The following is a 199,663-nucleotide window of genomic DNA, read 5'->3' as shown; positions in this document are numbered from 1 at the left end:
CTCAAGAACTGGCGTCGCATCGCCACCCGATATGACAAAACCAGAGAGTCATATCTCGGCTTCGTCAGCCTCGCATCCGCATTGCTGTGGCTGCCCTTTGTCCACGAGGCCTAGCATACAGGTTAAAAGGGCACCTAGAGGTAGAATTGATGGCCGACTCTTCAAATACCCCTGAAAATAAAAATATTACTTCACTAAGCGGGAATATATATTTCGAGGTAATGAGTTGGCTACATAGCTATTTGGATCCAAAGTCATATTTTGAGATTGGAACGAACAAAGGCCACTCTCTAAACCTTGCTAAGTGCAAATCGCTTGCCGTCGATCCATATTTTGGTGGGCCAACAGAGCCTGCAGGAAAACGTCCCGTCACGATGTATTTCCAGATGAAAAGCGATGATTTCTTTAAAGAATACGATCCCGTGGCACTACTAAATACTGAAATTGATTTAGCATTTTTGGACGGCTTACACGAAGCCGAAACATTATTGAGAGATTTTTATAATACAGAAAAATTCTGTAAAAAGAATTCGATTATTTGTATTCACGATTGCATTCCCACCAACACGTCAATGCTTACACGAGCTCACAATGGCTCTTTTTGGACAGGAGACGTATGGAAAGTATTACCTATACTTAAGGAATATAGACCAGATCTTGATATTTATGTTTTCGATGCCCCGCCCACTGGCCTCGTATTGTGTACTAATCTTGATCCAAAGTCAAAAGTTCTTGAAGAAAACTATTGGAATATCTGGCGTAAATGGTCAAAGATAGATCTGGAATTGTATGGATACGGGAGATTTATTGAAGAATGCGAAATTCTGCCGACCTCAAAGCTGCGAACGGCTGAGGAAATGAGGCGATTCTTTTGGCTTTGATTTCTGAATCCCAATGTCAATGAAGATCTGGAACTAAGTCTCTTATTTGGGAATCAAAGGTAAGTTACCCTTCCCTTTGATTCCTTCCCTGCCATGCACTATCGGAGCCGGAAACTCGCCAGGCATCGCAATTATGCAACGAGCCTCAAAAGCGATTCAGCTACAGCTCGTGTATCTTTACAATGCAACGCATAGCCGGTGTCTGACGTTTTGCCAGCCTCGACTATGAGGTCTGTATAGTAATATTCTGTCTTGCTGTTGAACGCTATATCCAGCAGACCATAGTTCGGATTAACCCGTGCGCCATGCGCTACCATAACCTGGCGGGCCCGACTTTGGGCAAATCCGGCAGAGTGAAAAGCAGACCCAACGGTTCCCAAAATTGTTTTTCTATCTCTAAACAGTACCAACTGATCCTTAAGCGACATGCTTTCAGGATATACAATGTCAACTCCTGCAGCCCTCAATATATTTTCTATCTCTATCTCATTTATGATGCCACTAATTTTATGCGGTAACTTTGTTTTCGAAATATACACTGGATTTTCGACAGGTCGTTCTGGAATTCCTTCAAGGATACGGGAGCCTATTTTAACAAATAGATCGCGCGTCGCTTGTGAATGAACCCAAGCATTCTGCCGAAGACAAGGCAGAGGGATTTCGACGTCGTGATATATTTCAGGTTGAGTACACTGAATGATGTCAGATCGTTCTATGCCAAGCGCGGACAAAAACACCTGCACGAAATGGCGATCGAACCATTGATCCATCGGCCATTGTGCTTGGACGAGTATTTTCCTGCCCGCCAGGCCATGTCGCGCGATCGACCATAGGCGAGGCAGTGTCTCGAACAAGAAATGCCCGTAATAGAGATTGATACGTCCACCGAAAATCACATTGGATGTGCCCCGGTCAATGACGTCGCCCAGAGCACAAGGCATTTGCGGAATTTGGACCAAATCCTCGCTTTGAGGTCCCTTGTAGTCTGTTGCATCGCGAATGATCGCGCCCTGCAGATCGAACACGCCCCATTTACCGAAGGCGACCATCGGTGTGAAGATGGCCTCGGCCACATGGGCAATTGCCGGATCGCCCACCTTTGCTTCGGTTGTGTTCCAGCGAGGGTCATTCCAGAACCCATCACATGGCTTCAATATTGAGTTTGACAACAGGCTATCCATGTCTTCGCATTTAGAATCGTCGGGAAAAGGTTTGCGTCCAAGACCAATTTCAAATTGCAGCGATCTATTTATGATCGACTCACATCAGCGCGTCGAAAGAATGTAGCCCCGAGTGAGGCGCTCCAGGATAAGTCCCAGGCCAAGGGTTACAATACCAAATTCAATCGCATAACTTCGATCAAGCAAATCCTCACCATAGCCACGGTAGTAGGCCGATCGCATCCATTCGACCACCTGAAGCGCCGGATTGTAGGAAAGCCAGGTGCGGTACGGGTCCGGTACAGAACTCGGCACGAAAGCGACACCGGATGCTGCCCACATTGCAATATTGAACAGTGTGTACCCCGTCATCCACATTTGGTTCATCATCATGATGACACTGTTGAGAACGCCCATCCCCAATCCTAGGATGACCGCCGCGCAGAGAGCAAAAAAGGCCTCTGCTATATCATATGGTACAATGGGAATATCGAAGGCCCAGCCTAGAATGATCATGATAATGGTCACAGTAAAGGCCGATAACATTTCCAACACCGCTACCGCGATTAGGACATCTACCAACTTCACCTCAGGAAGAGCCAACAACGGTTTGTTTGCAATAAGATCAACCATCATAAAGCGAGCAAGATAAGAAAATACCATAAATGGTATTGATCCTGTTGCGATGAATAGAACAACACTGTCACCAAAAGGTGCGGCCCGATGACTGATTGACATTATAGCGATCAATATCAGGATATGCGAAACTGGCCATCCAACCGCAAAGATATAGCCTAGACCATGGCCAAAAAAACGAGTCCTCATGGTACGCAGGATCAAGGCAGCAAACACATGTCGTTGCCTTCTCATGGCAACAAACAAGCTGGGTGCCTGGTACTGAATGGTACTCACACCGAATACATCCTAAGTCTGCCAGTTGGTCTGTCTTGAGGTTGAAACCGTGCGGGAATTCACCCTGGCTCCCTGTAGCCGCAACCCAAACAGCAACATTCTTTTGCAGGGCCAGCTATATCACGCACGCTCCTCTTAACCAAACTATGAATTGGTTTCCACCCTGGAAAGTTTGTATTTAGCACGACTTTTAGATTTTTATTCGGAATAAATAAGGTATATTTTTAATAATTTATAAATATATCTTCGTACTTTGTATATTAATCTACCATAGATTTTCTAATTATTTAAATTAATATGAAATAACTGACTGAATTTCAAAATATGTACCATCATCTCGGGTTTAGGTTAGATTTTTTCTTGATATAACGCTAATCGGTACAGCTCCTTGCCTTTCTAGGACACTCGTCTGACATTCCTCAAATTAACCCAATCTGCGTGATTTCACCCCTATTCTGGTCGCTCGAATGCCGGCAGCAGGGAGGCACAGAGGGCGATGGCGGTGGAGATGCGGCCGGCGCAAGCGTTGCGGCTCTGGCATGATGTCATGCTGACGCTGGTGCGCGATGCCCAGCCCGATCTGTCGAGCCGGCAGCTCGCCATCCTGCTCACCGTCTATCTGGAAGCCCCGCCCCATACGGTGCGCGGTCTCGCCAGCAAGCTTGATGTCACCAAGCCGGTGATCACCCGAGCGCTCGACAGCCTAGCCAAGCTCAAGCTCACCGCGAGGCGGCGCGATGAGTTCGATCGGCGCAATGTCATCATCCAGCGCACGGTGGATGGCGCGCTCTATGTCGAGAAGCTCGGCGACATCCTGGTCGCCCTTGGCAAGGACCTTCCGCGCTGACGACCCTGGGCGTGCGAAGATCTTGCGGGACGGTACAGGCTGCTCCATTGAAGACAAGACCCGTTTGAAGGACCTGTTGCATTGGCTGCCCATGATCGTCGCATTACCCCGGCCCGGCCGGACCTTGCCGCCGCCTCGCTGCGCGGCACCGTCACGGCGCCGCGCTATGTCGAGGGCCGCGAGCGCCGCGTGATCGAGACGGCGGTGCCGCTGCGGCCCGATCCGGATTTCTCAGCCTCCATCGATACCGAGCTCCTCTTCGGCGAGAGCTTCACCGTCTATGACGAGATGGAAGGCTGGGCCTGGGGCCAGGCCGGTCGGGATGGGTATGTGGGCTGGCTGTCCGCCAATGCGCTGGCGGCCCCACGCCCCGCCACCCATCACATTGGCGTGCTGCGCAGCTTCATCTACCCAGTGCCATCGATCAAGGCGCCGGTGATGCTGGCGCTGAGCCATGGTTCCGCGCTTTCCGTGGTCGCCAGCGAGGGGCCGTTCCTTCGCCTCGAGGATTGGGGCTTCGTCTTCGCCGCCCATGCCAGGCCCGTCGATTTCAAACAGGATGACCCGGTCGCGGTCGCGGAACATTTCATCGGTGTGCCCTATCTGTGGGGCGGCAAGTCGAGCCTCGGCCTCGATTGTTCGGCCCTGGTGCAGACGGCACGGCATGCCTGCGGCCTGGCCTGCCCGCGCGACAGCGACATGCAGGAAGGCCAACTGCCGGGCGAGCGGCTCGATCCCGCCGGCCCGCTCGCGCAATTGCGGCGCGGCGACCTCCTGTTCTGGAAGGGTCACGTCGCTATGGTCCGCGACGAAAAGACGATGATCCACGCCACCGGCCACACCATGACCGTGATGGTCGAGGGCCTGGCCGATGGCATTGCGCGCATCGCCGCGGCGGGCAGCCCGTTGCGCAGCATCGTCAGGCCGGACTGAATCAGGGCGGATGTTTCGCGGTACAGGGAGCCAGTCATCATGACCTCGACGGACTCGCCGGCAAGAACCATGGGTGGCAGGCTGACCATGCAGGACAAGCTTGCCGCCGGCATCGCCTCCGGCCTCCTGCGTGACCTGCATGTCGTCCTCGCCAGCCATGGCGGACACATCGTTCTCGAACATTACCAGGCCGGAGTGGACGAGAGCTGGGGCAGGCCGCTCGGCGAGGTCGACTTCGGGCCGCAGACGCTGCACGACCTGCGCTCGGTCACCAAGAGCATCGTCGGCCTGCTCTACGGCATCGCCCTCGATCGCCAGCTCGTGCCACCTCCGGACGCGCCCCTGCTGCCGCATTTTCCGGACTATCCCGACCTCATCGCCGCACCCGACCGGCAGGGGCTGCGGATCGAGCATGCCCTTACCATGACGCTCGGGCTCGAATGGGACGAAGGGCGGCCCTATACCGATCCGCTCAACAGCGAGATCGCCATGGAGATGGCGCCGGATCGCTATCGCTTCGTCCTCGACCGGCCCGTCGTCGCGCAGCCCGGCACGCGCTGGATCTATTCGGGTGGCAGCGTCGCCCTGGTTGGCGAGCTGATTCGGCGCGGCACCGGCAAGACCCTGCCTGAATTCGCCAGGGAAACGCTGTTCGAGCCGCTCGGCATCGACAGATTCGAATGGATCGCCGGTGACGACGGCGTCGCGTCGGCGGCTTCGGGCCTGCGCCTGCGCGCCGCCGACCTGCTGCGAATCGGCGAACTCATGCTCGCCGATGGCTTCTGGAAGGGTGACAGGATCGTGTCCCCGGCCTGGATCGAGGCCTCCTTCAAGCCGGCGATACCGACCGGCGACGGGCTGGCCTATGGCCGGCTGTGGTTCATCGGCGCAGATGCGACGACAGCCCTGCCCGGCGGCGAGCATCCCTGGGTCGCCGGCTTCGGCAATGGCGGCCAGCGCCTCTGGCTGATGCCGGATGCCGGTATCGCCGCCGTGATCTATTCGGGCAAATACAATGCGCCCGACGCCTGGGTGACTCCGACGCGCCTCTGGCGCGAGATCATCCTCGCCAATGCGGAAAAAAGCTGAAAGCCGGTCCTATTTCGGCGCCGTGCCGTTGAAGGCGAGGATCTCGCCGGCCAGATAGAGCGAGCCGGTGAGCACAACGCGAGGTGCGACCGGAAAGGCTTCGCTGGCGATCGCCTCCAGCGCGGCCTGAAGGCTGCCATGAGCGCGGGCAGCGAGGCCCGCGTGGCGCGCCGCTTCGGCCACGGCCTCAGGGGCGCGGGCGGCCGCGCTGTGCTCGATCGGCACGGTATGCACCTCACGGGCAAGACCGGCGAAATTGTGCAGAAAACCGTCGGAATCCTTGGTGGTCAGCATGCCCGTCACCAGCACCAGCGGCCGGGGATTGCGTTCCTCCAGCTCGGCGAGAGCCTCGGCCAGCACGCGGCCGCCATCGACATTATGGCTACCGTCGAGCCAGATCTCGGAGCCTGGCGGCAGCAGGGCGGGGATGGCACCCTGGGCAATGCGCTGCAGGCGGGCGGGCCATTCCACCGCCTGCATCGCCTTCTCGAAATGGGCATCCTCGACGATGAACAGGGTCTGGTTGCGCAGCGTGGCGATGGCAAGGCCGGCATTGCGGTGCTGGTGCCGCCCGGCGAGGCGCGGCAAAGGCAGATCGAGCAGGCCGCTCTCGTCCTGATAGACCAGGCGGCCATTCTCCTCATGCACGTCGAAATCCTGCCCACCGATCACCAGCGGAGCGCCGACCTTGGCCGCCACGCTTTCGATCACGGCCCTGACAGCGTCGATCTGCGGATAGATCACGCCGGGCGCGCCGCGCTTGAGGATGCCGGCCTTTTCGCGGGCGATGCCCTCGATGTCGGTGCCGAGGAAATCGGCATGGTCATGCGAGATCGAGGTGATCACGCTGAGGAGCGGCTTGTCGATGACGTTGGTGGTGTCCATGCGCCCGCCGAGCCCCACCTCCAGCAGGAGGACGTCGGCCGGATTCTCGGCAAAAAGCTTGAAGGCGGCGGCGGTGGTGATCTCGAAGAAGGTGATCGGCGCGCCGTCATTGGCTTGCTCGCAGGCCTCGAAGGCCTCGATCAGCTTGTCCTCGCTCACCAGGGCGCCAGCGCTCCCCTTGGGCCCGGCCAGCCGGATGCGCTCGTGGAAATGTACGAGATGGGGCGAGGTATAGACGTGCACGCCATAGCCGGCGGCTTCCAGCGCCGCGCGCAGGAAGGCGATGGTCGAGCCCTTGCCGTTGGTGCCGGCGACATGGATCACAGGCGGCACCTGCCGCTCGGGATGGCCGAGCTTGGCCAGCAGCCTCTCGATCCGGTCGAGCGAGAGGTCGATCTTTTTCGGATGCAGCGCCATGAAGCGGGAGAGATAGGCGTCGGACTGCGTCATGGGTGTAAGAACCGAAGAATCGAGGAATGAACTACAGGGTTGAACGGGGCACATCCAAGCCGCGTCGGCTTTGGCATTTGCGCTCCAGCCCGTTCCGGAGCCGTCCTTTGGGTAGGCAGCCTGATGAATTCGTCCCGCGGAGAGATGGCTTGCCCGAACCGTCTCGAATGAGCCTCCACGCCGCGACGATCGAAATGGGCGCTGCCGACGTGGCAGCGGCGGATTACAGCCCTTTGTCTCAGGCGGCTTCCGCCGGGATCTCCTTGGGCGGGGTCTTGGTCAGCAGGCGGCAGATGCGCGCCACCGTGGCCTTCATCTCGTTGCGATGCACGACCATGTCGACCATACCGTGCTCCTGCAGATATTCGGAGCGCTGGAAGCCTTCGGGCAGTTTTTCGCGGATGGTCTGTTCGATGACGCGCGGACCGGCAAAGCCGATCAGGGCTCCCGGCTCGGCCAGTTGCACGTCGCCAAGCATCGCATAGGACGCGGTGATACCGCCGGTGGTCGGGTTGGTCAGCACCACGATATAGGGCTTCCTGGTTTCACGGAAACGCTGGATCGCCACCGTGGTACGTGCCATCTGCATCAGGGACAGGATGCCTTCCTGCATGCGCATCCCGCCGCCGCACGCGAACACCACGAAGGGCACACCACGATCAGCCGCCGTGAGCAGGCCCTTGACCACCGCCTCGCCGGCCGCCATGCCGAGCGAGCCACCCATGAAGTCGAAATCCTGCACGGCAATCACCGCCGACACGCCGTCAACCGTACCGGCACCGAGCTTGACCGCATCCGTCATGGCGGTCTTGGTGCGGGCATCCTTCAGGCGGTCGACATAGCGCTTCTCGTCCTTGAACTTGAGCGGGTCCGGTACGACCTCGGGAAGCGCGATGTCTTCCCATTTGCCATCGTCGAACATCAGCTTGAGGCGCTGCGTCGCCGTCATGCGCATGTGATAATTCGAGGCTGGAATGACGTAGTTGTTCTGCTCCAGGTCCTTGTGAAAGACCATCTGCCCGGTCTCCGGATCCTTGATCCAGAGATTCTCGGGCGTGTCGCGGCGCGAGAAGAAGTCCTTGATGCGCGGCGGAACGACGTTGGCGATCCAGTTCATGGGATACCTTTAAAAGCACGGTGCCCGCCCAAGGCGGGTCGGGTCTGCATGTCGATCATTGTTGCCCTACTTAGCCGTTCCGAACGGCTTTGTCAGCGTCTCAGGCGCATGACCGCAATCCGTCTCGCGGTTTTCGGGCGTCAAGTCGAGCCATCCCTCTCGACACACGCTGGACGGCGCATGCGAACCGCGCAATATGTAGGACGAATCCATGTTCAGACCGAGAAACATCAGGGAGTCCCAGGGATGGCGAACGCCATTTATCCAGATCTGAAAGGCCGCACCGTCGTCATCACCGGCGGCGGGCAGGGTATCGGCGCCGCCACCGTCAGGCTATTCGCCGACCAGGGCGCCAAGGTCGGTTTCATCGACATCGCCGAAAAGCCGTCCCAGGCCCTGGCGGACGAACTCAACCAAAGCGGCGCCACCGTCCTGTTCAAGAAGGCGGATATCACCGATATCGAGGCCCTGAAGGACGCCATCGCCGATATCAGCGCCACGCTCGGGCCGGTCACCGTGCTGGTCAACAATGCCGCCCATGACCAGCGTCACAAATTCTTCGAGGTGACGCCCGACTATTTCGACGACCGTATCGCCGTCAACCTCAAGCACGCCTTCTTCGCCGCCCAAGCCGCCATCCCCGACATGATCGCTGCCGGCGGCGGCTCCGTCGTCAATCTCGGCTCCGGCTCCTGGCTGATGGGCTCGGAGGATCTGAGCGCCTATGCCACCGCCAAATCGGCGGCCTACGGCCTGACCCGCGTTCTGGCCCGTGAATTCGGCAAGGACAATATCCGCGTCAATTGCGTCATTCCCGGCTGGATCATGACGGAGCGCCAGCTCGCGCTCTGGGTCGACAAGGCCGGCGAGGAAGCGATTGCGCGAAACCAAGTGCTCAAGCGCAAACTCGTGCCCGACGATATCGCCAAGGCCGTGCTTTTCCTTGCCTCGGAGCAATCCTCGGGCATGACCAACCAGCAAATCATCGTGGATGGTGGCTGGTATTAAGCCAACCTTCGTATTCAGCGAGGGTCGAGCGCCTCGATCCTCGGCACCGATAAAGGCTCGATGCTCGCCATGGCGCTTGCGCGGCGGCGGACGGGCGCGCATGTAGGCGCGTCGAACCCAACACCAACCGGATTGGATCAGCATGACTTCCGAACTCATTGCCGTGGACTGGGGCACCAGCCGTTTCCGGGCCTATCGCCTCGATAGTGCCGGTAAGGTGCTCGACCGGGTCTCGGCCGAGGACGGCATGTCGACAGTCCCGGCCGGTGGTTTCGCAGCCGTGCTGGAGCGCCATTGCGGCGCCTGGATGAAGGCCAGCCCCGATGCTCCGGTGCTGATGGCCGGCATGGTCGGCGCCCGCAATGGCTGGGCAGAGGCCACCTATGCGACCTGTCCCGCTTCGCCCAAGAGCCTCGCCGAGGCGCTGCTGCGCATCGACGAGCGGATTTCGATCGTTCCCGGTGTGATCGCACACGATGAAACCGGCCCCGACGTCATGCGCGGCGAGGAAACCCTGATCTTCGGCACCGATGTCCGCAACGGCCTGGTCTGCCTGCCCGGCACCCATTCCAAATGGGCAAGGATCGAGGATGGCATCATCACCGGTTTTGCCACCTTCATGACGGGTGAGACCTACGCCCTTTATCGCCAGCACAGCCTGCTTGCCCGCCTCGCCGCCGAACCGGAGGATCTCACCGGCTTCGATGACGGCCTGGAAGCGGCCACCGACGAACGCGGCCTGCTGAACCGCCTGTTCCAGGCCCGCACCCGTGTGCTCGCCGGCGAGATGAGCGGCGAGAAGGTCGGCCCCTATCTCTCCGGCCTGCTGATCAATGCGGAGATCGAGGGTGCCTTCAAGCGCTATGGCGCCGACCACCTCGTCACGCTGGTCGCTGATGGCGTGCTGGCCAAACGCTATGTTTCGGCGCTGCGGGCCCGCGGCAGTGCGATTGAGATCTTCGCGCCCGAACGCGCCTTCCTCGACGGTCTTTCCACCCTGGCCGCGGCTCGCTGACCTCAAGCCCTTCGAACCGACAACAAGGACACAACCATGAGCCTCACCCTCGCCTCCGCCCTGGCCGAGATGCCGCTGGTCGCCATCCTGCGCGGGGTCAAGCCGGATGAGGTGGAAGCCATCGCCGAGGCGATCGTCGCGGCCGGCATCCGTATCCTGGAAGTGCCGCTCAACTCGCCCGATCCTCTTCGTTCTATCGGCCTTCTCGCCCGCAGCCTCGCCGGACGCGCTTTGGTGGGTGCCGGTACCGTGCTCACCGTCGAGGATGTCACCGGCGTCGCCGAGGCGGGCGGCACGGTGATCGTCTCGCCCAACACCGATGTCGAGGTGATCCGGGCCAGCAAGGCGCGCGGCTTGCTGGCCCTTCCTGGCTTCTTCACACCGACTGAGGCCTTCGCCGCACTGGATGCGGGAGCCGATGCGTTGAAGCTGTTCCCGGCCGAGATGGCCTCGCCCGCCGCTGTCAAGGCCATGCGCGCCGTGCTGCCGCGCAGCACCAAGGTCCTGGTGGTCGGCGGCGTCTCGCCCCAGACCATTCCGCCCTATCTCGCCGTCGGCGTCGACGGCTTCGGCGTGGGTTCGGACCTCTACGCCGCCGGGCGCAGCGCCGCCGAAGTCGGCGAGCGCGCGGCTGCCCTCACGGCCGCCATCCGGGCGCTCAACGGCGAGCGCACGGCCTGAACCTTTCCCATCAAGACCGAGTTGCGCGCCTTGCCTTTCCCATTATGCTTTCCAAAACAATCGAGGAAACCGCCCTATGATCGTCGTGTTCGGTTCGCTTGGCGTGGACCTGGTCACCAATGTCAGCCATATCCCCCACCCCGGCGAAACCGTGCTGTGCGAAGGTTATTTCATGGTGCCCGGCGGCAAGGGCGCTAACCAGGCGGTGTCGGCGGCACGTGCCGGCTCGAAGACCGCCATCATCGGCTCGCGCGGCAATGACGGCTTTGCCGATCTCGCCCTCTCGGTGATGCGCGAAGCCGGCGTCGATGTTGCCCCGGTGCTGCCGGTCGACAAGCCGACCTGCGTCGCCCTGATCACGGTGGATGAGAAGGCCGAGAACGCCATCGTCGTCGCGTCCGGCGCCAACCAGGCCACACGCGCCGAGCAGCTCGAGACGTTCGATCTCGCCAAGGGCGATATCGTGCTGCTGCAGCGCGAGATCCGCGATTCCGAAAATTTCGCGGCGATCAAGCATGCCAAGTCGCGCGGCGCCCGCGTCGTCTTCAACGTGGCGCCAGCCGGCCCGCTCCCCGAAGAGGTTCTCCGGCTGGTCGATGATCTCGTCGTCAACGAGCACGAGGCCCTGGTGGTCGCCAAGGCTGCCGGCATCGAGGCGACCGACCCTGTCGAAGCCGCCCGCGTGATCAGCGAGCGCTTCGGCTGCGCAGGCATCGTCACGCTGGGCGCCGAAGGCGTGGTCGGCTGGAGCAAGGGCGCACGCCACACGGCGCCGGCCCTCAAGGTGACACCGGTCGACACCACCGCCGCCGGCGACAGTTTCACCGGCGCCTATGCCGCCGCCCTCGACCAGGGCCTCGGTTTCGACGCTGCCCTGGCTCGCGGCGCCGCCAGCGGTTCGCTGGCCTGCACGCGGCCTGGCGCCCAGTCCTCCATCCCGACCAAGGCCGAGATCGACGACGCCCTGCACCAGTCATAGCCTGAAAATTAGCAAAGCGCGGCGAGTCCCTGTCGGGCGGAAGTTCAAGCTCCCCTTGTCGCCACGGTCCTGGCGTGGTACCCGCGCGCTGGCTCAGCGGCCTGTCACGATCGGACTGCCGCTGAATTGTGATTCCTAGAGTACGGTGTCTCCAAGCTGGAACGCGCCTTGCCCTAGCCCTTTGTTCTGACGCGTCGTTGCCAGGTTCGGCGGTCTTGCCGAACCACACGACGCTCCGGAGCGCTTTTTCCTTCGGCCCAAGGGCTGCACACCCACTAAGGAACTCGAAATGGCGAACGAACAGCAGAACGGCCCCGAAGAGGCGCAGGAAGTCCAGCCCTCCCTCAACGTGCTGGCGCAATACATCAAGGATCTCTCCTTCGAGAACCCCAACGCACCGCGTTCGCTCGGCAATTTGCAGAACTCGCCGCAGATCCAGCTCACCGTCAACGTCAATGGCAAGCCGCTCGGCGGCCCCGACTATGAAGTCGAGCTTTCGATCGAAGGCGGCGCCGGCGAAGGCGCCAACACCCTGTTCAAGTTCGAGCTGCTCTATGGCGCGGTGATCCGCCTCGCGGGCATTCCCGAAGACAACATCCATGCCATGGTGATGATCGAAGGCCCGCGCCTGCTCTTCCCCTTCGCGCGCCAGATCATCGCCGACTGCACGCGCAATGGCGGTTTCCCGCCCCTGATGATCGATCCGATCGATTTCGTGGCGCTCTATCGCAACCGCCTCGCCCAGAGCCAGCCGACCGTCGGCCAGGCCTGATCGTCGCGGACTGCGAAGCTCTCCTGAACAGGGCCGGCGGCGCACACCCGAGGCACCGCCTGGTATCTTGTGAAACAAGCGCCATTCCCGAAGCGGCGCTATGATCGAATTTCGATCATAGCGCCGCGCTCCGCAGCAGCAGGAACCGGATGCAGGAGGAATTGGCTTGGGAACGCGGCGACTGATCGTCGGATGCCTTGCCGCGGCCATGCTCGTTGGCAGCGGCATTTACGCCATCGGCCAGCAACTGCACAGCTGCGGCCTCATCGACGTCTGGCTCCGCCGCAGCGGCTGCATCGCCGCCCATGAATTTCCGGCTCTGTTCGACGGCAAAAGCCTCAACAATCCGGCGATGGCCTTCGAGGGCGATAGCGATCGCCTGGCCCTGGCAATGACCGAAACCCAGCCGGCCACTGCAACCGGCGCCATTCCCCAACGCTATACATTGCTTGAAGTATCGGCAGAGTCGGGCGCGGTTCTCAACCGCACACCGCTCGGCGGTTTCGAGGAAGGCCGCCTAAACGGTGCCATTCTGCTCGCCTGGAACGGCCGCCATGCCGCGATGGCCGTACCGCAGCCGGGCAAGGCGGCTGCCCCTGCCGCCACTGAACAGGTGGCGGCGACCCTCAAGCTCATGCCCCTGGTGGGCAGCGAAGCCGGCTGGGAAAAGCCGATGGACGACATTCCCGCAAGCCGGTCCGGCTTCGGCCAGTTCGATCCGGACAATCGGCGGTTTCGACTTTTCACCGGAGCTTGGACGATCGCGGGGGAAAAGATCGATCGGGGCCAGGTGAATTGGAACAGGGCATTCGGCTCCGGCGACATGCCGGTGAATACGCCCGACGGCACCACGGCCGTGGTCCGCGCAGACAAGGGCGTGATCGAAATCATACAGGCCGACGGCCACAGATCGAGCCGCTATCTCGGCATTGCCAACCAACAGATTTCGACCAGCTGGCTGCTGCTGTCACCGGATGGGCGCAGACTATCCGTGATCCTGCACCCGGTCGGGGCGGATGGTATCCTGCAGGTCTGGGACATCGGGACCGGCCAGCGCCTCGTCAATGCGGTCGTCCCGAGGCTCGCCTCGGAAGCGTCCTGGTCAGCCGATGGTCGCCGGCTTGCGGTGCGCCGCAGTGGCCGCGAGGGGTCGGGCTACGCTTTGTTCGCCATAGACGGCTGATATAAACCTCAGGAAATAGCGACAGGTCGAAACGCATCTTTTCCGGGATCGCAGGAAGCGGGTGGCATCGGCCCGACCAGTGCCGCAGATCTCGGGAAAACTCGCTCTGTGGACATGTCCCATGACGATACCAGTCACGCCCAATCGCTCCATGGGCCTCGCCGAATGGGGCCTGCTGCTCGCCCTCTCGCTGCTCTGGGGCGGGTCCTTCTTCTTCACCGGCATCGCAGTGACGGCCCTGCCGCCGTTCACCATCGTCCTGCTGCGCGTCGGCCTGGCAGCGCTCATCCTGCTGACGGTCTTGCCGTTCTACGGCCATTCCCTGCCGCGTGAGCCCCGTCTTTGGACCGCTTTTTTCGGCATGGGCCTTCTCAACAACGTGACACCCTTCTGCCTCATCGTCTGGGGCCAGACCGAGATCGCCTCGGGCCTTGCCGCCATCCTCAACGCCACGACACCGCTATGGACTGTGATCGCCGCCCATCTGCTGACGAGAGAAGAGCGCATGACCGGCCATCGTCTTGTCGGTGTATTCGTCGGGCTTGCCGGGGTGGCGCTGATGGTCGGCCCGCAGGTGCTCGCCGGCCTGGGTTCACAAGTCGCGGCACAGTTGGCCGTGCTCGGCGCTGCCCTCTCCTATGCCCTCGCTGCCATTTTTGGCCGCCGCTTCAAGATACTCGGCGTACCGCCGATGGTTACCGCCACCGGACAGGTCACCGCTTCTGCCCTGATGCTGGCGCCCGTAGCCCTTCTGGTCGACCGGCCCTGGACACTGGCCATGCCGGGCCTGCCGGTCTGGACGGCGATCCTCGGCCTGGCTGCCCTGTCGACGGCACTCGCCTATATCCTCTATTTCCGCATCCTGACCACGGCAGGCGCCACCAATCTGGCCCTCGTGACCTTCCTCATCCCGATCAGTGCCATCCTGCTCGGCGCGCTCGTGCTTGGAGAAAGGCTCCAACCGAAGCATTTCGTCGGGATGGCTCTGATCGGCGTGGCTTTGATGGCTATCGATGGCCGCCTGTTCAGGCGGTTGCGTGCGGCCTGAGACAAAAGGCCGATCTCCCGACCGGGGTGCCGCTACCCCGCATATTTCTTCCACAAGGCGTTCTCGCCCAGGCTGGCGATGAACGCTTCATGGGCGGCCAGTTCTTCGGGCCGGATGCGCGAGGGCAGCGGCTTGGGCCGAGGCCTGACCGCGCCGCCGCCCCCGCGCGCGACGATGGCGGCGGAGGCCGAAGCAAGGCTCAGCGCCGTCTGACGTCCACCGGTCAGCTCGATATAGACTTCGGCCAGGATCTCGGCGTCGAGCAAGGCGCCGTGCTTGACGCGTTTGGAATTGTCGATGCCGTAGCGCTGGCAGAGCTCGTCGAGCGAGGCACGCGCGCCGGGATGCTTGCGCCGCGCCATGGCCAGGGTATCGACCACCCGGTCCATCGCCAGGGCCGCCAGGTTGACCCGCTTCAGCTCCGCATTGAGGAATCGCATGTCGAAGCCGGCATTGTGGATGACGAGATGGGCGTCACCGACGAAATCGACGAATTCCTGGGCAAGTTCGGCGAAAAGCGGCTTGTCGGACAGGAACTCGGCCGAGAGCCCATGCACGTTGAAGGCTTCCACCGGCATGTCTCGCTCGGGATTGAAATATTTGTGCCAGGTGGCACCGGTGGGATTGCGGTCGATCATCTCCACGCAGCCGATCTCGACCAGCCGATGCCCTTCATTGGGATCGAGGCCGGTGGTTTCGGTATCGAGGATGATCTCGCGCATTTAGGGTCCGTCGTCAGCTATGGTTTGGAATTTGATGAGGTCAAAAATAGTCAAATGGGAGGAGAGAGCCTAGCCAAGACTTTCGTCTTGGCAAGCGAAGCGACGCTGCAAATGACCATTTTTCACCTCACCGACTCAAGCGGTGGAGGACAGGGCCGCGATTATGGCATCCACCTGACTCTGGGCAAAGTCGAGACCCTTGCTTGAATCGATGATGAAGTGGGCGCGGCGACGCTTTTCCACATCCGGCACCTGCCGGGCCAGGATCACGGCGAAGCGTTCCTCCTCCATGCCCGGACGCGCCATCACGCGCTCGCGCTGGATGCGGGCGGGCGCCGAGACCACCGCCACGGCCCGGCAGCGCCGCTCGCCGCCCGTCTCATAGAGCAGCGGAATGTCGAGCACGGCGAGATTCGCGCCTCTGGCCCGGGCAGCGGCCAGGAAATCCTGTTCTGCGGCATGGACGAGCGGATGCACGATCGTCTCGAGGGTGCGCATCGCCTCGGCATTGCCGAATACCTGTCGGCCGAGCTTGGCGCGGTCGATCACCCCGTCCACCGACACCCCCGGAAAGGCCGCCTCCACCGCCTCCACGGCTGGCCCGGCATAGAGACGATGAACCGTGGCATCGGCGTCGTGCACCGGCACGCCCCGCGCCCGGAACATCGCTGCCGTCGCCGACTTGCCCATGCCGATCGAGCCGGTCAGGCCGAGGATGAAGGTCATCATTGCCTCCAGGGGGCACGCGCCCCCACCCGCATCGTGATCACACTGGGACGCCAGCAGGGATCGCCAGGAAATCCCAAGCCGCGAAATCCTAAAACCCGGAAATCCTACGCTTTCGCCTCGATGTCCGCCAGCACCAGCGCCCGCAATTGCGGCGTCACCTCGGGCCTGGCGCCGAACCAGCGCTCGAAACCGGGAACGGCCTGGTGCAGGAGCATGCCGAGCCCGTCCACCGTGGCAAGCCCGGCCTGCCGGGCTGCTGCGAGCAGCGGCGTCTCCAGCGGTACATAGACGATGTCGGTGACCAGTGCCGATTTCGGCAGGCGCGAGAGATCGAGATCGAGCGGCGGCTGGCCTTTCATGCCGAGCGAGGTGGTATTGACCAGGAGATCGGCCCCTGCAAGGGCGGTCTCGGCCTGGTCCCAGGCCAAAGCCGTGACCTTCGAGCCGAAATGGCGGGCAAGTGCTTCGGCCCGTTCCAGCGTGCGGTTGACCAGCAGGATCCGCTCGGCGCCACGCTGCAGGAGCCCGTAGAGAATGGCCCGAGAAGCGCCGCCAGCCCCCAGCACGACGGCCTGCTTCATCCCGTCGCTCCAGCCCGGAGCCTCCTGGTCGAGATTGGCAAGGAAGCCGGCGACATCGGTATTCATGCCTTTCAGCACGCCATTTTCGTACCAGAGCGTGTTGACCGCTTCGAGATCGCGCGCGACAGGATCGTCCACGCTGGCAAGGCGGAACGCTGCTTCCTTGTGCGGTACGGTGACGTTCCCGCCGGCAAAACCCTGCTCGACCAGGGTCGCGATAAAGGTCTCGAAGGCCGTGGGCTCCACGGCGATGCGCTCATAGCTGCCCTGAATGCCGAGCTCCTTCAGCCAGAACCCGTGGATCAGCGGCGAACGTGAATGGGAGATGGGATAGCCGACGACGAAGGCACGTTTCATGGCAGGTCCTGTAAGGGCTCAGGCGGGCGCAAGGCCGAGCTCGCGCAGCGCGGCGAGCAAAGGCAGCAGGGGGAGGCCGAGAATGGTGAAATAGTCACCCTCGATCGCTTCGAACAGGGTCACGCCCAGCCCCTCGAGCTGATAGCAGCCGACGCTGCCCAGGATGGCCTCGCCCGCTCGGGCAAGGTAGTCGTCGAGGAAGGCATCGGAGAAATCGCGCATGGTCAGGTGGGCGCTGGCAACGCCGCTTGCGATGACTTCGCCATTCCGTGCCAGGGCATAGGCCGAATGCAGTTCGTGCTGCCGTCCGCGCAAGGCGAGGAGCTTGTCGCGGGCCTCCGCCAAGGTTGCCACCTTGGAAAAGCGCTGCTCGCCCAAGGCCATGGTTTGATCGGCACCGATCACCACCGCGTCCGGCTCGTCTCGGGAAACGGCAAGGGCTTTCTCGCGGGCAAGCGCTTCGGCAACCCGGTCGGGAGCCAGATTGTCCGCCTGCCATCGACGTTCGAAGCCGCGCTCGTCGATCGATGCCGGGATTGCTTCGATCGCCAGCCCGGCGGCCCGGAGCATCTCGTCGCGAATGGCCGACTTGGAGGCCAGAATGAAGCGCGGCGATGTTTCGCCAGTCCTGCCTTCAGCCCGACCGTCAACTTTTTTCATTCGTCTGAAAATCCCGTTTTTCTACCCTGCCTTAGCAGTCCGCCCGGCTTTTGCGTAGGGGAGCGGCCAAAAAAGCCCCGCAACCGCCGCGTTCTGCCGCAGGGGGCGCCTAAAAATCCTGCACGCCGGACCGTTGCAAACTATCGGATATTGTGATCACATTATCAAAAGCCAAGAAAAATGAACCGAGACGAGCCTGGCTGTAAGCCCAGGCAGATGAGGGGTTGTGCGTGCCGGACGGAACGGTTGTCAATTCAATCGAAGTTCGCGATGTGCGGAAGGTTTTCGGCGCTGGCGACAATGCCTTCGTCGCTCTGGATACGGTGAACGTTTCCATTCGCCAGAATGAGTTCTTCACCCTGCTTGGGCCGTCGGGCTGCGGCAAGACCACGCTGCTGCGCCTGATCGCGGGGTTCGATTTCCCTACGTCCGGGCAGATCCAGCTCTATGGCGAGGACATTGCCGGCCTGCCGCCCTTCAAGCGGCCTGTCAACACGGTGTTCCAGAGCTATGCCCTGTTCCCGCACATGTCGGTGGCCGAGAATATCGGCTTCGGCCTGGAGATGCTGGGCAAACCCAAGGCCGAGATCGGCACGCGGGTCGCCCAGATGCTGCGTCTGGTGCGCATGGAGCATCTGGCCGATCGCAAGACCAGCCAGATCTCGGGCGGCCAGCAGCAGCGCGTCGCCCTCGCCCGTGCCCTGGCGCCCCAACCCAAGGTGTTGCTGCTCGACGAGCCGCTGTCGGCCCTCGACTACAAGCTGCGCAAGGAAATGCAGCTTGAATTGAAGCGCCTGCAGCACGAGACCGGCATCACCTTCATCTTCGTCACCCATGACCAGGAAGAGGCCCTGGCCATGTCGGACCGCATCGCCGTGATGTCGGCGGGGCGGATCCTGCAGGTGGGCGGCCCGCGCGACATCTACGACACGCCGGCCGAACGCTTCGTCGCCGAGTTCATCGGCGAGACCAATTTCATCGAGACCGATTTCCTCGGCCGCGACGGCGTCCAGGCCCGCGTCAAGCTGCCCTCGGGCCGCGAAATCACGGCCGGTCTCAGCGACGGGCACCAGCCCGCCGACAAGACCTGGCTGGTGGTGCGCCCCGAACATGCCCAGCTCACCGCCGCCGAAGGTGCCCTCCTGGCCGGAACGGTGGAGAACGTCGTCTATCTCGGCACCGATACGCATTTTCACCTACGGCTCGATCACGGCCCCCGCTTCACCGTGCGCCGGCAGAATACTGGGGCTGGAGCCGCGAGCAGCCCAGGACAGGCCTTCGAGCCTGGCCAGCGCGCTGGCGTCACCTTCGCCGAAGGCACAGCCCGGGTGTTGAGGGACTGATGACGGACGCCGCCGAAATCGCAGCCAAGACCCGACAGGGCGAAATCCGCAACCGCTGGCTGCTTTCCGCGCCCGCCTTGCTGGTGATCCTGCTCGCCGCCACTGGCCCGCTCCTGATCGTGCTGGTCTATTCCTTCCTCGAGCCCGGCCCCTATGGCGACGTAAAGTGGAAATTCTCCACCGACGGCTGGGTCTCCGTGTTCTTCGAACGCGACATGTTCGACGATACACTGTCACTGGCCAGCGCCCATCTCACCATCTTCTGGCGTTCGGTGAAGCTCGCACTGATGACCACGGTGGTCACCTTGGCGCTCGGCTTTCCCACCGCCTATTTCATCTCGACGCGGCCGGCCAACCGGCGCGACCTCTGGCTGTTCCTGATCACCATTCCGTTCTGGACCAACCTTCTGATCCGCACCTTCGCCGTGCTGCAGATCATCCGCAACGAAGGCCTGTTCAACACGATGCTGATCAAGCTCGGCGTGATCTCGGCACCGCTGCAGATCCTCTATACCGATACCGCCATCCTGGCCGGCATGGCCTATGTCTACCTGCCGCTGATGGTGCTGCCGATCTATGCCAGCATGGAGAAGTTCGACTTCCGCCTGGTCGAGGCCGGCTATGATCTCTATGCCAGCCGCTTCCAGGTGCTCCGCCGCATCATCATCCCGCTGACCAAGCCCGGCATCGTCGCCGGCTCCATCTTGGTGTTCATTCCCGCGCTCGGCGCCTATGTCACGCCGAACCTGCTCGGCGGCGGCAAGAACATGATGCTGTCCAACCTGATCGAGCTGCAGTTCGGCCAGGGCCGCAACTGGCCGCTGGGCGCCTCGCTCTCCATCACGGTGATGGCGATCGTGATGGTGGCGCTGCTGGTCTATGTGCGCAACACCGGCGGTTCGGGAGTGAAACATGGCTGAGCCCTTCTCGATCCGCCGCCAGCCCGGCTTCACCACCATCGCGCTCCTCTGCTTCGTGCTGCTCTATCTGCCGATCGTGGTGATGGTGATCTACGCCTTCAACGAATCCTCCTCGGTCTCCACCTGGGGCGGCTTCTCGCTGAAATGGTTCGTGGCGGCCTGGAACAATGACCAGGTGGTCGATGCCACCCTGCGCTCCTTCCAGATCGCCACCATCGCCGCGGTGCTCTCCACCGTCTGCGCCACTATGGCAGCGCTGGCGACCACACGTACCGAAGCCTATCCGGGCCTCACCTTCACCTATTCGGCCATCAACCAGCCGCTGATGGTGCCCGAGATCGTCACCGGCGTGGCGCTGCTGATCTTCTTTTCCCGCATCAAGATCGTCACCGGCTATGACGGCCTGGCCTATCTGATCGCCGCCCACACAGCCTTTTGCGTGCCCTTCGCCTATCTGCCGATCCGCGCCCGCCTGGAGGGCATGGACCTCACCTTGGAGCGCGCCGCCGCCGACCTCTATGCCACGCCGTGGCGGGCCTTCCGGCGCGTGACCCTGCCGCTGCTCTGGCCCGGCATCCTCGCCGGCCTGATGCTGGCCTTCGTCACCTCGCTCGACGACGTGGTGATCACCGAATTCGTCAAGTCCGGCGGCCAGGACACGCTGCCGACCTACATGCTCGGCCAGCTGCGCCGCGGCGTCACACCCGAAGTCAACGCGCTGTCGACGGTCTTCCTGCTGCTGTCCGTCGTCATCGTCACGATTTTCTTCTTCATCAGCAGGAAGAAAGATTGACGCAGCCGCCGGAGCGGGGGCTCGAACCCCCGCCCGGCCGCCGCGTCGCCAATGAGGGGCTGTAGAGCTCAAGCCGGTGCCCCGGCTTCGTAACGGGAGACAGAAATGAACTGGAAATCGACGGCCACAGCTGCCGCCCTGGCGCTGCTCGCATCCACGAGCCTTGCCAGCGCGGAGGGCGCGCTCAACATCTTCAACTGGGGCAATTACACCAGCCCGGAGATGATCAAGAAGTTCGAGCAGAAATACAACGTCAAGGTCACCATCACCGACTACGACTCCAACGACACGGCGCTCGCCAAGGTGCGCCAGGGCGGCACGGGCTACGACATCGCCATGCCCTCGCAGAACTTCATCCCGATCTGGATCTCCGAAGGCCTCGTGCAGGAAGTCGATCCGTCCAAGATGGAGAACTTCAAGAACGTCGCCAAGGAATGGGCCGATCCGCCCTTCGATCCCGGCCGCAAATATTCCGTGCCGTGGGCCTGGGGCACGGTCGGCGTCGTCGTCAACACCGACGTCTACAAGGGGGATATCAACACCTGGGGCATCATCTTCGACACGCCGGCCGAGCTGAAGGGCAAGACCAATGTCGTGCCCGAGATGAACGACGTCATCCACGCCGCTCTGCGCTACAATGGCGGCAAGATGTGCGACGGCGACAAGGCCCTGCTCAAGAAGGTGCGCGACACCCTGGTCAAGGCCAAGCCCAACTGGATCGCGATGGAATACAACACCATCGAGAAGATGGGCGCCGGCGACTTCAAGGCTTCCAGCGACTGGAACGGCTCGGCCCTGCGCCAGCGCCTGGGTCACCCGCAGATCCATTACGGCTATCCCAAGGAGGGCGTGCAGCTCTGGAGCGATAACATCGTCGTGCTGAAGGAAGCCAAGAACGTCGAGAACGCCAAGCTGTTCATGAACTTCATGATGGACCCGGAAAACGCGGCGATGAACTCGGCCTTCCACCGCTATGCCAACGGCATCGCCGGCTCGGAAAAATTCATGCCGGCCGACATGAAGGATGCACCTGAGGTAAACGTGCCGGAGGAGGTCATGAAGACCGCCGAATTCTCGCACGCCTGTCCGCCGGAAGTGACCGAGCTCTACAGCAAGATCTGGACCGAGCTGCAGAAATAGGGACTGTCAGTCTCAACCGGAGCGCTGTTGCCTTCTCCCCTTGCGGGAGAAGGTGGACCGGCGCAGCCGGGCCGGATGAGGGGTCTCGCACCGCCCTCCTGGCAAGGTTGTGTTTCTCCCCTCACCCGCCGCTTCGCGCCACCTTCTCCCGCAAGGGGAGAAGGCTGGCTGTGCAATGCCCTGATCTCCCATCAATTATTGACGCATCTTCAGCACCCATGCCTCATTCAGCCTTCGAATCCGCCTACGGTTTTTCCCGCAATGCCGTACAGCTCTCCAATTGGCGCCAGGCGCCCTGGAATGTCTGGGCTTTCCGCAACGTTTCCGAACTGGTCCCGTCGGCGCGGATCTCGGCGGGCATCGCCAAGGCCGAGGCGCCGGACGCCGATGCTTCCGGCCTGCTGCGCGAAAGGCTGACGATCGGCGGCGACAGCCATCCCCTCGCCGCCATCCTCGCGCAGACCTCCACCGATGCCCTGGTGGTGATGAAGTCCGGCCGCTTCGTTGCCGACTACCATGCCCCGCGCTTCACCAGTGCTGACAGGCACATCGTCTTCTCGATCTCCAAGTCGCTGACCGCGATCCTGGCCGGCATCGCCGAGGATGAAGGTCGGCTCGATCCCGAGGCGCCCATCGCCGACTATGTGCCCGAAGTCGCCGGCTCGGCCTTTGCCGACGCCAGCGTGCGCCATCTGCTCGACATGCGCGTCAGTCTTTCCTTCGAGGAAGCCTATCTCGATCCCACCGGCGAATTTGCCCGTTATCGGCGCGCCACCTTGTGGAATCCCTCGGCGCCCGGCCAGGATCCCGGTACGCTGCTCGGCTTCATCGCTTCCATGCCCAAGGGCGCCGGCGAGCATGGCGGCCCCTTCCGCTACCGCTCGCCCAATTCCGATCTGCTCGGCATCGTGGTCGAACGGGCCAGCGGCGAGCGCTACGCCGACTACGCCTCCTCGCGTCTGTGGCAAAAGCTCGGCGCCCGCCAGGACGGCATCGTCACCGTCGACGCGGCCGGCACGGCACGGGCTGCCGGTGGCATCAGCATGAGCGCGCGGGATCTCGCCCGTGTCGGCGACATGATGCGCCAGGGCGGCAGTCTGGATGGGAACCGCATCGTCTCGCAGCGCTGGGTCGAGGACACCTGCCGGGGCGGCAGCGCCGAGGCCTGGCAGCAGGGCGATTTCGTGCATCTGCTCAGCCAGGGCCGCTACCGCAACAAATGGTATCAGACCGGCTATGCCAACGGCGCCTTCCTGGCCATCGGCATTCACGGTCAGTGGCTCTATGTGAACCCGGCCGCCGAAGTGGTTATCGTCAAGATGTCGTCGCAGCCCGAGCCGGTGGACGATCCCACCGACAAGCTCAATCTCGAACTGTTCGAGGCCTTGGCCACCAGGGTTTGAGCGCGAGGCCGGCGGGTATGGACGGGCTCATCGCCTCGCCAGGCCAGCCGGCAATCGTACCGCCACCAGCCAGAACATCAGGCCGCAGGTTGCACCCAGCGCGGCAAAAGCCGTGGCATCCATGGCAAGACGGGGATCCTCTGCTAAAAGCTTCGCGGTACGGACCATCTCGAAATAGGCGGCGACGGCAAAAATCGCGGCCGCGGCGATGTAAAGCCAGGGCGATCTCCACCCGATCAACTGCGCGACTCCCCGGGCCAACAAAGCGGGAATGACGGCAAATATCGCCGTCAGGACGGCCAGGCTCTTGACCGGTGTCGCGGCCGGGAAGGATTCTTGCAGATCCAGCGGGAAGAACTTTCCGCCTTGAAACGCCACCGCGCCGACATAGACCAGCGCCGCCATGAGCGAAGCCAGGGCGATGCCCAGCAGGCTGAAAGCCAAATGAACAAGAAAAACGATCGCCGGACGGTCGCCTGGCGGCCATAGACTCCGGTCCCCGGTCATTCACACCCCGCTCGCATTGGTCGATAAAGCTCCCTCATCCTATGCCATGTCGCAAGGGGGAGCGGCGTCCTGCCCGCGCAACTCCGCGAATTCACAGCAAAATCGCTTCCCGCCGGCGTCTCGCCGTTGCTGGTGCGCGACGCCTTCGGGTCGGCCGCGTTCATCATGGCCGCATGAGCATTGCATCGCCATTTCCCTTGTTGTACGTTTGTTCAATAAGAAAGAACAACGGCCGTGGCGGAGGATGCTCGGCACCGGGAAACGTCTATGCCTGCCCTTGCCGATCATCCGATCCTCCGCGGTCATGCCTGTGCAGCCAGAGAGAACGGAAAGACACCATGCCTCTTTACATCGGGACGCGTTGTATCGCCGCCGCCGCCCTGCTCTACGTCGCCATCACCGGGGCCGAGGCCGCGCCGACCCGCGTCAGCCTCGCCGCCGAACCCTATCCGCCCTTCGCGGCCAAGGATGCCGAGGGGCAATGGGCCGGCTTCGAAGTCGATCTCGCCAAGGCCGTCTGCAAAGCCGCCAAGCTCGATTGCGAGATCGTCCAGACCGCCTGGGACGGCATCATCCCGGCGCTCAATTCAAACAAGATCGACGTGATCTGGGCCTCGATGGGCATCACGCCGGAACGCTCCCAGCAAATCGCCTTCACCATCCCTTATTATACCACCCCGGCCCACTTCGTCGGCGCCAAGGGCGACAGCTTCGACTTCTCGCCCGGCGGACTGAAGGGCAAGACTGTCGGCGTGCAGACGAGCACGGTCTATGCCGATTATATCGCTCGCGCCTATCCCGAAGCCATCGTGAAGACCTACTCGACCCAGGATGCCGCCAATGCCGATCTCGTCGCCGGGCGGCTCGATCTCGGCCTGGCCGACAGCATCGCGCTGGCCGATTTTCTCAAGGGCAAGGACGGCGAATGCTGCGAGGTCAAGAACGTGCCCAGGGACCCGATTTTCGAGGCGGGCATCGCCGGCGGCCTGCGCAAGAGCGATATCGACTTGAAGGCCAGGCTCGATGCAGGCATCACTGCCGTCTACAAAAGCGGTGAGTTCGACAGGCTCGCCAAGAGATATTTCAACTTCGATATCGGCACGCCGCCCAAGGACTGAGGGCGTCCTGCCGGTGCCGGGAGAAAGCGATCCGGTTTGACCTCAGCCTCGCCTGCACCGCCCCGCCCCGCCAAGCGCGCACCCCGGTTCAACCGTGAAACCGCGGACGTCCGCCGGCGCCAGCTGATCGAGGCGGCGATACGCGCTCTGGCCAAGGGCGGTATCGCCGCCTTCACCATCGACAGCATCTGCAAGGAAGCCCAGGTCTCGCGTGGCCTGATCAACCATCATTTCGGCAGCCTCGACGATCTCCTGGTCGAGGTCTACCAGTCCTCGCTCTATGAAAGCGTCAGCGAGCATATCGCGCAGGCCCGCCGGCAGCGCGAAGATCAGGCGCAGCGCTCGCCCGAGGCCGTTCTGCTTGCCTTGGTGCGTTCCAATTTCCAGCCCCGCTCCTTCACCCGCGACAATCTCCTGGTCTGGCTGGCGCTCTGGGGCGAGATCGCGGTCAACGACAAGCTGCGCCGGGCCCACCGGCGCCTCTACGAGGCGTATCGGGGCGAACTGGCCCTCGAAATCGCCACGCTCGCGACCCATCGCGGCCGTCAGGTCGACGCGGCCGGGCTCGCCCGCAACTTCATTGCCCTGGTCGATGGCCTCTGGCTGGAATGGTGCCTCGATGCCAAGGTGGTGACACCGGCCGAGGCCGAGGAAGCCAGCCTTGGCCTGCTCGAAAGCGCACTCGGCCCCCTGCGATAAGCGCGGAACGTTCAAGCCGGCAGCGACCGTTCCCGGCGCGGCACGATCTCGGCCGGCGGCCTGTCGAGCTCGCGTGCCCAGCGATGGCCGGCATGCACCGCATCGGCGATCGACGAGGGTGCAAGGCAATCGCCGATGCGAGTGACGGAGCGGAGGCCGGCCTCCTGCCATCGACCCGCCGTGTCGGCCAGTTCGCGATAGAGGCCATCCTCCGCCACGCGGCCGGTGACCAGGACGAGGGTGCCGAAATCATGCCGGCGGATCCGGCCAGTATAGGTGCAGGCGAGTTCTGCCACGCCCCCCGCTGCCCTGGCCAGGTACTGGCCGAGCAGCGGTTCCACGCCAAGTTCCAAGAGCCGCCTGTGGATGAAGAACTGCTCGTCCGTCATCACGGTCCAACTCGACAGCACGGCTGCCGGGGTGGCCAGCCACACCTCATGGCCTTGCCTGCGGAAGGTCTCAGCCAGCGCACCACCGACGGCATAGTGCTCGTCGTCATAGATCAGCACCGGCCCGGTGACCTCGGCGCCAGAAAAGACATCGTCGGGCGTGAGGATCCGGTCGGTGCCGAGTTCCGCCACCTCCTCGCCAAGGCTGCCGATGCCATCGCGCCGCCAGTGGCTGCCGGTGGCGAGCACGACATGCTCCGCCTCAAGCGCCAGGATATCCTCGGCGCCCAGCGGGCTCTCGGGAAAGATCTCGATCTCGGAGAGCTTACCGATCATATGCAGGCGGTAGTCGCGCACGCGGGCCCAGCTGGCGAGCCCCGGAAGGGTGGATTCGCGATTGATGCGCCCGCCGAGCCGGCGTTCGGCTTCCGCCAGCATTACGCGGTGGCCGCGACGCCCTAGCGTGAGGGCGCATTCGAGGCCCGCCGGGCCGCTTCCTACCACCAACACGCGGGACGACCCCGCAGCTGCCGTTTCGATGCGTTCGGGATGCCACCCGCGCCGCCATTCCTCGCCGATGGTGGGATTTTGCGTGCAGCGCAGCGGCACGGCCTCGTTGTTCGCCGAGCGGCAGATATTGCAGCCGATGCATTCGCGGATCTCGTCCTCCCGCCCTTCGTCGATCTTCCTGGGCAGGAAGGGATCGGCGATCGAAGGGCGGGCCGCGCCAATGAAATCCTGAATGCCGCGCCGGACCTGGCTCACCATGCTGTCGGGCGAGGTGAAACGCCCGACGCTCACCACCGGCTTGCTGGTAACGGCCTTGACGAAGGCGACATGCTCTTCCTGGAAGCCTTCGTTACTGAAGCGGGCGGAGCGGGAGTCATTGCCGAGCGAACCGGAGACGTTGACGTCCCATAGATCCGGCAGCTCCGCCAGCATGGCGAGGATTTCCCGGCCTTCCCCTTGCGAGGTGATGCCGCGAGGCCCATGCAATTCGTCGACCGACAGACGCACGGCAACCGCGCAGCGATCGCCGACGGCCTCGTGCATGTCCTCGATCAGTTCCCGCAGCAGCCTGGTGCGATTGGCGAGGCTGCCGCCATATTCGTCGCCGCGCAAATTGAGGCGGGGCGACAGGAACTGGAAGGGCAGATAGTCATGACCGGCATAGCAGTAGACGATGTCGAAGCCGGCACGTCTTGCCCGCAGGGCGGCGTCGCGGTGCCAGGTCCGGAACGCCTTGATATCGGCCTTGTCCATGGCGCGCGCGCTGCCAGGCTGGGGAATCAGGGCCGGACGGGCCGACGGGGCCAGGACCGGTTCGCGCGTGAGGCGATTATTGGCATGGGAGCCGCCATGCCACAGCTCCACGCCGGCGAGGCTGCCATGGGCATGGATGGCCTCGACCGTGGGAATGAGCGAGCGCACGTCATCCTCGTCCCACAGGGTTAAAAAGCCGAAGGGAGAATCATCGGAGCTCGGATGGATCGAGCAATATTCGGTGCACACCACCCCCCAACCGCCCTCGGCCTTGATGCCGCGCAGCCTCGCGCCGCTTTCGGGCTTGAGATAGCCCATGCCGGTGGCATGGGGCGTCTGGTAGAAGCGGTTGGGCGCGGTGACCGGACCGATCCGTACCGGCTCGAACAGAATGTCATATCGCGGATTGCGGGCCATCGCGGGTCGATCTCTTGTTGTACGTTCGTTCAACAAGATAGGCTTTTCGCGGCGGAACGCAAGCGCTCGCGGCTTTTGTCACGATGCAGGAGGGTGACGAACGCCGTCCGACTGGAGCCGGCCTCGTCACTCCGCCGAGGCGAGGCAGTATGTGGAGGATATCGTCTCAGGTTTCGAAGACACGGTTTGATGCAGGCCGTCCGCGTGAAACAGCGATGGTCTGGCAGCAAATACTGATTTTGGCTTAGCCTTCTGACTCGCAATAGCCGTCAAAGACCGGGTGAAATTTCTGCCACCAGGCCGATCGCTCAACCCCGGCTCCAGCAGCGACAGAGGATTTAATCTTCTGATTTTGCTGAAAAAATTAAGGCCACATGCCGCCCCTCCATCGGTCTGGAGGGCCGCTCACGCCCCGCAGGCCACGGACGGCTTCGCCACGCAAAGCGTGGGCAGAATACCCCTAGTATCAACGACATAATGCTTTTGAGTGTGCGAAATCGCACACCGCCCTGCGTCGCCGGCCTCGATATGTGCGCTATCGCACCAACCGGTCAAAGCAAGAAAAATGACAAAACGACGCAAGAATTCCTTCGGCTCTCAGAACAAATCCTCTGCAGGACAAAGGCACCAGCCGATCAGGACCACCGCGAGCCGATTGCTTGCCCCGTTCGTGTTCCGCACCTCGCTTTCCTCCATTTCGCTGGCCGCGCTGGCCGCCGGCCTCATCGCAGCGCCGGTAATGCTGCCTGGCGCCCTAGTCAGAAATGCCGACCGCGCATGGGCCGCCTGCACTGCCGGCCCCAATGCCTATGCCTGCTCGGGCAATATGGGCAACCTGAATATCACGGACACGCCGCTTACCTCCCTATCGCTGGACTCGACGTCCGTTGTCACCGGAACGGGCTGGGATGCCGTCGCCGCGACAAATAACGGCCCCGGTGCCATGACCATCACATCGGCCGGATCCGCCACGAGCCTGGTCTACAATTCCAACCCCTACACTGCCGGGGTGAACGCACGGAACAATGCCGGCAGCACGGACCTGACGATCAACCAGACCGCCGGAACCATCGCGGGCCTCATGTACGGCATCAATGCCTTCCAAAGCGGCACGGGGGCAATGACCATCACCACGGCCGGAACGGTGAACGGTTCGATGGATAATTTCCAGTCCTTCGGAGTCTATGCCGTCTACGGCAATTCTGCCGGCACGGGCAATGCCACCATCAACCAGACCGGCGGCACCATTTCCGCCATGATGAGCGGCATACGGATCGAGAATTACGGATTGGGCGCGACAACGGTCACGACGGCCGGAACGATCACGTCGACGGGAGCAACCAACAGCGGCTACTTTTCTTACGCGGCTGTCTATGCCTCCGCATGGAATGCGCAGTCCACCAGCACTGTCACCGTCAACCAGACGGCCGGCAGCATCAGCGGCGGCGATGCCGGCATTCTTGCCCAGCATTACGGCCTGGGCTCGGTCGGTGTGACGACGGCCGGCACGGTTGCCGGGACCTTCGCACCGCAGAGCGCGGGCGTGGTAGCCTCGATCGTCAACAACGCCTCCACCGGCAATGTCACGGTAACCCAGACGGCTGGATCAATCTCGGGATCCACTTTTGGCATCCGCGCCACCAACGTCGGCAAGGGGTCGACCACCGTTACGACGGCCGGCACGGTGACCGGTACTGCCGGAATCGGTGTCCTTGCCATCAGTAGCGGCAAGGATCTGAAGGTCGAGCAGGCGGCCGGCAAGATATCGGGGGTCTCCAGCGGCATCAGCGCAACCAATACCGGCACGGGCTCGACCGCCGTCATCACGGCGGGCACGGTCAGCGCTTCGGCCGCAAACGGTACCGGTGTCCTGGCGACCAATTATGGGCAGAATCTCACGCTAGAGCAGACAGCGGGGTCGATTACGGGCGGTGGTACCGGCATCAAGGCCACCAATGGCGGCCAGGGCTTCACCGCCGTCACCACGGCTGGCACGGTGACCGGTTCCTCCGAAAATGGTGTCTACGCCTCGAATACCGGCACCGATCTGACGGTGAAGCAGACCGCCGGCGAGATTTCGGGCGGCACCAACGGCATCAACGCCGAAAATGGGGGTACGGGCACGGCATCCGTGACGACGGCTGGTACGGTGACGGGGTCCTCCGGAGCCGGCGTCCTGGCCTATAGCTACGGCACGGATCTGAAGATAGAACAGACGGCGGGCAAGATTTCCGGCTCCAGCGACGGCGTCAACGCAACCAATGTCGGCACGGGCGCGACAACAATCAAGACGGCCGGCGCGGTGACCGGTACTTCAGGCAGCGGTGTCTCCGCGACCACTTATGGAACGGATTTGAAGGTCGAGCAGACGGCGGGCGAGATCAAGGGCGCCGCCGACGGTATCGGTGCCACCAACTATGGCACGGGAACGACGACCGTGAATGTCGCCGCCCTGGTCACGGGCGGTTCGGGCGCCGGCGTGCAGACGAATACCATCACCGGTTCCACCGTTGCGATCAACCTTCAGGCTGGCTCCGATGTCTCGGCTTCCTCCGGCCTCGGTGTCCGGGATACCGACGGCAATGCAACCGCCACTTTGCAGAGCGGCTCGAAGGTCTCCGGAGCGATCAGGCTCGGCAATGGCAGCGATACCGTCAACATCGCCGGCGGCGCGGATATTTCCGCCCTCACCGCCCTCGACGGTGGCGACAACGTGTCGAGCAGTGACGGCATGATCGACACACTGAACCTCGACCGCGCCATCACGGGGTCTTCGACCTCCGCTGGAATGCCCGACAATATTCAGATCGCCAATTGGGAGAAGGTCAATGTGCGCTCGGGTGGCGCGCTCAACCTTACCGGCGACCTCGCCACCGAGATGCTCGACGTCAAGGGTGGCGGCACAGTGACATCGGCAGCGGGCATCCAGGCGGTTACTGTCTCCGGTAGCGTCGCCAATGCCGGCACGATCGACCTCAACGCCAACAATCCCAACACGGGGAAGACTTTTACGGTAGCGGGTGACTATGTCGGCAATGGCGGCACGCTCGAGCTTAACACCTATCTGGCCTCGGACAATGCGCCGACCGACAAGCTGATCGTCGACGGCGATGTCTCTGGGACGACGACGCTCAATATCCGCAACAGCGGCGGTCCCGGTGCGGCGACCACCGCCAATGGCATCGAGGTGATCCATGTCGGCGGCACTTCGCAGGCCGGTGCCTTCAGCCTCGGCGCTGCCGTGGCGGCGGGTGCCTATGACTACAACCTCTATCTCGGCGGCGTGGGCGACGATGCCGACAACCAGAACTGGTATCTGCGCTCGACCGGCAAATTGTCGCCCAACAGCCAGACGGCCCTGCCCTATGCGGACGTTCTGTCGAACTTCGCGCAGGCGACGCTCGGCACCCTGCAGCAGCGCACCGGCAATCGCATCTGGCCCGATGGCACGGCCGTGGTCGCGGCCAATCTGCCGCCCGCCGGAGCCATGGCCTATGCCAAGGGTGGGCCAACGCTGATCGGCCAGGGTGCCTGGGGGCGGATGGGGGGGCAATATTCTTCCTTCGCGCCCAGGACGGGCTCGGCCTACAATCAGAGCATCGGCTTCCTGCAGGCCGGCTATGAAGGCGTGGCTAGGGAGACGACGGCGGGCGATCTCACCCTCGGCGCCTATGCCATCATCGGCACCTCGACAGCCCGCATCGATGTGAGCAACGACCCGGCGACGGGAGCGGCCCGGGCCAAGGGCCGAATCACTACCCAGGGCTATGGCATCGGCGCCAACCTGACCTGGCTCGGCCATGACGGTCTCTATGCCGACGCCATTGGCCAGTTCACCTGGTACGATTCGAGCCTGTCGAACAAGAACGGCCGCAACCAGGGCTGGTCGACCGCGGCGAGCCTGGAGGTCGGCAAGCGCTATGAGCTCGGCTCTGGCTGGGCGGTGGTGCCGCAGGCCCAGCTCGCCTGGACCCATGTCGACTTCTCCAGCTTCACCGATAATCTGGGCAACCGCATTGCGCTCGGCCGGGGCGACAGCCTCCAGGGCCGCGCCGGCATCCGGCTGGAACATTTGTCGAGCTGGCAGGATGCCAATGGCCAGACGGCGAGCCTGCAGTTCTACGGCATCGCCAACCTCACTTACGAGTTCCTGAAGGGCAGGAGCGTGAAGGTCTCCGGCGCCTCGCTGGTGCAGAGCAATCGCCGCCTGTGGGGCGAGGTCGGCGCCGGCGCAACCTATGCCTGGAACAAGAACTGGAGTGCCTATGGCGAGGCAAGCTATGCCATGGCGCTATCCGGCAAGGGCGGCGACAACTACACCCTCAAGGGGACCGCGGGGCTGCGTTACAGATGGTAGGCTTGCCCACGAAGTCACGGGAGTGAATCGCGGGTGCTTTTCCACCGCCGTGAGGCAATAACGAATGTCCCACGGCACTGGTGAAAGGATGGGATGCCGTTTCGGCCGAAAAGACCTATTGCCTCAAAAAGCGGGCCGGTAGCCGCACTGCCACCAGCCAGAACACCAGGCCGCAGAGAGCGCCCATCAAGCCGAAGCCGCAGGCTACCCGGGCCAATTCGGTGCTCCCATTGGAAATCCACTCGGTGCCGAACATCAGATAGACCGAGCTGACGGCCGCAACGATCGCAGCGGCCGCCATATAAAGCCAGGGTGCCTGCCAGCCGAGCAACTGCAGAAGGGTACGGGTCAGAAGCGCCGGCAGGCCCGCGAGCAACACGGTCATATAGGTCAGGAAACCGATCAGCGCTTGGACATCGCCGGCGTCTGCGAGGCCGGTGTCGGATCGAACCATCATCGCGCCGATATAGGTCAGGGCCGCAGTGAGCGAAGCGAGGGCGATGCCGATGAGGCTGAAGGCGAGGTGGATGAGGAAGCTCAGAACCGGGCGCGGCTTCGGCGCCACAGGTGTTGCATCGGTTATCATCGGCAATCGTTCCCGAACTTCGTCAGCTCGCCGTGGGTGGAGAGTCCGTCTTCGCAGGCTTGACCGGTTCAGGCCGGCGGATCGTGCCGGTTTCGGCCAGTTCCTTGAGCTGCGCCAACGAAATCTCCTCCAGCGGGCCTATGGCCTTGTCAGCCAAGAGATAGCCGGCCCAGCGCTTGAAGGTTGTATCCAGCGCAACATCGGATGCCCATTCGAGCTGGGTGTCGCCGTTTCCGGCAAGGTCGAAACGAAAACGTCCCGACAGCCAGTCGGGAACATCGACGGCAATGGCGACATGCCGATCGGCCTCGCTCTCGACGATTTCGATCTGGCCGAGGATCTCCAGCTGTCGATCGGATCCGTTGCGAACCAGCCAGATCTGTTTCTGGCCGACGCCGGATGAAGGTCCGCTGATCGTCGTCGGGCCGGCTTGATCAGGCTTCGGCGCTGGATTCGGGCTGGTGAACAGCCACCACTGGTCGAAGGCCCTGAGGTCGTTGATCAGCGGAAAGACGGCAGAGGGTGGCCGGCCGATTTCCGTCTTGCGATAGATGCTGACATGGTCGGGCAGAAGAGAACCTCCGCCGTAATAGGCCAGGAGGATACTTCCCAGGATTCCCGCCAACCATGCCAGAACCCGCATGCGCTTGCCCTCACGTCTCCACGATGCGGGCGCGGCGATGGGCACGCAGCAAGCCCTGGATGGCTGCTGCGGTTTCCTCGATCGAGCGGCGGGTGACGTCGATCATCGGCCAGCCACGCTGGGAAAACAGGCGCCGCGACTGGGCGATTTCCTCGGCCACGGCCATGCGGTCGGTATAGGTATCGACGTCGTGATGCGGGCTGAGCGTCAGCACCCGGTTCTCGCGGATCTGCACGATACGCTCGGGTGAGGCAAACAGTCCGACGATCAGCGGGTTCTTCAGATGCTCGACCTCCGGCGGCAGCGCCACGCCGGGCACCAGCGGAATATTGGCGGTCTTGACGCCGCGATGGGCCAGATAGATCGAGGTCGGCGTCTTGGAGGTCCGGCTGACGCCGAGGAGCAATACATCGGCTTCCTCGTAGTCGGTCGGCATCAGGCCGTCATCATGCATCATCGTGTAGTTGAGCGCGTCGATGCGGCGAAAATAATCGGCGTTCAGCACATGCTGGGCACCGGGCTTCACCATTACCTCAGTACCGAGATAGGATTTGAACAGGTCGAAGATCGGCTGCAGCACGGACAGCACTGGCGCACCCATCTCGCGGCAACTGCGCTCCAACCGCTCCGCCAGCTCGGGCTCGACCAGGGTATAGAGCACCACACCAGGGTTGGCCTCGATCTCGGCGATGGTGCGATCGAGATCGCGCTCGCTGCGCACCAGCGGATAGATGTGCTCGAGCGCCGAGACCGCCGGATACTGGGCGGCAACAGCCCGCCCGGCCATGATCAAAGTCTCGCCGGTGGAGTCCGAAACCAGGTGAAGATGGAAGAAGCTTCTTGTGACCATGACAGGACCTAATCAGAGTTTCCCAGCGAGGTCCACAAAGAGGCCCCGCCGGGAAACCCTGCAATGTCTGTAAGTTTCAAATTGGCGCGGGATGGCATTGTGGACAAGTGGGGACAGCTGAAAGGCCTTAACCCCTTCTTAAGAGAGGCTGTGGAAGAACTCGATCTTTCATCAACAGGCTGATCGCTTGGGATGGGATTCCACGTGCTTGGCTGCAAAAGACTCATAAGGCGCTAAGTGAGACTCGGCGCCCTCCCCCTGAGCTTGCCGCCACTGCCTTGATTCAACGGCCGGAATCCGAAAGGCTTTCTCCCGATTTTTCGCATTGAATTTTCGGCGGCATTCTCCTGTCGCCTGTGAATAGATTGTGGACGGCGAGGAAGCACGGTAAACGAAGCGTTAAGAAGAAAGAGAATGAAGATTCATATCTCTCTTTTCTATTTTCTTTGGCGGTAGGTCGGATCGCGCTCTCGGTTCGATCGGGAGAATCCACACGGGCTGGATTTCCCATACGCCCTTCACGAATGGATCTGATACTCCAGCGACGTTTCAATCTTTCAGCCGGGCCAGCCGACCGAAACGTCGGTTCGATCGATTGCCCTGCTTGGTGTTGCCGAGAAAGCCTGACCGACATGACCAAACCTCTCCTCGACGTCCTCGCCGGCAAGGCTCAGGCAGTGCCGCCAATCTGGCTGATGCGCCAGGCAGGACGTTATCTGCCGGAATATCGGGCGATCAGGACCAAGGCTTCGGGCTTCCTGAACTTCTGCTACACGCCCGATCTCGCCGTTGAGGCGACCTTGCAGCCGATCAGGCGCTTCGGCTTCGACGCCGCTATCCTGTTCTCGGACATTCTAGTGGTACCCGACGCCTTGGGGCAGAAAGTCTGGTTCGAGGAGGGCGAGGGCCCGCGGCTGGAGCCGGTCACCGATCTCGCCGGTCTGGCCGGGCTCAAGCCTCAGGTCGATCTCGATCACCTTGCGCCGGTCTTCGAGACGATCCGCCAGGTCAAGGCAGCCTTGCCGGCCAATGTGACCTTCCTCGGCTTTTGCGGAGCGCCCTGGACGGTGGCGACCTATATGATCGCCGGCCGCGGGGTGAAGGACCAGGTCCCGGCGCGCCTCGCCGCCTATCAGGATCCGGCCTTTTTCGCCGCCCTGATCGACCGATTGGTGGCGGCTTCGATCGATTATTTGGCAGCCCAGCTTGAAAATGGCGTCGACGCTGTCCAGATATTCGACAGCTGGGCCGGTATCCTGCCGCCGGACGAGTTCGAGCGCTGGGCTATCGAACCGGCGAAGCGCATCGTTGAGGGGGTCAGGGCGCGTCATCCCGGGGCGCGCATCATCGGCTTTCCGCGTGGCGCCGGCTCTTTCTATCGCGATTATGCCGAAGCCGTGGCAGTCGATGCCATCGGGCTCGACTGGGCTGTCAATCCGGCCTGGGCCGCGCGCGAGGTACTGCCCCTGAAGCCGGTGCAGGGCAATCTCGATCCGCTGGCTCTGGTGGCGGGCGGCGATCCGTTGAACCGGGCGCTCGACCGCATCCTCGAAAACCTTGCAGGCCGGCCCTTCATCTTCAATCTGGGGCACGGCATCGTGCCGCAGACGCCGATCGCCCATGTCGAACAGATGCTGAAGCGAATCAGGGGCTAGGGTTGCTAGACTGATGATCGTCCGTGCCGGAAAAGCAGCCTTCTCGCCGATGAGGAGAAGGGGCGGCACCACCAAATGGCAGGAACGACGCGATGGACTATGGCAGCACGGCCTATGATCTCGTAAAGGCGGGGCACATCATCGCCGTGATCGCCTGGATGGCGGGCATGCTCTATCTGCCGCGCCTGTTCGTCTATCATGCCGAGGCTGCCAAGGGCTCGATCCAGAGCGAGACCTTCAAGGTGATGGAGCGCCGTCTTCTGAAGGCCATCATCAACCCGGCCATGGGCGCCACCTGGATTTTCGGCCTTCTGCTGGTGTGGTCGTCTGGCTTCTACCACCAGCCCTGGTTCCATGCTAAATTCCTGCTCGTCTTGGTGCTTTCGGGCGTACATGGCTGGTTTTCGAAGCTGACGCGAGAATTCGCCGAGGACCGCAATGTTCGCCCGGCGAAATTCTTCCGGATGATCAACGAAATTCCCACCGTGCTGATGATCCTGATCGTCATTCTGGTGGTGGTGAAGCCCTTCTGAGGATTTCGCGCTTTTTCGACATTTGGCCGGTCCGCCCGCTTGCCCAGGCGCGGAGCCGGCTGTATAAAGCGCTTCTCCTTCCATTGCAGGCTGGCGTCTTGAGGGTATGGGTGTCGAACCCGGCCACGGCGCTGACGCAAGACTAAGTCTGGCGATAACAAGACCTGTTCCCCCCGAAAATCCTTCTATCCGCGCTTTTTGATGCGCGTCATGAAACGAATCGATCCCCCAACAAGGACCCCCATGCGGGAAATCAAACTTCAGGATCTCAAATCCAAAACCCCAATCGAAATGCTTGCCTTCGCGGAGGAACTCGAGGTCGAGAACGCCTCCTCGATGCGCAAGCAGGAACTCATGTTCGCCGTGCTCAAGCAGCTCGCCAATCGCGAGGTCGAGATCGTCGGCGAGGGTGTCGTCGAGGTGCTGCAGGACGGTTTCGCCTTCCTGCGCTCGCCCGAGGCCAATTATCTGCCCGGCCCTGACGATATCTATGTGTCGCCCTCGCAGATCCGCAAGTTCGGCCTGCGCACCGGCGACACAGTCGAGGGTATCATCCGCTCTCCCAAGGATGGCGAGCGCTATTTCGCCCTGCTCAAGGTCAACACGATCAATTTCGAAGATCCGGACAAGACCAAGCACAAGATCAATTTCGACAACCTCACGCCGCTCTATCCCAACCAGCGGCTGAAGCTCGAGATCGGCGACGCCACCAAGAAGGATTATTCCTCGCGCGTCATCGACATCGTCTCGCCGATCGGCAAGGGCCAGCGCGCCTTGATCGTGGCGCCGCCGCGTACCGGCAAGACGGTTCTCCTGCAGAACATCGCCCAGTCGATCACCGCCAACCATCCCGAATGCTATCTGATCGTGCTTCTGATCGACGAGCGTCCGGAAGAAGTCACCGACATGCAGCGTTCGGTGAAGGGCGAGGTGATTTCCTCCACCTTCGACGAACCGGCCGGCCGCCACGTGCAGGTTTCGGAGATGGTGATCGAGAAGGCCAAGCGCTTGGTCGAGCATGGCCGCGACGTGGTCATCCTGCTTGATTCGATCACCCGCCTCGGCCGCGCCTACAACACCGTGGTGCCCTCCTCCGGCAAGGTGTTGACCGGCGGTGTCGACGCCAACGCCCTGCAGCGCCCCAAGCGCTTCTTCGGTGCTGCCCGCAATATCGAGGAAGGCGGTTCGCTGACCATTATCGCGACGGCCTTGATTGAGACCGGCTCGCGCATGGACGAAGTCATCTTCGAAGAGTTCAAGGGCACCGGCAACTCGGAAATCATCCTGGACCGCAAGGTCTCCGACAAGCGCGTCTTCCCGGCGATCGACATCACCCGCTCGGGCACCCGCAAGGAAGAGCTGCTGGTGGCGAACGACATTCTCAAGAAGATGTATGTGCTGCGCCGCATCCTCAATCCGATGGGCACCGTCGACGCCATCGAGTTCTTGCTCGACAAGCTTCGGCAGACCAAGCTCAATGCAGACTTCTTCGACTCGATGAACACCTGATACATCCATCAGGACGCTATTGTGAACGGCCCGGCAGCATGCCGGGCCGTTTTGCTATCGGCATCGATTCGGAGACGGAATGGAGCAGCCGAGCAAGAAAAGGTGCAGTTCTCCTTCTGGTACTGTGGGAGAAGACCGCTCCTGCAAGGGCTAATATGGCGGTGGCTTGGCCAGATATCGCAAAGTCGTTCCGGCAGTCCATGAGATAGGGTTGGGAACAACGAGCGAGAGCATACAGGCGTTCCATCTCGACGTGTTCTGCTCGGAGGCAGCCTGCCGAGTGACGGCAGAAGCCGCTGGACGGAATTAACCCTGTTTCACGTGAATCACCCTCGCACCCAATGCAGCGCATTCCGGCAGCAATGCGGGCTTGAACGAGCCTTGTCGTCGCTAGCTTCCGAACCGGGGATCCATTCCCATGTCCGCTCTGGCATGCTGGCGGCAAGGCCCATGTCCTGCGATGACGGATCAGGCGCCTGTCTCGGTCAATCGAAGGAGTTCCGAGCTGATTCACGTGAAACAAGGCATGCGGTGATTCACGTGAAACAGGGCCGCCTCCGCAGGAAGGCCTGACCTGGCATCATCCGGGTGCCCGCATGGATCCGATAGTCGCGACCAGGCCGTCTGTATCTCCGGCGGGAAGAGAGCAGCGCTGTCCAGAGCAGACGAAAGCCGCGGGGTCGCTGCCGATACTGGCGTTGCGAGCCGCATGGCCTTCAGGCAAGTCGTCGAGGCTTTCGGCTCTGAAAACGATTCTGGATGGAAAGGGTTGATCGAGAGCGGCGCGATATAGCTGTTCGGCTGCTGCTCCCTTGCCGATCACGATAATCTCCAGGCCGTGAAGCCTCAGGTCGAGGGCATTGAGCAGGGAAGCATGTCCGAAGACATTGCCGGCCATCGCGGGGGAGAGTGCTGTCAGCAACGCGTCTGCACGCTGAAGCCAGCGCTCGTCGCCGGTCAGGGCGGCAAGGCGGACGAGATTATCCGCCATGATGCCGTTGGCATTGGGAACGGCATCATCGAGCGTGGAGCGTGGGCGGGTGATCAAGGCGGCGGCGTCCTCAGCCGTGAGGAAATAGCCGCCGCCCTCGGCATCGGCGTAATCGCGCTCGATCGCCTCGGCCCAGCCGATGGCTTGGTCGAGATAGTTCTCGCCCGCATTGGCTTCGTGCAGGGCGAGCGCGGCACGGATCATCGCCGCGAGATCGGTGGCCAGGCCGGGCTTCAACAACCGGCCCGCGCGCCAGGAGTGGCCAAGCCGCGCCCCGTCGGCCATGGATTCGGCAACGAAATGAAAGGCTGCTTGGGCGAGATCGCGCCAATCCGGCTTGCCAAATACGCTGGAGGCGCGGGCAAGCGCGGCAATGGCGAGGCCGTTCCAGTCGGCCAAGACCTTGTCGTCCCGAGCTGGGGCAACACGCTTGGCTCGCTCGGCGATCAGCCTGGGTCTGAGATCCTGCCAGCCGATCTCGATAGCCGATTCGAGGTCGTTCCTGCCGAGACGGTTGGGAATGGATTGACCTTCCCAATTGCCCCCGTCGGCGATATCGAAGCTGTGGGCCACGAATTCGGCATCATCCACACCGAGGATCTCGACGAGTTCATGCGGCCTCCAGACATAGAAACGGCCCTCATGCCCCTCCGAATCGGCATCGAGGGAGGCGGCGAATGCGTGGCCATCTCCCGCCATCATTTCGCGTCGCAGCCATTCGACCACCTCGACGGCCGCCTGCCGATAGAGATCGCGCCTGGTCTCCAGCCAGGCCAGCGCCAGCAATTCGAGCAATTGGGCATTGTCGTAGAGCATCTTCTCGAAATGCGGCACCAGCCACTGTTCATCGACGCTGTAGCGCGCAAAACCGCCTCCGACATGATCGCGGATGCCGCCCTGGCAGATGCGCTCCAGCGTCAGCAGCATCAGCTTGCGGGCTTCGCTGCCCGGTCCACCGCGCCACAGCAATTCGAGATAGGAGGCATTCGGAAATTTCGGCGCTCCCTTGGTGCCGCCATTGACCGGATCGGTGATGCCGGCCAGGGCACGGATCGCCTGGGCGACGCCGTCGGCGCCGAAGGTGCGATCGCCACGCTGGGGAATGCGGTTGAGTGCGCCGAGCAACGCCTGGCGATTGCGGCCGACCCGCTCGAAATCGGTATGGTAGGCCTTGGCGATGGCCTGGAGCACGTCGACGAAGCCGGGGCGGCCATAGCGCGATTCGGGCGGATAGTAAGTACCGCCCCAGAAGGGCTCGCCTCCAGGCGTAAGGAACATGGTGAGCGGCCAGCCGCCCTGCTCGCCGAGAGCGTGAAGTGCGGTCATATAGATCTGGTCGATATCAGGCCGCTCCTCGCGATCCACCTTGATGTTGATGAAAAGCTCGTTCATGACGGCGGCAATGTCGGGATTTTCGAAGCTCTCATGCGCCATGACATGGCACCAATGACAGGCGGCGTAGCCGACGGAGAGCAGGATCGGTTTGTTCTGGGCCCGGGCGAGCGCCAGAGCCTCTTCGCCCCAGGGTTGCCAATGCACGGGATTGTCGGCGTGCTGGATCAGATAGGGGCTGGTTTCATGAGCGAGGTTGTTTTGCAGCGCGGTGGACATGATGGCAGCCTCTCTTTCAAGAAGAGAGTATGGGGTCGCCGGCCGGGAAGTGAAAGCACCTCGGCGTCATCAAGGGCAGGATCTGCCGGAGCGGGTGGAGTGCTCGCGCATGGCTGAGACCATCGTCGCACTCGCCTCGGGTGTCGGCCGTGCCGGCGTTGCCGTGATCCGGCTATCGGGTCCCTCGGTTCGATTCGGACTGGAAACGATTGCCGGGAGCGTGCCGCCGCCGCGCCGCGCCGCCTTGCGGCGTCTGAAGGATCCTGAAGGCGGCGAGGTGCTCGACGAGGCGCTGGTGCTGTTCTTTCCGGGTCCAGCCAGCTTCACAGGCGAAGATGTCGCCGAATTGCAGGTGCATGGCGGTCGCGCCATCATTTCTGGCGTGATCGCCGCTATCGCCGGCCTGCCGGGCTTTCGTCTGGCCGAACGGGGAGAGTTCACCCGACGGGCCGTCGCCAATGGCCGGATGGATTTGACCTCGGCGGAGGGTATCGCCAGCCTGGTCGAGGCGGAGACCGGCAGCCAAAGGCGGCAGGCGCTGCGGCAGGCGGGCGGTGCGCTGGAGCGTGCGGCTACGGCCTGGCGCCAGCGTCTTGCCGGTCTGCTGGCCCTTATGGAAGCCGAGATCGACTTTCCCGACGAGGATGATGTCCCTGCCCTGTTCCAGTCGGTCCGCTCGGGCGCCGAAGTCTTGCTGGCGGAGATCGAAGCGGCCTTGCGAGGCGCACGCAGCGGCGAGCGGTTGCGCGAGGGCGCGGTGATGGTGATTGCGGGCCCGCCCAATGCCGGCAAGTCGACGCTGCTCAATGCCCTGGCCCGGCGCGATGTCGCCATCGTCTCCCCCGTTGCCGGCACCACTCGCGATACGCTGGAGGTGCATCTCGATCTGGGCGGCTATCCGGTAACCCTGATCGACACTGCCGGCTTGCGCGATACAGTGGATGTCGTCGAGGCGATCGGCGTAGAACGGGCGCGGGCAAGCCTGGACCGTGCGGATCTGGTAATCTGGCTGGAGGCCGGCGATGCCCGCGCCGACCCACCCGATCTGCCCGTTCCTCTCCTGCGCGTTTTCACCAAGCAGGACGACGGCCAGGCTGCCTTGCCGCAGACTCTGCCTGTGGGCTTCGAGCTCGGCCTATCGGCTCGCAGCGGTGCCGGCATGCCGGCCTTGCTGGAGCGGCTCGAGCAGGCGGCGAGAACAGCCCTAGAGAGCGGTGAGACAGCCCTGGTGACGCGGGAGCGCCATCGTCGGGAGCTCGAGATCGTGAAGGCCCATCTGGCGACGGTGCAGGCGGCGGATGAGACGACGCTGGTGGAATTCGTCGCCGAGGATTTGCGCCTGGCCGTGAGGGCCATCGGCCGGCTGACCGGCAGGGTCGATATCGACGAGATCTATGATGTGATCTTTCGCGAGTTCTGCATCGGCAAGTGAGCGGAACGAAGCATTGGAAACGCCAGCGTGACTGGCTGGAACCACTCCTCCAGCTCTCGGCCACACGCTGGTTTTGACGCGGAGGCCGCTTCAGCGTAAGAGCTGCAGCCGAAACACGGATATTTTGCGCCATCACCGTGAGCGCAGCCGGACGATGCAGGCGCTGAACCCCTGGAACGTCCGGTGGCGTCCGCCATGACGGATGGGCGTTCGAGGCCGCGAATGGCGGGCGAATGGATTCGATGATGAACCGGCAATTCGATGTGATCGTGGTGGGTGGGGGCCATGCTGGCTGTGAGGCGGCGGCAGCCGCCGCGCGGCTTGGCGCCCGGACGGCTCTCATTACCCATCGGGCCGAGACGATCGGCACCATGTCCTGCAATCCGGCGATCGGTGGGCTCGGCAAGGGACATCTAGTGCGCGAGATAGACGCGCTCGATGGTTTGATGGGGCGGGTCGCCGATCAGGGTGGCATTCAGTTCCGCGTGCTCAACCGTCGCAAGGGCCCCGCCGTGCGCGGACCGCGGGCGCAGGCCGATCGTGCGCTCTATGCCGCTGCCATGCAGACGGCGATTGCCGAGCAGGCCAATCTGACCGTGGTCGAAGCCGAGGTGGACGATATCGAGATCGTGGATGGCGCGGTCCGGGCCGTATCGACCACGAAGGGTGATCGATTCGGATGCGGATCGGTTGTCCTGACCACCGGAACCTTTCTGAGCGGCATCATCCATATCGGCGATACCAGGATTGCGGCCGGCCGCGTCGGTGAAGCCCCTGCCCTCGGTCTTTCCCGAACCCTCGCCCGCATCGGTTTCGAGTTGGGGCGACTGAAGACGGGTACGCCGGCGCGTCTCGACGGCCGAACCATCGACTGGGCCTCGCTCGAGATGCAGCCCGGCGACGAGCCGCCGGAGCCGTTCTCGACACTGACGACGCATCTGCCCAATCCGCAGGTTTCCTGCGGCATCACTCGTACCACGCCACAGACCCACAAGGTCATCCAGGACAATATCCACCGCGCACCGATCTATTCAGGGCAGATCGAGAGCCGGGGTCCGCGCTATTGCCCGTCGATCGAGGACAAGGTAGTGCGCTTCGGCGAGCGGGACGGCCACCAGATCTTCCTGGAACCGGAAGGCCTGAACGACCATACGGTCTATCCCAATGGCATCTCGACCTCCCTGCCTGAGGATGTGCAGCAGGCCATGCTCGCGACCATTCCAGGCCTCGAGAAGGTCCGGATGATCCGGCCCGGCTATGCCATCGAATATGACCATATCGACCCTCGCGAGCTCGATGCCACGCTCGAGGCACGGCGGGTGCGCGGACTGTTCCTGGCCGGCCAGATCAACGGCACCACCGGCTATGAGGAGGCGGGCGCGCAGGGCCTGGTCGCCGGACTCAATGCGGCGCACCGGGCGGGTGGCGCCGAAGGCGTTAGTTTCCGCCGCGACGAATCCTATATCGGCGTGATGATCGATGACCTCGTCACCCGCGGCGTCAGCGAGCCCTATCGCATGTTCACCTCGCGTGCCGAATATCGCCTGACCCTGCGAGCCGACAATGCCGATCGGCGCCTGACCGATCGCGGCCTCGCGCTTGGTCTGGTCGGTGCTGTCAGGGAACGGGCCTGGAAGACCAAGCAGGCGGCCTTCGAAACGGCCCTTGCCTGGAGCCGATCCGTTTCGGTGACGCCCAACCAGGCGGAGGTGGCTGGCATTCATATCAATCGTGACGGCGTCAGGCGCTCCGCTTTCGATCTCCTTGCCTATCCCAATGTGGCTTTCACCGATCTTGCCCGTCTGTGGCCGGAAGCCGCGGGATTCGAGGGTGCCGTGCTCGAGCAGGTCGAGATCGAGGCGAAGTATGCCGTCTATCTGGAGCGGCAGAAGGCGGATGTGGCTGCCTTTCGTCGTGACGAAGATATTGAAATACCTGGTGATTTTGACTTCCAGGCCGTAGTGGGCTTCTCCAATGAGACCCGGCAGAAATTCGCCAGCGTGCGGCCGCGTACCATTGGCCAGGCGAGCCGGATTGATGGCATCACGCCGGCGGCAACCACCCTTCTGCTTGCGGCCCTCCGCAAGCGCAAACAGGCAAGGGCCGCTCTCTGATCGATTCGGACTCGTATCGAATCTTTTCCAGAACCGCGAAACGGTATGCATGTCGCATGACCAACAGCCGCAGGCTAAGCCCAATGCAGGTCTTTCAAGGAAGGAAATGTCTGCTTATTTAGAAGCCGCCAGCACGACGCGGAGATTTTGGTTGGATCACCGGATTGAGCCGATGATGACAAGGCCGAGCAAACCGGCAGACAGCTAAGTGAACCAGATTCAGGCTATGCCGTACGCCCGATAAAAATAGCCTACGCCGGTTCATGAGGCCGGTCGGCCGCAGCATTGGATTACCTCAGGTCTCGCTTGCCACCGCGAGTGGGATCAGCCATGGTCCCGCCATGACACTCGATATTGACCGCCAGGAAGCGCTGCGATCCCTCCCTGTTTCACGTGAAACAGTTGGAGACTTAGACCTGTATGTCGAGCTCCTGCAGCGCTGGCAAAAGATCAAGAACCTGGTGGCTCCGTCCACCCTCTCCCAGGCCTGGACTCGCCATATTGCCGATAGCGCACAATTGCTTCCCCTGCTTGGGGATGCCAGGACGATTGTCGATTTCGGCAGTGGCGCCGGCTTTCCCGGCATGGTCCTGGCGATCGCCAACAAGAGTGTGCCGGGATTTCAGGTGCATCTGGTCGAGTCGAATGGTCGCAAGGCTTCTTTCTTGCGTGAGGTGGCGCGTATAACCGGCGCGCCAGCGACGGTGCATGCGGTTCGGATAGAGGATTTTGTCTCGAACTGGCAAAGTCCGGTGGATCTGATCACGGCCCGCGCCTTGGCGTCGCTGCCCGAATTGCTCGACTACAGTGCGGAGCTGTTGAAAACGGGAGCCCGCGCGCTGTTTCTCAAGGGCCAAGATGTAGGGCAGGAATTGACCCAAGCAACTAAATATTGGAATATCCGAGCAGAATTGATACCGAGCCTTACTGACTCGACCGGGCAGATTGTTTCGATCAAAGCCGCGACAAAGCGCCTGGCGGGTGACATTTAGATGCCGTTTCCACGCTTCGTGCTGCAGGAAAGATAGGTGCCATGACGTTGCCGCGTATTCTCACTATTGCCAATCAAAAGGGTGGGGTCGGCAAGACCACGACGGCCATCAATCTCGGCACCGCGCTTGCCGCGATCGGCGAGGACGTGCTGATCATCGATCTCGATCCCCAGGGCAACGCTTCAACCGGCCTCGGAATCGGCATGAAGCAGCGCGTGCGGACCACCTATGACGTGATGGTGGGGGATTGCGATCTGCGCGCGGCAATCGTCGAGACGGTCGTGCCGCGGCTGCATATTGCGCCGTCCAATATGGATCTGCTCGGTGTCGAACTTGAAATTGCGAGTGAACGGGACCGCGCATTCCGCCTGCGCAAGGCCATCCATGCGCTGACTTCATCGACCGATTTCCCCTGCTCCTATGTCCTGGTGGATTGCCCGCCCTCGCTCAATCTTCTCACCGTGAATGCCATGGCAGCTGCCGATGCCGTGCTGGTGCCCCTGCAATGCGAGTTCTTCGCTCTGGAAGGCTTGTCGCAACTCCTGCGCACGGTGGAGCAGGTGCGTAATTCGCTCAATCCACATCTCAGCATTCATGGTGTGGTGCTGACCATGTATGACGCCCGCAACAATCTTTCCGGGCAGGTCATGGCGGATGTTCGCGATTTCCTGGGCGAGAAGGTCTATCAGACGGTGATCCCGCGCAATGTTCGCGTGTCGGAAGCCCCGTCCTATGGTAAGCCGTCCCTGCTGTATGATCTCAAATGCCCGGGTAGCCAGGCCTATGTTCGTCTCGCCTCCGAAGTGATTCAGCGCGAGAAATTGTTACGTGCTGCGTAAGGATCGACCATGACTTCTGATGACAAGATGCGCCCGAGGCTGGGACGCGGCCTGGCAGCCCTGATCGGGGATGCGGGCGACGAAGGCGCGGCGATCGAACGGGCGCGCGGCCAGCGTCGGGTGCCCACGGGTTTCTTGCGGCCTAACCCGAAGAATCCCCGTCAGAATTTTAGCGAGGAAGAACTCGAGGATCTCGCAAATTCGGTTCGTGAGAAGGGCATCATCCAGCCGATCCTGGTCCGTGCTGTTGCGGGCAGCATGGATGCCTACGAGATCATCGCTGGCGAGCGGCGCTGGCGCGCCGCGCAGCGGGCCGAGCTTCATGATGTACCCGTAACGATCGTCGAAGCCTCCGACAAGGAAGCGCTCGAACTCGCCATCATCGAGAATGTCCAGCGAGCCGACCTCAACGCGATCGAAGAAGCGATCGGCTATGACCGCCTGATCGAGGAATTCTCCTATTCTCAGAACGATCTTGCCAAGGTCATCGGCAAGAGCCGTAGCCATGTGGCGAACACGCTGCGCCTGCTCAAGCTTCCCGATGCGATCAAAGTCAATGTGGTGAGCGGCAAGCTGACGGCTGGGCATGCGCGCGCCCTCCTGTCGGTTTCCGATCCCGAAAGCGTGGCCCGGCTGATCATCGATGAGAATATGTCGGTGCGCGACGCTGAGAGCATCGTACAGGATCAGTCGCAAAGTGCCGGCAAGACCCTGCGGGCGCGCAGCCGCGTCGAGAAGGATCCCGATACGATTGCCCTGGAGCGGACCATCTCCGACGTGCTCGGTCTCAAGGTCGTGCTCGATCATCGCGGCGATGGTGGCGAGCTGAAGATTCGCTACAAATCGCTTGAGCAGCTCGACGATCTCTGCCGCCGCTTGCGTGGCTAGTTTCGCGCCGACAGTGACCTCCTCCTTTCGGAACAGTGCCGCCGTAGCGAGAAAGTTCGGCATCCGTTCGGATCCCTGAATCGGATCGGGGCACCGTCTTCCGATCTTTCCCCGATGGCCGCCGGGCCGATAGCGTGGCCCGGCAGAGTTGGCGGGCAGGATCATTCGGCTCCCACCTGTAGGCGTTGGTTGCCCGAACCGGGATCTTCGACCAGGACCACCCCACGCAAGGCGTGGGGACCCCCTCACCCGAGTATCTTTTCCATGCAGATCACCCTCACCACCTGGAATATCAATTCGGTCCGCCTGCGTATGGGATTGGTGGAGCGGCTCGTGAGGGAGAAGAACCCGGACATTCTGTGTCTGCAGGAAACCAAGGTCGAGGACGGCAAGTTTCCTCTCAACGATGTACGTAAGCTGGGCTTCGAGCACATCGCCTTCAATGGGCAGAAGGGCTATCACGGCGTAGCGATCTTCTCGCGCCTGCCTTTCGAGACGGTCGACAAGCGCGAATTCTGCCAGAAGGGCGACGCCCGCCATATCTCGATCCGGCTCGGGGCAGAAGCCGGCCTGAAGCAGCCGCTCACCGTTCACAATTTCTACGTGCCGGCGGGCGGGGATATTCCCGATCGCGAGCTCAATCCGAAGTTTGGCCACAAGCTCGATTTTCTCGCGGAGATGCATGCCTGGTTTGCCGGCGATTTTCCGCAAGCCAATGGCCGGGCCTTGCTGGTGGGAGACCTCAACATCGCGCCCTTCGAGCATGATGTCTGGAGCCATAAGCAGCTGCTCGATGTCGTCTCGCATACGCCGGTGGAAACCGAGGCGATGAAGGCGATGATTGCCGTCGGAGGCTGGATCGACCTGATGCGCGAATTCACGCCCGAGCCGGCCAAACTCTATACGTGGTGGAGCTATCGCGCTGCCGACTGGATCGCCTCCAACCGCGGCCGGCGGCTCGATCATATCTGGGCGAGCCCGAGCCTGACCGGCACGGCCCGGTCGATCGAGATTCTCAGCGAAGCCCGTGGCTGGGAAAAGCCCTCCGATCACGTGCCCGTCACCGGTGTCTTCGAGATCGACTGACAACATTTGGGCGAAACGCCCTGGCGCGCAGGAGCGGGCGAGGACGCCCGCTCTTACCGGGAAAACCCGTTTCGATGGCTCGCCATCCTGGACCGTAGTGCTTGCAGGTTGGTCTAGGACTCGCTCGCCAAGTCGCTGGCTTGGCCTTTGTCGACGTTTCTTGTCGGGATATGGTTGACGGAAAGCTAAGCCGGCAATTTAATGGCGGCCGGCAGCTGTTAATCGTGGCGGAGAATGTAGCCGAACCCCGAACGAATCACCGACGAATCGGAAAGATCCGAGGCTTTCTCGATGTTTCCACGGTCGATCGGTGTCGATTGAGGCGGGAGGAGGCGATAGGTTCGGAATGCGTCAGCTGGCCATTCTCATCGTAGCTCCGCACGGATCGCGCCGATGAGACCCTACCGGTAAAACAGGCGGCCGGCTTCTCATCGGGTTGAACAAGCCAATCAATAGTTGGCTAAAGACAACCCTGTTCCACCCCTGGCAAGGGATGGAAGTCAATTGCGACGAAATCGGGCTGCACGGGCTTAACCCCCGGCGTCCCGTTTCGGGACAGCCGCATCGGGTTCACTCAGCGTCGCCGCCAAAGCGGGAGGCGGTCAGGGTCAGACGCCCGATCTGGGTACCGATAATGATCTTGAACGGAGCGAGCACATGGGTCTCGCCGATCGGCGCCAGCCATAGCTCGATGTCGCGATTATCGACCATGAACTTGGTCTGAGAGCGCGAAGGCCGGTGTCCGGCAATCGGCACATAGCGTGCCGAGCAGACGATGGCGGGGCCGGCATATCCCTTGCCGCTCACCTGCTCCGTGCGGGCATAGGACAGCCTGATGTCGAAACGCTGCGCCCCGTCGAACACCGGAAGCGAGCGTCGGCAGGCCGAGGCGCCAAGGGTCGCGCTGCCGGTGACGGGTACCAGCACGGCCGAAAGCGGATCGATCACGCCATGCTTGTCGGCATCCGTGAGCGGTACGCGATCCTTGCGCGGCGGCAGGTCGGGCTGCAGCTGCAGGGCGGTGACATTGCCGCCTGCGAGAGCCATCTGCACGGATTGCGGCTTCTTGCCCGCCACCGAGGTGAGGGTATAGGCCGTTGGCCGGACTTGGCTGGAGCCGAGTTTGCCCGATGAGGACGCCGAGCCACGCCCGTCGCTGATCAGCCGGATCAGACCGCCCACCTTGGCGGAGGCGTCGATCTTGTAGGGGCCGCCATCGCTCAGATTGATGGCGATGTTTGCCGTGCCGATGGGAAAGCCGGCAAGGGTGACACCGTAGTTTATCGCTGTCTTGGCGCTGGCAGCAGCTGCCAGGGAAGGCGCCAGGCCGGTAGCGATGAAAAGGCTGGCGCCGAGCGCCGATCGAAAGAAATGCGAAATCGTCACGCCGGTCTCCGGGGGCCGCTTACGGCATCGAATCCGAATTCGGGTTCGGGCCCGACGCCATAGGTTATTGTCGTCGCGTCATTCTCGCCGAAAAAGGCGTCCGCTTTTCGGCAGGAGGCTCTGGTCGGCGAGTCCATCATGCGCATAGAGTCTCTCAGGCACATTCTAACAAGGTAAACGTTACGTAAAGCTTGCCGATGCCGGTACTGTCGGAGCTATCTTGGCGTCTCCAGGCTGAATGGCCGATGAATCAGACGTGGCGCAATTGTGTCACGGGGAGCGCGGTCATCCGGGCCGCCTCTTTCCCGCAGTCCTGCCGGTTCCAGAATGCGCACATCGCGCCATGCAACCATGCCGCCGAGGCGTGCGCGCTTTTGTGAAACGCCGGCTGGCGCCGCCTACAGAGCCGTCGCCGTCAGTTCCCGGCCTTGCCGGCCGTCGATCCGCACACGCAGGAAGCTGCCCGGGGCCGCCGGCTTGTCGGGCCGCACGGCCGCGAATTGCGCGGTGCGGCCGATGCCGCCGCGCTCCATCAGGATCTCGCGGGTCTCGCCGGTTTCGCTGGCAAGAAAGCGTGCCATCGCCCGGTCGCCGGCCTCCCGCAGGCGGGCGGCGCGCCGCTTAACCTCCGCGCCGTCGACGGGGGGCATGCGCGCCGCAGGCGTGCCGGGCCGCGGCGAGAAGGGAAAGGCATGCAGATAGGTGATGCCGCACTCCTCGATTAGATCGAGCGAGCGGTTGAACATCGTCTCGTCCTCGGTGGGGAAACCGGCGATCAAATCGGCCCCGAACACGATGTCGGGCCGGAGGCGCCGGGCCTCGGCGCAGAAGCGGACCGCATCCTGGCGCAGATGGCGGCGCTTCATGCGCTTGAGAATGAGGTCGTCGCCGGCCTGCAGCGACAGGTGCAGATGCGGCATCAGCCTGTCATCCTCGGCCAGGGCCCGCATCAGATCGGCGTCGGCTTCGATCGAATCGATGGAAGACAGGCGCAGGCGCGGCAGCTCCGGCACCTCGCGCAGAATGCCCCGTACCAGGGTGCCCAAGGGCAGGGGATCGACCAGGTCGGGGCCATAGCTGGTGAGGTCGACCCCGGTCAGCACGATCTCCTTGTAGCCGGCCTCGACCAGCCGGCGGATCTGCGCGATCACCGTCTGCGGGGGCAGGGAACGCGAATTGCCACGGCCAAAGGGAATGATGCAGAAGGTGCAACGGTGGTCGCAGCCGTTCTGGATCTGCACGAAGCCGCGTGCCCGGCCCTCGAAACGCTCGATCTCGGGCAAGGCGATGTCTTTGGCCGCCATGATGTCAGAGGTCACGAGCTTGCCCGAAGTCTCGCTCAGCGAGGCCCAGGTGCGGGCTTTCAGCTTCTCTGCATTGCCGACCACGAAATCGACTTCCGGCATGGCGGTGAAGCGGTCTGCATCCGTCTGCGCCGCACAGCCGGTGACGGCGATCCGCCGCTCCGGATTGTCGCGCTTGAGCCGGCGGATGGCCTGTCTGGCCTGGCGCGCCGCCTCGGCCGTCACCGCGCAGGAATTGACCACGGTCAAATCGTTACGCGAGCCGATGACGGTCTTCATCGCCTCGGATTCGTGAATGTTGAGGCGGCAGCCGAAGGTGACGATCTCGGTCATGCCGCGTCGGCGAACCAGGAGGCCGCAAAGCGACCCTCATGCTCGAGTTCCGCCGCGCCGGTCATCAGCACGTGACCATCGGTCTCGCGCCATTCGATCCGGAGGTCTCCGCCCGGCAGGCTGATGCGCGTCTCGCGCCCGGTGAGGCCAAGCCGCGCCGCAGCCACGCCGGTGGCGCAGGCGGCCGAACCGCAGGCGCGGGTGAGGCCGGCGCCGCGCTCCCACACGCGCAGTGCGATATGGCTGCTATCGCGAACCTGGGCGATTGAGACATTCACCCGCTCGGGAAACAGGGGATCGTGCTCGATGGCCGGGCCGATGGCCGCGAGGTCGATCTCGGCGGGGTCCCGGTCGATCCAGAACACCGCATGGGGATTGCCCATGCTCACCACGCTCGGCGATTGCAGGACGACAGCCCCGGCCGGGCCATAGGCATAGTCGATCGCCCTGGTATCGCCGGCGTCCCGGGCCAGGGGAATCGCCTGCCAGTCCAGGGCGGGCGGGCCCATATCGACGGTGAAATTGTCGACGGTGAAATCCGCACCGGCGCGCCGGGCCTCGACCAGGCTGGTCGGCGTCTGCAGCACCAGGCGGTCCTTGCCGAGCACCGGCATCAGATACCAGGATACGCAGCGCGTGCCGTTGCCGCAGGCGCCGGACTGGGAACCGTCACCGTTGAAGATGCGCATGAAGGCGTCTGTTCCCGCCTGCTGCGGCGGATAGAGCACCATCAGCTGATCGAACGGCTCATGTGCCGCGATGGCCCGGGCTTCCGCCGGCGTGACGACATGCGACCCGTCGGTGAGATCGAGCACGACGATCTCGTTGCCGATGCCGTTCATCTTCAGATAGGGGCGGTTGGCGAGGCCAGACATGGTGCTTCCGAGTGATTGAAGGCCCTTGATATAGGGCAAAAGCCCCTGCGAACCAATGGGGTGCCGCTCAGCCGGTGGCATGCCCGAGCTCGAGACGCAGGATCGGCCGCTCCGGTGCCGGGGAGGGGACAGGCATAGGCGCTAGCTTTGCAGGGATAGTGCGGGATTGGAGTGCCGATCTCCAGATCGACATTCTTGAAAACTCGGAAAGAAGATGTCGACCAGAGGTCGACACTCCGCGTTCCGGCCGCCGCCTCATGCCAGGGCGCGAAAGATCGGCCGATGCACATCGTTCCCGGGACTTGGTATTATTCTGCACTATGGTCACGGCTCCCAATTCGGAGCGATTCGCCATGCCTTCGGCCGCCAATATCCAGAGCTTGCTGCCAGCCTTGCCATCGGGAAAAGAATGGCTGGTGGTCGGCCATGGCGAATCGGGCGACAGCGTCTATCGGCGCAGCGATGGCCCGGCCTTTGCCAAACTATCACGGGGCAGGGGCGCCATGGCCCTGGAGGGAGAATGCCGGCGGGTCGAATGGCTGAGCCGCTTCAAGCTCGGTTCACCCGAGGTGCTCGATTGGCGTGCGGGGGAGGAGGGCGCCTGCCTGGTCACCAGTGCCATAGCCGGCGTACCGGCGAGCGACCTCGACGGCGATCAGCTATTGCAGGCCTGGCCGTCGATCGCGGCGCGGATCGGCGCGCTGCACGCGCTGGCGATCGAGGAGTGCCCGTTCGAACGCGGCCTGTCGACCATGCTTGCACGCGCGACTGACGTGGTGTCACGCGGCGCCGTCAATCCGGATTTCCTGCCGCCCGAGCAGCGGGAGGCGAATCCGGCCGGCCTCCTTCGTGCGCTCGAGGCACAGCGCGAACAGCGCTTGGCGGAAGAAGCCGGGGATCGCGTCGTCTGCCATGGCGATGCCTGCATGCCCAATTTCATGGTCGATCCCGCCACGCTGCGCTGCACCGGCATGATCGATCTCGGCCGCCTCGGCACGGCGGACCGCTATGCCGATCTTGCGCTGATGCTGGCCAATGCCGGCGAGAGCTGGTCTGGACCGGAGCAGGCTGAAGCGGCCTTCACCAGCCTGTTCGAGGTGCTCGGGCTGCAGCGGCCGGACAGGGAGCGGCTCGCCTTCTATCTAGGCCTCGACCCGCTGACCTGGGGCTGAGACCCGCCTGGGGCCGAAGCCGGCAGGCATTCGCGATAGACCGCAAAGGTCTCCTCGACCACGCGGTCCAGGGTCATGCGCTCGGCATTCGCGCGTGCGCGGCTCTTGCCATCCTCCAGGGCACCGGGGGTGGTGAGCAGGGAGACCAGGGCCTCGGCCAGGCGGGCAGGATCATCAGGCGGCACCAGCAAGCCGGCCTTGCCGCCATCCAGCATCTCCGGCACGCCACCGACATCGGAAGCGACGATGGCGCAGCCCGCCTCGCTGGCCTCGGAGAGCACCAGCCCCGCCGGTTCGGCCAGGGAGGGCAGCACGAAGACATCCGCTCCCCTGAAGAAAGGCCGCGGGTCGTCCCAGCCACCGTGAAAGGTGATCGCCGCCGCGCATGGCATGGCCGCGGCCATGGCCTCGTATTCGGCGCGGTGCGGGCCGTCGCCGACGAAATGCAGCGAGGCCCCGGAAACTTCCCTGGCGATCCGCTCGAAGGCCCGCAGCAGGACGGGCGCCCCCTTGCGCGGATGCAGGCCGCCGACATAGAGAAGCGAGGGCGTGCCCAGAGCCGCAGGCGGGCCGGCCGGCGCCGAGAGGCGCGGCGAGCCGATATTCCCGTTCAGCACGGTGCGGATGCGGGAAGCCGGGATGCCGCGCTTGGCCATCGAGCGGGCGACGGCGTCGCTCACGGCGATCACCCGCCGGCCCACGCCCATGGCGACGGCGCTGCGCGCGAACTCGTTGTGAACGGTGGTGACCAGCGGCACGCCCGCCGCCTTGCAGGCCGGCCAGCACAGCACCGCGCTCGTCATCATATGAGCATGCGCGATATCGAAACGGCGCGAACGCAGCAGCCGGGTGAGCGCGGCGACCGCGCGCAGCGCCACCAGGGGCTTCTGGCGCTGGTCGATCCGGATGATCTCAACGCCATGGGCCGCCAGCAAGGCGTCGAAGTCACCATCGCCGCTGGCAATGGCCACCTCATGACCGAGTTGCGCCTGCATGCAGGCGAGATCGATGGTGAGGTGCACATGACCGTTGAGGCGGCGTGTATGATTCAAGACATGCAGGATGCGCAAAGCCAGCTCTCGTCGGAAAGGAAAACGCCAAACAGTTTCTTGTCGATGCGGCTTGCGAAGGCTCGTCGCCATGGTGTGGTTGCATCGCCGGGGCTGACCGCCGTGGCAAGGTCCTTCCGCCAAGCTTCGACATTCGAAACCGGCGGCATCATGGCCAAGACGATTTGAGCATAATCCACAAAAGCCCGGCGCAGGCCACTTGGCTAAAGGGATGGGGCTCCTTCTCATTGATATCCGCCGAATGGATATCTGTCGGCTGCGTGTGCCATTGTCTAGAAAAGCCCGCTGGACACCGATCCTGCCAGGCCGGTATCGCTGCGGCGGCTGCCATGCTTCGGAGGCGTTCGAACTGGAATCGTCGTGCGCCATGATGTGATACTGTCCCGACGGCGGAACCCGCGCGGGCATTTTTGCGTGAGCGGGGCCATTCGGGAATATCTTTCCTGAAACGGAAAACTGGCGTTCCGCGGTTCGAACTGCTTTCGAACGCTGCGAGGCCGGGCCGAAGCAAGGATTGGAGCGGGCGTTTCTGCTGGAACGTACCCTGCCATGGGCAGACAGAAAGGGCCTGGCGTGAGTTTGGAACCCATCGGCGTCTTCTTCATTCTGCTTGGAGTCCTGGCTTTGAGGCGCGGGCCGATCTTCGGCGTCTCCGTGCTCATCCCATGCATGATCTTTGGTTCTTCCGCCGCGTTGATCCTGGCGGGCACCACCATCCAGCCGGCCCATCTGCTGCTGGGCTTCACGGCGGCATCCGTCCTGACGCGCCCGGGCACCTGGTCGGTCGTCACGGCACGCCTCACCTTTCCGCGCGAGGGATTCTGGTTCGTTGCGACGGCGGCTGTCGGCATCGTCGGGGCCTTCATCCTGCCGCGCTTCTTCGCCGGGGCCTCCTATGTCGCCGCCATCGGTGCCACCTCCGACGGTGGCTCTGCGCCCATTCTGGTGCCGCTTTCTCCCACCACCGGCAATCTGACGCAGAGCGTCTATTTCATCGGCGACATCGTCTGCTTTCTGATCTGCTACATCGTTGCCCGGACCAGGGAAGGCCTGGAGGCTGTCACCAATGCCGTGGTGGCCTATTGCGCCCTCAATATTTTCTTCGCGGCCGTCGATCTCGCCACCTTCTGGACGGGAACCGCCTTCCTGCTCGATTTCATGCGCAACACCACCTACACGATGCATGACGATACCGTGGTCAACGGGCTCAAGCGCATCAATGGCTCCTTCACCGAGGCGGCCGCCTTCGCCTCGTCGTCGATGTGGGCCGGCAGTTTTGCTCTCCGGCTCTGGCTCGGCAATATCCGCCCTCAGCTCACATTCTGGCTGGCGCTGATCAACTTGCTCCTGGTGATCTTCTGCACTTCCACCAGCGGCTATGTTGCCTTGCCGGTGGTGCTGGCGATCCTCTATGCGGAGTCCTTGCTGCGGCTCGTGCGGGGAGGGCCCCTGCCGCGCAGCGTCTATGCCTATCTCGCTTTTGCGCCCCTGCTGCTTGCCGTGATCGTCGCAGCCGTGCTGCTCACTCCCGCCTTGGCAGAAACGATCTACGGCATGATACAGGACTTCGTCCTGAACAAGGGAACGAGCCAGTCGGCGGCGGAGCGCGGCATGTGGAACCAGACGGCGCTCGAGACATTCTTCGCGACCTATGGGCTGGGAGCCGGCATTGGCACGGTGCGCGCCTCGAGCTTCCCGCTGGCGGTTCTGGCCAATCTCGGTGCCATCGGCGCGCTCACTTACGGGATCTTCATCCTGATGGTGCTGTTCAAGCCCGCTATCCGCCCCCTCGATTGGGCCACGATCCAGCTGCGCGCCGCCCTGCGGATCGGCTGTCTCGTGGGTCTGATCATGGCGACGATCTCGGGTACCCTGATCGATCTCGGCCTGCCCTTCTACATGCTGGCCGGCATTGCCTGCGCTACCTGCGACCTCGATTCGGGGGCCAGAAAGCAGGCGGCGGAGGCCATCAGGCCGGCCAGAGCCGAGGTCATGGGTTAGAAGTCATCGGTTAGAAATCATGGATTGATGGCAACCGCGTCAGGATCCTTGGAATAGATGCGGACATAATCGATCAGCATGTCGTAATGGCCGTTTTCGGGAACGGTGATCGGCCAGCCGCCGCCCATGGCCAGGTTGAACATCCAGAAGAAGCGGTCGACGCTATCGGCCCGCAACAGTGAAACCGTGTGGACGAGCTTGCCGTCGAGAAAAGCGGAAACCTCGTTGTCGCCCACCAGATAGCCATAGGTATGGAAATCGGCGGTCAGGTCGGGGAGCTTTTGCGACATGGCGGGGGAAGAGGTCTTGTTCCCCCAATTGTGGACGATGGTGTGGAAGATGGTCATGTCGACGCCATAGGCTTCCAGCCCGTCGATCTCGATGGAACCGAGCGGATCGCCCTCAGGGGTCTGCGATTTCAGGTTGAGGGCCCAATTGGCCGGCCACACGCCCTTTCCGGCCGGGAACTTCTGGCGGACCTCGACATAGCCGCGCCGAAAGGCTGCGCTCGGCGGCTTGCCGTTGGGAAAGGCCGTGCTGATCATGCCGGAATACCATTTGCGCTTCCAGCCGGTGGGATCGGCAAAGTCGGCCTTGTGGTTGGCCCGGATCCGCAGCTTGCCGTCCGCGACCCGGTAGACCTGGCCGAAGAGCTCGGCATCCGCCTGGCTGGCGGTGACGAAATAGCTGTCGGAACCCCACTGCTCGCCCTTGGGATTGGTGCCGATGTGCCATTTGTCGCGGTCGAGTTCGGTGCCGTCGAACTCGTCCCTGAAGATGAGCTTGTAGCCGCTGAGATCCGGTGCGGCCTGCCCCCATGCCGGAGCGGCGGACAGGCCCAGGGCGGGAAGGGCCAGGAACAGGCGCCGGGTGATGGGACTCATGGGTACGAATTCCTTTCAGGCTCGCGGGTGCTCCATCGACGGAGCGTTGCAACGGGCTGCTGATGTGTGATGATTGGGAGCCGCCAGGTCTTTGCCGAGCTGCCTGAGGATAGCCCAGAGGGTGCGACGCGGACCACCTCCCAAAAGGGGGAGTGGTTCCCTTTTGGCGATCCTTCGAATGGATAGCTGTCAGGCTGCGAGGCCTTTGCATAAAATAGCCATCGCTGGTAGCAGCCGTCATCATCGGCGGTCATCCGCGGCCGGATAAGCCACGACTTGTTTTGATAGCCGGTCTGGGGGACGAACCCCGGGTCGAGATTTTTGTTCGCTGATGAAAGGCTCCGGTCGTCGCGCCGTGATATCCACGTTCCATACAATTCAACCTCGATGATGATCCTGATCGTATCTCCCCAATGGCAGCGCGGAGCTTCCGGCGCCGGCTTCGAAACTGCTTGGTCCCTAAGAGGGCAGGCAGAGGGGAGCCTGTGCCGCCATGAGGGCTGAAATCGGCGCACTTTCGAAACAGACGGCCAAGGCCGGTGCCTGGACGGCCGGAGCGCGGCTTGCTGGCAAGTCGGTGGATTTCGTCGCCCTGATCGTGCTGGCCCGTTTCCTCGGGCCCAGCGATTTCGGCCTGGTCGCGATGGCGATGACCTTGATCTTCATCGTCGAGGCCGTGATGGAACTGCCGCTCGGCGCAGCCATGCTGCGCGTTCCCGAGCCGACCGCGGAGGTCTACAACACCGCTTTCACGCTGGGCGCCCTGCGCGGGCTGATTATCGCCGGCTTCTTCATTCTCTGCGCCTGGCCCATCTCGATCTTCTATGGCGAGCCCCGGCTGGTGCCGCTGGTGATGAGCCTGGCGCTGGCGCCCGCCATGCGCGGCTGCGTCAGTCCCATGCTGGTGGAATTCAACCGGCGCATGGATTTCCGCCGCCAGGCAGGGCTCGACATCACCAGCAAGACCATTGCCGTGACCACCGCGATCATCGTGGCGATTCTGACGCGGAGCTACTGGTCGATCGCGCTCGGAACCATTCTGGTCGCCTTCGTCGCCCTGGTCGGCTCCTATTGGCTCGCGCCGATGCGCCCGCGCCTGACGCTGAAGGCCTGGCCGGTCTTTGCCGACATCCTGACCTGGAACCTGATGTCGCAGATCCTGTCGGCCATCAACTGGCAGGCGGACCGCTTCATTCTACCCCGTTTCATTCCGCCCGCCGCCTTCGGGCGTTATGTGATGGCCAACGATCTTTCCTCGCTGCCGTTCCAGGTCCTGGCCGCCCCGCTCGGGACGCCGTTGAACGTGGCCTTCGTCAATGCGCATCAGAATGGCGGCCTTCGGAACAGCTATCTCAAAGCCAGCGTCGGCATCTTCCTGCTGATGGCGCCGATCCTTTGCTTCGGCGCCATCATGGCCGAGCACCTGATTCATGTCTTTCTCGGCCCGCAATGGGCCGAGGCCGCCCCTATCCTTACCGGCATAGCCCTGGCCTGCATCGGCTCAATTCCGGCGCTGCCGATGGCGCCGCTGGCCGTCAGTCTCAACAAGTCGCGGCAGATCACCTTCAGGAACCTGATCGAGTTTGCCGTACGCGTGCCGCTCACCATCGCCGGTATCCTGTGCTTCGGCGTTATGGGAGCGATTGCAGCCAAGGGGCTTGCTACGCTTGCGGTGCTGGTCTCGACCATGATGGCGGTGAAATCGATGATCGGGTTGGGCTATCGTGCCCAGCTTGCCGCCTTTGTCGGGCCTTGCGCAGCCTTGGTGATCAGTGCGCTTTTCCTGGTCTATGTCTCGACCCTGTTTCAAGACAGTACCGATATCGTCATGAATCTGGTCAGGATTGGCGCTGCCGGCGCGGTCTATCTCGTGACCTATGTCGGCAGTGTCTATCTGATGTCGCGCTGGTTCGGCGATGCGCTCGGGCTGACCGGCCTGGTCGACCAGATCATGTCGCGGGCACGGTTTCGGTTCAGGACCTGACGACATGCGTGGCGATGGCAAGGAAGACCTGCATCATGGAGAGATCGGCGTGAAGGCGCATGAAAACATGCGGATTGCCGTCGCAATCGCGACGGCGGGCCGACGGGATGTGCTGACCGAGACCGTGCGGGTAATGATGGGCCAGGAGCGCCGGCCCGACGATTTCCTGATCTGCCCGGCCAAGCCCGCCGATGCCGACGAGGCCGCCCTCCGCCAGCTCGTTCCGGGCCTGAAGATGATCGCGGGCCCGGTCGGCCTGCCGCATCAGCGCAATGCCCTGATGGCCGCCACCGATGCGGACATCGTGATGTTCTTTGACGACGACTTCCTGCCCGCGCCCGATTTCCTGGCCGAGACCGTCAGGCTGTTTGTCGAAAATCCCGATATGGTGATGGTCACCGGGACGGTGCTCGCCGATGGCGCCCCGGGAGCGGGACTCGGCATGCGCGAGGGCCTCGACAGGCTGGCGGCGGCCGGCCCCAATCGCGCGGCGGACACGCTGGAGCCTGTCTATAACGGCTATGGCTGCAACATGGCGGTGCGGCTCGAGCCGGTACGCCGGCACGGCCTTGCCTTCGACGAGAAGCTGCCGCTCTATGCTTGGCTCGAGGATGTCGATTTCTCCCGGCAGCTCGCGCCTTTCGGCCGGATCGTCAAGAGCGGGCGCCTGCGCGGCGTGCATCTGGGCACCAAGTCAGGCGGCCGCAGTCCCGGCCGGCGGCTCGGCTATTCGCAGATCGCCAACCGCGTCTATATCATGCGCAAGGGCAATATGAGCCTGCGCGGCGTGCTGGAGGGCAGTGTGGAGAACCTGGCTTCCAATCTGGTCAAGAGCGCCTTTCCGGAGCCTTGGACCGACCGGCGCGGACGGCTCGCCGGCAATCTTCTAGCTCTGTGGGATCTGGTACGGGGGCAACTCGATCCTGCGCGGATTCTCAAATTGTAGGTCAAGGCGCAGACGATGGCCGTACATTTTTCACTGGTGATGGCGACGCTCGGACGCTCCGAGGAGATCGCATTGATGCTCGACAGCCTGGAAACCCAGACTTTCAAGGATTTCGAGGTGATCATCGTCGACCAGAATCGCGACGAGCGGGTTACCGAGGTGCTGGCGCGCAAGATGCGCGCCTTCCCGATCCGCCATCTGCGTACGCCCGGCGTGCCGGGTGCAAGCCGGGCCCGCAACAATGGCGCCAAGGTCGCCGAGGGCGAGCTTCTCGGCTTTCCGGATGATGATTGCACCTACCCGTCCTGGCTGCTGGAAAAGGTGCTGAAGACCTTCGCGGAAACGGGAGCCGACATCGTCAACGGCCGGGCCGCCGATGAGACGGGGCGCTCGATCAATGGCCGCTTTGCCGAGGGGGCACGCTGGACCGGCGCCCGCGATGTCTTCGACACACTGATCGAATGGGTATCCTTCTGCCGGCGCGATGTTTTCGAGGCCGTCGGCGGCTATGACGAGGATGTCGGTGTCGGCGCCACCTCGCCCTGGCAGGCCTGCGAGGCGCCCGACATCGTGCTGCGCATGCTGGAGCGCGGCTATCGCTCCTATTATGACGACGCCATCTATGGCCATCATCCCGAGATCCGCATCGACATGATGGATGTCCGCATGCAGCAGAAGGCACGCGGCTACGGCCGCGGCATGGGCTATGTCCTGGCCAAGCATCGCATGGGCACGCTCTATTCCTTCAATTACATGCTGCGCTCCTTCGGGGGCTATGTCCTCAGCCGGGCACGTGGCCAGCGCGGCCGGGCGATCTACTACCTCAACACGCTGAAGGGCCGGCTCGAGGGCTATCGCGACGGCCGCCGGGCGGCCTGACGCCCTTATATCCCAGCGAACCGCATGGGCCGGCAGCGCGGTTCCTGCTCTTTTTTCTTTCCTAGCAGAAGCCGCAGGAACGGCGGCCTTCGCGGCATCGTCCGTGGACGAAGCCCGTAATTGTGCTTAGGGTCGGTTCCCCTGATAATGGAAACGCCCCCGCAATGACGGATAAGAAACCGCCGCGCCCAGTCGGCTCGACCCCGGTCCGCTCCAATCAAGCCCGCCCCAGCTTCACCGATCAGGAGGCCCTGGCCTTCCACGCCCAAGGCAAGCCAGGCAAGCTCGAGGTAGTACCGACCAAGCCGATGGCGACGCAGCGCGACCTCTCGCTCGCTTATTCGCCGGGCGTGGCGGTGCCTGTGCGGGCGATCGCGGAGAACCCGGCGCTGGCCTATGACTATACGGCCAAGGGCAACATGGTGGCGGTAATCTCCAACGGCACCGCCATTCTCGGTCTCGGCGATCTCGGCGCACTGGCCTCCAAGCCGGTGATGGAAGGCAAATCCGTGCTGTTCAAGCGCTTTGCCGATGTCGATTCGATCGATCTGGAGATCGATACCAAGGACGCCGATGCCTTCATCAACGCGGTGCGCTATCTCGGCCCGAGCTTCGGCGGTATCAACCTGGAAGACATCAAGGCGCCGGAATGCTTCATCATCGAGCAGCGCCTCAAGGAATTGATGGACATCCCGGTCTTCCATGACGACCAGCACGGCACCGCCATCATCGCTGCCGCCGGCCTGTTCAACTGCCTGAAGCTGACCGGGCGCGACATCAACTCCACCCGCCTGGTGGTCAACGGCGCCGGGGCGGCCGGCATCGCCTGCGTCGAGCTGGTCAAGGCCATGGGCTTTGCGCCGGACAACGTCCTGCTCTGCGATACCAAGGGCGTGGTCTACAAAGGCCGCAGCGATGGCATGAACCAGTGGAAATCCGCCCATGCCGCCGAGACGGACCGGCGCACATTGGCGCAGGCTCTCGACGGCGCCGACGTCTTTTTCGGCCTGTCGGTCAAGGGCGCCCTCACCACCGAGATGCTGCGTTCGATGGCGCCCAATCCGGTGGTCTTCGCCATGGCCAATCCCGATCCGGAGATCACGCCGGACGAGGCCCACGCCGTGCGCGACGACGTCATCATCGCCACCGGCCGCTCCGACTACCCCAACCAGGTCAACAATGTCCTGGGCTTTCCCTATATCTTCCGCGGCGCGCTCGACGTGCATGCCACGGCCATCAACATGGAGATGAAGGTGGCGGCAGCCCAGGCCTTGGCCGAGCTTGCCCAAGAGGAGGTGCCGGACGAGGTGGCGAGCGCCTATCAGGGCGCGCGGCCGCGCTTCGGCCGCGACTACATCATTCCCGCCCCGTTCGATCCTCGCCTGATGACGCGCGTGCCGGTGGCCGTGGCCAAGGCCGCGATGGAGACCGGTGTCGCCCGCAAGCCGATCGCCGATCTCGTTGCCTATCGCGCCGCGCTTTCGGCCCGCCGCGATCCCGTCGCCGGCACGCTGGCCGGCATCTTCGACCGGGTCCGCCGTTCGCCCAAGCGCGTGGTGTTCGCCGAGGGCGAGGAGGAGGCGGTGATCCGCGCTGCCGCGTCCTTCGTCAACCAGGGGCTGGGCACCGCCATCCTGGTCGGCCGCGAGGATCGCGTGGAGGCCGCCGCCGCCTTTGCCGGCGTCGAGCTGCGCGAGGGCATGGTGATCCAGAACGCCCGCATCTCGCCGCGCACCAATGCCTATGCGCAATATCTCTATGACAGGCTGCAGCGCCAGGGCTATTTGATGCGCGACTGCGTGCGCCTGGCCTCGATCGACCGCAACCATTTCGCCGCCTGCATGGTGGCGATGGGCGATGCCGACGCCATGGTCACCGGCCTGACCCGCAATTATTCGATCGCCCTCGAGGACGTCAGGCGCGTCGTCAGCGACAAGCCCGGCCATTGCGTCCTCGGCCTTTCCATCGCCATTGCGCGCGGGCGCACGGTGCTGGTGGCCGATACCGCCGTGCACGACATGCCGACCTCGGAGGAGCTGGCTGCCATCGCCATCGAGGCGGCCTCGGTGGCCAAGCGCCTGGGCTATGAGCCGCGCGTGGCCATGTTGGCCTATTCCACTTTCGGCCATCCCGAGGGCGAGCGGGCCGAGCGCGTGCGCGATGCCGTGCGTATTCTCGACCGCCGGCGCGTCGATTTCGAATATGACGGCGAGATGGGGGCCGATGTCGCGCTCAACCGCGAGGCCATGGCGCTCTATCCGTTCTGCCGCCTGTCAGGGCCTGCCAATGTGCTGATCATGCCGGCTTTCCACTCGGCCTCGATCGCCACCAAGATGCTGCAGGAGCTCGGCGGGGCCACGGTGATCGGCCCGATCCTGGTTGGCCTCGACAAGTCGGTGCAGATCGTGCCGCTGGCCGCCAAGGACACCGATCTCGTCAACATGGCGGTGCTGGCAGCAGCCAATATCGGCGGGTGAACGAGGCGCGCCGGCCCCTCGGTCTGTTCGGCGTCATGGACAATCCCAAGAGGCATCGAGGATGCCTCCTGGGGACCGCACCGGCGAGCGGGCGGAAGCTCAGGCTGGTTGCCGATGGCGCCATCACGCAGATCTGGCGCCATTGCCCCTCGTTTTCACCGAAAACCTGCTCGCGCTTTGCGGCACGGGGCCATAGGGGCCTATTCCGTGCCCTCGCCCGCCAGATAGGTCGGCCGGTTGGCGAGCATGGTGAGGGCGGTGAGGAAGGCAATCGCGCACATCGCCGTGACGTACCAGAAGAACCATGCCTCATGGCCGGCATCCTTGAAGGCAAGCGCTACTGCCTCGGCGGAACCGCCGAAGACGGCATTGGCGATGGCGTAGGAGAGGCCGACTCCAAGCGCGCGGACCTCGGCCGGAAACATCTCGGCTTTCACGAGCCCGCTAATCGAGGTGTAGAAGGACACGATCGCGAGTGCCGCCACCACCAGGAAATAGGCCATGATCGGGCTCTGAACGCTGCCGATGGCCGTCAGGAGCGGCACGGTGCAGAGCGTCGCGAGGCCGCCGAACAGCATCATCGACCATTTCCGCCCGATCCTGTCGGAAAGCGCGCCGAAGAGGGGCTGCATGCACATATAGGTAAACAGCACCGCCGTCATGGTGACGTTGACCGTCTCCTTGGCCATGTGCGCCGTATTGACCAGATATTTCTGCATGTAGGTGGTGAAGGTGTAGAAGATCAGCGAGCCACCGGCCGTGTAGCCGATCACGGTCAGGAAAGGCCGCGGATGCCGGCGCAGCAGGCCGACGAGCGAGCCAGCTTCCTTGCGGGCGCGTGTCTCCGCCGACGAGGTCTCGTGCAGGGAGCGCCTGAGGTAGAAGGCAACGACCGCGGCGCAAGCGCCCACAACGAAGGGAATCCGCCAGCCCCACGCCCGCATTTGCTCGTCGCTGAATGCGAGTTCGAGGATGACGATGACGGCCGAGGCGAGGAGCTGGCCGCCGATCAGCGTCACATATTGGAAAGAACCGAAGAAGCCGCGCCGCCCGGCGAGCGCAACCTCGCTCATATAGGTCGCCGAGGTTCCGTATTCGCCGCCCACGGACAGGCCCTGGACCATCCGGCAGACGAGGAGAAGGATCGGTGCCAGGATGCCCGCCGTGGCATAGGTCGGCAGCAGCGCGATCGCCAGCGATCCGGCACACATCATCAGGACCGAGATCATCATCGAGTTCTTGCGGCCATAGCGGTCGGCAATCCAACCGAAGAGCCAGCCGCCGATCGGCCGCATGAGGAAACCGATGGCGAAGACGGCCGAGGAGTAGAGGAGCTGGGTGGTCGGCTCGGCATTCTTGATGAAGCCGAAGAAGGCACTCGAAAAGTAGAGTGCCGTAAACGCATAGGCGTAGAAGTCAAACCATTCGACAAGATTTCCGGAAGATGAGCCGACGATCGCCATCACCCGTCGACGGGTATCATGTGGGTCTACTGCCGCCACGGCCGCGGTGCTACTCATATGTCTCCCCCTGACTGATCTTGTCTTTAGTACGCCTTTTAAGGCAATTGTGATCATGCTGTGGCTTTGCTGATCCGGGCAAGCCATTTTTCCCGAAGGGCAGGGGGCTGGATGCCGAGATAGGCGTGGATGCTTCGACGGAACCGCCAGCCAGATCCATCATCTCGTCCCCGGCGTTTTTGGATGGCAAAGACCGGATCGCGCTCAATCGCGGTGCCGTGGCGCTCCATCCGTCCTGCCTCCTGGCAGGGCAACCAATGTGCTGGTGACGGCCGGTATGACGGGGTGGGGGAAGCTGCAGGATCTTGAATGTTTGCAGAGCTTCTCGATATCGGCCACGAAGGAGCACTATCGAGAAGCTGTGCCGAGGACTTTGGCAGGGGACCTGCACGCGCATGAGCGACGATCGTTGGAACCGCTATCTGTTCGAGCGCCATGACCGGCAGGAGATCGCGCAATGGGCGCGAAGGCTGCGTTATTTCCGCTTCTGCCGTGCTGTCGGCGGCCATGCCAATGACGGAGACGAACTGCTGGTGGCGATTGCGCTGCAGGCGGAGGCCGGCCTGGTGGATGTCTGCGCTGGCCTGGGGATTGTGCTGGACGCCGTTGCGCCCGGCTCTCCCCAACCGGTGCCGGGCGTTGCCTACACGGCCAAGGCCTATCAGAGCTTTGCTTCCGTCGTGCCCGGAACCAAGGGCATCCGCCAGCCTGGCCATATCCAACTGGCTGGGCAGCCCGTCCATGTCCATGCGCGGGCGAATCGATTGGAAATCAGCCTGAGCGACCCCGATGCGCCCTACGAGGTCAGGGAAGCGACCATTCGTTCAGCAGAGCAGGTCGAGACGCTGCTCGCACCGCTGGCGGGTCGCCTGATCGATCCGCCGCGCACCAGCCGGCATTGCGTCTGCCCGGCCTTTTATCCTGAAATGTGGAATTGAACGTCAGTCCTGACAAAGCGAACGATCGGTGTGAGGCTGAGAGTGGTGCCGCTTGCGTGACTCGAACACGCGACCCCATCATTACGAATGATGTGCTCTACCGGCTGAGCTAAAGCGGCGCCAACGGTCTTTCAGAAGGCGATCCTTACGGATGCGCCGCCCTGATACAGGCAAGCACAGCGGAAGGCAAGCCCTCTCGCGCATGCGTCCCAAGTTTAGAGTCAAACTCTTGACGCGGCACAAGCTCCCGACTATAGCAACCCACACAAATTTTGGCGGGAGGTTCCGCCCCCATTCTGGGGTGGCGGTTTTCTTTTTGCCCAAGCGATTCTGCCGGCGCAAGCCATGCAGGATTGCCGGACCCTCTTAACACCGGCAGGTTCTTCCGGATCTGCCCTGGCCCCGCTGCAGCGGCGCCGTTCCGAATCGAGAAGGATAGACAAGATGTCCCGCCGTTGCTCGTTGACCGAGAAGGGCGTTCAGACCGGCCACAAGGTGAGCCATTCGAACGTTAAGACCAAGCGCAAGTTCCTTCCGAACCTGCACAACGTCACGCTGATCTCCGACGTGCTCGGCCGCTCCGTGCGCCTGCGCGTCTCGGCGGCCGGCCTGCGTACCGTCGAGCACAATGGTGGCCTCGACGCCTGGCTGATCAAGGCTTCCAGCCACGAGCTTACCGCGCCGGCCCTGCGCCTGAAGCGCGAAATCGAAAAGAAAATGACGACTGCCCACTAAGGCTGGTCGCATAACTGACTTTTCGGGCCGGGGCCTTGCGCTCCGGCCTTTTTCATTGCCGGGTGCTCACGGGACGACTACAGCCCGTCCTGCTCCAGATGAGCAAAGCTTAATGTGACCTCCCCTTGACGGGACAGGCCCGTTTCGGCGATTTGAGAGCGCCGGTTACCGGGCCCCTCTGGCGCATGCCCTGCATGACGCGATGTCGGAGCCGGCTTCGATGTTCTCGAAGCAAAAGGGTCCGGCATGATGCTCGATTTCCTGTATTCCGATTTTGCCGGCCAGCCGACCTGGATGTGGCTGGCCTTCCTCGCCTTCGTGGCATTGTTGCTCGCCTTCGACCTCGGCGTGCTCAACCGCGACGACAAGGTGCTCAGTGTCGCCGACAGTTTCAAATTGTCGGCCGTCTATATCGCCATCGCCATGGCTTTCGGTGGTGCCATCTGGTGGGGCATGGATACCAGGCCGGACGGCACCAGCCCGGCGCTCGACTATTTTACCGGCTATTTCATCGAGAAGTCTCTGTCGATCGACAATGTCTTCGTCATCGCGCTGATCTTCCGCTACTTCGCCGTGCCGCCGGCCTATCAGTATCGCGCCCTGGTCTGGGGTATCCTGGCCGCCGTGGTGCTGCGTGGCATCATGATCGCGGCCGGCGCCAGCATCGTGCAGAGCTATGGCTGGGTCCTCTATATCTTCGCGGCCTTCCTGATCCTGACGGGCCTGCGCATGCTGGTAGCCTCGGACGACCATGCCGAGTTCAAGGAAAACGGGCTGGTGCGCTTCCTGCGTCGCCATATGCGCATCAGCGATGAGCTGCATGGCAGCCGCTTCGTGGTGCGCCAGCCGGACCACGCCACGGGCCGGAAATTGCTGCATGCCACGCCGCTGCTGCTGGCCCTGATCGTCATCAACGTCGCCGACATCGTCTTCGCCGTGGACTCGGTGCCGGCCATCCTGGCCATCACCACCGATACCTTCATCGTCTACACTGCCAATATCATGGCCATTCTCGGCCTGAGAGCGCTCTATTTCGCTCTGGCAGCGATGATCGATCGCTTCCACTACCTCAAATATGCGCTGGCCCTCGTCCTCGTCTTCATCGGCGGCAAGATCTATTGGGGCCATCTCGTCGGCAAGGTCGATCCGGCGCTCGCCCTGATCGTGACCGTTGCGATCATCGTCGGCGGCATCGTCTTCTCGCTCTGGAAGACGCGGGGCCAGGACAACTCGAGCGTTTCCTCCTGACGACGGTAGAGAAGAAAGGGCAACTCCCGCAAAAGTTGAGCTGTTTCAGCGGGAACAGACGGGCTAGAGTGACGGCGTGATGATGGCTTGATCGGGTTCGTCTGCTCTTTGCGGAGCAATGGGGCCGGTCAGCGTCGCCGGGACGGATCCTGCGATCCGTTCCCGTCCGGGGGGAAAACAAGGCAGAGGCCATGCCAAGCGGCGTGGCCGGAATGGTTTCGTGCGGGTTCTCCCCCGACAGGCAGCGCTTTTGAGCAATCATCATCCGAAAGCCTGCCCGCACGGCTTGCCGGGCCCTGCTTTTCGGAATCGTGTTCGAGCGAGGAGAACTGCGATGACGATTTCCGGCCTGAAGCTTCGTTATCTGCTGCTGGGCGCCGTTCTGGGCGCGGCCGCCCTGGCGCCGCTGCCGGCCTCCGCCCAATATGGCGGTGGGGGATATGGTGGCGGCGGATACAACAGCGGCGGCTATGACGATGACGACTATGGCGGCGGCTATCGCCGGCAATATCGTCCCCGCTGCTACTATCGCGTCGTGCGGGTGTATGACGACTATTATGGGCGCTACGTCAAGCGGCGCCAGCGCGTCTGCGAGCGCAGCGGCTACTAAACGAAGCGCATTTGGACCGAAAACGGCTTTGCCCCATAGCATCGAACCCGATCTCGAAACCGGGTTCGATGCATATTTGCGATTCCGGGCGCTTCTGCCGAATTGCAAAATGCTCTAGAGGTTTTCTGCGGCGTTGGGTTCGATCTGGATTGGAGCCGGCGCTGGCCACGTGCCACTTGTCACGGCCCAGACGGAATCCTTGGCCTATGGCATTCGGACAAGGATTGTGTTTCGTGGCTTTCCGCCCCAGGACGGATAGGGACAAGGAAGCGTCATCATGTTGATTCACCGCCGTACCGTGCTTGCCGGCCTGGCCCTTGCCGGGCTGCGGCCGGGTGTCGCCTCGGCAATGCAGATCGTCGAGGCCGGCACCGTGCTGGCTGTCACGGGGCAGACCACGGGGCAGCTCAGGGGCGAGAAACGCGCCCTTCAGGTCGGCGAGCCGGTTTTCATCGACGACATGCTGGCAACGGGGGAGGGCGCCCGGCTGGCGGCGCGGCTGGGCGACGCCACCCGGCTGTCGCTGGGTGAGCGCACGCGGGTGCGCATCGACAAATTCCTGGTGGACCGAGGGGGCGACTTGGTGCTGGAGCGCGGCGCGATGCTGTTCGACCGGCCCGACAACCAGCCTTCCGGCCCGCTCAACGTCACCACGCCGTTCGGCCTGATCGCCGCCCGCGGCACAAAGTTTTTCGCCGGCCCCAGTGAAGGCGTCTTCGGCGTCTTCGTCGAGCATGGCGTGGTCACCGTCGCCACCAAGGGCGGTCAGGTGACCCTCACCAATGGCCTCGGCACCAACCTGGTCAATGCCAGGCAGGCGCCGTCCGAGCCGACGAGCTGGAATACGCTGCGCATCGCCCAGGCGGAAGCATCCGTGATCGGCGGGGCCTCTATGGAGTCAGCTCCGCCAGCGGCGGCGGTGCCTCGCGGACCACGGCCGGCACCCAAGCCTTGAAGCTCGCCCAGTCGGGGCGGGCCAGACTGAAGCGATCGATCGGCAGGGCACCGCCGCGGGCCGGCGCATGCTGCAGGCCGGAATTGACATAGCGCAGCCCGCACTTTTCCATCACCCGGCGCGAGGCTTCGTTGATCACCCGGCATTCGCCGGTGATCGTGGCGATCGGCAGGGTCGAAAAGCCATGGTCGATCAGGGCCCGCGCCGCTTCCGTCGCCAGCCCCTGGCCCCAATGGTGCTTGCCCAGCCAATAGCCGATCTCCGCGCTCTCGCGCTTGGGAAAGCGCAAGCCGATGCAGCCGAGGAAGGCACCACTGTCGCGGCATTCGATCGCGAAGGCGAGTTCCTTGCCGGTCTTGCGAGCCTCTTCCTGGTATCGCACGAACGTTTCGGCGTCGGTCTCGCCATAGGGGAAGGGCAAGCGCCCCGTCATTAGCGCTACGGCCGAATCATTGGCGAGGCGCGCCATGCTCGGCACGTCGCCCTGATGCGGCTTGCGCAGCACGAGGCGCAGCGTCTCGATCTCGATCGAGGCAATGGTCGTGGCCGGGAGAGACTTGTAAGGGGGCATGATGGGCTCCTGGCAAGAAGAAGGGGCGGAAGGATTTCTCCACCGCCCCTGCGTCAACCTGGAGTCCCAATTGGGGTCTTTTCAGGTCCGCCGGTCCAGTGGAGCCGGCGGAGCTTCTGACCCGCCGGGATTATTCTGCTGCTACTTTGGTCGTGGCGACGTTGACGTAAATTCGGCCGTTGGCTCGGGTGCGGAAGTCCACTCGGCCGTCGGTAAGTGCAAAAAGGGTATGATCCTTGCCCATGCCGACATTGACGCCCGGATGCCATTTCGTGCCGCGCTGGCGCACGATGATGTTGCCAGCGACGACGGCTTCCGAACCGAACTTCTTCACGCCCAAGCGACGACCGGCCGAATCACGACCGTTGCGCGACGAACCGCCTGCTTTTTTGTGAGCCATGGCGATAACTCCTCGAATTCTATCTACGCCGGTGCTGTGACACGGCGGTGAAATCCATCAATTGGGGGCGACAATGCCCGAAAGCCGGGCTGTTGTCGACCCCGTCCCTCCGAAACCGGCTCAGAGGTCCTTGCCGGAAGCCTGCTCGGCCTGGTCGACCTTCGCACGCGGCGGCTTGCCGGCGAGAAGCTCCTTGGCCTGCTCGACCCACTCTTCGCGGGTGGCGCGGCCGCGCAGCGAGAGCTCTTCATCCCACTTGGCGATGTCGGCATCGGTCCAGGCGGCGATGTCGTTCCAGCTGCTGATGCCAGCGGCGCGCAGCTTCTTCTCGATGGTCGGGCCGACGCCCGAGATCAGCGAGAGGTTGGAAGCGTCGAGATCGCCAGCCGGAACGGCGGCGGCAGCGACGGGAGCCTCGTCCTTGGCAACCTTGGCGGGCTTAGCAGCGGCCTTGGAAGGCTTGGCGCCGCCCGTGAGGATCTCGGCGATCCGCACCACGGTCTGGTGCTGGCGATGGCCGCGCTTGCGCTTCGAATTCTGCCGGCGGCGCTTCTTGAAAGCGATGACCTTGTCATCACGATCATGCTCAACAACCTCGGCGGCAACCGAAGCACCGGCAACCGTGGGGGTACCGAAAGTCAGGCCGGCGTCACCGCCAACGGCCAGGATTTCGGGGAATACGATGACTTCTCCAACCTTGGCGTCGAGCTTCTCGACCCGGAGAACGTCGTTCTGATTAACGCGGTATTGCTTACCGCCCGTCTTGATGACCGCGAACATGTTTTTCCTCGTTCGGACCCGGCTTTCGCCCGCCTTGCTTCCCTGAAGGGAAACGAAACGGATCGGGTCCTTGCCTGAGCAAAGTCCCCGCAGCGGCCGGCTTTTCCAGTCGTTGATATTCGCCGTCCTTCCTTGCGAGAATGAACGGCCACGAAAAAAGGCACGCGGCCCAAAGGCCGCGCGCTGGCGTGGCTTATACAGGCGTGAGCCGTAGAGTCAAGGAAAGCAAGGTGCATTTTCCTGGAAGAGCGGCCGGCGCCGACGGGGTTGGTCAGCGGGTTGCCCGGAAATGCCGAACCGGCCGGCGACCTAGTACAGCCCGCCGGCGAATAATATCCCGCTCCATGTGTTCTCCCGGCATCCATGCAAGGGAGAGACATCATGTCCTTTATCCGATCCTCGACGCGCCGCCTGGCGGTCACCGTTCTTTCGACAGCCTTCATGTTGGCCGCGGGTGCGGCCCTCGCTGCGGGCGGCGGAGGTGGTGGTGGCAGTTCCGGTGGCGGTGGTTCCGGCGGCGGCGCCGGCGGTGGGGGAGGCGGCAATGGCTCCAGCGGTGGAGGCGGGGTCACCAACGGCAAGCCGATCACCGACATGACCACCTGTCCGCGCGGGCAGGTCTGGAGCACCCGCAAGAAAGCCTGCCTGAAGCTGAAATCCGAAGCGCTGCCCGATGACGACATGGCCAACTATGCCTGGGTGCTCGCCAAGGCCGACCGCTATGACGAATCGCTGCAGGTCCTGGATCTGCTCAAGGATCCGAATACCGCCAAGGCTCTCAACTATCGCGGCTATGCCACGCGTAAGCTCGGCCGGACCGACGAGGGCATCGGCTATTATCTGAAATCGGTGGCGGCCGATCCCCAATACGCACAGGTCCGCGAATATCTGGGCGAGGCCTATGTCATCAAGGGTCGGCTCGATCTGGCCAAACAGCAGCTCGACACCATCAAGACGCTCTGCGGTACCGGCTGCGAAGAATATCAGGACCTGAACGAGGCGATCGAGAAAGGCATCTGATCGCTGCTGTTCCGCCGGAAATAGCCTCCGGCATGATCGACAAGCAAAGTGTGCAGACCCCTTTCCCCTCGAAGGGGTTTGTGCGGGTGTGGCCCTGCCGGTTTTCGTCGCGGTAGCCGGCGGGGCTTCACTCCCTCCTGACTCGCCGCCTGCACCGCGCCGGCTCCCTTCATTTCCGTTTGGAGAGCAGCGGCAAGCCCGGCTATGACTGGTGGCTGAAATATCGAGGGTGGAAGCATGTCGCGCGGCAAGGCTGAGCAGGCCAGCTCCTTGGCGGGTCCTTTCGACTTCATCGTGGTGGGAGCCGGCTCGGCCGGGTGCCTTCTGGCCAACAGGCTCTCCAGCAATCCCAGCCGGCAGGTGCTGTTGCTGGAAGCGGGGCGGCCGGACAACTACCCCTGGATCCATATCCCGGTCGGCTATCTCTATTGCATCGGCAATCCTCGCACCGACTGGCTCTACCAGACCGAGGCCGAGCCCGGCCTGAACGGGCGCTCGCTGCGCTATCCGCGCGGCAAGACCCTGGGCGGCTGCTCCTCCATCAACGGCATGATCTATATGCGCGGCCAGGCCCGCGACTATGACGGCTGGGCGGCAACGACTGGCGACGAGGCCTGGAGCTGGGCGAACAGCCTGCCCGACTTCAAGGCCCACGAGAATCACCATCGCCTCGATGGCGGTGCCGATCCCGCTACCGGCGATAACAGCCGCTTTTCCGACATGCACGGCCATGGCGGCGAATGGCGCATCGAAAAGCAGCGCCTGCGCTGGGATATCCTCGATGCCTTCGCCGAAGCGGCGGTGCAGGCCGGCGTGCCGCGCACCGAGGATTTCAACAGCGGTGACAATGAGGGCGTCGGCTATTTCGAGGTCAACCAGAAGGCCGGCTGGCGCTGGAACACTTCCAAGGCTTTCCTGCGGCCGGCGCGCGCACGTCCCAATCTCACCGTGTGGACACAGGCTGAGGTCGAGCGCCTGACCTTTGCTATCGGCGACGATGGGCGGCAGCGCTGCACCGGCGTGGCGCTGAGGCGCGGCGGCGAGCTCGTAGAAATCCAGGCCAAGCGCGAGGTCATCCTCTCGGCCGGCGCGGTCGGCTCGCCCCAGATCCTGCAGCTTTCCGGCATCGGCCCGGCCGGCCTGCTACAGTCGCACGGCATCGAGGTCGTGCATGATCTGCCAGGCGTCGGCGAGAACCTGCAGGACCATCTGCAGATCCGGGCCGTGTTCAAGATTGAAGGGGCCCGCACGCTCAACACGCTGGCGAGCAGCCTGACCGGCAAGATGGGCATCGGCCTCGAATACATGCTCCGCCGCAGCGGGCCGATGAGCATGGCACCCTCCCAGCTCGGCGCCTTCAGCCGCTCCGACCCCGGCCGTGCCCATGCCAATCTGCAATATCACGTGCAGCCCCTCAGCCTGAACGCCTTCGGCGAGCCGCTGCATGATTTCCCGGCCTTCACGGCAAGCGTGTGCAATCTCAATCCAACCAGCCGGGGCAGCGTGCGCATCCGCTCCAACCGGGCAGGCGAGGCGCCGGCCATCGCGCCCAGCTATCTCTCGACGGAGGAGGACCGCAAGGTTGCCGCCGACAGCCTGCGCCATGTCCGCAACATCGTGAGCCAGAAGGCGCTGGCCCCCTACAAGCCGGCGGAATGGAAGCCAGGCATCGAATTCCAGAGCGACGAGGAATTGGCGCGCCTGGCTGGCGATATCGCCAGCACGATCTTCCACCCGGTCGGTACCACCCGGATGGGCCGGGCCGATGATCCCGAGGCCGTGGTCGACAGCCATCTGCGCCTACGCGGCGTCGAAGGCCTGCGCGTGGTCGATGCCGGCGTGATGCCGGCGATCACCAGCGGCAATACCAATTCGCCGACCCTGATGATTGCGGAAAAGGCGGCACGCTGGATCGCCCGGGGCGAGTGAACAAGACAGGGCAGACAGGATGTCCGCGGTCCCAGCCGCGGTGGTTCAGCCGCAAATCATGACAGGCTCGCGCAGGAAGCAGCGCGGCTGGGACCGCGGACGTCTCGTCCGCCTCCTTCCCGATGCCGGGCTGTCTCTGCCACGAGGCTGACGCTTGCTCAAGCCGGCTGACGGCAGCCTTCCAGGATCTTGCGGATTTCCGGCCGGCAGGACCCGCAATTGGTGCCGGCCTTCAAGGCCGCGCCGATCGCCTCGACGCTGCCGGCGCCACTGCGTGCCGCCGCCTCGATGCGGGCCTGGTCGATGCCGAAGCAGGCGCAGACCTGGCGGCTCGGGCGGATGCCCGGATCGGGTGCGCGTCCTGCGAGGATGAAACGGCGGGTGGCAGCGTCGATCCGGTCCCGGGCGAGCAGGTCCGTGGCCCAGGCTGCGCCGTCCTCGTCCCGGCGCGGGCCGGTGGAAAGCAGGATCTCGAGGCGATGGTCCACGAGCGAAGCCGAGCGATAGAGGTCGGCGGCGGGATTGCGCTGGTGCAGCGGGCTCGTCCACAGATTGAGCCAGTTCGAGAGGAGGTCGTGCAGCGCTGCCGGCGCGCGCGGGCTGGCGAAATGGACGATCTCGCCATCCGCGACCGTCATGCGGGCGTGGCTGAGCCAGGCCGGCAGGGGCAGGCGGCGGCGCGAGGCGATGAAGCCTTCCGCCTGCATCGCCCAGGGCCGGATCGAAGCCGGCACCGTCTTTGAATCGGGCTGGCCGGAAACGGGATCGGTGCGGGCATGCACGAGCGAACCCACGCGGGCGCGGGCGGCATTGGCATCGGTCCAATGGATCGGCGCGAAGATCGAGCCGGGCTGCTGGCTGTCGGTGACCATCACGCGCAGTTCGACCCGGCCCTCGCCCGTGCTCACGGCGGCAAAGGCACCGTCCTTGAGGCCGAAGCGCTCGGCGTCGGCGGGATGCACTTCCACGAAGGGGGCATTGCGGTGCTGGGCCAGGCGCGGGCTGAGCCCGGTGCGGGTCATGGTGTGCCAGTGGTCGCGCACCCGTCCGGTGTTGAGCAGGAGCGGATGTTCGGCGGTGGGCTCGGTGGCCAGTGCCGGCGGTGCCAGCGGGACGAGGCGGGCGCGGCCATCGGCATGGACGAAGCCGCCTTCGGCGAACAGGCGCTGCGTGCCGGCGTCTTGGCCCGATGGCAGCGGCCATTGCACGGGTTCGAGCGTATCATAGGCTTCGTCGGTGAGATCGGCGAGACCGCCGATATCGAACAGGCGCGCGCCGTCATTCTCGAAAGCCGACAGCGCGGCATGCTCGCGAAAGATCGCGGCGGGCGAGGCAAAATCGAAGGCCTTGTCATGGCCGAGCCTTCTGGCGACCTCGCAGATCTGCCACCAGTCGGGCTGCGCCTCGCCGGGGGGCGCCAGGAAGGGCCGCTGGCGCGAGATACGCCGTTCGGAATTGGTGACGGTGCCGTTCTTCTCGCCCCAGGCAGCCGAGGGCAGCACCACGGTCGCGGCATCGGTGAGGCCGTCGACATGGGCGCTGACCTCGGAGACGGCGAGGAAATCGAGCTGGCGCAGGGCTGACCGCACGGCGTCGGCGCGCGGCAGGCTGGCGGCGGGATTGGTGCAGAGCACCCAGAGTGCGCGGATCTCGCCGCGCTCGATCACCTCGAACATCGAGACTGCCTTGCGGCCTTCCTTTTCGGCCATGCGGGAGGCCTGCCAGAAGCGGCCGACGCGATCCACCTCGTCCGGCGAAAAGCCCATATGGGCGGCGAGCTGGTTGGCGAGCCCCCCCACCTCCCGCCCGCCCATGGCATTGGGCTGGCCGGTGAGCGAGAAGGGGCCGCAGCCCGGCCTGCCGATGCGGCCGGCGGCGAGATGGGCATTGAGGATGGCGTTGACCTTGTCGGTTCCCTGGGCCGACTGGTTGATGCCCTGGCTGAAGCAGGTGATCACGCGCGGGGTCTCGATCCACAAGTCGAGAAAGGCGGCGAGAGCTTGCTCGCTGAGGCCGCAGCGGGCGGCGGCATCGGCGCGGCTGGGCGCGATCTCACGGGCATTGGCGAGGGCGGCTTCGAACCCGTCGGTGTGGCGGGTGAGATAGCCTGCGTCGACGGCGCCTTTTTCGGCGATTTCGACCAGCAGGCGGGCGAAGAGAACGGCGTCCATGCCCGGCGCCACGGCAAGATGCAGGTCGGCGCTGTCGGCGGTCACCGTGCGGCGGGGATCGATCACCACGATGCGGGTGCCGCGCCTGTTGCGGGCCTGCTCGATGCGCTGCCAGAGCACGGGATGGCACCAGGCCGTGTTGGAGCCGGTGAGGACCACGAGATCGGCCTCGTCGAGATCCTCATAGCAACCCGGCACGATGTCGGCGCCGAAGGCGCGGCGATGGCCGGCCACGGTGGAGGCCATGCACAGGCGGGAATTGGTGTCGACATTGGCCGAACCGATGAAGCCCTTCATCAGCTTGTTGGCGACGTAATAGTCCTCGGTCAGCAACTGGCCGGAGAGATAGAGCGCCACCGCATCGGGGCCATGGCGCTCGATCGTGTCCCTGAATCCCTTGGCCACGGCATCGAGGGCGCGGTTCCAGGTGGTGCGCACGCCGTGGATGGTGGGATGAAGGAGGCGATGGCCGGTGGCCAGCGTCTCGCCGAGCGCCGCGCCCTTGACGCAGAGACGGCCCTGGTTGGCGGGATGGGCGGCATCCCCGGCAATGGCCGCGCCGCCCTTGCCGTCGGCGGTGGCGACGACACCGCAGCCGACGCCGCAATAGGCGCAGGTGGTGCGCACGGGTACCGGGGCGGGCTCGATCGTCGTAGGATCGGGGGCGGGCATGGAGACGTTCATGGGTAGGGTCTCCGCGCCTTTTTGGGCAAGAGGGGTGCAGCGCTGCGTTCCGCCTGCTTCATCGCACCGCCCCTCAATAAACGTCGGCCTGGTAGCGGCCGGCCTTCTTCAGCCCGTTGACGAAGCCGGCGGCTTCCTCGGTGGAGCGGGCGCCCCACTGCGCCACGATGTCGACCAAAGCGCGCTCGACGTCGCGCGCCATGCGCTTGGCATCGCCGCAGACATAGAAATGGGCGCCCTCGGCCAGCCAGCGCCAGAGATCGGCACCGACCTCGCGCATGCGGTCCTGCACGTAGAATTTGCCCTCGGCATCGCGCGACCAGGCCAGCGACAGGCGGGTGAGCAGGCCGCTCTCGCGCATGGCGGCGAATTCGTCCTCGTAGAAGAAGTCATGGTCGCGATGCTGGTGGCCGAAGAACAGCCAGTTGCGCCCGCCGGCGCCCTCTGCCTGGCGTTCCTGCAGGAAGGCGCGGAACGGGGCGACACCCGTGCCCGGCCCGACCATGATCACCGGCGTCTCGCTGTTCTCCGGCAGGCGGAAACCGTGGGCTTTCTGCACATAGACCTTGAGCGCCTCGCCTTCGGCGATGCGCTCGCCCAGGAAGGTCGAGGCGACGCCCAGCCGGTCGCGCGCGCCGATGCGGTAGCGCACCGTGTCCACGGTAAGTGAGATCCGACCCGGATTGGCCTTGTGCGAGGAGGAGATCGAGTAGAGCCGGGGCTGCAGGGGATCGAGGGCCTCGAGGAAAGCCTCGGCGCCGGGGCGGATGCCCTGGAACTTGTAGAGCACGGCGAGCACGTCGAGCGTTGCCGCATCTGCGTCCGGATCCTCGCCATTGGCCAGTGCCCGGGCCTTGCGGCGCAGATCGCCGGTGCTGAGATAGGACAGGAGCTGGAACAGGCTGTCGGGCGGCGTGCCGAGCGAGATATCCTCGATCAGCCTGTCGCGCAGGCTCTTGCCGTCGATCAGCGCTTCGGGTCGGGCCCCGAGCAAAGCGATGATCTGGTCGGCAAGGCCCGCCTGGTTCCTGGGAACAATGCCGAAACTATCGCCCGCGATATAATCGAGCCCGCTCTCGGACAGGTCGAATTCGACATGCCAGGTCGTCTTGGCGGATTTCTCGCCATTCAGCCGGCGGCGCGAGAGGAAGCGTGCGGCGACCGGGTTGTCGCGCGAGCGGCCGGGCAGGCCGGCAGCAGCCGGGGGCTGGCTGACCTCGGTCGGAGCCTCCTCGGCCTTCGCGGCAGGGCTTGCAGGAGAAGCGGTGCCGCCGTGCCCGATCTCCTGCGCCAGAGCCTTGAGCATGCGGGCGGTCTCCTTGCCGCCGGGCGCACACAGAGTGAGGCGCTCTTCCTTGCGCAGGAAGAGCGCATTGGCATAGTCGGCGCAGTTGTAGCCGCATTGGCCGCAATCCTGCTGGGCCATCGCCGCCATCAGGCGCGGGGCCAGCGGCCTGTCCTTGGCCAGGGCGAGGCGTTCGTCGAGGCCCATGCTCGGGTCGTGCCAGGGTGCCTCGTCATTGTCGGCCAAAGTGGGGCCGGCAGGCCGTTCGGGCACGGTGGCAGCGGAGGCCGGCAGGTCGGCAGCGGCCATGCCGCTCTGGGCGGCGAGGACGGCACCGAAAAAGCCGTCGAGCCAGGCTCTCTGCTCCGGGCTGAAGGGGGCGCCTTCGGGAATGAGCGAACGCTGGGGCGGGATGGCGATCATGTTCATGCGCCGGCAAGCTCCCTGTCGTCGACCAGGCCGCGCAAGGCTTCCGGCTCATGCCGGGTGGTGAAGGCCTGGAAACTCTCCGCCGGTCCTTCGCGGCGTTCGAGATAGGCGCGCAGCAGCCCCTCGACCTTGCCGGGGCAATCCTCGGCCCGGATCTCCTTCCAGAGTTCGCGGCCGATCCGGGCCTGGTCGCCATAGCCGCCGCCGACCACGATCGAATAGCCCTCGGCCTGGTCGCCTTCCTCGTTGAGGGTCACCTTGGCACCGATCAGGCCGATATCGCCGATATAGTGCTGGGCGCAGGAATGATGGCAGCCGGTGAGATGCACATTGACGGGCACGTCGAGGGCCACCCTGGCATCTGCAAGCCTGGCATCGACATGGTCGGCGATCTCCAGCGCATGTTCCTTGGTATGGGCAGCGGCGAACTTGCAGCCGGTAGCGCCGGTGCAGGCCACCAGGCCGGCGCGCAGCGACGTCGCCTTCCAGTCGAGACCGAGCGCCTCGATCGCCGCCTTGGCGTCCGCGACCTTGCCATCCGGCACGCCGGAGATCAGCAGGTTCTGCCAGACGGTGAGGCGGATGTCGCCATCGCCGAAATCGCGGGCGATAGCGGCAAGGCCGCGCATCTGGCCGGCATCCATCCGGCCGACGGGCAGGGTGACGCCGATCCAGTTCAGGCCCGGCTGGCTCTGCGGATGCACGCCGATATGGGCCAGGCGGTCGAAGGCGGGCCGGGGCTCGGCCCCGTCCTCGGACAGGCGGGTGAGCGTGCGGCCGAGCTTGGCCTCCACCGCCTCCAGATAGGTCTCGAAGCCGATGGCATCGAGGACATATTTCATGCGCGCCTTGGTGCGGTTGGTGCGGTCGCCCTTGTCGATGAACACCCGCACGATGGCATCGGCGATGGCGCAGCATTCCTCCGCCTTGCAGAATACGCCGGTCGGCCGGGCGAGGTCGCGATGGCCGGTGATGCCGCCGAGGACGAGGCGGAACCAGATCTCGCCGTCGACGCGCACGGCCTGGAAGCCGATATCGTTGGTTTCCTCCAGCGTGGCTATCAGCCCGCCGCCGTCGAAGGCGACGTTGAACTTGCGCGGCAGGCCGTAGAGCGAACGGTCGTTGAGGATGTGGTAGTGCCATTCGCGGGCCAGCGGCCGGGTGTCCACAAGTTCCTGCGGATCGATGCCGGCGGTGGCCGAGCCGGTGACGTTGCGGATGTTGTCGGCCCCGGAGCCGCGTGAGCACAGGCCGAGATCCTGGATGGCTTCCACCACGCGGGGTGCATTGTCCGGCATCACCTCGCGGATCTGCAGATTGGCCCGGGTGGTGACATGGGCATAGCCCCCGCCCATACGTTCGGCGACATCGGCCATGCCGGCGAACTGCCAATGGTTGAGGATGCCGTTGGGAATGCGCAGCCGCACCATGTAGCTCGACTGGGCAGGCGCGACATAGAACAGGCCGAAATAGCGCCAGCGGAAATTGTCCTCGGGCTTGGGAAAGGCGTTGTCCCTGGCCTGGGCCTTCAGGCGGGGATAGGCGTCGAAGGGATGTTCGGCCCGCTTCCATTTCTCCTGGTCGACAAGTTTGCCACCGCCGGCGGTCACGGCATCCTGCGCCTGAAGATGCGTAGCGTCCGGGCCCATCGGGACTGGTGACGCTGCAGCGGGCACCGACTTGGCGCCCCCAACGGCCTGCATGCCGGAGACGAAACCTTCGAGATAGCGTTTCTGGTCGGAGGTAAAGTCGCCGCCCATCATGCAGCCTCCCTCAATACCCGCGACGGGACGGTTTCGCAGAAGGCGCGGCCGAAGATCAGGCTCTCGCGGATGGTGGAGATGTCGCTGCCCCGCCGGATGAGGTCCTTGTACCAGACGGCATCCTCGGCCTCGCCGACCATGGCGGCGCCGATTAGGCGGTTGTCCTTCAGCACCAGGCGCTTGCACAGCCCGGCGCCGCGATCCTCCAGCAGGATGTCGTCATTGTTATCGCCGAGGAAGTCGCCGGCGGAGAACACCGGAATGCCGGAGACCTTGAGGTTGGTGGACAAAGCGGTGCCCTCATAGGCGGCCTTGGTGTCGCCGCCCCAGCGGCGTGCCAGCACGCGCGCCTGCTCATAGGCGGGCTCGACCAGGCCGTAGACCTGGCCGCGATGCTCGGCGCATTCGCCGATGGCGTGGATGAAAGGCACCACCGTGGCTAGGCCGTCATCCACCAGGATGCCGCGGCCGACCGGCAGGTCGGCGTCCTTGGCGAGGCTGATAGCGGGGCGCACGCCCACGGCCACGACCACCCTATCGACGGGCAGGCGGGAACCGTCGGCGAAGACGAGGGCTTCGGCCTTGTCGTCGCCCGCGACCTCCTGAGTCTGGGCATTGAGCAGGACGCGGATGCCCTTGCGCTCCACCGCCCGCTTGAGGAAGGCAGCGGTCCGCCGGTCGAGCTGGCGTTCCATCAGGCGGTCCATGACATGGACGAGGGTGACCTTGGCCCCGCCCTTGGCCAGGCCATAGGCGGCCTCGATGCCCAGTAGTCCGCCGCCGATCACGGCGATGCGCCGGTTGAGACGGGCTGCTTCCTGCAGGGCCGGCAGGTCGGCGAGGTCGCGGAAGGTGGTCACGCCCGGCAGGGTCATGCCGGGGATCGGTAGACGGATGGCCGAAGAGCCGGTTGCCAGCACGACCCGATCAAAAGGCAGGGCGGTGCCATTGGCGAGATGGGCAGTGCGGGCTGCCGGATCGAGGCCGGCGACGGTTTGCCCGGTGAGCAGACGGATGCCCTGGGCGCCATACCAGGCTTCGTCCCGCAGATTGATGCCGTCCCGGCCGATATCGCCGGCAAGCAGCGCCGAGAGCAGCACGCGGTTGTAGCCCGGCCGTGGCTCGGCGCCGACGACGGTGGTTTCGAACCGGCCGGGCGCGTGGGTGGCAAGTTCCTCGCACAGCCTGACGCTGGCCATGCCATTGCCGATGATGAGGAGCTTTTCCGTCATGTCTCGATCCTCTGATCCAACCGTTTCAGATTCTGGCAGTGGCGGTGCCGTCCTCGATGGTCCAGGTCGTGCGCCAGCGGCGCTTGACGCGGGTGAGCGCAGCCAGGGCCAGCACCGCCAGCACGGCGAAGATCAGGAAGCCGGCCTGGTAGGTACCGGTGAACTGCTTGGAGAGGCCCAGGCTCGAGGCGAGGTAGAAGCCGCCGACGCCGCCCGTCATGCCGACCAGCCCGGTCATCACGCCCATCTCGGCGCGGAAGCGCTGCGGCACGAGCTGGAACACCGCGCCGTTGCCCATGCCCAGAGCGAGCATGGCGATGACGAGGATACCGAGGCCGAGCCAGAGCTGGGCGAAGCCGAAGCTCACCAGGATCAAGGCGACGGCGGCGACGGCATAGAGCACGCTGAGAACGCGGATCCCGCCGAAGCGATCGGCGACCGCGCCGCCGATGGGACGGAACAGCGAGCCGGCGAACACGCAGGCCGCCGTGCAATAGCCCGCCGTGACGGCATCCAGCCCGTATTGGGTGTTGAAATAGAAGCCGAGCGAGGAGGCGAGGCCCGAGAAGCCGCCGAAGGTGACGGCGTAGTAGAACATGAACCACCAGGCGTCGGGCTGGCGCAGGATCCTGGCATATTCGCCGAAGGACTTGGCCGGCGGCTGGTTCGGGCTGTCCTTGGCGCAGGCGAGGTAGACGATGAGAGCCACCACCAATGGAATGGCGGCAAGGCCGATGACGTTGGTCCAGCCCACCATGGTGGCGAGCAGCGGCGCGAACAAGGCGGCGAACACCGTGCCGGAATTGCCGGCGCCCGCGATGCCCAGGGCGATGCCCTGATAGTGCGGCGGATACCAGCGCGAGGCGAGGGGTAGCGCTACCGCAAAGGATGCGCCGGCCATGCCCAGGATGAGGCCGAGAAACAGCAGCTGGCTGTAGGAGCCGATGCCCACGGCCCAGAACCCGACGAGCCCGGCGATCACCACGAGCTGTGCCAGGATGCCGGTGAGCTTGGGCCGGAGATAGTCGACCAGGAAGCCGTTGACCACGCGCAGGAAGGCGCCGGCGAGCACGGGCAGTGCCACCATCAGGCCCTTCTGGGCGGCATCGAGGTGAAGGTCGCCGGCGATCTGCACGGCGAGGGGCCCGAGGATCACCCAGACCATGAAGCTCATGTCGAAGTAGAAGAAGGCGGCGAAGAGGGTGGGCCAGTGTCCGGCCTTGAGAAAGTCCCGCGTCTGCATCGTCGTGTTCCGCGTGCTGAATGCGCCAAAACAAAAAGCCGCCGAACGATTCCTGCCGATGAAAGGCAGCAGGAATCGTTCGGCGGCGTTGCCGTTTCGCGTCCATCAATGGACGCCGGGCTTTTCGGCCCAGAATCTTCAAGGAAAGCCGCTTATCGGGCCGTCATTGACCCTGCTGCGGAAAGAGACCTCTGTCTCTTATTGTGTGCAGTTTAGAAGCAGGCTGCTTTTTTAGGCAAGATCAAATATTGTGCGCCGCAGCATGGATTTGCCGATATTTTCAGCGCAGCGCAGGAAATGTCGGAGTGTCAGCCTCCGGCTGACATCCTGGAAACGAAACGTTTGGCGACGACAACGATGTCAGCCGGAGGCTGACACTCCAAAGGAGCGCAGATAGGCTTCGATGTCGTCGGGATCGAACAGCCTCCCGTCGAAGAAGCCGTCCGGACCGAGCACCATGGTGCCATGGCGCGAGGCGACCGGCGTTGCCTGCCGCAAAGCGCCCTCGACCTTGGCGCTTGCCCGGGGCAGGTCGACGCCGGTGCCGGCAAGGGCGGCGCGATAGAGATCCGGGCGATAGACCTGGCCGACCCGCCGGACGAGGGCGGCGCTGTAGTCCACCTGGCCCCAGCGCACCATCTGCGAATAGAACCAGAGGGCGTGGCTCGCCCAGGGGAAGTTGGCGGCATGGTCGTGGAAGACCAGAAAATCGGGGATCTCGGCGGCCGCCTCGTGTTGGCGGCGCACCAGTGTGCCGCTCAGCGCCCGGCCGATGATCTCGGGCGGCCTGTCGAGATAGACAGGCTCGGCGAGGATATAAGCGAGCTCTTCGCGATTGCCGGCATCTTCAGCCCAGCGGGCCGCGGCATGCAGGGCACGCAGCAAAGCGGCGAGCCGGTCCGGGGCGCGCTCGGCGAAATCGGCCCGGAAGCCGAGCACCTTCTCGGGGCCCTGGCGCCAGAGGGTGGATTTGGTCACGGCGATCACGCCGACCCCGGCCTCGACCGCGAGCGAATTCCAGGGTTCGCCCACGCAGAAACCGTCGATCTGGCCTTCGCTGATGGCGTCGACCATGAAGGGCGGCGGCAGGACCACCAGCCTGATATCCCTGTCGGGATCGATGCCGGCAGCGGCCAGCCAATAGCGCAATTCGTAGTTATGCCCCGAAAAGGGATGCACGACGGCGAAGGTGAGGGGAGGCTGCGCCGCCGCCTGCCTGTTGGCGACGACCTTGGCCAGGGCGGCACCGATGGCAGCCGGGCCGGCGGCAAGATCCGCGCCCTCTTGCTCCATCCGGGCGAAGAGCGGCGGCGCGAGCGTGATGGCGTTGCCGCCGAGGCCCAGCGAGAAAGGGGCGATCATCGGCACTTCGACATGCCCGAGGCCGAGCGTGGAGGCGATCGGCATCGGCCCGAGCATATGGGCGGCATCGAAATGACCGAGCATGACGCGATCGCGGATATTGGCCCAGGAGGTCTCGCGCATCAGCCTGAGTTCGAGGCCCTCGGCGGCGGCGAAGCCCTTTTCCCTGGCGACGACCAGCGGGGCGGCGTCGACGAGCGGGATGAAGCCGAGCGTCAGATCGGCGGTGCTGTCCCTGTCCTTGCTGCTCATCGCCCGTACTCCCGGAATTCTGCACCGTCCGCGTCGTGACCGCTCATATCAGGCCTATTTGTCCAGCAGCTTGGCAGCGGTGACGAGGCTGCGCGCCACCTCGGCCACACGCCGGCTTTCGTTCATCGCCGTCTTGCGCAGCAGGGCATAGGCCTCCTCCTCGCTGATGCCCCGTCTCTTCATCAGAATGCCCTTCGCCTTGTCGATGGTCTTGCGATCCTCCAGCGCCTGGCGCGTGCGGTCGAGTTCCTCGCGCAGGCGATGGAAGGCGTTGAAGCGGCTGATGGCCATGTCGAGGATCGGCCGGACGCGTTCCTTGCGCAGGCCATCCACCACATAGGCCGAGACGCCGGCATCGATGGCCGCCTCGGTCGCAGCCTTGTCGGACTGATCGACGAACATCACCACCGGGCGGTGCACGCTGCGGGAGACCTGGAACATCTGCTCCAGGACGTCGCGATTGGGGTTCTCCAGATCGATGAAGATGACGTCGGGATCGGCCTCGACGACCTGCCGCAGCAGATGGCGCATCTGGGTAATGATGGTGACGCGCTGGTGCCCCGCCTCGCGCAGGCCCTCCTCGATGACGGAAGCCCTCATGGCATTGTCGTCGATCAGCAGGACATGCAGGGGCGCGTCGCTCATTCCGGCAATTTCGGGCGTGCGCGCCAGCGAAGCAAGGCGCGATATTAGGCAGCATGCTGCAAAGGCAAGCGTAGAGGGGATTGCGTTCATGCATGAAGCTGCGTAAAAGCGCATAATCATGCAATTAGACGCATAAACAGGTGAAGGGAGACAGCTGTGGCAGACCCGATCAAGGCGGTGGTGTTCGATCTCGGTGGCGTGCTGATCGACTGGAATCCCCTCTATCTCTATCGCCAGCTCCTGCCGGACGAGGAGAGCGCTCGCCGCTTCCTCGCCGAGGTCTGTACGCCGGCCTGGAACGGCCAGTTCGATGCCGGCAAGCCGTTCGCCGAAGGGGTAGCCGAGCTTTCCGCGGAATTTCCTCATCATGGCGGGCTGATTTCCGCCTTTCACGCGCGCTGGGCCGAGATGTTGGGCGGGGCCATCGAGGGGACGGTCGCCATCCTGGAGGAACTGCGCCGGGAAGAAGTGGCCCTGCATGCGATCTCGAACTGGTCATCCGAAACCTTTCCGATCGCGGTTGAGCGCTATGCTTTCCTCTCCCATTTCGAGGTGCTGATCGTCTCGGGCGAAAGAAAGCTGGCCAAGCCGGATCCGGCGATCTTTGAACTGTTCCTGCAGGAAACCGGCCTGTCGGCCCAGGATTGTGTCTTCATCGACGACAATGCCGAGAATATCGCCACCGCCTCGCGCCTCGGCTTCCAGGCGATCCGCTTCCGCGATCCCGAAACCCTGCGCCGGGACCTGCGGGCTTTGGGCCTGCTAGGTACGCAACCTGCCATGTGACGGGTCTTGTCAAATCTCGGGATGGAAATCGCCGCCTCGCTCGCCCCTGTCGCCAGGGTCGCGTAGCCCCTCAAAATCAACGAAGGCACATTTAGCCAATTTCTCCGGACAATGTTCCAAGCGCTCCTAGAGCAAAGCGCGTTTAGACGGAAACGCGTCTTTGCTCTAGCTCTTTGGTTATAGACGCGTCTTTGCGACTCTTGGCGATTCCGCCAAATCGCAAAACGCTCTAGCGCCAGCCCGACGTGCGCCCGACGGCGGCGCGGAAGCGTTCACGCCAGCGCTCGCGGGGGGCCTCGCCGGGCTCGTAGAGCTTCCGGTTCGAAGCCGAGACGGGCGGTATCTCCACACCGATGCCAAGGGCTGCGAGTTGGGCCGTGCCCAGGGCGGTGGTCTCGTCGAAATCGGACAAGGCGACGGCCTTGCCGGCGCTGTCGGCCAGGAACTGGCAGAAATAGGGGCTGCGCGACAGGCCGCCGTCGATGGCGATCACATCGCCCGTCTGCACTTCGGCCTCCATCGCCGCCAGGATGTCGCAGGTGAGCAGCGCAATGCCCTCGAGCAGGGCCTGGCGCAGATCCGCGAAATCGGAGGCCGGTGTCAGGCCGATGATGACGGGGGCGGCGGTGCGGTCCCAATGGGGGCAGGCGAGGCCCGAAAAGGCCGGCACGAAGACGAGCCCGCGTTCGATCGCCGGCGGTCGCCGGAACTGGTGGAAATCGTCGACGCCGCTGGCGATCCCGGTCTTGATCGCCCATTCGATGCTCGAACCGACGTCATAGACGCCGCCATCGAGGGCATAGGTCGGGCGATCGCCGATATGCCAGGCTACGGTCGGCAAGAGCCCGCCGGTCAGCGATGGTGCCTTGGGGATCGTCGAGGTGACGGCCAGGCAGAAGGCGCCGGTGCCGAAGGTGATCTTGAGGTCGCCGGCGCGGCGGCAGCGATGGCCGTAGAGGGCGGCCTGCTGGTCGACCAGCGAAGCCGTGATCGGCCCGGTTTGCGTCTTGCCGAACGCTGCCACGGTCTGCCGGATCGGCGGCAGGCTGTCGAGGGGCACGCCGAACAGGGCGCAGAGTTCCTCGTCCCAGGCTCCCGTCGCCAGATTCATCAGCGAGGTGCGGGACGCCGTAGTCGCATCCGTGGCGAACTCGCCCGTCAGGCGTTGCAGGAAGAAGGCATCGGTGGTGCCCAGGCGCAGCCGTCCCGCAGCGCGAGCCTTGGCAACCTCGGGAAGGTTGTCGAGCATCCAGCGGAATTTGGTGGCGGAAAAATAGGGATCGAGCGGCAGGCCCGCCCGTTCCAGCACGGTCGCGGCCTTGCCGTCCGCCCGCAACCCTTCGACTATGTCCGCCGTGCGGCCGTCCTGCCAGACGATCACGGGGGAGAGAGGCTTGCCGGTGACGGCATCCCAGGCCAGGCAGCTTTCACCCTGGTTCGACAGGCCGATCGCCGCCGCCGGACCTGCGGCTTCCAGGCAGATCCGGATATTGGCCAGCAATTCTTCCGGATCGTGCTCGACCCAGCCCGGATTGGGATGATGCTGGCCGTGCCGGATGGCCTTGACGATGGCGATGGCGCCGTCCTCGTCCACCACGAGGGAACGGGTGGAGGTGGTGCCCTGATCGATTGCAACGATGTTTGCCATCGAGAACTGCTCCTATGGCGCTTAGCTTTGGACCACCTGCAGCGTCAGCTCGACCGCTGCAGGCGGAATGGCGAGACGTGCGGTGGGAATCAGGATTCGTCGTTCCGGCCCGGATGCGATCGTCCGCGACCACAGTGCGGAATCGCCGGCCGAAAGCGTCAGGGTTCCTCTCAACCGTTCGGAGAGGCGCAGTTGGAGTTCCGGCAAGGCGCGGGGCAGATCCGCATGGCCGATTTCCCCCGAGTCGATTTCCTGGGGTACGACCAGCTTGATGCCCGCACCGGTGCGGATCGGAATGGTGGCACGGCGCGGGGGCAACCCGCCTTCGAGGTCGCGGGCGATGCTGCCGGCGATGCGCCGTGCCTCGGCCCAGCACCAGCCAGCGGTTTCCACCGGCCGGAGCAGATTGCCGGCGGCGAAGATCGCACCGTCCCGGGTACGGCCAAAGCCATCGACGACCGGGCCGCCGCTGCCCTGGTCGATCGCCAGGCCGCCGAGGCGGGCCAGGGCCGATTCCGGCGTGAAGGCACCGGTGAACAGCACGCCGTCGCAATCGATACCGAGCTCTCCTGCTTGCGAGCGCGTGACCACCTGCTGTACCCGACCCTTGCCATTGATGGCGCCGATTTCGCTGCGGTAGTGTACGGGAATGCCGAGCAGGCGCGGCAGCAGCCAGAAGGGAAAGCGGGCCGTGGGGTCGGCGTTCGCCTCGATCACCGCAGCCGGGCGGATGCCGCCCGACAGGCAGGTGAGGATGGCCGACATCGCCACCAGTTCGGTGCCGACGATCACGGGGCGGCGGAAAGGCGCGAGCTTTTCCAGATGCACATAGGCCTGCAGCGCCGCCGTGTTGAGAATGCCGAGCGGGCGTTCGCCCGACACCAGCCGCGCGGCACGCGAGGCCTCGCGCGTGCCGGTGGCCAGCAGGATGCGCCGCGGCCGGTAGTCGACGAGGCCATCGGGTGACACAGCCTTGACCAGCCCGTCTTGCACCGAGAGCACCGAGTGGCGGGTGAGGATCTCGACCCCCCGGTCCCTCGCTCGGGCCTCCAGCCGCGCCGCATAGCGCGTGCCCGAGAGGATGCGGCGGAATTCGCGCATGCCGAAGGGCGAGTGGCCGCAATGGCGCGGAATGCCGCCCACGATTGTGTCGCGCTCAAGCAGCACCACCCTGTGGACCCCGAGTTCCCGGAGCGTGGTCGCCGCCGACAGGCCGGCGGGGCCGCCACCAACCACGAGGACATCCGGAGCCATCGTCTCGGCCGCACTCATCGCGCCGCTCCGCTGTCGAGGGGTACGGCAAAACGGCCCTTAGTCAGGCTCGCGAGCCTGGCGCTGCAGTTGAAGCCCTGGCAGCGCCCCATGGCGCAACGCGTGCGTCGCTTCAGGCCGCCAAAATCACCGGCGGCCAGCGGGCGGGACAGGGCGGCCTCGATCTCGCGCCTCGTCACCAATTCGCAGTGGCAGATGATTTCCTCATAACCCGGCCGGTCATAATCGCGCGGCAGATGCTCGGCGAGATTGGGCATCGGGGAGGCGGGGCCGGCTGCGACTGGCGCGATGCTGCCGCCTGCCTCCTGGTAGAGGCGCAGCACATGGCGGGCAATGCCGAGCGAGGCGGACAGGCCGGTCGAGCGGATGCCGCCGACGCTGATCCAGTTGCGCTCGGCATAGGCATCGATGCGATAGTCCTTCTTTTCCGTGGCCGGCCGCAGGCCGGCATAGCAGGCGGTCACGGGCATGCCGGCCAGGGCCGGCAGGATCTCGACACCCCTGCGGATCAGGGCTTCGAGGGCGTCGTGGTCGACGTCGGCCCGGTCGCGGTCCTGCTGTTCCTCGGCGGTGGGGCCGACGAGCAGGTTGCCGAACACGGTACGCGTGACCACCACACCCTTGGTGCGTTCATTGGGCACCGGCAGGATGATGGCCGAAGCCAGCCTGTAGGCCGCCTTGTCGAACACCACGAACTGGCCCTTGCGTGGACGGATCTCGAAGGCGCAATGGCCGAGAAGAGCCTTGTCGATCTCGTCGCCATGGTTGCCGGCGCAATTGATCACGCTGCGAGCCTCGACAGGCCCGGCCGTGGTTTCCAGGCGCCATACCAGGCCGTCGAACTGGCCGCCGATGACGCGAGTGCCGCGCAGGACGGTCGCGCCATGGGCCATGGCCTGCTCTACATAGGCGAGGAAGGGGCTCCAGGGGTCGATCAGCGCCTCGTCCGGCACGAAGAGGGCGGCGCGCGCCGATTCGGACAGGCCCGGTTCCCTGGCGCGCAGCTCCGCCCGGCCGATCACAGCCACATTGTCGATACCGTTCTCCAACGCCTTGGCGCGGATGCCTTCGAGGCCGGCTTCCTCGCTTTCGTCCCAGGCGACGACGAGGGCGCCACTGCGCAGGAACGGCAGTCCGAGCGCCTGGTGGATCTCGAGATACTCGGCATAGCCGTCGCGGATGCAGGCGTGTTCCAGACTGCCGGGCGGGGCGTCGAAACCCGTATGCAATATGGCGCTGTTGGCCTTGCTGGCGCCGGAGAGGATATCACCGCCGGCTTCGATCAGGGTGACGGCGAGCCCTTCCAGCGCAAAGCGTCGGGCGATCGCGCAACCCACGACCCCTGCGCCGATGATGGCGACATCGCTGACCATTGTGCCGTCTTCCCCGCAGGCCGCCGGGCGCGAGCCTGTCGTGCCATCTGAGCAAATTCGCGGCTGCTTCGCTACTGGCTGGAGGTACTATCACCCCTCATGAAGATTGACACCTATTTGATGTGGCGGGCTGCGGCACGACCGAGGTTCGCCAGGTCTATGCCGAAGCCATGGCGGCATCCATCTGCCGGACCTGCCGGAGTGTGCCTGCCCAGCGGTGAAGCTGCCCGACCAGCACGTCCATCGCCTGGCTGGCCTCGGGGCCGGGCATGAGGCGGCCCTCGGCGTCGATCGCCCGCCAGGCATTGGCGAGGCTCACGCTGTCGCGCAGGGCGATCGCATGCAACTCGGCGAAGACCAGCCTCAATTGCTCGATGGCCCGCAACCCGCCCGAAATGCCGCCATAGGAGACGAAGGCGATCGGCTTTTCCGCCCATTCGCGGCCGGCCGCATCGATGATCAGCTTGGCGGCGGCCGTATAGCCGTGATTGTATTCCGGCGTCACCAGGACGAAGCAGTCGGCGTCGGCCAGCCGGCGGCGCAGTGCCTGCCTCGCCGGGCAATCTTCCTGATGCAGCAGTGCCGCAAGATCGATCTGCTGGGGATCGACGATATCGATGTCGAACTGCCGGGTGTGGGCAATCCGCGAATGGGCCCATTGGCCGATGGTGTCGCAGAAGCGGCCGCGGCGGCTGCTGCCATAGATCAGGCCCAGGCGGAGCGGCTGCCTGCTCATGCCGGCCTCCCATGGTCTCTCGGCTCAAGGCGCCGAAGGCAGGAACGCTCCTTGATTTCGAATCGTTTGGCGTGTCGGTCGATTGCTCGAATCGTCATCGAACCCAGTCTCCATGCAAGGCAGGAGTCTCTCTAAAAGTTCAAGTTAACTTGAGATCAAGCAATAAATGTGCTTTCATTTCGAGATGGATCCCACCCTCACCATCAATCAGATTTCGCGCCGATCGGGCGTGGCGGCGTCAGCCCTGCGTTATTACGAGGAGCGCGGCCTGATCCGGGCCGAACGTGCCGGTTCGGGGCATCGGCGCTTTGCGCGTTCGACGCTCAGGCGCATCGCCTTCATCGTCTTCGCCCAGCGCCTGGGCATGACCTTGGAGGAGATCGGGCAGGAACTCGCCCGGTTGCCCAGCGATCACGTGCCGGGTGGCGAGGATTGGGCGCAATTGTCCCACCCCTGGACCGAGCGGATCGATGCCAGGATCGCCGAGCTTCAGCGGCTGAAGAACGGCCTCACGCGCTGCATCAGCTGCGGATGCCTGTCGCTGGAATTCTGCCAGCTCGCCAATCCGGACGACCGCGCCGGCCGTCTCGGTCCCGGGCCCCGTTATTGGGTGACGACGCGCAACAATTGAGGCTGCAGGCCAGCGGGGATCGAGCGGCCCGTCTTCGCTGCATGGAAAGGAGCTGCATTGCCGGGGCAAGCCCGGCAATGACAAAGGTCGAGCCAACTCGATCCGCTTATGGACGGACGAAGCCTTACTCCATGCCGAGGGCCTGGAGATATAGCTCCAGGATGGCATCTTCCTCGGCGCGTTCGGCGGCCGGCTTTTTGCGCAGGGACACGATCTTGCGCAGGATGGTGACATCGAAGCCGTTGGCCTTGGCCTCGCCATAGACTTCCTTGATGTCGTCGGCGATCGCCTTCTTGTCCTCTTCGAGGCGCTCGATGCGCTCGATGATCGACTTGAGCTGGTCTGCGGCGACCGAGGTTGCGTCCGTCATTGCTTACTCCTGAGACAAATTTGGGGGCGGATGTGGCTGATAAAGCCGAGTCGGGTCAAGTCCCAGAGCGTTCTGCGATTTGGCGGAACCGCCGAGAATCGCAAAGGCGCCTCGAAAACCGCCTTGAAGGTTTCCGATAAAGGTTAGGGATTTCCTCACCTGCCTCGCGGAAGCCCGCGACAGGGATCGCCGGGTACCTCTTACCACAGCCACCGTCATCGATCCGAGGGCTGGAGCTGAGGCCCGGTGCGCGATCCCCAATGTTCGATGCGCCGGATGGCGGGATCGATGATCAGGGGCGACAGGGCGTGTGCGATGCGGTCTGCCCAGTCCTCCGCGCCCTCCTGGGTGCCGATGAGATCCTGGCGCAATTCGATCAGGGCGTGGGGCAGGCCGCGCAACGTGGCGTGCTGATGGAGCGTGTCGCCTTCCAGGGCACCGTCATAGGGCTCGTTGTCGCCCACCACCAGGGCAGGGTCGCGCTTGAAGGCCTCGATCAACGGCCTGGCGATGCGCGGATCCTTGTCCCAGAGCAGGGTGACGTGCCAGGGGCGCGGCACCCCGCGCCAGACCGGCGTGAAGGAATGCACCGAAAACAGCACCGGCACGATGCCGCGGGCGAGCTTCTCGTTCACCAGCTCTCCGATCGCCCGATGATAGGGACGGTGAAAACGTTCGATCCGCCTGCCGATCTCGGCATGGTCGGTCCGGGCATTGCCGGGCACTAGGGCGCCGTCTGACAGGCGCATCACCAAAGTGGGGTCGTCGGCGCCGCGATTGGGGTCGATCAGCAGGCGCGAGAAGCGGGTGAGCAAGGCAGGAGCCCGCAGCCGTGCCGACAAAGCGTGCGTGACCGCCCGTGCCCCGATGTCATAGCCGATATGGCGTTCGAGCTGCGCCGGCGGCAGGCCGAGCGTGCCATAGTCGGCGGGCAGGGCGTTGGAGGCGTGGTCGCAGAGCAGGATGAGACCTGAGTCGGGCTGGCCATCCAGCCTTTCGATAGGCGAAAAATCGGACTGCAAGGGAGATACTGACCAAAGGCACGGATATTGTGGGATCGGATGAGGCAGCATAAAGACGAGCCTGAGCCGGCGCCACCGCCAATGCATCTTCCCCATCCGCGAATTCGAGCGGATGCGGATACGCTGGTTCGCATGCGTGACCTGCCAGGAACCACTCCCTATGAGCTCTGCAGTCCAATCAGCGGCCCCGGTGCGAAACGCCTTCTGGCCTGCTTTCGCCGCACTGATCGTCGGAGCCGTGGCGATGGGCATTTCGCCGATCTTTGTGCGGCTGACGGATGTCGGGCCCTTCGCCAGCGCCTTCTACCGCGTGCTGCTGGCCCTGCCGGTGCTCTATGCCTGGATGCGGATCGAGGAAAGCAAGGCCGATGCGCCGGACACCGGCCCGGCCTTCTCCCTGCCGGTGCTGGTCACCGGCGTGTTCTTCGCTGCCGACCTCTTCTTCTGGCATCTCGCCATCACCAATACCACGGTGGCCAACGCCACTTTCTTTGCCACCATGGCGCCCTTGTGGGTGGTGATCCTGGGGTGGCTGGTCTATCGGCGCAAGGCGAGCCGCGCCGCCCTGATCGGCCTCGGCCTGTGTCTGCTGGGCGGGCTGGCCCTCGTCGTCCAGTCTCTCGGTTTTGCCCCGGGCCACCTCATTGGCGACGGCTATGCCGGGGTGACGGGAATTTTCTTCGGCGCCTATTTCCTGGCGGTGGAGAAAGCAAGGCTGCGCCACCGCGCGGCGCGGCTCACTTTCTATATGTCGGTGGTGGCGGTGGTGATTCTGGCCGTGGCGGCGCTATGGGCGACGCAGAGCCTGGGCCAGCGCTTCCTGCCGGCTGCGGCGACGGGCTGGCTCGTCCTGATTGCTCTCGCCTGGGTCAGCCACGCCGGCGGACAGGGGCTGCTGTCGGTCGCGCTCGGCTCGCTGCCGGTGGTGTTTTCCTCGCTCGTGATCTTCCTGGAGGCGGTGGCGGCGGCAGCGCTCGGCTGGCTGATCCTCGACGAACCGGTCTCCCTGCTGCAGGCGCTCGGCGGGCTGATCATCATCGCCGGCATCTGGGTGTCGCGCCCACGCCCGGCCTGAGAATGACGCAGAGGCCGAAATCAGTGGTGGCAACCGTGGTTTACGCCTTCTTGCCGCCTTTCTTGCGTCCGAACGAAACGATATCAAGAGGGTCCACAACAGCCTCCAGGTCGAATCGCTCCGGATGATCTCTTCCTCTCTCCGCCTCCCGCTCGCTGCAGCCGTGATCTGTCTGGCGCCGTTGCTCGCCGCCAGTCCGGCCATGGCCGATTTCCGCCTGTGCAACAATACGTCGAGCCGGGTGGGCGTCGCCGTCGGCTATCGCGACAAGCAGGGCTGGCTCACCGAGGGGTGGTGGAACGTCGCGGCGCGCAGCTGCGAGTCCATCCTGAAGGGCCCGCTGGCGGCGCGGTTCTACTATGTCTATGCGGTCGATTACGACCAGGGCGGGGAATGGAGCGGCAACGCCTTCATGTGCTCGCGCGACAAGGAATTCACCATTCGCGGTTTCGAGAACTGCCTGGCGCGCGGCTATAACCGCACCGGCTTTTTCGAGATCGATACCAGCGAACAGAAGGCCTGGACGGTCCAGCTTTCCGAGCAGGCCCAGAACGGGGGGAAGCCCAAGTCGAATGCTCCGGCCGACACGCCTCCCGCGCAAGGGCCTTCGGCTCCGGCTCCGGCTGCACCGGCACCGGCTGCCCCACCGGCCTCCGGTGCGGCGCCCGCTCCGGCCAATCCGCCGGCCGTGACAACGCCGCCGGTGGTCTCGCCCGCCGCGCCGTCGCCGATGACGCCGCAGGACGCGCCGGCTCCCGCCCCGCCGGCGCAACCCGCCGGGGAAGGCGCACAGCCGTCGAACCCGCCAAACCCCAGTGCGCCCGCCCCCGACAAGCCGCCTCAGGACGCGGCTGCGCCACAGCCCGGTGCCGATGGAGCTCCCCCGGCGGAAGGGACGCCTGCCACCCCCGCGCCCCCTCTGCCGCCTGAGCGACCACCTTCGGCACCCTAGAGCAAAGCCCGTTCACGCCTGAACGCGCTTTGCTCCAGCTCTTTGGTTCGACGCGTCTTTGCGGTTCGAGGTGATTCCGCTCTATCGCCAAACGCTCTGGGCGAATTAGCGGGCCAGCGTGGCATTTATGTCACTTAACTGGCGTGAAAATCGGACTAGAGTGCCATCTCATCCTTGCGGATGCGCTGTGTCAGCGCCACGAGATCCGCGCAAAAAACCAAGATAAGAAAGAAACAGTCGTATGCGACGCCAGCGAAAAGTAAAAATTCTCGCCACCTTGGGTCCTGCCTCGTCGTCGCGGGAGATGATCGCCCATTTGTTTCGCGCCGGTGCAGACCTGTTCCGCATCAATATGAGCCACACCTCGCATGACCGCATGCGCGAAATGGTTGGCCTGATCCGTGACGTCGAGAAGGAATGCGGCCGACCGATCGGTATCCTGCTCGACCTCCAGGGCCCCAAGCTGCGGATCGGCGAATTCGTCGGTGGCGCTGTGCAACTGGCCAATGGGACCAGCTTTACGCTCGATTCGGACCCGACGCCCGGCGACGCCAGCCGGGTCTACCTGCCTCATCCGGAAATCCTGTCGGCCCTGCGGCCCGGTCATACCCTGCTGCTCGACGACGGCAAGGTACGGTTGAAGACCACCGAGGCGACCGGCGACCGCGCCGTCACCGAGGTGATCGTCGGCGGCAAGATGTCGAACCGCAAGGGCGTTTCGCTGCCCGATACCGAGATCGCCGTCTCGGCGATGACGCCGAAGGACCATGCCGATCTGGAGGCCGGGCTCGGCGCCGGCGTCGACATCGTCGCCCTCTCCTTCGTGCAGCGTCCCGAGGACATTCTGGAAGCGCGCGAGATCATCCAGGGCCGTGCCCTGGTGATGTCGAAGATTGAAAAGCCCCAGGCGATCCTGCGTCTCGACGAGATCTTCGAGACGTCCGATGCCCTGATGGTGGCGCGCGGCGACCTCGGTGTCGAGCTGCCGCTCGAAAAGGTGCCCGGCTTGCAAAAGCGCATCGTGCGCGGCGCGCGCAAGCTCGGCAAGCCGGTCGTGGTGGCGACCCAGATGCTGGAATCGATGATCACCTCGCCCGTGCCGACGCGCGCCGAAGTGTCGGACGTGGCCACGGCCGTTTATGAGGGCGCCGATGCCGTGATGCTCTCGGCCGAGAGCGCTGCCGGCGAATTCCCGCGCGAAGCGGTCGCGACCATGAACCGCATCGCCGAGGAGGTGGAGCGCGACGTCCTGCACCGTACCATCATCAACGCCCAGCGCAGCGAACCCGAGCAGACCGGTGCCGACGCCATTGCAGCGGCCGCGCGCACCATCTCCGAAACGCTCGACCTCGCCGCCCTGATCGCCTGGACGGCCTCAGGCTCGACGGGCATCCGCATTGCCCGCGAACGCGCCGAGAAGCCCCTGCTGGCGCTGACGCCCAATGTCGGCACGGCGCGCCGGCTCGCTCTGGTCTGGGGCGTGCATGCCGTGCTGACCGACGATGCCCGCGACATCAACGACATGGTCGATCGTGCCTGCCGCCATGCCTCGCAGGACGGTTTCGCGCAGAGCGGCCAACGCGTGCTGATCATGGCCGGCATTCCCTTCGGCACGCCGGGCGCCACCAACATGGTGCGCATCGCCGTGATCGGCGCCGATGGTGGCGAAGGGGCCTGACTGCTCTGTCACGACGGGTTTGCTAAGAAATTAGCCGGCAATACTATTGCCGGCTAATATTTTGAGTCCATGGACCCTAAATGTGGGAACTCGGGCTGGATCCCATAGTGGCCGGTGGTGGTTCGGCTGGCTCGACCCCAGGCGTGGCGGCACTTTCGTGGGGGCACAACTCCGGGGCTGTTATAAAGAGCCGGCGAACTATTGTGCCGCCTGTCGCATCGAATCCTGTTCATCGGCGGCCTGGGCGACACGACCGATCTCCTCAAGCACCACCTGCTTGGCCGTGTGGTGGATCTGATGACCGCCACCGGGAACCAGGACCAGGCGTGACCCTTGCACCTGCCGGTGCAGCGCCTCGGCATGGATGCTGGTCGACACCACGTGATCGGCCGGATCGGCAACGATGGCCGTGGGGACCGCGATCTCGTGATAGCGGGGAGATTGGGCCGTCAGGCAGGCTTTGAGGGCAGCGACATCCTGCCCGTTCCAGCGGAACTCGTTCGGTCGCAGCACCAGCGCGGCGCTGGCCTTGCGGACATAATCGGCCGGAGCCTCGCCTGGCCTGAAGGAGTCGTCGACCGACTTCTTCAGGCCCCAGCTGCCGGCAGGGGTCATCACGGTGTGCACGAAAAGCCGCCCCAGAACCGGCAGGGCGGCGAGACGGTAATACCAGTTGATGCCGCCCGGCCAGGGATGGGTCGCCCCGGCCAGCACCACCAGGCCGGCGACCCGATCCTTGTGTTCGACGGCCAGCAGCGTGGCGAGCGAGCCGGCCAGGGAATGGCCGACGACGATGAAGCGGTCGACGCCATGCGCATCCAGGGCCGCCATCACCAGCTTGGCCTGGGCCGCGGTGGCGGCATCGCCGCTCCCGTTCGGCCGGTCGCTCCAGCCATGCCCCGGCCGGTCCACTGCAATCACGCGACGCTGGCGCGCCAGATCTTCGCCGATGCCATAGACGATGTCGCGGGCATTGGAGGTCGCGCCATGCAGGAGCAGCACCGGCAGCTTCTCGCTGCCATGGCCGGCACCGAGATCGATCAGGTGCAACCGTCCACCGGGGACGGGCGCGAACGCGCCTTCGGGCGGGTTTTCTGCGGCGATGCGGGCGGCGATGACGGCGGTGGCCTGGATGGCTCCGAGCACATGGGCAAGGAGAAGAATGCCGATGAAGAGCAGAAAGAGGGTCAATCGCGGCCTTTCGGCATAGGGAAGCGAGAAGGAACTATGCTTCTAGCCGTTTTGCAACCAGCTCGAAAGTCCCTCCGGACGGAGGCAAAGCCGGGCTGGCAATGCCTCAGCCTCATCCAAGGCACGGCTCCGGGGATCAGATATCGCGCCCTTCGACCTCGGGCTTGAGCTCGTCCATCATCTTGCGGGCGCCGGCAATGTGAGGATTGATCGCCAGGGCATGTTTGAGCGCTTCATAGGCGTTCTTCTTGTCGCCCAGGTCGACCAGCATCATGGCCAGGCCGTTCCAGGCGCCATATTCGCGCGGATTGCGCCGCAGTGTCTCGGCGACGTCGGCGATCGAGCGCATATAGTCCTTTTTCAGGTAATAGGCGGTGGCGCGCTTGTTCCAGGCCTCGGCGTAATCGGGCCTGAGATGGATGACGGCATTCAGGATCTTGATGGCCTTGTCGGTGTTCGAGGCCTTGATCGCCGTCAGCGCCCGATCCATCAGGAGGTCGGTGGTGTCGCTGCCCGAGCGCAGCTCCAGGCGCTCGATGGCGAGCGCGATATTGTCCGCTTCCTTTTCCGACTCGGCCTTGGCAAGGCGCTCATAGAGCCGGTCGAGCGCAGGATCGCCGGCCGGCAGGGTTTCGGCCAGGGCGATGGCAGGGGCGGCAAGCATGCCGATCAGGGCCAGAATCGCGATCCTCATGCCTGGATACTGGCGCGAGATTGTGGCGGATTCAAAGACAAAAACCCGGCCGCAGCGATGCGGCCGGGTTCAAACGCGGCAGACCCGATAATTCGGCGCAAAATCAGCCCTGGCGGGCCTTGTAGCGCTTCTGGGTCTTGTTGATGATGTAAACGCGGCCCTTGCGGCGGACCAGCTGATTGTCGCGATGGCGCGTGCGCAGCGACTTGAGCGAATTGCGGATCTTCATGGTACTCGTGCCTCAGGTTGGAGCACGCGAGAAGACGCAAGAGCTCCCAAATTCGAAAGATGCGGGGTTCTAGCGACGAGGGCGCTGGATGTCAACACGGTCGGCGCTGCCATTGTCGTGGCGGAGCGGCAGAACTGCGTGCCGGGCCTATGCCATCGCGGCTCTATTGTCTATGACTGGCCGCGACGAGGAGATCCGCATGGCCGACTACAAGCTCTACGCCTTTGGTGAATCAGGCAATTGCTACAAGGTGGCGCTGATGCTGGCCCTGACCGGCACGCCGTGGCAGCGCCTGCCGGTCGATTTCTTCAATGGCGAGACCCGCACCGACGATTTCCGCGCTGTCAACGAGATGGGTGAAGCGCCGGTGCTGCTGCATGACGGCAAGGTGCTGAGCCAGTCGGGCGTGATTCTCGATTACCTCGCCGAGCAAACCGGCCGCTTCGGCGCCGACGATGCCGACGAACGGCGCGAGATCCTGCGCTGGATGCTGTTCGACAACCACAAATTCACCAGCTACTACGCCACCCTGCGCTTTCTCGTCGGGCTGCAGAAGAGTGGCGAGAGCCCGGTGACCGAGTTCCTGCGCGGGCGGGCCAAGAGCGCCTTTGCCATCGTCGACAAGCATCTGGCGGGCCGGGATTTCCTGGTCGGCAACAGACTGACCATCGCAGACCTGTCCCTGGCCGGCTATGTCTTCTTCGAGGAAGAGACGGGGCTGCCGCTCCAGGCTTATCCCAATATCCTGGCTTGGCGCGCCCGCATCGCGGCCATGCCGGGCTGGAAGCCGCCCTATGAGATGGTGCCGCATGCCCCGCCGGCCCGGGCCTGATCGAAGATGCCGGTCCTTGTCATTGCCGGGCTTGACCCGACAATCCAGGCCCAAGCAACGAAACCGGGTCGAGCCAGGGCAAGACAAAGGCCGGTGTCTCTTTCATCATTAGTCAGATAGTTAAGGCCGCCGAGCGCCCAAATAGAAACCGACGATACGGGACATTTCCTTGCACGCACCCGCCCCGACTTCCCTGCTCGATCGCTACCTTGCCCTCGTCGTCGCCGGCGGACTTGAACGCGACGCGGCCCAGGAGGCAGTCCTCGCCCGCCTGCAGACCGTCCTGGATGGATTGGGTGAGATGTCGGCGACAGGCAAGCCCGGTGCCTTAGGCTGGCTGTTCGGGCGCGCCAAGCCCAAGCCGGCGCCGAAAGGCCTCTATATCTGGGGCGAGGTCGGGCGCGGCAAGACCATGCTGATGGACCTGTTCCATGAAGCGGTTCCGGCCGGCATCAGCCATCGCCGCGTGCATTTCAACGCGTTCATGAACGACGTGCATGAGCGCATCTTCCATTACCGCACCGAGATCCGCGCCGGGCGGGTCAAGGGCGACGATCCGATCGGCCCGGTGGCCGAGGTGCTGGCCAGGGAAGCCAGGCTCCTGTGCTTCGACGAATTCTCCGTCACCGACATCGCCGACGCCATGATCCTCGGCCGCCTGTTCACGCAGTTGTTCGCACATGGGGTGGTGGTGGTCGCCACCTCCAACGTGGTGCCAGACCGGCTCTACGAGGATGGCCTGAACCGGGCCTTGTTCCTGCCCTTCATCGCCCTGCTGCAGCAGCATATGGAGGTGGTGAAGCTGGAGGCGCGCACCGATTATCGCCTCGAGAAGCTTTCCGGCGGGGAGACCTATCTCGTCGGCAGCGGGCCACAGGTCCGCGCCGGGATGGATGCGGCCTTCGAGCGCCTTACGGGCAGGAAAGAGGGCCTGCCGCTGGCGCTGACCGTCAAGGGCCGTGCTCTGAAAGTGCCGCAAGCCGCCATGGGCGTTGCCCGTTTTTCCTTCGCCGAACTCTGCGGCCAACCCCTGGGCTCGGCCGACTATCTCGCCCTCGCCGAGCATTTTCACACCCTGCTGATCGACGACATCCCGGTGCTCAAGCAGGAGCAGCGCAACGAGGCCAAGCGTTTCATCCTGGTCATCGATTGCCTCTATGATCGCGGCGCCAAGCTGGTCGCCTCCGCGGCGGCGGAGCCAACCGGAATCTATCCCTATCAGGAAGGGCGCGAGGGCTTCGAAATCCAGCGCACCATTTCGCGCCTGATCGAGATGCGTTCGGAGGCCTATCTCGCCCAGCCCCACCGGGCGCCGTTGAAGACTTCGCTGGTGGACGGCTGAACCGGCGGGGGACGGAACATGGGCGGCAAGAGCGAACCGACCGGCGCGCGTCTCCTCGACATCGCTACCGATCACGTGCGCAAGCATGGGCTGGAGCGCACATCCGTGGTGTCCGTCGCCCGCGAGGCCCAGGTCAGCCATGCTGCGGTCTATCGCTATTTCGCCTCCAAGGACGCGCTGATCGATGCCGTCACCGCCGATTGGCACAAGGCGGTGGAAACGCAGCTCGCCGTGGTCGCCGACGCACCCGATCCGGCCGATGACAAGCTCGAGCGCATGATGCTGCTGCTGGCGCGGCTCTATCGCGAGCGCCTCGACCAGGAGCCCAATCTCTATGCGGCCTGGCTGTCGGCGATCGGCGAGAACCGCGCCGTGGTGCGCAAGCATCGCCGCCGCATCCGCAGCCTGATCGAGCGCGTCGTCGATGAGGGGCGGTCCATCGAACTCTTCCGAGCCCGTTCGAACGAGAGGCTGATCGCCTTTCTTGGCGATGCCCTGCACCGCTTCATCGATCCGGCGGCCATCGCCGCCGACCGGGATGCCAACCGCCTCGAACTCGACCAGCGCCTTGCCCGCCTGTTGCGCGTGGTGATCCGCGCCATGGTGGCCGGCAGCGTGTAAGGGTCTGCGATCCCCGAGGGCCGTCTTTCCGAGCTATTAATCATTCCACGGCATTGTTCTTGCTTCCCCCTTTCACGCCCAATGCAGCGGGCGCAGGACGCGAAGCATGTATGATAGTGCCGTGCCGGCCTCCGGCACTTGTGTCGACCAGCCGACCCTCGATCCCGGCGCCCTTCTCGGCGCCCTCGGCCAGGCTAGTTACGAATGGTGTCTGGAGACTGACCGCCTCGCCTGGGGGGCAGGTGCGTCCGCCGTGCTCGGCGTGCGGGCCGCAGCCGACATCGCCGATGGCAAGGCCTTCGCCCGCCTGATCGACCTCGATCGGCCCGGCGGCCGGCACGAGGCCATTCTCCAGAGCCCGCATGGCGGGACGGCCGAGGGCACGCCCTATTGCCTGCGTTACAGCTACCGCCCGCATGCGGCTGGCCGGAAGCGCTGGATCGAGGATCGTGGACGCTGGTTCGCCGGGCCGGATGGTCGCCCCGTGGTCGCGCGCGGCTTGGTGCGTGTCGTGGCCGAATGCCCGGAAGACGAGACCGGGGCCGCCGCCCATGGGGTGATCGGCATTCATGATCGTGTTTTCGCCGCCGCCCTGGCCGATGCCTGCGCAGCGGGCCGGCAGGCCGGGCTGTTCCTGGCGACCATCGACAGGCTCGGCGCCCTTCATGGTGCTTTCGGCGCCGTGGTGGCGGATCGCGTCTGCGCCCAGGTGATGCGCGGATTGCGCAGCGTGTTGCGCATCGGCGACAGTCTTACCAGCATTGCGGACGGCAAGTTCGCCGTGATGCTGCCCGGTTGCCAGGCCGGGGATGTCAGGGCGGCGGCGGAACGTTTCCGGCTGGTGGTCGAGCGCATCACCGTGGAGGCAGAGGTCGGCATGGTCCGGCCGACGGTCTCGATCGGTGCCGTCCACATCGCACCTTCGGCGGAGACCGCCGGCACGGCCTTGCACGCGGCCCAGCAGGCCCTCGACCGCTGCGAGCGCGAAACGCCGGGGGGTATCGCGATCTTCGCGGAAGGCGATCACCTGGCCGCTTCGGCGAACGCGGCGCAGCGCCTGGCGCTGGCCCTCAACGAAGACCGCGTCTTCCTCGGTTTCGAGCCGGTGCTGGCGGCCCGGTCTTCGGGACGGCAGGCTTTCCGCGCTCGCGCCTTTATCCGGATGCCTGCCAATGCCGCGACATCGGCTTCCGCCACGCTGCAGCCGGAGTCCATGCAACCGGCCTGGCTGACCCCGACCTGCGACCGCGCGCTTGTCCGCCGGCTCGCCTTGCGGCTGGTGGACCTGGCCGGCATGGTGCTCGACCGCCATCCCGGCGTCGAACTGATCCTGCCCCTGCCGGTGGTCGTCGATCCGCGCCGGGGCCCGGGCGACTGTTTCGAGCGCTTGACCATCGAACTCGACGAGGCGCTGGCCAAGGCCGACCTCGCCAACAACGGGCGTTACTGCCGGGCGATCCGCGCCTCCGGTGCTCGGCTCGGCATTGGCGGTTTCGGCGGCGGCCATCTCGGCTTCGCCGAACTCAAGCTCCTTGAAATCCGCCAGGTGACGCTCAACGGCGTGCTTGTCGAAATGGCCGACCAGGTCGCGCAGGGCCGTTTCGCGCTGCGCAGCCTGATCGAGACCGGCGCGCGGCAGGGTCTCGATGTAGCAGCCGAATGGGTGGATGACGAGATCGTCGCCCGCCAGCTGGTGAACTGGGGCTGCAGCCGCCTGATGGGAACGGTGGCAGGCCCGCTCCGGCTGGAGCTGCCGCGTCTGCGCGATGCCGGCCGCCAGGCGCCGATGGCACTGACCGGGACGTGAGCCGCCATCTGCCTTCTCCCCTCGTGGGAGAAGGGGAGTTGCGTCCTACTTCTTCTCGTCGCTGATGCGGTCGAGGCGCGACTTCATCTCCGCCAACTCCTTCTTGAGCGTGTCGAGATCGTCGCTGCTCTTGGAGGTTGCGGTTGCAGCCGGTTCCTTCACATCCTCGCTGTCGGCCTGGGTGAAAGGCGAGAACAGGCGGAAGGCGCGCTGGAAGGCCGCCATATTGTTGCGGGCCTGCTCCTCGAGCGCCCCGAAACCGCCATTGACCCAGGGCGCCTGGCCCCAGCCGCTGGTGAGGTGCTGCGTCATCTGTTCGCGCAGCTTCTGCTGGTCTCGCGTGAGATTGTCGATGGAGAATTCGAGGAAGCTGGGCACCAGCGCCTGCATGCTGTCGCCATAGAAGCGGATCAACTGGCGCAGGAAGGTGATCGGTAGCAGGTTCTGGCCCTTGCTCTCCTGCTCGAAGATGATCTGGGTGAGCACCTGGCGGGTGATGTCCTCGTTGGTCTTGGCATCGTGGACCACGAAATCCTCGCCGGCCTTGACCATGGCGCCGAGATCTTCGAGCGTGACATAGGTCGAGGTACCCGTGTTGTAGAGGCGCCGGTTGGCGTATTTCTTGATCGTGGTCGGCTCTTTAGCTTTCGCCATCCTACTGCCCCTTACGCTCGTCCCTGCCCTGCAGAATTTCCGAACGGGCTCGCCTGCACAAGCCTGGAAATTCCGAACCATCCCGGGTTGCCGCGGCGGCTTCCCGTCCGACGACGGTATCCCGTTCCGGAAACGCTCTTCCGGAAGGATGATCACCCCCACGGTCTGACAAATCTAGGCTCTTTTCGCGGTCGCGAAAACATCTTTGTGCAAGCGCGGTAAACTCACCTGGCGCATTGACGGCGGCGCGCCAAGCGTCCCATATGCCCAGGCAGATGGTGGTTGAGCGGGCGTGGATCGGCTCGGCCGCAATCTGAAGGACTTGGAGGATTCGCAGACTTTCCCTGCTTCATCCCTGCGAGGATGAAGCAGGGAAAATCTGCTTCTGAAAGAGTTGGTCCGCCGGGCCGTCGCAGAACGGAACACTAGAGGAGTGAAATTGCCATGAGTGATGTCGTCATCGTCAGCGCCGCGCGCACGCCGGTCGGCTCCTTCAACGGCGCCTTCGCAGCAACGCCGGCCCACACGCTCGGTGCGGCAGCCGTCAAGGAAGCGCTGGCCCGCGCCAAGGTAGAGGCCGGCGAGGTCGACGAGGTCATCCTCGGCCAGGTGCTGAGCGCCGGCGGCGGCCAGAATCCGGCCCGCCAGGCGGCGATGGCGGCCGGCGTGCCCCAGGAGAAGACCGCCTTCGGCCTCAACCAGCTCTGCGGCTCGGGCCTGCGCGCCGTCGGCCTCGGCCTGCAGCAGATCGCCAATGGCGACGCCTCCGTCATCGTGGCCGGCGGCCAGGAATCGATGTCGCTCGCCCCGCATGTGGCGCATCTGCGCGCCGGCGCCAAGATGGGCGATGTGAAGTTCCTGGATTCCATGCTCAAGGACGGCCTGATCGATGCCTTCCAGGGCTATCACATGGGCACGACCGCCGAGAACATCGCGGCTCGCTGGCAGCTCACCCGCGAGGAGCAGGACGCCTTCGCCGTCGCCTCGCAGAACAAGGCCGAGGCCGCCCAGAAGGCAGACCGCTTCAAGGATGAGATCGTCGCGATCACGGTGCCCGGCCGCAAGGGCGACGTCATCGTGGATGCCGACGAATATCCTCGCCATGGCGCCACGCTCGACGGCATGGCCAAGCTCCGTCCGGCCTTCAGCAAGGACGGCACGGTGACCGCCGGCAATGCCTCCGGCATCAATGATGGTGCGGCCGCCGTTGTGCTGATGAGTGCCAAGGATGCCGAGAAGCGCGGCCTCACCCCGCTTGCCCGCATCGCTTCCTGGGCCACTGCCGGCGTCGATCCCGCCATCATGGGCACGGGGCCGATTCCGGCTTCGCGCAAGGCGCTGGAAAAGGCAGGCTGGAGCGTCAAGGATCTCGACCTGGTCGAGGCCAACGAGGCCTTTGCGGCGCAGGCCCTGGCCGTCAACAAGGACATGGGCTGGGACCCCTCCATCGTCAACGTCAATGGCGGCGCCATCGCCATCGGCCATCCGATCGGTGCCTCCGGTGCCCGCGTGCTGGTCACACTGCTGCATGAGCTCGCCCGCCGCGGCGGCAAGAAGGGCATTGCCACGCTGTGCATCGGCGGCGGCATGGGCATCGCTTTGACCGTCGAACGCTGATCGGCTCACGGCGATGCGCAAGCCTCTAGCGGCCTGGTGAACGCCAGGTACCGCGGGAGGCTTCTGGAAGGACGGTTCCTCCACCGGAGGAACAGGGGACGCCCTCGGTCTCGGCTCCTTCCCGGTACGGGGAAGGGGCGGTGCATGTCGGGCCGGTCCTCAGGGGCGAAAGCCGGTTCGTGACTTCCTGGAGCAAAGCGGGCCCCCATGACTGAACGCTTATTTGCTCCAACTCTCTGTCTCCAAGTCAATCCAGCGGATTGGCTGGAGTGTCTTTGCGATTTCGGGTGACTCCCTCAAATCGCAAAACACGTTAGTCCAATGAAGAACACCATCGTTACCAAGGAGGCACCATGACCAGAGTTGCAATCGTCACCGGCGGAACGCGTGGCATCGGCGCGGCCATCTCCAAGGCGCTCAAGGCGGCTGGCCACACGGTTGCCGCCAGCTATGCCGGCAATGACGAGGCAGCGGCCAAGTTCAAGGCCGAAACCGGCATTGCAACCTACAAATGGGACGTCGGCGATTTCGACGCCTGTGCCGCCGGCGTGGCGCAGGTGGAGAAGGATCTCGGCCCGATCGACATCCTGGTCAACAATGCCGGCATCACCCGCGACGGCTTCTTTCACAAGATGAGCAAGGACCAATGGTCCGCCGTCATCCGCACCAATCTCGACAGCCTGTTCAACATGACCCGTCCGGTCATCGAGGGCATGCGCAACCGTGGTTTCGGCCGCGTGGTCGTGATCTCCTCGATCAACGGCCAGAAGGGACAGGCCGGACAGGTCAACTATTCAGCCGCCAAGGCGGGCGATATCGGCTTCGTCAAGGCACTGGCCCTGGAAGGGGCGGCCAAGGGCATCACCGCCAATGTGATCGCACCGGGCTATATCGGCACCGAGATGGTGCAGGCGATCGACCCCAAGGTGCTGGAAACCCGCATCCTGCCGCTGATCCCGACCGGGCGTCTGGGCCAGCCCGAAGAAATCGCCCGTGCCGTAGTGTTCCTGGCTTCCGACGATTCCGGCTACATCACCGGCTCGACGCTGAGCATCAATGGCGGGCAGTATCTGGCCTGAGGCCGCTCGGCCCGTCCGTGGCAGTCGAGACGATCGATGGAACGCGGTGCCCCGTTCCGCGTTCCATCATCGCAGCCGGCACAGGCCGCCTCCCGACAATCTTGCGTCATCCTCTCCCGGGCCGGGAGAGGAAAGTTTCCATGAGCAGTTCATGACCGTCGATTTCCATCACCGCCTCGCCTCCGTCGCCAGTGAGATCGAAGATGTGCTGGTGGCGATCTTCGACGTCGCCACCACGCCCCCGGTGCCGACTCGGCTGTTGAGTGCAATGCGCTATGCCGCCCTGGGCGGAGGCAAGCGGCTTCGCCCCTTCCTGGTTGTCGAAACCGCCCGCCTGCTGGGAGGCGACCAGACCACGGCCCTGCGCGCCGGCGCTGCGATCGAACTCATGCATGTTTACAGCCTCGCCCATGACGATCTGCCGGCGATGGATGACGATGAATTGCGGCGCGGGAAGCCGACGCTGCATCTGGCCTATGACGAGGCTACGGCCATCCTGGCAGGCGATGCCCTGCAGACCCTGGCCTTCGAGACACTGGCGGATGCCGCCACCGGCACCGATGCGGCCATGCGCGCCGAACTGGTGCGCCTGCTAGCCAAGGCCGCCGGCGGCGCGGGCATGGCCGGGGGCCAGATGCTGGACCTGGCGGCGGAAGGGCGTTTCGAAGGCACATCCGAGCTCTCGGCCCAGGCCATCGTCCAGCTCCAGGCGATGAAAACGGGCGCGATCCTGTCGTGCGCGGTGGAAATGGGCGCTGTGATCGGGCGCGCCGATGCGCCAACCTATCAAACCCTGCTGTCCTATGGACGCGCTCTGGGCGCGGCCTTTCAGATCGCTGACGACATTCTCGACATCGAGGCCTCCAGCGCGGAACTCGGCAAGGCCACCGGCAAGGATGCCGGCCGCGGCAAGGCGACCCTGGTCGGCTTGTGGGGCCTGGAGAAGGCGCGGGCCGAACTCGAACGTCTCACCGGCGATGCCCTCGCCGCCCTTTCCGGTTTTGGTGCCGAGGCGGACGTCCTGCGTGCTGCCGCCCGCTTTACCGCGGACAGGCGCAGGTGAGACCTTAAGCGAGGCTTCCGGGGTGAGGCATTTCCTGCGTCCACTGACTGCCAGGCCGGTCCTGCTCCGGAGTCTCGTCGCCGGCATGGCGCTCGGCCTCGTGATCCCAGGCCTGCCCTGGCTCGAGCGCTTGCTGGCCGGGTGGTGCCTGGCCACCATCCTGTTCGTCGTGATCGTCAGCTACAGCTTGTCGCGCCTGCCACCGGGGCGCTTCTCCCACAAGGCCGATTCCCTCGACGAAGGGGCAGTGATCATCCTGGTGCTGTCGATGCTGGCCGCAGCCCTCAGCTTTGCCGGGGTGATCTTCGAGCTTCAGGCGACCAAGGAGCATGCCGGCGGAGACAGCCTGTCCCTGCCGCTGATGGTGGCGACCATCGTCTGTTCCTGGTTCTTCATCCATACCATCTTCGCCATCCACTATGCCCATATCTACTATAATGGCGGGGGTCAGCCGGGTAAGCCGAGCCTGGATTTCGGCGGGGATCCCGAGCCGCCGGATTATTGGGATTTCGTCTATTTCTCGGTGGCGATCGGCGCTTCCTCGGCGACGTCCGACACCAATCTGCGCTCGCGGCTGATGCGCCGCATCGTCGCCGCACATGCCGTGTTCTCGTTTTTCTTCAACGCCACCATCCTGGCCCTGGCGATCAACATCGCCGCCGGCCTGCTGGGCGGGAATTGACGGGCCCGGCGGCGTGATGGCTGCATAGATCACAGGCCGGCCTGCCGCCGGCCCGCCGGATTCTTCGACCGGGCGGAGGTCGACAATGCTGGCAGCATCGCGGCTATGGTCGTGAGTGCCTTCGCAGGTCAGGCGATGGCCGTTGCCACGTTGCGTTCGACCCGCATGCCCTTGCGTTCCTCGGAGGGGGTGCGGTCGAAATGCTCGGAATAGCATTTGGAGAAATGCGAGGCCGAGACGAAGCCGCAGGCCAGGCCCACCGAGAGGATCGGCATCGAGGTCTGCCGCAGCAACTGGCGGGCACGGTTGAGGCGCATTTCGAGATAATAGCGGGTCGGCGTAGTGTCGAGATAACGCTGGAACAGCCGCTCGAGCTGGCGCGGCGACAGGCGCACCGTGCGGGCGAGCTGGGCGCAGGAGACCGGGCGTTCGAGGCGCTTGTCCATCTCGCCGATCACGGCGAGGAGCTTGGGATGGGAGACGCCGAGGCGCGCGCGCAGCTCCATGCGCTGGCGCTCATGGGAATCGCGCATGCGGTGATGGATAAGTTCGTCGGTGACGAGGGCCGCGATCACCGCACCCTTCTTGGCCGTGATCAGTGCCAGCATCATGTCGATCGAGGCGGTGCCGCCAGCGCAGGTGAAGCGGTTGCGGTCGATCTCGAACAGTTCCTGCGTGGCGTCGATCTCGGGGAATTCCTCACGGAAGCTGTCGTAGTTTTCCCAGTGGATGGCGCAGCGATGGCCGTCGAGCAGGCCGGCCCGGGCCAGGATATAGGTGCCCGTGCACACGGCACCGATCGAGACGCCGTAGAAGGCAAGCTTGCGCAGCTTGGCGATCAGCGGGCCGTGATCGTATTTCTGCACGTCCATGCCGGAACACACGATGATCTCCGGCATCGGCCCGACATCGCCATAGGAACCATCGACCGCCAATGCTACGCCGTTCGAGGCCTCGATCGGCTGGCCGTCGGGCGAATAGAGCCGCCAGGCGAAGGCCTTCGCGCCGGTGACGTAGTTCGTCAGGCGCAGGACCTCCACGGCCGCCGCGAAGGCGATCATCGAGAAATTCGGGGTGAGCAGAAAGCCGACGGTATGCGTGGCGCCGATATCCGGCCGGATATTCATACGCGATTCTCCCTAGAACCTCCGCCGGGGGGGCCGGCGGTACGAAGCGTGACGGAGGCGGGAAAGCGCACCCTGTGGAGCGCTCGCCCTCATGATGGCATCGGGCATCTACGTGCCCATTATGGTCAAAAGCGACGGTTGCGGGGCGGTTTGTACCGCATTGTCCGAAACGACGAGGCAGGACGATATTGCGACATTTTTTGAAGAATTCTGATGTGGGCCCGACCATATGTCGCGTTTAATGTCGTAATTTGACAAATATGAGATATTCGGATGCGACCCAATGGTCAAATACTATCCCAAATGCGTCCTATCAGAGACCTGGTGGACAGGGCCTTTTGTGCAATTTCTTCCAATGCGACAAAAGGCGCGTCGCTTCCGTGCTAGACTGCTCATCGGCGGGATGATGATAGTCGCGCCATTCAAGACTCCATCCAACGGGCGGCAACACGTGCGGTTTTCTGTCTTTTCCCTGGCGCGCAACGCGCTGCGTGGTCATCAGGACTGGCCCGAGCAATGGCGCTCGCCCGAACCGAAGGCCAGTTACGACGCCATCATCATCGGCGCCGGCGGGCATGGCCTCGCCACCGCCTATTACATGGCTGCCGAGCACGGCATGACCAATATCGCCGTGCTCGAAAAGGGCTGGCTGGGCGGCGGCAATACCGGGCGCAACACCACTATCATCCGCTCCAACTATCTGTGGGAGGAGAGCGGCAAGCTCTACGACCACGCCATGAAGCTGTGGCAGAACCTGTCCCAGGTGCTGAACTACAACGTGATGTATTCGGCCCGCGGCGTGATGATGCTGGCGCACAACGTGCATGACATCCAGGTCTTCAAGCGCCATATCCATGCCAACCGCCTGGCTGGCATCGACAATGAATGGCTGACGCCCGAAGAGGCGAAGGAATTCTGCCCGATCCTCAACATCTCCAGGGACATCCGCTACCCGATCATGGGCGCCGCCCTGCAGCGTCGCGGCGGTGTCGCCCGCCACGATGCGGTGGCCTGGGGCTATGCCCGCGCCGCCGACGCGCTGGGCGTCGACATCATCCAGAACTGCGAGGTCACCGGCATCCTGCGCGATGCCTCCGGGGCTGTCTCGGGGGTGGAGACTTCCAGGGGCACCATCCGCACGAAGAAGCTCGGGGTGGTCGCCGCCGGCCACACCTCGGTGGTGATGGACATGGCCGGCGTGCGCATGCCGCTCGAAAGCTACCCCTTGCAGGCGCTGGTCTCCGAACCACTGAAGCCGATCATGCCTTGCGTGGTGATGTCGAACACCGTGCATGCCTACATGTCGCAATCGGACAAGGGCGACCTCGTCATCGGCGCGGGCACCGACCAATATGTCTCCTATTCGCAGACGGGCGGCCTGCATATCGCGGCCCATACGCTCGACGCGATCTGCGAACTCTTCCCGGTGGTGCGCCGCACCCGCATGATGCGCAACTGGGGCGGCATCGTCGACGTCACCCCCGACCGCTCGCCCATCCTGTCCAAGACCCCGGTGCCCGGCCTGTTCGTCAATTGCGGCTGGGGCACGGGCGGCTTCAAGGCGACACCGGGCTCCGGCCATGTCTTCGCCCATACGGTGGCGACGGGCGAGCCCCATCCGATCGCCGCTCCCTTCACCCTCGATCGCTTCCGCACCGGACGCCTGATCGACGAAGCGGCCGCCGCCGCCGTCGCGCACTGAGGACCGTCATGCTGCTCATCCGCTGCCCTTATTGCGAACAGGATCGCCCGGAACTGGAGTTCCGCAACATGGGCGAGGCCCATATTGCCCGTCCGGCCTTCGCGGACAACCCGACGGACGAGGTCTGGGAAGGCTTCCTCTACACCCGCTCCAATCCCAAGGGGCTGATCGCCGAGCGCTGGCGCCATGTGCATGGCTGCGCGCGCTTCTTCAACGCCGTGCGCCACACCGTGACCGATAAGTTCGTGAAGACCTATAAGCAGGGCGAACCCAAGCCCGACCTGGCGGCGCTGGCCGCTGAGCTTGCTGCCGCTACGCCCTCCAACACGGAGGCGCGCTCGTGACCGCCTCCCTCCGTACCGCTGCCGGCGGGCGCATCGACCGCGCCAAGCCGATCAATTTCAGCTTTGACGGCATCGCTTATCAAGGCGTGCGCGGCGATACGCTCGCCTCGGCCCTGCTCGCCAATGGCGTGCACCTGATCGGGCGCTCGTTCAAATATCACCGGCCGCGCGGCATCATGTCGGCGGGCTCGGAAGAGGCGAATGCGATGGTCACGGTGATCCGGGATGCCGGCCGCACCACGCCCAATCTGCGCGCCACGCAGGTCGAGCTCTATGAGGGCCTCGTCGCGACAAGCCAGAATCGCTGGCCCTCGCTGAAATTCGATGCCGGCGCCGTCAACGACGCGATGTCGCCCTTCTTCGCGTCGGGCTTCTACTACAAGACCTTCATGTGGCCGCAGAGCTTCTGGAAAACGGTCTATGAGCCGAAGATCCGCGCCGCGGCCGGCTTCGGCGAGGCGCCCAAGGTGGCCGATCCCGATCGCTACCTCAACCGCTATGCCCATTGCGACGTGCTGGTGGTGGGTTCCGGGCCGGCAGGCCTGGCAGCCACCATCGCCGCGGCCGAGACCGGCGCCTCGGTGATTCTGGTCGACGAGCAGGCCGAGCTCGGCGGCTCGCTGCTGGCCGAGACCACGGCGACCGTCGAAGGCCGGGCCGCACGCGACTGGGCCACCGACATCATCATGTCGCTGGCCCTCAACGACCGCGTCCGGCTGATGCCGCGCACCACCGCCTTCGGCTGGTATTCCGACAATTTCGTCGCCTTGGCCGAAAGGCTGACCGATCACGTCGCCCAGCCGGAAGCCCGCACGCCGCGCGAGCGGCTCTGGCAGGTACGTGCCAAGCAGGTCGTCATCGCCGCCGGCGCGATCGAGCGTCCCCTGGTGTTCCCGGAGAACGACCGTCCGGGCATCATGCTGGCCGACTCGGCCCGCATTTATGTCAACCGCTACGGCGTCAAGCCAGGCAACAGGGCGGTGGTGTTCACGGCCTGCGACAGCGCCTATCAGGCTGCGCTCGACCTCAAGGCCGCCGGCGTCGAGATCGCCGTGATCGCCGATATCAGGCCCGATGGCGGTGCCCTGGTTGGTGCCGCCCGGGAGGCCGGTATCCGCGTAAGCCTCGGTGCGACGATGATGGGCACCAGCGGGCGGCTGCGCGTCAATGCCGTCAGGCTCGGCCGTGTCGGCACCGACGGCGCCGTGAGGGACCGGGAGACCGTCTCCTGCGACCTCGTGCTGATGTCGGGCGGCTGGACGCCGACCGTGCATCTGTTCTCGCAGTCGCGCGGCAAGCTGCGCTACGACGAGGCCAAGCAGATCTTCGTGCCGGGCTTCGCCCGCGACGAGGAGCGTTCGGCCGGCGCCTGCCGCGGCGTGTTCGACTTCGGCGCGGTGATCAATGACGGCTTTGCCGCCGGCCACGAGGCCGGGCGTGACGCCGGCTTCGACAAGGGCGCCCTCAAGACCTTCGACGTCGCTGGCGAGACCTCGCAGGAAGGGTTCTACACCGGAGCGCTGCCGCATGACCGCAATGCCAACCGGGTCAAGGCCTTTGTCGACTTCCAGCACGACGTCACCGCCAAGGACATCAAGCTCGCGACGCGCGAGGGCTTCCGCTCGATCGAGCACGTCAAGCGCTACACCACCACCGGCATGGCGACCGACCAGGGCAAGACCTCCAACATCAATGCGCTGGCCATCGCCGCCAAGGCGATCGACAAGAAGGTGCCGCAGGTCGGCCTGACCACCTTCCGCCCGCCCTATACGCCGACCACCTTTGGCCTGTTCGCCGGCACGGCGCGCGGCGACCTGTTCGATCCCGTGCGCAAGACCGCGATGCACGAGGCGGAGGTCGAGATGGGCGCTGACTTCGAGGATGTCGGCCTGTGGAAGCGCGCCTGGTACTATCCGCGCGCTGGCGAGAGCATGCATGATGCGGTCAACCGCGAATGCAAGACGGTGCGCGACAAGGTTGGCATGTTCGACGCCTCCACCCTCGGCAAGATCGAGGTGGTCGGCCCGGATGCGGCGGAGTTCATGCACCGTATCTATGTCAACCCGTTCATGAAGCTGGAGCCGGGCCGCCTGCGCTACGGCATCATGACCCGCGACGATGGCTTCGTCTATGACGACGGCGTGGTCGGCCGCATGGCGCCTGATCGCTTCCACGTCACCACCACCACGGGCGGTGCCCCCCGCGTGCTCTCGCATATGGAGGATTATCTCCAGACCGAGTGGACGGATCTCAAGGTCTGGTTCACCTCCACCACCGAACAGTGGGCCGTCATCGCCGTGCAGGGCCCGCATGCCCGGGACGTGCTGGCGCCGCTGGTCGAGGGCATCGACATCTCCAAGGATGGCATGCCGCATATGTCGGTCAAGGAAGGCCGCATCTGCGGTGTCCCGACCCGCCTGTTCCGCATGAGCTTCACCGGCGAGGCGGGCTTCGAGGTGAACGTGCCGGCCGCCTATGGCCGTGCCGTCTGGCAGGCTATCCATGCCGAGGTCGTCAAATATGACGGCTGCGCCTATGGCACCGAGGCGATGCACGTGCTGCGTGCCGAGAAGGGCTACATCATCGTCGGCCAGGACACCGACGGCACGCTGACGCCGGACGAGGCCGGCGTGGGCTGGGCCGTGGGCAAGGCCAAGGCCGATTTCGTCGGCAAGCGCGGCCTGATGCGTCCCGATCTGCAGGATCCCAACCGCAAGCAGTTCGTCGGCCTCGCCACCGTCGATCCCGGCGTGGTACTGGAAGAGGGCGCACAGATCACCGAGGTGGCGCAGCCCGCTATCGGCGAGCATGCCCTCGGCCATGTCACCTCGGCCTATTGGAGCGCCAATCTCGGCCGTTCCATCGCTTTGTGCAATCTCGAGCGCGGCCGCTCGCGCTATGGCGAGACGGTCTATGTGCCGATGCCCGGCGGCTCGATCGCCGTGAAGGTGGTCGACCCGATCTTCATCGACAAGGAAGGAGCGCGGCTCAATGGCTGATATCGCAACCCGCCGCGATCCGCTCGACGGCATCGCGCCGATCACCGCCCGCAGCCGCCTCACCATCGAGGCGGCGCCGCGGGGCGCCCGCTTGGTGCTGCGCGGGCCGGACAGCGCTGCCGTCGCGGCCGGCCAGGCCTTCGGGCTGGCGCTGCCGACCGCTCTCAATACCGCCGCCACCGACGGCACCCGCACCGCCTTCAAGCTCGGCCCGGACGAGTGGCTGCTGCTCGCGCCGGAGAATACCGAGGCCGAGGTCTACGCCGCCATCGAGGCGGCCGTGCAGGAGCCGCATTCGCTGGTGGATGTCAGCCACCGCAATGTCGGCATCCTGATCTCGGGCTCGCTGGCCGCCGACGTGCTCAATGCCGGCGTCATGCTGGATCTCGATCCCAAGGCCTTTCCCGTCGGCACCGCCACCCGCACGCTCTATGCCAAGACGGAAATCGTGCTGTGGCGCAAGGGCGCGAACGACTTTCACGTCGAGGTCTGGCGTTCCTTCACCGATTACCTGCATGGCCAGCTCGAGCAGGCTGCGCGGGAATATGTGAAATAGAGCGGCACAGGCATTACCCCAACGCTCGCGGGCTGCATTGGGGAGACTGGATTGACCCCCGGCAAGATCCATATCCATGAGGACGATTGGGGCATGCGCTCCCTTCATCCCTTGATGGCGGTTGCCCATTACCGAACGGATCTGGACAAGGCCGCACAACACGCCGTCGATCATGCTGCGCCCGACGGCATGGGCTGGACGGACGTGCATGTCATTGCCGATGCTCCCGAGGAACAGGCGCAATTCGTCGCCTTGACGCCGGAAGCTTTCGGCGCAGCCCTGGCTTTTCTTCCTCGTGTGATGCAGTTCAACGCGACCGCGTCGGCCGGCTTCGAGAACCATGACGAATGGGGCTACTATAATCCGGATGCCCTATGTTTCGGTCACGATGCAGATTTCTATCTGATATGTAGCCATGATGCCGGCATCATTCGGGAAATCTTCTTCGAGCTGTCCTCGCCGGATGACGTCCGGCTCGGGCTGTTCCGAGAGGCTCTCTCACGGTTGAATGCCATTGAGCCGCTCTGTCTGGTCGACTATTGGACCGACACGGCGCTCGATGTCGCGGACCGGGAGGCGCTGGACGCCTATTGCCGGCTGGTCTCGCAATAGCGGAGACCAGGTCAGGCGCTCGTCCGCCGTCCCAAGGGCACGAGATGGCCGTTTGCTGCTACGTCGCGATGCACGCGCACAGAGCGAGGAGAAGGAGCAGCCGCTACCGCAGGCTCAGACACCCAGCATCAGCTGGATGTTCTGCACCGCGGCGCCGGAGGCGCCCTTGCCGAGATTGTCCAGCCTCGCCACCAGCACAGCCTGGCGATGGGCCTCGTGCGGGAAGACGCGAAGCTCAAGCCGGTCGGTGTCGTTGAGCGCTTCCGCCTCGATCTTGGTGGCGCCGTCCAGCGGCTCGACGCTGACCAGCCTGGCGCCGGCATAATAGTCGGCGAGGATGGCGTGGAGGTCATCAGCCTTCGGCTTGCCCGGCAGCGTGTCGAGATGCAGCGGCACCGAGACCAGCATGCCCTGGCGGAAATTGCCGACGGACGGCACGAAGATCGGCCGGCGGGTCAGGCCGGTATAGGCCTGCAGCTCCGGCACGTGCTTGTGCTCCAGCGTCAGGCCGTAGAGCTCGAAGGAGGGAGCGGTACCCGCCTCATAGGCCTCGATCATCGATTTGCCGCCGCCGGAATAGCCACTGACCGCGTTGACGCTGACGGGATAGTCCTGCGGGATCACGCCGGCATCGACCAGGGGACGCAGCAGGGCGATCGCGCCGGTGGGGTAGCAGCCGGGATTGGCGACGTGGCTCGCCTTGGCAATGGCCTCGGCCTGACCCGGCGCCAGTTCGGCAAAGCCGTAGACCCAGCCGGGCGCGACGCGATGAGCCGTGGAAGCGTCCAGCACCTTGGGCTTCTTGCCGTCGAGCTCGGCGATCAGCGCCACCGTTTCCTTGGCGGCCGCGTCGGGTAGGCAGAGCACCACGAGGTCGACCTCGGCCAGCAGCGCCTTCTTCGCCGCGATGTCCTTGCGCAGTTCGGGTGCGATGCTGCGCAGGGCAACGCCCGCCACCGACGCCAATCGCTCGCGGATGCCGAGGCCCGTGGTGCCGGCTTCGCCGTCGATGAAGACGGTGCGGACGGCGCCGGCCTGGTGCGGCTTTTCGGCGAGATCGGAGAGGGCGGCCATGTCTGATCCTCCTTGAGGAGAGGCGGGCTGTCGGGAACGCTGGCTATATCGGAGCAAGAGGTGTCACTGTCAATGCCGGAGCGTATTGCGGAGGCACGGGCGTCCCGACGGCCCTTGAAGGCGCCCTGCTTCCCCGACAGGAAAGAACGGATACCGCGGCATGCAAGCATGTGGCTGTGATGCCCCGTGCGCCGGAAAGCGCGCCGCGAGCATTTCCTTCAGATCCGGTGGGTAACAACTTACGTCGCGGCGGCGAATATCGTTACAGCGGCTGGAATCACATGTTTTAGCGCAAAAAGTGTGGTTTTCGGCACGCTCACTTGATTTGGCTCCGATGCCGGAGCGGGTCATAGTCCTGTTCATGCGGAGCGGCAACCGGCCGTTTCCGCCATCCAGCAACAGAAGGAAACTCCCATGTCCGTGTTCACCAAGGCCAGCACCGCTTTCGCTCTGGTCGGCGCCGTTGCCAGTGCCGCCGCCTTGCTGTCGGCTCCCGCCAGGGCCGACGATTCCAAGGAAAAATGCTACGGCGTCGCCCTCAAGGGCCAGAACGACTGTGCGGCCGGTGCCCATTCCTGCGCCGGCACCTCGACGATCGACTATGACGGCCAGTCCTTCAAGCTGGTGCCGAAGGGAAGCTGCGTCACCATGAAGACGCCGACGGGCATGGGCTCACTGACGCCGGTCAAGAGCTGATTGCTCTCTCATCTCGGCGCGTTTGCCGAGGTATGCTCCTATCCAAACCATACCGAGCAAGACGCGACGAGCCTTCTCCCCTTGCGGGAGAAGGTGCCCGAAGGGCGGATGAGGGGAGAAACGCAACTCGGCAAGGTGCGCGCTAACACCCCTCATCCGTCCTTGCTTTGCAAGGCCACCTTCTCCCGCAAAAGGGGGAGAAGGCCAGTTGAGCCTCTTTGGGCAGGGGTTCGAGATATGCGTATGCCCCGGAACGCCCTCGGAGAATCCCATGAACCATTCCGCCAGCATGACATTGCCACTGCGCGCCGGCGCCGGGCTCAAGCCGGAGCATGTCGAGACCATTCTCACCACCCGGCCTGACATCGGCTTCTTCGAGGTTCACGCCGAGAATTATATGGGGGCGGGCGGCCCGCCGCATGCCCAGCTTCGAGCTATCTGTGAAAACTACGCGCTGTCGCTGCATGGCGTCGGCCTGTCCATCGGCGCGGCGCGGCCGCTCGACAAGGATCACCTCGCCAGGTTGAAGATGCTCGAACAGCGCTACCACCCGGCGAGCTTTTCCGAGCATTTGGCCTGGTCGAGCCATGAAGAGGTCTTCCTCAACGACCTCTTGCCGGTGCCCTATACGCCCGAGACCCTGCAGCGCGTCTGCGACCATGTCGACGAAGTGCAGGATATCATGGGGCTGCGCATGCTGCTGGAGAACCCCTCGACCTATCTCCTGTTCGAGGAAAGCTCCATCGAGGAGACCGATTTCCTGCGCGAGATCGCCTGGCGCACCGGCTGCGGCCTACTGCTCGACATCAACAATGTCTTCGTCTCCGCCACCAATCACGCGACCTCGCCCGAGGCCTATCTCGATCGCTTCCCGCTCCATCTCGTCGGCGAGATCCATCTCGCCGGCCATGCCGAGACGATTGACGATGCCGGCGCGCCGCTCCTGATCGATGCCCATGACCGGCCGGTCGCCGATCCGGTCTGGGCGCTCTATGAACGCGTCATCGCCCGGACCGGGCGGCTGCCGACCCTGATCGAGTGGGACAATGACGTGCCGGATTGGCCGGTTCTGGCCCGCGAGGCGGCGCTTGCCGAGGCGGCGATGGCGCGCATCATCAAGGCGAGGGCCGCCTGATGCTGGCCGACACGCAATCCTTGTTCCGCCGGGCCGTGCTCGACCCGGCCGCCGCGCTGCCGCAGGGGCTTGCAGCCCATAACGGCGTGGCGCCCAACCGGCGCTTTGCCGTTTATCGCGACAATGTCGCGCTCGGCCTCGCCGCGGCGCTGGAGAGCCGCTTTCCTGCCTCGATCGCCATCGTCGGCGCAGACTTCTTCCGGGCCCTGGTTATCCGCTTTGCGCGCGAGCATCCGCCACGCTCGCCGCTGCTGCTCGACTATGGCGATGACCTGCCGGCTTTCACCGAAGGCTTCGAGCCGGCACGGGAGGTCGCCTACCTGCCGGATGTGATGCGCCTCGAGATCGCCCGGGCCCAGGCCTATCACGCCGCCGATGCCGAGCCGGCTCCGTCATCGGCGCTCGCAGCCCTCGATCCCGCGCGGCTGCACGAGGTGCGGGTCGAGATCCATCCGGCGGTTCGTCTCCTGCGCTCGGCCTTCCCGGTGGCGACGATCTGGCAGATGAATGCCGGCGGCGAGGCGCGGGAGATCATGGATTGGTCCGGCGAGGACGTGCTGGTGACCCGCCCCCGCCTCGACGTCGAGGTGCAGATCCTGCCGCCGGGCGGCCATGCCTTCCTGGCCGCGCTGCTGGCCGGGGATCCCTTGGAGGCGGCGGCGGAGACCGCCTTCGCCGAAGCCCAGGATTTCGACCTGGCCGCCGCCATTGCGGGGCTGGTTGCGGCCGGAATCGCCTGCCGCTTCCAGATCTGAACCTGTCGGAGAGTGTTGCCATGACCCGCACGACATTCGCATCCCCCGAGCCGGCGGCGCCGGGATTGGCGGATCGCCTGATCCATCTTTTCACGCTCATCCCGCATTGGCTGATCGCCCTGATCGCCCGCCTTGCCCTATTCCGGGTGTTCTGGTGGTCGGCACGTACCAAGGTGGCCGACGGCACGCTGTTCTCGCTGTCGGACAGCGCCGTCTATCTCTTCCAGGAAGAATACAAGCTGCCGCTGCTGCCGCCGGAGCTTGCCGCCCACCTGGCCCTGCTGGGCGAAAGCGTGTTTGCCGTCCTGGTCCTCGTCGGATTGGCGACGCGGCTCGGCGGCCTCGGCCTGTTCGGCATGGCGCTGGTGATCCAGCTCTTCGTCTATCCCGACCATTACAACGAGCATCTGCCTTGGATGGTCTGCGCCCTCTACCTCGCCAAGTTCGGCGGCGGCTTCCTCTCCCTCGACGCCCTGATCGCCCGCTGGGCCGGCCGGAAGGTTTCGTTCGCCTGAGGCGGGCCGGCGTCACTCACACGGCAGCGTCGCTTTGCCTGACCTTGGCATAGTGCCGGCTGGCCTTGGCGCGATTGCCGCAAGTGGCCATGTCGCACCAGCGGCGGGTCCCGCTCTTGCTCTCGTCGAGGAAGAGGAAACGGCATTCGGGGTTGGCGCAGCGCCGGATGCGGTATCGATCGGCGGCGGGAATGAGATCGCCGGCCGACCACAGCACCGGGGCGAGCAGATGTGTGGCCGAAGGCTCGAAAGGCCCGACATGCCACGCATAGCCATCCTTCGCGCGCACCAGACGGTTGCGGCTGGGAGCCTGGGCGATGGCCTGGGCGAGAGCGGCGAAGTCGCGCTCCTCGACGGCCTGCTTCTCGGCGATTGCGGCCAGAGCGCGATAGAGCGCTTCGCGCAGACGGATCGCCTCGTCGAAGAGGCGGTCGGCATCATCAGGGTGTTCAGCGACCCAGCGGCCGGCCTGCTCGATGCGTTCGCCCGCCTCTCCGCCCGTCCGCTTCGTCCAGGCCAATAGATCCGCCACACCGCGTAGCCGCTCGACCGGCGTCTCCCGTCTTCGCCAGGAACGCGTATTCGCGAAGGCGATGCACAGGTCATCGCGCACCGGTGAAATCAACGTCATGGCATCCCTTCGAGCCCGGACCGGTTCCGGCTGGCCGGACCACGTGGCGCAGCAAGCCTCGAAGAATTCTAACCTCCTTGGGGGTTGACAGTCAACGCGGCCGGTTCGACAATGCTAACCATCATGATGGTTATGTAGATGGCGAGGCCGCCGCGAGGAGGGCGCCATGGATCGCGATAACAGCGCCGCGCTGACAGGAAACGGACATGCCTTCGAGGGAACGCCGCCCCGGCAGGCCGAAGCTGGCAGTGCCGGGGGCCGAATCCCGCTCTGGGCAATGCTGGCGGCCCTCTCGGCGGTGGCGGCCATGAGCCAGGCATTCCGTACCGTCGCCACGTTGTTCGCCGGCGAACTCAAGCTGGAATTCGGTGCCTCTACCCAGGAGATAGGCCTGTTCGCCGGTGCCTTCCATTTGTCCTTCGCACTGGCGCAGATCCCCATCGGCGTGGCCCTCGACCTGTTCGGACCACGCCGCACCGTCTGCGCTGCCTTTCTGCTTGCCTGCCTCGGTGCGCTGGGGTCGGCCCTCGCGCCCAATCTGCCCGTTCTGATCGCCAGCCAGGTCCTGATCGGCGTCGGTTGCGCACCGGCCTTCATCGGCGCCATCGTCTTCGTCACCAATCGCTATCCCGCCTCGCAATTTGCGCGCCTGTCCGGCCTCGTCCTCAGTTTCAGCGGCATTGGCATGTTGATGACGGGCACGCCGCTCGCCCTGGTGGTGGAAACCTGGTCGTGGCGGGCCGGTTTCCTGGCACTTGCCGGGATCTCGATCCTCGTCCTGGCGGCCACTATCCTGCTCGTCCGGGACGAAGCGCCCGCACCGGGGCGTAGCCGTTCAGGCCTGCTCGACGCCTTTGTCAAGGTGGGCCCGCTGCTGGCCAAGCGGCATTCGCTCGGCATCCTCCTGCTCGGCGGCGTCTCCTATGCCTCCTTCCTCACCCTGCGCGGACTGTGGGCCGTGCCGATGCTGATGGAGCGGCACGGCTTCAGCCTGGTGGTGAGCGGCCACGTCATGCTGGCGACCTCGGTCGCAGCCCTGCTCGGGCCGCCCGCTTTCGGCCTGCTGAGGCCCGGCAATCGCGGCCGGCGCACCTGGATCATTGCCGGCGCGGCCCTTTGCATTGCCGCCTTTGCGGCCCTGGCTGGGCAGACCTCGAGCCTCATCGATGTCGCCGCCGTGGTCTTGCTCGGATTCATGACAGGCTATTTCATCCTGCAATATGCCGATGTCCGTGCCGCCTATGCCGAAGAGGTCGCCGGCCGGGCCTTCGCCATCTTCAACACCGCCATCTTTCTCGGCGTCGCCGTGATGCAATGGCTGACAGGACTGGTGGGATCCGTCGCGGCGGCCCAGGAAGCCGATCCTTTCACGCCCGTCTTTGTGGTGATCATCGTCCTGTTGGCCGCCGGCATCGCCAGCTTCGTCCTGCTGCCCTGGCCGCGCGGCAAGGGTTGGGAGCGCTGACACGTCGCACCGGAAAGCTTGCTTCTTCCCCCTTGCGCATCAGGCCTGGAGCGCTCTACTTCAAGGCATGAATTTCGCCAGCGACAATTGGGCTGGAGCCAGCCCCAAAATCATCGAGGCGCTTGCACGCGGCGCCGATGGCATCGCCCCCGCCTATGGCCAGGACGATCTTACCCGCGAATTGAAGGCACGCCTGGCCGATCTGTTCGGCCGCGAGGTCGGCGTGCTCTTCGCCGCCACCGGCAGTGCCGCCAATTCCCTGGCCTTGAGCGCCCTCAGCCCGCCCTATGGCGCCATCTATGCCTATGAGGAGGCGCATATCGTCGGCGACGAGGCCGGGGCGCCCGAGTTCTTCACCCAGGGCGCGCGCCTGGTGCCGATCGCCGGCGCCGGCGGCAAGCTGACGCCATCAGGGCTGGAGGCCACGCTGGCGCGCGGCTCGGGCTCCGGTTCCGCCATCCCCAGGCCCGCCGTGCTGTCGATCACCCAGGCGACGGAAAACGGCACCGTCTATCGCCGCGGCGAGATCACGGCGCTGACCGACATTGCCCGGGCACGCGGCCTCAAGGTGCACATGGACGGCGCGCGTTTCGCCAATGCCTTCGCCTTCCTCGAAAAGGCCGATGGCGTCAGTGCCGCCGACATCACCTGGAAGGCGGGTGTCGATGCCCTCGCCTTCGGCCTCACCAAGAACGGCGCGCTGATGGCCGAGGCTGTCGTGCTGTTCGAGCCGGAGAAGGCCGCTGAGCTCGAATGGCTGCGCAAGCGCAGCGGCCATGTCGTCTCCAAGGCCTGGCCGATCGCCGCCCAATTCCTGGCCATGCTGGAGAAAGACCACTGGCTCGATCTCGCCCGCCATGCCAATGCCATGGCGACAACCCTGTCGCAGGGCCTCGTCGCGGCAGGCCATCGGCTCGGCCATCAGACCGAAGCCAATGAAGTCTTCGCGATCTTGCCGAAAAGCCTGATCGCCCAGCTCAGGCAGGCCGGTGCCCGCCTCTATGAATGGCCCGTTCACGGTCTGCCGGCCGAGAGGCGGCCCGCTGCCGACGCCGACCTCGTACGCCTGGTCACCTCCTTCGCGACCAAGGACGAGGAAGTGAAGAGCTTCCTGGCGCTGGTGGGGTAGGGGAGCGGTGGGGTGGCATGTCGATTGCGGCGACGAGGGAGTTGCGCAAAAGGCTGACACCGCAGGAAGTCAAACTCTGGCAGCGTCTGCGTGCGATGCGACCCCAGGGGTTCCACATCCGCCGCCAGGTTCCGATTGGTCGCTATGTCGCGGATTTTGCCTGTCTGCGTAGACGCCTGGTCGTCGAAGTCGACGGCAACCAGCATGCAATGCCTGAAGGGCTTGCCCGGGATGGTATCCGCGATGCCTTCCTGGCGGAACGCAGGTTCAAGGTACTACGCTTTTCGAACCATGACGTCGATCATGCGCTTGCCTCGGTGATCGATACGATCTTCGAGGCACTGCGCAGCCGCTGGGAGGAAGAGGAAGGGTGATTCCGCTCAGCTCGGCGCCGGGTATCATCGATATCTTTTCAGAATAAAGCGCCACTATCCTTCCCCGACTTCGGGGAAGGTGTCGCCGCGGAGCGGTGACGGAAGGGGGAGAGTGGTGCTTCGATAGCCATGGAATCGCAGGGCCGCGCCGCTCTCCCCCACCCGGCCCGGCTACGCCGGTCCACCCTCCCCGAAGTCGGGGAGGGATAGTCACGCTTTATTTTGTGTGGTCCGCGATAGGCCGTTACCTCACTTATCCTTCAACACCAACGCGCTGGTCAGGTCGCCGAGGGGCGTCTGCTTGCGGGCGGCCATCGCCGAATCGCGCACGGTAATGCCGTGCAGGGTCGGCAGCTCGAAGCGGCGCGTGATGAAGCGCAGGATCGAGGTGGTGTCCATCGGCGCATGGTCGACGAAGCCGCGGCGGGCATAGGGCGAGACGATGATCGCTGGGATGCGCGAGCCCGGGCCCCAGCGGTCGCCCTTGGGCGGGGCGACGTGGTCCCACAGGCCGCCATTCTCGTCATAGGTGACGACGACGAGCATATGCGGCCATTGCGGGCTCTTTTCGAGATGGCTGATCACGTCGGCGATATGGGCATCGCCCGCCTGGATGTCGGCATAGCCCGAATGCTCGTTGAGGTCGCCCTGCGGCTTGTAGAAGGAGACCTGCGGCAGTTTGCCGGCGTCGATCGCCTTGATGAATTCCACGCCCGCCAGGCCGCCGTCGCGCAGATGCTCGGCCCGGGCCGGGGTACCCGGTGCGAAGCTGGCATAATAGTTCAGGGGTTGGTGGTGATACTGGAAGTTCGGGATCGGCGTCTTGTTGCCATGGTCGAGCACATCCTGCCAGGCGCCGCCATACCAGGCCCAGCTCACATGCTTGAGGCTGAGCAGGTCCCCGATGGTCGGCTCGGTCTGAGGCGGCAGCGTCGTCGGCTTGGCCGGATCGGCAAATGCCTTGTCGCCATCCTTGGCCGGCTCGTTGCCGCTCGGCTGATAGGGCGGCTGCATGGTGTTCACGGCATAGAAATCAGGCGTGAGATTGCCATCGCCGGCAAATTTCGGGATGCCGTCCATTGCCGATTTCGGCGAATTGGCAGCCGCCTTGAGCGTCACCCCGTCGGGTTCGACCACGGCGATCGACGGCTTGGCCGGATTGATGTCGGCGTTGGGGTAATAGGGCGCGCAGGCGCAGACCAGCCATTGATGGTTGAAGAAGGAGCCGCCGAAGCCGCCCATGAAGAAATTGTCGGCCAGCACGTATTTCTGGGCGACCTTCCACATGGCAGTTTTCGAGCCGTCCCACAGGCTGACCGAGAGGGCCCCTGAATCGGCATAGGCGACGAATTTGTCGTTGCGCCCGCCATTGATCTGCATCTGGTTCTGGTAATAGCGATGCCAGAGGTCGCGCGTGATGGTGCCGTAGCCGAGGTTGAAGCCCTTGGGGTCGTCCGCGTGGAAGGGACGGTTGGGCAGGTGCTCGGTCTCGGCCTGGGTCACCGGCGGCGTCACCCCCTTGGCGGTCAGGCCTTCCCAGATCGGCGGCAATTCTCGGAAGGGCTTGCCGTCGCGATCGCGCTGGATGCGGGCGGTTGCCGGTGCCTTCGCCACGCCATTGGCACCCGGAAAGCTGCCATAGAGATTATCGAAGCTGCGGTTCTCGGCATAGATCACCACCACGGTATCGATCAGCTTCAGATCCTCGGACGCTCCAGGCGCAGGCTTGGCCTTCTGGCCGCCCGTGCCTTCGGCAGCCAGCGCCGATCCGAAGGCACCGATGGAAAGGCTCAACGCATACACGACCGCCGCCGATTTCATGCGCATCTGGGTCTCCTGCCTCGATTTGCTTGTTGCTATCGTCCCCCACAGCCCCTCATCTTAGCCCGGCCGGCTGAAGACGCCACCCCCGATCGCAATGAAGGAATGCAGCCATAAGCTTTCTTTGCAACAGACGTGTGAGGCGATGGGGCGGCGTCTTGGGGCTCGCTTTGCCGGTGCTGGCGATGACCTCGGTCCAGGCCGGGCAGGAGATGTCACGTGCGCAGGTGCGCCAGCAGGCGCAGGCGCTGGGAGCCCTCGGCCGCTCTCTTTTCTTCGATCCCGCCCTGTCGGGATCAGGCAAGCTTGCCTGTTCCTCCTGCCACGATCCCGCCCGTGCCTTCGGGCCGGTAAACGACCGCGCGGTGCAGCTTGGCGGCGGCGACATGCACCAGCCCGGCGTGCGCGCCGTACCGTCGCTGAAATATCTGCAGGTGGTGCCGCCCTTCACCGAGCATTTCTACGATTCGGAGGATGAGGCCGACGAGAGCGTCGACAATGGCCCCACGGGAGGCCTGACCTGGGATGGGCGTGTCGATCGCGGCGCTGACCAGGCCAAGATCCCGCTGCTCTCGGATTTCGAGATGGGCAACCGGGATGGGGCGGAGGTGGCCCGCCGCGTGCTCGCGGCGGGGTATGGCACGGCCATCGCCGCCATTGCCGGGCCGAAGGCGGCCGGCGACCCGGACCTCGTCTACAAGACGGCCCTGAAGGCGCTGGAAGTGTTCCAGCAAGACTATCGGTCCTTCTACCCCTATTCGAGCAAATATGACGCGGTTCTGGCCGGCAAGGCGGAGCTCTCCCCCCAGGAAGCGCGGGGGCTCGACCTGTTCAATGCGGCCGACAAGGGTAATTGCGCCTCCTGCCACATCAGCCAGCGCGGCAATGACGGTACGCCGCCGCAATTCACCGACTACGGCCAGATCGCGCTTGCGGTGCCGCGCAACTCCGATATTCCCGCCAACAAGGATCCCAGCTATCACGACCTGGGGCTGTGTGGGCCGCTGCGCACCGACTTCCTGAAGCGCGAGGATTATTGCGGCCTGTTCCGCACGCCGACCCTGCGCAACATCGCTTTGCGCAAGACGTTCTTCCACAATGGCGGCATGCATTCCCTGCGCGATGCCGTGCGTTTCTACGTCGAGCGCGAGACCCACCCGGAGCGCTGGTATCCGCGCAAGGCCGATGGCAGCATCGACAAATATGACGATCTGCCCGAAGCGGCGAAGGCGAACGTCAACACCGACCCGCCCTTCGACCGCAAGGCCGACGACGAACCGGCCCTGACGCCGGCCGAAATCGACGATGTCGTGGCCTTCCTCGGCACGCTCACCGACGGCTACGAGCCGGCAAAATGAAAACGGGGAGCTATGCGGAGTGTCAGCCTCCTGGCTGACATCTTGGTTGCGGACGCGTAGTTTCCAACATGTCAGCCAGGAGGCTGACACTCCTCATTTCCTTCGCCTGAAAACCGCAACGGTCGTGGGGTCTTTGCTCTAGCTCCCGGCGGATTTGGCCGGCAGTCCCAGCAGGCTGGCGACGGCCTCGGCGCCCTTGCCGGTGGCGGAAACCTCGCCATTGTCCCGGATCTCCAGTCCCGCGCCGTTGGAGAAGCTGAGGGACCAGCCGTCATCGCTGCCGTTGCGGCGTCGATCGGTGAGTTCGATACCGGCCGCGGAAACCAGTGCAATGGCCTTGTCGACGTCCATGGTCGTCACCTCGTGCAAGATGCCCGGATCTTTCCCCTCGGCCAGTTGGATCGCGAAGCCGCGGCAAGTCAAGGAGAAAGGGCGGGGCGGCGAGAGCGGCGGCGTGCCATCCTACCGTCGCGGTATATCAGGCGTCGAAAGTTGCGTGTTTTTCGGCAGCAACCTATCGCCAGACGCTGATATTCGTGTCATGGCTGCGGCGATTGCCCCATCGGGGCATGATGCCTTTCTGCCGTGAGGAATCGATGCTGAAGACCAGCCTTAGTCTCGCTTTTGCGCTTCTGGTGAGTGCCGCCCAGGCCCAGACTCCGGCCCAGGAGCCCGCGCCTGCCAAATCGCCGTTGCCGGGCGGGGCCTCCTCCATCCAAGAGAGCTATGAGGACTGGCGCGTGCTCTGCAATGTCGTCAACAATGCCAAGCAATGCGCGGTCCAGCAGGTGCAGAGCGATACCAAGACCGGTCAGCGTGTGCTGGCTGTCGAGCTGAACCCCACGGCCAATGGCGGCATCAGCGGCAATCTCGTGATGCCGTTCGGCCTGCAATTCGATGCCGGCGTGTCCCTCACCCTCGATGCCGGGACCAGTGGCAAGCCGCTGAATTACAAGACCTGCATCCCCGCTGGCTGCCTGGTGCCGCTGGCGCTCGATGCCAATACCATCACGGCTCTCAAGGCCGGCAAGCAGCTCAAGCTCACGGCCAAGTCGGTCGACGACAGCGTGAAGCCGCTCGTCTTCACGGTCTCGCTCAAGGGCTTCGGCCCGGCCCTCGACCGGGCGGCCGCCATCCTGAAGTAGTCCGGACGGGGCTGGCCAGGGCTCTCCCGTCAGATCCAGCCCTGCAATTCGCGTGTAACCACGTGCTCGAGCACGTGCTGGCCCTCGGGGCTGTCGTTCAGGCAGGGCAGATAGGCGAAATGCTCGCCGCCATTGTGCTGGAAGATCTCCTTGTTCTCCTCGCCGAGTTCTTCCAGCGTTTCCAGGCAGTCGGCCACGAAGCCCGGCGCCACGATGGCAAGGCGCTTCACGCCGGATTTGGCCAGCCCCTCCACCGTCTCGTCCGTATAGGGCTTGAGCCACTCCTCCTTGCCGAAACGGGACTGGAAGGTGATCTTGAAGCGATCCTCGCCGAAGCCGAGGGCCTCGCGCAGAAGCCGCCCCGTCTTCATGGCAAAGCAGTAATAGGGATCGCCCTGGATCAGGTAGCTCTTCGGCACGCCGTGGAAGGAGGCGAGCAGGACCTCCGGCTCGAAGTCGAGCCTGGCGAGGGATTGGCGCACCGAGTTGGCCAGGGCCTCGATATAGACGGGGTCGTCATGCCATTGCGGCGCGATGCGCACGGCCGGCTGCCAGCGCAGGGTCATCAGGTGCTCGAAGGCCTTGTCGCAGACTGTGGCGCTGGTTGCCGCGGCATATTGGGGATAGAGTGGCACGATCAGGATGCGGTCGCAGCCCTTGGCGCGCAGGGCGTCGATGCGCGAGGCAATGGAGGGTTTGCCGTAGCGCATGGCAAAATCCACCACGAGGCGGGAATCGGCGGCGAAGGTCTGCGCCAGCTTTTCGGTCTGGCGCCGAGTGATGACGAGGAGGGGCGAGGCATTCTCGGCCTTGTCCCAGATCGAGGCATATTTGGCGCCGCTCTTGCCCGGTCGCGTCGTCAGGATGATGCCGTTGAGCAGCGGCCACCACAGCAGGCGCGAGACCTCAATGACCCGCCGGTCGGACAGGAATTCCTTGAGGTAGCGCCGCATCGGCCAGTAGGTCGGCGCGTCCGGTGTGCCCAAATTGACCAGGAGAACGCCGATTCTTCCACTGGCCGCTACGGGATGATCCGCCGGAACGGGAAGGGCGCTTGCGAGGTGAGAAGTCATGCCGGGTCCTTTCCAGGCCTTTCAACAGGCTGGGCGTCCGGCTTGCAACAGATTTGTGTGCCGCGGCGGGCCGGCGCGACGCCATGGCGCTTCGCGATCCGATGAAACCAGCGGGAATCGCAAACACGTGTGCAATCAAGGCACTGGGTCGAGACGGCGTGGCCGGTCCGCTGCATCTTGCTCCGGCAGGTGCATTCCTACGAGCAATTCACTTGCAGGAACCGGCCAGGCCCGCTTATCTTTCTAGTATGAGGACCGACGCCATCGAAATCCGTCTGGCTCGCCCGGACGACGCCCATGCCATCGCCGATGTGCATGACGTCGCTTGGCGCTACGCCTATCGTGGCGTGATTCCCGGCCGTGAGCTCGAACGCCTGGTCGAGCGGCGCGGTGCCAAATGGTGGCGCTATGCTATCGACCGCAAGACCCGCATCGTGGTGATGTCCTTCGGCGGCGTGATCGCCGGCTATGCCACCTACGGCCGCAACCGGGCCGTCGGCTTGCCTTATCAAGGCGAAATCTTCGAGCTCTATCTGCGGCCCGAATATCAGGGCATCGGCCTGGGCAAGCGGCTGTTCAACGCGGTGCGCCGCGATCTCAATGGCCACGACGTCAAGGGCATGGTAGTGTGGGCGCTGGCCGATAATGTGCGGGCCTGCGATTTCTACCGGCGCCTCGGCGGCCAATCCGTCGACAGCATGGTGGAGCGCTTCGGCGAGGTGAAGCTGCAGAAGATCGCCTTCGCCTGGGGCGCCTGAACGAGGCCTGGGCTGTTTTGCATTTTTGCCGACGGTCCGATCGGTCAATGGCCCACTTGTTTCTCATCGCCTTCTGAACACGGTCATCAATTCGATGGCGGTCGACTTTCTCCATTGCTGGTAGGCAAAACCCGCGCAGGAAGCGTGAGCGGGCCTTGCGATGCCCGGGAAGCCGGTTACGCATTTGTAATCCTCGGTATCATTACGGCGGTCGATAGCAAATCCAGCGTCTAATTCCACGAATCTGTAGAGAGGAAAGTCTTCCTTTCATGGTTCCTCAGATACCAGATACTATTTCTATAATAAACGATATGAATATCTAGTTTTTAATAATTCTAATTCTAATCTAAAGTGTTTGACGGAAACTTCTCGGTGAGCCTAGAGAACGGGTGTTCAATCATCCCTTGGCTGAAGCCAACCGATAGAGGTTCTGATGAAAGTTTTCCTGCCGCATCGCCGTGCAGCGCTGGCCGGGGCCGTCGCCCTTGCCGCCGCCCTGATCGCTGCTCCCCTGGCCGCCCAGGCCGAGGATGCGGGCATCACGGTCTATAATGCGCAGCATGAAAGCCTGACCAAGGCTTGGGCCGAGGCTTTCACCAAGGAGACCGGCATCAAGGTGACGCTGCGCAATGGCGGTGACACCGAGCTCGGCAACCAGCTGGTGCAGGAGGGCGACAAGTCGCCCGCCGACGTCTTCCTCACCGAGAATTCGCCGGCCATGGTGCTGGTCGACAATGCCAAGCTGTTCGCACCGCTTTCGGCCGAGACGCTGGCCGAGGTGCCGGAGGCCTACAAGCCCTCGCATGGCCGCTGGATCGGCATCGCAGCCCGCACCACCGTCTTCGCCTACAACAAGACGAAGCTGACCGAGGACAAGCTGCCGAAGTCCCTGCTGGATCTGGCCGATCCGGCCTGGAAGGGCCGCTGGGGTGCGGCGCCGGCCGGCGCCGATTTTCAGGCCATCGTCAGCGCCTTGCTGGCCCTGAAGGGCGAAGAAGCCACGGCGACCTGGCTCAAGGGCATGAAGGCCAACGTCAAGCCGTTTAAGAAGAATGGCATCGCCATGAAGGGCGTGAATGACGGCGAGGTCGAAGGCGCGATCATCTACCAGTATTACTGGTTCGGCGACCAGGCCAAGACCGGCGAGAACTCCAAGAACGTCGCGCTGCATTATTTCCGCAACCAGGATCCGGGTGCTTTCGTCAGCATCTCGGGCGGCGGCGTGCTCGCTTCCAGCAAGCACAAGAAAGAAGCCGAGGCCTTCGTGAAGTGGATCGCCGGCAAGGGCGGCCAGGAGATCCTCAAGACCGGCACTTCCTTCGAATATGCCGTCGGCAAGGATGCCGCTTCCAATCCCAAGCTGGTGCCGCTGGCCGATCTCAACGCACCCAAGCTCGATCCGGCGCAGCTCAATTCCAAGAAGGTCTCCGACCTGATGACGGCTGCCGGCCTGCTTTGAGCGACGGAACACCGCGCCGCGCCGATATGGCGCGGCCGTCGCAAACCTGACATTATTGCGCCTCCGGCCCTGCGCCGGAGGCCTTCGCTTTTTAGGACACCTCGTGTCATCGCCGTCATCCCAGCCCGAAATCGGCAGTCTGCGCGTCTCCTCACCCGGCTTCACCGGGCGTGACGCCGTTGCCGTGGCTGCGGTACTGGTGTCCCTGCTCGCTCTGCTGCCGCTCGGCTTCGTGATCTTCATCACCATTCAGACCGGCTGGCAGACCGTCTATGAACTGGTGGTGCGCCCGCGCGTCGGCGAATTGCTGGTCAATACCGTCCTGCTCGAGGCCGTCACCATTCCCATCGCCATCGTCTTGGCGGTGGCGCTCGCCTGGCTGACCGAGCGCAGCGACCTGCCCGGGGCCCGGATCTGGTCGTGGCTCGCGGTGGCGCCGCTCGGCGTGCCGGCCTTCGTGCATTCCTACGCCTGGATCAGCCTCGTTCCGGGCATGCGCGGCCTGTGGAGCGGCGTCTTGGTCTCGATCATGGCCTATCTGCCGTTCCTCTATCTGCCGGTGGCGGCGCAGATGCGGCGGCTGGATCCGGCGCTCGAGGACGTGGCGGCGAGCCTGGGACAGTCGCCGCTGCGGGTGTTCTTCCGGGTGATCCTGCCGCAATTGCGGCTGGCGATCTGCGGCGGCTCGCTGCTGGTCGGCCTGCATCTGCTCGCCGAATACGGCCTCTACGCCATGATCGAGTTCGACACTTTCTCGACCGCCATCGTCGACCAGTTCCAGTCGGCCTATAACGGCCCTGCCGCCAACATGTTGGCCGGCGTGCTGGTGCTCGCCTGCCTGGTGCTGCTGGGGCTCGAGAACCGGGTGCGCGGCCAGGAGCGCTATGCCCGCGTCGGTTCCGGCGCCGCCCGCCCGGCAGCCCGCGCCCGGCTCGGTCGTGGCACCCTGGTCTGGCTGGTGCTGCCGCTCGGCCTCGCGCTCCTGTCGCTCGGCGTGCCCTTGCTGACGTTGGCGCGCTGGCTCTATCTGGGTGGTGCGGCCGCCTGGTCGTCCGATGACATCGGCTCCGCCCTGGGCCAGACCCTTGGACTCGCCTTGCTCGGCGGAGCCGCCACCACGCTGGCCGCCCTGCCGATGGCCTGGCTGTCCGTGCGCGCGCCGGGCCGCATGCAGAAGGTGCTGGAAGCCTGCCATTACTATGTCGGCTCGCTGCCGGGCGTGGTGGTGGCGCTGGCGCTGGTGACGATCACGGTGCGCATCGCCCTGCCGCTCTACCAGACCATGACGACCTTGCTGCTGGCCTACGGCCTGATGTTCCTGCCGCGTGCGGTGGTGGGGCTGCGGGCCAGCCTGGCGCAGGCTCCCGTCGAACTCGAACGGGCCGCGATGGCGTTGGGGCGCCCCCCTCTGAAGGCGATCTGGCAGGTCACCATGCGCCTGTCGGCCCCCGGTGTCGCGGCGAGCATGGCGTTGGTCGCCCTCGGCATCACCACGGAGCTGACCGCAACCCTGATGCTGGCGCCCATCGGCACGGTCACCCTGTCGACGCGGTTCTGGTCGCTGACCAACGACATCGACTATGTGGCGGCGGCGCCCTTCGCGCTCTTGATGGTACTGCTGTCGCTGCCTCTCACCCTCCTGCTTCACTACCAGTCCAGGCGATCGATCGGCCAATGAGTTTCCTGAGTATAGACAAGGCCGGCAAGCGCTATGGCGCCATGGTGGCGCTCGATGGCGTCAGCCTGGAGGTCGCGTCCGGCAGCCGCACCGCCATCGTCGGCCCCTCCGGATCCGGCAAGACCACGCTGCTCCGGCTGATCGCCGGCTTCGAGGGGCCGGATGCCGGCCGCATCGCCCTAAACGGCACCGTCCTGGCAGATGGCCCAGCCATCGTGCCCGCCCATCGTCGCGGCATCGGCTTCGTCACCCAGGACGGGGCGCTCTTTCCCCATCTCACCATCGCCGACAATATCGGCTTCGGCCTGGAGCGGGGTGCGATGGATCGGGATGACCGCATCCATGGGCTGATGCGCACCGTCGATCTCGATCCGCGCCTGCTCGAGCGCCGGCCGCACCAGCTTTCCGGCGGCCAGCAGCAGCGCGTGGCCCTGGCACGGGCCCTGGCGCGCCAGCCCAAGCTGATGCTGCTGGACGAACCTTTCTCGGCCCTCGATACCGGCCTGCGCGAGGCGACCCGCAAGGCAGTGGCGGCGTTGCTGCAGGCGGCCGGCGTCACCACCATCCTGGTCACCCATGACCAGACCGAGGCGCTGTCCTTCGCCGACCAGGTTGCGGTGCTGCGCGAGGGCCGGCTGGTGCAGGCCGGGGCGCCGCATGATCTCTACCGCCGACCGCGGGACCGCGAGACGGCGCTTTTCCTGGGCGAGGCCATCCTGCTGAAGGGGCAGGCCGGGGTCGGCTGGGTCGATTGCGTGCTGGGGCGCCTCGCGGCCGGGACGCATGGCCAGCGGGGAGACATCGAGCTGATGCTGCGCCCCGAGCAGGTCAAGTTCACGCCAAGCATGGACGAAACCGCGCAGGGCTGCTTTGCCAGTGTGGTGGACGTCGAATTCGGCGGTGCCCTCAGGGCCGTGACGGTGGAACTGGCCGATGGTAATCGGCTCCGGATCAGCGGTACCGGCCTCGATCTGCCGCCGACCGGCACGCGTGTACGCCTGAGCGTGGCCGGGCCTGCCCATGTCTTCGAAGCATAGATCGGAGTTCCCGTGCCAGCTTCCCTTGTGACGCTGCCGTGACGGGAAGGGTCGCCAACAGTGTTTCTCGTGAAACCGGCATCATATTCTTGTGATCTTCGGGTTGAAACCCATGCGCGTTCCGCCTAAGGCTGCAGTCTGATCGGGGTCTGGAGGCATCCTGCGCCAGAGCCTGCCTTACAGGATGTGATCTACGATGCGTATCGAAGCGATCTCGACCGGACGCAATCCGCCGCACGAGGTGAATGTCATCGTCGAAGTTCCCGTCGGTGGCGAGCCCATCAAATATGAGATGGACAAGGATTCCGGCGCGCTCGTGGTCGATCGCTTCCTCTACACGCCGATGCGCTACCCCGGCAATTACGGCTTCGTGCCGCACACGCTGTCGGATGACGGCGATCCCATCGACGTGCTGATCGCCAACCAGCGCGGCATCATCCCCGGCGCCGTGATCGCGGTGCGCCCGGTCGGCGTGCTGAAGATGCGCGACGAATCCGGCGGCGACGAGAAGATCATCGCCGTGCCCGTGCCGCGGCTGACCCGCCGCTACGAGAAGGTGAACAACTACACCGACTTGCCGGAGATCACCCTCAAGCAGATCGAGCACTTCTTCGAGCACTACAAGGACCTCGAGAAGAACAAGTGGGTCAAGGTCGAAGGCTGGGGCGACGCCAAGGAAGCCGAGGCGATGATCCTCGAGGCGATCGAGCGCTACAAGGCCAACAACAAGGGCTGAGGCTGGGGGCTGATTCCTGGGCTTGAAGACCCCTTCTCCCCTTGCGGGAGAAGGTCCCGGCAGGGGGATGAGGGGTGGTAACGCGTCCTCACACCGCCGCGCCTTCCTCCTGCGCCATCACGGCCAGATAGGCCGCCTGCAATTCGGCCAGGACCGAGCGGGCGGGTGCGGGCGTGCCCAGATGCAGGGCCCGCAATTCCTCCATGAAGGCCTCCCATAGGGGCGGGCCTCCTTCCTCCAGCAATTGCGCGCGGATCGACAAGGGCCGCGAGACTGGCGTGTATCGGCGGCCCCAGGCCCCCATATGGGCCAGCAGTGGCACCAGCTGGATAGATGGCTCCGTCAGGCTATAGATCGCCTTCTGCTTATGGCTGGGATCGTCGCGCCGGCTGAGCAAGCCGACCTCGACCAGTCGCTTCAGCCGGTCGGCCAGGATGTTGGACGCGATCTTCTCCTCCGAGTGGGTCAGGAGCTCGCGATAGTGCCGGCGATTGCCGAACATCACGTCGCGGATGACGATCAGGCTCCAGCGGTCGCCCAGCATTTCCAGGGTAAGGTTGATCGGACAGCCCGACCGGTAGGCCATGTTCATCGTCGCACTCCTAGAGCAAAACGCATTCAAATGTGAACGCTTATTTGCTCCAACTCTTTGGTTGGGCGCGTCTTTGCGATTCTTGGTGCTTCCAGGAAATCGCAAAACGCCATGGGCAGATTCCTCCCGACCGGGCCTGGGGGCGCAATCAGGAGAGGCCTGCCAGATATCAAACAGTGAAGAGCGCCTTCGTGGGTGGGCGCCCGTTCGCTGCAACTCGTTGTTTCCAAGCCGAACCCACGGATTGGCTGGAGCGCCTTTGGGATTCCCGGGAGTCTCGTCAAATCATAAATACTATACCACTTGCAAAATAGGATCAGTTGAGCTAAAAGGCAACTGATTGCTTATTGCAACTGGTATGCATGGGAGGAATGACGATGGCCAAACTGATCCTGGCGATGTTCACGACTCTGGATGGTTATATCGAGGGGCCGAACGGCTTCGTGCCGCCGGCCTGGTCGGGCGACCTGGAAACCCATTGGTCCGGCTATGCCTTGGAGCGGGCCGGCCATCTCGTCTATGGCCGCGTCAATTTCCTTTTCAACAAGGGCTTCTGGAGCCCGGCCGAGACCGATCCCTCCAGCCCTGCCGCCGGCATTCCCCATGCCGCAGTGATGAACCGCCTGCCCAAGACCGTGGTCTCCTCCACCTTGTCGGGCGATCCCGGCTGGAACGCCACCCTGGCAGGGCCGGATCTCGCGGCCGCGATCGGGGCGTTGAAGTCGAGCCTCGAGGGCAAGGACATCTATTGCTTCGGCGGTGCCGGCGTCGCCAACAGTCTCGTCGGCCACGATCTCGTCGACGAATATCGCCTGATGGTGACGCCGACGATCTTCGGCGACGGCAAGCGCCTGTTCGAGCCCGGCCTGCCCAAGCTCGGGCTCGACCTGATCGAGACCCACCCGCTCGACACCGGCGCGGTGATCCTGCATTACCGGCGCAAGCGGAGCTGAGGCGTTTTTGCGAGAGACGATAGAAGTACTCGCAAAGGTCTGTGCTGCCCCTCGCCCTTACCCTCTCCCCGCAAGAGGCGAGGTGAGGGGGCACAAGCGTGGCGTTTTTGCCTTCGGACGTTCATCTGGCCCAACGGTAGGGCGAGATGAGACCTTTGCTTGTAAGCCGCATCGTCGAAGTCCCCCTCGCCCCGCCTCTTGCGGGGAGAGGGTAAGGGTGAGGGGCTACGCACCCCTCGGCGGCACGGCTTCGATGAAATTTGCGCAGTCTCAGGCGATCGTGGTCAGATCCACATTGGCGCCGCAGGCCAGTACGCCGACGCGCTCGCCGGGCCTGGGCCGGTAGACGCCGCCGACCAAGGCGGCCAGGGCAGTGGCGCCGCCGGGCTCGAGGGCGAGGCGGGCATCGGCCCAGGCGCGCTTCTGCGCTTCCACGATGGCGCTGTCGGGTACGGTGATGGCCTCGCCGACATAGCGGCTGGCCACGGCATAGACTCTCGGGCCGCAATTGCGCGCACCGAGCGAATCCGCGGCCACGCTTTCGACGCCGACATCGACGGGGCCGCCGGCGTCCAGCGCCGCCTTGAGGCATTGCGAGCCTTCCGGCTCCACCGAGACGACCTTGACCCGGCCGGCAAACCAGGCCGCGATACCGCCGATCAGGCCGCCGCCGCCGGTAGCGACCAGCACGGTGTCGAGCGCTCCGTCGGCCTGCTCTTCCCATTCCAGCCCGAGCGTGCCCTGGCCAGCCATGGTTTCCCAGGAATCGAAAGCATGCACCGAGAGGGCGCCTGTCTCTGCGATATAGCGCTCGCAGGCGGCCAGGGCATCGGCGTAGCGCTCGCCGCCAATGTCGAGATCGGCCCCGCGGGCGCGGATCGCCGCGATCTTGGCGGGGCTGGAGATCACCGGCACGAAGATACGGGCCTTGTGGCCCAGCGCGCGTGCGGCATGGGCGACAGCGATGCCATGGTTGCCGCCGGAGGCGGCGGCGACCCCGGCTGCCGGCACTTCGCGCGACAGCAGGTTATTGAAGGCGCCGCGCGGCTTGAAGGAACCGGCATGCTGCAGGAATTCGAGCTTGAGCTGCACGCCGTGGTCAAGGCCGAAGGTGCCGGCCTGGGTGTTGAGAAGTGGGGTGCGGCGAATATGAGAGGCGACACGCTGGTAGGCGGCGCGAATATCGTTCTGATCAATCATGACGAGTTCCGGCGGAAAAGAAGGCCTGTCTGGCAGGCTGCCAATCTGTCCTTCCTATCCGCAAGTCGCGCAGGTTCCAAGATCGCGGTGCGCTGGAGTGTCGACCTCCTGGTCGACATTCTTGAAACGTCGCGTGGGTAGGAGAGAGATGTCGACCGGGAGGTCGACACTCCCACAGTCCTCACGGCTTGTGTAGGGCGGCGCCGAGAATGGCGCCCGGCCTGCCGGCGGTGTCGGCCTGCACCAGCACGGCGAAGCTGTCGGCACCTGGAGCATTGGTCACGTCCGGCTTCAGGGCCAGCGTGGCGGCATTGCCGTCATAATCGGCGACCTTACGGAAGCAGCGCACGACATTGGAATAGGTCACCGTCTTGCCGGTATTCTCGCCGCGCTCGATCTTGACTTCCGCGCTCGTCTCGATGGGAACCACCCAGACCTCGCCCTTGTGGACGCTCTTGCCCAGCGAAATGCTGTAGGCGCCCTGCGTGCCGGAAATGGTGACGGGGACACTAAGGACATTGGGATGGGTGGCGGCCATCTCGATGGCCCGGTGGACCTCCTGCCCATTGGAACCGACGGCGTGCTGTACGCCATCCACCACGATTTGCGGCGTATAGACGGCCCGGTCGCCGCGGACCTCGGCATAAGCGCGCTGGCGGCGGGTGAAAGTATTGTCGGCCAGCGTGTCCTTCCAGCCGACATAATCCCAGTAATCGACCGGCAGGGACAGGGCAATGACGCTGGGATCGCGGGCGAGCTCGCCCATCATCTTGTCCGCCGGCGGGCAGGAGGAGCAGCCCTGGCTGGTGAACAGCTCCACCACGGCACGCGGCTGCGCCATCGCCGGGCCGCTCGCGGCCAGCAACAACAGAGCTGCAACCAGGTTTCGCCGCATCGGTCTCGTCCAGGCCTAGAGCACCTTGTGAGCCGGTCGAACCACCGGCAATCGCAAGGACGGGTTGAAACAGGGAGCCAGAGCAGGATGCATTCTTGCTGAAATGCGGCCTACTCCGATCGGAAACACCGACAAGCCATAGCTCATCGAAGATGAACGGGCGAGTAACACAGTGGTGAGAGGGCGGTCCCTCCGCGATTCGTGAAGGGGTGTGATATCGAGCGATTGCTGCGGCCCCGCCCGCCGTTGCATCCACCGTTTCTGCGGGATGCTGCCATGCCCTTTCTGGCAAATCCCGCGATGCGATGGCATGGTTGGCCCATGCGGGCGTACAAATTCATTTCCGATCTCACGCAACGGGTCACCGAGCATGACGATTACGCGCTGGCGAGCCATATGGCGCTGTCCCTGCTCACGGCGATGTTTCCCTTCCTGATCTTCGTGGCCTCCCTGGCCGGTGTGCTCGGCACTGCCGACCTGCAGAACGAGATCGTGCGCCTGCTGTTCGAAACCTGGCCGCACGAGGTTTCCGAGCCGATCGCCCGCGAGGTCACCCGGGTGCTCGGCACGGCGCGGCCCGGCCTGCTCACCGTCAGCGCCATCGTGGCGGTGGTGCTGGCCAGCAATGGCGTCGAGGCCATCCGCGTCGGCATCAACCGGGCCTATGGCCTGGTCGAGACGCGATCCTTCTGGTGGTGCCGGCTGCAGAGCCTGTTCTTCGTGCTGCTGGCCTCGCTCGCTCTGGTCACGCTCGCCTTGCTGGTGGTGTTGTGGCCGGTGATATGGCAGGCGGCGATCAGTATCACGCCGGTGCTGGCGCCGCTGCAGCCGCTGATCGAGATCGCCCGCTACGGCATCACCACGGCAGTGCTCGGCGGCGCCATCATCCTGGTGCACCTCTTCCTGGTGGCGAGCCGCCCTTCGCTCGGCCTGATCTGGCCCGGCGTGCTGATCACCATGGGGCTCTGGCTCGCCGGCGGCTACGCCTTCAGCATCTATATCAGCGACTTTGCCGCCTACTCCAAGCTCTATGCGGGCCTCGGCAGCGTCTTCGCGGCGCTGTTCTTCCTGTGGCTGGTGGCGCTGGCCTTTCTGCTCGGGGCGGAGACCAACGCCATCCTGGCCGAGCGGCATCACAAACGCATTCAGGCCGCGTCGTAATGCATGATGTAGAGCTTGCGGGTGGTCTCGTGGATGGTCCACTCGCCCTTCCAGCCCTTCGGCAGGACCAGCGCCTCGCCGGCCCGTACCTCGCGGGTCTGGCCGCCGGCGTCATGCAGCGACACCCGCCCCGACACGATGTGGCAGGTTTCCGAATTGCGCTCGCGCGAGGCGGTGAAGCGGCCCGGCGTGCACTCCCACACGCCGACTTCCATCAGCCCGTCCTCGGACTTCCACAGGGTTTTTGCCGCCTCGACCTGGCCTTCGCTGAGGGTGGTGGGCTTGGGGCCGAAGGGGCCGAGGTCGAGGGAGGTGAGATCGGCGAAGGTACGGCTGTCGATCATGGTCATTCCAATTCAAACGCGTTGAAATAGCTGGAACCGGGGTTTCTCAGCGCCCGGTGATCTTGTTGGCGAAGGTGGCGAGACGTGAGGTCTGCTGGAGGCCTGCCGCCTCGCGCCGGTCGGCCATGTGGTAGAGCTGGTACATCGAATGGATGCCGAGCCAGCGGAAGGGTTCCGGCTCCCATTCCCGCACGGAGCGGTTGACCCAGGGCAGGCGCGTCAGCGGCGTGTCGCGCTCCAGGATCAGGTCGGCGAGGGTACGGCCGGATAGATTGGACGTGGAGACGCCCAGGCCCACATAACCGCCGGCCCAGCCGATGCCGTTCTTGCGGTCGAGGCCGACGGTGGTGCACCAGTCGCGCGGCACGCCGAGTACGCCGCACCAGGCATGGTCCATCTTCAACCCCTTGGTCTGGGGCAAATGGCGCATCAGGATGGCGTAGAGCTGCGCGATGGTTTCGGCCTGGGTCTGCCCGCGATTGTCGGTGGCCGAGCCATAGCGATAGGGCACGCCGCGCCCGCCCATGGCGATGCGGCCTTCGCGCGTGCGCTGGGCGTAGCAATAGCCGTGGGTGGCGTCACCCAGCAGCTCGTAGCCGTTCCAGCCGATCCGGCTCCACTGCTCCTCGCTGAGGGGCTCGGTCATCAGGATGGCGCTGTTCATCGGGATCCACAGGCGCTCGAAGCCGGAAATGCCGGCGGTGAAGCCCTCCGTCGCCCGGATGATGATCGGCGCGCGCACGGTGCCGCGCTTGGTGGTCACCGCGCCCTTCTCGATACGGGTCACTTCGGTCTGCTCGTAGATCGACACGCCCAGGCGCTCGACCACGGCGGCGAGGCCCCGCACCAGCTTGGCCGGCTGCACGCGGGCAGTGTCGTGATGCACCAGGGCGCCCTCGACATTGTGGATCTCGATGCGCTTGCGCATCTCCTCGCGGCCGATCAGGCTGATGCGTGCATCGGGCACGCTCCAGCCTTTTTCGTAGTCGTAGGACTGGCGGATGCGGCCGAGCTGGGCCTGGTTGACCGCCACCGTCAGCGTGTCGTTGCGGCGAACGTCGGCGTCGATGCCTTCGCGCTCGGTCACGGCGATCACCTCGTTCACCGAGCCATGCATCGCCGCTTCCATGTCGACGACCGCCCCGCGCGAGGAGGTCTTCAGATATTTCTCGCGCGACCAGCCGAAGCCCCCCGAGAGCCAGCCGCCATTGCGCCCGGAGGCGCCGAAGCCGGCGAATTCCTTCTCGACCACGATGATGTTGAGGCCGGGATTGGCCTGCTTCAGATAATAGGACGTCCACAGCCCGGTGAAGCCGCCGCCGACGATGCAGACATCGGCGCTGCGGTCACCCGGCAGCGCCGGGCGATAGCCGGGCACGCCGCCGATATCGGCATACCAGAACGAGATGTTGCCGTTGGTCTTGACGTCCATGATGGGGGTCTCGTGCGTAAGGAAATGAATGGTGATGCCGGTTTCCGGCGATGAATGGATTGCAGAAAAAACTCAGGTCAGGGTCAGGTCGGCGCGCTCGTCGTCGGCCAAGAGTTTGGCATCGCCGGCCGCCCAGCAAAGATCGACCGCCTCGCCGATGACGAAGGGCCGGCTCTCCAGGGGCGCGCGCACGATGGCGACCGAACCGTCGGCCAGCACGACCTGGTATTTCGAGCTGGAGCCGAGATAGATCGCCTCGCTGACCTGGCCGGATAGGCTGTTGCGGCCGTCGCGCGCGCCCGTGGCCGCCGGCGCGAGCGAGAGCTTCTCCGGCCGCAGCAGCATCACCGGCTTTCGGCCGTCGGCGAGCCTTTCCCGCGAGACCACCTTCTGCCCGGCGATGGAGAGGCAGGTCTCGCTGCCGGAGGTCTCGACGCTGCCGCGCAAGGTGGTGGATTCGCCGATGAACTTGCCGACGAACAAGGTGGCTGGCTCGTCATAGAGCTCGCGCCCGGTGCCCACTTGCTCGATACGGCCATGGTTGAACACGGCGATGCGGTCGGACAGCACCAGGGCCTCCTCCTGGTCGTGGGTGACGTAGACGAAGGTGGTGCCGAGCTCGCGGTGGATACGCTTGATCTCGAGCTGCAGCCATTCGCGCAGCTTCTTGTCGAGCGCGCCGAGCGGCTCGTCCATCAGGAGCAGCGGCGGATCGAACACGATGGCGCGGGCCAGCGCCACGCGCTGCTGCTGGCCGCCCGAGAGCTCGCTGGGATAGCGATGGGCGAAATCAGCCATCTTGACCATGTCGAGGGCGCGGCGGACGCGGGCCTCGCGCTCGCCCTTGGGGACGCCGCGCAAGGCGAGGGGATAGGCCACGTTCTTGCCGACCGTCATGTGCGGGAACAGGGCGTAATGCTGGAAGACCACGCCGATATTGCGCTTGTGCGCCGGCAGGCCGCCAATGTCCTCCCCGCCGACAGCGAGCGCGCCGCTGGAAAGCTCGGTGAAGCCGGCCACCACGTTGAGCGTGGTCGTCTTGCCAGAGCCGCTGGGGCCGAGCAGCGTCATGAACTCGCCGGGCTCGATATGGAGGCTGACATCGTCGAGCGCGGTGAAGCTGCCGTAATGCTTGCTGGCATTGCGGATGTCGATGGCGGCGCCGGCCGCGCCCTGGGTGGATGCGGCGGGGGTGGAGATGGCGGCTGCGTTGGACATCTCAGCTCCTCTTCGAGCGCGCGCCGAGAAGGAGGCCGGCGGCGATCAGCAATGTCGTGGCAAGGAAGACGATGGTTCCCACCGCGGCGACCGTGGGGTCGGCGTCGCGGGTGATGGAGGTGAAGATCTGCACCGGCAGCGTCTTCAGGTAGGGATTGGTGATGAACAGCGCGACGATGATCTCGTCGAAGGAGGTCACGAAGGCAAAGAGCAGGCCCGACAGGATGCCGGGCGCGATCAGCGGCAGCGTGATGGTGCGGAAGGTGGTGAAGCGGTTGGCGCCGAGGCTGGCTGCGGCCTTTTCGAGCCTGACGTCGAACATCTCCAGGCTCGCGGAGACGGCGATCAGCACGAAGGGGATCGCCAGCATGGTGTGGGCGATGACGAAGCCCAGATCCGTGCCGACCAGCTTATAGGTGAGGTAGACCGAATAGATCCCCACCGCCAGCACCACGCCCGGCACCACCATCGGCGTGATGAGGAGGGCGCGCAGGATGCCGCCGCCCGCATGCTTCATGCGGCTGAGGCCTAGGGCGGCGAGCGTGCCGATCAGCGTGGCGATGATGGCGACGATGGTGGCGATGCGCAGCGAGTTGATGAAGCTGGACGACCAGTCCGGATTGGTGAGGAAGTTCTCGTACCACTGCCAGGAGAAGCCGGTTGGCGGAAAGGCCAGCGACTTGTTCTGGTTGAACGACATCGGGATGATCACCAGCGTCGGCAGCACCAGCCAGATCGCGACCAGCAGGCAGAAGAGGGCGAGGAAGAGACGCAGCAGTTTCATCGTCAGCTCCTCGACGCCTGCTTGTGGCGCTGGCGCATCAAGGGCGCGGCGATGGCGAGCAGCAGGAAGGTCGCCACCAGCAGGATCACGCCCATGGCGCCGCCGCGGCCCCAGGCCAGCAGGCTCAGCACCTGGTTCTGTACCAAGGTGGAGAGCATGGTGCTGCGCGGCCCGCCCAGCAAAGCCGGGGTGATGTAGAAGCCGAGCGAGAGGATGAAGACGATGATGGCGCCGGCGAAGACGCCTGGCAGAGACAGCGGCAGGTAGATCTGCCAGAAGGCCCTGACAGGGCTGGCGCCGAGGCTGCGCGCCGCCTGGATCAGGCGCAGGTCGATGCTACGCATCACCGAATAGAGCGGCAGGATCATGAAGGGCAGCAGCACCTGGGCCATGCCGATGACCACGCCGAGCGGGGTCCGGATCAGCTTGATGCCGTCGAGGCCAAGCGCCTGGAGCGCCGTGTTGATCACGCCGGAATCCTGCAGGAGCACCACCCAGGCGAGCGTGCGCACCACGCCGCTGACCCAGAACGGCACCAGCACGCAGAGAATGAGCACCAGGCGCCATTTCGGCCCGACCGCCGTCATCAGATAGGCATAGGGATAGGCCGCGATCACGCAGACCAGCGTGACCCAGGCGGCGATGGAGAAGGTGCGGGCCAGCACGGTGAGGTTCGCCGGCGTGGAGAAGAACCAGACATAGTTCTGCAGGCCCCAACTCGGTTCGGCGAAGCTGCGCACCACCACCGTCGCCAGCGGATAGCCCATGGCGAGGATCAGCAGCAGCACGGCAGGAACCGCCAGCAGCGACGGATAGGCCGAAAGCGGCCTCAGCTTGCGCCGCCGGCCGATGGCCATGGAGGATTGCATGGTGTCCGTCACGTGCGGCTCCTGAGTTCAAACGGTTCGGCCGGGACGAGCAAGGCACGACTAATCTTCTCCCCTTGCGGGAGAAGGTGGCATTGCGAAGCAATGACGGATGAGGGGTGTTGGCGGACAACCATCAAGGTTGCGTGTCCCCCTCATCCACCCCTTCGGGGCACCTTCTCCCGCAAGGGGAGAAGGCAGGTCTCGCCCTACTCTGCCCCGCCTCAATTCCCCGCCAGCAGGGAGCCCCATTTTTCGTTCAGGGCCTGGAAGTTCTCTGTCCAGAAGGCCGTGTTGAAGCCGTAGCCCTGCTTGACGCGCTCGGGGGTGTTGGTGAGGAAGGCCTGCACCTGGGCGTCGACCTCGGGCTTGGACTCGTTGTTCACCGGCGAGTAGGAGGTTTTCTGGGTCAGGGCTTCCTGCGCGGTCTTGCCGAGATAGGCGTTGATCAGCGCATGGGCGGCGGCGGGATCCTTGACGCCGACCGGAATGGTGAGCTGGTCCTTGACCACCAGCCAGTCCTGCCAGACGGGGGTGTATTTGGCGCCGTTCTTGACCGCGGTCATGGCGCGTCCCGTCCACATCAGCAGCATGTCGATCTCGCCGGACTCGGCGAGCTGCTGGGATTCGGCGCCAGTCTTCCAGAACACGGTGTCGGGGCCGAGGGCCTTGATGCGGGCGATGGCCGTGTCGATATCCGCCGGCGTCATCTTGTCCACCGGGTGGCCGTCGGCCAGGAGCGCCTGTTCGAGCAGGCCGACCGGCGGGTCACCGCTGCCGTCGATGCCGCGCGTGCCGGGGAAATTCTTGGTGTCGAAGAAGTCCTTCCAGTTCTTGGGCGGATGGTCCTTGAACTTGTCGGTCTTGTACATCAGCACGATACCGTAATTCATGGCCGGCACGCTGCAGGGGCCGACCTGGCCGGGCGGGATGTGCGAGACGTCGATCTTGGTGAAGTCGAGCTTCTGGAAATATTTGCCGCAATAGGCAAAGGGGGCGAGGTCGCCGGTATCGACGACGTCCCAGGTGACGTTGCCCGATTCGATCTGGGCCTGGAGCTTGGCGAGCTCGGTCGGGCCGTCGTTCAGGAGCTTGACGCCGGACTTTTCGGCGAATTCCTTCAGCGCCGCGTTCTGCCCGTCCTGGTAGATGCCGCCATAGGAGACGAAGGTCAGGGTCTTGTCCTTCAGCGATCCCTCGGCGATGGTGCCGGCCGGCGGCGCGCTCTGGGCCAGGGCCGGGAAGGCCGCGAGCAGGGTAAAGGCAGCGCCGGCCAGGCCGGCACAAAACGCTTTTGCGCAAGATCGTTGGGCGAATGCCGTTGCAATTGTCATCCCGTTATCCCTCTGAAGACTCGCTTGTCTGTTCTGGCGATCCGGATGCGAGCGATTTCCGGATCACATATTGATCGAGGTCGGCAGCGCCGCTGGTCGGCGGCGAGATGATCCACACCACCTCGGCCGGCGTGTCGCCGATATTCGCCGTCTTGTGCGGCGTCGAGGACGAATATTCGATGCTGTCACCCGCCTCGAGGATGAAGCTCTCCTGGCCGAGCGTCAGTTGCAGGCGCCCGCGCAGCACCAGGAACATTTCGTGGGAATTGCCATGGGTATAGGGCTGGTCGCCGGTGGAGCCGCCGACGTCGAACTCGCCGGAATAGACTTCGAGGTCGCGAAGGGGGCGCCGGGACAGCAAGGTCTTGTGGCAGCCGCCGCTGGCCGGCAGGGCCGGGCGCTCGGAACGGGAGACGACCCTGTGCGGCGAAGCCTCGCCCTCGTCGAAGAGGTCGGCGACATTGATGCCGAGCGCGTTGGCGATCCCCATCAGCGTGGAGGTGTTGGCGCCGGAAAGCCCGCGTTCGAGCTGGGAGAGGAAGCTGGCGGTGGTGCCGGTGAGGTCGCCGAGTTCGCGCAGGGTCAGGCGGCGCGCGGTGCGGAAGGCCTTGACGCGCTGGCCCAGGATGCTGGAGCGCCGCGCTTCCAGATTGGGCGCAGCGCCGCTGTCGGCATTGTGATCGTCGGCGCGCTTCATCAGGGCCTCGGCAGGTTCACTTAACAAGTCATAAAGTGAATTGCTGTACTTAACAAGCCTTAAAGTGAATGCGCGAAGACGCGTTTCGATAGGCCGATCTGAAGAGACCGACCGAAGATCGACGGAACTCGACTTTTGTCATTGCCGGGCCTGTCCCGGTAATCCAGGGCCGCAGTCTCAACGAACAGAGGAAGCTGGATGCCCGGGACAGGCCCGGGCATGACAAAATTGAGCTTTTCCCGGCCTCGTTGCGATTGCTGAGTCAGTCTCTCCAGGTCGGCCCGGAACCGTTACACTTCTCACCGAACCTGCCGGTCCCGCTCCATCAATTCCCCGTGGCCGGCTGGCCGAGCTTGATCACCTCCGCCTTGCCCGGTTCGGTGACGATGTGGTCGAGCGCCGGCGGCTTGTCGCTGTGCAGGAGATCGCTGGTGGGCGCGCCCGTCTTGATGAAGGCCTCGATGTCGGCGGCGACGGCGTCCGGCGCGCCCCATTGCACGTTGTGGCCGATATCGCTGACCTGCGCCCCGGAGGCCGGCAGGGGGATCACTCCATAGCGCTTCCAGAAAGCGGGGATACCCTTGGTCTTGGCTGCCTCGGAGAGGGATTGCTTCAGCCAGGTCTGGTCGGCCTCCAGGAAGATGCTGTCTTGCGTCGCCCAGAGCACCAGCACGGGCACCGAAAAACCCTTCAGCCGCTCGGTGTTGTCGGTGGCCAGCAGCGCCTTGCTGGCGCCGATCCAGGTGCCGAGCCGGACATTGGCCGTCTCCGGCACATAGGGCTTGAGGAAGGCGGGATCGGCGGCCGGATCCACCACCCAGTTCTTGGCGATCCAGTCCTCGGCCTTGGGATTGGCCTTGAGCGGGGTGAGCATGTAGAAGCCGGCGGGATACTTCCAGCCCTTGGCCTCCAGTGCCTTCTTCCAGGAGCCTTCCACTGGCTCCTTCAGCACGTAGTCGCGCAGGGCGACGTTGTCGACGCCCTTGGTGGAGCTCGCCACCAGCACGGCGCGTTCGACCAGTTCGGGATGCTCCAGGGCGACTTCCTGGGTGACGAAGCTGCCGAGCGAATGGCCGGCAAGTGTCGCCTTGGCGATCTTCTTGGCCTTCATGAAGGCGACGATGTCGCCGGCGAAGTCGCTGGTCCGGAAGCATTTCTCCGGCGCGGGCGAACAGGCGGCACGGGGCGGCATCGAGGTCTGGCCGTGGCCGCGCAGGTCCATGGCGAGGATGTGCAGGCCGGGATCACGCTTGTGCAGCGCCGCCATGGTGGTCGACCAGGAGCGGATATTGTCAGTGAGGCCGTGGATGAGGAGCACTGCGGGCCCGTCCTTCGGCCCGGTCTCGACATAGGCCATGGTGATGCTGCCCGGCAACTTCACCTTGCAGCGCCCGGCCGCCAGGTCCTCGCATCCCTTGGCGCTGGCGGGCGATGCGGCGCCCATGGCGAGGCCCAACGCGAGGGGCAGAGCGAGCGCGCCCGCTTTGGCGAGACGGATGAAAGGGGTCGGCATGCGGTTCCTCCTCCGGCAGGATTTTGGAAGAAACTATAGCCCTGGATTGTTGCCGGGCAATTGCCCGGGGGCGACATCCGACCGTGGCACATATCCTGGGAGCGCGGACATCCTGTCCGCTCTTGGAAATGCCGAGCTTGCGGAAGGAAGGGCTGATATCGCGACATGCAAGCATGTCATTGTGACGTCCGCTCTCCCAGGTAACAACCTCGTGGCCTCACGCGGCTGGTACGCCTGTCGCCGGGATGGCCCCGCCCGTCACCACACCGCCTTCCGGCGAGAGCAGGAAGGCGATCAGCCGGGCGATCGCTTCCGGCGCCACCCAGGAACTGGTATCGGCCTTGGGCATGGCGGCCCGGTTCGGCGGCGTGTCGATCACCCCGGGCAGCACGCAATTGGCAGTGATGCCGTCCTTGCGATATTCCTCGGCAATGGCCTCCGTCAGCCGCAGCAGCGCCGCCTTGGAGGCGGCATAGGCGGCCATTCCCGCCGACGCCTTCTGCCCGGCCAGCGCCGCCACATGCACGATGCGACCCTGGCGCGCCGCCTGCATCGCCGGCAGCACCGCGGCGCTGATGGCGAGCGCCGTGCGGGCATTGCCGGTGAGCATGGCATCCCATTGCGAAAGCGTCTTGGCGACCGGCGCCATCGCGAAGCCGCCCACCGTGTTGGCGAGCCCGCCGACCGTGCCGAATTTAGCGATTGCCTGTGCCACCGCCGCCTCGCAGGCCTCCTGCGAGGTCATGTCCGTCCCGGCGATCGACAGTACCTCGACCCCCGCCGGCAGCGAGGCGACGAGCGTCCCCAGCTTGTCGGCCGAACGCTCCATCAGCACGAGCGGCGCGCTGCCTTTGGCGAGTTCGCGCACCACCGCGGCTCCGAGATTGCCGGCTGCGCCGGTGACGATGATGGCGGGGGACGAAGACATGGCAGGACTCCCTGGTGTGACTGCACCGGGAGAGTGTCATGGGTGGAAGCAGGAGGGAAGGGTGAGGATCGTGGCACGCATGACTGATCGCGGCGACACATCCTTCGGCATGAAGTGAGATTGGTGCCCCTAGCCGGAATCGAACCAGCACTCCTTGCGGAATCCGATTTTGAGAGATCGGATATCGCCTATCCTTTGTATATCCGGCGGTATCCGATTTTACGATAACCGATTGAAGCCTATGGCTTTTTTCTCTTGTCTACGCATCCATACCTAACCGGATATTCGCTACGGTTGGTTTTCCAGGTGCACCTATTCTGCACCTGAAATCCGACCTCAAAGGAGGTTAGGAATGCCCAAAATCAAACTCACCAAGACCGCTGTCGACGCCGCAACCCCGCAGGAGCGCGATTACGAACTCAGGGATACGACGATACCCGGCTTTCTCGTCAAGGTCACCCCAACCGGCCGCAAGATTTTCATGGTGGCCTACGTCGCCCACAATGGACAGCGGCGAAAGCCCGCGATCGGCCGCTACGGCGAGATCACTGTCGAGCAGGCGCGCAACATTGCTCAGGACTGGCTCGCGGAGGTGCGCCGTGGCGTCGACCCGAGCGCTGAGCGCGCGGCGGCCCGTCAGGCGCTGACGGTGAAGGAGCTGTTCGACCGCTTCATCACCGACTATTCCGAAAGCCGCAACAAACCCACAACGGTCGAGTCCAACCGGGGTTACGGCAAGCGCTACATCGTCCCGATCCTTGGCAATCTCAAGGTGCCAGATGTCACACGCGCTGACATCGCGCATCTCATGAAGAAGATGGCCAAGAGCCCCACCAACGCCAATCGAGTCCTGGCGGCCGTCCGGAAGATGTTCAACATGGCCGAGGTCTGGGGGCTGCGCCCAGACGGCTCTAACCCCTGCCGGCATATTCCCAAATACCCGGAACGCGGCAAGACCCGCCTTATCACCGACACGGAGCTTCGCAAGCTTTTCGAGTATCTCGACCGCGCCGAGGCCGAGGGATTGGAGCATCCCTTCATCCTCTTGGCCATCCGACTTCAGTTCGAATTCGCCGCGCGCATGTCGGAAATCCTTCAGCTTGAATGGGCGTGGATTGATTTCGACAACCGCCGCGTAGTCTGGCCCGACAGCAAGACGGGCGGAATGTCGAAGCCGATGAGCGCAGAGGCGCACCGGCTCTTCGAGACCGCGCCCAGGCTTGAAGAGTCGCCCTTCGTGTGCCCATCCGTCTTCGACCCGAACCTGCCGATGTCAAAGCACACCTACTATCAGGGCTGGCGGCGTATCCTTCAGCGCGCAGGGCTCCCGCACATTGGGACGCACGGCATTCGTCATCGCTCCGCTACCGATATCGCCAATTCGGGCATTCCAGTGAAAGTCGGGATGGCGCTCACCGCGCATAAGACTGTCACCATGTTCATGAAGTACGTCCACACCGAGGATGACCCGGTAAGAGCGGCGGCCGAGGCGGTCACGCAGCGCCGCATATCCCTCATCGGCGGAGTTCAGCCTTCCGCGCCCCCGATGGCGGCGGCCCCGGAACCCCCGTGTGTCGCGCCGGCTGTCGAAGCGGCCCAGCTCGCGCTCGGCCCCGACGGAAAGCCACTCGGTTTTGAAGACGGCGCCTACACGTCGCGCACGCGTCTCGGCAACTACCGACCCTACCGTCACCGGAGCGGCGAGAACCGCTCTGTTCCGCCCGGCACGAAGCGCGCAGAGGCCACGGAGGCGAACCATGCCTGACAGAGCAAAGCCTGATCGCCGTTGGCCGACGCCGGACATCCTCAAGCGCGCGAAATTTGTCGACGACGCAGGACCGATCCGCTTTGTCGACACCGAAGCGGCCGCGCGTTACCTGGCCCTCGAAGCGCATACACTGGAGTGCTATCGCTCCCTGGGCGGGGGGCCGGCCTACCACAAGTTCGGCAAATGGGTCCGCTATGCGGTCGACGACCTCGACGCGTGGGCGGAGAGCTGCCGTCGTTCAACGACGGCTTCGCCAGCGGCGCCTCGTATCCTTTCCATTGACCGGATATAGGTTCTAACCTATATGAGTTGGGAGGTCCAATTCCACCCTGCCTTCGAGGCCGAGGTTCTAACTCTTGAGCGTGACGTCCGCGTCGCTTTGATCGCTGCCGCCAGGCTGTTGGCCGACTACGGTCCGCAGCTTGGCCGGCCTCATGTCGATACGCTCAAGGGATCTAGGCACGCCAATATGAAGGAGTTGCGGTTCGAGGGCGGCGACGGCGAATGGCGAGCGGCCTTCGCCTTCGATCCCGAGCGAAAGGCCGTCGTTCTTGTGGCGGGCGACAAATCTGGCGTCAGCCAGAAGCGCTTCTACAAGACGCTAATCGCAAAGGCGGATCTACGGTTTTCAGAGCATCTGGAAAGCCTGAAATCCGCAAAGAAGGGCAAATGAGATGGGCCGTAGCCTGACCGACATCATCGCCGCGCTTCCGCCCGAAGAGCAGGCAGCCATTGACGCCCGGTATCAGGACTTGAAGCAGGAGGTGGAAGGCCTGCGCGAGCTGCGGCAGATCGCCTGCAAGGCTCAGGCGGAGATCGCCTCCGCCCTCAACATCAAGCAACCCTCGGTTTCTCAGATCGAGCGGCAAACCGATATGTATCTCTCCACGCTTCGCAGCTATGTCGAGGCCGTGGGGGGAGAACTCGAACTGACGGTCAAGCTGCCGAAACGGCCTGCATTGCGGATTCACCAGCTCGGCGACGTCGGTGCTCCTACGCAGGCGGCGGCCCGCAGCCCTCGCACGCGCGCGCAGATCGGCGGTCGCCGTGGGCGCTAGTTATCCAACGAGAATAATACTGGCGTTTCGAAGCGGCGGCGTCTGTGCTTTCCCGAAATGCGGCAAGCATCTCACCTACGACGCCCAGGTGGGCGACGACACCTATGTCGGCGAGGCGGCGCATATCCGTGGCGAGAAGCCGGCCGCCGCCCGCTATGACGCCTCGATGACCGATAACGAGCGCGATAACGTCCGAAACCTCATCTATCTTTGCACCGATCACCACACGATCATCGACAAGGTCGAGGCCGATTGGCCGACCGCGACGCTTCTGCAACTGAAGGAAGGCCACGAAAAGCAGGTCCGCCAAGCCATGGAAGAGGCCTTCGCGGACGTCGCCTTTCCCGAATTACAGAACGCTGTGTCGTGGGTCGCCAGCCAAGCCCCCGCTGGCAATGGATCATTCGATCTCACTGCGCCCGACGAGAAGATCAAGAAGAACGCGCTGTCGAACGGATCTCGGCACATCATCGCTGCCGGTCTCACCTCGCGAGCTACGGTAGGCGACTATGTCGAGGCCGAGGCGCAGCTCGATCCAGACTTTCCCGAGCGGCTGAAAGCCGGTTTTCTTGAAGAGTATTACGCGTGCCGGAAAGAGGGCCACAAAGGCGACGAACTGTTTGAGCTGATGTGCGCGTTTGCGCAACGCGGCCTGCGTCGGCAGGCTGACAGAACTGCGGGCATCGCGGTGCTGATCTATCTTTTCGAAATCTGCGACGTGTTTGAGAAATGATTCTCCCGACGAAACATATCCCGCAGAACGAGGCGCTGATCGGTATCGGCGCGACGCTGCTTGCGCACCTCAGCATTCCCATGACCGTTTCAGGTCTTTGGGAACGTCTGCGCACGGAGCCGAACGTCGGGACTTTCGAGCGGTTCGTGCTGGCCTCGAACCTCCTCTATCTGATTGGCGCCATCGACATCCGGGACGGCCTCATCGTCAGGACCGGCTCATGATCCGTGCTGTTCGCGCCAATCAGAAGGGCTTTCACACCGCGCTCCTGCAGCCAGGACTCAATCTCATCCTCGCCGACCGATCTTCTTCGGCCGGTGACAGGGACACGACGAACGCTCTGGGCAAATCGACCCTCATCGAGATCATCGATTTCTGCCTCGCCAGCAACTCCTCACCCGGAAAAGGCCTGCGCGTGGAGGCTTTGCATGGTTGGGCTTTCACGCTGGAGCTTTCCCTATCCGGCCGCGACATCGCGGTGACGCGAGCAACCGACACCCCGGGCTTCTTCGCCATTGAGGGCGTCACAGATGATTGGCCTGTCCGTCCGACGCCGAACAAAGAAGGCGTCCCCGGCCTCGACGCGAAGAAATGGCGGGCCGTCCTCGCCTGGGCGCTGTTCGGCATAACCGAGTTGTCTGCCGAGTCCGGCTACAAGCCTTCGGCGCGGTCACTGCTGTCCTATTTCGTGCGCAACCAGACCGCCGCTTACAACACTCCGTTCAAGTATTTCGATAATCAGAAGACCTGGGACATCCAAGTCCACAACGCCTTCCTTCTCGGATTGAACTGGGAGAAGGCTGCGACCTGGCAGCAGCTCAAGGACCAAAAGAACGCACTCGATGCGCTCAAGCAGGCGATCAAGACCGGAGCCGTGGACGGCGAACTGGCGTCCCTCGGTGAACTTGAAGCCGAACGCCTGCGTCTGACGACACAGCTCGACCGTGAGCGCGAGGCCCTGTCGAATTTCCGCGTGCTTCCACAGTATCGGGAGATCGAGGCCCAAGCGAATCTCCTGACTGGTGAAATCCATGGCTTGGTCAACGCCAACATCGTCGATAAGCGTCGCCTCGAGCGCTACCGCGACTCGCTGGTCAGCGAAGACGCTCCAACCGAAGACCGGCTGGAAGCTCTCTACGGCGAGGCGGGCATCGTCCTGCCCGGCGCCGTTAAGAAGACGTTGGACGATGCGCGGGCATTCAACGCGCAAATCATCGCCAACCGTCGCGAGTTTATCGCAGGCGAGATTGCCGCGCTGGAAGCTGCCGTCATTGAGCGTGACGCAGCAATCGCGACCCTGACGGATCGCCGTGCCGGCTACCTTAGCGCGCTTGCCGGACAGGGCGCGCTGGAAGAACTGACGCAGTTGCAGGAGCTGCATGCCGCGACGCGGCTCAAGGTCGATGAACTGACCAACAGGATCACCCAGCTTCGCCAGATGACCACAAAGGCGGACACGATCAAGGTCGAGACCGTCGAGCTGAAACGCGCGACCACACTCGACTATGAAGAGCGGCGCGCGCTCTGGTCACAAGCGCTCAGCCTCTTCTCGGAGTTTTCCGAAAGCCTGTATAAGTCGCCCGGCCGCTTGGTCATCGACATCGATGACACCGGATACAAATTCGACGTCGAGATTGCCGGTAGCCCGAGCGAAGGCATCAGCAAGATGAAGATCTTCTGCTATGATCTCATGCTGATCTCGTTCGCGCGCCAGCGCGGTCTCGGGATCGACTTCCTGATCCATGACAGCACAATCTTCGACGGCGTCGATCCTCGTCAGCGCGCCCATGCGCTCGAACTCGCGGCAGCGATGGCCGAGAAATACGACTTTCAATATATCTGTACCCTCAACACCGACATGGTTCCGGTCAGCGACTTTTCGCAGGGCTTCGACTTTGAGGCGCTTATCCGTCTGCGTCTAACGGATACCGATCCGAGCGGTAGTCTGCTCGGGTTCCGGTTCTGACGGGGGTCGACTCCGCTCCTCATATTGGGAGCGGTTCGTTACAGAGGCGGCCGCCATCCGCAAACCGGCATTGATGCTTGGTGCCTGCTGCTGACGGCAGCTTCCAACCTGGCCGGAGCGACCGATAAGGGGGCGACGATTGTCGCGACAATTCTCATTGCCGTTAACGCGGATTTGCGCTTCTACGCGTTTGAGGTTTTGCGGGGGAAAGCCTTCCCCCTTGTCGGCACTTTGTTGCCGACACACCCCCTTCTGCGGGGAGACCTCGCAACGCCCCCATTAGAGTGAGAGTGCGGACGGGTTTGCCGTGACGGGTTCAGGGCTGGGAGAGAGGCTCCCGGCGCCCGTCGCGGAGAACCGCGATGTCCAGACATGACCGCACCCCACGCGCCGGCTCGGACCGGGCGAACCTCTATGACGAGATCACCGGCAAGATCATCGCCGAACTTGAGGCCGGCCGCTTCCCCTGGGTCCAGCCTTGGGGCAAGTCCACGGCCAAAGCGCCGCTCGGCCTGCCGAAGAATGCCAGCACCGGCCGCACCTATAGCGGCATCAATATCCTGATCCTCTGGGGCGCCGTCGTTCAGCACGGCTTTCCCGGTCAGGGCTGGCTCACATATCGCCAGGCGGCCGCGCTCGGCGGAAACGTTCGCAAGGGCGAGCAAGGCACCACCGTCGTCTATGCCGACCGCTTCGTGCCGGAGGACGTGAAGCGGCGGGCGCGCGAGACCGGCGAGGAGGCCCACGCCATTCCGTTCCTCAAGCGCTTCACCGTGTTCAATACGGCGCAGTGCGAGTGCTTGCCGGACGACATAGCCATTACCATGCCGCCACCGCCGCCTGGCCTAATCGAGCCGAGGGTCGAAGCGCTGATCCGGGCAACCGGTATCGACTTTCGCATCGGCGGCGACCGGGCTTTCTACGTCCCCGCCGACGACTACGTGGTCGTACCGCCGCCGCAAGCCTATTTCGAGCCGATAAACTGGCACAGGACCGCGCTGCACGAGCTCGGGCACGCCAGCGGACATCACAGCCGCCTTAACCGCGACTTCTCGACGTCCTTCGGCACGAAGAAATACGCTTTCGAAGAGCTGATCGCCGAGATGAGTGCTGCCTTCTGCTGCGCATCGCTCGGTATCGTCCCGACCGTCCGCCATGCCGACTATATCGGCTCCTGGCTGGAGGTGCTGCGCGAGAACAACCGCGCGATCGTCCGCGCCGCCTCGCAGGCAAGCAAGGCCGCGGACTGGATCTTGTCATTCCTGCCCGAGGCCGAAACGACGGATACTGGCGCCAAAGCGATCGACAGGAGGGCGGCGTGATCCTCGTGACCGACGAGCTGCGCGCGCAGCTTCTGGCCAATGGCCGCCAGCGCGGTGTCGACCATGTGCCTGTGGTGAAGTTCTTCAACCCGCTCGGCGAAGGCGTCTGGCTCGCCACCGAACTGGACGCCGATGGCGACACGCTATTCGGCCTGGCCGACCTCGGCGAGCCGGAACTCGGATATTTCTCCTTAGAGGAAATGATCGCGGTGCGCCTGCCGTTCGGGTTGGGTATCGAGCGCGACATCCTCTTCACCGGCGAGTTCCCGATCTCGGTCTGGGCCGAGGCCGCGCGCGAAGCCGGCAGCATTCGCCGCGCCGAACGGATTATCCGTGCGGCAGGGCGGTCCAGGTGGGACGGCGTGTGATGCGCTTTCGCCGCTGGCATCGATCCGAACCCTATGGCGACACGTCGCGAAAGCGTGCGGCGTTTCTCCGCAAGCAGCGCCTCGAACGCGAGGCGCTGCCGCTCTTCGCTGACGAGATCGCCGCCGGCCAGCACGGCGTCGACGAGGAGATGGCCCGCCGGGCCATCTGGTGGGACGAGGCAGAGCGGGAGCGCCGCCGCATGCGGGCGGCCTCCTGGCGCAAGGCCCGCGCCCGCCTGTTCGTGTTGCCCGACGCGCTGCGGAGCACCGTCCGCGAGATCTGGCGCGATTGCCCCTATCCGGCCGATCCGGGCTATTTCGCGGATCTGCTTCAACAGATCGACGTCGGCCGCGTCGATCCGCACCGGCCGCCCTGGAAGTTCCACCCGGAGCTGAAGGCGCGGATGACCCCGGACCCGTCGAGATTCGACGCCGCCTTCCGCCAGATCGGCCAGCGCAAGGTGGGTGGCGGGCCGAAGACCACGGAGGCGGACGAGCTGCTGTTTTGTGGCAATCTCGGCTCCGGCATCCTCTTCCTGCGTTCGCGCGTGCGCCTGATCGAGCGCCACGAGAGCTTCTACACCTCGTCGGGCCATCGCCTGCGCGACTCCAAGGTCGGCAGCGGTGGACAGTTCGTCGAGATCGCATAGGCGTCGGCCCGCAGGGCAACGCCTATGCGATCCCGACGAAGGATCGCAATCTGCGCGTCCTGCCGCTTCCGGTCATCCGAGGCCATGTCGCCGACTTCCTCCGATACGCCGCCCGCCGGTCGGACCTGCGTTTCGAGATCACGCCCATCGGCTGCGGCCTCGCCGGATATCGCCCCGACCAGATCGCCCCGATGTTCGCCGGCTCTCCGGACAACGTGATCCTGCCCGACGCCTTCCGCGCCGTGCTGGCCGCATCGGCGAACGCGGTGCGTCATGGCTGATCACCGACCTCCGCCCGGTCACAATGGCGGGCCGCCGCTCGACGATCCGACGCCCCAGCGGCCGGGTCGCTGTCGCGATTGCCGGCATTGGCAGCCGCCGCCCGAAAGCCTGAAGCGCGACTATGAGTTCTTCCGGCTCGGCCTGTCTCGCCGCCGCGTGAAGAAGCCTACGGGATTCTGCGCCCGCGTGCTGCTCGGCAACAGCAGGATTCCGGCGTTCTCGGGCACCGCCGGGGATTTTACTTGCCGCAACCTCGAGCCCGTGCCGCCGAGGCTGCGGTCCAGGGGCGGTGGCTTCATCTCCATCTGGGTCGGCGACCGCGTCGTCTGGAAAGGCCCGGAGGATGAGATTCCGCCGCGCTTCCGCAACGCCGATCCCTAACGGCTTGCAAGCTCTGTTTGCTTCAACCGCCGTTGATTTCCCGGAACCTTCAGGCGTCTCGGCAGTTTCGGCCGATACCCGCGAAGCGACTATTCTAGTCGCCGCTGGCGCAAGTGACCGGAGGCGAAAAACAGCCAGGGGGCTGACATTGGATACGGAACCGGACCAACCGCAGACCCTCCTCGTCGTGGAGGATGACATCTTTATCCGCCTCGACATCGCGGACTACCTGCGCGGCTGCGGCTGGGTTGTGGTGGAGGCGGGCTCGGCCGCCGAGGCGGTCGCCCTGTTCGAATCCGGCGCCCCCGTCGATCTCGTCTTCTCCGATATCCAGATGCCCGACACGATGGACGGCTTCGGCCTTGCGGCATGGGTACGCCAGCATCGGCCGGGCGTTCGCATCATTCTCACGTCCGGCGCCGTCCAGAGAACCGAGGCGGCCGTCTCCCTCTGCGACGAGGGACCGATCGGCAAGCCCTACGACCAGCAGCGCCTTGCCGAGCGCATCCGCCATCACCTTGCGTCGGCTGCAACGGGGGCGGCGGGGGTGTAAGCCGGCGGGCGACGGCGCCTGCCTCGCGCGGCTTTAGAGGGAGAGAGGGGCTGGGGATTTCGTGACGGGTTGATAGCGGAGAGAGAGGCTCTCGGCGCCCGTCGCGGAGAAACCACCATGGCCCGAGCTGCCAAGAAGAAGCCCGTCCTCGAACTGATCGAGTTCTCGCGGGCGCGCGACATTCCCTTCAACCGCATCCATCTGTCGAGAGACAATGTGCGGGAGATCGACGTCGAATCCGGCCTCGACGAACTCACCTTCGACATCGACCGGCGCGAGGATCTGATCCAGGGCATCAATGTCCGCGCCATCCTCGACGCAGATGGCAACGAAACCGGCGATTTCGAGACGCCGGCTGGCGGCCGCCGCTACCGGGCGATCGCGCGCCTGGTTGCTGCCGAACGCTTCCCCGAGGACGGTCTGGTCCCCTGCATCGTCAAGAAGGCCAATGCAAAGACCTCCGCCGTCGACGACTCGCTGGCGGAGAACACCTTCCGTCTCGCACTCCATCCGCTCGACCAGTTCAAGGCGTTCAAGCGCATGGTCGACGGCGGTATGACGAAGCCGGAAGTCGCGAGCGCATATTTCACCACGGAGCGCTACGTCGATCAGCGTCTCGCCCTCGCCAAGGTCTCGCCCGCGCTGCACGAGGTCTACGCCGAAAACGGCATGACGCTCGCGATGCTGGAGGCGTTCACCGCGCATCCCGATCACGCGCGCCAGGAGCAGGTCTGGGACGCCGTCAGGCAGTCCCATTATCGCGAGCCCTGGCGCATCCGGAATATGCTGACCGAAACCAGCGTTCCGGCCTCCGACAAGCGTGCCCGCTTCGTCGGCCTCGACGCCTATATCGCGGCCGGAGGTCCGGTTCTGCCGCGCTATCTCTTCGATGACGACGAGGAGGGCTGGCTGGATGACGTACCGCTGCTCGATCGCCTCGTCTCCGAGAAGCTGAAGAGTGTCGCCGACGAAGTGGCCGCCGAGGGCTGGAAGTGGATCACGGTCGATCTCGAACTTCCCTACGGCTACGACTACGACCTGCGCGCGGTCACGCCGACCTTCGCGGAACTGAGCAAGAAGGAGCGGCGCGACCGCGAGAAGCTGCGCGACGAGCAGGAGCGTCTTGAGGCGGAGTACGCCGACCATGACGAGCTGCCCGACGAAATCGACCAGCGGCTTGGCGAGATCGAAAAGCAGCTTGAAGCCTTCGAGCGCCGCCCGGCGATCTACGATCCCGCCGACATCGCCATCGCCGGCGTTTTCGTGAGCGTAGACGAGGATGGCGAGCTCATGGTCGATCGCGGCTGGGTGCGTCCAGAGGACGAGCCGGTCGAGACCGTCGAAGGGGGAGCGCCGGAGGCGGAAGGCGACGGTGATGCCGATAGCGTCACCGCGCCGGATGTCCAGCGCACCGTCATCACCGTGGGCGGTCAGCCCGTCGAGCCCGACGATGAAGAGGAGACCATCAAGCCTCTTCCCGAACGCCTCGTGGCCGAGCTGACGGCCCATCGCACCGTAGCACTGAGCGATGCCGTGGCTGCAAACCCGCATATCGCCATGACGGCGCTGCTGCATCGGCTGGTGCGCGACCGCTTCAAGCGGTCGACCAGCGGCTCGGCCGTCCGGGTCTCTGTCCAGGAGGTGTATTTCCGCGAGCAGGGCATCGACCTCAAGGACAGCCCCTATGCAAAGTCCGTCGCCGAGCGGCATGCGGGATGGAAGGCGGACCTTCCGGCCGACGACGATGCGCTGTGGGACTGGCTCGACGCGCTCGATGACGCCAGCCGCATGGCGCTGCTGGCGCATTGCGTCTCGTTCGGGATCAACGCGCTCTACGAGCGGCCGAATCCGCACAGTGCGACCGGCATTTCCGAGCACGACCTTCGGACCCGCATGGCGGAAGCCAATCGCCTCGCTCGCGTCACCGGTCTCGACATGGCCGAAGCCGGCTTCCGGCCGACCGTGACGAACTATCTTGGCCGCGTGACCAAGCCCCGGATCCTCGAAGCCGTCCACGAGGCGCTTGGTGAGGACAAGGCGCGTCTGATCGATCACCTGAAGAAGGTCGACATGGCGCGGGAGGCCGAACGCCTGCTGGCCGACGCTGGTTGGCTGCCCGAGCCGCTGCGTCTTCTCACGCCGGAGCCGGTTGTCGAAACCGCGTCCGAGCCGGACGAGGATGACGTGGCGCTGCCGGAATTCCTCGCCGGCGGCGGCGACACGGTCGAAGCAGAGACCACCGACGATCCGGTGGTTCTCGTGGCCGCCGAGTGAACCTTATCGACGGGGCGGCTCCGGTCGCCCCGCATCTCTTCCCCTTCCACCTCAAGGCCCGGCATCCCGCCGGGCCATTTGCGTTTCTGGAGACACGATTCATGTCCGCACACCACGTTTATGACGATGCGCCGCTCGGCTGCCTGATCCGGTACTTCGACGGCACCCCGAAGCCGCCGGCCCGCTTCACCAAGAAGCTAGCCGCCTGGGAAAACCGAAACGGTGTCGGCCGGCTCGTGCGCAAGCAGCCCGGCCGCGAGCGCGCGACCTATACCGCGCCTGCCTCGATCACCCTGCACGAAGGCAACTTCGCCTCCGGCTCGGTCATCCTCGTCACCGTCATGCGCACTCATTCGGTCGACAGCGATCTCGGCTTCGAGATCGTCGAGCGGCCGAAGATCGGCATGGTCCGCGTGCTTCACCCCATCGGCGACGACGAGGAGCTGCTGCATCTCGCGGAGAACCGCGAGGCCGCAGAACTCTGGCTGGCAAAGGCCGGATACAGCCGTTGCCGCCTCGAGGAGATCACGGCGGATGAAGTCGGCGCCGACGTCGTCGAGGGGCGGGCGGCCGCCTGACCCTCGCTCATTCCCTGCCACCAGGCCCGCTGTCGAAAGACCGCGGGCCATTTTCGTTTCTGGAGAAACCCTATGGCTATTCCCGATTATGCCCGCACCAACTTCAACACGCTGCTGCGCGCCGCCGGCGACGGCAATCTCGCACTCATGGAGTGCCTGGATGCCGTTACCGGCGATCGCCGCTATGTGCTCTGCGCCGTAGGCCGCTCGGACGACGGCGATTTCGTCATGACGCCGTTCGGCCATCTCGCTGACGGCAATCCCTACGATGCCTACCTGCCGCCCGATCCCGATGATCCGAACGGCTTCATCGGGAATGCCGATGGAGGCACATCATGATGACGGTCGACGACATCTTCGACGAAGACCGCCGCAATCCTCCCGCGGAGCGTTCGCTTCCGTGGGAGGAGGCCTGCGACGGCATCACCGTCGTCGTGGAACCAAAGCCCCATTGGGCCGAGGATGCGCGGGCTTTCCGGCTCGATGCCCGCGAATATTGCTACTACGCCGACTGGACCCGGAATGGCGCCCGCGCCCGGTTCTACGGCCACATTGATACTTCCGGCGATGATCTGCTGCTGAATGCTCGCGCCCTGATCGTCCGCGAGATCGCCGAAGGGCATTGGAACTGATTGCATCATCCGGGTCGAGCTCCAGTTTAACATCCGAAGCCGCCATCTCCGGTCTGCGATGGGGATTGATTCCGTGCCCGGCCAGAAACTCAGGCTGACATCGACCGTCCCGCCGAGGCTGGCGCGGCGACGCAACTGCGACGGGTTTCCGGCATGCTGTCGAAGGCAGAGCACCACCCCCGCATCCATTCGCTGACCTTGGTCTGAGCCTTCTCCTTATCAATCAACCCGTGATATGTGGAACGGCCCGCGGTGCAAGGATGCTTTTCAGTCGATTTCACCACATGAGGACGGTGCGGTCATATGTCCGGCCTACTGGTGCGGTCATGACCGCTGGCCTCGATGAAGTCCGCGAAGCAGGTGGCTGGATCAAGGGGGCGCGCTTTGTGCGCGTCACGGGTTTCGGCCTGTCCTGTTTCGGGATTTCGTCCCGTGGTTCATCGTCTGTTGTGCACCTCACCTGCCGGGGGTCGCCGGGCAGCTCGTCTCGGCGGCCTGCGCTTATGCGGCGACAGGTCCTGCCTCGATTCCTGTTGGATCTCGGTAGATTCCACCTCTGGTCAGCAATACCCAGATCATCCGGGCGATCTTATTGGCGAGCGCCACCGCCACGACCTTGAAGGGTCGCCGCGTGAGCATGTTCTTCAGCCACGGCCAAACTCGGTCGCGATACTGCACATGACGTAGCACCGATGCCGCCCCCGTCGTCAGCAATGATCGCAGCACCGGATTGCCCATCTTCGATATTCGCCCTAACCGTTCTTTGCCGCCGCTGGAATGCGCTTTCGGGGTGAGCCCGATCCAGGCTGCAAAGTGGCGAGCGGATTTGAAGCCGGCGGGATCGGGAACGAATGCCTTTACGGCCATGGCGATAATGGCGCCAACGCCAGGGATGGTCGCGAGGCGCCGCATCTCATCATCCTGCTTGGCCTGGATGACAATCTCACGTTCGAGTTTGTCGATCTGTGTGGCGAGCATCTCGATCTGATTGATGATTTCGGTCAGGGCAAAGCGCGCAGCCGGAGGAAGTCGGGTGTCTTCCTCATCCCGGATGATTGGCGCCAATGCTTTGACGTTGGCGATGCCGGTCGGAGCGATGATACCCAGCTCTCCCAAATGGGCGCGCAATGCATTGATCGCTTGTGTCCTCTGACGCACCAGTAGGGCCCGCGTTTTGAGCACCATCACCGCAGCCTGCTGCTCAGCCGTCTTAACCGGGACGAACCGCATCGTCTTTCGCGTCACCGCCTCAGCGATGGCTTCTGCGTCGGCGGCGTCGGTCTTGCCGCGCTTGACGAACGGCTTGATGTATTGAGGCGGTAGCAGCCTGACATCGTGGCCGAAGGCCGAGATCTCACGCGCCCAGTAGTGCGCACTGGCGCAGGCTTCCATCCCGACCAGGCACCGTGGCAATCTCTCGAAGAAACGCAGCACCTCGGCGCGACGAAGCTTCCGGTTGAATAGCGGAGTGCCCTCGGCATCCGCGCCAAAAGCCTGGAAAACGTGCTTCGCCAAGTCCAGTCCAATAGTGGTAACATCTTTCACGGAACGGTCCCTCCTTGTGGCGTTTGCGACAACGACCACCTTTTAGCACTTCGATGCTGTCGGAGCGGGCCGTTCCACCTCATCAAGGGTCGGCTTACGCGAGCGTGCCGCCCTCGCGGATTCGGGACATGCCCGAACGCGCGAGGGTGATTGCAGATCTGTTCAGACACTTCGGGCGCCTGTCGCGGGGGATGGTCCCCCGCCCCCAGAGACAGGAGCCGGAACCCATGTCCTACGCAGATGCCACCGCCTTCGCCGCCAGCCTCGCCACCACACTGATGGTCGCGATCGTCGTGTTCCAGGCCGGGGACGGAACCCACGGCGCTTGCCCCGCCAACGAATTCGATGGCGACGACGAGATGGTGAAACTGGAACTCGACCCATGGAGCTGAGGCGCGAAAGCGCCTCATCCCCAAAGGCCCGGAACGCGCAGAACGCCTCCGGGTCTTCAGCGTTGCGGTGGCCGATCCATCGCCGGCGACCGCACCGGCGGGGAGAGAGGAAGAGGCCGGGCCTTTGGCTGTGACGGGTTGGATGCTGAGAGAGAGGCTCCCGGCGCCCGTCGCGGATTGATCCCGATGACCCATGCCAACCATTCCACCATCGCCCCAACAGGACGGATGATCGCTGACCGGGCGCTGCCCGGATTCCAGCCGATGCAGATGTTCCCGTTGCGCATTTCCTGCCTCGGCACAGTCGGCTATGCCGGCGCCACCGATGCTGATTATCGCGACCGCAGCGTCTCGCTCGGCGAGGCTGCATCGCCGGAGGACGCCATCGTCCTTGCCGCCATCCGCGTCTCGCAAGGCGATATCCGCATCGGCGACGGCACCGCGCTGCGCTTCACGCCACGCCTGATCGTTGTTCAGGACAACGCGCTCGGCCTGGTGCTCGCAGGCGAGATCCGTGCGGGCATCATCCTGTGGCAGCAGCCCGTTACCAGTGATGGCGAGGCCCGTCGCATCGTCATCGAGGCCAGCCGCCTGCGCGGCCTGGTCTTCGCCGCATCCGGTGAAGGCGATCACGCAACCGCCCGCGATCTTCGGTTCCGCGCAGCGCTGCTCGAAGCGCGGCTGGTCGATCCGGTCTGGCGCGAGACCGCCGCAGAACTGCTTCGGCTGCCGCAGGCGGCCTGAACCACCCTGCAATTTCGATCCCCTTCGCCCGGCATTCTACCGGGCGCAAATCCTATGGAGTTTCCCATGCCGAAATTTGTCGTCAGCAAAGGCCATGACGCCTTCGTCTACTATGAAACCGTCCTACAAGCCGACACGCCCGAGGAGGCGCGAGCACTCGCCACGAGCGTCCATTACGATGGCGAGTGGCTCGCCACCGGATATGTGCAGGAGTTCGACGACTACGAAATCGACGAGCACAGCGGCGTGCGCCTGCTCGAAAGCGGCGAGACCGTCGAGGCGTTCCTGACCATCGGCGTCACCGCGCAGGAACGCGATGCGTTGCTGGCGGGCCTTCGGCTTCTTCAGCTCACCCTTGCACGCGGACCCATCGACCCGCCGCTCAGGAGCGTCCTCACCGACGACGATGCACACGCCGGCCTTGATCTCACACAGATCGACGCGCTGTGCGAACGCATCAACGTCTAGGAGGCACCTATGTATGCGGCCTATCTGCGCCTTGAACTCCGCGTGTGGGACAGCGACCGCGCCGCCAGCCGCAAGCTGGCTCCATCCGCCCGACGAGACCCGGCCAGCAGGGACGCGCGCAAGCACTTCTATCGCGAGATGCTTCGCCACCACGCCGATGCTCGGAGGCTTGTGTTGCAATTCCGTCTCTGACGCCACCGGCGTCCCATTCCCCATCTTGCCCGGCCTCGCGCCGGGCTTTGTCGTTTCAGGAGCCTGCCATGACCGACTACTTCACCCACTTTTCCTGCCTGCTCGACGTCGGCACGCCCGACAACGCCGCTCGCGCCCTCGACCTTTACAATCAGCTTTCCGAAGAAGGTGCTTCAGAAGTACCGCCTTCTGACGGCTTCCTCCTGTCGATCCAGCCCGAGCACGGCGCCACCAAGCTCTGGTTGCGCGATGACGTCACCGGCGACCCGGAACGCCTGATCCAGTTCGTCAAACTGTGTGCTGCTGCGTTCGGTCTGACCGGGCGTTGGGGCTTCCAATATGCCAACATCTGCTCGCGCCCGCGCGTCGACGGCTTTGGTGGCGGCGCACATGTGATCGATCTCGCCACCGGCGACACAGTCGCCTGGACCTACACCGATGGCTGGCTCGCCGACATGCTTGGTGGAGGTGGTCCAGATGCCTGAGATCATCAAAACCACGGTCTACCGGCTCAATGAGCTTTCCGATGCGGCAAAGGACAGGGCCCGCGCCTGGTATCGAGAAGGCGGGTTTGATTACGACTGGTATGATGCTGTCTATGAAGACTTCCAGCGGATCGCGGAAATTCTCGGAATCCGCTTCAAGACCCGCACCGTTCGCCTCATGGGCGGCGGCACCCGTCAGGAGCCGCGCATCTTCTTCACGGGCTTCTGGTCCCAGGGCGATGGGGCCTCGTTCGAATGCTATTATTCCTACCGGAAGAACGCAGCGTCCGAAATCCGATCCTACGCACCGCGGGACACGAAGCTGCATGAGATCGCCGACGCGTTGCTGGCGGTACAGCGCAGAAACTTCTACCAGCTCCACGCCGAAGCCAGCCATCGCGGTCATTACTATCATGAGTATTGCATGTCGATCTCGGTCGAGCGCGACAGCCCGACATATCAGGACATGACCGCCGACGCCGAGGAGATCGTGATCGAGGCGCTGCGAGATCTCGCCCGTTGGCTCTATCGCCAGCTTGAGCACGAGTACGAATATCTGTCCTCGGATGAGGTGGTCGACGACACGATCATCGCCAACGCGTACACCTTCACCGAATCTGGCAGCCGGTTTAGCTGAAGCGAGTGAGCGCCCCAACTTCAGGCGGGGCGCTCTCGTCATGTTTAAAATGGTCGCATCACCGGCAGGAGTGGCCGCGCTACCACTCACCCTTCTGCTCATCCGCGGCGTGTTCGAAGCGCAGCGCCCACGGCCGGATCGCGCGATTGTCGTCCGTGCGCGTAACGCGTAGTCGCGATATCCCCGGTACGAGAGTCCGCGCCGCATCGAAAACGACAGGGATCGTGTAGACCTCGCGCGCCTGCCGGTTCTGGTAGCGCGCTTCGGCATTGATGATGAGGGTGGGCGCGATGTCCCAGACCTCGGACAGGACCGCCAGGATCACCGCAATCGCGATAACGCAGCCACGGAATGCGGCCGAGGTTGACCAATGCTCTTCACCAAAACCCGGTAGGTCGGAAGTAATCCCCGACACGGCGAACGCAAGGATAACGAGCCAATAGAATCTCGGCGCTCGCGGGAGCAGTGAATTAGTCACGAGCCTATTCCTCTAAAATACTCTTATTTTCCGGATCTGTGAGGCGGAGTTCGCCTCAGATCCTTTCCGCCAAATAGTAAACCAAAGTCCTTGCCGCGACGACGTGACGGCGGAGCACCGTAGGCCGCGATCGGCGGCTTTCGGCGATTTGGCCGATGGCATGAGAGGGAGAGCGAGGCCGGGACGGATGTGAGCCTGTGCGGTCGAGAGAGAGCGCTGCGCAGGCTCGATCCTGTCCTGCTCTCCCGAGGCTTTTCCCATGAAGATGATTTCCGTGTCCGCGGCGGCACCCGCCACCGCGCCGCTTCCGATCGTCCCCGATTCCGACATCCCGGCCGCTCTCTTCACTGCGGCGCAGCTTCTCCTGCCTCATATCGAACGCGGTCAGCGCGTCGACACCGGCATGCTGCGCGGCGCGATGGAGACCGCCTTCGGTGCGTCCGACGCGACCGGCGCTTGGAACTGGAAAACGGCCTATGAAGCCTGCGAGGCGGCGACCGTTCTCTTCCTACGCAAATACGGCAAGGCGCTTTTCCGTAAATCCGCTTCTGCGGCGACGGTTCTGCCGCAGCTCGCCAAGATCGCCGGCCTGCTGCCGACGCATACGCGTCGCTCGGAGGAAGCCCAGTCCTTCCAGCAGTTTTCTACTCCGATCCCGCTCGGCCTCGCGGCTGTGACGGCGGCGGCCATCACGCCCGCCGACTGTGTGCTGGAGCCATCGGCCGGGACCGGGCTCCTCGCCATCCTGGCCGAGATCGCCAGCGGCTCGCTGGTGCTCAACGAGCTCGCCGAGACCCGCGCCGGTCTCCTTTCTCTTCTCTTTCCGGCCCTGTCCATTTCCCGCTTCGACGCGGCGCAGATCGATGATCATCTCGACACCGGCATTCTGCCGTCCGTCGTGCTGATGAACCCGCCGTTCTCGGCCATGGCCAATGTCGACGGCCGCATGGCGGACGCTGCCTTCCGCCATGTCGCTTCCGCGCTCGCGCGTCTCGCTCCCGGCGGCCGTCTCGTCACCATCACCGGCGCCAACTTCGCCCCTGACACTCCGGCCTGGTCCGAAGCCTATGGCCGGCTGCAGGAACGCGGCCGCGTCGTCTTCTCCGCCGCGATCAACGGCTCCGTCTATGCCAAGCACGGCACGACCTTTCCGACGCGGCTAACCGTCATCGACAAGGTGCCGGCAGACGACCCGTCCGTATTACCGGCTGCGCCCGGCGTCGCGCCAGATGTGGCCACGCTGCTCGGATGGCTGGCCGAGCATCTGCCGCCGCGCCTGCCGATCGATCCGGCCGTCGCCGTCCCCGTGGTCGCGCCTCGCACCGTCCGCGCCTATGTCAACCGGACGGCAAGGGCCGCGCCCGCCGTGGCGCATCCCGAGCCGGAGGGCGCTGCGCTCGACTACGAAACTGTCGACTGGACGCCAGCGGATGCCGGTCGTCTGTCCGACGCGATCTATGAGGAATACGGGCTCCAGACCATCCGGATTTCCGGGGCTCGGGCCCATCCGACCCAGCTCGTGCAGTCGGCCGCCATGGCGAGCGTCGCCCCTCCAAAGCCGAGCTATCGACCGACACTGCCGGCGAACGTCGTCGATCTCCTCTCCGACGCGCAGCTCGAAACGGTGATCTATGCCGGCGAGGCGCATTCGGACTTCCTCGCCGGTGCGTGGGCGGTGGATGACACGCTCGACAAGCTGACCGCCGCGGCCGAGGACGCCAAGGACGCTGTGCGTCTGCGCCAGGGCTTCATGATCGGCGACGGCACCGGCGTCGGCAAGGGCCGGGAATCGGCTGCGATCATTCTCGACAACTGGCTCCAGGGACGGCGCAAGGCCGTCTGGATCTCGAAGTCGGACAAGCTGATCGAGGACGCGCAACGCGACTGGGGCGCGCTCGGCATGGAGCGCTTGCTGGTCACGCCGCTGTCGCGTTTCCCACAGGGCAAGCCGATCACGCTGAACGAGGGCATCCTATTTTTAACCTATGCCACGCTGCGCTCCGACGACCGCGGAGAGAGGGTTTCCAGGGTCAAACAAATCGTCGAATGGTTTGGGCCCGACTTCGATGGAGTGATCATTTTCGACGAGGCGCATGCCATGCAGAACGCCGCTGGCGGCAAGGGAGAACGCGGTGACGTCGCCGCATCGCAGCAGGGCCGCGCCGGCCTGCGCATCCAGCACGCGCTTCCCAATGCCCGCGTCGTCTATGTCTCCGCCACCGGCGCGACCACCGTTCACAATCTCGCCTATGCGCAGCGGCTCGGCCTGTGGGGCGGCGAGGATTTCCCCTTCGCCACGCGCGCCGAGTTCGTCGAGGCGATCGAGGCCGGCGGCGTGGCGGCGATGGAGGTGCTCGCCCGCGACCTGCGCGCGCTCGGCCTCTACACCGCCCGCTCGCTTTCCTTCGCCGGCGTCGAATACGAGCTCATCGAGCACGAACTGACGCCTCAGCAGGTTCGCATTTACGATGCCTATGCCGGCGCCTTCGCCATCATCCATAACAATCTGGACGCGGCGATGCAGGCCGCCAACATCACCGGTGGCGGCGAAGGCGGATCGGGCACCCTCAACATGCAGGCGAAATCCGCCGCCCGCTCGGCCTTCGAGAGCGCCAAGCAGCGCTTCTTCGGCCATCTCTTGACGAGCATGAAGACGCCGACCCTGCTTCGCTCGATCGCCGCCGATCTGGAGGCGGGCCATTCGGCCGTCATCCAGATCGTCTCGACCGGCGAGGCGCTGATGGAGCGGCGTCTGGCCGAACTGCCGACCGAGGAGTGGAACGACGTCCGCGTGGACATCACGCCGCGCGAATACGTTCTCGACTATCTTGCTCATTCCTTCCCGGTCCAGCTCTACGAGCCGTTCACGGATTCGGAGGGCAATCTGTCGTCGCGTCCGGTCTATCGCGACGGCCAGCCGGTCGAAAGCCGCGAGGCTGTCGCGCGCCGCGATGCACTGATAGCAAAGCTCGCCAGCCTACCTCCCGTTCCCGGAGCGCTCGACCAACTCGTCCAGCATTTTGGGACGGATATGGTCGCCGAGGTGACGGGCCGGTCGCGCCGCATCGTCCGCAAGCGCGGCGGAGGCGTCACCATCGACCGGCTTGTGGTCGAGACACGCGCCGGGGCCGCCAACCTCGCCGAGACGCAAGCCTTCATGGACGACCAGAAGCGTGTGCTCGTCTTCTCGGACGCCGGCGGTACGGGCCGCAGCTATCATGCGGAGAAGTCGGGGAAGAACACGCGGCTGCGCGTTCACTATCTGCTCGAGGCGGGCTGGAAAGCCGACACCGCCATTCAGGGTCTCGGCCGGACGCACCGCACCAATCAGGCGCAGCCGCCGCTCTTCCGGCCGATCTCGACCAATGTGAAGGCGGAGAAGCGCTTTCTCAGCACGATCGCCCGCCGCCTCGACACGCTGGGCGCGATCACCCGCGGCCAGCGCCAGACCGGCGGCCAAGGGCTGTTCCGCCCCGAGGACAATCTGGAAAGCCATTACGCCCGCGACGCACTCCGCCAGCTCTACATGCTGCTGGTGCGCGGCAAAGTCGAGGGATGCTCGCTCGACCGTTTCGAGTCCGCCACCGGCCTGAAGCTGATGGACTCGACCGGCATCAAGGACGAGCTACCGCCGATCACGACGTTCCTCAACCGGCTGCTCGCGCTCACCATCGAGCTTCAGGGCATCCTCTTCACGGCCTTCGAACAGCTCCTGACCGCCCGCATCGAGGGCGCGATCGCTTCGGGCACCTATGACGCCGGGCTGGAGACGCTGAGCGCCGAAAGCTTCGTCGTCGTCGATCGGCAGACGATCTACACCCATCCGCGCACAGGCGCGGAAACCAGCCTGCTCACGATCAACGAGCGCAAGCGCAACCGTCCGGTGGCGCTCGAAGCCGCTCTCGCCGAACTCGACGATCCGCGCGCAAAGCTGCTCGTCAACGAGCGCTCCGGCCGCGCCGCCGTTCAGATCCCCGCCAGCAGCATCATGCTCGACGATGGCGAGGTCGAGCGTCGTGTCCGGCTGATCCGGCCGACCGAGGCGCACAACATCCCGGTGCGCTTCATGGCCGAGACCCATTGGGTCGAAACTGACGGGGAGAGCTTTGCGGCGGCATGGAAGACGGAGATTGCCGACGTGCCCGAGTTCACCGACGCGACGCTCCACATGGTCACAGGCTTGCTTCTGCCGATCTGGAAGCGGCTTCCGAACGACTCGACTCGCGTCTATCGGCTTCAGACCGACCACGGCGAGCGCATCATCGGCCGAAAGGTATCGCCAGCCTGGGCCGCGAATGCGACCACGACCGGCGCGGCCGCGATCACGCCGGACGATGCGTTCACCGCTCTGATGGACGGCCGCACCATTCTCGACCTTACCGAGGGTCTTCAGCTTCGCCGCGTCCGCGTCATGGGCGCGAATCGCATTGAGCTGTCGGGCTTCGACGACACAATGCGCGAGCGCCTCACGGCCTACGGCCTGTTCCACGAGATCATCTCGTGGAAGCTGCGCATGTTCGTGCCGGTCGATGCCAATGGCCCGGTGGTTCTCGCCAGGGTGCTCGACCGCTGGCCGGTGAACCGCATCGGCGAAAAGGAGGCTGCGTGATGGCTCGTCACGATGCTTCCGAACTCGCATCCCGTCTCGGCCATCATGCCGAGGCGGTTTGCCACCATTACCTGAAATCAGGCCACCGCGCCGGACGATACTGGATTGTCGGGGACGTTCAGAACAACCCCGGCCGCTCGATGTTCGTGCGGCTGACCGGCCCTGAATCCGGTAAGGGCGCTGCGGGAAAATGGACGGATTCCGCAACCGGGGAACATGGCGATCTGCTCGACGTCATTCGCGAAACGCTTGGTCTTGTCGACTTCAAGGACGTGGCCGAGGAAGCACGCCGCTTCCTCGCTCTCCCGCATCCCGAACCGGAGATGACGAGGACGCCGACCGGCAGGACGTCGAACGTCGCTGTCGGTTCGCCCGAAGCGTCGCGGCGGCTTTTCGCCATGGCCCAGCCGATCGGCGGCACACTCGCGGAAATCTACCTCAACGGGCGGGCGATCACCTCCCTCCTGGGAACCACCGCGCTGCGCTACCATCCGCGGTGCTACTACAAACCCGATGAGCATTCGCCCACCGAGATCTGGCCGGCGATCGTCGCGTCCGTCACCGATCTTCACGGTAACCAGACCGGCGCACATCGCACCTGGCTCGCCCCGGACGGTTCGGGCAAGGCGCCGGTCGAGTCACCCCGGCGGGCGATGGGCGACCTTCTCGGGCACGGGGTCCGCTTCGGCGTTGCCAGTGAGGTGCTCGCGGCTGGCGAAGGCATCGAGACCGTGCTGTCGCCCCGTCAGGTTCTGCCCCACATGCCGATGATGGCGGCGCTCTCCGCAGCTCACCTCGCTGCCGTCCTGTTTCCGGAGACGCTGCGCAGGCTCTATGTCCTCCGGGATCGCGACCCGGCCGGGGACGGCGCAAGAGACAGCCTGGTCGCCAGAGCAAAGGGCGTCGGGATCGAGGCGATTTCGGTGTCACCGATGCGCGAAGACTTCAACGAAGATCTGCGCTGGCGCGGCGTCGACGCCCTCCGGGCGACCCTGATGGAGCAGCTTCATCCTGATGACGTCCACCGTTTCGTGGAAGGGTGAAGAGATCGGCGGGGGAAGAGGCGCGGTCCAGGCGTCTTCACCTGCCGTCTCCATTCATCATCGTGATCATCCTTTGAAGTCGGAGAGAGCGGCGCCCACGGCCTTCTGAGAGGGCGATCGGCCCACAAACGGGCCGTCCGGGCAATGGCGCGGCGCCCGGCTATTTTCCGCCGGCGGGGCGAGCCCCGCCTTTGCAGCGCGAAACAAAATAGCCGGGCTTGGCCATCGAGGTCCTCGCGAGAGGCGAGGACTGCCAGGCCGTCCCGTCCGTGGGCTTCCGACGCCTGCGAAGGCCGCGATGGGCGCGGTCTCCAGACAAAGGACGCTTCCGATGACGAACGAAGACGATATCGCAGGTTTCGAGCCGAACCACACCTCGTCCCCCACCGATCATCTCCTCACCGAACTCCAGCTCTACGGCTGGCGGCCGTATCAGGACGAACCCGATCCGAGGCCGCTCCCGGAGGGAAACGCCGTCGCCGCCGCCGTCGCGGATATCTTCGACGCCCTCGTCGCGACGCTCGGCGACACCCGCCTCGAACCCGATCTCGAAGAACTGCTCTGGGGAACCGTCAATCTCTTCCACCGCGCCACCGGCCGGGTGGAGCGTGAACTGGATGACAACGAGCGGGCGCAGCGCCGGCTTCAGAAGGAACAGGACGGCAGCGAGGTGAAGTCGGTCGAGCTCGAACGCCTCACGGCAGAGGGCCAGACCATGATCGAACGGCGCAACAGCATGGAGCTCTTCCGCGACGTTGCCGCCGAAGCCTTCGAGCACCACACCGGCAGCGCCTGGCGTCCCCGCACCGGCTCTAAGATCAGCCATCGCAATCTCACCGCCGCGATGATCGACAGCCGCGACTTCCTTGCCGCGAAATGCAGGGCTGAGAACGAGGTGCTCTTGCCAGCCGGTCCGAAGGTTGCCGTCTCCGGCGGAACCGACTTCAACGACCATAACCTGATCTGGGCGAAGCTCGATCAGGTCCGGGCGAAGCACGCCGACATGGTGCTCATTCACGGCGGCGCGAAGACGGGCGCAGAGCGCATCGCCGCCCGATGGGCAAACAGCCGCAAGGTGCCGCATATCGCCTTCGAGCCCGACTTCAAGAAGTACCCGGCGAAACAGGCCCCGTACAAGCGCAACGACACGATGCTCGAAGTCCTGCCGGTGGGCGTCCTCGTCTTCGGCGGTGGCGGCATTCAAGGGAACCTCGCGGACAAGGCCCGCAAGCTCGGCATTCCCACCATGCAGTTCGACGGCGGCGCGTAAGCGCCGCCTCTGGCGGCTGGTCCGGCCGCCAATACTTGACTATCGGAGAGGTTGATGGCTCTTATGAAACATCCTTGCAGAACCGGAAAAGTAGCATAGTCGCAGGCGGAGCGTATCTACAGGCAGCCTGTCGTGATCCTCAACCGATCATGTGGAGGTTTCCATGTCGCTCATCCTTCTCGCCATCTCCTTGACGATCGCCTTCTGCGTCTTCGCCTACAATCTCGCGATCTACGCTTTGCCGTTCATGGTTGGCCTGTCGGCCGCCCAATATGCCTGGGGCGCTGGAGCCGGCATCTTCTTGTCGGGGCTGGCCGCCGTCAGCGCGGCATTGCTGTCGATCGGTCTCGTACTCGCGGTTCTCGGCTTTGCCAGGAATCCGGCGCTGCGGCTGATCGCTCTCGCCGTCTTCGCCGTGCCGGCCGTCATCGCCGGCTATGCGCTCATCCATGGTGTAGCGAAAAACGCGATCGACCCCGGCTTGATGCTCAATCTGCTTTCCGCCAGCGCCGGTCTGTTCATCGGCATCGCGGCCATGGTCAATCTGAACGCCCTCGGCGTGTCGATATTTTCTCGGTAATGGACCGGCCGCGATCCGCCGGTCTTAGCGAAGAAAGCCGGCGGCTCGCGCCGCCGGGCTTGGATTTCCCGCACTGATGGGCTGCCACGACAGTGCTGCCCACACCATACTTCGCTTTTGGCCCGCTTCGTCCGGCTGAGGAAGTCGGTCGTTGGCGTGAGGTCTGCAGGCCGTAGACAGGCCCTGCCAGCCAGCTCATTCATTTCGTAAAGTGGATACGGCCGCGGAGACCTTCACGAACCTTTCCGCAGGTCGAGTGGATCGAGCCTTCCGCCATCGACAGTGGCGACGCGGCGCTGTTCCGCGTCTACGAGCCCGGTAGCCTCTTTGTTCTCGTTCCGTCCAGCCTGTCCGAGGAAGGGCGCGGGTGGCCGGAAGGAGAGATGAACGAGTGTCTTTCGAAGGCGGCGCAGGTCCATGGGGCCTGCCTCTTCGCTGTTGCCGGCAAGGACGATGGTTCTGCTGTGCGTCCCCGTGTTCGTGCTTTCAGAGGCACCAATCCCTCCGACTGACTGATCCCCTAAGTCCGTTCTGTTTCCTCCAGCAACCCCCGCAGCTCCCAGCCGTGTTGCCGCGCAGGCGCGGCTGCCCGCTCCACCTGGGGCCTTGGGGGTCAAGCTGCCGCCGAAGGCGTCAGTGCAGGAGTCTCCCGACGGCCTTGGCCGGGTCTCGTCGGAGGGATGGTCCCTCCGAGAAGCAACGGAGACTTACAATGCAGAACATCGTCATTCTCGCCGGCAACATCGGTCAGGCCCCCGAAACCCGCACCACCCAGGGCGGCACCCGGATCACCCACTTCACGCTGGCCACCTCGCGCCCCCGCTATTCGGACGGCAAGGTCGTCCGGGACGAGAAGGGCTACCGGGTCCAGGACACCGAATGGCACCGGATCACCGCCTTCAACGGCCTCGGCAAGACGATCCAGGACTATTGCGAGAAAGGCATGAAGGTTCTGGTTCGCGGCCGCATCCACTACTCGAAGTGGACCGACCAGGAGGGCAACGACCGCTACGGATGCGAGATCATCGCCGAGACGGTCGATTTCCTGAGCCGGGCGAAGCAGACCGAAAACGAAAACGGAGGGCAGCCCGACTACGATGACGACATCCCGTTCTGAGCGGGAGGTCCAAAGACCCGGCGGCGCAAGCCGCCGGGTTCCTTCATGCTCATGGCGGATCGCGGCCGCGCCGGGCTTCCCCACCGTCGCGCATCTGTCGCTGAACGCGGTTGCAGCGTTGTGCCCAACCGTCTTTCTCTCAATGAGAAGCCGATCATACCGGCAGTCGGGCCGCGTCAAGGACGCCCGGTGCCCCCAATTTTGCCGCCGCTGCACGACGACAAAATCGGCTCCCCCAGACGCCGGATTCTCCGGTCGCTTCGCGATCCCTGACCCGTCCTTCCAACGCCCGGACAATCGCCTCCGTCATCGAGACAAAGGAGGTTCACATGACACAGGTTCTCGACATCTACGCCGAAATCGCCGAGCTGCGCGCCGAGTTCGACCGCTGCATCCTCACCCGCAAGGAGCGGGCCGAGACGCTGCGACGCCTCGAAGCCGCACGCGCGGAGGCCGAGCGCCGGGAGCGGGCGAGGGAGGGAGCGTAAGCTCCCTCTTTTTTGTCGGCGACGGCCGCCGCGGATCGCATCGGCGGGATCTCGGGCCGCCTCGCGGCCTTCACGAGAACTTCGGACGGAATCGCCACGCGCATGGGCGCGTTGCAATCCGACTTGCCTGTCGGAGCATCGATCGTTCCCAAAAACCGGAAACCACTTTTTGGTCCGATGCTCCTGTGATGAAAGGGGGGGGGCACGGCCGCCCCTTTCAAGCTCTCCCCATGAAGGAAGGGCAAGGCCCCTCCTTCAAACATCCTCCCATGGAAGGGGTGTCACACCCCCTTCCAAACCATCCCCATTCCTATTCGGACACGGCGTCTGGTCGACGCCGCGGTGCTCCTCTCTCTCTGACTTCCCAGTGTACGCCAGCCCATCCGGCGTCAAGGACTGCGCGGCCCCTCCAATTTTCCTCCGCCGGCCGAAGGCCGACTCCACAAAATCGGTTCCTCCGCTTACCGCGTAGCGGCCGCTGGCGCGGTCCCTGACCCCGGCTGGGCTACAGCGTGGACACCTTTCGTCAGAGACGAAAAGGAGATCTTCCATGACTGCGATTGAAAACAACAACGTCGATGCGACTGGCGACGACCATCAAGAACCGCGCGAACCCTTCGATGGCGAAATCCATCTGCCCGCCACGATCTCCAAGGAGTTCCTGTCGACCGCCCTGCTTTGGGCGATCGAAAACAAGGTGGAGTTCGGCGTGTTCCACGAGCCGGACACGATCGTCATCGCGCATTTCTTCGGCGACGAGCAATTCCTGCCTTCTCGCCGGACCGACAAGCGCTGGCAAATCGGCTTGGAGGACCGGTTGCCGGGCGACGACTATTGACGCTTCGATCGGAGGCGGCTTCGGCCGCCTCCGATTACGGCTTCAGCGGCGCAGAGCCGGCTGGCCGCCGGATACGGACACGGCCCCTGGACGGAGCCGTGGATACTCTTCTCTCTGCCGTCCGATCGTAGCACCGCCTCTCCGGCGTCAAGGACATCGCGGGGACCGCTCGCCGGCTCCGCCGGGCGCTTTGCGCTCCCTGACCCCTCGATGCTGCGGTGCGGCCTCCTTCCGTCAGAGAGACGAAAGGAGAACTCCATGACTTGGGACCAAGCCCTCATGCTGATGGTGAAGCTGTCCGGCTTCAAGCTCATAGTCCGCGCCAACCGGTTCGGATGCGATACGGATCTCGCGCGCGAGGCGCACGATATTCTGATCGCCCATCTCGACGAGTTCCGCGAGGACCTCGACCGGGTTATCGCCCTATGGAAAGAATTGCTTGCCGAGCGGGATCCCGACAAGGCCGACGATGCAGCCTACGACCTGCGCGATCTGCGCATCCGGGTCGAGCACTTCTGGCTCCACAATCACCATCCGTACAATGTCGGCGGATGGCGTCACGCCGACGATGCGGGCACTTATCGCATCGCCGACGAGTGTGACTATGAGCTGTTCGGAGCGCACCACTGGGTGCGCGACCTCACGGACAACGAACTGTGCGGCCTGCGACCGATCCTCGAACAGCTCGCCGAAGAAACCGGGCTGAACATCCCGGCCGTCGTCATCTACTATCGGCCCGATCCCGGCCGACCTGCAGCGCGGCCGATGACGCCGTTTGATCCCGATACGCCAATCCCTTGGTGATGGTATCCGGGAAGGTGGTTGCGGCCACCTTCCCATTCCTTTTTCGACCGCAGTGTTTGCCGGGGGACGTAGCGCAGGATCTCCGACCGGATCGACCGGCCGGATGCCCTATGAAAGGGGGGCAAGCCGCCCCTCTCAATCTCTCCCCATGAAGGAAGGGCGAAGCCCCTCCTTCAAACATCCTCCCATGGAAGGGGGTGTCACACCCCCTTCCAAACGATCCCCATTCCTATTCGGACACGGCGTCTGGTCGACGCCGTGACTGCTCCTCTCTCTCTGACTTCCCAGTGTACGCCAGCCCATCCGGCGTCTAGGACAGCGCGGCCCCTCCAATTTTCAGCTCCGACCCGATGGGCCGAACCAGAAAATCGGTTCCTCCGCTTGCCGCACGGCGGCCGCTAAAGCGGTCCCTGACCCCTCTGGGCTACAGCGTGGACACCTTTCGTCAGAGACGAAAAGGAGATTTTCCATGACACATCGCAAGATCATCACCATCGATGGCGGCAGCGCGGAATATTGGACGCAGCGAACGGAGGGCTTTCGCCTTATCCACGAGGCGGAGCGGGCTCTCGAACGATTGAAGGACGCGCCCATGTACCTTCACGGCGGCTACGACGAGGACGGAGACGTTATCGCCATCGAGAACCTCGGGCCGTATGACGACATGGAGGATGCGATCCGGGCGATCGAGGCGAACGAGACTGCGGTTAGCATCCTCGTCGCGCAGGGCCGCACCAAGATCGGCGACTATGAGATCAGGGCGGTGGTCCGCGAGTTGGCGCCCGACGACGGAGACATCGAGGATCCCGCGAGCAACCCGCTCTGGGGTCCCGACACCGATTAAGGTCCAGGCGAGAGGCGGCTAAGGCCGCCTCTCGCCTTTATCTCTGTGCCGGGAGCGAGGGCAGCCGGTTCGACCGGCTGCCCTGGCTTATGAAAGAGGGGCAAGCCCCCCTCTCAATCTCTCCCCATGAAGGAAGGGCAAAGCCCCTCCTTCAAACATCCTCCCATGGGGAAAGGGGACGGTTCCCTCCTCCCTTTCCCCAAGCCCCTTTCCCTCTCCCGGTAAGGCCTCCGGCTTTGGTAGCGACCGAATCAGTTGCCGAGAATTTTCCTTGAAGTCTGTGCTGTCGGTAAATTTCGGTCGCAATGTCGAACACAAACGACTAAAATAGTCGTAATTCTGGCGTGCGCGTAGGTCCGAATGGGAGGTGATCATGCATGATCACCGCCCGACAATCACGGGCCGCACGCGCGTTACTGGGTTGGACGCAGGAGACGCTCGCTGACAAGGCCCGGGTCGCATTGACCGCGCTTAAGCGCCTCGAATCCGAGAGCGGATTGGGGACGCACGAGACAACGCGTGATCAGGTTCGACGCGCCCTCGAGGCAGCGGGGATTGTTCTGCTTTCGACGGATAAGGGGGAAGGCGTCCTCATCCTGCAAGACGGGATCGATTCGGGGCGAAGATCGGGTTGATCGTGCGATTGTTCGATCTTGTCATAAAATGAGGCTTTCCGTGTGAGAAAAAGTTAACGAATATGGCTCGCAAGAATTTGGTAGCTTGATGGGACAAGCAACTTACACGTTTCTGGACGAACCTCCGCCGAGCGAAACGCTTACGTCTTACGACCGCGAACATATGAAGCTCTACATGCGGCTACTCGATGCCGAGCGAGATGGCGCCTGCTGGCGTGAGGCGGTTCAAGTGCTCTTCGGTCTCGATCCGGCCCACGAACCGCGCCGTTGCCGAAACATCCACGATACCCATCTCGCCCGTGCGCATTGGATGACCGAACGAGGCTACCGCGAACTCGTCAAGGAAGCTCAACGGCCAAAATCACCGTGATGCCGTGGTGGCATCGCCCGTTGCCGGGCCAACGACTTTGTAAGATCAACGCAACCGAGGATCGTAAACCTCCCAGAATTCGTCAGGAATAAACTTGGGAGGATTACGATGACCCCTGACGCTTCAACATGGCGCTCCTCGGCAGAATACGACCGTCTGGATACACTGACGGCATCCGATCTTGCGTGGGAATGGCTGCGCCGCAACGATGCCTACGACGCGGACTTTGAGGCTTTTTCCACTCACAGCGCTGGTTCCGACACGCTGAGCGAGAAAATCCGGCGGTGGGGATTGCGATTTCCCCGTCGACCCCCTGACGCCGCCTCCTGACGCTCCGGTCTTCTGGCTTCCTCAGCAAGATACAGGGGTCGTTGTGTTGACCGCGGCCCCATCGAGCCTCAGTCCTAGCGAAGATGACGAGCGCGACCATTCTTTGCCACCAGAAGCCATCCGCCACGAAGGAGGAGCAGATCTCCGACTGGGCCTCGGCAATGGTCAGTATCTCCAGATCGCCGACGATACGGTTGGAATGCCGGAGTCCGCTGTCGCCGTCATTCCGCTTGGGCTCGAGGGCTTCGACCGAATCGAAGCCGTCTATCGATTCCTCTCAGCCTTGCATGGCCGCGCCATTCCCCCGGACACGCGTCTGACGCGCCAGCAGCGCGCCCGCCAGCGCCGGATGCTGCGCGCCTTCGACGGCTATCGTGCCGGTGCGACGCAGCAGGAAATCGCCGAGATCATTTTTCACATCGACCATCTCGACCGTGACGACTGGCAGGCATCATCCACACGCCACGCCATCAAGGCGCTCCTGCGCGATGCCCGCGCGATGATCGCCGGCGGCTATCGGAAACTCCTTCGTCATCGCCGCCAATCCTAGCGCGGTCTCGCCCTCCGATGGTGGGCGAATTCGATACCCCCCAACTTTGCCCTGCAACTCGCCGGCTCTCCTCCGCCACCGTGGTCGTTGCCCGCCGCTGACCCGCGACGGCCATCCCCACCACCACGGAGACCCGATCCATGCCACACGAACCCGTCGTTCTCCCGCCGCGTTTCCTCCGCACCAAGGAAGCGGCCGAGTTTCTCAGCCTCTCGGCCCGTACTCTCGAAAAGCACCGGACCTACGGAACAGGCCCGGCCTATCGCAAGCTCGGCGGCCGCGTCGTCTATGCTATCGACGATCTCGAGACCTGGGCGGCTCGCGGCGCGGTGACGTCGACATCTGATCCGCGCGGCGCCGTGCTGCCGGCGAAGCGCCACGTCATTCCCTCCGGGCCGCAGGTCGGCCGCTACGCACGCTGACCGCGGCCGGCTTCCTTCATGGCGGTGCGGCGTCGATCCCTTTCGGAGCGCGGGCAGCTCGATCTGTTCCGAGCGCTTCCCGGCGACTTCGCGCCACGAGACGCGCAGGATCTCATGGCTTATCCCTTCTTCTCCCTTTCCAAGACCCATCGCGTTGCTCCGATCGATTTCGTCGCCGGCAACGTGACGATCCGGGTCGAGGCGGTTCCCGATCACGGCATGGCGACCATCTGGGACGCCGACATCCTGATCTGGGCGGCGAGCCAGATCGTAGAAGCCCGGGATACCGGGCTTCGCACCTCGCGGCTGATGGCCGCCACGCCCTACGAAATCCTCACCTATGTCGGCCGGGGCACGAGCTCACGCGACTATCAGCGCCTGAAAGCCGCGCTCGACCGTCTGCAGTCGACGACGGTTTCCACCTCGATCCGCCAGCCTGCCGAAGGCCGCCGTCATCGCTTCTCGTGGATCAACGAGTGGCAGGAGCGCACCGACCGCAACGGCCGCCCCGTGGGCATCGAGCTGATCGTGCCGGACTGGTTCTACCAGGCTGTCCTCGACGATGCGCTCGTGCTCACCATCGACCGGACCTATTTCGACCTAACGGGCGGCCTCGACCGCTGGCTTTACCGCCTGGTGCGCAAGCACGGTGGCCGCCAGCGCGCCGGCTGGCGCTTCGACTTCCAGCACCTTCACCAGAAATCAGGCAGCCTGTCGCCGTTCAAGCGCTTCGCCTTCGAGCTGCGCGACATCATCCGACGCCAGCCGCTGCCCGGCTACACCCTGTTCCTCGAAACCGAAATCGGCGGCCGCGCGCTGCTCGCTTTCGAGCCGCTGCCCGCCTGTGGACAAGCTGTGGACGGCCTCGTGCTATCGGGAACCCGCACTATCGTGCTATCGGGAACCCGAGCCTCGTGCTATCAGGAACCCAAACAGGGTTTAACACACGGAAATTCCACACGAAATCGCGCCCTTAACTTAGAGTCTAACAAAGACTCTAACCTTAAAGAGCGCGCGCGCGATGTGGAAAACCTCATCCGCGACGCCGCCAGAAGCCTCAGCGTTACCGCCAGGAAGAGCGCGCCAAGCGCGCCGGCCGAGCCGCCACAGACGGCTGCAAGCCGCCGCGGTGGGGCCTCTCCATCCACTGATCCCGATACGCCACGTCTTCCTCTCGATCCACCGGGAGGACGCCGATGATCGTCGCGCTTCTCAACCAGAAAGGCGGCGTCGGCAAGACGACGCTCGCGCTGCATCTCGCCGGCGAACTGGCGATGCGCGGCAAGCGCGTGACCCTGATCGACGCCGACCCGCAGGGCTCGGCGCTCGACTGGTCGCAGCAACGCTCGCGCGAGAACCTGCCACGCGCCTTTGGCGTCGTCGGCCTGGCACGCGATACGCTGCATCGCGAGGCACCGGAACTCGCGCGAGACGTCGATCACGTTGTCATCGATGGCCCGCCGCGTGTCGCCGGCCTCATGCGCTCCGCGCTGCTCGCCGCCGACCTCGTGCTGATCCCGGTGCAGCCGTCTCCGCTCGACGGCTGGGCCTCCGCCGAGATGCTGGCGCTCCTGGCGGAGGCGCGCATCTACCGGCCCCAGCTCACCGCCCGATTCGTGCTGAACCGCTGCGGCGCCCGCACCGTCATCGCTCGCGAGACGGCCGAGACCCTGGCTGACCACGATCCGCCAGTGCTCGCCACAACGATCGGCCAGCGCGTCGTCTTCGCCGACGCCGCGCAGACCGGGAGGCTTGCGTCAGACATCGACCGGCGTTCGCCCGCCGCGCGCGAGATCGCGGCACTGGCGGCCGAGGTCGAGCGTCTCGGCATCGGGAGGACCGCGCCATGACGGTTCCCCCCGAAATCATATTGTCCGGAGACTGCCGCGATCGCATGCCGGCGCGCGGCCCGTTCGACATGATCCTCGCCGATCCCCCTTACGGGGACACATCGCTCGCCTGGGATCGCCGCGTCGAGGGCTGGCTGTCGCTCGCGCGCGGCGCGCTTGCCCCGACCGGCTCGATGTGGGTCTTTGGTTCGCTGCGTAGCTTCATGGCAACCGCCGACCGCTTCGCCGACGCCGGCCTGCGGCTCGCCCAGGAGATCGTCTGGGAGAAGCAGAACGGCACCGGCTTCCATGCGGACCGCTTCAAGCGCGTGCATGAACTGGCCGTCCAGTTCTATCCGGCCGAGACGCCCTGGCGCGACATCTACAACGACGTCCAGACCACGTCCGACGCGACAGCCCGGACCGTGCGACGCAAGCAGCGTCCGCCCCATACCGGCCAGATCGACGCCGGCCACTATGTCAGCCACGACGGCGGGCCGCGCCTCATGCGCTCGGTCATCTACCTGCGCAACTGCCACGGCCGCGCGATCCACCCGACTGAAAAGCCGTCGGCGCTCCTCGAAATCCTGATCCGGACAAGCTGCCCGGAAGGCGGTCTTGTCGGCGACTGGTTTGCCGGTTCGGGCTCCGCCGGCGAAGCCTGCCGGCTCTCTGGCCGACGCTATATCGGCTGCGAGATCGACCCCACGATGGCCGACCGCGCCCGCGACCGCATCGCCACCGTGCTGCCGTTCCATGACGGAGACCCGTCATGACGGCGCGCACCGAAAAGCGTGGGTTCGCGCAACGTCCGGCCGATCCGGATAGCTGGATCAAGGGTGCGGACACGCCTTCGCCACGCAGTGGCGCTGCCGTGACCTTCACGGCCCGACTCACCATCGACATCACGCCTGAGCTGCGCGGCCGGATCAAGATCGCCGCCTTCGGCCGCGGCGTCACCGTCGCCGACATGCTGCGCGAGCTGTTCGAGCGCGAATTCCCCGACACCCAAGGAGACACACCATGACCGGTAATGCGGCGCTCCGCATCGGCGGCCGTCCGTTGCCGGACGGTCCAGCCGCGTTCACCACGCTCGTCGAACTCACCTGGATCGAGAAGCGCATCGAGAACTGGATCAGATTCGGCCGCGAGAGCTACGAGCAGAAACTCGACCGCCGGCACAGGGTGGTCGGCTTCGCGCCCGGCACGGTCTTCTGCCTCGTTCGCTGGGCGGCGAACGAGTACGGAACGATCATCTCGCGCCTGGACATCGTCCGCGCGGTCGACCGCGGAGAGCCGTTCCAGACGCTGCCCTTCGTGCGTCCTGGCGGCGAAATCCTGCTGAAGGTCGAAAGCTGGCCCAAGGTCGAGGACGTGCTTCGCCATGTCGACGGCATCGAGGCCCTCGGCATCGATCCCGCCGACGCCGATCCCGATCACTGGCGGCACGTCGCGCACTGGATGAATGCCGGCGAGACGCCGCGCCCGTACACGGCCGAGCGCCACCAAGCCTGGCTCCGGCGGCGGGAGTTCGGACGATGACGCGGCTCGGCTACCTCGCGGCGACATCCGTCGCCGTGCTCGGCATCGCCGCGGCCAGCGCCATGCCGATGCCGCTGAAACTCATCTGGAACGCGACGGCGAGCGCGCCGGTCGGCTTCTACACGGTATCGCAGACCGGGCGGATCGAGGTGCCGGATCTCGTCGCCGTCATGCCGCCCGAACCGTTCGCCTCCTTCATGGTCGAACGCGGCTATGTCGGCCGTGACGTGCCGATCCTCAAGCACGTCGTCGGCCTGCCGGGACAGCGCGTGTGCCGCGACGGTCGCGCCATCACGGTCGACGACGTTCCGCTCGGCGAGGCTCGCGACCGCGACAGCCGTGGCCGCGACCTGCCGGTCTGGCGGGGCTGCCGCGTGATCGGCGGCGGCGAACTTTTCCTCATGAACCTCGAAGCCGCCGACAGCCTCGACGGCCGCTACTTCGGCCCGTTTCCCGCTGCGGCGGTCATCGGCCGGGCCACCCCGCTTTTCACCGACGAGGACGGCGACGGCCGCTTCGTCTGGCGCACGCCGACGCGGTGAGCGCGCGCCCTTCGCCACCCCACCGCACGACAGGAGATCAAGACCATGGCCCAGATTGGACACTTCACGCGCAGGGAAACCGGCTTTGAAGGCGAGTTCCGGACGCTCGGTATCAGGGAGGAAATGACGCTCGTTCCCGCCGAACCTTCGGACACCGAGAACGCCCCGAAATATCGCGTCCTGCTCGGTGACGAAGACGGCCTCGATATCGGCGCGGGCTGGATACATGTCGGCGAACGGGCCGGCGAGTTCGTCTCGATCACGATCTACAGCCCGCTACTCGGCGGCACGTTTCGCGCAAATCTCTTCCGCGTCGGTGACGACGGTTCTGCCTGGGTGCTGACCACCGTCCAGCCTCCCAAAAAGCGGCAGGAGGACTGAATGGCGGCGGTCCGACATCGCGCTCGCGCCGGACGCACTTCCGCCGTCCGGCGCTCAGCGCTCCTTCTCCTTTCCGGCCTGATCTTCACCGCAGCCGCAACGCCGACGGTTCTGGCGCAAACCTCATCTCCGGCGAGCGCCGTGACCGCGCATCCGCACGCGGCGCATATCGCTGGAGCATCACGCCGCTTCGGCATTCCGCCAGCATGGATCGTCGCCGTCATGCGCGCCGAGAGCGCGGGCGACGTGCGGGCTGTCTCCTCGGCCGGCGCGATGGGTCTGATGCAGGTCATGCCGGATACCTGGGCCGAGCTTCGCATCCGCCACGGCCTCGGCCGCAATCCTTACGACCCGCGCGACAACATCCTCGCGGGTACTGCGTATCTGCGCGAGATGTGGGATCGCTATGGCGACATCGCCGCCATGCTCGCGGCCTACAATGCCGGTCCAGCGCGCTACGATGAGCATCGTTCGAAGGGCCGAGCGCTGCCCGCCGAGACGCGGGCTTATGTCGCTTCGCTCGCGCCCGCGCTGCGCGGCGAGCGCCCTTCGAAGAGCGGTTCGACGGTCGCCCGGCCGCTCGATTGGCGCGAGGCGGCGATCTTCGTCGGGCGCGATGACGGCGCTTCGGCCGCCAATTCCCAGACTTTGCATCGCTCGCCGGACGACGCCCTTTCACCCGTCCCGGCGATGCCGCAGATGCTTGTCGCCGCACAGCCGAAAGGGCTGTTCGTCGCCCGGAATGCCGTTGGGGACCGGCCATGAGCGGCCCGGCGGCATTTCGCATCCGATCGGGCTCTGGCGTGTCGTGGAGAACGCCGGGGGCGGAGGCAGGCGCAGCAACCGGACGATGGCAGGATAAAAGGGCGCACGGTGCGCTTCGGTCGGGCGGTTGTTTTTGTTCATGTTTTTGGCACGTTCCGCACCGTGCAGCGCCTTCGCGCACCGTGCGCTCCGCGCCCATCTTCCTGATTTTCTGGTCCTTTTTGCACCGTGCGGAGTCGCGTCATGTCCGATGACCACGAGTTCCGCATCCGTCCAGGCCGCATCCGATCGACCCGCGCGCAGCAGGCCCGGCCTTTCGTTGCGCAGGCGCTCGCCGCAGCGAAGAAAGCAGGCGGCGGCGTCTCGCGCTCCGGCCGCGTCACCTCCGGCAATCGCTCACGCTTCGGGCGTGGCCAGCGCGCCAGCATCCAGGCCAATCGCCTCATCACGTCGCGCACCCGCGGCGCCGTCGTCAAGGCGCGTGTGGTCCGCCACACCCCTCGATCCGCGCCGCTCGGAACGCATCTCGACTATCTGCGCCGCGACGGCGTGACCCGTGACGGGGAGAAGGCGCGGCTGTTCGGGCCGGGAACGGAGAATGCCGACGCCCGCGCCTTCGCAGAGCGCTGTGGTGATGACCGGCATCATTTCCGCTTCATCGTCTCGCCCGACGACGCACCCGACATGGCGGACCTCAGATCCTTCACCCGCGACCTCGTCGGCCAGATGGAAAAGGATCTCGGCACGAAGCTCGACTGGGTGGCCGTCGATCACTGGAACACCGAGCATCCGCATGTCCACCTGATCGTGCGCGGCGTGCGGGACGATGGCCAGGACCTCGTGATCTCGCGCGACTACATCAAGGAGGGCATGCGGGACCGGGCGCGTGAGCTCATCACACAGGAGTTGGGACCGCGCACCGATCTCGATATCCGCCGCACTCTCGAAAGCCAGATCGAGACCGAACGCTGGACGCAGCTCGACCGCCAGCTTGTCCGCGACGCCGGCAAGTCCGGCATCATCGACCTCGCGCCACACGCCGACCGACAGCCGGACGAATTCCACGCTCTGAAGGTCGGCCGGCTGCGGACGCTGGAAATTCTCGGTGTCGCGGGACAGGTCGGCCATTCGCAATGGTTCATCAGGCCCGAGGCGGAGAGCGTCCTGCGCGAGCTCGGCGAGCGTGGCGACATCATCAAGCGCATGCACCGCGCTCTCACCGAACGCGGCATCGAGCGCGGCTCGGTGAGTTATGTGCTGGCCGGTGAAAGCCTCGACGTGCCCGTTGTCGGTCGCCTGCTCGAACGCGGTCTGGATGACGAACTGAAGGGCACCGCCTATGCCGTGGTCGACGGCGTAGACGGCCGCACCCATCATATCAAGCTGCCGCATCTCGATGCCGCTGGCGATAGCCCACCCGGATCGATTGTCGAGCTGCGCGCCTACGAGGACGCGCAAGGTCAGCGCCGCGTCGCGCTCGCTGTCCGCTCCGATCTGGATATCCACTCTCAGGTCAACGCAGCGGGTGCGACCTGGCTCGATCGGCAGGCGGTTGCCCGCGAGCCCATCGCGCTGTCGGAGGGTGGCTTCGGCGCCGAGGTGCAGCGGGCCCTCGAGCAACGCGCCGAGCACCTGATCGGCGAAGGTCTCGCCGAACGGCAGGGCGGGCGCGTCGTCTTCGCGCGGCGTCTGCTCAACACGCTACGCGATCGCGAGGTCAGTGCGCTGGGCGAAAAGCTCGCCACCGAGACCGGCCTGCCATTCAACCATGCCGACGGCGGCGAATATGTCGCCGGCTCCTATCGCCAGCGCTTCACGCTCGCCTCTGGCCGCTTCGCCATGATCGACGACGGCCTCGGCTTCCAGCTCGTCCCCTGGTCTCCCTCTCTCGAAAAGCAGATCGGCCGTCACGTCTCCGGCGTCGCGCGCGACGATGGCGGCGTCGACTGGGACTTCGGCCGCAAGCGGGGGCTCGGCCTCTAACACCCGTCAGAAAGGAACCTCGCCATGTCCGGCACCAAGATCCTCTGGGGACAGATCACGATCGTCTTCCTGATCGTGCTCGTTACCATCTGGGGCGCGACGCAGTATGTTGCGTGGAGCCTCGGCTACCAGGCGCAGCTCGGCGAGCCGTGGTTCACGCTGCTCGGCGTGCCGATCTACTTTCCGGCCGCCATCATGTGGTGGTGGTATTTCTACGACGCCTATGCGCCGGGCATCTTCGCGACGGGCGGAATGATCGCCGCCTCGGGCGGCTTCATCGCCATTGCGGTCGCCATCGGCATGTCTGTCTGGCGCGCACGCGAGGCGAAGAACGTTGCGACCTATGGTTCCGCCCGCTGGGCAGAAAAGGCCGAAGTCAAGGCCGCCGGGCTGCTCGACCCCGACGGCGTGGTGCTCGGTCGATACGAACATGAGTATCTGCGCCATGACGGACCGGAGCATGTGCTGTGCTTCGCACCGACACGCTCGGGCAAGGGTGTCGGGTTGGTCGTACCTTCGCTTCTGACCTGGCCGGGCTCGGCCATCGTGCATGATATCAAGGGCGAGAACTGGCAGCTCACTTCCGGCTTCCGATCACACCATGGCCGCGTGCTGTTGTTCGACCCCACCAATCCGAAATCCTCGGCCTACAATCCGCTGATCGAGGTCCGCCGCGGCGAATGGGAAGTCCGCGACGTCCAGAACATCGCCGACATTCTGGTCGATCCCGAAGGGTCTTTGGACAAAAGGAATCACTGGGAAAAAACCAGCCACTCACTTCTCGTCGGCGCGATCCTGCATGTCCTCTACGCCGAGCCGGAAAAGACGCTCGCCGGCGTCGCCAACTTCCTCTCCGATCCGAAGCGCCCGGTGGAGTCGACGCTGCGCGCCATGATGAAGACCGCGCATCTGGGCGAGGCCGGCCCACATCCCGTCGTCGCCAGCGCGGCGCGCGAGCTCCTCAACAAATCCGACAATGAGCGCTCCGGCGTTCTATCAACCGCTATGTCGTTTCTCGGATTGTACCGCGATCCTGTCGTTGCCGAGGTCACGCGGCGCTGCGACTGGCGGATCAGCGACATCGTCGGCGGCGAGCATCCGACGACGCTCTACCTCGTCGTGCCACCCAGCGACATCAACCGGACCAAGCCGCTGATCCGCCTGCTGCTCAATCAGATCGGCCGGCGCCTGACCGAAGAGCTCCAGGCGAAGACCGGGCGCCATCGTCTCCTCCTTATGCTCGACGAGTTTCCGGCGCTCGGCCGCCTCGACTTTTTCGAGACCGCGCTGGCCTTCATGGCGGGGTATGGGTTGAAGAGCTTCCTGATCGCGCAATCGCTGAACCAGATCGAGAAAGCCTATGGGCCGAACAATTCGATCCTCGACAATTGCCATGTTCGCGTGAGCTTCGCGACGAACGACGAGCGGACGGCCAAGCGCGTCTCTGACGCCCTCGGGACCGCCACCGAGATGAAGGCCATGAAGAACTATGCCGGGCACCGTCTGTCGCCCTGGCTCGGCCACCTGATGGTGTCGCGCTCGGAAACCGCACGCCAGTTGCTCACGCCGGGCGAGATCATGCAGCTCCCGCCGACCGACGAGATCGTCATGGTCGCCGGCATTCCGCCGATCCGGGCGAAAAAGGCTCGCTACTATGAGGATGCCCGTTTCCGCGAACGCCTGCTGTCGCCGCCCTCCTTGAAGCGCCCGGAACAGATTCGTCCGGACGACTGGACCAGCCTGCCGATCCCGGCACGACCGGAAGCGCTCAATGCGCAACCGGCAGGCCGATCCGACGACGAGGACCCGACCGAATCCGAACGGCGGCTGCAGCACGAGCTCCACCGGGTAAAGCCGGTAGAAAAGAAAGCGCCGATCGAGAACGAGTTCGAGAGCGAGCCGCCTGACGACATCGACGAGGATGCCGTGCGCAACCAGCGCATGATCCGCCAGATGCAGGGCGTCGCACGGCAGGTCTCGCTCGATCCGAATGACGGCATGGAGCTGTAGGCGCCATGACCACTCGCCGAAAGAAGAAAAAAACCACGATCTATGTGGACCCCGACGTCGAGAAGACCCTGGCGGATTTCGCCGCGCGCCGGGATCAGTCACAATCCATGATCGCCGAAGCCGCGATCGCGTCATTTCTCTCGCCGGACGATGCCGAACGGCGAGAGGCGATCATTTCAAAACGCCTCGACCAGCTTGATCGTCGCATGACCCGCCTCGAACGCGATGTCGGCATCGCTGTCGAGACACTGGCGGTGTTCATCCGCTTCTGGATCACCACGACGCCCGCATTACCGGAGCCGGCGGCGCAGGCGGCGCGGGCCAAATCCAGCGAGCGGTATGAAGCGTTCATCACCGCCCTCGGTCGGCGTCTGGCTCAGGGGCCGAAGCTTCGTCAGGAGATTTCCGAAGATGTGGCTGGTCCCGACGCGCGTGAATGATCTCTTCGTGCGTTCTCCTAAAACCGGATCGGAATCGCATACCGCAAAAATGAGGTTTGAGCCATATCTGGGCGAGGGGCTTCTCGATGCGAGGCAGGTGCAATGGCGGCTTCAAACCGGTTGTTTCGCAGCGTTTCCGAAAGTCTCAACACCATGCGCATCGGCCGGTTCTCCAAAAAGCATTCGGGAACAGGTGTCGGGCAAGCGGTGTCGTTCAAGTAGTACGCTCGCAGCTCGGAAGGCACCGCCTCATTCGAATCTTCCGATCGGAGCGGCCACGTTGCGGCGAACGATCCGACCGGTGAAGGGGCCGAGGTCGGCTATTACGCGACCTGCTCGGCAAGCGTTACGGCGTCCGCGCCGGCCGGGATGCGAAACGGAGAAGACGCATCGGTCACGGCCTGCCAGACCGCTTCCGCCACGTCACTTGCGGTGGTGGTTTCGACGAGCTGCGGCGCTGCGGAGAACACCTGTCTGGCCCACGCAGCATAGGCTTCGGGTATGCCGTTCTGCGAGCGGGCACGGGCGGTCGCGCTAAAGGGCGTTTCCGGCGCCCGGCCGGGGACGACCAGCCGCACACGCACACCGAAGGGCTCCACTTCCAAAGCGAGGTTTTCGCTGAATACCTCTACGGCTGCCTTGCTGGCCGTGTAGGCGGACAGCAGCGGCAACGGCTTGAGCGTCACGGCGGACGACACGTTGACGATCACGCCCGACCCTTGCACCCGGAAGCCGGGCAGTGCGGCTTGCGTCATCGCCATGGTGCCGAACGTGTTCAGCTCGAAAAGCTGGCGCGTTGCGTCGATCGACACGCCTTCCAGCGCACCCATCAGACCGGCACCGGCGTTGTTGACGAGGGCGTCGATCGGCCCTGCTTTATCCAGAGCACTGGTGATGCTGGCAGCGTCGGTCACATCGAGTGCAACGACGCGCAGACGTTCGGATGCTGGCAGCACATCGTCACGAGGCGTGCGCATTGTGGCAATGACGGTCCAGTCGCGATCAAGGAAATAGCGGGCAGTCTCAAGCCCGAAGCCGGACGAGGTGCCGGTGATGAGAATCGTGTTCATGCAAAACTCCTGTTTGTGGTGATGGCGTAGCGCGGCTGCGGATGGGGATAGACGCGGGTTACGAGGGAGTGGGAACAGGCGTGTCCGATTACTTCGTCTCGACGCTGCCTTCCGCCGCGGCATCGGCTGCCAGTGTCGCGACCGTTTCGGAAAATGCGGGATCGCCGGGATAGAGCGCGCTGCGGAGGAAGGCGGTGGAAAGACGCTGGATCGCGGCGACCCGCTGCGGCCGTTCGTCCGTCGTCTCGCGTGCCTCGTAGCCGGGGATGCCGCCAAGAGCATGCTCGCCGCCAAAGGCCGTAAATAATACCTTGGGTGAGGGGCTCAAATCGTAGGCATCACGCCACCACTCGGCGCCATGTGTCGAAAGTCTGCCGACATCGCGGTCGCCGACGATGACCAAGGTCGGCGCCGTCATGGTCGAGAAATCTGGATACATGAATGGGTAGGTATGGGCCGCATATTCTGTCAGGCCATTGCCTCTACCTGGCGGCGCCAGCAGCACGCCCGCTTTCACGCGGTTGTCCTTCCTATTGACCACCGATCCGTCGTCGGGATCGGGATGGGTGGTGCCAAGCAAGGTACTGGCGGTCTGGGCGCCCCATGAATGGCCGGCAACCGCGATACGAGAGTGGTCGAGCCGCCCCCGGATCAGCGATGCTTCGTTCTCTATGCGATCAAGCCCGTCGAGGACGGTGGCTAGGTCTTGCTCACGAAAGCGCCAGAATTGGGGGCGGCGAGGATCGTTCGCGGCAAGGCCGAGCATCCGCGAATCCAGATGTGTCGGCTGGATTACGGCGAAACCATGCGCTGCCCAATAATCAGCAAGGGGGCCATAGGCGTGAAACGACTGGCCATTGCCGTGCGAGAAGATGATGACGGGCAGCGTGTAGCCTGAGATCGGTAAGGAAACCCGAACGTGCAGATCAACGCCTCGTCCCGGTGACAGTAAGGTAATGGGAGAGATGGAAACAACGGCGGGTAATCCGGCAGTGCGCGCGCGGGTTTCTGCGAACGGGCTGGACATGAGACTGCGAACCTCCGAACTGGAAACCGGATCAATGATCCGCTATACTATAAATACGGATCATTGATCCGTTTATCAAGAGGGATCGCAAAAATGTTGTCGACCGAACTCCGGAATGCAGGCGAAGCCGCGTCACCGGCTCCTGGCGATGCCGAAGCACCCGCACCGCGAATGCGTGCTGATGCTCGCAGAAACGAGGAAGCCGTTTTGGAAGCGGCCAAGATCGTGTTCGCCCGTTCGGGGGTGGATGCGCCCATCCGGGAGATTGCGACGCAGGCGGGCGTTGGGCTGGGTACGCTCTACCGCCGTTTCCCGACGCGTGCCGATCTGGTGGCTGCGGTGTTTCGCCGGGAGGTTGATGCCTGCGCCGGTGCGGCGGCGATGCTTGCCGCTGAGCATGGGCCAGCCGATGCTCTGGCAGCTTGGTTGAAGCGCTACACGCGCTTCCTCGCTACCAAACAGGGGTTGGCCGCGGCGCTCCATTCCGGCGATCCGGCATTCGCCACCTTGCCGGACTATTTCCGAAGCCGATTTGAACCGGCTCTGTCGATGCTGCTGAATGCTGCTGCCGCTGCGGGAGAAGTCCGAGCTGACATTGCGCCCTACGATCTGCTGCGCGCGATCGGAAACCTCGCCGTGGCTTCAGGGGAGGATGGGCCGGCGCACACCGAACGAATGCTCATGCTGCTGCTGGATGGCCTGCGTTATGGCGCGGCGAAGTCGAAATAGCCGCGACTGCCAAGAAGACGCTCGATAGGGCCGATACCGGACTCCATCGCCTCTCGGGGGAACGACTCTCGCCGATGGAAGCTTTCGCCACTCCCCTTCCCACAAGAAGCCTTACTGGTTTCCACCCCCCTCGTCGCCTTTGTAAGGATCGCCGAATCGCCGACCGGATTTTCACGCGCAATCGGCGAACAATCGCAGCAAGTAATCCGTCAATATGAGGCCCTCGCCGCCGTTCTCCTGTATTTGCACGCTACACTACTACTACGACCGAAACTTGTTGAATCGGCCTGATTCCGGGCTCTTTTAATAATCCCCGATCCGGGGATCATCTGTTGCGTCCCCACGAGAAACGGGGACGACATGGCATCCACCCACCACAGGCAGGAAGCGATCCAGCGCGGAGCGCGCATGCTGCGCACCGCGCTCGGAGCGGCAATCGCGCGGTTTCTGGAAGACCCGGCCGTGGTCGAGGTGATGCTGAACCCCGATGGGCGCATCTGGGTGGATCGGCTTTCCGAAGGGCTGGCCGACACCGGCGAGACGATGACGGCCGCCGATGGCGAGCGCATCGTGCGTCTGGTCGCGCACCATGTCGGTGCGGAGGTCCACGCCCGCTCGCCGCGCGTCTCGGCCGAGTTGCCGGAAACAGGTGAGCGTTTTGAGGGCCTGCTTCCGCCAGTCGTAGCGTCACCCGCCTTCGCTATTCGCAAGCCGGCTGTCGCGGTCTTCACGCTCGACGATTATGTGGCCGCCGGCATCATGACGGCCGATCAGGCAGTGAAGCTGCGCGCAGCGGTCCAGTCCCGCGCCAACATACTCGTCGCCGGCGGCACTTCTACCGGCAAGACAACGCTGACCAACGCGCTGCTCGCCGAGGTGGCGAAGACAGCAGATCGCGTCGTCCTCATCGAGGATACCCGCGAGCTGCAATGCGCTGCGCCGAACCTTGTCGCGATGCGGACCAAGGATGGCGTTGCCACGCTTTCCGATCTCGTCCGCTCCTCGCTGCGCCTGCGGCCCGATCGCATTCCCATTGGCGAGGTCCGCGGCTCAGAAGCCCTCGACCTGCTCAAAGCCTGGGGCACCGGCCATCCCGGCGGCATCGGCACGATCCACGCCGGCTCCGGCATCGGCGCGCTGCGTCGCCTCGAACAACTCATCCAGGAAGCCGTCGTCACCGTCCCGCGCGCGCTGATCGCCGAGACTATCGATCTCGTCGCCGTCCTCTCCGGCCGCGGCTCGTCGCGCCGGCTGGCCGAGCTCGCGCGCGTCGACGGCATCGATCCCGCCACCGGCGACTACCGCATCATCCCCGCAACCACCTCGAATGGAGAAGCTGAATGAATTCGCCCGTCGTTCCGAATGTGACCAATCCGCCCGTCCTGTCGACCGTGCCCATCGGTCCAGAGCTGCCCGCCGGCTCGATCATGCGCGGCAGCTACAGGCGTCTCGCCAGTTCGACCGCGCTCTTCACCATCATGATGCTGGCCGCTACGCCGCCGGCCCATGCCTCCGGCTCCTCCATGCCGTGGGAGCAGCCGCTTCAGCAGATCCTCCAGTCGATCGAGGGGCCGGTCGCCAAGATCGTGGCGGTGATCATCATCATCGCCACCGGCCTGGCGCTCGCCTTCGGCGACACCAGCGGCGGCTTCCGCCGCCTGATCCAGATCGTATTCGGTCTGTCGATCGCCTTCGCGGCCAGCTCGTTCTTCCTCAGCTTCTTCAGCTTCGGCGGCGGGGTGCTAGTCTGATGGCGGCCGTCCTCGAACAACTCGACGCGGTGCCGGGCTTTTCGGTGCCAGTCCATCGCGCCTTGACCGAGCACATCCTGCTGGGCGGTGCGCCGCGCTCCATCGCGATCATGAACGGCACGCTGGCCGGGGCCGTGGGCCTCGGCCTGCGCTTGTGGCTCGTCGGCCTCCTTATCTGGGCGATCGGTCATTTCGTGGCCGTCTGGGCGGCCCGTCGCGATCCGCTCTTTGTCGAGGTCGGACGCAGGCATCTGCGCATTCCGGCTTTCCTCGCGGTGTGAGGAGCGCGGTCATGATGAATCTCGCGGAATATCGGCGCTCCGCCGCTCGCCTTGCCGACTATCTGCCCTGGGCCGCCCTGGTCGCGCCCGGTATCGTGCTGAACAAGGATGGCTCGTTCCAGCGCACGGCCCGCTTTCGCGGTCCTGATCTCGATTCCGCTGTCGCGGCCGAGCTGGTTGCAGTTGCAAGCCGCATCAACAACGCTTTCCGCCGCCTCGGCCTGGGCTGGAGCATCTTTGTCGAAGCACAGCGGCACGAGGCCGCCACCTATCCGGATAGCATCTTTCCCGATCCGGCTTCAGGTCTGGTTGACGCCGAGCGTAAGGCCGATTTCGAAGAAGCCGGCGCACATTTCGTATCGAGCTATTTTCTCACATTCCTGTTTCTTCCGCCGGCCGAGGAAGCCGCGCGCACCGAGTCCTGGCTTTACGAAGGCCGTGAGCGCTCGGGCATCGACCCGCACGAGATCCTGCGCGCCTTCACCGACCGCACCGATCGCGTGCTGGCGCTGCTCGACGGCTTCATGCCGTCCTGCGGTTGGCTCGATGACAGCGAGACGCTGACCTATCTGCATTCCTGCGTGTCGACGAAGCGCCACCGCGTCCGCGTGCCCGAAACGCCGGTCTATCTCGACGCATTGCTCACCGACCAGCCGCTCACCGGCGGTCTGGAGCCGCGCCTGGGCGATCAGAATCTGCGTGTGCTGACCATTGTCGGCTTCCCCACCGCGACAACGCCGGGCCTGCTCGACGATCTGAACCGGCTGGCCTTCCCGTACCGCTGGTCGACGCGCGCGATCTTCCTCGATAAGACCGACGCGACCAAGCTACTCACCAAGATCAGGCGGCAGTGGTTCGCCAAGCGGAAGTCGATTGCCGCGATCCTCAAGGAGGTGATGACGAACGAGCAATCGGTGCTGATCGACACCGACGCCGCGAACAAGGCCGCCGACGCCGACATGGCCTTGCAGGAACTTGGCGCCGATGTGGCCGGCATGGCCTATGTTACCGCCACGATCACGGTCTGGGACGCCGATCCCCGCATTGCCGACGAGAAATTGCGGCTGGTCGAGAAGGTCATCCAGGGCCGCGACTTCACGGCCATGATCGAGACGGTGAACGCCGTCGATGCCTGGCTCGGCAGTCTGCCCGGGCACGTTTATGCAAACGTGCGCCAGCCGCCGATCTCGACGCTCAATCTCGCCCACATGATCCCCCTCTCTGCCGTGTGGGCGGGGCCGGAACGGGACGAACACTTCGATGCGCCCCCGCTGCTTTACGGCAGAACCGAAGGTTCGACCCCGTTTCGGTTGTCTTTGCATGTGGGGGATGTCGGCCACACGCTCGTCGTTGGCCCGACCGGGGCGGGCAAATCCGTGCTTCTCGCGCTCATGGCCTTGCAGTTCCGGCGGTATCTCCGCTCACAGGTCTTCGCCTTCGACTTCGGCGGCTCGATCCGCGCCGCAGCGCTCGCCATGGGCGGTGACTGGCACGATCTTGGCGGCGGCCTGACAGAGGGGGACGAGTTTTCCGTCTCGCTCCAGCCGCTCGCCCGCATCCACGACACCTACGAACGCGCCTGGGCCGCTGATTGGATTGTCGCGATACTGATGCGCGAAGGCATCAAAATCACTCCGGAGGCAAAGGAGCACATCTGGACGGCGTTGACCTCGCTCGCCTCGGCGCCGGTCGGCGAACGCACGATCACCGGCCTCAGCGTCCTTCTTCAGTCCAACGACCTCAAACAGGCACTCCGCCCTTTCTGCGTCGGCGGTCCTTATGGCCGGCTGCTCGATGCCGAAGCCGAGCATCTGGGCTCGGCCGATGTACAGGCATTCGAGATCGAGGGGCTGGTTGGAACGGGCGCAGCGCCTGCCGTGCTTGCCTATCTCTTTCATCGCATTGGCGACAGGCTCGACGGACGGCCGACGCTGCTCATCATCGACGAAGGCTGGCTGGCGCTCGACGACGAAGGCTTCGCCAGCCAGCTCAGGGAATGGCTGAAGACGCTTCGCAAGAAAAACGCCTCGGTCATTTTCGCCACGCAGTCGCTCTCGGACATCGACAATTCGGACATTGCCCCGGCGATCATCGAAAGCTGCCCGACCCGATTGCTCCTGCCGAACGAACGCGCGATCGAGCCACAGATCACAGCCATCTATCGCCGCTTCGGCCTCAATGATCGTCAGATCGAGATCCTCGCGCGGGCGACGCCCAAGCGGGACTACTACTGCCAGTCACGGCGCGGCAATCGCCTGTTCGAGCTGGGCCTGTCCGAAGTCGGCCTCGCGCTCTGCGCCGCTTCCTCGAAATCCGACCAGACGCTGATCGCCCAGATCGTCGCCGAGCATGGCCGCGATGGCTTTCTCGCGGCCTGGCTCAACGCCCGCGATGTCGGCTGGGCCGTCGATCTCCTTCCCAACGTCGCAACGCTCATCCCCCAACCCGAAAAGGAGCTTCAGTCATGAGCATCCGTCGACTTCGTAATTCCTCCGCTCTTCTCGCTGTGACCATGCTTGCCATGCCGCTCGCGGTCTCCCCCGTCGTAACCGGGCCCGCCTTTGCATGGAAGATCGTCTATGATCCTTCCAACTACGCGCAGAACGTTCTGACGGCTGCGCGCACGCTCGAACAGATCAACCACCAGATCACCTCGCTTCAGAACGAGGCGACGATGCTGATCAATCAGGCGCGCAATCTTGCGAGCCTTCCGTTCTCCTCGCTCCAGACGCTCCAGCAGAACGTTCAGCGGACGCAGCAACTCCTGACCCAGGCCCAGAACATCGCCTTCGATGTGCAGCGGATCGATCAGGCGTTCCAGCAGCAGTACGGCAACGTCTCCATGTCGGCCACGGATCAGCAGCTCGTCTCCGATGCGCGCTCGCGCTGGCAGAACACGGTCGGCGGCCTTCAGGACGCCATGCGCGTCCAGGCGGGTGTCGTCGGCAACATCGACACCAACCGCACGCAGATGAGCGAACTCATTAGCCAGAGCCAGGGCGCGACGGGCGCGCTTCAGGCGACGCAGGCCGGCAACCAGCTCCTCGCACTCCAGTCGCAGCAGCTTTCCGATCTGGTGGCGTTGCTTGCGGCCAACGGGCGTGCCGGCGCGCTGACCGAAGCCGAGCGCACGGCTGCGGCGGAGCAGGGACGAGAACAGCGCCGCCGCTTCCTGACGCCGGGCTCAGGCTACCAGCCGGGTAACGCGCAGATGTTCAACGGCAATTGAGGGCGGGCTTATGGACGGCAAGATGCTGGCCCGGCTGGGCGCTGTCGCATTCGTCGCCGTCGCCATTACGGCGGCGGTCGTCGAACTGACCCGAAAGGAGGAACCGAAAGAGGATTTCTCCACGCGCATTATCGAACCCTCGCACGATCCGCTACGCGCGGGGCAGCGCCGGTGCCAGCAACTTGGCCAGCAGGCCGCTAGCGATGCGGAATGCCTGCGCGTCTGGGCGGAAACCCGCGACCGTTTCCTGCGTCCGTCGTCTGCACCGGCGGCGCCGTCCTCCAGCGAAGGGCGGTGAACAATGGGCGGCTCGGGCGTTATCGACACATTTCTCGGAACCTTCACCCGCTATATCGACAGCGGGTTTGGTCTTCTCGGCGGCGAGGTCGCGTTTGTCGCCACCACGCTGATCGTCATCGACGTGACGCTGGCCGCTCTCTTCTGGAGCTGGGGCGCCGACGACGACATCATCGCCCGTCTGGTCAAGAAGACCTTGTTTGTCGGGGTCTTCGCCTACCTGATTTCCAATTGGAACAACCTCGCCAAAATTGTCTTCGACAGCTTCGCCGGCCTCGGACTGAAAGCCTCCGGCACCGGCTTCACTGCGCAGGATCTGCTCCGTCCGGGCAAGGTCGCACAGACCGGCCTCGATGCCGCGCGTCCCTTGCTCGACGCGATATCACCCCTGATGGGCTGGATCGCGGTTTTCGAGAACCTGATTCAGATCGTTTGCCTTTTGTTTGCCTGGGCGCTGGTCATCCTCGCCTTCTTCATTCTGGCGATCCAGCTCTTCGTGACGCTGATCGAGTTCAAGTTGTCGACGCTCGCCGGTTTCGTCCTGATCCCGTTCGGCCTCTTCGGCAAGACCGCCTTCATGGCCGAGCGCGTGCTTGGCAATGTGATTTCCAGCGGCATCAAGGTCCTGGTCCTCGCCGTCATCGTCGGCATCGGCTCGACGCTGTTCAGTCAATTCACGCAAGGCTTCGGCGGTCAGACCCCGAGCATCGACGACGCGATGGCCATCGTCCTTGCGGCGCTCTCGCTCGTCGGCCTTGGCATCTTCGGTCCCGGTATTGCCTCCGGTCTTGTCAGCGGCGGCCCGCAGCTTGGCGCAGGCGCTGCGGTCGGCACCGGCCTTGCTGTCGGCGGTGCGGCACTCGCCGCTGGCGGCGGCGCGGTACTGGCCGCGAAGGGCGGAGCCGCTCTTCTTTCCGGCGGCGCCGCTGCCGCGCGTGGTGGAGCTGCGGCGGCCGGCGCGGCATCATCGGCCTACACATTGGGCTCTATGGGACAGTCGGGCGCGTCTGGCGTCGCGTCCGGCCTCGGAGGCGTAGCACGCGCCGCCGGATCGGCCTCCGTTTCCCCGTTGCGCCGTGCCGCGTCCCGTGCCTCGGAAAGCATGAAATCCAGCTTCTCCGACGGCGCGCGTGCAGGCGTCAGCGCCACCGGCGGCTCCTTCTCATCTGGCGCGGGCACCGACGAATCCGATCCCGCTTCCGTCGCTCCCGCAACAACACCCGATCAGCCGCCGGCATGGGCCCAGCGCATGAAGCGCGGCAGCCATGTCGCCCACGGCGTCAGCGCTGCCGCCCATGCCGTTCGCTCGGGCGACAGCCATGGGTCCGGCGCATCCGTCAATCTCTCCGAAAGTGACCGCTCATGAATCTCTTCAAACGACCGGCCGTGCATTACGGCAAGACACCTGAGCCTGAAACACCTTACCAGAAGGCCGCACAGATCTGGGACGAACGTCTTGGATCAGCGCGCGTGCAGGCGAAGAACTGGCGCTACATGGCGTTCGGTTCGCTGATCCTGTCGGCGGGCTTCGCCTCTGCACTGGTCTATCAGTCCGCGCGTGGGACAGTGGTTCCCTGGGTGGTTCAGGTAGACAACCTGGGTCAGGCCCAGACCGTTGCGCCTGCCGTGGCCGACTATCGTCCGACCGATCCACAGGTGGCCTGGCATCTCGCACGTTTCATCGAGCAGACCAGAAGCATTCCCGCCGATCCGATCATCGTCCGGCAGAACTGGCTCAGGGCCTATGAATGGACCACGGAC

The 199,663-nt window shown here is 64.4% G+C and carries 194 protein-coding genes, 1 tRNA gene and 3 pseudogenes (1 of these 198 running past the window's edge); 134 read left to right on the top strand and 64 right to left on the bottom strand.

Annotated elements, in window-relative coordinates:
* Window positions 1–114 (top strand): annotated as a pseudogene (locus U1R88_RS18710) (IS5 family transposase); the annotation flags it as partial.
* A gap of 35 nt (window positions 115–149) precedes the next feature.
* Window positions 150–881: a class I SAM-dependent methyltransferase gene (locus tag U1R88_RS18705; protein WP_322432592.1), complete on the top strand. Its 732-nt coding sequence runs from the start codon at window positions 150–152 to the stop codon at window positions 879–881.
* A gap of 131 nt (window positions 882–1,012) precedes the next feature.
* Here the strand turns inward: U1R88_RS18705 and U1R88_RS18700 are convergent, their stop codons facing one another.
* Window positions 1,013–2,062 (bottom strand): glycosyltransferase family 61 protein, encoded by a 1,050-nt coding sequence (locus U1R88_RS18700; RefSeq protein WP_322432591.1) that lies wholly within the window; start codon window positions 2,060–2,062, stop codon window positions 1,013–1,015.
* Window positions 2,063–2,146: 84 nt separating this feature from the next.
* Window positions 2,147–2,953 carry an ABC transporter permease gene (locus U1R88_RS18695; RefSeq protein WP_156771362.1) on the bottom strand — a complete coding sequence of 269 codons (807 nt, stop codon included), beginning with the start codon at window positions 2,951–2,953 and terminating at the stop codon, window positions 2,147–2,149.
* 496 nt (window positions 2,954–3,449) lie between these two features.
* Here U1R88_RS18695 and U1R88_RS18690 point away from each other — a divergent pair, with 496 nt between their 5' ends.
* From U1R88_RS18690 to U1R88_RS18680, 3 genes are all read left to right on the top strand, one after another.
* Window positions 3,450–3,800: a MarR family transcriptional regulator gene (locus U1R88_RS18690; RefSeq protein ID WP_068283524.1), complete on the top strand. Its 351-nt coding sequence runs from the start codon at window positions 3,450–3,452 to the stop codon at window positions 3,798–3,800.
* A gap of 81 nt (window positions 3,801–3,881) precedes the next feature.
* Window positions 3,882–4,733 carry a C40 family peptidase gene (locus U1R88_RS18685; protein ID WP_322432590.1) on the top strand — a complete coding sequence of 284 codons (852 nt, stop codon included), beginning with the start codon at window positions 3,882–3,884 and terminating at the stop codon, window positions 4,731–4,733.
* A 39-nt stretch (window positions 4,734–4,772) separates the two neighbouring features.
* A complete protein-coding gene (locus U1R88_RS18680; RefSeq protein ID WP_322432589.1) occupies window positions 4,773–5,822 on the top strand; it encodes a serine hydrolase domain-containing protein in 1,050 nt (349 codons plus the stop codon).
* Window positions 5,823–5,831: 9 nt separating this feature from the next.
* On the opposite strand, the gene U1R88_RS18675 is transcribed toward U1R88_RS18680, so the two are convergent.
* Entirely contained in the window at window positions 5,832–7,157 is a 1,326-nt protein-coding gene (locus tag U1R88_RS18675) for a bifunctional folylpolyglutamate synthase/dihydrofolate synthase (RefSeq protein WP_322432588.1), read from the bottom strand.
* Window positions 7,158–7,395: 238 nt separating this feature from the next.
* Window positions 7,396–8,274, bottom strand: a complete 879-nt coding sequence (gene accD / locus U1R88_RS18670) for an acetyl-CoA carboxylase, carboxyltransferase subunit beta (RefSeq protein ID WP_068283517.1) — start codon at window positions 8,272–8,274, stop codon at window positions 7,396–7,398.
* Window positions 8,275–8,520: 246 nt separating this feature from the next.
* Between accD and U1R88_RS18665 the strand changes: the two genes are divergently transcribed.
* The 7 genes from U1R88_RS18665 (at window position 8,521) to U1R88_RS18635 (ending at window position 14,960) form a co-directional block, all read left to right on the top strand.
* Window positions 8,521–9,282: an SDR family NAD(P)-dependent oxidoreductase gene (locus tag U1R88_RS18665; RefSeq protein ID WP_068283513.1), complete on the top strand. Its 762-nt coding sequence runs from the start codon at window positions 8,521–8,523 to the stop codon at window positions 9,280–9,282.
* Between the two features lie 142 nt (window positions 9,283–9,424).
* Window positions 9,425–10,297 carry a 2-dehydro-3-deoxygalactonokinase gene (locus tag U1R88_RS18660; protein WP_322432587.1) on the top strand — a complete coding sequence of 291 codons (873 nt, stop codon included), beginning with the start codon at window positions 9,425–9,427 and terminating at the stop codon, window positions 10,295–10,297.
* Between the two features lie 36 nt (window positions 10,298–10,333).
* Window positions 10,334–10,978 (top strand): 2-dehydro-3-deoxy-6-phosphogalactonate aldolase, encoded by a 645-nt coding sequence (locus tag U1R88_RS18655; RefSeq protein ID WP_322432586.1) that lies wholly within the window; start codon window positions 10,334–10,336, stop codon window positions 10,976–10,978.
* Window positions 10,979–11,054: 76 nt separating this feature from the next.
* The gene (locus tag U1R88_RS18650; RefSeq protein ID WP_322432585.1) at window positions 11,055–11,957 is read left to right on the top strand and encodes a ribokinase; all 903 of its coding nucleotides are present in this window, start codon (window positions 11,055–11,057) and stop codon (window positions 11,955–11,957) included.
* Between the two features lie 289 nt (window positions 11,958–12,246).
* Window positions 12,247–12,729 carry a protein-export chaperone SecB gene (secB, locus tag U1R88_RS18645; RefSeq protein ID WP_068283502.1) on the top strand — a complete coding sequence of 161 codons (483 nt, stop codon included), beginning with the start codon at window positions 12,247–12,249 and terminating at the stop codon, window positions 12,727–12,729.
* A 166-nt stretch (window positions 12,730–12,895) separates the two neighbouring features.
* On the top strand, window positions 12,896–13,912 hold the full coding sequence (locus U1R88_RS18640) for a WD40 repeat domain-containing protein (RefSeq protein WP_322432584.1): 1,017 nt from the start codon (window positions 12,896–12,898) through the stop codon (window positions 13,910–13,912).
* 121 nt (window positions 13,913–14,033) lie between these two features.
* Entirely contained in the window at window positions 14,034–14,960 is a 927-nt protein-coding gene (locus tag U1R88_RS18635) for a DMT family transporter (protein WP_322432583.1), read from the top strand.
* A 32-nt stretch (window positions 14,961–14,992) separates the two neighbouring features.
* Here U1R88_RS18635 and dnaQ read toward each other — a convergent pair whose 3' ends face one another.
* From dnaQ to U1R88_RS18615, 4 genes are all read right to left on the bottom strand, one after another.
* Window positions 14,993–15,682 carry a DNA polymerase III subunit epsilon gene (gene dnaQ / locus U1R88_RS18630; protein ID WP_322432582.1) on the bottom strand — a complete coding sequence of 230 codons (690 nt, stop codon included), beginning with the start codon at window positions 15,680–15,682 and terminating at the stop codon, window positions 14,993–14,995.
* A gap of 135 nt (window positions 15,683–15,817) precedes the next feature.
* Complete coding sequence (gene coaE, locus U1R88_RS18625; protein WP_322432609.1) at window positions 15,818–16,408, bottom strand: dephospho-CoA kinase; 591 nt, start codon at window positions 16,406–16,408, stop codon at window positions 15,818–15,820.
* 107 nt (window positions 16,409–16,515) lie between these two features.
* Window positions 16,516–17,349, bottom strand: a complete 834-nt coding sequence (locus U1R88_RS18620) for a shikimate dehydrogenase (protein WP_322432581.1) — start codon at window positions 17,347–17,349, stop codon at window positions 16,516–16,518.
* 18 nt (window positions 17,350–17,367) lie between these two features.
* Complete coding sequence (locus U1R88_RS18615) at window positions 17,368–18,009, bottom strand: Maf family protein (protein WP_322432580.1); 642 nt, start codon at window positions 18,007–18,009, stop codon at window positions 17,368–17,370.
* Window positions 18,010–18,239: 230 nt separating this feature from the next.
* Here U1R88_RS18615 and U1R88_RS18610 point away from each other — a divergent pair, with 230 nt between their 5' ends.
* The 5 genes from U1R88_RS18610 (at window position 18,240) to U1R88_RS18590 (ending at window position 23,608) form a co-directional block, all read left to right on the top strand.
* Complete coding sequence (locus tag U1R88_RS18610; protein ID WP_425545449.1) at window positions 18,240–19,352, top strand: ABC transporter ATP-binding protein; 1,113 nt, start codon at window positions 18,240–18,242, stop codon at window positions 19,350–19,352.
* Complete coding sequence (locus U1R88_RS18605) at window positions 19,352–20,272, top strand: ABC transporter permease (RefSeq protein WP_322432578.1); 921 nt, start codon at window positions 19,352–19,354, stop codon at window positions 20,270–20,272. Before U1R88_RS18610 ends, U1R88_RS18605 begins: the two co-directional genes overlap by 1 nt.
* Complete coding sequence (locus U1R88_RS18600; RefSeq protein WP_068283473.1) at window positions 20,265–21,065, top strand: ABC transporter permease; 801 nt, start codon at window positions 20,265–20,267, stop codon at window positions 21,063–21,065. Before U1R88_RS18605 ends, U1R88_RS18600 begins: the two co-directional genes overlap by 8 nt.
* A 105-nt stretch (window positions 21,066–21,170) precedes the next feature.
* A complete protein-coding gene (locus tag U1R88_RS18595; RefSeq protein WP_322432577.1) occupies window positions 21,171–22,205 on the top strand; it encodes an ABC transporter substrate-binding protein in 1,035 nt (344 codons plus the stop codon).
* Window positions 22,206–22,423: 218 nt separating this feature from the next.
* Window positions 22,424–23,608: a serine hydrolase domain-containing protein gene (locus U1R88_RS18590; protein WP_322432576.1), complete on the top strand. Its 1,185-nt coding sequence runs from the start codon at window positions 22,424–22,426 to the stop codon at window positions 23,606–23,608.
* A 27-nt stretch (window positions 23,609–23,635) separates the two neighbouring features.
* Here the strand turns inward: U1R88_RS18590 and U1R88_RS18585 are convergent, their stop codons facing one another.
* Window positions 23,636–24,115, bottom strand: a complete 480-nt coding sequence (locus tag U1R88_RS18585) for a hypothetical protein (protein ID WP_322432575.1) — start codon at window positions 24,113–24,115, stop codon at window positions 23,636–23,638.
* A 338-nt stretch (window positions 24,116–24,453) separates the two neighbouring features.
* Here U1R88_RS18585 and U1R88_RS18580 point away from each other — a divergent pair, with 338 nt between their 5' ends.
* A complete protein-coding gene (locus tag U1R88_RS18580; protein WP_322432574.1) occupies window positions 24,454–25,233 on the top strand; it encodes a transporter substrate-binding domain-containing protein in 780 nt (259 codons plus the stop codon).
* A 36-nt stretch (window positions 25,234–25,269) separates the two neighbouring features.
* Complete coding sequence (locus tag U1R88_RS18575; protein WP_322432573.1) at window positions 25,270–25,932, top strand: TetR family transcriptional regulator C-terminal domain-containing protein; 663 nt, start codon at window positions 25,270–25,272, stop codon at window positions 25,930–25,932.
* An 11-nt stretch (window positions 25,933–25,943) separates the two neighbouring features.
* Here the strand turns inward: U1R88_RS18575 and U1R88_RS18570 are convergent, their stop codons facing one another.
* Complete coding sequence (locus tag U1R88_RS18570) at window positions 25,944–28,001, bottom strand: oxidoreductase (protein ID WP_322432572.1); 2,058 nt, start codon at window positions 27,999–28,001, stop codon at window positions 25,944–25,946.
* 655 nt (window positions 28,002–28,656) lie between these two features.
* Between U1R88_RS18570 and U1R88_RS18565 the strand changes: the two genes are divergently transcribed.
* The gene (locus tag U1R88_RS18565; protein ID WP_322432571.1) at window positions 28,657–32,358 is read left to right on the top strand and encodes an autotransporter outer membrane beta-barrel domain-containing protein; all 3,702 of its coding nucleotides are present in this window, start codon (window positions 28,657–28,659) and stop codon (window positions 32,356–32,358) included.
* Window positions 32,359–32,473: 115 nt separating this feature from the next.
* Here the strand turns inward: U1R88_RS18565 and U1R88_RS18560 are convergent, their stop codons facing one another.
* Genes U1R88_RS18560 through U1R88_RS18550 form a run of 3 tightly spaced genes read right to left on the bottom strand, consistent with a single transcriptional unit; the run spans window position 32,474 to window position 34,437 of the window.
* On the bottom strand, window positions 32,474–32,944 hold the full coding sequence (locus U1R88_RS18560; protein ID WP_322432570.1) for a hypothetical protein: 471 nt from the start codon (window positions 32,942–32,944) through the stop codon (window positions 32,474–32,476).
* Between the two features lie 22 nt (window positions 32,945–32,966).
* Complete coding sequence (locus U1R88_RS18555) at window positions 32,967–33,587, bottom strand: SRPBCC family protein (protein ID WP_068283444.1); 621 nt, start codon at window positions 33,585–33,587, stop codon at window positions 32,967–32,969.
* A gap of 10 nt (window positions 33,588–33,597) precedes the next feature.
* Window positions 33,598–34,437: a pyruvate, water dikinase regulatory protein gene (locus U1R88_RS18550; RefSeq protein ID WP_068283441.1), complete on the bottom strand. Its 840-nt coding sequence runs from the start codon at window positions 34,435–34,437 to the stop codon at window positions 33,598–33,600.
* Between the two features lie 632 nt (window positions 34,438–35,069).
* Here U1R88_RS18550 and hemE point away from each other — a divergent pair.
* The 3 genes from hemE to rho all read left to right on the top strand — a co-directional run bounded on the left by hemE (window position 35,070) and on the right by rho (window position 38,134).
* Window positions 35,070–36,092: a uroporphyrinogen decarboxylase gene (hemE, locus tag U1R88_RS18545; RefSeq protein ID WP_322432569.1), complete on the top strand. Its 1,023-nt coding sequence runs from the start codon at window positions 35,070–35,072 to the stop codon at window positions 36,090–36,092.
* A gap of 92 nt (window positions 36,093–36,184) precedes the next feature.
* A complete protein-coding gene (hemJ, locus tag U1R88_RS18540; RefSeq protein ID WP_068283436.1) occupies window positions 36,185–36,625 on the top strand; it encodes a protoporphyrinogen oxidase HemJ in 441 nt (146 codons plus the stop codon).
* 243 nt (window positions 36,626–36,868) lie between these two features.
* Complete coding sequence (gene rho / locus U1R88_RS18535) at window positions 36,869–38,134, top strand: transcription termination factor Rho (protein WP_068283433.1); 1,266 nt, start codon at window positions 36,869–36,871, stop codon at window positions 38,132–38,134.
* A 580-nt stretch (window positions 38,135–38,714) separates the two neighbouring features.
* Here the strand turns inward: rho and U1R88_RS18530 are convergent.
* Window positions 38,715–40,736 (bottom strand): thioredoxin domain-containing protein, encoded by a 2,022-nt coding sequence (locus U1R88_RS18530; RefSeq protein WP_322432568.1) that lies wholly within the window; start codon window positions 40,734–40,736, stop codon window positions 38,715–38,717.
* A gap of 109 nt (window positions 40,737–40,845) precedes the next feature.
* Between U1R88_RS18530 and mnmE the strand changes: the two genes are divergently transcribed.
* From mnmE to xth, 6 genes are all read left to right on the top strand, one after another.
* Window positions 40,846–42,168, top strand: a complete 1,323-nt coding sequence (gene mnmE / locus U1R88_RS18525) for a tRNA uridine-5-carboxymethylaminomethyl(34) synthesis GTPase MnmE (protein ID WP_322432567.1) — start codon at window positions 40,846–40,848, stop codon at window positions 42,166–42,168.
* Window positions 42,169–42,413: 245 nt separating this feature from the next.
* The gene (gene mnmG, locus U1R88_RS18520) at window positions 42,414–44,282 is read left to right on the top strand and encodes a tRNA uridine-5-carboxymethylaminomethyl(34) synthesis enzyme MnmG (protein ID WP_322432607.1); all 1,869 of its coding nucleotides are present in this window, start codon (window positions 42,414–42,416) and stop codon (window positions 44,280–44,282) included.
* 341 nt (window positions 44,283–44,623) lie between these two features.
* Window positions 44,624–45,274, top strand: a complete 651-nt coding sequence (gene rsmG, locus U1R88_RS18515) for a 16S rRNA (guanine(527)-N(7))-methyltransferase RsmG (protein ID WP_322432566.1) — start codon at window positions 44,624–44,626, stop codon at window positions 45,272–45,274.
* Between the two features lie 41 nt (window positions 45,275–45,315).
* Window positions 45,316–46,113 (top strand): ParA family protein, encoded by a 798-nt coding sequence (locus U1R88_RS18510; RefSeq protein ID WP_322432565.1) that lies wholly within the window; start codon window positions 45,316–45,318, stop codon window positions 46,111–46,113.
* Window positions 46,114–46,122: 9 nt separating this feature from the next.
* Window positions 46,123–47,001 carry a ParB/RepB/Spo0J family partition protein gene (locus U1R88_RS18505; protein ID WP_322432564.1) on the top strand — a complete coding sequence of 293 codons (879 nt, stop codon included), beginning with the start codon at window positions 46,123–46,125 and terminating at the stop codon, window positions 46,999–47,001.
* Window positions 47,002–47,265: 264 nt separating this feature from the next.
* Complete coding sequence (xth, locus tag U1R88_RS18500; RefSeq protein WP_068283418.1) at window positions 47,266–48,087, top strand: exodeoxyribonuclease III; 822 nt, start codon at window positions 47,266–47,268, stop codon at window positions 48,085–48,087.
* A gap of 570 nt (window positions 48,088–48,657) precedes the next feature.
* On the opposite strand, the gene U1R88_RS18495 is transcribed toward xth, so the two are convergent.
* The 3 genes from U1R88_RS18495 to dapF all read right to left on the bottom strand — a co-directional run bounded on the left by U1R88_RS18495 (window position 48,658) and on the right by dapF (window position 51,985).
* Complete coding sequence (locus tag U1R88_RS18495; protein WP_322432563.1) at window positions 48,658–49,473, bottom strand: DUF3108 domain-containing protein; 816 nt, start codon at window positions 49,471–49,473, stop codon at window positions 48,658–48,660.
* A gap of 398 nt (window positions 49,474–49,871) precedes the next feature.
* The gene (mtaB, locus tag U1R88_RS18490; protein ID WP_322432562.1) at window positions 49,872–51,110 is read right to left on the bottom strand and encodes a tRNA (N(6)-L-threonylcarbamoyladenosine(37)-C(2))-methylthiotransferase MtaB; all 1,239 of its coding nucleotides are present in this window, start codon (window positions 51,108–51,110) and stop codon (window positions 49,872–49,874) included.
* Window positions 51,107–51,985: a diaminopimelate epimerase gene (dapF, locus tag U1R88_RS18485; protein ID WP_322432561.1), complete on the bottom strand. Its 879-nt coding sequence runs from the start codon at window positions 51,983–51,985 to the stop codon at window positions 51,107–51,109. Before dapF ends, mtaB begins: the two co-directional genes overlap by 4 nt.
* 353 nt (window positions 51,986–52,338) lie before the next feature.
* Between dapF and U1R88_RS18480 the strand changes: the two genes are divergently transcribed.
* On the top strand, window positions 52,339–53,157 hold the full coding sequence (locus U1R88_RS18480) for an APH(3'') family aminoglycoside O-phosphotransferase (RefSeq protein ID WP_322432560.1): 819 nt from the start codon (window positions 52,339–52,341) through the stop codon (window positions 53,155–53,157).
* On the opposite strand, the gene U1R88_RS18475 is transcribed toward U1R88_RS18480, so the two are convergent.
* Complete coding sequence (locus U1R88_RS18475) at window positions 53,124–54,152, bottom strand: glycosyltransferase family 4 protein (RefSeq protein WP_322432559.1); 1,029 nt, start codon at window positions 54,150–54,152, stop codon at window positions 53,124–53,126. The genes U1R88_RS18480 and U1R88_RS18475 overlap by 34 nt on opposite strands.
* Here U1R88_RS18475 and U1R88_RS18470 point away from each other — a divergent pair.
* Window positions 54,132–54,395 carry a hypothetical protein gene (locus U1R88_RS18470; RefSeq protein ID WP_322432558.1) on the top strand — a complete coding sequence of 88 codons (264 nt, stop codon included), beginning with the start codon at window positions 54,132–54,134 and terminating at the stop codon, window positions 54,393–54,395. The genes U1R88_RS18475 and U1R88_RS18470 overlap by 21 nt on opposite strands.
* A 405-nt stretch (window positions 54,396–54,800) precedes the next feature.
* Window positions 54,801–56,228, top strand: coding sequence for a hypothetical protein (locus tag U1R88_RS18465; protein WP_322432557.1), 1,428 nt, complete (start codon window positions 54,801–54,803; stop codon window positions 56,226–56,228).
* Between the two features lie 17 nt (window positions 56,229–56,245).
* Here the strand turns inward: U1R88_RS18465 and U1R88_RS18460 are convergent, their stop codons facing one another.
* Window positions 56,246–57,112, bottom strand: coding sequence for a glycoside hydrolase family 16 protein (locus U1R88_RS18460; RefSeq protein WP_322432556.1), 867 nt, complete (start codon window positions 57,110–57,112; stop codon window positions 56,246–56,248).
* Between the two features lie 493 nt (window positions 57,113–57,605).
* Between U1R88_RS18460 and U1R88_RS18455 the strand changes: the two genes are divergently transcribed.
* The 4 genes from U1R88_RS18455 to U1R88_RS18440 all read left to right on the top strand — a co-directional run bounded on the left by U1R88_RS18455 (window position 57,606) and on the right by U1R88_RS18440 (window position 63,398).
* On the top strand, window positions 57,606–59,096 hold the full coding sequence (locus U1R88_RS18455) for an oligosaccharide flippase family protein (RefSeq protein ID WP_322432555.1): 1,491 nt from the start codon (window positions 57,606–57,608) through the stop codon (window positions 59,094–59,096).
* 4 nt (window positions 59,097–59,100) lie between these two features.
* The gene (locus U1R88_RS18450; RefSeq protein WP_322432554.1) at window positions 59,101–60,042 is read left to right on the top strand and encodes a glycosyltransferase family 2 protein; all 942 of its coding nucleotides are present in this window, start codon (window positions 59,101–59,103) and stop codon (window positions 60,040–60,042) included.
* Between the two features lie 15 nt (window positions 60,043–60,057).
* Window positions 60,058–60,921 (top strand): glycosyltransferase family 2 protein, encoded by an 864-nt coding sequence (locus U1R88_RS18445; RefSeq protein WP_322432553.1) that lies wholly within the window; start codon window positions 60,058–60,060, stop codon window positions 60,919–60,921.
* Between the two features lie 164 nt (window positions 60,922–61,085).
* On the top strand, window positions 61,086–63,398 hold the full coding sequence (locus tag U1R88_RS18440; RefSeq protein WP_322432552.1) for an NADP-dependent malic enzyme: 2,313 nt from the start codon (window positions 61,086–61,088) through the stop codon (window positions 63,396–63,398).
* A 200-nt stretch (window positions 63,399–63,598) separates the two neighbouring features.
* Here U1R88_RS18440 and U1R88_RS18435 read toward each other — a convergent pair whose 3' ends face one another.
* Window positions 63,599–64,918 (bottom strand): MFS family transporter, encoded by a 1,320-nt coding sequence (locus U1R88_RS18435; RefSeq protein ID WP_068283384.1) that lies wholly within the window; start codon window positions 64,916–64,918, stop codon window positions 63,599–63,601.
* A 53-nt stretch (window positions 64,919–64,971) separates the two neighbouring features.
* A complete protein-coding gene (locus tag U1R88_RS18430; RefSeq protein WP_322432551.1) occupies window positions 64,972–65,148 on the bottom strand; it encodes a hypothetical protein in 177 nt (58 codons plus the stop codon).
* A 165-nt stretch (window positions 65,149–65,313) separates the two neighbouring features.
* Between U1R88_RS18430 and U1R88_RS18425 the strand changes: the two genes are divergently transcribed.
* Window positions 65,314–65,856: a hypothetical protein gene (locus U1R88_RS18425; RefSeq protein WP_322432550.1), complete on the top strand. Its 543-nt coding sequence runs from the start codon at window positions 65,314–65,316 to the stop codon at window positions 65,854–65,856.
* Window positions 65,857–65,899: 43 nt separating this feature from the next.
* Here the strand turns inward: U1R88_RS18425 and U1R88_RS18420 are convergent.
* Window positions 65,900–65,975, bottom strand: a tRNA-Thr gene (locus U1R88_RS18420).
* A gap of 325 nt (window positions 65,976–66,300) precedes the next feature.
* Here U1R88_RS18420 and rpmB point away from each other — a divergent pair.
* The 4 genes from rpmB to U1R88_RS18400 all read left to right on the top strand — a co-directional run bounded on the left by rpmB (window position 66,301) and on the right by U1R88_RS18400 (window position 69,404).
* Window positions 66,301–66,591, top strand: coding sequence for a 50S ribosomal protein L28 (gene rpmB / locus U1R88_RS18415; RefSeq protein WP_068283377.1), 291 nt, complete (start codon window positions 66,301–66,303; stop codon window positions 66,589–66,591).
* A 249-nt stretch (window positions 66,592–66,840) separates the two neighbouring features.
* A complete protein-coding gene (locus tag U1R88_RS18410) occupies window positions 66,841–67,839 on the top strand; it encodes a TerC family protein (protein ID WP_322432606.1) in 999 nt (332 codons plus the stop codon).
* 334 nt (window positions 67,840–68,173) lie between these two features.
* Complete coding sequence (locus U1R88_RS18405; protein ID WP_068283375.1) at window positions 68,174–68,449, top strand: hypothetical protein; 276 nt, start codon at window positions 68,174–68,176, stop codon at window positions 68,447–68,449.
* A gap of 277 nt (window positions 68,450–68,726) precedes the next feature.
* Window positions 68,727–69,404, top strand: coding sequence for a FecR family protein (locus tag U1R88_RS18400; RefSeq protein ID WP_322432549.1), 678 nt, complete (start codon window positions 68,727–68,729; stop codon window positions 69,402–69,404).
* Here the strand turns inward: U1R88_RS18400 and U1R88_RS18395 are convergent.
* The 3 genes from U1R88_RS18395 to U1R88_RS18385 all read right to left on the bottom strand — a co-directional run bounded on the left by U1R88_RS18395 (window position 69,340) and on the right by U1R88_RS18385 (window position 71,155).
* Window positions 69,340–69,975, bottom strand: coding sequence for a GNAT family N-acetyltransferase (locus U1R88_RS18395; protein ID WP_322432548.1), 636 nt, complete (start codon window positions 69,973–69,975; stop codon window positions 69,340–69,342). The two genes, U1R88_RS18400 and U1R88_RS18395, sit on opposite strands and share 65 nt — an antisense overlap.
* A 130-nt stretch (window positions 69,976–70,105) precedes the next feature.
* On the bottom strand, window positions 70,106–70,375 hold the full coding sequence (gene rpmA, locus U1R88_RS18390; protein ID WP_068283371.1) for a 50S ribosomal protein L27: 270 nt from the start codon (window positions 70,373–70,375) through the stop codon (window positions 70,106–70,108).
* A gap of 120 nt (window positions 70,376–70,495) precedes the next feature.
* Entirely contained in the window at window positions 70,496–71,155 is a 660-nt protein-coding gene (locus U1R88_RS18385) for a 50S ribosomal protein L21 (protein WP_068283368.1), read from the bottom strand.
* A 381-nt stretch (window positions 71,156–71,536) separates the two neighbouring features.
* Between U1R88_RS18385 and U1R88_RS18380 the strand changes: the two genes are divergently transcribed.
* A complete protein-coding gene (locus U1R88_RS18380; RefSeq protein ID WP_322432547.1) occupies window positions 71,537–72,175 on the top strand; it encodes a tetratricopeptide repeat protein in 639 nt (212 codons plus the stop codon).
* 237 nt (window positions 72,176–72,412) lie between these two features.
* The gene (locus tag U1R88_RS18375) at window positions 72,413–74,104 is read left to right on the top strand and encodes a GMC family oxidoreductase (protein WP_322432546.1); all 1,692 of its coding nucleotides are present in this window, start codon (window positions 72,413–72,415) and stop codon (window positions 74,102–74,104) included.
* Between the two features lie 158 nt (window positions 74,105–74,262).
* Here the strand turns inward: U1R88_RS18375 and U1R88_RS18370 are convergent, their stop codons facing one another.
* The 7 genes from U1R88_RS18370 to U1R88_RS18340 all read right to left on the bottom strand — a co-directional run bounded on the left by U1R88_RS18370 (window position 74,263) and on the right by U1R88_RS18340 (window position 85,170).
* Window positions 74,263–76,959, bottom strand: a complete 2,697-nt coding sequence (locus tag U1R88_RS18370; protein WP_322432545.1) for a nitrate reductase — start codon at window positions 76,957–76,959, stop codon at window positions 74,263–74,265.
* A 73-nt stretch (window positions 76,960–77,032) separates the two neighbouring features.
* The gene (locus U1R88_RS18365) at window positions 77,033–78,673 is read right to left on the bottom strand and encodes a sulfite reductase subunit alpha (protein WP_322432544.1); all 1,641 of its coding nucleotides are present in this window, start codon (window positions 78,671–78,673) and stop codon (window positions 77,033–77,035) included.
* Window positions 78,670–80,433, bottom strand: a complete 1,764-nt coding sequence (locus tag U1R88_RS18360; RefSeq protein WP_322432605.1) for a NirA family protein — start codon at window positions 80,431–80,433, stop codon at window positions 78,670–78,672. The genes U1R88_RS18365 and U1R88_RS18360 overlap by 4 nt, the downstream gene beginning before the upstream one ends.
* On the bottom strand, window positions 80,433–81,668 hold the full coding sequence (locus tag U1R88_RS18355; RefSeq protein ID WP_322432543.1) for an NAD(P)/FAD-dependent oxidoreductase: 1,236 nt from the start codon (window positions 81,666–81,668) through the stop codon (window positions 80,433–80,435). The genes U1R88_RS18360 and U1R88_RS18355 overlap by 1 nt, the downstream gene beginning before the upstream one ends.
* Before the next feature lie 25 nt (window positions 81,669–81,693).
* Entirely contained in the window at window positions 81,694–82,911 is a 1,218-nt protein-coding gene (locus tag U1R88_RS18350) for a nitrate/nitrite transporter (protein ID WP_322432542.1), read from the bottom strand.
* A gap of 360 nt (window positions 82,912–83,271) precedes the next feature.
* Complete coding sequence (locus U1R88_RS18345) at window positions 83,272–84,525, bottom strand: CmpA/NrtA family ABC transporter substrate-binding protein (protein WP_322432541.1); 1,254 nt, start codon at window positions 84,523–84,525, stop codon at window positions 83,272–83,274.
* Between the two features lie 54 nt (window positions 84,526–84,579).
* A complete protein-coding gene (locus tag U1R88_RS18340; protein WP_322432540.1) occupies window positions 84,580–85,170 on the bottom strand; it encodes an ANTAR domain-containing response regulator in 591 nt (196 codons plus the stop codon).
* A gap of 156 nt (window positions 85,171–85,326) precedes the next feature.
* Here U1R88_RS18340 and U1R88_RS18335 point away from each other — a divergent pair, with 156 nt between their 5' ends.
* A complete protein-coding gene (locus U1R88_RS18335; protein WP_322432539.1) occupies window positions 85,327–85,956 on the top strand; it encodes an HAD family hydrolase in 630 nt (209 codons plus the stop codon).
* Window positions 85,957–86,185: 229 nt separating this feature from the next.
* Here U1R88_RS18335 and U1R88_RS18330 read toward each other — a convergent pair whose 3' ends face one another.
* From U1R88_RS18330 to U1R88_RS18315, 4 genes are all read right to left on the bottom strand, one after another.
* Complete coding sequence (locus U1R88_RS18330; protein ID WP_322432538.1) at window positions 86,186–87,604, bottom strand: FGGY family carbohydrate kinase; 1,419 nt, start codon at window positions 87,602–87,604, stop codon at window positions 86,186–86,188.
* Between the two features lie 21 nt (window positions 87,605–87,625).
* The gene (locus tag U1R88_RS18325; protein ID WP_322432537.1) at window positions 87,626–88,876 is read right to left on the bottom strand and encodes an NAD(P)/FAD-dependent oxidoreductase; all 1,251 of its coding nucleotides are present in this window, start codon (window positions 88,874–88,876) and stop codon (window positions 87,626–87,628) included.
* Window positions 88,873–90,249: an NAD(P)/FAD-dependent oxidoreductase gene (locus U1R88_RS18320; RefSeq protein WP_322432536.1), complete on the bottom strand. Its 1,377-nt coding sequence runs from the start codon at window positions 90,247–90,249 to the stop codon at window positions 88,873–88,875. Before U1R88_RS18320 ends, U1R88_RS18325 begins: the two co-directional genes overlap by 4 nt.
* Before the next feature lie 157 nt (window positions 90,250–90,406).
* On the bottom strand, window positions 90,407–90,985 hold the full coding sequence (locus tag U1R88_RS18315) for an NADPH-dependent FMN reductase (protein ID WP_322432535.1): 579 nt from the start codon (window positions 90,983–90,985) through the stop codon (window positions 90,407–90,409).
* A gap of 166 nt (window positions 90,986–91,151) precedes the next feature.
* Between U1R88_RS18315 and soxR the strand changes: the two genes are divergently transcribed.
* The gene (soxR, locus tag U1R88_RS18310; protein WP_322432534.1) at window positions 91,152–91,616 is read left to right on the top strand and encodes a redox-sensitive transcriptional activator SoxR; all 465 of its coding nucleotides are present in this window, start codon (window positions 91,152–91,154) and stop codon (window positions 91,614–91,616) included.
* A gap of 124 nt (window positions 91,617–91,740) precedes the next feature.
* Here soxR and U1R88_RS18305 read toward each other — a convergent pair whose 3' ends face one another.
* Both U1R88_RS18305 and U1R88_RS18300 read right to left on the bottom strand, forming a co-directional pair.
* Window positions 91,741–91,986: a DUF2312 domain-containing protein gene (locus tag U1R88_RS18305; protein ID WP_068283279.1), complete on the bottom strand. Its 246-nt coding sequence runs from the start codon at window positions 91,984–91,986 to the stop codon at window positions 91,741–91,743.
* Between the two features lie 215 nt (window positions 91,987–92,201).
* On the bottom strand, window positions 92,202–93,008 hold the full coding sequence (locus U1R88_RS18300; protein WP_322432533.1) for an N-formylglutamate amidohydrolase: 807 nt from the start codon (window positions 93,006–93,008) through the stop codon (window positions 92,202–92,204).
* 160 nt (window positions 93,009–93,168) lie between these two features.
* On the opposite strand from U1R88_RS18300, the gene U1R88_RS18295 reads away from it, so the two are divergent.
* The 3 genes and pseudogenes from U1R88_RS18295 (at window position 93,169) to pyk (ending at window position 96,713) form a co-directional block, all read left to right on the top strand.
* Window positions 93,169–94,083, top strand: a complete 915-nt coding sequence (locus tag U1R88_RS18295) for a DMT family transporter (RefSeq protein WP_322432532.1) — start codon at window positions 93,169–93,171, stop codon at window positions 94,081–94,083.
* A 124-nt stretch (window positions 94,084–94,207) separates the two neighbouring features.
* A pseudogene (locus U1R88_RS18290) lies at window positions 94,208–94,783 on the top strand (DUF1036 domain-containing protein); the annotation flags it as partial.
* A gap of 493 nt (window positions 94,784–95,276) precedes the next feature.
* A complete protein-coding gene (gene pyk, locus U1R88_RS18285; RefSeq protein WP_068283267.1) occupies window positions 95,277–96,713 on the top strand; it encodes a pyruvate kinase in 1,437 nt (478 codons plus the stop codon).
* Between the two features lie 198 nt (window positions 96,714–96,911).
* On the opposite strand, the gene U1R88_RS18280 is transcribed toward pyk, so the two are convergent.
* The 3 genes from U1R88_RS18280 to ykgO all read right to left on the bottom strand — a co-directional run bounded on the left by U1R88_RS18280 (window position 96,912) and on the right by ykgO (window position 98,827).
* Window positions 96,912–97,904 (bottom strand): alpha/beta fold hydrolase, encoded by a 993-nt coding sequence (locus tag U1R88_RS18280; RefSeq protein ID WP_322432531.1) that lies wholly within the window; start codon window positions 97,902–97,904, stop codon window positions 96,912–96,914.
* A 136-nt stretch (window positions 97,905–98,040) separates the two neighbouring features.
* The gene (locus U1R88_RS18275) at window positions 98,041–98,598 is read right to left on the bottom strand and encodes a tetratricopeptide repeat protein (protein ID WP_322432530.1); all 558 of its coding nucleotides are present in this window, start codon (window positions 98,596–98,598) and stop codon (window positions 98,041–98,043) included.
* Between the two features lie 103 nt (window positions 98,599–98,701).
* Window positions 98,702–98,827: a type B 50S ribosomal protein L36 gene (ykgO, locus tag U1R88_RS18270; protein WP_068283257.1), complete on the bottom strand. Its 126-nt coding sequence runs from the start codon at window positions 98,825–98,827 to the stop codon at window positions 98,702–98,704.
* Window positions 98,828–99,026: 199 nt separating this feature from the next.
* On the opposite strand from ykgO, the gene U1R88_RS18265 reads away from it, so the two are divergent.
* From U1R88_RS18265 to U1R88_RS18250, 4 genes are all read left to right on the top strand, one after another.
* A complete protein-coding gene (locus tag U1R88_RS18265) occupies window positions 99,027–99,659 on the top strand; it encodes a glutathione S-transferase family protein (RefSeq protein ID WP_322432529.1) in 633 nt (210 codons plus the stop codon).
* A 163-nt stretch (window positions 99,660–99,822) separates the two neighbouring features.
* Entirely contained in the window at window positions 99,823–101,001 is a 1,179-nt protein-coding gene (gene zapE / locus U1R88_RS18260) for a cell division protein ZapE (RefSeq protein ID WP_322432604.1), read from the top strand.
* 18 nt (window positions 101,002–101,019) lie between these two features.
* A complete protein-coding gene (locus U1R88_RS18255; RefSeq protein WP_322432528.1) occupies window positions 101,020–101,622 on the top strand; it encodes a TetR/AcrR family transcriptional regulator in 603 nt (200 codons plus the stop codon).
* A 106-nt stretch (window positions 101,623–101,728) separates the two neighbouring features.
* On the top strand, window positions 101,729–103,429 hold the full coding sequence (locus tag U1R88_RS18250) for a bifunctional diguanylate cyclase/phosphodiesterase (protein WP_322432527.1): 1,701 nt from the start codon (window positions 101,729–101,731) through the stop codon (window positions 103,427–103,429).
* A gap of 45 nt (window positions 103,430–103,474) precedes the next feature.
* Here the strand turns inward: U1R88_RS18250 and phaR are convergent, their stop codons facing one another.
* Window positions 103,475–104,083 (bottom strand): polyhydroxyalkanoate synthesis repressor PhaR, encoded by a 609-nt coding sequence (gene phaR / locus U1R88_RS18245; RefSeq protein ID WP_322432526.1) that lies wholly within the window; start codon window positions 104,081–104,083, stop codon window positions 103,475–103,477.
* A gap of 444 nt (window positions 104,084–104,527) precedes the next feature.
* On the opposite strand from phaR, the gene U1R88_RS18240 reads away from it, so the two are divergent.
* The 4 genes from U1R88_RS18240 (at window position 104,528) to U1R88_RS18225 (ending at window position 108,524) form a co-directional block, all read left to right on the top strand.
* Window positions 104,528–105,700 carry an acetyl-CoA C-acetyltransferase gene (locus U1R88_RS18240; RefSeq protein ID WP_322432525.1) on the top strand — a complete coding sequence of 391 codons (1,173 nt, stop codon included), beginning with the start codon at window positions 104,528–104,530 and terminating at the stop codon, window positions 105,698–105,700.
* A gap of 353 nt (window positions 105,701–106,053) precedes the next feature.
* The gene (gene phbB, locus U1R88_RS18235) at window positions 106,054–106,779 is read left to right on the top strand and encodes an acetoacetyl-CoA reductase (RefSeq protein ID WP_322432524.1); all 726 of its coding nucleotides are present in this window, start codon (window positions 106,054–106,056) and stop codon (window positions 106,777–106,779) included.
* Window positions 106,780–106,930: 151 nt separating this feature from the next.
* Complete coding sequence (locus U1R88_RS18230) at window positions 106,931–107,842, top strand: polyprenyl synthetase family protein (protein WP_322432523.1); 912 nt, start codon at window positions 106,931–106,933, stop codon at window positions 107,840–107,842.
* A gap of 22 nt (window positions 107,843–107,864) precedes the next feature.
* Window positions 107,865–108,524, top strand: a complete 660-nt coding sequence (locus U1R88_RS18225) for a DUF1345 domain-containing protein (RefSeq protein WP_322432522.1) — start codon at window positions 107,865–107,867, stop codon at window positions 108,522–108,524.
* 128 nt (window positions 108,525–108,652) lie between these two features.
* Here U1R88_RS18225 and U1R88_RS18220 read toward each other — a convergent pair whose 3' ends face one another.
* The gene (locus tag U1R88_RS18220) at window positions 108,653–109,651 is read right to left on the bottom strand and encodes a GlxA family transcriptional regulator (protein WP_082979449.1); all 999 of its coding nucleotides are present in this window, start codon (window positions 109,649–109,651) and stop codon (window positions 108,653–108,655) included.
* Window positions 109,652–110,102: 451 nt separating this feature from the next.
* On the opposite strand from U1R88_RS18220, the gene U1R88_RS18215 reads away from it, so the two are divergent.
* From U1R88_RS18215 to U1R88_RS18195, 5 genes are read left to right on the top strand one after another with little or no spacing between them, the layout of a single operon-like run.
* Window positions 110,103–111,353, top strand: coding sequence for a sarcosine oxidase subunit beta family protein (locus U1R88_RS18215; RefSeq protein ID WP_322432521.1), 1,251 nt, complete (start codon window positions 110,103–110,105; stop codon window positions 111,351–111,353).
* An 8-nt stretch (window positions 111,354–111,361) separates the two neighbouring features.
* The gene (locus U1R88_RS18210; RefSeq protein ID WP_322432520.1) at window positions 111,362–111,697 is read left to right on the top strand and encodes a sarcosine oxidase subunit delta; all 336 of its coding nucleotides are present in this window, start codon (window positions 111,362–111,364) and stop codon (window positions 111,695–111,697) included.
* Entirely contained in the window at window positions 111,694–114,696 is a 3,003-nt protein-coding gene (locus tag U1R88_RS18205; protein WP_322432519.1) for a sarcosine oxidase subunit alpha family protein, read from the top strand. The genes U1R88_RS18210 and U1R88_RS18205 overlap by 4 nt, the downstream gene beginning before the upstream one ends.
* Entirely contained in the window at window positions 114,689–115,252 is a 564-nt protein-coding gene (locus U1R88_RS18200; protein WP_322432518.1) for a sarcosine oxidase subunit gamma, read from the top strand. Before U1R88_RS18205 ends, U1R88_RS18200 begins: the two co-directional genes overlap by 8 nt.
* 51 nt (window positions 115,253–115,303) lie before the next feature.
* Complete coding sequence (locus U1R88_RS18195; RefSeq protein WP_322432517.1) at window positions 115,304–115,864, top strand: hypothetical protein; 561 nt, start codon at window positions 115,304–115,306, stop codon at window positions 115,862–115,864.
* 114 nt (window positions 115,865–115,978) lie between these two features.
* On the opposite strand, the gene argC is transcribed toward U1R88_RS18195, so the two are convergent.
* Window positions 115,979–116,938: an N-acetyl-gamma-glutamyl-phosphate reductase gene (gene argC / locus U1R88_RS18190; protein WP_322432516.1), complete on the bottom strand. Its 960-nt coding sequence runs from the start codon at window positions 116,936–116,938 to the stop codon at window positions 115,979–115,981.
* A gap of 414 nt (window positions 116,939–117,352) precedes the next feature.
* Here argC and U1R88_RS18185 point away from each other — a divergent pair, with 414 nt between their 5' ends.
* The 4 genes from U1R88_RS18185 (at window position 117,353) to U1R88_RS18170 (ending at window position 120,039) form a co-directional block, all read left to right on the top strand.
* A complete protein-coding gene (locus tag U1R88_RS18185; protein ID WP_322432515.1) occupies window positions 117,353–117,634 on the top strand; it encodes a BufA1 family periplasmic bufferin-type metallophore in 282 nt (93 codons plus the stop codon).
* A 271-nt stretch (window positions 117,635–117,905) separates the two neighbouring features.
* Complete coding sequence (bufB, locus tag U1R88_RS18180; RefSeq protein WP_322432514.1) at window positions 117,906–118,769, top strand: MNIO family bufferin maturase; 864 nt, start codon at window positions 117,906–117,908, stop codon at window positions 118,767–118,769.
* A complete protein-coding gene (locus U1R88_RS18175; RefSeq protein WP_322432513.1) occupies window positions 118,769–119,524 on the top strand; it encodes a DNA-binding domain-containing protein in 756 nt (251 codons plus the stop codon). The genes bufB and U1R88_RS18175 overlap by 1 nt, the downstream gene beginning before the upstream one ends.
* Window positions 119,525–119,544: 20 nt before the next feature.
* Entirely contained in the window at window positions 119,545–120,039 is a 495-nt protein-coding gene (locus tag U1R88_RS18170) for a DoxX family protein (protein WP_322432512.1), read from the top strand.
* Window positions 120,040–120,055: 16 nt separating this feature from the next.
* On the opposite strand, the gene U1R88_RS18165 is transcribed toward U1R88_RS18170, so the two are convergent.
* Window positions 120,056–120,670: a CGNR zinc finger domain-containing protein gene (locus U1R88_RS18165; RefSeq protein WP_322432511.1), complete on the bottom strand. Its 615-nt coding sequence runs from the start codon at window positions 120,668–120,670 to the stop codon at window positions 120,056–120,058.
* A gap of 166 nt (window positions 120,671–120,836) precedes the next feature.
* Here U1R88_RS18165 and U1R88_RS18160 point away from each other — a divergent pair, with 166 nt between their 5' ends.
* From U1R88_RS18160 to U1R88_RS18150, 3 genes are all read left to right on the top strand, one after another.
* Complete coding sequence (locus tag U1R88_RS18160) at window positions 120,837–122,135, top strand: MFS transporter (RefSeq protein WP_322432510.1); 1,299 nt, start codon at window positions 120,837–120,839, stop codon at window positions 122,133–122,135.
* A 67-nt stretch (window positions 122,136–122,202) separates the two neighbouring features.
* Window positions 122,203–123,264 (top strand): threonine aldolase family protein, encoded by a 1,062-nt coding sequence (locus U1R88_RS18155; protein ID WP_322432509.1) that lies wholly within the window; start codon window positions 122,203–122,205, stop codon window positions 123,262–123,264.
* A gap of 17 nt (window positions 123,265–123,281) precedes the next feature.
* Window positions 123,282–123,638, top strand: a complete 357-nt coding sequence (locus tag U1R88_RS18150) for an endonuclease domain-containing protein (protein WP_322432508.1) — start codon at window positions 123,282–123,284, stop codon at window positions 123,636–123,638.
* A gap of 249 nt (window positions 123,639–123,887) precedes the next feature.
* On the opposite strand, the gene U1R88_RS18145 is transcribed toward U1R88_RS18150, so the two are convergent.
* Window positions 123,888–125,465 carry an acid phosphatase gene (locus U1R88_RS18145; RefSeq protein WP_322432507.1) on the bottom strand — a complete coding sequence of 526 codons (1,578 nt, stop codon included), beginning with the start codon at window positions 125,463–125,465 and terminating at the stop codon, window positions 123,888–123,890.
* A gap of 179 nt (window positions 125,466–125,644) precedes the next feature.
* On the opposite strand from U1R88_RS18145, the gene U1R88_RS18140 reads away from it, so the two are divergent.
* Window positions 125,645–126,817 (top strand): cytochrome-c peroxidase, encoded by a 1,173-nt coding sequence (locus U1R88_RS18140; protein ID WP_322432603.1) that lies wholly within the window; start codon window positions 125,645–125,647, stop codon window positions 126,815–126,817.
* A gap of 138 nt (window positions 126,818–126,955) precedes the next feature.
* Here the strand turns inward: U1R88_RS18140 and U1R88_RS18135 are convergent, their stop codons facing one another.
* Window positions 126,956–127,168: a hypothetical protein gene (locus U1R88_RS18135; RefSeq protein WP_068299709.1), complete on the bottom strand. Its 213-nt coding sequence runs from the start codon at window positions 127,166–127,168 to the stop codon at window positions 126,956–126,958.
* 245 nt (window positions 127,169–127,413) lie between these two features.
* On the opposite strand from U1R88_RS18135, the gene U1R88_RS18130 reads away from it, so the two are divergent.
* The gene (locus tag U1R88_RS18130) at window positions 127,414–127,962 is read left to right on the top strand and encodes an invasion associated locus B family protein (RefSeq protein ID WP_322432506.1); all 549 of its coding nucleotides are present in this window, start codon (window positions 127,414–127,416) and stop codon (window positions 127,960–127,962) included.
* A gap of 29 nt (window positions 127,963–127,991) precedes the next feature.
* Here U1R88_RS18130 and hemH read toward each other — a convergent pair whose 3' ends face one another.
* The gene (gene hemH, locus U1R88_RS18125; protein WP_322432505.1) at window positions 127,992–129,035 is read right to left on the bottom strand and encodes a ferrochelatase; all 1,044 of its coding nucleotides are present in this window, start codon (window positions 129,033–129,035) and stop codon (window positions 127,992–127,994) included.
* Window positions 129,036–129,283: 248 nt separating this feature from the next.
* On the opposite strand from hemH, the gene U1R88_RS18120 reads away from it, so the two are divergent.
* The 5 genes from U1R88_RS18120 to ppa all read left to right on the top strand — a co-directional run bounded on the left by U1R88_RS18120 (window position 129,284) and on the right by ppa (window position 134,703).
* Window positions 129,284–129,793, top strand: a complete 510-nt coding sequence (locus U1R88_RS18120; RefSeq protein WP_322432504.1) for a GNAT family N-acetyltransferase — start codon at window positions 129,284–129,286, stop codon at window positions 129,791–129,793.
* Between the two features lie 433 nt (window positions 129,794–130,226).
* Entirely contained in the window at window positions 130,227–131,252 is a 1,026-nt protein-coding gene (locus U1R88_RS18115; RefSeq protein WP_322432503.1) for an iron ABC transporter substrate-binding protein, read from the top strand.
* A gap of 184 nt (window positions 131,253–131,436) precedes the next feature.
* Entirely contained in the window at window positions 131,437–132,930 is a 1,494-nt protein-coding gene (locus tag U1R88_RS18110; RefSeq protein WP_425545452.1) for an ABC transporter permease, read from the top strand.
* Entirely contained in the window at window positions 132,927–133,967 is a 1,041-nt protein-coding gene (locus U1R88_RS18105; protein ID WP_322432502.1) for an ABC transporter ATP-binding protein, read from the top strand. Before U1R88_RS18110 ends, U1R88_RS18105 begins: the two co-directional genes overlap by 4 nt.
* A 196-nt stretch (window positions 133,968–134,163) precedes the next feature.
* On the top strand, window positions 134,164–134,703 hold the full coding sequence (gene ppa, locus U1R88_RS18100; RefSeq protein WP_322432501.1) for an inorganic diphosphatase: 540 nt from the start codon (window positions 134,164–134,166) through the stop codon (window positions 134,701–134,703).
* A gap of 88 nt (window positions 134,704–134,791) precedes the next feature.
* Here the strand turns inward: ppa and U1R88_RS18095 are convergent, their stop codons facing one another.
* On the bottom strand, window positions 134,792–135,295 hold the full coding sequence (locus U1R88_RS18095) for a winged helix-turn-helix transcriptional regulator (RefSeq protein WP_322432500.1): 504 nt from the start codon (window positions 135,293–135,295) through the stop codon (window positions 134,792–134,794).
* A 377-nt stretch (window positions 135,296–135,672) separates the two neighbouring features.
* On the opposite strand from U1R88_RS18095, the gene U1R88_RS18090 reads away from it, so the two are divergent.
* Entirely contained in the window at window positions 135,673–136,248 is a 576-nt protein-coding gene (locus tag U1R88_RS18090; RefSeq protein ID WP_322432499.1) for a dihydrofolate reductase family protein, read from the top strand.
* 270 nt (window positions 136,249–136,518) lie between these two features.
* Here the strand turns inward: U1R88_RS18090 and U1R88_RS18085 are convergent, their stop codons facing one another.
* Window positions 136,519–137,448: a threonine/serine dehydratase gene (locus U1R88_RS18085; protein WP_322432498.1), complete on the bottom strand. Its 930-nt coding sequence runs from the start codon at window positions 137,446–137,448 to the stop codon at window positions 136,519–136,521.
* 181 nt (window positions 137,449–137,629) lie between these two features.
* Window positions 137,630–138,343: a DUF1223 domain-containing protein gene (locus tag U1R88_RS18080; protein WP_322432497.1), complete on the bottom strand. Its 714-nt coding sequence runs from the start codon at window positions 138,341–138,343 to the stop codon at window positions 137,630–137,632.
* A gap of 321 nt (window positions 138,344–138,664) precedes the next feature.
* Between U1R88_RS18080 and U1R88_RS18075 the strand changes: the two genes are divergently transcribed.
* On the top strand, window positions 138,665–139,504 hold the full coding sequence (locus U1R88_RS18075) for a YihY/virulence factor BrkB family protein (protein ID WP_322432496.1): 840 nt from the start codon (window positions 138,665–138,667) through the stop codon (window positions 139,502–139,504).
* Here U1R88_RS18075 and U1R88_RS18070 read toward each other — a convergent pair.
* The 9 genes from U1R88_RS18070 to U1R88_RS18030 form a co-directional block, all read right to left on the bottom strand.
* The gene (locus tag U1R88_RS18070; RefSeq protein WP_322432494.1) at window positions 139,489–139,848 is read right to left on the bottom strand and encodes a cupin domain-containing protein; all 360 of its coding nucleotides are present in this window, start codon (window positions 139,846–139,848) and stop codon (window positions 139,489–139,491) included. The genes U1R88_RS18075 and U1R88_RS18070 overlap by 16 nt on opposite strands.
* A gap of 46 nt (window positions 139,849–139,894) precedes the next feature.
* Window positions 139,895–141,280 (bottom strand): NAD(P)/FAD-dependent oxidoreductase, encoded by a 1,386-nt coding sequence (locus U1R88_RS18065; protein ID WP_322432493.1) that lies wholly within the window; start codon window positions 141,278–141,280, stop codon window positions 139,895–139,897.
* Between the two features lie 72 nt (window positions 141,281–141,352).
* Complete coding sequence (locus tag U1R88_RS18060) at window positions 141,353–142,498, bottom strand: ABC transporter ATP-binding protein (RefSeq protein WP_322432492.1); 1,146 nt, start codon at window positions 142,496–142,498, stop codon at window positions 141,353–141,355.
* A 1-nt stretch (window position 142,499) separates the two neighbouring features.
* Window positions 142,500–143,288: an ABC transporter permease gene (locus U1R88_RS18055; protein WP_425545451.1), complete on the bottom strand. Its 789-nt coding sequence runs from the start codon at window positions 143,286–143,288 to the stop codon at window positions 142,500–142,502.
* Entirely contained in the window at window positions 143,285–144,139 is an 855-nt protein-coding gene (locus U1R88_RS18050) for an ABC transporter permease (RefSeq protein ID WP_322432601.1), read from the bottom strand. Before U1R88_RS18050 ends, U1R88_RS18055 begins: the two co-directional genes overlap by 4 nt.
* 233 nt (window positions 144,140–144,372) lie before the next feature.
* A complete protein-coding gene (locus tag U1R88_RS18045; RefSeq protein ID WP_322432490.1) occupies window positions 144,373–145,482 on the bottom strand; it encodes an extracellular solute-binding protein in 1,110 nt (369 codons plus the stop codon).
* A 4-nt stretch (window positions 145,483–145,486) separates the two neighbouring features.
* The gene (locus U1R88_RS18040; protein WP_322432489.1) at window positions 145,487–146,179 is read right to left on the bottom strand and encodes a helix-turn-helix domain-containing protein; all 693 of its coding nucleotides are present in this window, start codon (window positions 146,177–146,179) and stop codon (window positions 145,487–145,489) included.
* 325 nt (window positions 146,180–146,504) lie between these two features.
* The gene (locus U1R88_RS18035) at window positions 146,505–147,692 is read right to left on the bottom strand and encodes an alpha/beta fold hydrolase (protein ID WP_322432488.1); all 1,188 of its coding nucleotides are present in this window, start codon (window positions 147,690–147,692) and stop codon (window positions 146,505–146,507) included.
* Window positions 147,693–147,909: 217 nt separating this feature from the next.
* Window positions 147,910–148,620 carry an SDR family NAD(P)-dependent oxidoreductase gene (locus U1R88_RS18030; RefSeq protein WP_322432487.1) on the bottom strand — a complete coding sequence of 237 codons (711 nt, stop codon included), beginning with the start codon at window positions 148,618–148,620 and terminating at the stop codon, window positions 147,910–147,912.
* Between the two features lie 352 nt (window positions 148,621–148,972).
* On the opposite strand from U1R88_RS18030, the gene U1R88_RS18025 reads away from it, so the two are divergent.
* The 17 genes and pseudogenes from U1R88_RS18025 to U1R88_RS17950 all read left to right on the top strand — a co-directional run bounded on the left by U1R88_RS18025 (window position 148,973) and on the right by U1R88_RS17950 (window position 161,185).
* Window positions 148,973–150,385: a tyrosine-type recombinase/integrase gene (locus U1R88_RS18025; RefSeq protein WP_322432486.1), complete on the top strand. Its 1,413-nt coding sequence runs from the start codon at window positions 148,973–148,975 to the stop codon at window positions 150,383–150,385.
* The gene (locus U1R88_RS18020; protein ID WP_322432485.1) at window positions 150,378–150,680 is read left to right on the top strand and encodes a helix-turn-helix domain-containing protein; all 303 of its coding nucleotides are present in this window, start codon (window positions 150,378–150,380) and stop codon (window positions 150,678–150,680) included. The genes U1R88_RS18025 and U1R88_RS18020 overlap by 8 nt, the downstream gene beginning before the upstream one ends.
* 12 nt (window positions 150,681–150,692) lie before the next feature.
* Window positions 150,693–151,061, top strand: a complete 369-nt coding sequence (locus tag U1R88_RS18015) for a type II toxin-antitoxin system RelE/ParE family toxin (protein WP_322432484.1) — start codon at window positions 150,693–150,695, stop codon at window positions 151,059–151,061.
* Between the two features lies 1 nt (window position 151,062).
* Window positions 151,063–151,446 (top strand): XRE family transcriptional regulator, encoded by a 384-nt coding sequence (locus U1R88_RS18010; protein WP_322432483.1) that lies wholly within the window; start codon window positions 151,063–151,065, stop codon window positions 151,444–151,446.
* A gap of 88 nt (window positions 151,447–151,534) precedes the next feature.
* Window positions 151,535–152,179, top strand: coding sequence for an HNH endonuclease (locus U1R88_RS18005; protein WP_322432482.1), 645 nt, complete (start codon window positions 151,535–151,537; stop codon window positions 152,177–152,179).
* Window positions 152,176–152,403 (top strand): ABC-three component system middle component 6, encoded by a 228-nt coding sequence (locus U1R88_RS18000; RefSeq protein ID WP_322432481.1) that lies wholly within the window; start codon window positions 152,176–152,178, stop codon window positions 152,401–152,403. The genes U1R88_RS18005 and U1R88_RS18000 overlap by 4 nt, the downstream gene beginning before the upstream one ends.
* On the top strand, window positions 152,400–154,145 hold the full coding sequence (locus U1R88_RS17995; RefSeq protein WP_322432480.1) for a DUF2326 domain-containing protein: 1,746 nt from the start codon (window positions 152,400–152,402) through the stop codon (window positions 154,143–154,145). Before U1R88_RS18000 ends, U1R88_RS17995 begins: the two co-directional genes overlap by 4 nt.
* Before the next feature lie 362 nt (window positions 154,146–154,507).
* Window positions 154,508–155,467: an ArdC family protein gene (locus U1R88_RS17990; protein ID WP_322432479.1), complete on the top strand. Its 960-nt coding sequence runs from the start codon at window positions 154,508–154,510 to the stop codon at window positions 155,465–155,467.
* Window positions 155,464–155,835, top strand: a complete 372-nt coding sequence (locus tag U1R88_RS17985) for a DUF2958 domain-containing protein (protein WP_322432478.1) — start codon at window positions 155,464–155,466, stop codon at window positions 155,833–155,835. The genes U1R88_RS17990 and U1R88_RS17985 overlap by 4 nt, the downstream gene beginning before the upstream one ends.
* A complete protein-coding gene (locus tag U1R88_RS17980; RefSeq protein ID WP_322432477.1) occupies window positions 155,835–156,485 on the top strand; it encodes a hypothetical protein in 651 nt (216 codons plus the stop codon). The genes U1R88_RS17985 and U1R88_RS17980 overlap by 1 nt, the downstream gene beginning before the upstream one ends.
* A pseudogene (locus U1R88_RS35690) lies at window positions 156,482–156,661 on the top strand (A1S_2505 family phage non-structural protein); the annotation flags it as partial. The gene U1R88_RS17980 and the pseudogene U1R88_RS35690, both read left to right, overlap by 4 nt.
* Window positions 156,662–156,758: 97 nt before the next feature.
* Window positions 156,759–157,148, top strand: a complete 390-nt coding sequence (locus U1R88_RS17975; protein WP_322432476.1) for a hypothetical protein — start codon at window positions 156,759–156,761, stop codon at window positions 157,146–157,148.
* Window positions 157,149–157,296: 148 nt separating this feature from the next.
* Window positions 157,297–157,701, top strand: coding sequence for a response regulator (locus U1R88_RS17970; RefSeq protein ID WP_322432475.1), 405 nt, complete (start codon window positions 157,297–157,299; stop codon window positions 157,699–157,701).
* Between the two features lie 117 nt (window positions 157,702–157,818).
* Window positions 157,819–159,975, top strand: coding sequence for a ParB/RepB/Spo0J family partition protein (locus U1R88_RS17965; protein ID WP_322432474.1), 2,157 nt, complete (start codon window positions 157,819–157,821; stop codon window positions 159,973–159,975).
* Between the two features lie 101 nt (window positions 159,976–160,076).
* Window positions 160,077–160,553, top strand: coding sequence for a hypothetical protein (locus tag U1R88_RS17960; RefSeq protein ID WP_322432473.1), 477 nt, complete (start codon window positions 160,077–160,079; stop codon window positions 160,551–160,553).
* A 72-nt stretch (window positions 160,554–160,625) separates the two neighbouring features.
* Complete coding sequence (locus tag U1R88_RS17955; RefSeq protein WP_322432472.1) at window positions 160,626–160,892, top strand: DUF6117 family protein; 267 nt, start codon at window positions 160,626–160,628, stop codon at window positions 160,890–160,892.
* Window positions 160,889–161,185 (top strand): hypothetical protein, encoded by a 297-nt coding sequence (locus U1R88_RS17950; protein WP_322432471.1) that lies wholly within the window; start codon window positions 160,889–160,891, stop codon window positions 161,183–161,185. The genes U1R88_RS17955 and U1R88_RS17950 overlap by 4 nt, the downstream gene beginning before the upstream one ends.
* Window positions 161,186–161,686: 501 nt before the next feature.
* On the opposite strand, the gene U1R88_RS17945 is transcribed toward U1R88_RS17950, so the two are convergent.
* Window positions 161,687–162,730 (bottom strand): IS110 family RNA-guided transposase, encoded by a 1,044-nt coding sequence (locus tag U1R88_RS17945; protein WP_322432470.1) that lies wholly within the window; start codon window positions 162,728–162,730, stop codon window positions 161,687–161,689.
* Between the two features lie 227 nt (window positions 162,731–162,957).
* Here U1R88_RS17945 and U1R88_RS17940 point away from each other — a divergent pair, with 227 nt between their 5' ends.
* From U1R88_RS17940 to U1R88_RS17915, 6 genes are all read left to right on the top strand, one after another.
* Window positions 162,958–163,122 carry a hypothetical protein gene (locus U1R88_RS17940; RefSeq protein WP_322432469.1) on the top strand — a complete coding sequence of 55 codons (165 nt, stop codon included), beginning with the start codon at window positions 162,958–162,960 and terminating at the stop codon, window positions 163,120–163,122.
* Between the two features lie 186 nt (window positions 163,123–163,308).
* Window positions 163,309–163,866 carry a hypothetical protein gene (locus U1R88_RS17935; protein WP_322432468.1) on the top strand — a complete coding sequence of 186 codons (558 nt, stop codon included), beginning with the start codon at window positions 163,309–163,311 and terminating at the stop codon, window positions 163,864–163,866.
* A gap of 66 nt (window positions 163,867–163,932) precedes the next feature.
* Window positions 163,933–164,334 carry a hypothetical protein gene (locus U1R88_RS17930; protein ID WP_322432467.1) on the top strand — a complete coding sequence of 134 codons (402 nt, stop codon included), beginning with the start codon at window positions 163,933–163,935 and terminating at the stop codon, window positions 164,332–164,334.
* Window positions 164,335–164,343: 9 nt separating this feature from the next.
* Entirely contained in the window at window positions 164,344–164,526 is a 183-nt protein-coding gene (locus tag U1R88_RS17925; protein WP_322432466.1) for a hypothetical protein, read from the top strand.
* A 68-nt stretch (window positions 164,527–164,594) separates the two neighbouring features.
* The gene (locus U1R88_RS17920) at window positions 164,595–165,011 is read left to right on the top strand and encodes a hypothetical protein (protein ID WP_322432465.1); all 417 of its coding nucleotides are present in this window, start codon (window positions 164,595–164,597) and stop codon (window positions 165,009–165,011) included.
* Window positions 165,004–165,648 carry a DUF8835 domain-containing pootine gene (locus U1R88_RS17915; RefSeq protein ID WP_322432464.1) on the top strand — a complete coding sequence of 215 codons (645 nt, stop codon included), beginning with the start codon at window positions 165,004–165,006 and terminating at the stop codon, window positions 165,646–165,648. Before U1R88_RS17920 ends, U1R88_RS17915 begins: the two co-directional genes overlap by 8 nt.
* A gap of 79 nt (window positions 165,649–165,727) precedes the next feature.
* Here U1R88_RS17915 and U1R88_RS17910 read toward each other — a convergent pair whose 3' ends face one another.
* Window positions 165,728–166,126 (bottom strand): hypothetical protein, encoded by a 399-nt coding sequence (locus U1R88_RS17910; RefSeq protein ID WP_322432463.1) that lies wholly within the window; start codon window positions 166,124–166,126, stop codon window positions 165,728–165,730.
* Between the two features lie 259 nt (window positions 166,127–166,385).
* On the opposite strand from U1R88_RS17910, the gene U1R88_RS17905 reads away from it, so the two are divergent.
* The 25 genes from U1R88_RS17905 (at window position 166,386) to U1R88_RS17785 (ending at window position 189,518) form a co-directional block, all read left to right on the top strand.
* Entirely contained in the window at window positions 166,386–170,735 is a 4,350-nt protein-coding gene (locus tag U1R88_RS17905) for a strawberry notch family protein (protein WP_322432462.1), read from the top strand.
* Window positions 170,735–171,778 (top strand): DUF7146 domain-containing protein, encoded by a 1,044-nt coding sequence (locus U1R88_RS17900; protein ID WP_322432461.1) that lies wholly within the window; start codon window positions 170,735–170,737, stop codon window positions 171,776–171,778. Before U1R88_RS17905 ends, U1R88_RS17900 begins: the two co-directional genes overlap by 1 nt.
* Before the next feature lie 331 nt (window positions 171,779–172,109).
* Window positions 172,110–173,048: a DUF2493 domain-containing protein gene (locus tag U1R88_RS17895; RefSeq protein ID WP_322432460.1), complete on the top strand. Its 939-nt coding sequence runs from the start codon at window positions 172,110–172,112 to the stop codon at window positions 173,046–173,048.
* 163 nt (window positions 173,049–173,211) lie between these two features.
* Complete coding sequence (locus tag U1R88_RS17890) at window positions 173,212–173,628, top strand: hypothetical protein (protein WP_064331667.1); 417 nt, start codon at window positions 173,212–173,214, stop codon at window positions 173,626–173,628.
* Window positions 173,629–174,340: 712 nt separating this feature from the next.
* Window positions 174,341–174,745, top strand: coding sequence for a single-stranded DNA-binding protein (locus U1R88_RS17885; protein ID WP_322432459.1), 405 nt, complete (start codon window positions 174,341–174,343; stop codon window positions 174,743–174,745).
* 329 nt (window positions 174,746–175,074) lie between these two features.
* Window positions 175,075–175,233: a hypothetical protein gene (locus tag U1R88_RS17880; RefSeq protein WP_322432458.1), complete on the top strand. Its 159-nt coding sequence runs from the start codon at window positions 175,075–175,077 to the stop codon at window positions 175,231–175,233.
* A gap of 550 nt (window positions 175,234–175,783) precedes the next feature.
* Window positions 175,784–176,071 (top strand): hypothetical protein, encoded by a 288-nt coding sequence (locus U1R88_RS17875; protein WP_322432457.1) that lies wholly within the window; start codon window positions 175,784–175,786, stop codon window positions 176,069–176,071.
* Window positions 176,072–176,350: 279 nt separating this feature from the next.
* Window positions 176,351–176,875 (top strand): hypothetical protein, encoded by a 525-nt coding sequence (locus U1R88_RS17870; RefSeq protein WP_322432456.1) that lies wholly within the window; start codon window positions 176,351–176,353, stop codon window positions 176,873–176,875.
* 469 nt (window positions 176,876–177,344) lie between these two features.
* Entirely contained in the window at window positions 177,345–177,719 is a 375-nt protein-coding gene (locus tag U1R88_RS17865; RefSeq protein ID WP_322432455.1) for a hypothetical protein, read from the top strand.
* 377 nt (window positions 177,720–178,096) lie between these two features.
* Entirely contained in the window at window positions 178,097–178,354 is a 258-nt protein-coding gene (locus tag U1R88_RS17860) for a helix-turn-helix domain-containing protein (RefSeq protein ID WP_322432454.1), read from the top strand.
* Window positions 178,355–178,442: 88 nt separating this feature from the next.
* A complete protein-coding gene (locus U1R88_RS17855; protein ID WP_322432600.1) occupies window positions 178,443–178,724 on the top strand; it encodes a DNA -binding domain-containing protein in 282 nt (93 codons plus the stop codon).
* 108 nt (window positions 178,725–178,832) lie between these two features.
* Window positions 178,833–179,054 carry a transcriptional regulator domain-containing protein gene (locus U1R88_RS17850; protein ID WP_322432453.1) on the top strand — a complete coding sequence of 74 codons (222 nt, stop codon included), beginning with the start codon at window positions 178,833–178,835 and terminating at the stop codon, window positions 179,052–179,054.
* Window positions 179,055–179,097: 43 nt separating this feature from the next.
* Window positions 179,098–179,604 carry a DUF2285 domain-containing protein gene (locus U1R88_RS17845; RefSeq protein WP_322432452.1) on the top strand — a complete coding sequence of 169 codons (507 nt, stop codon included), beginning with the start codon at window positions 179,098–179,100 and terminating at the stop codon, window positions 179,602–179,604.
* Window positions 179,605–179,744: 140 nt separating this feature from the next.
* Entirely contained in the window at window positions 179,745–180,026 is a 282-nt protein-coding gene (locus U1R88_RS17840) for a helix-turn-helix transcriptional regulator (protein WP_322432451.1), read from the top strand.
* 18 nt (window positions 180,027–180,044) lie between these two features.
* Window positions 180,045–181,226 carry a replication initiator protein A gene (locus U1R88_RS17835; protein ID WP_322432450.1) on the top strand — a complete coding sequence of 394 codons (1,182 nt, stop codon included), beginning with the start codon at window positions 180,045–180,047 and terminating at the stop codon, window positions 181,224–181,226.
* Window positions 181,223–181,876, top strand: a complete 654-nt coding sequence (parA, locus tag U1R88_RS17830) for a ParA family partition ATPase (RefSeq protein ID WP_322432449.1) — start codon at window positions 181,223–181,225, stop codon at window positions 181,874–181,876. The genes U1R88_RS17835 and parA overlap by 4 nt, the downstream gene beginning before the upstream one ends.
* The gene (locus U1R88_RS17825) at window positions 181,873–182,631 is read left to right on the top strand and encodes a DNA-methyltransferase (RefSeq protein WP_322432448.1); all 759 of its coding nucleotides are present in this window, start codon (window positions 181,873–181,875) and stop codon (window positions 182,629–182,631) included. The genes parA and U1R88_RS17825 overlap by 4 nt, the downstream gene beginning before the upstream one ends.
* On the top strand, window positions 182,628–182,882 hold the full coding sequence (locus U1R88_RS17820; RefSeq protein ID WP_322432447.1) for a hypothetical protein: 255 nt from the start codon (window positions 182,628–182,630) through the stop codon (window positions 182,880–182,882). The genes U1R88_RS17825 and U1R88_RS17820 overlap by 4 nt, the downstream gene beginning before the upstream one ends.
* The gene (locus U1R88_RS17815; RefSeq protein WP_322432446.1) at window positions 182,879–183,397 is read left to right on the top strand and encodes a DUF2840 domain-containing protein; all 519 of its coding nucleotides are present in this window, start codon (window positions 182,879–182,881) and stop codon (window positions 183,395–183,397) included. The genes U1R88_RS17820 and U1R88_RS17815 overlap by 4 nt, the downstream gene beginning before the upstream one ends.
* On the top strand, window positions 183,394–183,939 hold the full coding sequence (locus tag U1R88_RS17810; protein ID WP_322432445.1) for a S26 family signal peptidase: 546 nt from the start codon (window positions 183,394–183,396) through the stop codon (window positions 183,937–183,939). Before U1R88_RS17815 ends, U1R88_RS17810 begins: the two co-directional genes overlap by 4 nt.
* Before the next feature lie 45 nt (window positions 183,940–183,984).
* A complete protein-coding gene (locus tag U1R88_RS17805) occupies window positions 183,985–184,320 on the top strand; it encodes a DUF736 domain-containing protein (RefSeq protein ID WP_322432444.1) in 336 nt (111 codons plus the stop codon).
* The gene (locus tag U1R88_RS17800) at window positions 184,321–185,085 is read left to right on the top strand and encodes a lytic transglycosylase domain-containing protein (protein WP_322432443.1); all 765 of its coding nucleotides are present in this window, start codon (window positions 184,321–184,323) and stop codon (window positions 185,083–185,085) included. It abuts the gene before it with no gap.
* Window positions 185,086–185,328: 243 nt separating this feature from the next.
* On the top strand, window positions 185,329–187,068 hold the full coding sequence (locus U1R88_RS17795) for a relaxase/mobilization nuclease domain-containing protein (protein ID WP_322432442.1): 1,740 nt from the start codon (window positions 185,329–185,331) through the stop codon (window positions 187,066–187,068).
* A gap of 24 nt (window positions 187,069–187,092) precedes the next feature.
* The gene (locus tag U1R88_RS17790; protein ID WP_322432441.1) at window positions 187,093–189,078 is read left to right on the top strand and encodes a conjugal transfer protein TraG; all 1,986 of its coding nucleotides are present in this window, start codon (window positions 187,093–187,095) and stop codon (window positions 189,076–189,078) included.
* 5 nt (window positions 189,079–189,083) lie between these two features.
* A complete protein-coding gene (locus tag U1R88_RS17785; protein WP_322432440.1) occupies window positions 189,084–189,518 on the top strand; it encodes a CopG family transcriptional regulator in 435 nt (144 codons plus the stop codon).
* A 323-nt stretch (window positions 189,519–189,841) separates the two neighbouring features.
* On the opposite strand, the gene U1R88_RS17780 is transcribed toward U1R88_RS17785, so the two are convergent.
* Both U1R88_RS17780 and U1R88_RS17775 read right to left on the bottom strand, forming a co-directional pair.
* On the bottom strand, window positions 189,842–190,588 hold the full coding sequence (locus U1R88_RS17780; RefSeq protein ID WP_151606245.1) for an SDR family oxidoreductase: 747 nt from the start codon (window positions 190,586–190,588) through the stop codon (window positions 189,842–189,844).
* Between the two features lie 88 nt (window positions 190,589–190,676).
* Complete coding sequence (locus U1R88_RS17775; RefSeq protein WP_142860118.1) at window positions 190,677–191,615, bottom strand: alpha/beta hydrolase family protein; 939 nt, start codon at window positions 191,613–191,615, stop codon at window positions 190,677–190,679.
* Window positions 191,616–191,708: 93 nt separating this feature from the next.
* Here U1R88_RS17775 and U1R88_RS17770 point away from each other — a divergent pair, with 93 nt between their 5' ends.
* The 9 genes from U1R88_RS17770 to trbF form a co-directional block, all read left to right on the top strand.
* Window positions 191,709–192,344 carry a TetR/AcrR family transcriptional regulator gene (locus tag U1R88_RS17770; RefSeq protein WP_142860117.1) on the top strand — a complete coding sequence of 212 codons (636 nt, stop codon included), beginning with the start codon at window positions 191,709–191,711 and terminating at the stop codon, window positions 192,342–192,344.
* A gap of 360 nt (window positions 192,345–192,704) precedes the next feature.
* Window positions 192,705–193,688, top strand: a complete 984-nt coding sequence (trbB, locus tag U1R88_RS17765) for a P-type conjugative transfer ATPase TrbB (protein ID WP_142860115.1) — start codon at window positions 192,705–192,707, stop codon at window positions 193,686–193,688.
* A gap of 83 nt (window positions 193,689–193,771) precedes the next feature.
* Window positions 193,772–194,095 carry a TrbC/VirB2 family type IV secretion system protein gene (locus U1R88_RS17760; RefSeq protein WP_133036454.1) on the top strand — a complete coding sequence of 108 codons (324 nt, stop codon included), beginning with the start codon at window positions 193,772–193,774 and terminating at the stop codon, window positions 194,093–194,095.
* A complete protein-coding gene (locus U1R88_RS17755; protein WP_322432439.1) occupies window positions 194,095–194,376 on the top strand; it encodes a VirB3 family type IV secretion system protein in 282 nt (93 codons plus the stop codon). The genes U1R88_RS17760 and U1R88_RS17755 overlap by 1 nt, the downstream gene beginning before the upstream one ends.
* Window positions 194,377–194,387: 11 nt before the next feature.
* Window positions 194,388–196,844 (top strand): conjugal transfer protein TrbE, encoded by a 2,457-nt coding sequence (gene trbE, locus U1R88_RS17750; RefSeq protein WP_322432438.1) that lies wholly within the window; start codon window positions 194,388–194,390, stop codon window positions 196,842–196,844.
* The gene (trbJ, locus tag U1R88_RS17745; protein ID WP_322432437.1) at window positions 196,841–197,605 is read left to right on the top strand and encodes a P-type conjugative transfer protein TrbJ; all 765 of its coding nucleotides are present in this window, start codon (window positions 196,841–196,843) and stop codon (window positions 197,603–197,605) included. Before trbE ends, trbJ begins: the two co-directional genes overlap by 4 nt.
* Before the next feature lie 10 nt (window positions 197,606–197,615).
* On the top strand, window positions 197,616–197,903 hold the full coding sequence (gene trbK-alt / locus U1R88_RS17740) for a putative entry exclusion protein TrbK-alt (protein WP_322432436.1): 288 nt from the start codon (window positions 197,616–197,618) through the stop codon (window positions 197,901–197,903).
* Window positions 197,904–197,906: 3 nt separating this feature from the next.
* Complete coding sequence (trbL, locus tag U1R88_RS17735) at window positions 197,907–199,268, top strand: P-type conjugative transfer protein TrbL (protein ID WP_322432435.1); 1,362 nt, start codon at window positions 197,907–197,909, stop codon at window positions 199,266–199,268.
* Window positions 199,265–199,663, top strand: partial view of a conjugal transfer protein TrbF gene (gene trbF / locus U1R88_RS17730; RefSeq protein ID WP_322432434.1) — the 5' portion only. Its footprint extends 291 nt past the window's final position; 399 of the gene's 690 nt are visible here — the first part of the coding sequence; the start codon lies at window positions 199,265–199,267; its stop codon lies beyond the right edge, outside the window. Before trbL ends, trbF begins: the two co-directional genes overlap by 4 nt.

It is taken from the genome of Labrys sedimenti, from assembly GCF_034424805.1.
Taxonomy (GTDB): Bacteria; Pseudomonadota; Alphaproteobacteria; order Rhizobiales; family Labraceae; genus Labrys; species Labrys sedimenti.
Note: the sequence above shows the minus strand (reverse complement) of the source record. Positions and strands in the feature narration are given on the sequence as shown.

Excerpts from the sequence above, each read along its gene's own strand:
- rpmA (WP_068283371.1), bottom strand. The coding sequence starts at position 70,375 with ATGGCTCACAAAAAAGCAGGCGGTTCGTCGCGCAACGGTCGTGATTCG.
- U1R88_RS18130 (WP_322432506.1), top strand. The coding sequence starts at position 127,414 with ATGCTGAAGACCAGCCTTAGTCTCGCTTTTGCGCTTCTGGTGAGTGCC.
- U1R88_RS18095 (WP_322432500.1), bottom strand. The coding sequence starts at position 135,295 with ATGAACATGGCCTACCGGTCGGGCTGTCCGATCAACCTTACCCTGGAA.
- rpmB (WP_068283377.1), top strand. The coding sequence starts at position 66,301 with ATGTCCCGCCGTTGCTCGTTGACCGAGAAGGGCGTTCAGACCGGCCAC.
- U1R88_RS18600 (WP_068283473.1), top strand. The coding sequence starts at position 20,265 with ATGGCTGAGCCCTTCTCGATCCGCCGCCAGCCCGGCTTCACCACCATC.
- rho (WP_068283433.1), top strand. The coding sequence starts at position 36,869 with ATGCGGGAAATCAAACTTCAGGATCTCAAATCCAAAACCCCAATCGAA.
- U1R88_RS18070 (WP_322432494.1), bottom strand. The coding sequence starts at position 139,848 with ATGATCGACAGCCGTACCTTCGCCGATCTCACCTCCCTCGACCTCGGC.
- U1R88_RS17990 (WP_322432479.1), top strand. The coding sequence starts at position 154,508 with ATGTCCAGACATGACCGCACCCCACGCGCCGGCTCGGACCGGGCGAAC.
- U1R88_RS18030 (WP_322432487.1), bottom strand. The coding sequence starts at position 148,620 with ATGTCTTCGTCCCCCGCCATCATCGTCACCGGCGCAGCCGGCAATCTC.
- U1R88_RS18040 (WP_322432489.1), bottom strand. The coding sequence starts at position 146,179 with ATGAAGCGCGCCGACGATCACAATGCCGACAGCGGCGCTGCGCCCAAT.
- U1R88_RS18240 (WP_322432525.1), top strand. The coding sequence starts at position 104,528 with ATGAGTGATGTCGTCATCGTCAGCGCCGCGCGCACGCCGGTCGGCTCC.
- U1R88_RS18365 (WP_322432544.1), bottom strand. The coding sequence starts at position 78,673 with ATGAACATGATCGCCATCCCGCCCCAGCGTTCGCTCATTCCCGAAGGC.
- U1R88_RS18665 (WP_068283513.1), top strand. The coding sequence starts at position 8,521 with ATGGCGAACGCCATTTATCCAGATCTGAAAGGCCGCACCGTCGTCATC.
- U1R88_RS17895 (WP_322432460.1), top strand. The coding sequence starts at position 172,110 with ATGACGAACGAAGACGATATCGCAGGTTTCGAGCCGAACCACACCTCG.
- U1R88_RS18360 (WP_322432605.1), bottom strand. The coding sequence starts at position 80,433 with ATGGGCGGCGACTTTACCTCCGACCAGAAACGCTATCTCGAAGGTTTC.
- U1R88_RS17890 (WP_064331667.1), top strand. The coding sequence starts at position 173,212 with ATGTCGCTCATCCTTCTCGCCATCTCCTTGACGATCGCCTTCTGCGTC.
- U1R88_RS18530 (WP_322432568.1), bottom strand. The coding sequence starts at position 40,736 with ATGTCCACCGCGCTGCAAAACAACCTCGCTCATGAAACCAGCCCCTAT.
- U1R88_RS18700 (WP_322432591.1), bottom strand. The coding sequence starts at position 2,062 with ATGGATAGCCTGTTGTCAAACTCAATATTGAAGCCATGTGATGGGTTC.
- U1R88_RS17775 (WP_142860118.1), bottom strand. The coding sequence starts at position 191,615 with ATGTCCAGCCCGTTCGCAGAAACCCGCGCGCGCACTGCCGGATTACCC.
- U1R88_RS18445 (WP_322432553.1), top strand. The coding sequence starts at position 60,058 with ATGGCCGTACATTTTTCACTGGTGATGGCGACGCTCGGACGCTCCGAG.
- U1R88_RS18475 (WP_322432559.1), bottom strand. The coding sequence starts at position 54,152 with ATGCAGGCGCAACTCGGTCATGAGGTGGCCATTGCCAGCGGCGATGGT.
- U1R88_RS18145 (WP_322432507.1), bottom strand. The coding sequence starts at position 125,465 with ATGCGCATGAAATCGGCGGCGGTCGTGTATGCGTTGAGCCTTTCCATC.
- U1R88_RS18430 (WP_322432551.1), bottom strand. The coding sequence starts at position 65,148 with ATGGAGCGCCACGGCACCGCGATTGAGCGCGATCCGGTCTTTGCCATC.
- U1R88_RS18440 (WP_322432552.1), top strand. The coding sequence starts at position 61,086 with ATGACGGATAAGAAACCGCCGCGCCCAGTCGGCTCGACCCCGGTCCGC.
- U1R88_RS18605 (WP_322432578.1), top strand. The coding sequence starts at position 19,352 with ATGACGGACGCCGCCGAAATCGCAGCCAAGACCCGACAGGGCGAAATC.
- U1R88_RS18680 (WP_322432589.1), top strand. The coding sequence starts at position 4,773 with ATGACCTCGACGGACTCGCCGGCAAGAACCATGGGTGGCAGGCTGACC.
- U1R88_RS18120 (WP_322432504.1), top strand. The coding sequence starts at position 129,284 with ATGAGGACCGACGCCATCGAAATCCGTCTGGCTCGCCCGGACGACGCC.
- U1R88_RS17965 (WP_322432474.1), top strand. The coding sequence starts at position 157,819 with ATGGCCCGAGCTGCCAAGAAGAAGCCCGTCCTCGAACTGATCGAGTTC.
- U1R88_RS17875 (WP_322432457.1), top strand. The coding sequence starts at position 175,784 with ATGACTGCGATTGAAAACAACAACGTCGATGCGACTGGCGACGACCAT.
- U1R88_RS18550 (WP_068283441.1), bottom strand. The coding sequence starts at position 34,437 with ATGGTCACAAGAAGCTTCTTCCATCTTCACCTGGTTTCGGACTCCACC.
- U1R88_RS18340 (WP_322432540.1), bottom strand. The coding sequence starts at position 85,170 with ATGAGCGACGCGCCCCTGCATGTCCTGCTGATCGACGACAATGCCATG.
- U1R88_RS17880 (WP_322432458.1), top strand. The coding sequence starts at position 175,075 with ATGACACAGGTTCTCGACATCTACGCCGAAATCGCCGAGCTGCGCGCC.
- U1R88_RS18425 (WP_322432550.1), top strand. The coding sequence starts at position 65,314 with ATGAGCGACGATCGTTGGAACCGCTATCTGTTCGAGCGCCATGACCGG.
- U1R88_RS18210 (WP_322432520.1), top strand. The coding sequence starts at position 111,362 with ATGCTGCTCATCCGCTGCCCTTATTGCGAACAGGATCGCCCGGAACTG.
- trbE (WP_322432438.1), top strand. The coding sequence starts at position 194,388 with ATGATGAATCTCGCGGAATATCGGCGCTCCGCCGCTCGCCTTGCCGAC.
- U1R88_RS18410 (WP_322432606.1), top strand. The coding sequence starts at position 66,841 with ATGCTCGATTTCCTGTATTCCGATTTTGCCGGCCAGCCGACCTGGATG.
- U1R88_RS18050 (WP_322432601.1), bottom strand. The coding sequence starts at position 144,139 with ATGGCCATCGGCCGGCGGCGCAAGCTGAGGCCGCTTTCGGCCTATCCG.
- U1R88_RS17805 (WP_322432444.1), top strand. The coding sequence starts at position 183,985 with ATGGCCCAGATTGGACACTTCACGCGCAGGGAAACCGGCTTTGAAGGC.
- U1R88_RS17915 (WP_322432464.1), top strand. The coding sequence starts at position 165,004 with ATGCCTGAGATCATCAAAACCACGGTCTACCGGCTCAATGAGCTTTCC.
- U1R88_RS17840 (WP_322432451.1), top strand. The coding sequence starts at position 179,745 with ATGCCACACGAACCCGTCGTTCTCCCGCCGCGTTTCCTCCGCACCAAG.
- U1R88_RS17955 (WP_322432472.1), top strand. The coding sequence starts at position 160,626 with ATGGCTATTCCCGATTATGCCCGCACCAACTTCAACACGCTGCTGCGC.
- trbJ (WP_322432437.1), top strand. The coding sequence starts at position 196,841 with ATGAGCATCCGTCGACTTCGTAATTCCTCCGCTCTTCTCGCTGTGACC.
- U1R88_RS18090 (WP_322432499.1), top strand. The coding sequence starts at position 135,673 with ATGGCCAAACTGATCCTGGCGATGTTCACGACTCTGGATGGTTATATC.
- U1R88_RS18350 (WP_322432542.1), bottom strand. The coding sequence starts at position 82,911 with ATGCAGACGCGGGACTTTCTCAAGGCCGGACACTGGCCCACCCTCTTC.
- dapF (WP_322432561.1), bottom strand. The coding sequence starts at position 51,985 with ATGTCTGGCCTCGCCAACCGCCCCTATCTGAAGATGAACGGCATCGGC.
- U1R88_RS17780 (WP_151606245.1), bottom strand. The coding sequence starts at position 190,588 with ATGAACACGATTCTCATCACCGGCACCTCGTCCGGCTTCGGGCTTGAG.
- U1R88_RS18080 (WP_322432497.1), bottom strand. The coding sequence starts at position 138,343 with ATGCGGCGAAACCTGGTTGCAGCTCTGTTGTTGCTGGCCGCGAGCGGC.
- U1R88_RS18015 (WP_322432484.1), top strand. The coding sequence starts at position 150,693 with ATGAGTTGGGAGGTCCAATTCCACCCTGCCTTCGAGGCCGAGGTTCTA.
- rsmG (WP_322432566.1), top strand. The coding sequence starts at position 44,624 with ATGACACTCGATATTGACCGCCAGGAAGCGCTGCGATCCCTCCCTGTT.
- ykgO (WP_068283257.1), bottom strand. The coding sequence starts at position 98,827 with ATGAAGATCCGCAATTCGCTCAAGTCGCTGCGCACGCGCCATCGCGAC.
- U1R88_RS18370 (WP_322432545.1), bottom strand. The coding sequence starts at position 76,959 with ATGAACGTCTCCATGCCCGCCCCCGATCCTACGACGATCGAGCCCGCC.
- U1R88_RS18000 (WP_322432481.1), top strand. The coding sequence starts at position 152,176 with ATGATTCTCCCGACGAAACATATCCCGCAGAACGAGGCGCTGATCGGT.
- U1R88_RS17900 (WP_322432461.1), top strand. The coding sequence starts at position 170,735 with ATGGCTCGTCACGATGCTTCCGAACTCGCATCCCGTCTCGGCCATCAT.
- U1R88_RS18085 (WP_322432498.1), bottom strand. The coding sequence starts at position 137,448 with ATGATTGATCAGAACGATATTCGCGCCGCCTACCAGCGTGTCGCCTCT.
- U1R88_RS17905 (WP_322432462.1), top strand. The coding sequence starts at position 166,386 with ATGAAGATGATTTCCGTGTCCGCGGCGGCACCCGCCACCGCGCCGCTT.
- U1R88_RS17960 (WP_322432473.1), top strand. The coding sequence starts at position 160,077 with ATGTCCGCACACCACGTTTATGACGATGCGCCGCTCGGCTGCCTGATC.
- U1R88_RS18655 (WP_322432586.1), top strand. The coding sequence starts at position 10,334 with ATGAGCCTCACCCTCGCCTCCGCCCTGGCCGAGATGCCGCTGGTCGCC.
- mnmE (WP_322432567.1), top strand. The coding sequence starts at position 40,846 with ATGGCTGAGACCATCGTCGCACTCGCCTCGGGTGTCGGCCGTGCCGGC.
- U1R88_RS17975 (WP_322432476.1), top strand. The coding sequence starts at position 156,759 with ATGGCTGATCACCGACCTCCGCCCGGTCACAATGGCGGGCCGCCGCTC.
- U1R88_RS18315 (WP_322432535.1), bottom strand. The coding sequence starts at position 90,985 with ATGAGCAGGCAGCCGCTCCGCCTGGGCCTGATCTATGGCAGCAGCCGC.
- mtaB (WP_322432562.1), bottom strand. The coding sequence starts at position 51,110 with ATGACCGAGATCGTCACCTTCGGCTGCCGCCTCAACATTCACGAATCC.
- U1R88_RS18065 (WP_322432493.1), bottom strand. The coding sequence starts at position 141,280 with ATGGACGTCAAGACCAACGGCAACATCTCGTTCTGGTATGCCGATATC.
- dnaQ (WP_322432582.1), bottom strand. The coding sequence starts at position 15,682 with ATGCGCGAGATCATCCTCGATACCGAAACCACCGGCCTCGATCCCAAT.
- U1R88_RS18170 (WP_322432512.1), top strand. The coding sequence starts at position 119,545 with ATGACCCGCACGACATTCGCATCCCCCGAGCCGGCGGCGCCGGGATTG.
- U1R88_RS18470 (WP_322432558.1), top strand. The coding sequence starts at position 54,132 with ATGACCGAGTTGCGCCTGCATGCAGGCGAGATCGATGGTGAGGTGCAC.
- U1R88_RS18305 (WP_068283279.1), bottom strand. The coding sequence starts at position 91,986 with ATGACGGACGCAACCTCGGTCGCCGCAGACCAGCTCAAGTCGATCATC.
- U1R88_RS17865 (WP_322432455.1), top strand. The coding sequence starts at position 177,345 with ATGACACATCGCAAGATCATCACCATCGATGGCGGCAGCGCGGAATAT.
- U1R88_RS18140 (WP_322432603.1), top strand. The coding sequence starts at position 125,645 with ATGACCTCGGTCCAGGCCGGGCAGGAGATGTCACGTGCGCAGGTGCGC.
- U1R88_RS18690 (WP_068283524.1), top strand. The coding sequence starts at position 3,450 with ATGGCGGTGGAGATGCGGCCGGCGCAAGCGTTGCGGCTCTGGCATGAT.
- U1R88_RS18590 (WP_322432576.1), top strand. The coding sequence starts at position 22,424 with ATGCCTCATTCAGCCTTCGAATCCGCCTACGGTTTTTCCCGCAATGCC.
- U1R88_RS17760 (WP_133036454.1), top strand. The coding sequence starts at position 193,772 with ATGCGCGGCAGCTACAGGCGTCTCGCCAGTTCGACCGCGCTCTTCACC.
- U1R88_RS18650 (WP_322432585.1), top strand. The coding sequence starts at position 11,055 with ATGATCGTCGTGTTCGGTTCGCTTGGCGTGGACCTGGTCACCAATGTC.
- U1R88_RS18165 (WP_322432511.1), bottom strand. The coding sequence starts at position 120,670 with ATGACGTTGATTTCACCGGTGCGCGATGACCTGTGCATCGCCTTCGCG.
- U1R88_RS18585 (WP_322432575.1), bottom strand. The coding sequence starts at position 24,115 with ATGACCGGGGACCGGAGTCTATGGCCGCCAGGCGACCGTCCGGCGATC.
- U1R88_RS18505 (WP_322432564.1), top strand. The coding sequence starts at position 46,123 with ATGACTTCTGATGACAAGATGCGCCCGAGGCTGGGACGCGGCCTGGCA.
- U1R88_RS18025 (WP_322432486.1), top strand. The coding sequence starts at position 148,973 with ATGCCCAAAATCAAACTCACCAAGACCGCTGTCGACGCCGCAACCCCG.
- U1R88_RS18035 (WP_322432488.1), bottom strand. The coding sequence starts at position 147,692 with ATGCCGACCCCTTTCATCCGTCTCGCCAAAGCGGGCGCGCTCGCTCTG.
- parA (WP_322432449.1), top strand. The coding sequence starts at position 181,223 with ATGATCGTCGCGCTTCTCAACCAGAAAGGCGGCGTCGGCAAGACGACG.
- coaE (WP_322432609.1), bottom strand. The coding sequence starts at position 16,408 with ATGACCTTCATCCTCGGCCTGACCGGCTCGATCGGCATGGGCAAGTCG.
- U1R88_RS18580 (WP_322432574.1), top strand. The coding sequence starts at position 24,454 with ATGCCTCTTTACATCGGGACGCGTTGTATCGCCGCCGCCGCCCTGCTC.
- hemH (WP_322432505.1), bottom strand. The coding sequence starts at position 129,035 with ATGACTTCTCACCTCGCAAGCGCCCTTCCCGTTCCGGCGGATCATCCC.
- U1R88_RS17810 (WP_322432445.1), top strand. The coding sequence starts at position 183,394 with ATGACGCGGCTCGGCTACCTCGCGGCGACATCCGTCGCCGTGCTCGGC.
- U1R88_RS17950 (WP_322432471.1), top strand. The coding sequence starts at position 160,889 with ATGATGACGGTCGACGACATCTTCGACGAAGACCGCCGCAATCCTCCC.
- U1R88_RS18635 (WP_322432583.1), top strand. The coding sequence starts at position 14,034 with ATGACGATACCAGTCACGCCCAATCGCTCCATGGGCCTCGCCGAATGG.
- U1R88_RS18320 (WP_322432536.1), bottom strand. The coding sequence starts at position 90,249 with ATGGTCAGCGATGTCGCCATCATCGGCGCAGGGGTCGTGGGTTGCGCG.
- phbB (WP_322432524.1), top strand. The coding sequence starts at position 106,054 with ATGACCAGAGTTGCAATCGTCACCGGCGGAACGCGTGGCATCGGCGCG.
- U1R88_RS18570 (WP_322432572.1), bottom strand. The coding sequence starts at position 28,001 with ATGGCCCGCAATCCGCGATATGACATTCTGTTCGAGCCGGTACGGATC.
- U1R88_RS17850 (WP_322432453.1), top strand. The coding sequence starts at position 178,833 with ATGACCCCTGACGCTTCAACATGGCGCTCCTCGGCAGAATACGACCGT.
- U1R88_RS18325 (WP_322432537.1), bottom strand. The coding sequence starts at position 88,876 with ATGAGTGCGGCCGAGACGATGGCTCCGGATGTCCTCGTGGTTGGTGGC.
- U1R88_RS18480 (WP_322432560.1), top strand. The coding sequence starts at position 52,339 with ATGCCTTCGGCCGCCAATATCCAGAGCTTGCTGCCAGCCTTGCCATCG.
- U1R88_RS18160 (WP_322432510.1), top strand. The coding sequence starts at position 120,837 with ATGGATCGCGATAACAGCGCCGCGCTGACAGGAAACGGACATGCCTTC.
- U1R88_RS18150 (WP_322432508.1), top strand. The coding sequence starts at position 123,282 with ATGTCGATTGCGGCGACGAGGGAGTTGCGCAAAAGGCTGACACCGCAG.
- U1R88_RS18115 (WP_322432503.1), top strand. The coding sequence starts at position 130,227 with ATGAAAGTTTTCCTGCCGCATCGCCGTGCAGCGCTGGCCGGGGCCGTC.
- U1R88_RS18660 (WP_322432587.1), top strand. The coding sequence starts at position 9,425 with ATGACTTCCGAACTCATTGCCGTGGACTGGGGCACCAGCCGTTTCCGG.
- secB (WP_068283502.1), top strand. The coding sequence starts at position 12,247 with ATGGCGAACGAACAGCAGAACGGCCCCGAAGAGGCGCAGGAAGTCCAG.
- U1R88_RS18385 (WP_068283368.1), bottom strand. The coding sequence starts at position 71,155 with ATGTTCGCGGTCATCAAGACGGGCGGTAAGCAATACCGCGTTAATCAG.
- U1R88_RS18355 (WP_322432543.1), bottom strand. The coding sequence starts at position 81,668 with ATGACGGAAAAGCTCCTCATCATCGGCAATGGCATGGCCAGCGTCAGG.
- U1R88_RS17820 (WP_322432447.1), top strand. The coding sequence starts at position 182,628 with ATGACGGCGCGCACCGAAAAGCGTGGGTTCGCGCAACGTCCGGCCGAT.
- U1R88_RS17870 (WP_322432456.1), top strand. The coding sequence starts at position 176,351 with ATGCTGATGGTGAAGCTGTCCGGCTTCAAGCTCATAGTCCGCGCCAAC.
- U1R88_RS18185 (WP_322432515.1), top strand. The coding sequence starts at position 117,353 with ATGTCCGTGTTCACCAAGGCCAGCACCGCTTTCGCTCTGGTCGGCGCC.
- U1R88_RS18510 (WP_322432565.1), top strand. The coding sequence starts at position 45,316 with ATGACGTTGCCGCGTATTCTCACTATTGCCAATCAAAAGGGTGGGGTC.
- bufB (WP_322432514.1), top strand. The coding sequence starts at position 117,906 with ATGAACCATTCCGCCAGCATGACATTGCCACTGCGCGCCGGCGCCGGG.
- U1R88_RS18405 (WP_068283375.1), top strand. The coding sequence starts at position 68,174 with ATGACGATTTCCGGCCTGAAGCTTCGTTATCTGCTGCTGGGCGCCGTT.
- U1R88_RS17885 (WP_322432459.1), top strand. The coding sequence starts at position 174,341 with ATGCAGAACATCGTCATTCTCGCCGGCAACATCGGTCAGGCCCCCGAA.
- U1R88_RS17980 (WP_322432477.1), top strand. The coding sequence starts at position 155,835 with ATGCGCTTTCGCCGCTGGCATCGATCCGAACCCTATGGCGACACGTCG.
- U1R88_RS17860 (WP_322432454.1), top strand. The coding sequence starts at position 178,097 with ATGATCACCGCCCGACAATCACGGGCCGCACGCGCGTTACTGGGTTGG.
- trbK-alt (WP_322432436.1), top strand. The coding sequence starts at position 197,616 with ATGGACGGCAAGATGCTGGCCCGGCTGGGCGCTGTCGCATTCGTCGCC.
- trbB (WP_142860115.1), top strand. The coding sequence starts at position 192,705 with ATGGCATCCACCCACCACAGGCAGGAAGCGATCCAGCGCGGAGCGCGC.
- U1R88_RS18620 (WP_322432581.1), bottom strand. The coding sequence starts at position 17,349 with ATGAAACGTGCCTTCGTCGTCGGCTATCCCATCTCCCATTCACGTTCG.
- U1R88_RS17755 (WP_322432439.1), top strand. The coding sequence starts at position 194,095 with ATGGCGGCCGTCCTCGAACAACTCGACGCGGTGCCGGGCTTTTCGGTG.
- U1R88_RS18675 (WP_322432588.1), bottom strand. The coding sequence starts at position 7,157 with ATGACGCAGTCCGACGCCTATCTCTCCCGCTTCATGGCGCTGCATCCG.
- soxR (WP_322432534.1), top strand. The coding sequence starts at position 91,152 with ATGTGCTTTCATTTCGAGATGGATCCCACCCTCACCATCAATCAGATT.
- U1R88_RS17935 (WP_322432468.1), top strand. The coding sequence starts at position 163,309 with ATGACCCATGCCAACCATTCCACCATCGCCCCAACAGGACGGATGATC.
- U1R88_RS18400 (WP_322432549.1), top strand. The coding sequence starts at position 68,727 with ATGTTGATTCACCGCCGTACCGTGCTTGCCGGCCTGGCCCTTGCCGGG.
- U1R88_RS18250 (WP_322432527.1), top strand. The coding sequence starts at position 101,729 with ATGTATGATAGTGCCGTGCCGGCCTCCGGCACTTGTGTCGACCAGCCG.
- U1R88_RS18450 (WP_322432554.1), top strand. The coding sequence starts at position 59,101 with ATGCGTGGCGATGGCAAGGAAGACCTGCATCATGGAGAGATCGGCGTG.
- ppa (WP_322432501.1), top strand. The coding sequence starts at position 134,164 with ATGCGTATCGAAGCGATCTCGACCGGACGCAATCCGCCGCACGAGGTG.
- U1R88_RS18395 (WP_322432548.1), bottom strand. The coding sequence starts at position 69,975 with ATGCCCCCTTACAAGTCTCTCCCGGCCACGACCATTGCCTCGATCGAG.
- U1R88_RS18265 (WP_322432529.1), top strand. The coding sequence starts at position 99,027 with ATGGCCGACTACAAGCTCTACGCCTTTGGTGAATCAGGCAATTGCTAC.
- U1R88_RS18615 (WP_322432580.1), bottom strand. The coding sequence starts at position 18,009 with ATGAAAAAAGTTGACGGTCGGGCTGAAGGCAGGACTGGCGAAACATCG.
- U1R88_RS17790 (WP_322432441.1), top strand. The coding sequence starts at position 187,093 with ATGTCCGGCACCAAGATCCTCTGGGGACAGATCACGATCGTCTTCCTG.
- U1R88_RS17815 (WP_322432446.1), top strand. The coding sequence starts at position 182,879 with ATGACCGGTAATGCGGCGCTCCGCATCGGCGGCCGTCCGTTGCCGGAC.
- phaR (WP_322432526.1), bottom strand. The coding sequence starts at position 104,083 with ATGGCGAAAGCTAAAGAGCCGACCACGATCAAGAAATACGCCAACCGG.
- U1R88_RS18135 (WP_068299709.1), bottom strand. The coding sequence starts at position 127,168 with ATGGACGTCGACAAGGCCATTGCACTGGTTTCCGCGGCCGGTATCGAA.
- pyk (WP_068283267.1), top strand. The coding sequence starts at position 95,277 with ATGCGACGCCAGCGAAAAGTAAAAATTCTCGCCACCTTGGGTCCTGCC.
- U1R88_RS17835 (WP_322432450.1), top strand. The coding sequence starts at position 180,045 with ATGGCGGTGCGGCGTCGATCCCTTTCGGAGCGCGGGCAGCTCGATCTG.
- U1R88_RS18345 (WP_322432541.1), bottom strand. The coding sequence starts at position 84,525 with ATGAGCAGCAAGGACAGGGACAGCACCGCCGATCTGACGCTCGGCTTC.
- U1R88_RS18555 (WP_068283444.1), bottom strand. The coding sequence starts at position 33,587 with ATGCGGGTTCTGGCATGGTTGGCGGGAATCCTGGGAAGTATCCTCCTG.
- U1R88_RS18255 (WP_322432528.1), top strand. The coding sequence starts at position 101,020 with ATGGGCGGCAAGAGCGAACCGACCGGCGCGCGTCTCCTCGACATCGCT.
- U1R88_RS18155 (WP_322432509.1), top strand. The coding sequence starts at position 122,203 with ATGAATTTCGCCAGCGACAATTGGGCTGGAGCCAGCCCCAAAATCATC.
- U1R88_RS18560 (WP_322432570.1), bottom strand. The coding sequence starts at position 32,944 with ATGATAACCGATGCAACACCTGTGGCGCCGAAGCCGCGCCCGGTTCTG.
- U1R88_RS17795 (WP_322432442.1), top strand. The coding sequence starts at position 185,329 with ATGTCCGATGACCACGAGTTCCGCATCCGTCCAGGCCGCATCCGATCG.
- hemE (WP_322432569.1), top strand. The coding sequence starts at position 35,070 with ATGACCAAACCTCTCCTCGACGTCCTCGCCGGCAAGGCTCAGGCAGTG.
- U1R88_RS18045 (WP_322432490.1), bottom strand. The coding sequence starts at position 145,482 with ATGACAATTGCAACGGCATTCGCCCAACGATCTTGCGCAAAAGCGTTT.
- U1R88_RS18275 (WP_322432530.1), bottom strand. The coding sequence starts at position 98,598 with ATGAGGATCGCGATTCTGGCCCTGATCGGCATGCTTGCCGCCCCTGCC.
- xth (WP_068283418.1), top strand. The coding sequence starts at position 47,266 with ATGCAGATCACCCTCACCACCTGGAATATCAATTCGGTCCGCCTGCGT.
- U1R88_RS18105 (WP_322432502.1), top strand. The coding sequence starts at position 132,927 with ATGAGTTTCCTGAGTATAGACAAGGCCGGCAAGCGCTATGGCGCCATG.
- U1R88_RS18330 (WP_322432538.1), bottom strand. The coding sequence starts at position 87,604 with ATGGCAAACATCGTTGCAATCGATCAGGGCACCACCTCCACCCGTTCC.
- U1R88_RS17825 (WP_322432448.1), top strand. The coding sequence starts at position 181,873 with ATGACGGTTCCCCCCGAAATCATATTGTCCGGAGACTGCCGCGATCGC.
- U1R88_RS17940 (WP_322432469.1), top strand. The coding sequence starts at position 162,958 with ATGTCCTACGCAGATGCCACCGCCTTCGCCGCCAGCCTCGCCACCACA.
- accD (WP_068283517.1), bottom strand. The coding sequence starts at position 8,274 with ATGAACTGGATCGCCAACGTCGTTCCGCCGCGCATCAAGGACTTCTTC.
- U1R88_RS18295 (WP_322432532.1), top strand. The coding sequence starts at position 93,169 with ATGAGCTCTGCAGTCCAATCAGCGGCCCCGGTGCGAAACGCCTTCTGG.
- U1R88_RS18020 (WP_322432485.1), top strand. The coding sequence starts at position 150,378 with ATGCCTGACAGAGCAAAGCCTGATCGCCGTTGGCCGACGCCGGACATC.
- U1R88_RS17785 (WP_322432440.1), top strand. The coding sequence starts at position 189,084 with ATGACCACTCGCCGAAAGAAGAAAAAAACCACGATCTATGTGGACCCC.
- U1R88_RS17770 (WP_142860117.1), top strand. The coding sequence starts at position 191,709 with ATGTTGTCGACCGAACTCCGGAATGCAGGCGAAGCCGCGTCACCGGCT.
- U1R88_RS18375 (WP_322432546.1), top strand. The coding sequence starts at position 72,413 with ATGTCGCGCGGCAAGGCTGAGCAGGCCAGCTCCTTGGCGGGTCCTTTC.
- U1R88_RS18060 (WP_322432492.1), bottom strand. The coding sequence starts at position 142,498 with ATGTCCAACGCAGCCGCCATCTCCACCCCCGCCGCATCCACCCAGGGC.
- U1R88_RS18435 (WP_068283384.1), bottom strand. The coding sequence starts at position 64,918 with ATGAGTAGCACCGCGGCCGTGGCGGCAGTAGACCCACATGATACCCGT.
- trbL (WP_322432435.1), top strand. The coding sequence starts at position 197,907 with ATGGGCGGCTCGGGCGTTATCGACACATTTCTCGGAACCTTCACCCGC.
- U1R88_RS17920 (WP_322432465.1), top strand. The coding sequence starts at position 164,595 with ATGACCGACTACTTCACCCACTTTTCCTGCCTGCTCGACGTCGGCACG.
- mnmG (WP_322432607.1), top strand. The coding sequence starts at position 42,414 with ATGAACCGGCAATTCGATGTGATCGTGGTGGGTGGGGGCCATGCTGGC.
- U1R88_RS18200 (WP_322432518.1), top strand. The coding sequence starts at position 114,689 with ATGGCTGATATCGCAACCCGCCGCGATCCGCTCGACGGCATCGCGCCG.
- U1R88_RS17995 (WP_322432480.1), top strand. The coding sequence starts at position 152,400 with ATGATCCGTGCTGTTCGCGCCAATCAGAAGGGCTTTCACACCGCGCTC.
- hemJ (WP_068283436.1), top strand. The coding sequence starts at position 36,185 with ATGGACTATGGCAGCACGGCCTATGATCTCGTAAAGGCGGGGCACATC.
- U1R88_RS17925 (WP_322432466.1), top strand. The coding sequence starts at position 164,344 with ATGTATGCGGCCTATCTGCGCCTTGAACTCCGCGTGTGGGACAGCGAC.
- U1R88_RS18380 (WP_322432547.1), top strand. The coding sequence starts at position 71,537 with ATGTCCTTTATCCGATCCTCGACGCGCCGCCTGGCGGTCACCGTTCTT.
- U1R88_RS18595 (WP_322432577.1), top strand. The coding sequence starts at position 21,171 with ATGAACTGGAAATCGACGGCCACAGCTGCCGCCCTGGCGCTGCTCGCA.
- U1R88_RS18075 (WP_322432496.1), top strand. The coding sequence starts at position 138,665 with ATGCGGGCGTACAAATTCATTTCCGATCTCACGCAACGGGTCACCGAG.
- U1R88_RS18705 (WP_322432592.1), top strand. The coding sequence starts at position 150 with ATGGCCGACTCTTCAAATACCCCTGAAAATAAAAATATTACTTCACTA.
- U1R88_RS18230 (WP_322432523.1), top strand. The coding sequence starts at position 106,931 with ATGACCGTCGATTTCCATCACCGCCTCGCCTCCGTCGCCAGTGAGATC.
- U1R88_RS18010 (WP_322432483.1), top strand. The coding sequence starts at position 151,063 with ATGGGCCGTAGCCTGACCGACATCATCGCCGCGCTTCCGCCCGAAGAG.
- U1R88_RS18455 (WP_322432555.1), top strand. The coding sequence starts at position 57,606 with ATGAGGGCTGAAATCGGCGCACTTTCGAAACAGACGGCCAAGGCCGGT.
- U1R88_RS17930 (WP_322432467.1), top strand. The coding sequence starts at position 163,933 with ATGCCGAAATTTGTCGTCAGCAAAGGCCATGACGCCTTCGTCTACTAT.
- U1R88_RS18175 (WP_322432513.1), top strand. The coding sequence starts at position 118,769 with ATGCTGGCCGACACGCAATCCTTGTTCCGCCGGGCCGTGCTCGACCCG.
- U1R88_RS18220 (WP_082979449.1), bottom strand. The coding sequence starts at position 109,651 with ATGAATATCCGGCCGGATATCGGCGCCACGCATACCGTCGGCTTTCTG.
- U1R88_RS17800 (WP_322432443.1), top strand. The coding sequence starts at position 184,321 with ATGGCGGCGGTCCGACATCGCGCTCGCGCCGGACGCACTTCCGCCGTC.
- U1R88_RS18460 (WP_322432556.1), bottom strand. The coding sequence starts at position 57,112 with ATGAGTCCCATCACCCGGCGCCTGTTCCTGGCCCTTCCCGCCCTGGGC.
- U1R88_RS17855 (WP_322432600.1), top strand. The coding sequence starts at position 178,443 with ATGGGACAAGCAACTTACACGTTTCTGGACGAACCTCCGCCGAGCGAA.
- argC (WP_322432516.1), bottom strand. The coding sequence starts at position 116,938 with ATGGCCGCCCTCTCCGATCTCGCCGAAAAGCCGCACCAGGCCGGCGCC.